The sequence below is a fragment of the uncultured Aliiroseovarius sp. genome (genome assembly GCF_947497285.1).
Taxonomy (GTDB): Bacteria; Pseudomonadota; Alphaproteobacteria; order Rhodobacterales; family Rhodobacteraceae; genus Aliiroseovarius.
Genome location: NZ_CANMFT010000003.1, coordinates 227,526 through 446,818, shown reverse-complemented (window position 1 = coordinate 446,818; position 219,293 = coordinate 227,526). Strand labels below are relative to the sequence as shown.

The 219,293-nt window shown below is 59.0% G+C and carries 206 protein-coding genes, 3 tRNA genes and 1 riboswitch (1 of these 210 only partly in view); of the genes, 93 read left to right on the top strand and 116 right to left on the bottom strand.

Annotation, left to right across the window (positions count from 1 at the left end; genetic code table 11):
- Positions 1-283: 283 nt before the first annotated feature.
- The 3 genes from msrQ to Q0864_RS07710 form a co-directional block, all read right to left on the bottom strand.
- Positions 284-928 (bottom strand): protein-methionine-sulfoxide reductase heme-binding subunit MsrQ, encoded by a 645-nt coding sequence (gene msrQ / locus Q0864_RS07720; protein ID WP_298567551.1) that lies wholly within the window; start codon positions 926-928, stop codon positions 284-286.
- A complete protein-coding gene (gene msrP / locus Q0864_RS07715; protein ID WP_298567549.1) occupies positions 928-1,836 on the bottom strand; it encodes a protein-methionine-sulfoxide reductase catalytic subunit MsrP in 909 nt (302 codons plus the stop codon). The genes msrQ and msrP overlap by 1 nt, the downstream gene beginning before the upstream one ends.
- Before the next feature lie 102 nt (positions 1,837-1,938).
- Complete coding sequence (locus Q0864_RS07710) at positions 1,939-3,426, bottom strand: FMN-binding glutamate synthase family protein (protein ID WP_298567547.1); 1,488 nt, start codon at positions 3,424-3,426, stop codon at positions 1,939-1,941.
- A 394-nt stretch (positions 3,427-3,820) separates the two neighbouring features.
- On the opposite strand from Q0864_RS07710, the gene Q0864_RS07705 reads away from it, so the two are divergent.
- The gene (locus tag Q0864_RS07705; protein WP_298567546.1) at positions 3,821-4,057 is read left to right on the top strand and encodes a hypothetical protein; all 237 of its coding nucleotides are present in this window, start codon (positions 3,821-3,823) and stop codon (positions 4,055-4,057) included.
- A 93-nt stretch (positions 4,058-4,150) separates the two neighbouring features.
- On the opposite strand, the gene clpB is transcribed toward Q0864_RS07705, so the two are convergent.
- The gene (clpB, locus tag Q0864_RS07700) at positions 4,151-6,766 is read right to left on the bottom strand and encodes an ATP-dependent chaperone ClpB (protein WP_298567545.1); all 2,616 of its coding nucleotides are present in this window, start codon (positions 6,764-6,766) and stop codon (positions 4,151-4,153) included.
- A gap of 225 nt (positions 6,767-6,991) precedes the next feature.
- Here clpB and pyrF point away from each other — a divergent pair, with 225 nt between their 5' ends.
- On the top strand, positions 6,992-7,693 hold the full coding sequence (pyrF, locus tag Q0864_RS07695) for an orotidine-5'-phosphate decarboxylase (RefSeq protein WP_298567543.1): 702 nt from the start codon (positions 6,992-6,994) through the stop codon (positions 7,691-7,693).
- Positions 7,694-7,888: 195 nt separating this feature from the next.
- Positions 7,889-8,617 (top strand): hypothetical protein, encoded by a 729-nt coding sequence (locus Q0864_RS07690; RefSeq protein WP_298567541.1) that lies wholly within the window; start codon positions 7,889-7,891, stop codon positions 8,615-8,617.
- 17 nt (positions 8,618-8,634) lie between these two features.
- Here the strand turns inward: Q0864_RS07690 and Q0864_RS07685 are convergent, their stop codons facing one another.
- From Q0864_RS07685 to Q0864_RS07675, 3 genes are read right to left on the bottom strand one after another with little or no spacing between them, the layout of a single operon-like run.
- Positions 8,635-8,904: a hypothetical protein gene (locus Q0864_RS07685; protein ID WP_298567539.1), complete on the bottom strand. Its 270-nt coding sequence runs from the start codon at positions 8,902-8,904 to the stop codon at positions 8,635-8,637.
- Positions 8,904-9,791: an SPFH domain-containing protein gene (locus Q0864_RS07680; RefSeq protein ID WP_298567537.1), complete on the bottom strand. Its 888-nt coding sequence runs from the start codon at positions 9,789-9,791 to the stop codon at positions 8,904-8,906. The genes Q0864_RS07685 and Q0864_RS07680 overlap by 1 nt, the downstream gene beginning before the upstream one ends.
- A 44-nt stretch (positions 9,792-9,835) precedes the next feature.
- Positions 9,836-10,279 carry an NUDIX hydrolase gene (locus Q0864_RS07675; protein ID WP_298567536.1) on the bottom strand — a complete coding sequence of 148 codons (444 nt, stop codon included), beginning with the start codon at positions 10,277-10,279 and terminating at the stop codon, positions 9,836-9,838.
- 61 nt (positions 10,280-10,340) lie between these two features.
- On the opposite strand from Q0864_RS07675, the gene Q0864_RS07670 reads away from it, so the two are divergent.
- A complete protein-coding gene (locus Q0864_RS07670) occupies positions 10,341-11,594 on the top strand; it encodes a DNA polymerase IV (protein ID WP_298567534.1) in 1,254 nt (417 codons plus the stop codon).
- Between the two features lie 2 nt (positions 11,595-11,596).
- Here the strand turns inward: Q0864_RS07670 and Q0864_RS07665 are convergent, their stop codons facing one another.
- Positions 11,597-12,457, bottom strand: a complete 861-nt coding sequence (locus Q0864_RS07665) for an N-formylglutamate amidohydrolase (RefSeq protein ID WP_298567532.1) — start codon at positions 12,455-12,457, stop codon at positions 11,597-11,599.
- A gap of 156 nt (positions 12,458-12,613) precedes the next feature.
- Here Q0864_RS07665 and Q0864_RS07660 point away from each other — a divergent pair.
- Together Q0864_RS07660 and ykgO are read left to right on the top strand one after the other, a co-directional pair.
- Positions 12,614-12,688, top strand: a tRNA-Val gene (locus Q0864_RS07660).
- Positions 12,689-12,769: 81 nt separating this feature from the next.
- A complete protein-coding gene (ykgO, locus tag Q0864_RS07655; RefSeq protein WP_005850168.1) occupies positions 12,770-12,895 on the top strand; it encodes a type B 50S ribosomal protein L36 in 126 nt (41 codons plus the stop codon).
- 126 nt (positions 12,896-13,021) lie between these two features.
- On the opposite strand, the gene Q0864_RS07650 is transcribed toward ykgO, so the two are convergent.
- A complete protein-coding gene (locus Q0864_RS07650; RefSeq protein ID WP_298567530.1) occupies positions 13,022-14,242 on the bottom strand; it encodes a phenylacetate--CoA ligase family protein in 1,221 nt (406 codons plus the stop codon).
- A gap of 127 nt (positions 14,243-14,369) precedes the next feature.
- On the opposite strand from Q0864_RS07650, the gene Q0864_RS07645 reads away from it, so the two are divergent.
- Complete coding sequence (locus Q0864_RS07645) at positions 14,370-15,170, top strand: hypothetical protein (protein ID WP_298567528.1); 801 nt, start codon at positions 14,370-14,372, stop codon at positions 15,168-15,170.
- A 95-nt stretch (positions 15,171-15,265) separates the two neighbouring features.
- On the opposite strand, the gene Q0864_RS07640 is transcribed toward Q0864_RS07645, so the two are convergent.
- The 6 genes from Q0864_RS07640 to Q0864_RS07615 all read right to left on the bottom strand — a co-directional run bounded on the left by Q0864_RS07640 (position 15,266) and on the right by Q0864_RS07615 (position 22,646).
- Positions 15,266-16,102, bottom strand: a complete 837-nt coding sequence (locus Q0864_RS07640) for an ABC transporter ATP-binding protein (protein ID WP_298567526.1) — start codon at positions 16,100-16,102, stop codon at positions 15,266-15,268.
- 77 nt (positions 16,103-16,179) lie between these two features.
- Positions 16,180-17,466 carry an ABC transporter substrate-binding protein gene (locus tag Q0864_RS07635; RefSeq protein ID WP_248364884.1) on the bottom strand — a complete coding sequence of 429 codons (1,287 nt, stop codon included), beginning with the start codon at positions 17,464-17,466 and terminating at the stop codon, positions 16,180-16,182.
- Between the two features lie 110 nt (positions 17,467-17,576).
- Positions 17,577-18,653 (bottom strand): branched-chain amino acid ABC transporter permease, encoded by a 1,077-nt coding sequence (locus Q0864_RS07630; RefSeq protein ID WP_248364883.1) that lies wholly within the window; start codon positions 18,651-18,653, stop codon positions 17,577-17,579.
- A gap of 3 nt (positions 18,654-18,656) precedes the next feature.
- The gene (locus tag Q0864_RS07625; RefSeq protein ID WP_298567521.1) at positions 18,657-19,643 is read right to left on the bottom strand and encodes a branched-chain amino acid ABC transporter permease; all 987 of its coding nucleotides are present in this window, start codon (positions 19,641-19,643) and stop codon (positions 18,657-18,659) included.
- Positions 19,644-19,653: 10 nt separating this feature from the next.
- Positions 19,654-20,484 (bottom strand): ABC transporter ATP-binding protein, encoded by an 831-nt coding sequence (locus Q0864_RS07620; RefSeq protein ID WP_298567519.1) that lies wholly within the window; start codon positions 20,482-20,484, stop codon positions 19,654-19,656.
- The gene (locus tag Q0864_RS07615) at positions 20,481-22,646 is read right to left on the bottom strand and encodes an AMP-binding protein (protein ID WP_298567517.1); all 2,166 of its coding nucleotides are present in this window, start codon (positions 22,644-22,646) and stop codon (positions 20,481-20,483) included. The genes Q0864_RS07620 and Q0864_RS07615 overlap by 4 nt, the downstream gene beginning before the upstream one ends.
- Before the next feature lie 216 nt (positions 22,647-22,862).
- On the opposite strand from Q0864_RS07615, the gene Q0864_RS07610 reads away from it, so the two are divergent.
- A complete protein-coding gene (locus Q0864_RS07610; protein WP_298567514.1) occupies positions 22,863-24,785 on the top strand; it encodes a PAS-domain containing protein in 1,923 nt (640 codons plus the stop codon).
- Positions 24,782-25,483 (top strand): response regulator transcription factor, encoded by a 702-nt coding sequence (locus tag Q0864_RS07605; protein ID WP_298567513.1) that lies wholly within the window; start codon positions 24,782-24,784, stop codon positions 25,481-25,483. Before Q0864_RS07610 ends, Q0864_RS07605 begins: the two co-directional genes overlap by 4 nt.
- Positions 25,484-25,576: 93 nt before the next feature.
- Here the strand turns inward: Q0864_RS07605 and Q0864_RS07600 are convergent, their stop codons facing one another.
- The 4 genes from Q0864_RS07600 to Q0864_RS07585 form a co-directional block, all read right to left on the bottom strand.
- Positions 25,577-26,536, bottom strand: a complete 960-nt coding sequence (locus tag Q0864_RS07600; RefSeq protein ID WP_298567510.1) for a calcium/sodium antiporter — start codon at positions 26,534-26,536, stop codon at positions 25,577-25,579.
- Between the two features lie 285 nt (positions 26,537-26,821).
- Complete coding sequence (locus tag Q0864_RS07595; protein WP_298567507.1) at positions 26,822-29,503, bottom strand: HAD-IC family P-type ATPase; 2,682 nt, start codon at positions 29,501-29,503, stop codon at positions 26,822-26,824.
- Positions 29,504-29,717: 214 nt separating this feature from the next.
- Positions 29,718-30,887: a cation:proton antiporter gene (locus tag Q0864_RS07590; RefSeq protein ID WP_298567502.1), complete on the bottom strand. Its 1,170-nt coding sequence runs from the start codon at positions 30,885-30,887 to the stop codon at positions 29,718-29,720.
- A gap of 64 nt (positions 30,888-30,951) precedes the next feature.
- A complete protein-coding gene (locus Q0864_RS07585; protein ID WP_298567499.1) occupies positions 30,952-32,130 on the bottom strand; it encodes a cytochrome c3 family protein in 1,179 nt (392 codons plus the stop codon).
- Positions 32,131-32,261: 131 nt separating this feature from the next.
- Between Q0864_RS07585 and Q0864_RS07580 the strand changes: the two genes are divergently transcribed.
- The 9 genes from Q0864_RS07580 to Q0864_RS07540 are packed head-to-tail and all read left to right on the top strand — an operon-like array spanning position 32,262 to position 39,156.
- Positions 32,262-33,533, top strand: a complete 1,272-nt coding sequence (locus tag Q0864_RS07580; RefSeq protein WP_298567496.1) for a Na(+)-translocating NADH-quinone reductase subunit A — start codon at positions 32,262-32,264, stop codon at positions 33,531-33,533.
- The gene (locus Q0864_RS07575) at positions 33,530-34,312 is read left to right on the top strand and encodes an RnfABCDGE type electron transport complex subunit D (protein ID WP_298567493.1); all 783 of its coding nucleotides are present in this window, start codon (positions 33,530-33,532) and stop codon (positions 34,310-34,312) included. Before Q0864_RS07580 ends, Q0864_RS07575 begins: the two co-directional genes overlap by 4 nt.
- Positions 34,299-35,093, top strand: a complete 795-nt coding sequence (locus Q0864_RS07570; RefSeq protein WP_298567490.1) for an FMN-binding protein — start codon at positions 34,299-34,301, stop codon at positions 35,091-35,093. Before Q0864_RS07575 ends, Q0864_RS07570 begins: the two co-directional genes overlap by 14 nt.
- Before the next feature lie 3 nt (positions 35,094-35,096).
- A complete protein-coding gene (locus tag Q0864_RS07565) occupies positions 35,097-35,762 on the top strand; it encodes an NADH:ubiquinone reductase (Na(+)-transporting) subunit D (protein WP_298567487.1) in 666 nt (221 codons plus the stop codon).
- Entirely contained in the window at positions 35,759-36,373 is a 615-nt protein-coding gene (gene nqrE / locus Q0864_RS07560; RefSeq protein ID WP_298567485.1) for an NADH:ubiquinone reductase (Na(+)-transporting) subunit E, read from the top strand. Before Q0864_RS07565 ends, nqrE begins: the two co-directional genes overlap by 4 nt.
- Positions 36,370-37,593, top strand: a complete 1,224-nt coding sequence (nqrF, locus tag Q0864_RS07555; RefSeq protein ID WP_298567482.1) for an NADH:ubiquinone reductase (Na(+)-transporting) subunit F — start codon at positions 36,370-36,372, stop codon at positions 37,591-37,593. Before nqrE ends, nqrF begins: the two co-directional genes overlap by 4 nt.
- 3 nt (positions 37,594-37,596) lie before the next feature.
- The gene (locus tag Q0864_RS07550) at positions 37,597-38,571 is read left to right on the top strand and encodes an FAD:protein FMN transferase (protein ID WP_298567479.1); all 975 of its coding nucleotides are present in this window, start codon (positions 37,597-37,599) and stop codon (positions 38,569-38,571) included.
- Between the two features lie 16 nt (positions 38,572-38,587).
- On the top strand, positions 38,588-38,767 hold the full coding sequence (locus tag Q0864_RS07545) for a hypothetical protein (RefSeq protein ID WP_298567477.1): 180 nt from the start codon (positions 38,588-38,590) through the stop codon (positions 38,765-38,767).
- Complete coding sequence (locus tag Q0864_RS07540; protein ID WP_298567475.1) at positions 38,764-39,156, top strand: CBS domain-containing protein; 393 nt, start codon at positions 38,764-38,766, stop codon at positions 39,154-39,156. Before Q0864_RS07545 ends, Q0864_RS07540 begins: the two co-directional genes overlap by 4 nt.
- A 157-nt stretch (positions 39,157-39,313) precedes the next feature.
- Here Q0864_RS07540 and fdhF read toward each other — a convergent pair whose 3' ends face one another.
- Positions 39,314-42,064, bottom strand: coding sequence for a formate dehydrogenase subunit alpha (gene fdhF / locus Q0864_RS07535; RefSeq protein ID WP_298567471.1), 2,751 nt, complete (start codon positions 42,062-42,064; stop codon positions 39,314-39,316).
- Between the two features lie 145 nt (positions 42,065-42,209).
- Between fdhF and Q0864_RS07530 the strand changes: the two genes are divergently transcribed.
- From Q0864_RS07530 to Q0864_RS07510, 5 genes are all read left to right on the top strand, one after another.
- Positions 42,210-42,860 carry a histidine phosphatase family protein gene (locus tag Q0864_RS07530; RefSeq protein ID WP_298567468.1) on the top strand — a complete coding sequence of 217 codons (651 nt, stop codon included), beginning with the start codon at positions 42,210-42,212 and terminating at the stop codon, positions 42,858-42,860.
- 12 nt (positions 42,861-42,872) lie between these two features.
- Positions 42,873-43,928, top strand: coding sequence for a saccharopine dehydrogenase (locus Q0864_RS07525; RefSeq protein ID WP_298567465.1), 1,056 nt, complete (start codon positions 42,873-42,875; stop codon positions 43,926-43,928).
- Positions 43,929-43,938: 10 nt separating this feature from the next.
- Positions 43,939-44,178 carry a SemiSWEET transporter gene (locus Q0864_RS07520; protein WP_298567591.1) on the top strand — a complete coding sequence of 80 codons (240 nt, stop codon included), beginning with the start codon at positions 43,939-43,941 and terminating at the stop codon, positions 44,176-44,178.
- 14 nt (positions 44,179-44,192) lie between these two features.
- Positions 44,193-45,332 (top strand): saccharopine dehydrogenase family protein, encoded by a 1,140-nt coding sequence (locus Q0864_RS07515; protein WP_298567462.1) that lies wholly within the window; start codon positions 44,193-44,195, stop codon positions 45,330-45,332.
- Positions 45,333-45,585: 253 nt separating this feature from the next.
- Positions 45,586-46,305: a hypothetical protein gene (locus Q0864_RS07510; RefSeq protein WP_298567459.1), complete on the top strand. Its 720-nt coding sequence runs from the start codon at positions 45,586-45,588 to the stop codon at positions 46,303-46,305.
- Between the two features lie 60 nt (positions 46,306-46,365).
- On the opposite strand, the gene rmuC is transcribed toward Q0864_RS07510, so the two are convergent.
- The 9 genes from rmuC to Q0864_RS07465 form a co-directional block, all read right to left on the bottom strand.
- Positions 46,366-47,595: a DNA recombination protein RmuC gene (gene rmuC / locus Q0864_RS07505; RefSeq protein WP_298567456.1), complete on the bottom strand. Its 1,230-nt coding sequence runs from the start codon at positions 47,593-47,595 to the stop codon at positions 46,366-46,368.
- Complete coding sequence (gene mutL / locus Q0864_RS07500) at positions 47,592-49,457, bottom strand: DNA mismatch repair endonuclease MutL (protein WP_298567453.1); 1,866 nt, start codon at positions 49,455-49,457, stop codon at positions 47,592-47,594. Before mutL ends, rmuC begins: the two co-directional genes overlap by 4 nt.
- A 69-nt stretch (positions 49,458-49,526) precedes the next feature.
- The gene (locus Q0864_RS07495; RefSeq protein WP_298567588.1) at positions 49,527-50,828 is read right to left on the bottom strand and encodes a pitrilysin family protein; all 1,302 of its coding nucleotides are present in this window, start codon (positions 50,826-50,828) and stop codon (positions 49,527-49,529) included.
- Between the two features lie 8 nt (positions 50,829-50,836).
- On the bottom strand, positions 50,837-52,171 hold the full coding sequence (locus Q0864_RS07490) for a pitrilysin family protein (RefSeq protein WP_298567450.1): 1,335 nt from the start codon (positions 52,169-52,171) through the stop codon (positions 50,837-50,839).
- Between the two features lie 134 nt (positions 52,172-52,305).
- Complete coding sequence (locus tag Q0864_RS07485; protein ID WP_298567447.1) at positions 52,306-52,833, bottom strand: DUF3035 domain-containing protein; 528 nt, start codon at positions 52,831-52,833, stop codon at positions 52,306-52,308.
- Between the two features lie 53 nt (positions 52,834-52,886).
- On the bottom strand, positions 52,887-53,357 hold the full coding sequence (gene lspA, locus Q0864_RS07480; protein WP_298567444.1) for a signal peptidase II: 471 nt from the start codon (positions 53,355-53,357) through the stop codon (positions 52,887-52,889).
- Positions 53,358-53,364: 7 nt separating this feature from the next.
- Complete coding sequence (purH, locus tag Q0864_RS07475; protein WP_298567441.1) at positions 53,365-54,954, bottom strand: bifunctional phosphoribosylaminoimidazolecarboxamide formyltransferase/IMP cyclohydrolase; 1,590 nt, start codon at positions 54,952-54,954, stop codon at positions 53,365-53,367.
- A 22-nt stretch (positions 54,955-54,976) separates the two neighbouring features.
- Positions 54,977-56,728: a heparinase II/III family protein gene (locus Q0864_RS07470; RefSeq protein WP_298567438.1), complete on the bottom strand. Its 1,752-nt coding sequence runs from the start codon at positions 56,726-56,728 to the stop codon at positions 54,977-54,979.
- 118 nt (positions 56,729-56,846) lie between these two features.
- A complete protein-coding gene (locus Q0864_RS07465) occupies positions 56,847-58,106 on the bottom strand; it encodes a transcription antitermination factor NusB (RefSeq protein ID WP_298567436.1) in 1,260 nt (419 codons plus the stop codon).
- Positions 58,107-58,175: 69 nt separating this feature from the next.
- Here Q0864_RS07465 and Q0864_RS07460 point away from each other — a divergent pair, with 69 nt between their 5' ends.
- Positions 58,176-58,379: a DUF1674 domain-containing protein gene (locus Q0864_RS07460; protein ID WP_298567434.1), complete on the top strand. Its 204-nt coding sequence runs from the start codon at positions 58,176-58,178 to the stop codon at positions 58,377-58,379.
- A gap of 20 nt (positions 58,380-58,399) precedes the next feature.
- Here Q0864_RS07460 and dapB read toward each other — a convergent pair whose 3' ends face one another.
- Positions 58,400-59,209, bottom strand: coding sequence for a 4-hydroxy-tetrahydrodipicolinate reductase (gene dapB / locus Q0864_RS07455; protein WP_298567432.1), 810 nt, complete (start codon positions 59,207-59,209; stop codon positions 58,400-58,402).
- 94 nt (positions 59,210-59,303) lie between these two features.
- Here dapB and rbfA point away from each other — a divergent pair, with 94 nt between their 5' ends.
- Both rbfA and truB read left to right on the top strand, forming a co-directional pair.
- Positions 59,304-59,735 (top strand): 30S ribosome-binding factor RbfA, encoded by a 432-nt coding sequence (gene rbfA / locus Q0864_RS07450; RefSeq protein WP_248364856.1) that lies wholly within the window; start codon positions 59,304-59,306, stop codon positions 59,733-59,735.
- Positions 59,735-60,640 (top strand): tRNA pseudouridine(55) synthase TruB, encoded by a 906-nt coding sequence (gene truB, locus Q0864_RS07445; RefSeq protein WP_248364855.1) that lies wholly within the window; start codon positions 59,735-59,737, stop codon positions 60,638-60,640. Before rbfA ends, truB begins: the two co-directional genes overlap by 1 nt.
- On the opposite strand, the gene deoA is transcribed toward truB, so the two are convergent.
- Complete coding sequence (gene deoA / locus Q0864_RS07440) at positions 60,630-61,937, bottom strand: thymidine phosphorylase (RefSeq protein ID WP_298567430.1); 1,308 nt, start codon at positions 61,935-61,937, stop codon at positions 60,630-60,632. The genes truB and deoA overlap by 11 nt on opposite strands.
- A gap of 93 nt (positions 61,938-62,030) precedes the next feature.
- Here deoA and Q0864_RS07435 point away from each other — a divergent pair, with 93 nt between their 5' ends.
- Positions 62,031-62,537 (top strand): DUF1643 domain-containing protein, encoded by a 507-nt coding sequence (locus Q0864_RS07435; protein ID WP_298567428.1) that lies wholly within the window; start codon positions 62,031-62,033, stop codon positions 62,535-62,537.
- Between the two features lie 34 nt (positions 62,538-62,571).
- Here Q0864_RS07435 and Q0864_RS07430 read toward each other — a convergent pair whose 3' ends face one another.
- The gene (locus tag Q0864_RS07430; protein WP_298567426.1) at positions 62,572-63,870 is read right to left on the bottom strand and encodes a calcium-binding protein; all 1,299 of its coding nucleotides are present in this window, start codon (positions 63,868-63,870) and stop codon (positions 62,572-62,574) included.
- A 180-nt stretch (positions 63,871-64,050) separates the two neighbouring features.
- On the opposite strand from Q0864_RS07430, the gene Q0864_RS07425 reads away from it, so the two are divergent.
- The 3 genes from Q0864_RS07425 (at position 64,051) to Q0864_RS07415 (ending at position 65,672) form a co-directional block, all read left to right on the top strand.
- Positions 64,051-64,383 carry a DUF5665 domain-containing protein gene (locus tag Q0864_RS07425; protein ID WP_298567424.1) on the top strand — a complete coding sequence of 111 codons (333 nt, stop codon included), beginning with the start codon at positions 64,051-64,053 and terminating at the stop codon, positions 64,381-64,383.
- Between the two features lie 156 nt (positions 64,384-64,539).
- Complete coding sequence (rpsO, locus tag Q0864_RS07420) at positions 64,540-64,809, top strand: 30S ribosomal protein S15 (protein WP_260517468.1); 270 nt, start codon at positions 64,540-64,542, stop codon at positions 64,807-64,809.
- Positions 64,810-64,952: 143 nt separating this feature from the next.
- Positions 64,953-65,672, top strand: coding sequence for a sterol desaturase family protein (locus Q0864_RS07415; RefSeq protein WP_298567418.1), 720 nt, complete (start codon positions 64,953-64,955; stop codon positions 65,670-65,672).
- A 10-nt stretch (positions 65,673-65,682) separates the two neighbouring features.
- Here Q0864_RS07415 and Q0864_RS07410 read toward each other — a convergent pair whose 3' ends face one another.
- The gene (locus Q0864_RS07410; protein WP_298567414.1) at positions 65,683-66,375 is read right to left on the bottom strand and encodes an SGNH/GDSL hydrolase family protein; all 693 of its coding nucleotides are present in this window, start codon (positions 66,373-66,375) and stop codon (positions 65,683-65,685) included.
- 246 nt (positions 66,376-66,621) lie between these two features.
- Between Q0864_RS07410 and pnp the strand changes: the two genes are divergently transcribed.
- Positions 66,622-68,769, top strand: a complete 2,148-nt coding sequence (pnp, locus tag Q0864_RS07405) for a polyribonucleotide nucleotidyltransferase (RefSeq protein ID WP_298567411.1) — start codon at positions 66,622-66,624, stop codon at positions 68,767-68,769.
- An 84-nt stretch (positions 68,770-68,853) separates the two neighbouring features.
- Here the strand turns inward: pnp and Q0864_RS07400 are convergent, their stop codons facing one another.
- The 6 genes from Q0864_RS07400 to Q0864_RS07375 form a co-directional block, all read right to left on the bottom strand.
- A complete protein-coding gene (locus Q0864_RS07400) occupies positions 68,854-69,849 on the bottom strand; it encodes an ABC transporter ATP-binding protein (RefSeq protein ID WP_298567406.1) in 996 nt (331 codons plus the stop codon).
- Entirely contained in the window at positions 69,846-70,880 is a 1,035-nt protein-coding gene (locus Q0864_RS07395) for a Gfo/Idh/MocA family oxidoreductase (RefSeq protein ID WP_298567403.1), read from the bottom strand. The genes Q0864_RS07400 and Q0864_RS07395 overlap by 4 nt, the downstream gene beginning before the upstream one ends.
- A complete protein-coding gene (locus tag Q0864_RS07390) occupies positions 70,877-71,716 on the bottom strand; it encodes a carbohydrate ABC transporter permease (RefSeq protein ID WP_298567400.1) in 840 nt (279 codons plus the stop codon). Before Q0864_RS07390 ends, Q0864_RS07395 begins: the two co-directional genes overlap by 4 nt.
- A gap of 13 nt (positions 71,717-71,729) precedes the next feature.
- Positions 71,730-72,644, bottom strand: coding sequence for a sugar ABC transporter permease (locus Q0864_RS07385; RefSeq protein WP_298567397.1), 915 nt, complete (start codon positions 72,642-72,644; stop codon positions 71,730-71,732).
- Between the two features lie 69 nt (positions 72,645-72,713).
- Positions 72,714-73,967 (bottom strand): ABC transporter substrate-binding protein, encoded by a 1,254-nt coding sequence (locus Q0864_RS07380; RefSeq protein ID WP_298567394.1) that lies wholly within the window; start codon positions 73,965-73,967, stop codon positions 72,714-72,716.
- A gap of 24 nt (positions 73,968-73,991) precedes the next feature.
- Complete coding sequence (locus tag Q0864_RS07375) at positions 73,992-74,891, bottom strand: N-acetylmuramic acid 6-phosphate etherase (protein ID WP_298567391.1); 900 nt, start codon at positions 74,889-74,891, stop codon at positions 73,992-73,994.
- A gap of 168 nt (positions 74,892-75,059) precedes the next feature.
- On the opposite strand from Q0864_RS07375, the gene Q0864_RS07370 reads away from it, so the two are divergent.
- The 4 genes from Q0864_RS07370 to nagA are packed head-to-tail and all read left to right on the top strand — an operon-like array spanning position 75,060 to position 78,885.
- Complete coding sequence (locus Q0864_RS07370; RefSeq protein WP_298567389.1) at positions 75,060-75,947, top strand: BadF/BadG/BcrA/BcrD ATPase family protein; 888 nt, start codon at positions 75,060-75,062, stop codon at positions 75,945-75,947.
- On the top strand, positions 75,934-76,689 hold the full coding sequence (locus tag Q0864_RS07365; RefSeq protein ID WP_298567386.1) for a GntR family transcriptional regulator: 756 nt from the start codon (positions 75,934-75,936) through the stop codon (positions 76,687-76,689). Before Q0864_RS07370 ends, Q0864_RS07365 begins: the two co-directional genes overlap by 14 nt.
- Before the next feature lie 16 nt (positions 76,690-76,705).
- A complete protein-coding gene (locus Q0864_RS07360; protein ID WP_298567383.1) occupies positions 76,706-77,734 on the top strand; it encodes an SIS domain-containing protein in 1,029 nt (342 codons plus the stop codon).
- Complete coding sequence (nagA, locus tag Q0864_RS07355; protein ID WP_298567379.1) at positions 77,731-78,885, top strand: N-acetylglucosamine-6-phosphate deacetylase; 1,155 nt, start codon at positions 77,731-77,733, stop codon at positions 78,883-78,885. The genes Q0864_RS07360 and nagA overlap by 4 nt, the downstream gene beginning before the upstream one ends.
- Here nagA and Q0864_RS07350 read toward each other — a convergent pair whose 3' ends face one another.
- From Q0864_RS07350 to Q0864_RS07340, 3 genes are all read right to left on the bottom strand, one after another.
- Positions 78,886-79,626 (bottom strand): metallophosphoesterase, encoded by a 741-nt coding sequence (locus Q0864_RS07350; RefSeq protein WP_298567376.1) that lies wholly within the window; start codon positions 79,624-79,626, stop codon positions 78,886-78,888.
- A gap of 93 nt (positions 79,627-79,719) precedes the next feature.
- Positions 79,720-81,312: a phosphoglycerate dehydrogenase gene (serA, locus tag Q0864_RS07345; protein ID WP_298567373.1), complete on the bottom strand. Its 1,593-nt coding sequence runs from the start codon at positions 81,310-81,312 to the stop codon at positions 79,720-79,722.
- A gap of 64 nt (positions 81,313-81,376) precedes the next feature.
- Positions 81,377-82,519 carry a phosphoserine transaminase gene (locus tag Q0864_RS07340; RefSeq protein WP_298567585.1) on the bottom strand — a complete coding sequence of 381 codons (1,143 nt, stop codon included), beginning with the start codon at positions 82,517-82,519 and terminating at the stop codon, positions 81,377-81,379.
- A gap of 235 nt (positions 82,520-82,754) precedes the next feature.
- Here Q0864_RS07340 and Q0864_RS07335 point away from each other — a divergent pair, with 235 nt between their 5' ends.
- Genes Q0864_RS07335 through Q0864_RS07325 form a run of 3 tightly spaced genes read left to right on the top strand, consistent with a single transcriptional unit; the run spans position 82,755 to position 85,274 of the window.
- Positions 82,755-83,627, top strand: a complete 873-nt coding sequence (locus tag Q0864_RS07335; protein WP_298567370.1) for a Stf0 family sulfotransferase — start codon at positions 82,755-82,757, stop codon at positions 83,625-83,627.
- 17 nt (positions 83,628-83,644) lie between these two features.
- Positions 83,645-84,523 (top strand): phosphoserine phosphatase SerB, encoded by an 879-nt coding sequence (gene serB, locus Q0864_RS07330; RefSeq protein WP_298567367.1) that lies wholly within the window; start codon positions 83,645-83,647, stop codon positions 84,521-84,523.
- Positions 84,516-85,274, top strand: coding sequence for a TSUP family transporter (locus tag Q0864_RS07325; protein WP_298567364.1), 759 nt, complete (start codon positions 84,516-84,518; stop codon positions 85,272-85,274). Before serB ends, Q0864_RS07325 begins: the two co-directional genes overlap by 8 nt.
- Here Q0864_RS07325 and Q0864_RS07320 read toward each other — a convergent pair.
- On the bottom strand, positions 85,271-86,269 hold the full coding sequence (locus Q0864_RS07320) for an asparaginase (protein ID WP_298567361.1): 999 nt from the start codon (positions 86,267-86,269) through the stop codon (positions 85,271-85,273). The genes Q0864_RS07325 and Q0864_RS07320 overlap by 4 nt on opposite strands.
- Before the next feature lie 182 nt (positions 86,270-86,451).
- Between Q0864_RS07320 and Q0864_RS07315 the strand changes: the two genes are divergently transcribed.
- The 4 genes from Q0864_RS07315 to Q0864_RS07300 all read left to right on the top strand — a co-directional run bounded on the left by Q0864_RS07315 (position 86,452) and on the right by Q0864_RS07300 (position 89,412).
- A complete protein-coding gene (locus Q0864_RS07315) occupies positions 86,452-86,979 on the top strand; it encodes an invasion associated locus B family protein (protein WP_298567358.1) in 528 nt (175 codons plus the stop codon).
- Positions 86,980-87,086: 107 nt separating this feature from the next.
- Positions 87,087-88,271, top strand: a complete 1,185-nt coding sequence (gene rlmN / locus Q0864_RS07310) for a 23S rRNA (adenine(2503)-C(2))-methyltransferase RlmN (RefSeq protein WP_298567582.1) — start codon at positions 87,087-87,089, stop codon at positions 88,269-88,271.
- An 82-nt stretch (positions 88,272-88,353) separates the two neighbouring features.
- On the top strand, positions 88,354-88,710 hold the full coding sequence (locus Q0864_RS07305) for a DUF1428 domain-containing protein (protein ID WP_298567356.1): 357 nt from the start codon (positions 88,354-88,356) through the stop codon (positions 88,708-88,710).
- Positions 88,711-88,809: 99 nt separating this feature from the next.
- Positions 88,810-89,412, top strand: a complete 603-nt coding sequence (locus tag Q0864_RS07300) for a hypothetical protein (RefSeq protein WP_298567354.1) — start codon at positions 88,810-88,812, stop codon at positions 89,410-89,412.
- Between the two features lie 5 nt (positions 89,413-89,417).
- Here Q0864_RS07300 and Q0864_RS07295 read toward each other — a convergent pair whose 3' ends face one another.
- Positions 89,418-90,260, bottom strand: a complete 843-nt coding sequence (locus Q0864_RS07295) for an LOG family protein (protein ID WP_298567351.1) — start codon at positions 90,258-90,260, stop codon at positions 89,418-89,420.
- A 187-nt stretch (positions 90,261-90,447) separates the two neighbouring features.
- Between Q0864_RS07295 and dapD the strand changes: the two genes are divergently transcribed.
- The 3 genes from dapD to Q0864_RS07280 all read left to right on the top strand — a co-directional run bounded on the left by dapD (position 90,448) and on the right by Q0864_RS07280 (position 92,533).
- Entirely contained in the window at positions 90,448-91,275 is an 828-nt protein-coding gene (gene dapD / locus Q0864_RS07290; protein ID WP_298567347.1) for a 2,3,4,5-tetrahydropyridine-2,6-dicarboxylate N-succinyltransferase, read from the top strand.
- 281 nt (positions 91,276-91,556) lie between these two features.
- A complete protein-coding gene (locus Q0864_RS07285) occupies positions 91,557-91,898 on the top strand; it encodes a hypothetical protein (RefSeq protein WP_298567345.1) in 342 nt (113 codons plus the stop codon).
- Entirely contained in the window at positions 91,898-92,533 is a 636-nt protein-coding gene (locus Q0864_RS07280) for an HAD hydrolase-like protein (RefSeq protein ID WP_298567342.1), read from the top strand. The genes Q0864_RS07285 and Q0864_RS07280 overlap by 1 nt, the downstream gene beginning before the upstream one ends.
- A 12-nt stretch (positions 92,534-92,545) precedes the next feature.
- On the opposite strand, the gene Q0864_RS07275 is transcribed toward Q0864_RS07280, so the two are convergent.
- Complete coding sequence (locus Q0864_RS07275; protein ID WP_298567339.1) at positions 92,546-93,145, bottom strand: hypothetical protein; 600 nt, start codon at positions 93,143-93,145, stop codon at positions 92,546-92,548.
- 89 nt (positions 93,146-93,234) lie between these two features.
- Positions 93,235-94,821 (bottom strand): Hint domain-containing protein, encoded by a 1,587-nt coding sequence (locus tag Q0864_RS07270; protein ID WP_363317608.1) that lies wholly within the window; start codon positions 94,819-94,821, stop codon positions 93,235-93,237.
- A 276-nt stretch (positions 94,822-95,097) separates the two neighbouring features.
- Between Q0864_RS07270 and dapE the strand changes: the two genes are divergently transcribed.
- From dapE to Q0864_RS07255, 3 genes are read left to right on the top strand one after another with little or no spacing between them, the layout of a single operon-like run.
- The gene (dapE, locus tag Q0864_RS07265) at positions 95,098-96,255 is read left to right on the top strand and encodes a succinyl-diaminopimelate desuccinylase (RefSeq protein ID WP_298567336.1); all 1,158 of its coding nucleotides are present in this window, start codon (positions 95,098-95,100) and stop codon (positions 96,253-96,255) included.
- Positions 96,252-98,507, top strand: coding sequence for a ribonuclease R (gene rnr, locus Q0864_RS07260; RefSeq protein WP_298567334.1), 2,256 nt, complete (start codon positions 96,252-96,254; stop codon positions 98,505-98,507). The genes dapE and rnr overlap by 4 nt, the downstream gene beginning before the upstream one ends.
- A gap of 31 nt (positions 98,508-98,538) precedes the next feature.
- Positions 98,539-99,693 carry a lytic murein transglycosylase gene (locus Q0864_RS07255; protein ID WP_298567332.1) on the top strand — a complete coding sequence of 385 codons (1,155 nt, stop codon included), beginning with the start codon at positions 98,539-98,541 and terminating at the stop codon, positions 99,691-99,693.
- 10 nt (positions 99,694-99,703) lie between these two features.
- On the opposite strand, the gene Q0864_RS07250 is transcribed toward Q0864_RS07255, so the two are convergent.
- The 10 genes from Q0864_RS07250 to Q0864_RS07205 all read right to left on the bottom strand — a co-directional run bounded on the left by Q0864_RS07250 (position 99,704) and on the right by Q0864_RS07205 (position 109,188).
- On the bottom strand, positions 99,704-100,651 hold the full coding sequence (locus tag Q0864_RS07250) for an MBL fold metallo-hydrolase (RefSeq protein WP_298567331.1): 948 nt from the start codon (positions 100,649-100,651) through the stop codon (positions 99,704-99,706).
- Positions 100,652-100,714: 63 nt separating this feature from the next.
- Positions 100,715-101,404 carry a ribulose-phosphate 3-epimerase gene (gene rpe / locus Q0864_RS07245; RefSeq protein ID WP_298567329.1) on the bottom strand — a complete coding sequence of 230 codons (690 nt, stop codon included), beginning with the start codon at positions 101,402-101,404 and terminating at the stop codon, positions 100,715-100,717.
- 82 nt (positions 101,405-101,486) lie between these two features.
- A complete protein-coding gene (locus tag Q0864_RS07240; protein WP_298567326.1) occupies positions 101,487-101,975 on the bottom strand; it encodes a hypothetical protein in 489 nt (162 codons plus the stop codon).
- The gene (locus tag Q0864_RS07235) at positions 101,975-102,469 is read right to left on the bottom strand and encodes an RNA pyrophosphohydrolase (protein WP_298567324.1); all 495 of its coding nucleotides are present in this window, start codon (positions 102,467-102,469) and stop codon (positions 101,975-101,977) included. Before Q0864_RS07235 ends, Q0864_RS07240 begins: the two co-directional genes overlap by 1 nt.
- Positions 102,470-102,582: 113 nt before the next feature.
- Positions 102,583-103,917 (bottom strand): S41 family peptidase, encoded by a 1,335-nt coding sequence (locus tag Q0864_RS07230; protein WP_298567321.1) that lies wholly within the window; start codon positions 103,915-103,917, stop codon positions 102,583-102,585.
- Complete coding sequence (locus Q0864_RS07225) at positions 103,917-105,065, bottom strand: peptidoglycan DD-metalloendopeptidase family protein (RefSeq protein ID WP_298567578.1); 1,149 nt, start codon at positions 105,063-105,065, stop codon at positions 103,917-103,919. Before Q0864_RS07225 ends, Q0864_RS07230 begins: the two co-directional genes overlap by 1 nt.
- A gap of 14 nt (positions 105,066-105,079) precedes the next feature.
- Positions 105,080-106,600 carry a 2,3-bisphosphoglycerate-independent phosphoglycerate mutase gene (gene gpmI / locus Q0864_RS07220; protein WP_298567318.1) on the bottom strand — a complete coding sequence of 507 codons (1,521 nt, stop codon included), beginning with the start codon at positions 106,598-106,600 and terminating at the stop codon, positions 105,080-105,082.
- Positions 106,601-106,672: 72 nt separating this feature from the next.
- On the bottom strand, positions 106,673-107,143 hold the full coding sequence (gene rlmH / locus Q0864_RS07215; RefSeq protein ID WP_298567315.1) for a 23S rRNA (pseudouridine(1915)-N(3))-methyltransferase RlmH: 471 nt from the start codon (positions 107,141-107,143) through the stop codon (positions 106,673-106,675).
- 19 nt (positions 107,144-107,162) lie between these two features.
- Positions 107,163-107,528 carry a ribosome silencing factor gene (rsfS, locus tag Q0864_RS07210; protein ID WP_298567311.1) on the bottom strand — a complete coding sequence of 122 codons (366 nt, stop codon included), beginning with the start codon at positions 107,526-107,528 and terminating at the stop codon, positions 107,163-107,165.
- Positions 107,529-107,703: 175 nt separating this feature from the next.
- The gene (locus Q0864_RS07205; RefSeq protein ID WP_298567309.1) at positions 107,704-109,188 is read right to left on the bottom strand and encodes a mechanosensitive ion channel domain-containing protein; all 1,485 of its coding nucleotides are present in this window, start codon (positions 109,186-109,188) and stop codon (positions 107,704-107,706) included.
- Positions 109,189-109,348: 160 nt separating this feature from the next.
- On the opposite strand from Q0864_RS07205, the gene leuC reads away from it, so the two are divergent.
- The 7 genes from leuC (at position 109,349) to Q0864_RS07170 (ending at position 115,573) form a co-directional block, all read left to right on the top strand.
- Complete coding sequence (leuC, locus tag Q0864_RS07200; protein ID WP_298567306.1) at positions 109,349-110,755, top strand: 3-isopropylmalate dehydratase large subunit; 1,407 nt, start codon at positions 109,349-109,351, stop codon at positions 110,753-110,755.
- 12 nt (positions 110,756-110,767) lie between these two features.
- Positions 110,768-111,373, top strand: a complete 606-nt coding sequence (gene leuD, locus Q0864_RS07195; protein ID WP_298567304.1) for a 3-isopropylmalate dehydratase small subunit — start codon at positions 110,768-110,770, stop codon at positions 111,371-111,373.
- Positions 111,374-111,623: 250 nt separating this feature from the next.
- Positions 111,624-112,475: a hypothetical protein gene (locus Q0864_RS07190; RefSeq protein WP_363317607.1), complete on the top strand. Its 852-nt coding sequence runs from the start codon at positions 111,624-111,626 to the stop codon at positions 112,473-112,475.
- A 29-nt stretch (positions 112,476-112,504) separates the two neighbouring features.
- Positions 112,505-113,593 (top strand): endonuclease/exonuclease/phosphatase family protein, encoded by a 1,089-nt coding sequence (locus Q0864_RS07185; protein ID WP_298567299.1) that lies wholly within the window; start codon positions 112,505-112,507, stop codon positions 113,591-113,593.
- Between the two features lie 74 nt (positions 113,594-113,667).
- Positions 113,668-114,771 (top strand): 3-isopropylmalate dehydrogenase, encoded by a 1,104-nt coding sequence (gene leuB / locus Q0864_RS07180; protein ID WP_298567297.1) that lies wholly within the window; start codon positions 113,668-113,670, stop codon positions 114,769-114,771.
- Positions 114,772-114,862: 91 nt separating this feature from the next.
- Positions 114,863-115,438 carry a GNAT family N-acetyltransferase gene (locus Q0864_RS07175; RefSeq protein ID WP_298567295.1) on the top strand — a complete coding sequence of 192 codons (576 nt, stop codon included), beginning with the start codon at positions 114,863-114,865 and terminating at the stop codon, positions 115,436-115,438.
- Between the two features lie 58 nt (positions 115,439-115,496).
- Positions 115,497-115,573 (top strand) — tRNA-Pro (locus tag Q0864_RS07170).
- Positions 115,574-115,641: 68 nt separating this feature from the next.
- Here Q0864_RS07170 and Q0864_RS07165 read toward each other — a convergent pair.
- Positions 115,642-117,021 carry an aspartate aminotransferase family protein gene (locus Q0864_RS07165; RefSeq protein WP_298567292.1) on the bottom strand — a complete coding sequence of 460 codons (1,380 nt, stop codon included), beginning with the start codon at positions 117,019-117,021 and terminating at the stop codon, positions 115,642-115,644.
- A gap of 119 nt (positions 117,022-117,140) precedes the next feature.
- Positions 117,141-117,623, bottom strand: coding sequence for an Lrp/AsnC family transcriptional regulator (locus tag Q0864_RS07160; RefSeq protein ID WP_298567289.1), 483 nt, complete (start codon positions 117,621-117,623; stop codon positions 117,141-117,143).
- A 112-nt stretch (positions 117,624-117,735) separates the two neighbouring features.
- Between Q0864_RS07160 and doeA the strand changes: the two genes are divergently transcribed.
- Together doeA and doeB are read left to right on the top strand one after the other, a co-directional pair.
- Positions 117,736-118,920 (top strand): ectoine hydrolase DoeA, encoded by a 1,185-nt coding sequence (doeA, locus tag Q0864_RS07155; RefSeq protein WP_298567286.1) that lies wholly within the window; start codon positions 117,736-117,738, stop codon positions 118,918-118,920.
- Positions 118,917-119,906 (top strand): N(2)-acetyl-L-2,4-diaminobutanoate deacetylase DoeB, encoded by a 990-nt coding sequence (gene doeB, locus Q0864_RS07150; RefSeq protein ID WP_298567283.1) that lies wholly within the window; start codon positions 118,917-118,919, stop codon positions 119,904-119,906. The genes doeA and doeB overlap by 4 nt, the downstream gene beginning before the upstream one ends.
- Positions 119,907-119,935: 29 nt before the next feature.
- Here doeB and Q0864_RS07145 read toward each other — a convergent pair whose 3' ends face one another.
- A complete protein-coding gene (locus tag Q0864_RS07145) occupies positions 119,936-120,799 on the bottom strand; it encodes a helix-turn-helix domain-containing protein (RefSeq protein ID WP_298567280.1) in 864 nt (287 codons plus the stop codon).
- A gap of 82 nt (positions 120,800-120,881) precedes the next feature.
- Here Q0864_RS07145 and Q0864_RS07140 point away from each other — a divergent pair, with 82 nt between their 5' ends.
- Together Q0864_RS07140 and Q0864_RS07135 are read left to right on the top strand one after the other, a co-directional pair.
- Positions 120,882-121,478: a hypothetical protein gene (locus tag Q0864_RS07140; protein ID WP_298567277.1), complete on the top strand. Its 597-nt coding sequence runs from the start codon at positions 120,882-120,884 to the stop codon at positions 121,476-121,478.
- A gap of 232 nt (positions 121,479-121,710) precedes the next feature.
- Positions 121,711-122,724 (top strand): C-terminal binding protein, encoded by a 1,014-nt coding sequence (locus tag Q0864_RS07135; protein ID WP_298567274.1) that lies wholly within the window; start codon positions 121,711-121,713, stop codon positions 122,722-122,724.
- 8 nt (positions 122,725-122,732) lie between these two features.
- Here the strand turns inward: Q0864_RS07135 and Q0864_RS07130 are convergent, their stop codons facing one another.
- From Q0864_RS07130 to Q0864_RS07110, 5 genes are all read right to left on the bottom strand, one after another.
- Positions 122,733-123,572, bottom strand: coding sequence for a DMT family transporter (locus tag Q0864_RS07130; RefSeq protein WP_298567271.1), 840 nt, complete (start codon positions 123,570-123,572; stop codon positions 122,733-122,735).
- Positions 123,569-124,924, bottom strand: coding sequence for an aspartate aminotransferase family protein (locus Q0864_RS07125; protein ID WP_298567269.1), 1,356 nt, complete (start codon positions 124,922-124,924; stop codon positions 123,569-123,571). Before Q0864_RS07125 ends, Q0864_RS07130 begins: the two co-directional genes overlap by 4 nt.
- A 74-nt stretch (positions 124,925-124,998) precedes the next feature.
- Positions 124,999-126,447 (bottom strand): phosphonoacetaldehyde dehydrogenase, encoded by a 1,449-nt coding sequence (gene phnY, locus Q0864_RS07120; RefSeq protein ID WP_298567267.1) that lies wholly within the window; start codon positions 126,445-126,447, stop codon positions 124,999-125,001.
- Positions 126,448-126,463: 16 nt separating this feature from the next.
- Positions 126,464-127,708, bottom strand: coding sequence for a phosphonoacetate hydrolase (gene phnA, locus Q0864_RS07115; RefSeq protein ID WP_298567264.1), 1,245 nt, complete (start codon positions 127,706-127,708; stop codon positions 126,464-126,466).
- Between the two features lie 18 nt (positions 127,709-127,726).
- Positions 127,727-128,914 (bottom strand): 2-aminoethylphosphonate--pyruvate transaminase, encoded by a 1,188-nt coding sequence (locus Q0864_RS07110; RefSeq protein WP_298567261.1) that lies wholly within the window; start codon positions 128,912-128,914, stop codon positions 127,727-127,729.
- Positions 128,915-129,032: 118 nt separating this feature from the next.
- On the opposite strand from Q0864_RS07110, the gene Q0864_RS07105 reads away from it, so the two are divergent.
- Entirely contained in the window at positions 129,033-129,923 is an 891-nt protein-coding gene (locus tag Q0864_RS07105; protein ID WP_298567258.1) for a LysR substrate-binding domain-containing protein, read from the top strand.
- A gap of 35 nt (positions 129,924-129,958) precedes the next feature.
- Here the strand turns inward: Q0864_RS07105 and Q0864_RS07100 are convergent, their stop codons facing one another.
- From Q0864_RS07100 to Q0864_RS07090, 3 genes are all read right to left on the bottom strand, one after another.
- A complete protein-coding gene (locus Q0864_RS07100) occupies positions 129,959-131,977 on the bottom strand; it encodes a putative 2-aminoethylphosphonate ABC transporter permease subunit (protein ID WP_298567255.1) in 2,019 nt (672 codons plus the stop codon).
- The gene (locus Q0864_RS07095; RefSeq protein ID WP_298567252.1) at positions 131,977-133,089 is read right to left on the bottom strand and encodes a putative 2-aminoethylphosphonate ABC transporter ATP-binding protein; all 1,113 of its coding nucleotides are present in this window, start codon (positions 133,087-133,089) and stop codon (positions 131,977-131,979) included. Before Q0864_RS07095 ends, Q0864_RS07100 begins: the two co-directional genes overlap by 1 nt.
- Positions 133,090-133,224: 135 nt before the next feature.
- On the bottom strand, positions 133,225-134,247 hold the full coding sequence (locus Q0864_RS07090; protein WP_298567249.1) for a putative 2-aminoethylphosphonate ABC transporter substrate-binding protein: 1,023 nt from the start codon (positions 134,245-134,247) through the stop codon (positions 133,225-133,227).
- Between the two features lie 508 nt (positions 134,248-134,755).
- Between Q0864_RS07090 and Q0864_RS07085 the strand changes: the two genes are divergently transcribed.
- Together Q0864_RS07085 and Q0864_RS07080 are read left to right on the top strand one after the other, a co-directional pair.
- Positions 134,756-136,978, top strand: coding sequence for a thiamine pyrophosphate-dependent enzyme (locus Q0864_RS07085; RefSeq protein ID WP_298567246.1), 2,223 nt, complete (start codon positions 134,756-134,758; stop codon positions 136,976-136,978).
- A gap of 3 nt (positions 136,979-136,981) precedes the next feature.
- A complete protein-coding gene (locus tag Q0864_RS07080; RefSeq protein ID WP_298567243.1) occupies positions 136,982-137,908 on the top strand; it encodes a carbohydrate kinase in 927 nt (308 codons plus the stop codon).
- Positions 137,909-137,977: 69 nt separating this feature from the next.
- Here the strand turns inward: Q0864_RS07080 and Q0864_RS07075 are convergent, their stop codons facing one another.
- The 10 genes from Q0864_RS07075 to Q0864_RS07030 all read right to left on the bottom strand — a co-directional run bounded on the left by Q0864_RS07075 (position 137,978) and on the right by Q0864_RS07030 (position 150,129).
- Positions 137,978-139,234, bottom strand: a complete 1,257-nt coding sequence (locus Q0864_RS07075; protein ID WP_298567240.1) for an ABC transporter permease — start codon at positions 139,232-139,234, stop codon at positions 137,978-137,980.
- Complete coding sequence (locus Q0864_RS07070; protein WP_248364846.1) at positions 139,231-140,151, bottom strand: ABC transporter permease; 921 nt, start codon at positions 140,149-140,151, stop codon at positions 139,231-139,233. The genes Q0864_RS07075 and Q0864_RS07070 overlap by 4 nt, the downstream gene beginning before the upstream one ends.
- A gap of 12 nt (positions 140,152-140,163) precedes the next feature.
- Complete coding sequence (locus tag Q0864_RS07065; RefSeq protein WP_298567234.1) at positions 140,164-141,276, bottom strand: ABC transporter ATP-binding protein; 1,113 nt, start codon at positions 141,274-141,276, stop codon at positions 140,164-140,166.
- A gap of 124 nt (positions 141,277-141,400) precedes the next feature.
- Entirely contained in the window at positions 141,401-142,534 is a 1,134-nt protein-coding gene (locus tag Q0864_RS07060) for an extracellular solute-binding protein (RefSeq protein WP_298567232.1), read from the bottom strand.
- 346 nt (positions 142,535-142,880) lie between these two features.
- Positions 142,881-144,026, bottom strand: a complete 1,146-nt coding sequence (locus Q0864_RS07055; RefSeq protein WP_298567229.1) for an iron-containing alcohol dehydrogenase — start codon at positions 144,024-144,026, stop codon at positions 142,881-142,883.
- Positions 144,023-145,405 (bottom strand): aldehyde dehydrogenase family protein, encoded by a 1,383-nt coding sequence (locus Q0864_RS07050; protein WP_298567226.1) that lies wholly within the window; start codon positions 145,403-145,405, stop codon positions 144,023-144,025. Before Q0864_RS07050 ends, Q0864_RS07055 begins: the two co-directional genes overlap by 4 nt.
- Before the next feature lie 77 nt (positions 145,406-145,482).
- Positions 145,483-146,844 (bottom strand): glutamine synthetase family protein, encoded by a 1,362-nt coding sequence (locus tag Q0864_RS07045; protein ID WP_298567222.1) that lies wholly within the window; start codon positions 146,842-146,844, stop codon positions 145,483-145,485.
- Positions 146,845-146,875: 31 nt separating this feature from the next.
- Positions 146,876-148,555, bottom strand: a complete 1,680-nt coding sequence (locus tag Q0864_RS07040; protein WP_298567219.1) for a Na/Pi cotransporter family protein — start codon at positions 148,553-148,555, stop codon at positions 146,876-146,878.
- A 3-nt stretch (positions 148,556-148,558) separates the two neighbouring features.
- Positions 148,559-149,347 carry an inositol monophosphatase family protein gene (locus Q0864_RS07035; protein WP_298567216.1) on the bottom strand — a complete coding sequence of 263 codons (789 nt, stop codon included), beginning with the start codon at positions 149,345-149,347 and terminating at the stop codon, positions 148,559-148,561.
- On the bottom strand, positions 149,347-150,129 hold the full coding sequence (locus Q0864_RS07030; RefSeq protein ID WP_298567214.1) for a DeoR/GlpR family DNA-binding transcription regulator: 783 nt from the start codon (positions 150,127-150,129) through the stop codon (positions 149,347-149,349). Before Q0864_RS07030 ends, Q0864_RS07035 begins: the two co-directional genes overlap by 1 nt.
- A gap of 179 nt (positions 150,130-150,308) precedes the next feature.
- Between Q0864_RS07030 and Q0864_RS07025 the strand changes: the two genes are divergently transcribed.
- Positions 150,309-151,838, top strand: coding sequence for an alkaline phosphatase family protein (locus Q0864_RS07025; RefSeq protein WP_298567213.1), 1,530 nt, complete (start codon positions 150,309-150,311; stop codon positions 151,836-151,838).
- Here Q0864_RS07025 and Q0864_RS07020 read toward each other — a convergent pair.
- From Q0864_RS07020 to Q0864_RS06995, 6 genes are all read right to left on the bottom strand, one after another.
- Positions 151,823-152,494, bottom strand: a complete 672-nt coding sequence (locus Q0864_RS07020) for a haloacid dehalogenase type II (RefSeq protein WP_298567210.1) — start codon at positions 152,492-152,494, stop codon at positions 151,823-151,825. The genes Q0864_RS07025 and Q0864_RS07020 overlap by 16 nt on opposite strands.
- A gap of 80 nt (positions 152,495-152,574) precedes the next feature.
- On the bottom strand, positions 152,575-152,877 hold the full coding sequence (locus Q0864_RS07015) for a DUF4387 family protein (protein WP_248364838.1): 303 nt from the start codon (positions 152,875-152,877) through the stop codon (positions 152,575-152,577).
- Positions 152,874-154,223: an acyclic terpene utilization AtuA family protein gene (locus Q0864_RS07010; RefSeq protein WP_298567204.1), complete on the bottom strand. Its 1,350-nt coding sequence runs from the start codon at positions 154,221-154,223 to the stop codon at positions 152,874-152,876. The genes Q0864_RS07015 and Q0864_RS07010 overlap by 4 nt, the downstream gene beginning before the upstream one ends.
- A complete protein-coding gene (locus tag Q0864_RS07005; protein ID WP_248364835.1) occupies positions 154,223-155,728 on the bottom strand; it encodes a tripartite tricarboxylate transporter permease in 1,506 nt (501 codons plus the stop codon). Before Q0864_RS07005 ends, Q0864_RS07010 begins: the two co-directional genes overlap by 1 nt.
- Positions 155,729-155,738: 10 nt before the next feature.
- Positions 155,739-156,179: a tripartite tricarboxylate transporter TctB family protein gene (locus Q0864_RS07000; RefSeq protein WP_248364834.1), complete on the bottom strand. Its 441-nt coding sequence runs from the start codon at positions 156,177-156,179 to the stop codon at positions 155,739-155,741.
- Complete coding sequence (locus Q0864_RS06995; RefSeq protein WP_248364833.1) at positions 156,179-157,147, bottom strand: tripartite tricarboxylate transporter substrate-binding protein; 969 nt, start codon at positions 157,145-157,147, stop codon at positions 156,179-156,181. Before Q0864_RS06995 ends, Q0864_RS07000 begins: the two co-directional genes overlap by 1 nt.
- Before the next feature lie 102 nt (positions 157,148-157,249).
- Here Q0864_RS06995 and Q0864_RS06990 point away from each other — a divergent pair, with 102 nt between their 5' ends.
- From Q0864_RS06990 to Q0864_RS06980, 3 genes are read left to right on the top strand one after another with little or no spacing between them, the layout of a single operon-like run.
- Positions 157,250-157,915, top strand: a complete 666-nt coding sequence (locus tag Q0864_RS06990) for a response regulator transcription factor (protein WP_248364832.1) — start codon at positions 157,250-157,252, stop codon at positions 157,913-157,915.
- Positions 157,912-159,285, top strand: a complete 1,374-nt coding sequence (locus tag Q0864_RS06985) for a sensor histidine kinase (protein WP_298567200.1) — start codon at positions 157,912-157,914, stop codon at positions 159,283-159,285. The genes Q0864_RS06990 and Q0864_RS06985 overlap by 4 nt, the downstream gene beginning before the upstream one ends.
- On the top strand, positions 159,255-160,304 hold the full coding sequence (locus Q0864_RS06980) for an extracellular solute-binding protein (RefSeq protein WP_298567197.1): 1,050 nt from the start codon (positions 159,255-159,257) through the stop codon (positions 160,302-160,304). Before Q0864_RS06985 ends, Q0864_RS06980 begins: the two co-directional genes overlap by 31 nt.
- Positions 160,305-160,353: 49 nt before the next feature.
- Here Q0864_RS06980 and ilvD read toward each other — a convergent pair whose 3' ends face one another.
- Positions 160,354-162,189, bottom strand: a complete 1,836-nt coding sequence (gene ilvD / locus Q0864_RS06975; RefSeq protein ID WP_298567196.1) for a dihydroxy-acid dehydratase — start codon at positions 162,187-162,189, stop codon at positions 160,354-160,356.
- Positions 162,190-162,364: 175 nt separating this feature from the next.
- Here ilvD and Q0864_RS06970 point away from each other — a divergent pair, with 175 nt between their 5' ends.
- The gene (locus Q0864_RS06970; RefSeq protein ID WP_298567193.1) at positions 162,365-162,706 is read left to right on the top strand and encodes a hypothetical protein; all 342 of its coding nucleotides are present in this window, start codon (positions 162,365-162,367) and stop codon (positions 162,704-162,706) included.
- A 10-nt stretch (positions 162,707-162,716) separates the two neighbouring features.
- Here the strand turns inward: Q0864_RS06970 and Q0864_RS06965 are convergent, their stop codons facing one another.
- Positions 162,717-163,190 (bottom strand): hypothetical protein, encoded by a 474-nt coding sequence (locus tag Q0864_RS06965; protein ID WP_298567189.1) that lies wholly within the window; start codon positions 163,188-163,190, stop codon positions 162,717-162,719.
- A 184-nt stretch (positions 163,191-163,374) separates the two neighbouring features.
- Here Q0864_RS06965 and Q0864_RS06960 point away from each other — a divergent pair, with 184 nt between their 5' ends.
- The 13 genes from Q0864_RS06960 to Q0864_RS06900 all read left to right on the top strand — a co-directional run bounded on the left by Q0864_RS06960 (position 163,375) and on the right by Q0864_RS06900 (position 178,617).
- Entirely contained in the window at positions 163,375-164,397 is a 1,023-nt protein-coding gene (locus tag Q0864_RS06960) for a GDP-mannose 4,6-dehydratase (protein WP_298567187.1), read from the top strand.
- Between the two features lie 142 nt (positions 164,398-164,539).
- Positions 164,540-165,820, top strand: a complete 1,281-nt coding sequence (locus Q0864_RS06955; RefSeq protein WP_298567184.1) for a nucleotide sugar dehydrogenase — start codon at positions 164,540-164,542, stop codon at positions 165,818-165,820.
- A 2-nt stretch (positions 165,821-165,822) separates the two neighbouring features.
- A complete protein-coding gene (locus tag Q0864_RS06950; RefSeq protein ID WP_298567181.1) occupies positions 165,823-167,619 on the top strand; it encodes an ABC transporter ATP-binding protein in 1,797 nt (598 codons plus the stop codon).
- The gene (locus tag Q0864_RS06945) at positions 167,616-168,764 is read left to right on the top strand and encodes a glycosyltransferase (RefSeq protein ID WP_298567178.1); all 1,149 of its coding nucleotides are present in this window, start codon (positions 167,616-167,618) and stop codon (positions 168,762-168,764) included. The genes Q0864_RS06950 and Q0864_RS06945 overlap by 4 nt, the downstream gene beginning before the upstream one ends.
- Complete coding sequence (locus Q0864_RS06940) at positions 168,761-170,002, top strand: glycosyltransferase (RefSeq protein ID WP_298567176.1); 1,242 nt, start codon at positions 168,761-168,763, stop codon at positions 170,000-170,002. The genes Q0864_RS06945 and Q0864_RS06940 overlap by 4 nt, the downstream gene beginning before the upstream one ends.
- Positions 169,999-170,667, top strand: a complete 669-nt coding sequence (locus Q0864_RS06935) for a haloacid dehalogenase-like hydrolase (protein ID WP_298567173.1) — start codon at positions 169,999-170,001, stop codon at positions 170,665-170,667. Before Q0864_RS06940 ends, Q0864_RS06935 begins: the two co-directional genes overlap by 4 nt.
- Positions 170,645-171,466 carry a hypothetical protein gene (locus Q0864_RS06930; protein ID WP_298567170.1) on the top strand — a complete coding sequence of 274 codons (822 nt, stop codon included), beginning with the start codon at positions 170,645-170,647 and terminating at the stop codon, positions 171,464-171,466. Before Q0864_RS06935 ends, Q0864_RS06930 begins: the two co-directional genes overlap by 23 nt.
- The gene (locus Q0864_RS06925; RefSeq protein WP_298567167.1) at positions 171,463-172,533 is read left to right on the top strand and encodes an EpsG family protein; all 1,071 of its coding nucleotides are present in this window, start codon (positions 171,463-171,465) and stop codon (positions 172,531-172,533) included. The genes Q0864_RS06930 and Q0864_RS06925 overlap by 4 nt, the downstream gene beginning before the upstream one ends.
- Positions 172,534-172,543: 10 nt before the next feature.
- The gene (locus Q0864_RS06920) at positions 172,544-173,686 is read left to right on the top strand and encodes a glycosyltransferase family 4 protein (protein WP_298567164.1); all 1,143 of its coding nucleotides are present in this window, start codon (positions 172,544-172,546) and stop codon (positions 173,684-173,686) included.
- Positions 173,683-174,450 carry a metallophosphoesterase gene (locus tag Q0864_RS06915; RefSeq protein WP_298567161.1) on the top strand — a complete coding sequence of 256 codons (768 nt, stop codon included), beginning with the start codon at positions 173,683-173,685 and terminating at the stop codon, positions 174,448-174,450. Before Q0864_RS06920 ends, Q0864_RS06915 begins: the two co-directional genes overlap by 4 nt.
- Positions 174,451-174,493: 43 nt before the next feature.
- The gene (locus tag Q0864_RS06910; RefSeq protein WP_298567157.1) at positions 174,494-176,632 is read left to right on the top strand and encodes a YjbH domain-containing protein; all 2,139 of its coding nucleotides are present in this window, start codon (positions 174,494-174,496) and stop codon (positions 176,630-176,632) included.
- Complete coding sequence (locus Q0864_RS06905; protein WP_298567153.1) at positions 176,629-177,228, top strand: YjbF family lipoprotein; 600 nt, start codon at positions 176,629-176,631, stop codon at positions 177,226-177,228. The genes Q0864_RS06910 and Q0864_RS06905 overlap by 4 nt, the downstream gene beginning before the upstream one ends.
- Positions 177,229-177,237: 9 nt before the next feature.
- Entirely contained in the window at positions 177,238-178,617 is a 1,380-nt protein-coding gene (locus tag Q0864_RS06900; RefSeq protein WP_298567151.1) for a polysaccharide biosynthesis/export family protein, read from the top strand.
- On the opposite strand, the gene Q0864_RS06895 is transcribed toward Q0864_RS06900, so the two are convergent.
- The 12 genes from Q0864_RS06895 to Q0864_RS06840 form a co-directional block, all read right to left on the bottom strand.
- On the bottom strand, positions 178,614-180,761 hold the full coding sequence (locus Q0864_RS06895) for a Wzz/FepE/Etk N-terminal domain-containing protein (RefSeq protein ID WP_298567148.1): 2,148 nt from the start codon (positions 180,759-180,761) through the stop codon (positions 178,614-178,616). The two genes, Q0864_RS06900 and Q0864_RS06895, sit on opposite strands and share 4 nt — an antisense overlap.
- Positions 180,762-180,815: 54 nt before the next feature.
- On the bottom strand, positions 180,816-181,445 hold the full coding sequence (locus Q0864_RS06890) for a sugar transferase (protein ID WP_298567576.1): 630 nt from the start codon (positions 181,443-181,445) through the stop codon (positions 180,816-180,818).
- A 165-nt stretch (positions 181,446-181,610) separates the two neighbouring features.
- The gene (locus Q0864_RS06885) at positions 181,611-182,003 is read right to left on the bottom strand and encodes a hypothetical protein (RefSeq protein WP_298567145.1); all 393 of its coding nucleotides are present in this window, start codon (positions 182,001-182,003) and stop codon (positions 181,611-181,613) included.
- The gene (locus Q0864_RS06880; RefSeq protein ID WP_298567142.1) at positions 182,000-182,812 is read right to left on the bottom strand and encodes a hypothetical protein; all 813 of its coding nucleotides are present in this window, start codon (positions 182,810-182,812) and stop codon (positions 182,000-182,002) included. The genes Q0864_RS06885 and Q0864_RS06880 overlap by 4 nt, the downstream gene beginning before the upstream one ends.
- Positions 182,812-183,078, bottom strand: a complete 267-nt coding sequence (locus Q0864_RS06875) for a hypothetical protein (protein WP_298567139.1) — start codon at positions 183,076-183,078, stop codon at positions 182,812-182,814. The genes Q0864_RS06880 and Q0864_RS06875 overlap by 1 nt, the downstream gene beginning before the upstream one ends.
- Before the next feature lie 173 nt (positions 183,079-183,251).
- Entirely contained in the window at positions 183,252-184,175 is a 924-nt protein-coding gene (locus Q0864_RS06870) for a LysR family transcriptional regulator (RefSeq protein ID WP_298567136.1), read from the bottom strand.
- A gap of 26 nt (positions 184,176-184,201) precedes the next feature.
- Entirely contained in the window at positions 184,202-185,239 is a 1,038-nt protein-coding gene (locus Q0864_RS06865; protein WP_298567134.1) for an oligopeptide/dipeptide ABC transporter ATP-binding protein, read from the bottom strand.
- Positions 185,236-186,231, bottom strand: coding sequence for an ABC transporter ATP-binding protein (locus Q0864_RS06860; protein WP_298567132.1), 996 nt, complete (start codon positions 186,229-186,231; stop codon positions 185,236-185,238). The genes Q0864_RS06865 and Q0864_RS06860 overlap by 4 nt, the downstream gene beginning before the upstream one ends.
- Before the next feature lie 4 nt (positions 186,232-186,235).
- Entirely contained in the window at positions 186,236-187,186 is a 951-nt protein-coding gene (locus tag Q0864_RS06855) for an ABC transporter permease (RefSeq protein ID WP_298567128.1), read from the bottom strand.
- The gene (locus Q0864_RS06850; RefSeq protein ID WP_298567126.1) at positions 187,183-188,163 is read right to left on the bottom strand and encodes an ABC transporter permease; all 981 of its coding nucleotides are present in this window, start codon (positions 188,161-188,163) and stop codon (positions 187,183-187,185) included. The genes Q0864_RS06855 and Q0864_RS06850 overlap by 4 nt, the downstream gene beginning before the upstream one ends.
- Before the next feature lie 139 nt (positions 188,164-188,302).
- Positions 188,303-189,859, bottom strand: coding sequence for an ABC transporter substrate-binding protein (locus Q0864_RS06845; RefSeq protein WP_298567123.1), 1,557 nt, complete (start codon positions 189,857-189,859; stop codon positions 188,303-188,305).
- Positions 189,860-190,246: 387 nt separating this feature from the next.
- Positions 190,247-190,322 (bottom strand) — tRNA-Lys (locus Q0864_RS06840).
- Between the two features lie 110 nt (positions 190,323-190,432).
- On the opposite strand from Q0864_RS06840, the gene dapF reads away from it, so the two are divergent.
- The 7 genes from dapF to Q0864_RS06805 all read left to right on the top strand — a co-directional run bounded on the left by dapF (position 190,433) and on the right by Q0864_RS06805 (position 196,437).
- Positions 190,433-191,269 (top strand): diaminopimelate epimerase, encoded by an 837-nt coding sequence (dapF, locus tag Q0864_RS06835; RefSeq protein ID WP_298567120.1) that lies wholly within the window; start codon positions 190,433-190,435, stop codon positions 191,267-191,269.
- A 1-nt stretch (position 191,270) separates the two neighbouring features.
- The gene (mtaB, locus tag Q0864_RS06830; protein WP_298567117.1) at positions 191,271-192,533 is read left to right on the top strand and encodes a tRNA (N(6)-L-threonylcarbamoyladenosine(37)-C(2))-methylthiotransferase MtaB; all 1,263 of its coding nucleotides are present in this window, start codon (positions 191,271-191,273) and stop codon (positions 192,531-192,533) included.
- A gap of 84 nt (positions 192,534-192,617) precedes the next feature.
- Positions 192,618-192,896, top strand: coding sequence for a hypothetical protein (locus Q0864_RS06825; protein WP_298567115.1), 279 nt, complete (start codon positions 192,618-192,620; stop codon positions 192,894-192,896).
- A gap of 3 nt (positions 192,897-192,899) precedes the next feature.
- On the top strand, positions 192,900-193,502 hold the full coding sequence (locus Q0864_RS06820) for a glutathione S-transferase (protein ID WP_298567113.1): 603 nt from the start codon (positions 192,900-192,902) through the stop codon (positions 193,500-193,502).
- Between the two features lie 219 nt (positions 193,503-193,721).
- Positions 193,722-194,285 carry a ubiquinol-cytochrome c reductase iron-sulfur subunit gene (gene petA, locus Q0864_RS06815; RefSeq protein WP_298567110.1) on the top strand — a complete coding sequence of 188 codons (564 nt, stop codon included), beginning with the start codon at positions 193,722-193,724 and terminating at the stop codon, positions 194,283-194,285.
- An 11-nt stretch (positions 194,286-194,296) separates the two neighbouring features.
- Complete coding sequence (petB, locus tag Q0864_RS06810; RefSeq protein WP_298567107.1) at positions 194,297-195,622, top strand: cytochrome b; 1,326 nt, start codon at positions 194,297-194,299, stop codon at positions 195,620-195,622.
- Between the two features lie 17 nt (positions 195,623-195,639).
- Complete coding sequence (locus Q0864_RS06805) at positions 195,640-196,437, top strand: cytochrome c1 (protein WP_298567104.1); 798 nt, start codon at positions 195,640-195,642, stop codon at positions 196,435-196,437.
- A gap of 61 nt (positions 196,438-196,498) precedes the next feature.
- Here the strand turns inward: Q0864_RS06805 and Q0864_RS06800 are convergent, their stop codons facing one another.
- From Q0864_RS06800 to thiB, 3 genes are read right to left on the bottom strand one after another with little or no spacing between them, the layout of a single operon-like run.
- Positions 196,499-197,191, bottom strand: coding sequence for an ATP-binding cassette domain-containing protein (locus Q0864_RS06800; RefSeq protein ID WP_298567101.1), 693 nt, complete (start codon positions 197,189-197,191; stop codon positions 196,499-196,501).
- Positions 197,178-198,716 carry a thiamine/thiamine pyrophosphate ABC transporter permease ThiP gene (locus Q0864_RS06795; protein ID WP_298567099.1) on the bottom strand — a complete coding sequence of 513 codons (1,539 nt, stop codon included), beginning with the start codon at positions 198,714-198,716 and terminating at the stop codon, positions 197,178-197,180. The genes Q0864_RS06800 and Q0864_RS06795 overlap by 14 nt, the downstream gene beginning before the upstream one ends.
- A complete protein-coding gene (thiB, locus tag Q0864_RS06790) occupies positions 198,713-199,699 on the bottom strand; it encodes a thiamine ABC transporter substrate binding subunit (protein ID WP_298567096.1) in 987 nt (328 codons plus the stop codon). The genes Q0864_RS06795 and thiB overlap by 4 nt, the downstream gene beginning before the upstream one ends.
- A 35-nt stretch (positions 199,700-199,734) precedes the next feature.
- Positions 199,735-199,838: riboswitch (TPP riboswitch) on the bottom strand.
- 97 nt (positions 199,839-199,935) lie between these two features.
- On the opposite strand from thiB, the gene Q0864_RS06785 reads away from it, so the two are divergent.
- Both Q0864_RS06785 and aroC read left to right on the top strand, forming a co-directional pair.
- On the top strand, positions 199,936-200,892 hold the full coding sequence (locus tag Q0864_RS06785; RefSeq protein ID WP_298567093.1) for a DMT family transporter: 957 nt from the start codon (positions 199,936-199,938) through the stop codon (positions 200,890-200,892).
- A 63-nt stretch (positions 200,893-200,955) separates the two neighbouring features.
- Positions 200,956-202,062, top strand: coding sequence for a chorismate synthase (aroC, locus tag Q0864_RS06780; protein WP_298567090.1), 1,107 nt, complete (start codon positions 200,956-200,958; stop codon positions 202,060-202,062).
- Positions 202,063-202,065: 3 nt separating this feature from the next.
- Here the strand turns inward: aroC and Q0864_RS06775 are convergent, their stop codons facing one another.
- From Q0864_RS06775 to ade, 6 genes are all read right to left on the bottom strand, one after another.
- Positions 202,066-202,476: a thioredoxin family protein gene (locus Q0864_RS06775; protein ID WP_298567088.1), complete on the bottom strand. Its 411-nt coding sequence runs from the start codon at positions 202,474-202,476 to the stop codon at positions 202,066-202,068.
- Positions 202,477-202,487: 11 nt separating this feature from the next.
- On the bottom strand, positions 202,488-203,201 hold the full coding sequence (locus Q0864_RS06770; protein WP_248364778.1) for a cytochrome c biogenesis CcdA family protein: 714 nt from the start codon (positions 203,199-203,201) through the stop codon (positions 202,488-202,490).
- A 57-nt stretch (positions 203,202-203,258) separates the two neighbouring features.
- Positions 203,259-204,134, bottom strand: a complete 876-nt coding sequence (locus Q0864_RS06765; RefSeq protein WP_298567083.1) for a DMT family transporter — start codon at positions 204,132-204,134, stop codon at positions 203,259-203,261.
- 85 nt (positions 204,135-204,219) lie between these two features.
- The gene (locus Q0864_RS06760; RefSeq protein WP_091427903.1) at positions 204,220-204,507 is read right to left on the bottom strand and encodes an HU family DNA-binding protein; all 288 of its coding nucleotides are present in this window, start codon (positions 204,505-204,507) and stop codon (positions 204,220-204,222) included.
- Positions 204,508-204,646: 139 nt separating this feature from the next.
- Positions 204,647-206,131, bottom strand: a complete 1,485-nt coding sequence (locus Q0864_RS06755; RefSeq protein ID WP_298567078.1) for an AMP nucleosidase — start codon at positions 206,129-206,131, stop codon at positions 204,647-204,649.
- Complete coding sequence (gene ade, locus Q0864_RS06750; protein WP_298567076.1) at positions 206,131-207,936, bottom strand: adenine deaminase; 1,806 nt, start codon at positions 207,934-207,936, stop codon at positions 206,131-206,133. Before ade ends, Q0864_RS06755 begins: the two co-directional genes overlap by 1 nt.
- A 95-nt stretch (positions 207,937-208,031) precedes the next feature.
- Here ade and Q0864_RS06745 point away from each other — a divergent pair, with 95 nt between their 5' ends.
- Positions 208,032-208,865 (top strand): SDR family oxidoreductase, encoded by an 834-nt coding sequence (locus tag Q0864_RS06745; RefSeq protein WP_298567074.1) that lies wholly within the window; start codon positions 208,032-208,034, stop codon positions 208,863-208,865.
- Here Q0864_RS06745 and dxs read toward each other — a convergent pair.
- From dxs to Q0864_RS06715, 6 genes are all read right to left on the bottom strand, one after another.
- Positions 208,862-210,790, bottom strand: coding sequence for a 1-deoxy-D-xylulose-5-phosphate synthase (dxs, locus tag Q0864_RS06740; RefSeq protein ID WP_298567072.1), 1,929 nt, complete (start codon positions 210,788-210,790; stop codon positions 208,862-208,864). The genes Q0864_RS06745 and dxs overlap by 4 nt on opposite strands.
- Positions 210,791-210,804: 14 nt before the next feature.
- The gene (locus tag Q0864_RS06735) at positions 210,805-211,659 is read right to left on the bottom strand and encodes a polyprenyl synthetase family protein (RefSeq protein ID WP_298567070.1); all 855 of its coding nucleotides are present in this window, start codon (positions 211,657-211,659) and stop codon (positions 210,805-210,807) included.
- A complete protein-coding gene (locus Q0864_RS06730) occupies positions 211,660-211,902 on the bottom strand; it encodes an exodeoxyribonuclease VII small subunit (protein ID WP_298567068.1) in 243 nt (80 codons plus the stop codon).
- Complete coding sequence (locus Q0864_RS06725; protein ID WP_298567066.1) at positions 211,899-212,834, bottom strand: histone deacetylase family protein; 936 nt, start codon at positions 212,832-212,834, stop codon at positions 211,899-211,901. The genes Q0864_RS06730 and Q0864_RS06725 overlap by 4 nt, the downstream gene beginning before the upstream one ends.
- Before the next feature lie 101 nt (positions 212,835-212,935).
- Positions 212,936-213,637, bottom strand: a complete 702-nt coding sequence (locus Q0864_RS06720) for a response regulator (protein WP_298567064.1) — start codon at positions 213,635-213,637, stop codon at positions 212,936-212,938.
- Positions 213,630-214,136 carry a MarR family transcriptional regulator gene (locus Q0864_RS06715; protein ID WP_298567062.1) on the bottom strand — a complete coding sequence of 169 codons (507 nt, stop codon included), beginning with the start codon at positions 214,134-214,136 and terminating at the stop codon, positions 213,630-213,632. The genes Q0864_RS06720 and Q0864_RS06715 overlap by 8 nt, the downstream gene beginning before the upstream one ends.
- Positions 214,137-214,311: 175 nt before the next feature.
- On the opposite strand from Q0864_RS06715, the gene Q0864_RS06710 reads away from it, so the two are divergent.
- Both Q0864_RS06710 and Q0864_RS06705 read left to right on the top strand, forming a co-directional pair.
- Entirely contained in the window at positions 214,312-215,178 is an 867-nt protein-coding gene (locus Q0864_RS06710) for a branched-chain amino acid aminotransferase (protein ID WP_298567061.1), read from the top strand.
- 64 nt (positions 215,179-215,242) lie between these two features.
- The gene (locus Q0864_RS06705; protein WP_298567060.1) at positions 215,243-215,674 is read left to right on the top strand and encodes a hypothetical protein; all 432 of its coding nucleotides are present in this window, start codon (positions 215,243-215,245) and stop codon (positions 215,672-215,674) included.
- Between the two features lie 24 nt (positions 215,675-215,698).
- Here Q0864_RS06705 and queG read toward each other — a convergent pair whose 3' ends face one another.
- Genes queG through mtgA form a run of 3 tightly spaced genes read right to left on the bottom strand, consistent with a single transcriptional unit; the run spans position 215,699 to position 218,190 of the window.
- The gene (gene queG / locus Q0864_RS06700) at positions 215,699-216,733 is read right to left on the bottom strand and encodes a tRNA epoxyqueuosine(34) reductase QueG (protein WP_298567059.1); all 1,035 of its coding nucleotides are present in this window, start codon (positions 216,731-216,733) and stop codon (positions 215,699-215,701) included.
- On the bottom strand, positions 216,730-217,395 hold the full coding sequence (locus Q0864_RS06695) for a glutathione S-transferase family protein (RefSeq protein ID WP_298567057.1): 666 nt from the start codon (positions 217,393-217,395) through the stop codon (positions 216,730-216,732). Before Q0864_RS06695 ends, queG begins: the two co-directional genes overlap by 4 nt.
- Positions 217,396-217,449: 54 nt before the next feature.
- Entirely contained in the window at positions 217,450-218,190 is a 741-nt protein-coding gene (mtgA, locus tag Q0864_RS06690) for a monofunctional biosynthetic peptidoglycan transglycosylase (protein ID WP_298567055.1), read from the bottom strand.
- Positions 218,191-218,288: 98 nt separating this feature from the next.
- On the opposite strand from mtgA, the gene Q0864_RS06685 reads away from it, so the two are divergent.
- The gene (locus Q0864_RS06685) at positions 218,289-218,795 is read left to right on the top strand and encodes a hydrolase (RefSeq protein WP_298567053.1); all 507 of its coding nucleotides are present in this window, start codon (positions 218,289-218,291) and stop codon (positions 218,793-218,795) included.
- Positions 218,796-218,843: 48 nt separating this feature from the next.
- On the opposite strand, the gene gltB is transcribed toward Q0864_RS06685, so the two are convergent.
- On the bottom strand, positions 218,844-219,293 hold the end of the coding sequence (gene gltB / locus Q0864_RS06680) for a glutamate synthase large subunit (RefSeq protein WP_298567051.1). The gene runs 4,089 nt beyond the window's last position; only the last 450 of its 4,539 coding nucleotides appear in the window; its start codon lies off the right edge, out of view; the stop codon is at positions 218,844-218,846.

Sequence of the window (219,293 nt, the reverse complement as noted above, 5' to 3'; positions counted from 1 at the left end):
CGCCATCAGCGCCGCCGGTGAAGGGGGTTCTAGGCCCAACTCAAAAGAGTCGCAACCCCTTTTTTCCGAAAATGGCATCTTTTTGCAAATTTCTGATTTTTTCTTTATTTTTGGTAAGTTGCAGCAATGAACAGCAAGAAATTCAAGCCTGCGCGCAATTTTATTTGTGTCCAATTCTGACTGCCCTAGCGGCACCCTGTCTACGCCAGAGAATTGCTCAAAATGCGGCTCTTGATCTGACTCAACTCAGTGTGTGCTCTGGCTATTAACCGAAAAAGCGCACCTATGACGTGACACGAGATGCCCGCGCGCTCGATTGAAGGCGGGCTTTGCTTTTCTTGCGGGCCTGAAGGACACGCCAGCCAAGCAGCGTCAGAACAACCGCGAGATACACAAGCGGCTCCAGCTCCCACGTCTTACCGACCATAATGTAGTGAACACTCCCCAGGATGGCGGTTGGATAGACCAAACGGTGAAGCTTGCGCCACGATGGCCCAAGCTTGCGCAGCGACCAATTGTTCGAAGTGATTGCAAGCGGAGTCATCAGAAGGAACGCTGCCATGCCGACCGTGATATAGGGGCGTTTCAGAATGTCTTTCCAAACCTCGGACAGGATCTGCACATCAAGCACCAGCCACACCAGCAGATGCGTGGATATGAAATAGAAGGTCAGCACACCAATGGCACGACGCAGCCTGATCAGGTTGATACCGGTCACGGCGCGCAAGGGTGTGATCAACAATCCGAGGATCAGCGCCTGAAGCCCCAACTCGCCGAGCGCATGCTCCAACGCTTCGATCGGTTCGACGCCCATGGCCCCTGTCGCGGCAAGATAGAACAGCCAGGCGGGCCACAATGCACCAATGGTATAGACGGTCCAGACCGGAATCTTGCGCAGACCGCCATTGATCCGATCAACCACAGTCATCAGTGGTTCGCCACCAGATCCATTCCGTCATAAAGGCTGGCAACTTGATCCTCATACCCATTGAACATCAGCGTTTCTTTCCGGCGCGCCAACAACCCGCCGCCGATCGGTTTTTCGTAGGCTTGTGACCAACGCGGGTGGCTGACTTCGGGGTTTACGTTGGAATAGAAGCCGTATTCGCGCGGTTGCAGCATGTTCCAGGTGGTTTGCGGTTCTTTATCTGTAAGTGTCACGCGCACAATCGACTTAATCGACTTATAGCCATACTTCCACGGCACAACGAGCCGCAGGGGCGCGCCGTTCTGGTTCGGAAGGGGGTCGTCATAGATGCCCGTCGCCATGATGGTCAGTGGATGCATCGCTTCGTCCAACCGCAAGCCTTCGCGATAGGGCCATTCAAGACTGCGGGTCCTTTGCCCCGGCATTTCTTCGGGCCGCAGCAGCGTTTGGAAGGCCACATACTTGGCGGAGCTCTGTACGCCGGCCAGAGCAAGCAACTGGTTCAGCTCGAACCCAACCCACGGCACAACCATCGACCAGGTTTCAACACAGCGAAAGCGGTAAATCCGTTCTTCAAGCGTGACATTCTTCAAAATGTCCTCAAGCCCATAGGACCCCGGTCGGTCCACCATGCCGTCGATTTCCACCGACCAAGGGTCCGTGGTCAACATATGTGCGTTCTTGGCGGGATCACCCTTGGCCGTGCCAAATTCGTAAAAGTTGTTGTAGGAGGAGATTTCTTCCATCGTGTTCGGTTTTTCATCCACCGAAAATCCGGATGCCCCAAAGGCGGGGCCAAGCGCCATGCCAGCCGCAAGGCCAGCGGCGCCACCCATCAGTTGACGGCGGTTCATATAGTCCGCTCGCGGCGTCACATCAGAGTATTTCAGCACATTCTTGTAAGCCATCAGGCGCACCTCTTCTTATCGTCTATACATGACGTAAGGCAGGCGAGACGCAAAGCCAAAGCACATCGGCTCACGTCCGCGCCAGCGTATTGTAACAAAGCCTCAATTTGGCGGGGGCGATGGGGGGTATATCTCGCTCATTGGGACCGAACGACCGCTGTCTTGCACCAAACGAACATGGCGGCGGCGCATTTGGCGCGGCTCTGCCACACCAACCGAATGTGCGATGGTCTCAACCTCGTGAATGACACCCTTGGCATATCGCGCGACCTTGTCGAACTTGTCTTCAGGCACAAGGCCCTTTTGCAATCGTGGGTCATGTGTCGTGATCCCCGTCGGGCAGGTGTTCCGGTTGCATTTCATTGCCTGGATGCAGCCCAACGAGAACATGAAGCCACGCGCCGAGGTGACGAAATCAGCGCCAGCGCAGATGGCCCAGGCCACGTCGCTCGGATTGATCAGCTTGCCCGACGCGATAAGGCGAATGCGATCATGCAGCCCGTGGCTGTCCCTGAGGTCACAGATCAAGGGAAGCGCTTCACGAATTGGCATGCCGACGAGGTCGATCAACGGCATGGGCGCGGCACCTGTGCCACCTTCCCCACCATCAATGGTGATGAAATCCGGCGCGGCCTCGGGTCCACGTTCTGCAATCCGGACAAAAAGCTCTGCAAAGGGCTCGATCGCACCAACGACGGTCTTGCAGCCCACCGGCTTGCCAGTCACGTCGCGGATATGGGCCACCATATCCAGCAGATCATCCCAATCTTCAATCTCCGGGTGCCGGTTCGGAGAGATCGAGGCGACACCTTCCGGGATGCCCCGGATCGCCGCAATCTCTGCCGATACTTTCGTTGCGGGCAGGATCCCGCCCTTGCCGGGTTTGGCCCCTTGAGCGAGCTTCAACTCAAACATCTTCACTTCAGGGTGCGCAGCGATTTCGCGCAGCTTCTCGTCCGACAGATTGCCTTCCAGATCGCGCACGCCATACTTTGCGGTGCCGATCTGAAAAACAAGATCACCGCCACCCTTGAGGTGATAGACCGACAGCCCACCTTCGCCGGTGTTCATCCAGATCCCGGCCCGCGCAGCACCCATCGACAGGGCCTCGACGGCGGGGCGTGACAAGGCGCCGAAACTCATCCCCGACAAATTGAAGATCGACTTCGCCTCGTATGGTTCGCGTGCCGTGGGGCCGATGATCATCGGTGCGGTCTGGCTGTATTGATTGCCCAAAGGCGGAAAGGCCGCGTTCACGAATATCGGTGTGCCGGGAATTCCAAGGTTGCGCGTCGATCCGAACGCAACCGTGTTGCCGCGACCCACGGCTGCCCGTTCGACCCAGTCACGTTGCGCACGGTTGAACGGCAGCTCTTCGCGGTCCATCGCAAAGAAATACTGCCGGAAAAATTCGCCCAAGGTTGAGAAAAGCGACCGGAACCGCCCAATGACCGGAAAGTTGCGGCGGATGGCGTCATGGGTCTGAAACCTGTCGATCAGGTAAAGAACAACCACGACAGCAAGGAACGCCCCAACAAGAAAAATAAGAACCTGCGCCAACAGCTCAATTGCCCAGTACATGGATTGCATCGAATTCTCCTGTGATTCGATGCAAGTGTACTGTCCCGGATCGGAACGGGAAGCGACTCATGCCGCTTTTCTGTGTCTGATGGCGTTGTTCGGGCCGCGCCGACCGAAAAGAATCGCGACACAACGCACCGGCGCTTTACCGCACATGCATCAAACTGACGCTTTATGAGCGCGCATTCGCCAATTCCTGCCTTTAGAATCGGAACTGTTCCGCCGCCCGACAAGGCCGCCCGATACCTTTGCGGCTTTTCGCCTGTGGGTAGACCTGCTTTTTGCGATTCAGCGCCTAAGAAGAGCCGTTGCGCAGTATTCGGATGTGGTCGCAATTGGGACATGACCATATGACCTCGCACTCATTGAACGGGTGCGTTTAACAACTGATGGAGCATATCCAATGAAAACCACTTCTCTCGCAGGCATTCTTCTTATCGCAGGCAGCAGCGCGCTGATGGCTCAAACTTCGCTGGACGCCAACGAAGATGGCGAGGTGACGATGGAAGAGCTGGTTGCAGTCTATGCAGATGTCACCGCCGAAGCTTTTTCGGAAGCTGATGCAGATGCCAGTGGCACGCTGAGCGCGGACGAAGTCGCAGCTGCACAAGAAGCCGGATTGATCCCGTCCGAGATGTGAGGCTTCCCCCCTCACACCCACCACTCACGAAATGAAATGCCCCGCCGGTTCGTTCCGGCGGGGCAACTCGTTTCAGGGCGCTGTGGTGCCGTGTCAGTGGACGACAGCGTCTTCGGGCGGTTGGCGGTTCGAATGCGAAACCCGATCGCCAATGATCAACCCGTCCGCACCTGCGGTGATCGAAATTTTATCACCGTCCATGACATCACCGGCCAGCAGCATCTCGGCCAGCTGATCTTGAAGCGCGCGTTGAATGACACGCTTCAGGGGCCGTGCACCGAACACCGGGTCATAGCCTTCATCGGCCAACCATTTACGTGCGCTATCATCCAGTTCAAGGCCGATGTTTCGACGGCCTAGCCGTTTGGCAAGACGCTCCAACTGGATCAGCACGATGCCATCCATATCACCGCGGCTGAGGCGATCGAAGATGATCGTTTCGTCCAGACGGTTCAGGAACTCGGGACGGAAATGGGCCCGCACCGCGTCCATCACGTCGCGTTTGGCGTCCGAAGCATCCGCCCCATCCGGCAGCTGGCTCAGCGCCTGGGCACCAAGGTTTGACGTCAGAATGATCAGCGTCTGTTTGAAGTCGACTGTGCGTCCCTGACCATCGGTCAGCACCCCGTCGTCCAAAACCTGCAACAGCACGTTGAACACGTCTGGGTGCGCTTTCTCAACCTCGTCAAACAGCACGACCTGATAGGGCCGACGCCGCACGGCTTCGGTCAGCACACCACCTTCGTCATACCCGACATAGCCCGGAGGTGCGCCGATCAGACGGGCAACCGCGTGTTTCTCCATAAACTCGGACATGTCCACGCGAACCATCGCGTTGTCGTCGTCAAAGAGATACTCGGCCAATGCCTTGGTCAGCTCGGTCTTACCCACGCCGGTCGGCCCAAGGAACAGGAACGACCCAAGCGGGCGATTCTCGTCGTGCAGCCCGGCACGCGCACGGCGCACCGCGTTCGAAACCGCTTTCACTGCCGTGGACTGACCGATGACCCGCTTGTGCAGCTCGTCTTCCATCCGCAGAAGCTTCTCACGCTCGCCTTCCAGCATTTTCGAGGTGGGAATACCTGTCCAACGCTCGACCACGCTTGCGATCTGTTCGGGCCGCACAGCTTCTTCGACCATCATGTCGGCCTCGGCAGTTTCAGCCTCTTGCAGCTTTTTCTCAAGCCCGGGGATAACGCCATAGGACAGCTCGCCAGCCTTGGCCAGGTTGCCTTCCCGCTTGGCCGAATCCAATTCGGCGCGGGCGCGGTCCAATTGCTCTTTCAGGTCGCGGGCACCTTCCAGCTTGTCCCGCTCGGCCTGCCACTTGGCAGTCATCGAGCTGGACTTTTCCTGCAAGTCGGACAGTTCAGCCTCAAGCTTTTCAAGCCGGTCCTTCGATGCCTTGTCATCCTCAACGCGCAGCGCTTCGGCTTCGATCTGCATTTGCAGGATCTGGCGGTCAAGCGCGTCCAGCTCTTCGGGTTTCGAATCCACTTCCATCCGCAGGCGGCTGGCAGCCTCATCCACAAGGTCGATCGCCTTGTCCGGCAAGAACCGGTCGGTGATATAGCGATGGCTCAACGTGGCCGCCGAAACCAACGCGCTGTCGGAAATACGCACACCGTGGTGCAGTTCGTATTTCTCCTTGATACCGCGCAGGATCGAAACCGTGTCTTCGACGGTCGGCTCTTCGACCATCACAGGCTGGAACCGACGGGCCAAGGCCGCGTCTTTTTCAACGTATTTACGGTATTCATTCAGCGTCGTGGCACCAATACAGTGCAGCTCTCCACGCGCCAGAGCCGGTTTGATCAGGTTGGCCGCATCCATCGCACCGTCGGATTTACCTGCACCGACAAGCGTGTGCATTTCGTCAATGAACAGGATGATTTCGCCCGCAGCGCTTGTGACTTCGTTCAGCACGGCCTTTAGCCGCTCTTCGAATTCACCACGGTATTTCGCACCGGCGATCAACGCGCCCATATCCAGCGCCAACAGCTTCTTGTTACGCAGGCTTTCGGGCACATCACCATTGATGATGCGCAAGGCAAGGCCTTCGGCAATCGCGGTTTTACCAACACCGGGTTCCCCGATCAAAACCGGGTTGTTCTTGGTGCGGCGACTTAGAACCTGCATCGTGCGGCGAATTTCTTCGTCACGGCCAATGATCGGGTCGATTTTGCCCTCTTCGGCAGCTTTGGTCAGGTCCATTGCGTATTTCGACAGCGCTTCATAGCTGTCTTCGGCACTGGCGCTGTCGGCCGTTCGGCCCTGACGCACATCATTGATCGCAGCGTTAAGCTTCTTGGCGTCCACGGCACCCGCATCCAACGCGTCACGCGCTTTGGATTTGATAACGGCCAAAGCGGTCAGAAGCCGTTCGACAGGCACAAAGCTGTCACCGGCTTTCTTGGCCAGCTTCTGCGCTTCGTCCAATACGCTGGCGGTGGCGTTGTCCATGTAAACCTGAGCCGCATCGCCCGTCACCTTCGACAGTTTACCGATGGCCGTATCGACGGCTTCGCGCACGCGTTCAGGCGACCCACCTGCCTTGCGGATCAGGTTGGCGCTCATCCCTTCTTCGTCGTCCATAAGGGCTTTCAGCAAATGCTCGGGAACCAATCGTTGATGGTTTTCGCGCATCGCGATGGTCTGTGCGGCCTGAATGAAACCACGCGACCGTTCAGTGAACTTGTTCAAGTCCATGTCACTCTCCTTCTAAAGCGCCCACTTACGGGATGCCCACACAAGCGGCACATCCCTTTCAGGGCCTCGGAATAAAGATGGGAACAGGCCTGAAAATTGCAAGATGGTGCGGCATTCTGGGCTTTGAAAATCGTCGCGCAGAACACCTTTTGGCACACCGTTTGGCGGGAATTGCGTTTGAGCGCCCGCCCGGTTAGGACGGAACAACCAAAATAGGAGCCCTCCATGTCCGATGACCGCCTGATTGTCGCCCTTGATGTCCCCAATGCCCTTGCCGGATTGGAACTTGCCGAGCAGCTTGGCGATACGGTGAGCTTTTATAAGATCGGATTGGGCATGCTGACCGGAGGCGGGCTTGCGCTGGCCAACGAATTGAAAAGCGAACATGGCAAGAAGATTTTCCTCGACATGAAGCTGTTTGACATCGGCAACACCGTCGAAGAGGCCGTGCGCGGTCTGGCGCAATTCGATCTGGATTTCCTGACGGTTCACGGCGATCCACACGTCGTGCGCGCTGCACAGGAAGGAAAAGGTGCCAAGGACATGAAAATCCTTGCCGTGACGATCCTGACTTCGCTGGATCGGGCCGATCTGGATGCCTCGCTAATCAAGGCGGGCGATGTGCAGGACCTGGTGTTGGAGCGCGCCGTGCGGGCGTTGGACGCAGGCGCAGATGGTGTAATCGCGTCACCGCAAGAGGCCAAGCTTATCCGCGCGCTTTCGCAGGCTGCTGGCAAGTTGATCGTGACCCCCGGCATTCGTCCTTCGGGGGCTGCATTGGGTGATCAGAAACGGGTGGCCACGCCCGCGCAAGCCATTGCTGACGGCGTGGATCACATCGTGGTGGGTCGTCCGATCCGTCAGGCGGCCAACCCGCGCGACGCTGCCAAAGCCGTTTTGGCGGAACTGAACGCCCCCCTCGCCTAGCCGCCGAAAAGCGCGCCTGCCTTTGCGCGCAGGTGACCTCACCTCACCGTTCGCTCCTGAGAATGTGAGCCGCCGCACGCCCTTGCGCCCTTGCGCCGGGCGCCCAATGAACAGAACATGAGGTGAAAGAGCGCCTTTTTGCGTGGCGTGCAGTCGCATAGCGCGGCGTCAACCTTCGTGGCTTCAAGGGCTATCATGTCTGACACCCGACCACATCCTGACCTGTCCACGGTGATGCGCCTGCGTCGGGCAATCGGCGCCATCGGCTTGACCTTACCCTTTGTCCTATTGGCAGGGGTCGTTCTTTTCGGCATCCCGATGCAACGGTCGGTTTCGGACTTTTTCTTCACAGAGATGCGCGAAGTCTTCGTTTCAGCATCGGCAGGGACGGGCCTGTTTTTGGTTGCCTACCAAGGTTACCCACGACGATCCGGCGAAGTGCTCTCTGACCGCGTGATCTCGAGCCTTGCGGGCGTTGCGGTCTTTACCACGGCATTTGTGCCCACTTTATGTGCCACCGAAGATTGCTATCGGCCGTTGGCTTTGTTCGACAGGCTTATCCCCGCAGCATACGATCAGACGCAGCAAAACATCCATTTTGCAGCGGCAGGACTGTTTCTGGTTTGCATGGGGATCACGTCGCTTAGGCTGTTCACGCGGTGTTCGGTCAAGAACCCCAGACCGCACAAACAGCGCAGAAACCAATGCTATCGAGTCTTCGGGTGGACCATCCTCGCAATGGTCGTCTTGGTCGGCGTGGTGAAGGTCTTCTTGCCAGAGTCCGGTCAAAGGTGGGACAGCGATTGGAGCTTCACCTTCTGGGCTGAAAGCGTCGCGCTTTGGGCGCTTGGGCTCAGCTGGCTTTTGAAAGGTGAAACCCTTTCAAATGAAATACCATTTTTGTTTGGCGCGCCGGTCAGCTAGACCCTGCACCAAACCTGTCAACCATCGTTGATGTCGATGTCGAAGACCTTCGATTGGCCTTTACGCACACCAAAAGCACGCCGCATCGCCAACCAAGACACCAGCGACACTGCCGCAAAGCCAACAAGGAGCCACGGCAGAGTTGGCGCAAGTCCCAAAAGCAACACCGCCCCAACCACCGCAGCGCCGACCGCGAAGCCAAGAAAGATAAAGCCGGGGACCAGCATTTCAAGAATGCCAAGGGCAATCGCACCGGCCAACCAAACCCACCAAGTCGCCCACAGCATTATGACTTACCTTTCAGCAGCTTGAAGGCATCACCAAACGCATCCAACGCGTGCGTCGGCAGGATAATGGTTTGCTTTCCATCGCCCTTGCCGACTTCGGTCAAGGCCTCGACCTGTTTCAGCGCCACCTGATACTGCGCTGCTTCAAGCCCGTTCTCTGCAATAGCTTTTGCCACCACTTGGGTTGCATAGGCTTCGGCATCTGCGCTGACGCGGCGCGCCTTGGCGGCCTGTTCGGCTGCATAAAGCTCTGCATCTGCGGCCAGTTCGACCGCGCGTCGCGTGCCTTCGGCCTCTGTCACCTGTGCGCGGCGGGCGCGTTCAGCGTTTAGCTGCTGCAACATCGCCTCTCGCGTGGCCGTATCAAGGTTCACATCAAGAATTTCAGCGCGCGTAACTTCGATCCCCCAATCATCGACCGCATCCGCGACCTGTTGCTTGATTTTCGAGATCAGCTGCTGGCGGTTTGACTGCACCTCGTCCAGCTCCATTTCGCCAATGCCCGAGCGCACGATCCCCGCCACTGTGGTCGAAATCGCGGCGTCCACATCACGGATTCGATACACCGTCTTTTCAGGCTCAAGAATGCGGTAGAACACGCTGGTGTCGACCTGCACCAACACGTTGTCGGATGTGATCGCATCCTGACTGGCGGTCGGCAACTGGCGTTCCAAAATCGACACCTTGTGACGCACGCGATCAAGAAATGGCACGATGAAGTTGATCCCCGGCCCCAGCACCGCTTGCAGTCGCCCAAAGCGCTCCACGACATATTTCTGGCTTTGCGGCACTATCTTGACGCCCAGGAAGACAACGATGATCAGGAAGGCAGCTAGCAAAAACAGGACTGTGTTTCCGCCAGCAAGATCTGTTGGAATTTCATTCATGAGGGGAACCTTTCACCGACGCATTAATTCGCAAGATGATGGGATCATTTTGCGTCAGTTACAACAGCATCTTGACCAAGCCCGCGCAGGGCAGCGCGCAATCGGGGCTTGAAATGCGGGATGGCGCTTGGATTCGTCAGCCAATCGTTCGGTGCCATCAACGTCCAGCGTTGCCCTTCATTGCCAAGCTTGATCTTGCTGGAAGCACTTGCAGGCAACGTGGCTGCAAACCACCAGGACGTGGTGCCGGGCACCGTAGGGCTGTCGAATTCCTGCTTCCAACTCAGATCAGAGGGCCGCAACCGAAGGGAAAGCTCTTCTTGTGTTTCGCGCAGCACGCAGTCTTCGGCGCTTTCGCTTCCCTCGCGACCACCGCCGGGGAAATCCCACATGTTCGGGCAAGGGATGTCGGGCCGATCGTCGCGCAGCAGGGTTGCAACCTTCCCGCCGACAAGCAAAACCAGCTTTGTGCCGCTAAAATTCTCCATTCTTGCCTTTCCAAGACCGACGAGTGTTTGAGCCCCGCGGCCGCATGATGTATTTTGCATCATGCCCGCTTTATGTCGAGATTGCCTGACCCGCTTTGATGATGGTCGCCGCTGCCCTTCCTGCCGTAGCCCGCGGGTGACATCGCACCCTGAATTGTTCGACCTGACCATCGCGCATATGGATTGTGACGCCTTTTATGCCTCGGTGGAAAAGCGTGACAATCCCGAACTGGCAGACAAGCCTGTCATTATCGGCGGCGGAAAGCGCGGGGTCGTATCAACCGCCTGCTATGTCGCGCGCATTCGCGGTGTGCGATCTGCCATGCCCATGTTTCAGGCGCTGAAGCTTTGCCCGGATGCGGTCGTGATCCCACCACGCGGTCGCCACTATGCAGCGGTATCCAAGCAAATCCGCGCATTGATGGATGAACTGACCCCTTCGATAGAGCCCCTGTCGTTGGACGAGGCGTTTCTGGACATGACCGGCACCGCGAAACTGCATGGTGCCCCACCTGCCGTGATGCTGGCGCGGCTGCTCAAACGGATGCAGGACGAAATTGGTCTGTCGGGCTCAATCGGGTTAAGTCACAATAAATTTCTGGCAAAAATCGCGTCCGATCTGGACAAGCCGCGCGGCTTTTCGGTGATCGGCAAGGCTGAGACTGCCACATTCCTGCATGACAAACCCGTCGGGCTGATTTGGGGCGTCGGCGGCGTCAGTCAGGCCGCGTTGGAGAAAGCAGGCATCCGAACCTTCGCGGATCTGCTTCGTTGGGAAAAGGCAGACCTTGTTGCCCGGTTCGGCGGCATGGGTGACCGGTTGTGGCATCTGGCGCGGGGCCAAGACAAGCGGCGTGTTTCGGCCCATGCACCGATCAAGTCAATTTCGAACGAAACGACGTTTTTCGAGGACACCACCGACCCCGACATCCTCGACGGCCACTTGTGGCGCCTGTCCGAGAAAGTATCGGACCGCGCCAAGGCGCGCGACTTGGCAGGGCGCGTCGTGACGTTGAAGCTTAAGCGCGCCGATTTCCGTGCGCTCAGCCGTCAAACCAATCTTGGTGATACGACGCAATCCGCTGATCGGATCTACCGCACGGCGCGCGGATTGTTTGACACTGTTGCCGGCGAGGGTCCATTTCGGCTTGTCGGTGTCGGGCTCAGCCATCTGGGGCCTGCTGACAATGCCGATCTGACCAACGACCTGCTTGATCCTCAGGCCGCGCGACGAAGGGCTGCGGAACGTGCCACCGACACGATCCGGGCCCGTTTCGGGGACAAAGTGATCTTGAAAGGACGCTCGATCCGCTAGAGCTATTCTGCGGCGAGCGCCCGATCCTGCTGACCGAACGCGGCTATTTCCTTGATCACCATGGCCAGCCGCTGTTGGATTTCATGAAAATCCCGATTGGGTCGGATCAACCGTTCGTTCATGTATAGGGCACGGTCGATTTCGACCTGAACCACATGTTGGTTGCGCGATGGGCGCCCGTAATGCTGCGCCATATAAGCCCCGGCAAACGGTGTGTTGCGCGAGGTCCGGAACCCGGCACGTTTGAAGGCCTCTTCAACATGGCTGACGACCTCGGATGAGGCAGAAGCCCCGAACCGGTCGCCCAGAACGACCTCGGGACTTTGCGCCCACCCTTTGGACAGACTGGTGACGGCCTCGTGCGGCATCGAATGGCAGTCGATCAAGATTGCCTCGCCAAAGGCATCTGTGCTGTCTTGCAGCAAGGACTGCAGCGCTGCGTGATAGGGGCGCCAGTGGTCTGCCAGCCGCGTTTGCGCGTCACCCAACGACATCTTGCCGCGATAAATGGCGCGGCCGCCAGCGACAACGCGTGGAATGACGCCCAGTCCCGACGCCACGCGTGGGTTGTGATCAACCCGCCGCAATCCGTTGATGACGGCCGGGTCCAACTCCTCGGCACCGCGGTTCAGATCGACATAGGCGCGTGGCGTCGTTGCCGCCAAAAGAGGTGCGCCATGGTCAGGTGCGGCCGCATAGAGCTGATCGACAAACGCATCTTCCGACGAGCGGATCGTGCGTTCATCCAACAAGCTGCCCTTCACGAACGCCAAAGGATAGCGGCGCCCGCTATGAGGCGACGCAAACACGACACTTGTGTCGCGTATCTTGGGCAGTGTCAGCGCGTAGGGCGGTATCAACATGCAGTCTCCTCCATACCACTTATAAAGCGAAAAAATCTCTCACCAAAAGCCCTTGCGCACGACCCCGACTCCTTTTATAGAACCGCGAACAGGCGCGGGTTTTCCCGCGTCGCGTTTTTTGGATTGGTCATATTGACTGGTTTGAAATGAAATTCAGGGCGATTAGCTCAGCGGTAGAGCACTTCGTTGACATCGAAGGGGTCACTGGTTCGATCCCAGTATCGCCCACCATGAACCGCCATATGACCCTATGGTCAGACGGCAAAATGTAGCTTAGGCGCAACCGCAGCGCCGCGTTGAAGGAGAAGGACCATGAAAGTCCGCAACTCGCTCCGCTCGCTGAAAAACCGCCACCGCGATTGCCGCGTGGTGCGCCGTAAAGGCCGCGTTTACGTGATCAACAAAACGCAACGCCGCTTCAAAGCCCGTCAAGGCTAAGTCGCATCAGCAGCGAAAAAGAAATGGCCGCCTTCTGGGCGGCTTTTTTCTTTCCATTCGGTGGTTTGCCAAAAGAAAAGGGCTGAAGCATTGCTGCCTCAGCCCCTTTCCCGGAAGGAACCTGTTCTAGTCGTAGACCCTTTGATCGTCGATGACTTTGCCGTCATTCGGCAAACTGCCCTTGGAAACGATCTCGATCCGGGCTTTTAACTTTAGTGTTTCGACCACCGACTTTGCATAGGGCGCTGGGTCCGTTGCGTCGGTTTCGATCTGAACCGTCATTGCGTCCATCTCGCCGTCGCGGGTCGCAATCACGCGCGCCTTGGTCACGTCGGCATGTTTTGCGACCAAATCCGCAACTTGCTCAGGACGCACGAACATACCCTTGATCTTGGCGGTTTGATCGGCGCGCCCCATCCATCCCTTGATGCGCATATTCGTGCGCCCGCAGGGGCTGGTGCCCGGCAAAACTGCCGACAGATCACCTGTGGCAAAGCGGATCAGCGGATAGTCAGGGTTTAGCGTCGTCACGACAACCTCGCCCACTTCGCCCGGTGCGACAGGATCACCCGTGCCGGGTCGCACGATTTCCACGATCACTCCTTCGTCAACGATCATGCCCTCCATCGCAGCACTTTCATACGCGATGTTGCCAAGGTCGGCTGTGGCGTAGCTTTGCAGGCAAGTGATACCACGATCGGCATATTCGCTTCGCAGGCTGGGGAACAACGCCCCTCCTCCGACGGCCGCTTTGGTGATCTTCAGCTTCACTCCATCAGCATCTGCGCGGTCCAGAATGACCTTCAGATAGTCCGGTGTGCCCGCATAGGCCGTTGTGCCGATATCTGCGGCGGCGCGCACTTGCAGCTCGGTCTGGCCCACACCGGCGGGGACAACCGCTGCGCCGACAGCCCGCGCGCCGTTTTCAAAGATCATGCCAGCCGGGGTCAGGTGGTATCCAAAACAGTTCTGAACGATATCGCCTTTTCCGATTCCACAGGCGTTCAGGAACCGTCCCATTCGCCACCAGTCATGCCCAACGCCACCCGGTTCGTAAATCGGGCCGGGACTTTGAAAAATATGAGAAAACTCATGCGTTGCCAGCCCACCGAACCCGCCAAGAGGACCGTCGGCGGCTTGCGCCTTTCCAATCTCGGATTTGCGCAGGACGGGCAGCGAAACCAACGCCTCGACACTTGTGATGCGTGCTGGATCCACATCGGCAAAGCTGGCTCGGTAACCTTGCAGCCCCTTGGCACGGGCGATCTGCAGGGGCAGCGCCTTTGCAATGTCAGCCATGCGGGCATCTGCGGAACGGTTTTCCAGGGCGTCATAATAATCAGGCATGGTCGAAACCCTTTTCAGAAGAACTGAGCATTGAGCGAGGCGAAACCCCGCTATGCACTGCATGCAATTGTATACGATGGGGGCGACGTTCTATAATTTGCCGCAACGCAGCAAGAGTCCGCGCATCATGATCGACATGACCAACCGCATTCGCTTCGACCACGCCACCCAAGTGATGGAGGTCGACTTCACGACCCTTCGCCTTGGCAACTCGGCCGACGTCAACGCAGCCTACGATCAGATCCTCACAGCGATCAGCGCGACAGGTGAGGACAAATGGTTCATGCTGCTGGATGTCACAGGCATGCGCGTCGACAGCTTTGCTTGGACGGCACAACGTCAGCGCGGCAAAGCGCTGAGCAAAGCGCACAGCCAAGGCATCGTCAAAGTGGATGCCAGCGACATTACCCGCGCCGAGCTTGCTCGCACGGCGGGCACGGACGCGTTCAATCCTAACCTGTTTACAACCCGCGACGCGGCGCTGGCCCGGCTGGCGCAACTGCCGTCCCAACGGTTGCGCAAGCTGGATCGGACCGCGCAATATGATGCGTCCGACATCTCCGAGCGCCTTGTGCTGGACACCGAAACTCGTGTTGCCGAAATCGACCTGTCGGGGCTGACGTTGCGCCATTCGGGGGATGTCGACGTGGTTTACGGCACCTTGGCAGCGGCCTTGGAAGACACCGGCAGAAAGTGGTTTTTCCTGATCAACACCGCACATCTGCGAGTCGAGCAAGACGCGTGGCTGAGCCAATCGCGCGCCGCCAAACGCCTGCGCCTGAGCTACGCTCTGGGTCAGGTCGGTTATGGAATGGCGGACGTCACCGCACAGGACCGTACGCAGGTCGTGTCGATGCGCCCGGCCAGTCCAAAAGACCGCAGTGCGGCGCTGGCTGAGCTTGATGCCCTGCGCACCAAGGTCGCCTGACACCGGCTGCCGAACGCGGCTCCGCCGACAATCAGGCCGCAAAGCAGCCATCGACGCGCAACGCGACGAGGATTTATGCCCAGTTTTCAGGTGCATCAGGCCAACCAACGCTTCCGGCGGCGATAGGACCGCACATCCCGGAAGCTCTTGCGCCCCTCATCCGACATGCCAAGATAGAACTCTTTCACATCCGGGTTTTCGCGCAATTCAGCGGCGGGGCCGTCCATCACAATGCGACCGTTTTCCAGAATGTAGCCGTAATGCGCATAACGCAGGGCCACGTTGGTGTTTTGTTCAGCCAACAAGAAGGTCACGCCTTCATTTTCGTTCACTTTTTTTACAATCTCGAAGATCTGTTCGACCAACTGAGGGGCGAGGCCCATGGACGGCTCGTCCAACAAGATCATCTCGGGGCGCGACATCAGCGCGCGACCCATCGCCACCATCTGCTGCTCACCGCCCGAGGTATAGCCCGCCTGACTTTTGCGGCGCTCGCGGACGCGGGGGAAATATTCATAGACCATCTCAAGATCAGCAGCGATCGCGCCTTTGCCGTCCGTGCGGGTGTAGGCGCCCGTCAACAGGTTTTCTTCGACGGTCAGGTGTTCAAAGCAGCGACGGCCTTCCATCACCTGGATAACGCCGCGCTTGACCAGCTCGGACGGGCCCAGATCGGCGACGTTTTCATTCTTGTGCAGGATCGAGCCTTTGGTGACTTCGCCCCGTTCGGATTGAAGCAAGTTCGATATGGCTTTCAGCGTGGTTGTCTTGCCCGCGCCGTTGCCGCCCAGAATGGCTGTAATGCCACCTTTCGGCACATGCAGGCTGACGCCCTTCAACACAAGGATCACGTGATTATAGATCACCTCGATGTTGTTGACCTCCAAAAGGTTCTCACCTGCAATTTCGGTAGTCTTCTCGGCGTCCAGCATATCGGTCGTCCTGTCTGTGTTCGTTGTTCGGGGATCGTCCGGGCCAGACGGCCCGGACGAAAGGTCATGCACGCGGCTTAGTTGCAGCGTTCTTCGATGTTGTTCTCGGCGGCATAAGCGGCCGAGTCTTCGTCGATCAAAGGTTGGATCACATCCATATCCGACGGACCGAAGTCTGAAATCAGCGACCAGGTGCCAGCGGCTGCGTCCCATTGCTGGATCGCACCCGTGCCGGGGCCACCGTGGTTTTCACAGCTGACGGTGAATTCGGGGCCAAATCCGGGCATACCAAGTTCAGTCATCCGGGCTTCGGTGATTTCCAGAGCTTCCATACCGTCACGCATCATGGATGACGTGATGTCCGGCGTGCCGTGGATTTCCTGTGCCTTCTTGGCGGATTCAGCCAGCAACATCGCGGCATAGACACCGCGGTTGTAAAGGGCCTTGCCGATGTTGTCGCCATTGCCGGCTGCCTTACCTGCATCCACAACATGCTTTTGGATATCAGCAAAAACCGGATAGTCCGATCCAACACCATGGAAGGTCACAGCCTTGTAACCCGTGGCTGCGTCACCGGCGGGAGAAACGTCATGGTCTCCACCCGACCACCAAACGCCGATGAAGTTTTCCATCGGGAAGCGGATGTTGGCAGCTTCCTGAATGGCAACCTGGTTCATCACGCCCCAGCCCCACATCATAACGAAATCAGGACGCTCGCGGCGGATTTGCAGCCATTGCGCTTTCTGTTCCTGCCCGGGGTGATCGACCGGAAGTGTCACAAGCTCAAAGCCGTGCTTTTCAGCCAGACCTTCCAGCGTGCGGATCGGTTCTTTACCGTAAGCCGAGTTGTGATAGACCAGCGCGATTTTCTTGCCCGCCAGATCGCCACCGCTAACCTCTTTCAGGTGGTTCACAGCGAGCGAGGCTGCATTCCAGTAGTTGGCGGGGAAGTTGAACACGTGGCTGAACACTTTGCCGTTTGCAGCCGACGTGCGGCCATAACCGGGCGTGTAAAGCGGAATGTCGTCTGCCGTCACTTTCGGGATCAGCTGATAGGTGATGCCGGTCGACAGCGGGTTATAAGCCAGCGCGCCTTGACCTTTGGTGGCTTCGTAGCATTCGACGCCTTTTTCGGTGTTATAAGCCGTCTCACATTCTGGGGCTGATGTCATCACGCCACCGATGCCGCCGTCACGTTCGTTCAGCAGAGTGAAGTAATCCGCAAAGCCATCCGCATAGGGGATGCCGCCTGCGGCGTAAGGACCAGTCCGGTAGCTGAGCGAGGGGAACACCAGATCCGCAAGGACCGGAGTTGCCACCATAAGCGCCGTAACACTGGCTGCTGCGAGTTTCGAGTATTTCATTTGCTTCCTCCCTAGATTAGCAAATTTTCGTGCCCGTTGCGGGTCACATTGCTTTGACCCTCTGAACCGTTTCCTCATTGGTTCAGAGGATAAGATGAGTTGCGCGGGCCCTAGTGCGGGAAGGGCCACAGACGCAGTTTTTCTTTCGTCAGGCGCCATAGTTGCGCCAGACCGTGCGGTTCCACAATCAGGAAGACGACAATCAGGCCGCCCACGATCATGAACTCGAAATGCGCGGCCAGATCGGTCGGCCAGCCAAGTCCCCCCACCAGCACGTTCTTCAAAAACACTGGCATAAGCACCATAAAGGCCGCGCCTGCGAATGATCCGAAGATCGATCCCAGACCACCGATGATGATCATGAACAGGATCAGGAACGACTTGGTGATCCCGAAGGCCTCGCCTGCTTCGGCCGCGCCAAGATAGACCGTGAAAAACAGCGCTCCGGCAATGCCAACAAAAAAGGACGATACCGCAAAAGCCGACATCTTGGCCATCAGGGGGTTCACCCCGATGATCTCGGCCGCGATATCCATATCACGGATGCCCATCCATTTGCGGCCCATCATGCCGCGCGTCAGGTTGCGCGCCACCCATGCCAGCACCACGACAAACACGAGGCAGATCATGTATTTCGCCCAGGCTTCGGTATTGGGGCCGGTCACGATGACACCGAAGACAGAGCGTTCAGGCGCGTTGATCTGGCCCGATGCTGAATAGTTGTAAAACCACGGCACCTTGTTGAAGACCCACACAAGGAAGAACTGTGCGGCCAGCGTGGCCACCGCCAGATAGAATCCCTTGATGCGCAAGGATGGCAAACCAAACGCCACACCCACAACCGCAGTGATCCCGCCGGCAAGTATGATGTGGATCAGGATGCTGACCTCTGGAAAGCTCGTCATCAGCTTATAGCTGGCATACGCCCCCACAGCCATGAAGCCACCGGTGCCCAGCGACACCTGCCCGGCGTAACCGGTCAGGATGTTCAGGCCCAGCGCCGCAATCGCATAGATCAGGAACGGCGCAAAGACCGCGTTGACCCAATAGTCGTTGATGAAGAACGGGACCACCAAGAAGGCCACGAACATAAGGATGTAATAGCCCATCCGATCCAGCCGGATCGGGAAGGTCTGGCTGTCGTCACGGTAGGACGTTTTGAAGTCACCTGCTTCGCGGTAAAACATGGATCAGACCCTCTCGATGATTTTTTCGCCAAACAGGCCTTGGGGCCTGAAGATCAGGAAAATAAGTGCCAGCACATAGGCGAACCAGTTCTGGGTTGCGCCGCCGATCATGGGACCGATGGTGAATTCAAACAGCTGCTCGCCCACGCCGATGATCAGACCGCCAACGATGGCGCCGGGGATCGAGGTAAACCCGCCCAGCATCAAAACCGGCAAGGCTTTCAGTGCGATCAGCGACAGGCTGAACTGGACGCCAGACTTGGCGCCCCACATGATGCCCGCGACCAAGGCCACGAAGCCTGCAATCGACCAAACCAGCACCCAGATGAAGCGCAACGAGATACCAACCGACAAAGCTGCCGAGTGGTCATCCGCCACGGCGCGCAGCGCCCGGCCCTGCTTGGAGTATTGCGAGAAAATCGTCAGCGCGGCCACCAAAAGCGAGGCGACGATCGCCGCGACGATGTCCAGATTATCAATGAAGAACCCATAGCCGAACCAGTCGAAGGTGACCTGATCTATGGTGGCGTTCATACCCTGCGGCAGACCGACATCAAGTTTCTTGATATCCGATCCCCACATGATGTCGCCAAAACCTTCCATGAAATACGCCAGTCCGATGGTCGCCATGAACAGGATAATGTCAGGCTGTCCGATCAGGTGTTGCAGGACGTATTTTTCGACGATCCAGGCGAACAGGATCATAACCCCCGCAGCCAGCACAATCGCGATCAGCGATGGAACCTGCCATGGGAAATGATGCACCTCGGTGCCAAAGATCGCGTTGATCAAATGGGCGAAAGGCACCTGCCCTTGTTGAATACCCACCAGCGTCAGTGCTGCGAACAGCGCCATAACACCTTGAGCGTAGTTGAAGATGCCAGAGGCCTTGAAAATCAAGACAAACCCCAGCGCGACAAGCGCATATAGCACCCCGGCCATCAGGCCGTTCAGGGTGACTTCCATCGCAAAGAGTAGCTGTTCAGGCATAAGTCCCCCCTTAATCGTGTGACACGCCGAGATAGGCGTCGATCACATCTTGGTTGTTGCGCACTTCGTCCGGTGTGCCGTCCCCGATTTTCTTACCGTAATCCATCACGACCACCCGGTCGGACAGATCCATAACCACACCCATATCGTGTTCAATCAGCGCGATGGTGGTTCCGAATTCGTCATTCATGTCGAGGATAAAGCGGGACATGTCCTCTTTTTCCTCAACGTTCATGCCCGCCATGGGTTCATCCAACAGCAAAAGCGAGGGTTGTGCGGCCAGCGCACGCGCCAGCTCGACCCGCTTTTTCAGGCCATAGGGCAGACGTCCAACAGGCGTTTTGCGGATGTGCTGGATTTCCAGAAAGTCGATGACCTTCTCGCAAATCTCGCGGTTCGCAATCTCTTCGCGCTCGGCTTTGCCTTTCCAGATCGCCTGCTGAAGCAGGTTCGCCTTCATATGGTTCAGACGGCCGGTCATGATATTGTCCAGCACGGTCATCCCGTCAAACAAAGCGATGTTCTGGAAGGTCCGCGCCAAACCTTGCCGCGCAACCTGATAGGGCTTCATCGGCGGGCGTTTTTCACCACGGAACCATACTTCACCTTCTTGCGGCTTATAAAAGCCCGAGATGACGTTCAGCATCGAGGATTTACCAGCCCCGTTCGGGCCGATGATCGCGCGGATTTCACCTTCGCGAATGTCAAAGCTGATGTCCTTGATCGCCACCACACCGCCGAAGCGCAGGGTGATGTTTTTCATATCCATCACCACCGGGCCAATCGTGCGGCCATCTGCGGTGACATAGCTGTCGGCGTTCATGTCAGTTGTTGTCGTCATTCTGCCGCCATCCCCTGTTTGGTGCCAACCACAGCCGCGTCGCGGATTTCCAAGGTGGCCGTGATCGAGCCCTTGCGGCCATCCTCATAAGTGACCTCGGTTTCGATATATTGCTCGGACTTGCCGCCATAAAGCGCGTCGATCAGTGGCGCGTATTTCTCTTCCACGATCTTGCGGCGTACTTTCCGGGTCCGGGTCATTTCACCGTCATCCGCATCCAGCTCCTTGTGCAGGATCAGGAAGCGGTGGATCTGACAGCCCGACAACATCTCGTCTTCGGCAACGGATTTGTTAACGGCTTCAACGTGTTCCTGAATGGTCGACACCACGTCCGGGTGGCCCGCCAGTTCCTGATAGGACCCATAGGCGACGTTGTTACGTTCGGCCCAGTTGCCAACTGCCGTCAGGTCGATGTTGATGAACGCGGTGCACATGTCACGGTCATTGCCAAACACCACGGCTTCCAGAATGTCGGGATAGAACTTCAGTTTGTTCTCGACATATTTCGGCGCGAACAGACGGCCATCGGCCATTTTGCCCACGTCTTTGGCGCGGTCGATGATGCGGAGGTGACCGTTCACCTTATCAAAGAAGCCCGCATCCCCCGTGGCGACCCAGCCTTCCGGGTCTTTGGTGTCGGCGGTGCTTTCGGGGTTGTTGTAGTATTCAACAAACGTGCCGGGGCTGCGATAGAAGATCTCACCATTGTCCGCCAGTTTGATTTCAACACCCGGCGCGGGCACGCCAACGGTATCGTTGCGCACCTCGCCATCGGGTTGCACGGTGATGAACACGGTGGCTTCGGTCTGACCGTATAGCTGTTTCAGGTTGATCCCCATCGAGCGGTAGAACTCGAAAATCTCGGGGCCGATTGCTTCACCAGCCGTGTATCCGACGCGGATGCGTCCAAAGCCCAGCGTGTCTTTCAGCGGGCCATAGACCAGAACATCGCCGCAACGATATTTGAAGTATTCAAACGCCTTGCCGCTATAGAGCTTCAGACCCAGCGGATCTTTGGCCTTGAAGTGCTTGCGCGCATTTTTGCCATGCCGCAGCTTTGCAAAGCCCAACCGGATCGCGTTCTCCACAATCGTTTCGGCGGCAAAACCAATCCCCATTGCATAGCGGAAGCCATGGCGGAGTTTCTGCTCCAGGGTCTTTTTCTGGGTGGTGACCTTGCGGCGCGGCATTCCGTATTTCTCGCCGGCGCCTTTTTTGGCGAAATCCATAAAGTGGTGGAACAGCGCGTATTTCAGATCGCCGCTGTCTTCCATCCGGATCATCACGTTGGTCAACTGGGTTTCAAACACGCGGGGCGGGGCGAAGTAATAGGTCGGCCCGATTTCGCGCAGATCCGTCATCATCGTTTCCGGGCTTTCGGGGCAGTTCACACAGAACCCGCACCACATCGCCTGACCCAGCGAGAAGATGAAGTCACCTACCCATGCCATCGGCAGATAGGCCAAAATGTCTTCGTTCAGACCCAGATTGTCGAATTCCGAGGTGTTCTTGGCGCTTTCAACGATATTGCGGTTCGACAGAACCACACCTTTCGGGCGCCCGGTGGTGCCCGATGTGTAAAGCATGACGCAGGTGCTATCGTAAGTCAGCTCTGCCTCGCGGGCAGCCATCTCGCCTTCAAGGCGGGAATGTGCAACGCGGCCTTCTTCCTGAATGTCACGATACCAATGCAGGTGGCTGTGATCATATTTCCGCAAGCCGCGCTTGTCGTAGTAGATCACATGCTCGATATGTTTGACGTTTTCCTGAACCTCAATGACCTTGTCGACCTGTTCCTGATCGCCACAGATCACGAACCGCGCGCCACAATGGTCCAGCACGAATTCCATTTCTTCGGCAACAGCGTCCTGATACAAAGGCACCGGAACCGCACCGACTTTCTGCGCGGCAATCATCGCCCAGTAATGGGCGGGACGGTTGCGGCCGATGATGGCAACATGATCGCCACGATCAATGCCAAGCGCCAAAAGCCCAAGGGCCAGGTTCTCGATTTCCTTGGCGGCCTCGGCCCATGTCCAGCTCTGCCAGATGCCAAATTCTTTTTCACGATAGGCCGGGCGATCCCCATACTTCTTCACGTTCCGCGCAAGTAGCGCGGGAACGGAAGCAAAGTCGCCTGCTGCGGCTAGTTCCTGTGACAAATCTTCCTCCCACCGTCGGTACGGGCGACGTTCCCGATCGCAAAGCGAATCTTCCTTTGCAACCCTGACTGAAAAAACTTGGCCGTCAAAGGTTTCGCCACTTTTTCGCAATCCTAACGAATTGTTACATGGCGGGTCCAGAGGTGTGCGACCCAGTCAAACTCCTTTTCATGCGCCGGTTCAGGTGTTAGCGAAAGGGCGTAACAGGAGGCGCCATTGGGACAGAATTTCAACGAAACCTCGGCCCTGACTCAAGCCGGTTTGAACCTTATTCAGCAGGCGCTTTCCATCTATGATCGCAAGCTACGGCTGGCCGTTGGAAACCGCCAGTTTCAGGATATGTTTGACCTGCCAGACCACCTTGCCACCCCCGGTGCAGAGTTTTCGGACACCATCCGATTTCTAGCAGAGCGCGGCGATTACGGGGCTGTTGGTGATATCGAATCTTTCGTCAAGTCGCGCGTCGATCAGGCTTTGGCATTCGAACCACATTATATGGAGCGCACGCGCGCCAACGGTCGGGTGATTTCGGTCGAAGGTCATCCGCTGTCGCAAGGGGGGTGGGTGACTGTCTATACGGACATCACACCAATCAAGCGGCAAGAGGCACTGTTGCGCGCCCGATCCGAGGAACTGTCCGACCAAGTGCTGAGCTATACCGAAGAACTGACCCAGACCAACCGGGCGCTGGCCTCGACAATCGCAGCGCTGGAAGAAACCAAACGCGAGCTAACCGAGATGGAAAGCCGCACCCGCCTGACCGCCGAAATGATGCCCGCGCACATCGCGCGCATAGATCGCGATCGGCACTACACCTTCTCGAACCGTCGCCTTGGATCCGTCATCACGGGGCGACCGAGCGACCTGATCGGGTTGCACGCAATCGAAGCACTGGGCGACGAGGCTTATGCGCATATCTCGCCCTACTTCGCCCGTGCTTTTAACGGCGAACCCAGCGTGTTCGAATTCTCGCACGAAGGGTCAGGACGCCGTATTCGGGTCGCACTAACCCCTGATCAAGACGGTGATGAAATCTCTGGCGTCTACATCCTGTCGATGGACGTCACTGAGGAAGCACAAGCTCGCGCGGCCTTGGCCCAGACCCGCAAACGCGAGCTGGCCGCGCAACTCACATCGGGCGTGGCGCATGATTTCTCGAACCTGCTGACCATCATCCTTGGGCTGCAAAGCCGTCTGGCCCAGATGCCACTTGGCGATGATGCACAGCAGATGGTTGCCGCCACCACGGCCGCGGTGCGGCGCGGTGGGACGTTGCTGGACCGGATCGCCTCGATCTCGGGCCGGCGCGAGCTGCATTTTGAACCGACCCTCGTGCCCGACATGCTGAATGGACTGGAAACCCTCGCGCGGTCAACGCTGCCCGATGACATCGACCTGGTAATCAACGTCGCGGACTTGAACGACCCGATTGTGCTGGACGCAGGCGCGGTGCAGGACGGGATTCTGAACCTTATCCTGAACGCGACCCATGCGATCGGATCGTCGCCCGGCACCATCCACCTGACGGCCCGCCCGATCCGCGACACATGGGTGGAATTCCGTGTCACCGACAGCGGGCCCGGCTTTTCGCGAAAGGCGCTTGAGCACGCACTTGACCCGTTTTTCACCACCAAGGGCGGCGAAGGCTCCGGGCTGGGCTTATCAATGGTTTATGACCAGACCAAGGTTGCTGGCGGACAGGTGAAACTGTTCAATTCGGCCGACACGGGCGGCGCGGTTGTGTCTGTCCGCCTGCCGCTGCGCAAACCGCTCCAGCCCATATCTCCGCGCCTTGTCCTGTTGATCGAGGATAATCAGGACATTCGCACATCCGTTCGCGAGATGCTGACCGAAATGGGTCATCAGGTGATCGAGGCAACATCCGCCGAAGAAGCACTGGGGTTGGTCGACCTAGACGGGCTTGGTCTGATCCTAAGCGACGTGATGTTGGAAGGCGCGCAGACCGGCCCAGAATTTCTGCAGGGGTTGCGCATGGCAGGTATTGATGTCCCTATGCTGGTCATGACCTCCCTACCCGCCGATGATCCGCGCAGGGCAGAAGCCGGTTTCCCGGTTTTGCCCAAACCCTTCACAAAGGGCGAACTCGCCACGTTCCTGTCTGAAGAGGTCCGCGTATGACCCAGCCATTGGTCGCCATCCTTGACGACGAACCGGAAATCCGACGGATGCTGTCAGATGCGTTGGAAGACGCCGGTTTTCGCACCGCAAGCTTCGCCCGCGCCACCGAGTTCGAGGCCGCCTTGAACACCATGTCCCCGGATGTCTGCCTTGTGGACCTCGGTCTGCCAGACCGTGACGGGCTGACCTTGGTGCATCGGCTGGCGCTGGAAAGCGGCGCGTCGATCATCATCATTTCAGGCCGCACCCAAGTGCAGGATCGCGTCACCGGGTTGGAGCTTGGGGCCGACGACTATATCGTCAAACCATTCGAACCCGCCGAGGTCGTCGCCCGCGTCCGCGCGCGCCTGCGCGGGCCGAAATCCAGCCTGAAAACGGCGCAAACCGCGACGTTCAACGGCTGGACCGCGCATTTCGACCGTTACATGCTGGAAGACGACAGCGGCGAGGAAACCGCCTTTTCCCACGCCGAAGGCGAAGTGCTGCGCCTGTTCCTTGACGCCCCCAAGCGGCTCATATCGCGCGCGCAAATGCAAGAAACACTGGGTGGCGTCGCCGGTGAAAGCTTCGACCGCGCCATGGATGTCCGCATCTCGCGTCTGCGCACCAAACTTAAGGAAGACCCCAAAAATCCGCGCCTGATCAAGACGATCTACGGCGCCGGGTATATCTTTCTAGGGGATGTGAGTTGGGGATGAAGCCTATGTCCGGTTAGCGGGACAAAGCAGACTCTCGGCAACACCTCGCCAAAGCCCGTTTTTTTTGTCCCGAGCCGTCTCTGGGACCTCTCTTCAAGTTTGAGTCAGTAGCGCAGCGAGGTAGGCGGCATAAGCAAGAACGAGAAAGCCGCCTTCACGCCGAGAGATTGTCCAACCACTTCGGGCGAAGGCGACGAGCAAAAGTGCGGTCGCACACAAAATCCAAATATCAAAACGGGCAATCTCGCTTGGGATTACCATAGGTTGGACAAGAATGGTAATGCCGAGGATGCCCAGAATATTGAAAATGTTGCTGCCCAGGACGTTGCCTAGTGCGACAGAGCCTTCGCCCTTGCGCACTGCAATGATGGAGGTCACGAGTTCAGGCATCGATGTTCCGATAGCGACGATTGTTAAACCGATCAAAGCTTCCGAAAGCCCCGCCGATTGAGCAATAGCGACTGCGCCGGACACCAAGAACCGAGCCCCAAAGATGGTAATCACCAAACCTCCAAGTGCTATCAACAAGGAAACACCGAGATTTGTTTCCGGGCCAGGCACGGCGTCAGCTTCACTCTCGTAGACAGTCGCAGCTGGCGTGCCTCCTGACCGCCTCTCAGACCAGAGCGTGAAGCCCAAATAGGTTGCCAAGGCGACCACTAAGCCCGCGCCGATCAACCGACCGACCTCACCGAGAAGAACAGCACCCAGACAAAGCAGCGTTGAAAGAACAACGACGGCTCCGTCCCGCCGAAACGCTTTTGGATCGACTGAAATAGGTGCAATCAGAGCGGCAACGCCAAGGATCAGCAGAACGTTGCCGATATTGCTGCCAACGACGTTACCAATAGCAATGCCGGAAGACCCAGAGAGAGCCGCTTGCAGGCTGGTGACCAGCTCAGGTGACGAGGTTCCGAAGCCAACCAGTGTCAGGCCGATCACCATCGGCGAGATGCCGAATGACTTGGCAGCGGACACTGCGCCACGTACGAGCATTTCGCCGCCGACGATCAAGCCAACAAGGCCAAAAATGACGAGAAGTATTGCACTCATTTACGGGAAGATCTTTCTACCAAATGACAGAGCGGAAGTGTGCATTCCGAACCACTTTACAAGAGCCTAAGCAGACATTCGTGCAGCTTTCAGCGTCCGCCAAAATGGCTTCAAACCCGCCCTTCGCGGTGCAGTCACCAAATGCCGCCTGCGCGGACAGCGCACGCACCCAAAAGGTGACGATCAGGTGTTGCGGCGACCGCGTGATTGGGCGGGGGCTGACACCTCATCTAACCTGCGGGCCGGGATACGGACGAGCTTTACGATGCGGGTGCAAAGATCGCCTCACCACGTCAAAAAGCGCAGCACGAACGGGTTTCCGCGTCGCACAAAGACGCGGCGCAGTTCGTCCCCCAGCAGTATCAGCAGGGCAAACGGGACGGACAGCATAAGGTGCCAGGCCTCAAGCGGTGCGGTGCCGAAAAACGTGTTGAAGGCCGGGATATAGCTGATGCAGGCCAGCAGCAGCAGTTCAAATGCGATCCCCACCAAGACCAGCTTGTTAGACAGCAGTCCGACGGTCAGCAGGCTTTGCGTTCGGGTTCGGCAGATGATCACATCCGCCACTTGGCAAATGATGATCGAGGCAAAGAACCCGGTGATTGCCGTCCGGTACAATGGGTCCGAGCTGGCCAGGTCTTGCCCCCATTCCCACCCCCCGGTGTAGAGGATGGTGAAATAGGTGAAAAACCCCGCCGCCGCCTGCAACATTCCGATAATTCCATAACTCATCAGCAGCAGGTTGCGGCTTAGCAACCGTTCACCCCGTTGCCGGGGTTTGCGTTTCATCACGTCGGTTTCCGGCTTTTCCGCCCCCAGACCAAGTGCGGGCAGAATGTCCGTGCCCAAATCGATGCTGAGGATCAGGATCACCGTCAGCGGCAAGGGAATATCCAGCAACACAAAGGCGATGAAGGGCAGAATCTCGGGGATGTTGGAGGTCAGAATGTAGGCGATAAACTTCTTGATGTTGTCGAAAATGGTGCGGCCTTCTTCTACGGCCGCAACGATGGTGGCGAAATTGTCGTCCATCAGCACCATATCGCTGGCCTCTTTGGCGACATCGGTCCCCATCACGCCCATGGCCACACCCATGTCGGCGTTCTTTAGCGCGGGTGCGTCGTTCACCCCGTCGCCTGTGACTGTCACGATCTCGCCGCTGGCTTGTAGGGCCTGAACGACCTGCAATTTTTGGGCCGGTGCGATGCGGGCGAAGATAATCTCTGCCTCGTCCTGCAAGACTGTCTGCAGTTCGGCGTCGGTCATCTGTGACAGCTCGTCGCCCTGCACCACGCGTCCATGCGGGCCCATCATCCCGATCTGTTGGGCGATGGTCTTTGCGGTCAGGCCGAAATCACCGGTCAGCATGATCACTCGGATGCCTGCTGACACGCAACGCTCCAAGGCGATGGGCACTTCAGGGCGGGGCGGGTCGATCATCCCCGTCAGGCCCAGAAACACGTATCCGTCCTCGGGCACCCCGTCGCGGTCGCAAGCACGCGCGGCAAAGCCCAGCCCGCGTTCGCCGCGGCCCGCCAATTTGTGATACGCATCCACGATGTCGCCATGGCGATCCGGGGTCAGCGCAAATTCTTCGCCATTCAGCGCAACCTTGTCGCACATGGCCAGCACCACCTCGGGCGCGCCCTTAAGGTAGGCTTGCGGCCCGGTCCCATCATCGGTGACCGTGATCATCCGCTTGCTGGTCGAGTTAAAGGGCTGTTCGGCGATCTCTTCGACACGCCGCAGGGCGGCTGGGTCGGTGTAGTTGCGCGCGTAAAGCAGCAGCGCACCTTCAGTCGCATCGCCCGCGTAACCATCATCGGTCAGATAGGCGTTGTTGCAGACGCACATGACCCGAAGCAGCCGATCAAAGGCAGCGGCATCCACCACCTGCCTGTCATCAACGGCATAGGAGGTCCCGCCGACGACAACCGTGTTCACGCCAAGCCGGTTTTGCGTCAGGGTGCCCGTCTTGTCTGTGCAGATGACAGTGGTCGACCCAAGGGTTTCGACGCTTTCAAGGTTCTTGATCAACGCGTTCTTCTGCGCCATGCGGCGGCTGGCCATGGTCAGGCTAAGCGTAACAGTGGGCAGCAAGCCTTCGGGCACATTCGCCACAATGATGCCGATCGCAAAGATCAGGCTGCCGATCACATTGTTGCCGATTGCGACAGACACGCCAAAGAAACTTACCCCCAAAAAGATGGCGATGAAACTGATGACCTTGATGAAGTATTTCAGTTCCTGGTGGATCGGCGTTTCCGTCGCCTCTGTGGCCTTGGTCAACGCCACAATGCCACCGATCTGGGTGTTCATGCCGGTTTCAACCAGCAGCACCTTACCTTCGCCGTTTTGCACAAGGCTGCCCGAGAAGATCATGTTGGGGCTTTCCAGCATTGCCTTGGCTGATTTGCCTTCGTCCAGCAATTGCGGTTCGCTTTCACCGGTCAGGCTTGAATTGTCGACCTTAAGCTCTTTGGCCTCAATCAACCGCCCGTCGGCAGGCACCTTGTCACCCTCGTTCAGCACGATCACGTCACCGGGCACCAGCTCGCCGACGGGCACCTCTTGCGGGTTGCCGTCGCGCAGGGCGGTGATCATCGAGGGCAGCATATTCTTGAAGCTGTCCATGATGCGTTCGCTTTGATGTTCCTGAAAATAGGTGAACGCCGCGTTTAGGAACACCACACCGACCAGCGCAATGGCGATATAGAGATTGCCGTTGCCCGGGTCCAATTTCTCGGCCGTCATCGCCAGCGCGCCGCCTGCGATCAGCAGGATGGCAAAGAAATTCTTGAACTGCTGAAGAAACTTGACGATTTCGGGCGTGTCCTTCGAAACCTTCAGCTCGTTGGTGCCATACCGCTCCAGCCGGTTTTTCGCTTCGTCTGTCGTCAGGCCTTCGGGAGTGCTGTCAAGCTCCTCCAAGACGTCTGTAAGCGATCTGGTGTGGTAGTCTGCCATGTTCTCCGCCCCATTTCTTGCGGGCGTAAAACATACCCAACTATCCTAAGTATCAATCCACACGCACTGAAAAATAATGATGTAGATCATGATCGGCGCTGTTTTTGGAAGGCTGCGTTTGGCGAAGAATAACTCGGATCTCGCACAGCCTGGCGCCGACGATCAGCGTCTCAAACCTCACTTACCTGCAGTCAGCGGCGGGCGAGCAAGCCCGCTACAACCGATCGCGCCGTGCGCGGGCGTTTTGGTAGAGCGCCAAAAGAGTAACGGGGGGGCCGACGATCTCGAAGAAAACGGTGCCGGCGATGGTCAGCGTCATGATCGTTGCCGCCCAGTCGGGGAATGCCTCGGCAGCGACCAGCGCCATACCGACGGCAACACCGGCCTGTGGCAAAAGTGCCGGACCGTAGTGAGACGCCTCGGCCCGGGGGACGCCACCGATCCATGCGCCGAACAAGCCGCTCGCCAGTCGTGCGGCGATCCGAAGCCCGGCATAGGCAAGACTGATCCAGCCAAGCGTCCTTAATGCGTCCAATTCAAGGGACGCACCTGCGAGCAGAAAGAACAGCAACATGAACGGCCATTCGATGTATTCGATCTCGTGAAAAGCATGGGCGTGATGGCGCGCGAGATTGGCAATCAACGCGCCAGCAGTCATGCCCGCCACCAGAAACGAAACCTCAAGCCATATCCCAAGGCCCGCGGTGACAAAGACCACGCCAATGGCTTCGGTCTGCAGCGGCTCGCCCTCTTTCAGGCGTCCGGTCAGGTATGCGGACGGAACGCCGACACAGATGCCAAGCAATACCGCCCCCCCGATGTCACGACCTGCGCCCAAAAGCGGCGCGGCCCAGCCGCCGGACTGATCGATCAGGGCCAGGCAGACGCTGAACATCAACAGCCCCCAAACATCGTCGATGGCGACGATACCGTTGAGCGTCTCAGTGAACCCGTTGCGGATTCCCGACTGGCGGATCACGTCCGAGATCGCCGCCGGGTCGGTTGCCGTGGCAATCGCCCCCAGCAAAAGCGCAAGGGCGGGATCAAGACCCAGCAGGCTCAGACCCGCCCAGACAATTCCTGTCGTTCCTACGACAATGCAAAGTGATATCGCGGAAATGGCGCGGCCATGGCGGCTCAGGTTGTCGCGTGTCAGCTCCCCCCCAAGTAGGAACGCCACCATCGTCAGTGCGACTACTGAAATCGGTTCGAACAAGTCGGTTGCGGCCTGCGGCAGAAGATCAAGACCCGATGGCCCGACCAGAAGCCCAAGAAGCAACAGCATCGTCACACGGGGCAACCGGGTCAGGTGGCCGATCTTGTCGGCAAGCAACCCGCCAAGGAAAAGCACGCCAATCGTGATGAGCAATAGCGCCTGTTCCATGCCCTGCGGTTCCTATGCGTTGAGGTTCCCCGTGGTCCGATGCATCACCGGACCACGGATTGGGTTATCTCAGCAGATTGAGGGCTTCCAAATCCATCCCTAACGGGCCGCTCAGATCCTCGATCGAGTCGTAGAGAAGCTCAAGCGCATAGTGGGGATTGTGGGCGTAGTTGCCGGGGTCAGACGTCACCAGCTTCCAGTTGTAAGCCGCGCGCAGGCTTCGGGGTGTCCAGCCGTTATAGGCAACGGGATTGCCTTCGCTTTCGTCGATCACACCATCGCCATTCGCGTCGGTGAAGAAGTATGGATAGCGTGTCCCGTCATAAACGATAGGCACACCCGCGACGTCGCGCGAATAGCTTTCCACAGTTTTCAACAGCAACGCGGCATTCGACTGAATGTCGGCGCGGATACCGACCGACGTATCTCCGGTGCCGGAATAGCTTTGGCGCGAAATGCGGATGTCCTGCGCGCTGTCTGCCTGGTGGCATGTCAGGCAGGGTTCAAACTCCACCTCAAGCGTGTGCGGTTCGTGGCACGAGTTACAGGTCGATACCGGACGGGCGTGGAAGAAACGTCCCGAATAGTCGCGCCCTTCGTAGTGATAGCCCGCCCCGCCATAGCCGCCCAGCCACGTCGCCGCAGCGGTGGCATAGTGCGGATTGATGAACCGCAGTTCTGGGTTTGAGGTGTCGATGTCCATATCCGCGATGGCAGTGCTGACATTGACGCCAGCAGTGCGGCCTTGGTGGCACGTCATGCAGGACGCCTCGACACCCTGAACGGGGTGCGCCAAGCCGCTGGGGAACTTCACCTCGGTGATTTCGGCAAGGCCAGCATTGTGGCATGTGCCGCAATCCACGACGCCGCCAATATCGACGGGCGCTTCGATGACACCGGGCTCGCTTCCATCCAGCCCGTGGAACGCGCGAAATCCTTCACCGGAGTGGCAGGCCGCGCAGGCGGGTCGGATTTCCTCATCTTCATCCCAATGACGAAACGCCTCGGCCGCGGCATCGGCATGGGCCGAGCGGAACCAGTTGGCGATCGCATCATTATTTTCAATTTTGATATCTGCCGGCTTGAACGGCCCTGATTTTGGCAGTGCAAAGGGGATGACAGCTTCGCTCTCGCCGGGCGTGTCATCCGTGCTTTGGCTAAGAACGCCGTAGCTGCCGGACACGAGGATGAAAACCGCTAAGAGGGCCAGAGGGATGGTCGATACGCGAAAAAAATCTTTCATGGTTGATTCTCCGTGGCATGCGAAATGGGACCCTTCCATCTAATCACGATCATGTTATCGTTACACGGAAAAATTGTGCTTATCTGATGTGCTCCCGTGTTTTGGCGCGAGCGAGACGCAGGAGTGAGATCATGCCAGCTCTCAAAGTTCGAGCGGGATTGACCCCGACATTTCCGTCGCCACCTCAGCGCGATCGGGGGCCGACAGACGTGATCACTCAAGAGGCCGGAATACGAACATCGTCGGGCCAAACCCTGCGCATCACGCCGCTTGTGAAAGAAGATGACCTTGTCGCGCAGGGCGCGCCTGTTGCGTGCCTGCGGGATGCGCCACAGATCCAGTTTGTCGCACCGATGCCCGGACGCATCGCACGCATTTCCCTCAAGCCGGGGCGCAAGCTGTCCGAAATCGTGATGTTTCACGAAGCAGGCGGCGAAGTGGTCCAGCACGACGGTGCCGGTGCAACAACTGACCATGCTCTGCGCGACCTGATGCAATCTGCCGGTGTGTGGCCGTGGCTGCGACGGCGGCCATTTGGTGGCATGCCAGCCGCCGATGAACGCCCGTCAGCGATTGTCGTTATGGCCATCGACACGCGGCCCTTCGCCCCCGATCCGCGTCAGGCGCTGGCAGGGCGCGAAGAAGCGTTTGCGCACGGTCTGCAAGCACTGGCATCTTTAAGCGACGGTCCGGTCTTTGTCTGCCATGCACCCGGCCCTGCGCTGTTTGAACGCGGCCTTGGCGACGGACAGGTGCGCGCCGAAGCCTGCACCCCGCGCCACCCGCAAGGATCTGCCGGGCTGCGCATTCACGCCCTTGCGCCAGCCACGATCGAAACACCCGTTTGGGACATTCACGCCGAAGATGTCGCCGCATTGGGCGACCTTCTTTCGACCGGGATTTTACCAATGTCGCGCCTTGTGCGTGTTGCAGGTTCGGGACTGCGCGAAAGCCGACTGGTCCGTGCTCAACCCGGTGCCGATTTGCGCGAACTGACGCTGCGCGCCGTGGCACCCGGAGCGCATGTGTTGATGTCGGGATCGCCGCTGGACGGTCACGAAGCCCATTGGCTTGCCCCGCGCCACCGGCAAATCACGGTGCTGCCGCGTCCGCAAAACGACAAGCCGCCGCATTGGTTCGTCGCAGCGCTCACACGCTCGGGGCTGCCAAAGCCGGTTATTCCGACGGCCGCGTTGACGCAAGCGTTCGGCGCGGCCCTGCCCGCCGTCGCACTGGTGCGCGCGCTCAGTGCGGGTGACGATGAAATGGCGATGAAACTGGGGGCGCTGTCCATGCTTGAGGAAGACGTGGGTCTTGCCGACTATGTGCTTGGCGGGCAGTCGGACTTGGCCGAATTTCTGCGCGGCATGCTGGACCGAATACAGACAGAGCTTGCGCCATGATGAAGGGGCTTTGGGATCGTGAAACTGTCGCGCTGATGTTGCTGGCCGCCTATATGCCACTTGCGCTTTTCTGGCTTTGGTTTGGCGGCGCCGAGGCACTTTCACGGCTTGGCTTCGCACTTCTTGTCCTTGCGGTCTGGCATCTTGTTTTCATGATTGCACGGGCGCAGCCACCGTCGTTTGCGGCTTTGATAACGGCCTTGGCTGTGGCGATGCTTGCGCCGCAGGATCTTGGCGCGATCCGAATGCTATTGGGGATCAGTTTCGGCGTGGTGATGGGCGAACTGGTGTTCGGGGGCTGGGGCCGCAATGTCGTGAACCCCGCGACCGTGGCGCTGTCGTTCCTTGGCTTCGGGTTTCCGGGCTTTGCTTGGCCGGGCTTTGATGATCCGGTTGTTTGGGCGGCTATCCCTGCGGCCCTGATTGGGGTCGCGACGGGTGTCATGCCCGCCGCCGTATTGGGCGGCGCGCTGGTGGTAGGCGCGGGTGCCGTGATGCTGGGCGTTCCATTGGATGCGGTTCTGCCTGCAGCCAGTATTGTTCTGGTGCTTCTTGTTGTCGATCCGGTGACAAGCGCATCAACGACCCTTGGCCGGTGGATCAACGGCGGTCTGTATGCAGGCTTGGTGGTTATGTTCGCGACGGGATGGACCGACGCTGCCCCGGTTCAACTTGCAATCGCAGCGGCGCTTTTGACATCCTTGGCAACGCCGCTTTTGGATGAAATCGCGGTCACTCTTTGGATCGCGCAACGCAGGAGGCGTCATGGCCGGAACTGACTGGAACCCTTGGCGCCGCCTGCTTGCGTTGCCCAATGAAAGCCGCGCCAAAACGATCATCGTGGCGTTTCTTGTGTCAGCCATCTGCGCCTTGCTGGTCAGCAGCGCCACGGTTCTTCTGCGCCCCATCCAAACCGCGAACCGTGCCGCAGAAGAACAGGCACGCATTGGCGATCTTGTGCGCGGCATTCCGGGCATGGCAGCCCTTTTGGAAGAGTCCGGCGGCACCCTTTCGACCGTCGTCATCAATCTTAACACGGGGCGCGCCGCACAAGACGTAACAGCCGAAACACTTGATGCCGCCCTGACCGATATGGCGAACTGGACAGTGCTGGACGCTGGCGCGGACATTGCCGGGCTTGGGCAGCGGCCTAACTTTGCGCAGATATTCCTGCTGCGCGACGACGATGGAGTATCGCTGGCACTGTTGCCGGTCGCCGGCCAAGGCTATGGCGGGCAGATTGATGCGATCCTTGCGGTTCACGGCGACATGAACACGATCGCCGGCATCGCGATCACCCAACACGCCGAAACGCCCGGCCTGGGTGGACGGATCGAAGACCGTTCGTGGCAGCAAAACTTTCCCGGCACGATCATCCGCGACGACAGCGGGGATGTCAGGTTCAGCGTCGCACGTGGCGATGCGACCACCGATTATGAAGTGGACGGTATCACCGGCGCCACCCGCACCGGCAGCGGTATCACCCGCATGATGCGGTTCTGGCTTGGCCCCGATGGATACGGCCCCCTGATTGACGCAATCGCGCGCGGGGAGTTCTAGGCCATGAGCGCGCGCATCTCGTTCTGGACCACGCTAACCGACCCGCTGATCCGGCAAAACCCGGTCACGTTGCAGATCCTTGGTATCTGTTCGGCACTGGCCGTGACGACAACGCTTGCCACGGCGCTGACCATGTCGGTGTCGCTGACGGTCGTGCTGACGCTGGCGGCTGGCATCATCAGCTTGATCCGGCGCCATATCCCCGACACGATCCGGCTGATTGTGCAGATCGTGATCGTCGCCTCGCTCGTGATCGTGATCGACCAGATCTTACAAGCCTATTTCGCCGATATCAGCCGCGCGCTTTCGGTCTATGTTGGGTTGATCACGACCAACTGTCTGGTCCTTGGACGCACTGAATCCTACGCTCGCTTTAATGCGCCGCTGCCCTCGATGGTCGATGCGTTCGGCAATGGGCTTGGGTATTCGCTTGTGCTGATCGTGATTGGCTCAATTCGCGAACTTTTCGGCATGGGGCAGTTGTTTGGCGCGCAGGTTTTGCCGCTGGCTGAAAACGGTGGCTGGTTCACACCGCTAAGCCTGATGTTGCTGGCCCCATCAGCCTTCTTCCTGCTAGGAGGGCTCGTCTGGGCCGTGCGGTCGGTGCGCACTGAACAGGTCGAACCGCCTGATCACACGCCGCCCTTGCAACGGGGGGCCGTGGAATGAACGACCTGTGGTCCTTTTTCCTGTTCGCGGCCTTTGTCGACAACATGCCGCTGACGCTGTTTTTGGGGCTTTGCACGTTTCTTGCCCTGTCACGGCGCACGGAAAGCGCGGTTGGGCTTGGCATTGCGATGACGGGTGTTCTGGGCGTGACGGTGCCCCTGAATAACCTGATCTATAACCTCTTTCTTGCGCCCGGCGCTTGGGGTTGGGCGGGCCAGCCTGACCTTGATCTGTCGTATCTGGCCTTGATCACCTTTATCGGCGTGATCGCGGCCACCGTGCAGCTTTTAGAGATGCTGCTGGATCGCTTCTTTCCTGCAATTCACGCAGCCTTCGGGGTCTTTTTGCCGCTTTTGACCGTGCAATGCGCCATCCTTGCCGGCAGCCTGTTCATGGTCGAGCGCAGCTATACTTTCGTTGAATCGGCGGTCTTTGGCGTGGGCAGCGGCGTTGGGTTTGCGGTTGCCGTTGTCATGCTTAGCGCGATTCGTGCGCGCCTTTCCTATGCAGACCTGCCCGCGGGGCTGCGCGGGTTAGGGATCGCCTTCATCCTCACGGGTCTCATGTCACTGGGCTTTGCCTCTTTCGCACAAATGGCAGCAGCCCCATGAGCGAGATTGTCCTAGGCAGCATGATCATCGCGATGCTTGTCGTCGGACTTGCCACCGGGCTGCTTTTGGTGCGGCGCCGGCTGGTCCCGCAAGGCAATATCGACGTCACCGTGAACGACACCGTGCAGATCGCCACCCAACGGGGCACCAAGTTGCTGGATGTGCTGCACAACGCCGAAATCCGTATCCCTGCGGCCTGTGGCGGGTCCGGCACCTGCGGATTGTGTCGCGTGACCGTCACCGGCGAGGGTGCAGGCACACCGCAAGCAACCGAACGCGGTGTGTTGTCCCCGAAGGAAAGGCGGGCCAATATGCGCCTTGCTTGCCAGGCAACTTTGCGCGGCGACTGTGCTGTGCAGGTGTCTGAAGACATCTTGAGCGCGGGGGCAGGCGTGACCTGCACGGTCACCTCCACACGCATGTTGGCGCCGCTGATCCGCGAGATTGTGCTTGAACTGCCGAAGGATCATCCGACGACGTTCAAGGCAGGCGATTTCATGCAGATCACCGCGCCTGCCTACCGGCTGGATTTTGCGACACTGGAATTGGAACCGCGCTTTTGCGACGCATGGGACATCAACCGATGGGGCAGGCTGAACGTGACGTCCGATGCCGATGTAACCCGTGCCTATTCCTTGGCCAGCCGCCCCGAGGATACGGGTTTTGCGGTGTTCAACATCCGCCTTGCCGTGCCGCCCGCCGGACGCGAGGATGACGTTCCGCCGGGGATCGTGTCGTCTTGGCTGTTTTCACTCAAGCCGGGTGACAAGGTCCTTGCCTCGGGTCCGTTCGGAGAATTCCACGTCCAGCCAACAGAACGCGAGATGGTGTTCATCGGGGGCGGCGTGGGCATGGCACCACTGCGCGCGATGATCCATCAGGAGATCGGGCGCGGAAGCACCCGGCGCATTCGCTATTTCTATGGCGCGCGCACCGCCTCCGATCTGTTCTATTCTGACGAGTTCGAGGAACTGGCCGCCAATCATGCTACGTTTAGCTGGACACCGGCCCTGTCAGATCCAGCACCAGGTGATCGCTGGACGGGCGCGACCGGGTTCATTCACGAAAGGCTCAAAGCGGAAATGAGCACCCATCCCGCACCGGAAGAGTGTGAATACTACTTGTGTGGCCCGCCCGTTATGATTTCCGCCGTTCTCGCCACGCTGGAACAGCTGGGCGTCGAGCCGCGCTCGATTTTCTACGATGATTTTGGAGGCTGAGACATGAATGACCGAACCATCCGACCGTCGCGCCGCACCGCGCTTGGCCTGATTGGCGCCGCACTGGTGCTGCCGAAGGTCAGCCATGCCGCCGCCGTCTCGGAAATCGCGGGCGATGCGTTCGGCACGACATGGCGGATCGTTGGGCCGCCAAGCGCCGAACTGGAGCGCCTTCGGTCTGGCATCAAAGCACTGTTCGCCAGCATTGATCGGCAAATGTCACCATGGCGCAGCGACAGCGTCATCAGCCGCTTCAACGCGATGGCCACAGGATCACAGGCCGTGGACGCTGAGATGATCCACGTAACGGCCTCTGCCCTGCATCTTGCGCGCGCCAGCAACGGCGCGTTCGACCCCACCGTCGGGCCTTTGGTCGCGCAATGGGGGTTCGGGCCAATTCAGGGCGGCAGAACACCGGATTGGCGCGGGTTGTCGCTTGGCGTGGATTACATCGCCAAGGCGCGCGATGACCTGACGCTTGATCTGTGCGGAATTGCCAAGGGCCGCGCCCTGGATCGCGCTGTTGATCTGGCGCAGGAGGCTGGCATCGACAATCTGCTGTTTGATCTGGGCGGCGAGCTTAAGGCGCTTGGCACACATCCCTCGGGGCGACCGTGGCACGTCGCGGTGCAGCACCCGCTGACCGGCCAACCTGCCGCCACTTTACGCCTGACAGACGGGCAGGCCGTGGCGACATCGGGACTTCGCGCGCAAAGCTATGAATTGGCGCAGCGCAGATATGGGCATATCATCGACCCCACAAAGCGCGCGCCTGCCGATGCAGGACTATTGTCCGTCACGGTTCTGGGCGCGGATGCGATGACTGCAGATGGTTGGGCGACGGCGCTGTTTGCAGCAGGCCCGACAGCAGGGCCAGCCCTTGCGCGCGATCACGATCTATCCGCCCTTTTGATTGTGCGCGATGGAACGGGGATCAGGTCGATCAAGACCGGTTCAATCGAAACGATGCTGCTATGAATAAGGACTTCGGATAATGGAAATCCTGTTTGCAATTGCGATCTTTGGCCTTGCGGCTGCGGGTCTGGGCCTTGGGCTGACCTTGGGGCGCGGACCGGTGCGCACAAGCTGCGGGGCGTCCGCCGGTCTGCGCGAGGGGCGCTGTGCGGATTGCCCATTGCGGCGCATCGCTGACGCAGTGGAGGCGGAGCAATGAGCGCGCACCGGGTCGCGTCTATTATGCGCCGCGATGTGCCCATTCTGACGCCTGATACACCGATCCGGCGTGCCGTCGCCCAGCTGATTGACGCAGGCATCGCCGCCGCGCCTGTGGTCGGTGAAGATGGCAGGCTGGATGGCATCCTGACCCAGAAAGACTGTTTCCGCCCCGCCCTGAATGCAAGTTATTATCAGGAGTGGACCGGGCGCGTCGCCGATCAAATGTCGCGCGATGTGGTTTGTGTCGATGCCAGCGACGATGTCATCCACATTGCAGAGATGTTCTTGTCCCACCCGCACCGCCTCTTTCCAGTGATGGAGGGCGGCAAGGTTGTCGGGCTCGTGGACCGCTCTGATGTCCTTGCCCTACTGTTGCGCATTGAGTAGCGGGCTAATCGAGATCAGGGGGCGGTGCCCGCAAAGATCCTGACCTCTTGGCCAATAGAATTCTTAAGATAATTTCCGCCGCGCATGCGGACCTTCGCTGCGCCCCCGTTGAATTCGTAGATGGGGCGCAAAGCTGACATACCGCGATGCGTGCACCCTACTCCGCCGCCACCTGCGCCACTTTCTCAACCTTCACCGCAGCGAACTTCATTTCGGCGATCTTGCCGTATGGGTCCAGCGCAGGGTTGGTCAGCGTGTTGGCTGCTGCTTCCACATAGGCAAATGGCAGGAACACCATATTTTCGGCCACGCCATAATCCGCGCGGGCCATGATGTCGATTGTGCCGCGTCGCGTGGTCAGGCGGACCATATCGCCCGGCTCAACGCCCATTTCACGTAGGGTTTTGGGGTTGAGCGAGCAGTTGGCCTCGGGCTCGATCGCGTCCAGCACGGTGGCGCGGCGGGTCATGGAACCGGTGTGCCAATGCTCCAACTGCCGCCCGGTGGTCAGGACCATCGGATAGTCGGCATCCGGCAGTTCGGCGGGCGGCAGGATCGCGGCGGGCGTGAAGCGCGCGCGTTTGCTTGGGCGCGGGAAGCCATCGCCAAACACCACCGCCTGCCCCGGATCTTCGGGGGAAAGCGACGGGTAGGTGACGGCATTCTGCGCCTCGAGCCGGTCCCACGTGATATGATCGAGCGACGGCATCACGCGACCCATTTCGGCAAACACTTCACTGGGATGGGTGTATGTCCAATCCAGCCCTAAACGTTTGGCAAGCTCAATCGTGATCCACCAATCCTCTTGCGCCTCACCCGGAGGCGGCACGGCGGGGCGGCCCATCTGGACCTGCCGGTTGGTGTTGGACACCGTCCCGGTTTTCTCGGCGAAGGCAGCGGCGGGCAGGACCACATCGGCATAGCTGGCCGTTTCGGTCAGGAAGATGTCCTGACTGACCAGAAACTCCATCCGCTGCAACGCTTCGCGCACGTGGGTGATGTCGGGATCAGACATGGCCGGATTTTCGCCCAGAATATACATGCCTTTGATGCGGCCATCATGCACCGCGTCCATGATTTCGACCACGGTCAAGCCGGGCTTGTCGGACAAGTTGTCCACACCCCATTCGGCGCTGAATTCGGCCAGAACGGCGGGGTCCTTCACCGATTTGTAGTCGGGCAGGAACATCGGGATCATGCCCGCATCAGACGCGCCCTGCACGTTGTTTTGACCGCGCAGCGGGTGCAAACCTGTGCCCGGACGCCCGACATTACCGGTCATCAATGCCAGTGAAATCAAGCAGCGGGAGTTATCTGTGCCGTGCACGTGCTGGCTGATACCCATGCCCCAGAAGATCATACCGGCCTTGCCAGCCGCAAAGGTGCGGGCGGTGGCGCGCAGCTCATCTGCGGAGATGCCGCAAATCTCGGCCATATCCTCGGGCGGGAACGCTTTCAGGTGTTCGCGCATCGCCTCCCAATTCTCGGTGTGCTTGGCGATATAGGCGTCGTCGATCAGACCTTCTTCGGCGATCACATGCATGATCGCGTTCAGCATCGACACGTCACCGCCCGGCTTGAACTGCAACATATGCGTCGCGAACCGGCTGAGCGAGGTGCCGCGCGGGTCCATCACGATCAGCTTGCCACCGCGCTTGGTGAACTGCTTGAAATAGGTCGCCGCAACGGGATGATTTTCGATCGGGTTTGACCCGATGACGATTGCCACATCGGCGTTTTCGATCTCGTTAAAGGTGGCGGTCACAGCGCCCGAGCCTACGTTTTCCAGCAGGGCCGACACAGAAGACGCGTGGCACAGCCGGGTGCAGTGGTCCACGTTGTTGTGGCCAAAGCCCGCGCGGATCAGTTTCTGGAACAGATAGGCCTCTTCATTGGTGCATTTCGCCGATCCAAAGCCAGAGACCGCGTCGCCGCCATGGGTATCGCGCAGTTTGGCAAGACCGTTTGCCGCGAAATCCAACGCCTCGTCCCAGCTTGCTTCACGAAAATGGGTCAGCGGGTTGGCGGGATCGACGTTTAGCCCCTTGGGTGCGCCCTCTTTACGGATCAGGGGTTTGGTCAGGCGGTGGTCGTGGTTGATATAGTCGAACCCGAACCGGCCCTTCACGCACAAACGACCTTCATTGGCGGGGCCATTGATCCCTTCGACATAGACAACCTTGTCATCTTTGACGCGCAGGCTGACCTGACAGCCGACACCGCAGAAGGGGCAAATGCTTTCGACCTCGCGGTCATAGTCTTCGGTGTCTGTCACTTTGGCTGGCATCAGCGCCCCGGTGGGGCAGGCTTGCACGCATTCGCCACACGCCACGCAGGTCGATGCACCCATCGGGTCGGAAATATCAAACACTGGATAGGCATCATGCCCCCGCCCCGCCATGCCGATCACGTCATTGACCTGCACCTCGCGGCAGGCACGGACGCAAAGGTTGCACTGAATGCAGGCGTCCAGATTGACGCTCATCGCGACATGGCTGTCATCCAGAAGGGGGATGCGCCCGGATTCCAGCTTCGGGAAGCGGCTGGTTTCCACGCCGGTCAGGTCGGCCATGTCCAGCAGATGCGACGAAGCATCATGTGGGGTCTCCGGCTGGTCGGCCATCAACAGTTCGACCACCATTTTGCGGGCCGTCCGCGCGCGGGCATTGTCGGTGGTGACAACCATACCCTCAGCAGGTTCGCGAATACATGACGCCGCAAGGACGCGTTCGCCCTCAATCTCGACCACGCAGGCGCGGCAGTTCCCATCGGCGCGCAGGTCCGGCACATCCTTGTGGCACAGATGCGGGATCAGGGTGCCCTCGCGCTTGGCCACGTCCCAAATGCTCTCGCCGTTGTGGGCCGTAACCTCTTGCCCGTCCAAGGTGAACTTGATGCCGTCGCTCATGGAAACCTCCGTCTAGTCCTGACCAGTATAAACCATGCGATGGGGCACGTCAGTCCTTCAATCCCGACGCCCCGCACCGATTTTGCGCCAGACCCCCTTTTCGAACTGCACCCAACTGTCTAGCAATAGGCCGAAAGGAGACCCCATGACCACGATTACGCTGATCCGCCACGGCCAGGCCAACAACACCGCAACGGATGAGGCTGGCTATGACCGCCTGTCCGATCTGGGCCGCCAGCAGTCGCGTTGGCTGGGCGACTATATGCGCGACACCGGGCAGCGTTACAGCAAGGCCTATACCGGCACGCTGACACGGCACCGCCAAACCGCGCAGGAATGGGGGGCTGACGAATTCACACAGGACGCCCGGCTGGACGAAGTGCGCTATTTCGACCTGTCCGAACGGATGCACACGCAGTTTGGCATCCCGCACCCCCGCACGCATGAAGATTTCGTCGATCACCTGCCACTGACTTTTTCGGCATGGCAGGAAGGCAAGATCGACAATGCGCCCGAGACGTTCCACGACTTTCAAACGCGTGTCAGCGACGTGATTCACGACATCGCTGAACGCGGCGAGGATGCGATCATTTTCACCTCGGGCGGGTTTATTGGCATGGCAACGCGGGTGGTCATGGGGCTTGATATTGGCCCGTTCACCCGCACGATCCTGCCTATTATGAACAGTTCGGTCCACCGGATGCGACTAACACCTGCGGGGCTAAGCCTGATCCAATTCAACGCCGTGCCGCATCTGGAACCCACCGACCGCCACCACGCGCAGACGCATTTTTAAGGAGCTTCGTCCATGACACATCTTTGGGTTCGCGCCGAACAGCGCCTTAACGAAGATCGCGTGGGGCTGACGCCTGACGGTGCGAAGGCGCTGATTGATGCGGGTCTGCACGTGACGGTCGAAGAAAGCGGCGCGCGGGCCATCGGCATTGACGGCTATCGTGATGCGGGTTGTGAGATTGCACCGGAAAACAGTTGGCCAGATGCGCCGAAAGACGCGATCATCTTTGGCCTCAAAGAACTTCCCGAAGACGGCACTCCCCTGCCGCATCGCCACATCATGTTCGGTCACGCCTTTAAAGGCCAACATTCAGGCCGCACCCTGCTCGAACGGTTCAAGGCAGGGGGTGGCACGCTCTATGATCTTGAATATCTGGTGGATGAAACCGGGCGCCGCGTCGCCGCCTTCGGCTATTGGGCCGGTTTCGCAGGTGCTGCAGTGACGTTGAAGGCGTGGGCAGCGCAACAGCACGGAAAGCTGTGTGGTCCGGTCGGGGCCTACAAGAACAAGGACGCGTTGCTGGACGAACTTCGCGCTGAACTCGACGCAACCAACACCCCGCGCCCGGCCGCCATTGTGATCGGCGCCCTTGGCCGCGTCGGAACAGGCGCGTCTGACCTGATGGAAGCCATGGGCGTCACTGTCACCAAGTGGGACATGGCCGAAACCGCAAGCGGCGGACCCTTCCCCGAAATCCTCGACCACAACCTGTTTATCAATTGCATCCTCGCCGGGCCACAAACCCCCGTGTTCGTGCCGCGCGACGCGCTGTCGGCAGGCCGCAAACTGACAGCCATCGGCGATGTGGCTTGCGACCCGGACAGCGACTACAACCCGGTGCCGGTCTATGACAAAGCGACCAGTTGGGACGCCCCGGCCCTGCGCGTGGCGCAAGATCCGGTGTTGGATGTGATGGCAATCGACAACCTGCCGTCTATGCTGCCCTTGGAAAGCTCCATCGACTACGCCGGACAACTTCTGCCATCGCTTCTGACCCTGACTGATCTGACCACGGGCGTCTGGCGCCGGGCCGAGGCGACGTTCCGCACCCACATGAAGGACATCTGATTTGGAAACCGTGATCGGCGCATCGGCCGCCATCCTCAGCACCATCTGCTGGCTGCCACAGACCATCCGCACGTGGCGCACCCGGCACACAAAAGATCTGTCGCTGGCCGCGAACTTGATGATCCTTGGTTCCATGAGCTTGTGGCTCACCTATGGCATCATGCTTAGTTCCTGGCCCATGATCGTTGCCAACACGGTGGCCGTGATGCTGGTCGGATCCATAATCATCGCCAAACTGAAATTCGGCTGAAAGGAAGCTTCGTTATGACAATCCATTGGTGTGGCACCGGCCTGTCGGCCATTCCCGGCCTGCGTCGCTTGCTTGAGAACGGTCGCAACGTCGTTGTCTGGAACCGGACCGTCGATAAGGCGCGCGAGGCTGTTGGCGATCTGACTGACAAGATACGTCCCTTCGATCTGGACGCCGTGACCGCGGCCCTTGCCCCCGGCGATATCGCGGTGTCGATGCTGCCCGGCGATCTGCACGTCCCCCTGGCCAAGCGCTGCCTGCAGAAAGGCGCGCATTTCGTGTCCTCCAGCTATATCTCGCCCGAGATGCGCGCGCTGGATGAGGACTTCCGCGACGCTGGCCTTGCCTGCGTGAACGAGATCGGGTTGGACCCCGGCATCGACCACCTGATGGCCCACTGGCTTGTCGCCGATTATCGCGCGTCAGATGCCTTTGATCCGGACAACACGCTGAGTTTCATCAGCTATTGCGGCGGCGTGCCGAAAATCCCGAACCCGTTTCGTTATAAGTTCAGCTGGTCGCCGCTGGGTGTTCTGAAAGCACTCCGCTCGCCCTCACGCTCGATCAAGGACGGAAAACCGCTCGACGTCGCGCGGCCTTGGGATGCGATCAGCAGCTACGACGCGCCTTTGCAGCAGGTCGAAAGCTTCGAGGTCTATCCCAACCGCGACTCGATCCCGTTCATGGAGGATTACAAGTTCGACCCCAATTGGAACGTCGATACTTTCGTGCGCGGCACCCTGCGCCTGAACGGCTGGACCGAGGCGTGGAAAGACGTGTTTGCCGAGGTGGAGACACTTGAAGGCGCGGCGGGCGACGCGCGACTGAAAGAAATGTCCGACCAGTTCTGGGACGAGAATTCCTATGACGAGGGCGAGCCTGACCGCGTGATCATGTGCGTAGCATTGAAGGCGGAAAAGGACGGTGCCGAGGTCTATCACAAGACCTATGTCATGGACGCATGGGGCGACGACCGCGGCACCGCCATGGCGCGGCTTGTGTCCACGCCCGTGTCACTGGCCGTCGAGATGATCCGAGACGGCAAAGCCCCCGCCGGAGTCTCCGCCGCCACCTCCGATCCAGAGATGATCGAGGCATGGATGGGTCATGTGAAGGAACTGGCGCAACATGTTGAGGTGGTGGAGCACGTCTAAGACAAGCGCCCGGCGGCGGCGGGCAGCGCATTCAGTTAAGAGTATTAGAATGATGACCGAGGGACCAATTGTGAAAAGCATTAGGGATTGGGTGTTTCGGGAACTCCCAATTGACCCTTCTGACATGACTATGACCACGTATTTGGACTCAAAGACCACTCACAGCTTACTTGTCATTTATCACAATTGGTCCTGCCGCCTAGTCTCTGCTCAACCAAGAACAGTTCACCTATCCAGTTTCGTTGCTGATAAAATGACCGACATTCGCTTCAGCAGAGCCTTGGCATCAATCATCCTCGACACACAGACAGGCTATCCGCTGACGAAATACCTCAGTCGTGGGGTCAAAGAAGCAGTTTCGCCGCCTCGCAAAGAAAAGCCCGCTTCCCGCCGTCGCGATCTGGATTTGATGTTGAATTCTTGGGGCATTCACCACCTTCACCTCTCAACTGAAGTTGAATCCGATGGGTTTGTCTCACGAGATGATCCTTTGCTGTTTGCGGTTTTCAAAGAGCATGATGCTTATCTGTTGGATATTGGGGATCATGGAAGCTGGACATCAAGGCGCTTGCTTGAAATCTTGGTTCAAGAGTTTCCGAATTCTGGTGCGTTTCATGTCCTTAAAGGCGTGTCCGGACTAAGTGAAAACCATGATGATAACAGCCTAAAGACACTTAGAAAAAAGCGAGTGAACTCTGCTTTGTCGATAGATGGGAAAGTCATAATTCCCAGTGCCGGTATTTCATTAGCGGGAACAACCATAGCAGCAACCCGCGATTCTGACATGTTATTGGAAGCAGTTGAGAACTTCGAACAAACGTGGGCTCAAAATCCAGCGCAGATTAAAGATATGGTTGGGTCAGCACAAAAATTCTTCCCTGAAGACCCCGAGTTCATATTCGAATGTCACGAAACAGCCGGGGTAGGAATCTACGAGACGAAATCAAAGACGTTCTTTTCATTGGCTCCCTGATGAGAATCTCTCTCTAGCGTGTATTGATGTGGAGCTTCAGTTAACACGCGAGTTGAACCCTCACCCCTTCCCAATTGGCACCACATTCTCGGCCCCGTCGGGCAACTCCTCAAAGTCAAAGTTATCCAACCGCGCCGCACGCTTCCCCGCGCGTTCCGCTGCGGTGGTGATCCCCTCGACATCCCGACGCGCCTGATCGAAATGCGTCTCCAGCTTGCCCGCGCGTTCGACAACAAGCTCCACGTCGCGGTGGAGGTTCTTCAGCATCTTGCGGATCTCGCCCGCCTGTTCGCGCATTCGGGCATCTTTCAGGATCGCCCGCATCGTGTTCAGGGTCGCCATGCACGTCGTGGGGGACACGATCCAGACACGCGCTGCGAACCCTTCACGGACCAGTTCGGGGAAGTTGGCGTGTAGCTCGGCATAAACGGCCTCGGACGGCAGGAACATCAGGGCGCCGTCTGCGGTTTCGCCTTCGATGATGTATTTGTCGGAGATCGCTTTGATGTGCGCCTTCACCGCGACCTTCATCGCCTTGGCGGCCTCGTTCAACTCGTATTGAGTGTCGGCTTTGCGCAGCGCCTCATACGCCTCCAGCGGGAACTTCGAGTCGATCACGATCGGTCCCGGCGGGTTGGGCAGGTGGATCAGGCAATCGGCGCGTTTTCCGTTGGACAGGGTCTGTTGCAGGTCATAGCTGTCTTTGGGCAGCGCCTTGGACACGATGTCGTGCAGCTGTATCTCGCCAAACGCGCCGCGCGTCTGCTTGTTTGACAGGATGTCCTGAAGGCTTAACACATCGCCCGACAGCCGCGTGATGTTGTCCTGCGCTTTGTCGATCACCGCAAGGCGTTCCTGCAACTGGGTCAGGCTTTGGGTGGTTTTCACCGTGTTGCCCTGAAGGTTCTCTTTCATCCGTTCCTGCAGCTCAGACATAGAGCGCGCGGCTTTCATCGCGTTCTCATGCAGCCGGTCGTTCATCTGCTGCTGCACATGGGCCAGACGCGTTTCCATCGCCTGCAACACCTGCGCTTGGCCCGTGGACTGAGCATCCGATACCGTGCGCAACCCGCCCGACAGCTGATCCTGCCCCGCGCCCAGCACCTGCACTGCCTGACCAAGACCGCCCATATCGCGGGCAAGGTCTTGGGCCACGCGTGCCGATTGCCCCGCCCGGCGCACCACGACGATCAGCAGGACGAACATCAACACGGCCAGCACTGCCGCGCCGATCACCAGAAGGGTTAACGGGTCCGCGAGGTTGTAGGTTGTATCACCAATCTGGATCATGTGCGGCCAAACAGCCTTTCGATGTCTGCAAGTTTCAGTTCCACGTAAGTGGGGCGGCCATGGTTGCATTGGCCGGAATGGGGCGTCGCTTCCATTTCGCGCAACAGAGCATTCATCTCTTCGGGGCGCATCCAGCGGCCAGAGCGGATCGAGCCGTGGCAGGCGACGCGGGACAACACGGCCTCGACTTTGGCTTGGACCTTGTTGCTGTCGCCCAGATCAGCCAGTTCGTCCAGCACGTCCTTGATCATTTCTGTGGCGTTTATTTCACCCAGAATGGCTGGGGTTTCGCGCACGGCGATGGCGTCACCGCCGAAGGATTCAATGACAAGCCCCATATCGGCTAGAGCGTCGGACACTTCCAACAGGCGTGCGACGTCACCGGAGGACAGTTCAACAATTTCAGGGATCAGAAGCGCCTGACGCGCGACACCGTTTTCGGCCATCTGGCGCTTGAGTTTCTCATAAACTAACCGTTCGTGGGCCGCGTGCTGATCAACAATCACCATGCCGGTTTCGGTCTGTGCGATAATGTAGTTCTCGTGCACCTGCGCGCGGGCGGCGCCAAGGGGCAGTGCCTCTTGCGGGGCTTCGATATCCGGCTCGACCACCGGATCGAAGCGGGCGGAGGGCGTGGACATCTCGGCAAAGCCCGGCATGTCAGAGCCGGGGGGTTGCGTAGCATAAGCCTGCCGTATCGCGCCCGCGCCGGGGCGGTCCATTTGATAAACGCGCGGGCCGGCTGGCTCAGGGCGCATCGCGCCCAAAGTCGCCCCCGCGACAGTCGTTGACGCACGATGCCCCGCGTTTGCCAGCGCATGGCGAAGGCCGGATACGATCAAGCCACGCGCGATACCGGGTTCGCGAAACCGCACCTCGGATTTTGCCGGATGCACGTTCACGTCCACCAGATGCGGGTCGCAGGATACGAACAGCGCCGCCGCCGGATGCCGGTCACGGCTGAGGAAATCGAAATAGGCCGCGCGCAATGCGCCGGTCAGCAGCTTGTCCTTTACCGGGCGACCATTAACGAACAGGAACTGCGCCACCGCAGCTCCACGCGAATAGGTTGGAAGCGCTGCAAACCCCGTCAGGCGCAACCCGTCGCGTTCGGCATCAATCTGGATCGCATTATCCAAAAAATCGCGCCCAAGGATCGACCCAAGTCGCCCGCCCAGCGCATCGAACATATCGCCGGTTTCGGGGTCGGCGCGGAAGGTCACGCGCCCCTCACCGCCCCCCGACACATCGCGCAGGGTGAAGCCCACATGCGGTTCAGCCATCGCAAGGCGCTTGATCACATCGGTGATCGCCTGCGCCTCGGCCCTATCGGTGCGCATGAATTTCAGCCGCGCGGGTGTTGCGTAAAACAGGTCGCGCAGCTCGACCACCGTGCCACCCGACAATGCGGCGGGTTTGACCGCACTTGTTTCGCCCCCTGTCACCCGGATCGTGGCAGCATCAAACCCATCGGCCCGCGAAATGATGGTCAATCGACCAACCGACCCGAGCGACGGCAATGCCTCGCCCCGGAAGCCGAAGGTGTGAATGTCCAGAAGGTCCGAGCCGTCGATCTTCGACGTCGCATGGCGTGACAGCGCCAGCGGCAAATCCTCGGGCGCAATACCGCAACCATCATCCGTGACGCGGATCAGTGTCTTACCGCCATCGGCATAGGCTACCTCGACCCGCGACGCGCCGGCGTCCAGCGCGTTCTCAACCAGTTCTTTCACAGCGGATGCGGGGCGTTCCACAACCTCACCGGCCGCAATCCGGTTGATTGCGGCGTCATCCAACTGTCGGATCATCGGGCGGCGATCAGAGACGCGCGCCGGGCTTATATGGGGGTTATCCTCGGGCATACCACAAAACCTAGCATATCCCGCGCCGATTCGACCATTGCGAATTCATGTCTTCACTTGGCCGTTAGGTCAGTTTGCAACGACCCCTTCGGGCTGTCCCACCACCACGAAATGCAGCGCGTCCGGGTCATAGAGACGCGCCGCCACCCGATTGGCCTCTTCCAATGTCACCGCCATCACCCGATCGTTGCGCGTGGCGATATAATCGACGGGCAGGCCCTCCATCTGCATCGAGACCATGATGTTTGCGATGGTGGCGTTGCCATCGAACCGCAACGGGTATGACCCGGTCAGATAGGTTTGCGCGGCTGTCAGTTCGTCTTGCGTGATGCCGTCTTCGGCGATCTTTTTCCATTCGGCGCACACGACCTCTATCGCCTCGCCCATCGACCCGTTCTGGCTGGAAAAATGGCCCATTATGGTTTCCGACAGATCGGCAGGGATCAGGTAGCTGCCGATACCATATGTCAGGCCACGCGCCTCTCGCACCTCTTCCATGAGGCGTGAGTTTGACCCCAGCCCGCCCAATATTTCGTTCACCACATAGGCGGCAAAGAAGTCAGGATCCTCGCGGGCGATACCGATCTGGCCAAAACGGGCGACTGACTGAGGGGTGTCAAACGGCACCACGGTCGTGCCACCGGCCAAAGCAAAATCAGCGCGTTCCGGAAAAGGAGCGCCAGTTGCCGGCAGGCCATCAAACAGCGCCTCAAGCAGCGCCGAAAGGTCGGTCGCAGTGATATCACCGACGGCTGCCACATAGATGCGGTCCATGGCAATCGAGTCAGCCAGCGCCGCCATCAGATCGTCGCGTGTCAGCGCCCCGACACTGTCTTCGGTCCCGGCATCGTAGCTGCCATAGGGGTGGTCGCCATAAGCCAGTTTGCTCCAGGTATTGCCGGCAATCGCGTTGGGATCGGTCGCGCGCGACGACAGGTGCGACAAGATTTGCCCACGCACCCGTTCGATCGCGTCGGCATCAAAACGCGGCTGGGTCAGCGCTGCATGCAAAAGCGCCACCGCATCATCCCGATTTTCAGTTAGAAACTGCGCGGACACTGTTACCGCGTCACCATGGGCGTCGAACCCGAAAGAGGCGGCAAGGCTTTCGCGGGCTTCTGCAAAGCCACGTGCATCCAGATCCGCCGCGCCTTCTTCAAGCAGCCCCATCATCATATTGACGGCCCCGCGGGCGCCCTGACGATCCAACGAGGTGCCGCCACGAAAGCGGATTTCTAGTGCGGTAAACGGCAGGCTGTGTTCTTCAACCAACCAAGCGGTGATCCCGGATGGGGTCGAAACCTCTTGAATGGCGATTTCAGCGCGAACGGGCGCTCCGAAGGCAATCAGGGCGGCAATGCCAAGAACCAGATGTTTCATCACATTTCCTCTCCACCTTCGGGAACCAGCCAGCCGGTGACTGACTTGCGGTCGTCAAACAGCGCCCGTGCTGCGGCCATCACATCATCCGGCGTCACCGCCTGCAACACGTCAGGCCACGCCTGCACATCCTCTATCGTCAGACCAGATGTCAGTGCCTCGCCATACCGTTGTGCCCGCGCCATTGCGTCGTCCTGGGCATAGATCACACCAGCGCGGATCTGAAATTTGATGCGCTCGAACTGAGCTTCATCAATGCCAGCCTCCAAAAAGGCGGAAATCTCGCGGTCAAGTGCGTCTTCGGCATCAGCCAGCGAAACGCCCTTTGCAGGCAACACAACAAGCGTGAAAGTGGTGTCATCCAATGCGACCGGGCTGTATCCCGCCCCGGCATAGACAGCGATCTGTTCGTCGAACTGAAGCGCGCGTCCAAGGACCGATGTGGCCCCACTGCCCCCCAAAATTTCTGCCAGATAGACCAAGGCGGCGGCGTTTTCCTGCGCGCCGGGATCGCGTTCAGGAGCTTGGTAGCGACGCATCAGGAAGGGCTGGCTGACGCGTGGATCTTCATATCTCAGACGCCGTTCGGCGAGTTGCGGTGGCTCGACTAGTCGGGACCGCTCGGCCAAATCGACGGTGGGTTCCAGCGGGCCATAATGCGTTTGAGCCAGCGCGCGAACCTCCTCTGGGGTTACATCGCCCGCAACGACCAGTACGGCATTATTGGGCGCATAAAACCGCTGGTAATAGGCAAGAGCGTCCTCACGCGACAGGTTCACGACCTCATGGCGCCAGCCGATCACAGGCGTGCCATAAGGGTGGTTCAGAAACGCAGCGGCGTTCAATTGCTCGCGGAACAAGGCCGATGGCTCGCTATCCGTGCGTTGCGCGCGTTCCTCCAAAATCACATCGCGTTCGGTGGCGATATCGTCTTCTGACAGGCGCAGATTTCGCATCCGGTCAGCTTCCATCTGCATCATCAACCCCAACCGGTCGGCTGCTACGCGCTGGAAATAGGCGGTATAGTCCTGCGATGTGAACGCGTTGTCAGACCCCCCGTTTTCTGCCACGACTCTGCTGAATTCGCCCGCTTCCATGTTGTCGGTCGCTTTGAAAAGCAGGTGCTCCAGAAAATGGGCGATACCCGAGACGCCCGGTGTTTCATCCGCGGCCCCGGCCCGATACCAGAGCATCTGAACAACAACCGGCGCGCGGTGGTCTTCGATCACGACAACCTCCAGCCCGTTGTCGAGCGTGAAGTCGCTAACCAACTCTTTCGCGAACGCAGGGCCAACAAGGCCAAGCGCAACGCATGCACCTATCAGGAAACGCATCGATTTCTCCTTACCATTCCCGTTAAAACTACGGGCATCAGCGCGGGCTTCAAGCCCGGGCAACGGATATGTGAACAGGTGGCGACGGGGGTTTAACGCCGTCCAATTCAAAAAGCGGCCACTGGCCCCTTCGCTTATTGCGCGACAGCCGGATTGGGCGGTGCGGCCGGAGTCCACAACCCAAGTCTGCGCAACCGTTCCAGTTCGCGATGCTGGTCAAGTTCCATCGCTTCATAGGCGCGGTAATAGACATTCACGTTGAACAAACGCTCTAACACCTTGCCACGATTGTTGCTGCGCCATTCAAGGTCCTCAGCCGCCAATTGGTTGCGAATACCAGCAGCGACACCATAACGGCTGGCGGCGGCAACCAAAGCGCCTTCCCCACCCCGCAGCCCGGTATTGCGAAGTTGCCCGCCCAGTGCGGCAACAGCGTCTTCATGCGGCGTTGGGTCGGTGATGTTCTTCCCACCCGGCGTTGGCGCCGGCAGCGCTTGATAGCTTGGCGGTTCTTGCAGCGGCTTGGTTGGCAGAATCGAAAACTCGTCAGGTCCACCTTGCGTGGACTTGATGTTCATCAGCTTGGGATCGTTGCCAGAACAGGCAGAGACTATGATCGCAGCACAAAGTGCGGTCAACGGCTTGATGAATGTAGTACGCATGTGACGCAAAACCCTCGTTTCCTACCGCTTCTTAGCCCATCTGGAAACGCGCGTCACGGGGTCTTGTGCGAAGACGAGAAGAGAACCAGACCAATGGCGCCTGCAAATACGAAAATGTCAGCAACGTTGAAGGAAAACGGGTTCTGAATGCCGCAACAGGACATGTTCAGAAAATCGACCACCGCCCCGTAATAGATACGATCAAGGACGTTGCCCAGCGCGCCACCAACCAATAGCCCAGCGGATATATGTGCCAGTCGGCCAAGCTTTTCGCGGCGAACCCAGATGACGACCCAAGCCGAGATCACAAAACTAAGCGCCACCAGCACCCAACGCATGGCCGCGCCGTCGGACCCGAACAGGCCGAAATTGATGCCCGTGTTCCACGCCATTTGATAGACCAGATAGGGCGGCCAGACCTGGACCACGCCGACGCGGTCCAGATCAAGCACGTAGAGCGCATGATACTTGCTGCCCTGATCAAGGGCGAAGGCCAAAACGGCAGCTATCAGAATCACACGCATCGTCTGATCAGTGCCGGAAGTGGCGCATGCCGGTGAACACCATGGCAAGGCCCGCGTCATTGGCGGCGTCGATCACTTCGTTATCGCGCATTGAGCCGCCGGGCTGAATGACGCAAGTTGCGCCCGCTGCAGCGGCTTCCAGAAGGCCGTCGGGGAACGGGAAGAATGCATCCGATGCCACGGCCGAGCCTTTGGCAAGGCTGTCAGCCAATCCCAGTTCGTCCGCCATCCGCTGAGCCTTGGCGGCGGCGACATTCGCGCTGTCCAAGCGGCTCATCTGCCCTGCGCCAACACCCACAGTTGCCCTGTCTTTCACATAGACGATCGCGTTGGATTTGACGTGTTTGCCGACCTTCCAGGCAAACAGCAAATCGCGCATCTGCTCTTCGGTCGGCGCTTTCTCGGTCACAACCTTCAGGTCGTCCATGCCGACATAGCCCACGTCCTTGTCCTGCACCAGAAGACCGCCGGAAACCTGCTTATAAGCGGTCATCGGCGCGCGGGGATCGGGCAGACTATCCGTCAGAAGAAGGCGCAGGTTTTTCTTGGCGGCAAAAATCTCGCGCGCTTCATCAGACGCGCCGGGGGCAATCACGACCTCGGTGAAAATCTCGGTGATCTTGGTGGCGGTTTCCGCGTCCAGCGGCTGGTTTAGCGCAACAATCCCACCAAAGGCCGAGGTGCGGTCGCAGTCGAACGCCTTCTGATACGCCTCGGCCAGTGTCGCGCCTTGGGCCACACCACAGGGGTTCGCGTGTTTGATTATCGCCACGGCGGGGCTGTCTGCCGGGTCAAACTCCGCCACCAGTTCAAACGCGGCGTCGGTGTCGTTGATGTTGTTGTAGCTGAGTTCCTTGCCCTGCAACTGCTGGGCCGTCGCCACACCGGGACGGTTTGAGCCATCAGTGTAGAATGCGGCCTGTTGGTGGCTGTTTTCGCCATAGCGAAGCGTCTGTTTCCACTGGCCCGCAAAGGCGCGCCGATGAGGCGCTTTCAGTTCAAGTGCATCTGCCATCCAGTTCGAAACAGCCGCGTCATATGCTGCCGTGCGCGCATAGGCTTTCTGTGCCAGTTTCTTGCGGAATTTCGGGCAGGTCGACCCACCATGCTGGTCCAGATCCCCCAGAAGCTTGGGGTAATCTTCAACATCCACCACGACGCTCACAAACGCGTGGTTCTTGGCCGCAGCGCGAATCATCGCGGGGCCGCCAATGTCGATATTCTCGATGCAGGTGTCATAGTCGGCGCCCGAGGCAACGGTTGTCTCGAACGGGTAAAGGTTCACGACCAGCAGGTCGATGGCCCAGATGCCGTGTTCTTCCATCGATGCAAGGTGTTCGTCATTGTCGCGCAGGGCCAAAAGGCCGCCATGCACCATGGGATGCAGGGTTTTAACGCGACCATCCATCATCTCGGGAAAGTCTGTAACATCAGCCACGTCCTTCACGGCCACACCTGCTTCGCGAAGGGCTTTGGCCGACCCACCAGTCGACAGGATTTCAATCCCGCGCTCTTCCAGCGCTTTACCCAGATCAATCAGGCCGGTCTTGTCGGATACGGAAATCAGCGCGCGGCGCACGGGATGAAGGTCGGTCATGGCTCTTTGGCCCCCTTGGCGTTTAACTTGGCAGCTCCGCCGCGTCGCCGCCTTCAAGGTCACGCAAAACCGAGGGGGTTTCCTGCGCCTTAGCCAGCGTCCAGCGGATGCGTGTCGCATAATCCATTGCGACGCCAGATAGAACCACTTGTTTTGTTTTCCGCGGCTTCAAACGCGTCTTTTCTAAGTAAACGCTGCTTTCCAGCGCCAATTCGCCGCGGCCGTCGAAGCGAAACACCCATATTTCGCCGGACCGAAGCGCCATCGACACGGCCGTTCCACCCAGATCAAGCGCCGCATCGACATCGGGGTGCAGATGGAATCGCACCGTGAAGGGGATGCCCTGAAGCGACACTTGATCCATGGCGCGGTCAAATCTGGCTTGATCGCTGTCGCTTACGGCAGCCAACGTATCCTCGCCTGATACGTCGCGCCCGTCGGTGGTCAGTTCAATTCGGCGCATATGGGTCAATCCATGGCTTGGGGTATAGCCATCATGTGCCGCGACCACCCCGGTGGCGTTCTGTTCCACGACTTTCTGAAGGTGAACCTTCTGCGGCGTTGCGGTCAGAAAAATCTTCTCGCCCGCGCCAAAGTGCTTCGACGCCCCCAAACGTGACGACGACACGCCGGCAAGCCCCAAGACGGAATGCGAAGGCGTCGCCCGCCCAGCCTTGCGCCATTCTGCGCCGAAATGAGCGCCAGAGCCGCAGTTCACGACCAATGGCCGCCGCCCCGATGTTAGCTCAAACGCCAGCGTCGAGGCATGTGCATTAGCAGAAGCCGCACCGCGCGGTGGGCGTGCCGTGTCGATGATCAAGCTCGTGCGACCTGCGCCTAAGCGCGTATAGCCCATCGAAAGACCCGCATTTGCCGCCGCCCGGACACCGGACGTGGCCAGTGCGTGATCCAGCCGACCTTCCAGTCCGCGCCCACCACCGTGGAAACGGGCCAACCCACCATCCGCGTGGCGCAAAGTGCGCAAGGTCGGGGCGATGCGTTCAATGGCCGCGATATGCGCGCCAGCCGCTTGCCGACCACTTTCCGAGAGAGCCATGGCCGCCCAGTTGAGCAATGTGAAGACATCCAGCAGCTCTTCTGGATTGCGCGTGGGAATGCCACCTTCCGCATCAATCTGATCGGCACATTCCCGCGCAAGCGCCTTCACCGCCGGGTCCACACGGGCCTCCATCCCCTCAAGGCTGAGCCCTGCATAGATCAACCCGGTCAGCGCTTCGAACCGGGGCAAACCGGGGGTGGCTGCCTGCCAGCGACGTGACAAAAAGATGGTCTGCTGCCCCAAGGACCGAAAGAAGGCATAGCTCTGATCCGAGTTCATGCCTGCGATTAGGAAAATGGCGTGATTGATCCAGCGGATCAGCCGACGGCCCGTCAGGTCGGGCGTCCACCCGTCACCACCCCCCCGGCCAAACAAATCGATCCATTCCAACATCCAGGCTTGCGCCCGCTTGCGCGCATCCCCGTCGCCAACGCTGGCAAGATCATCAAGCCAAACAAATCCTTGAATTTCTTCGGCAAATTCCTGACTGGGTGGCGTTGCTGCCCAGATGCTTTGATCAGGCGCATTGATCAGATGCCCCGCAAACAAAAAGTTCCCGGCAATCAGCTGCTTACCACGTGCAAAGGCCCCAATGGTGCGCGGCTCTGGTTGCGATACAAATCCCGTAGCCGACCGCGCACGCGCGGCAAGCTTCGCGTGACAGCGGTTCGCAAATCGGGTTCTGAACCCAGGGAAGCCATCTTGATGCACCACGGGGGAGCCTCGCCTCAAATCATTCAACATGGTTGAACTGGTCGACCCCTCTTTGGGGGCATTGGCGAAAGCATACAGACCCGTTTCACGAGAGTCATCGGAGAATTGCCGGTGCCCCTCAGCCTTTGCGCAGTGCCGTGATGAAGAAGCCGTCCATACCACCCAGATCGGCCCAATGGCTGGGCATGATACGCAGCCCCTCGGGGCCAATCCAGTCAGGGTCTACACCCGGAAGGCGCAGCGCATCCAGATCAAGTTGCACATCTGGGTGACGGCCCAACGCATCGCGCACCTGCTCTTCGCCCTCGTCGATCAGCAGGCTACAGGTGCAAAAGACCAGACGTCCGCCGGGTTTCAAAAGGCCCAGCGCGCGGTCGATCATGTATTCCTGCAACTCAAACAGGCCGGGAAAGTCGCTGCCATCCTTGGCGTGGGGTAGATCGGGGTGCCTGCGGATCGTTCCGGTCGCAGTGCAGGGGGCATCCAGCAGGATTGCGTCAAACTGAGGCTCGTCAAATTCCAGCGCGTCGCCAACGACCAACGTCGCCTCTAGCCCGGTGCGTGCAAGGTTTTCAGCCACGCGCTTCATCCGCACCTCGGACACGTCCAGCGCCGTCACATCCGCCCCGGTCGCCGCAAGCTGCATGGTCTTGCCACCCGGTGCGGCGCACATATCCAGCACGCGGTCGCCCGCCTTGGGCGCAAGCACCTTCGCCGGCAACGCCGCCGATGCATCCTGCACCCACCAATCGCCCGCCTCATACCCGTCCAGCCCGGTCACTTGCCCGGCGTCTTGCAGGCGCACCGAACCCGTCGGCAGCAACGTCCCGCCAAGCCGCTTGGCCAGTTCGGCCGCATCGGTTTTCGCGGTCAGATCAAGCGGCGGGGCAAGCGCCTGAACGGCCTCGATCGCCTCAACCTGCGCCTTGCCATAATCGGCAATCAGCGGTTTGCGCAGCCATTTTGGCAGGCGCGGGACCGGCAAGCTGTCCCATTTGCCCGCCTCGTCCGCGACCTTGCGCAGAACGGCGTTAACCAGACCAGATAGCCGCTCGGTTTCGCGCGTTGCTCGGGTCGCGGCCACAAGCGAGTTCACCACGCCATGTGCCGCGCCACCGGTGCAAATCTCTGCCACACCCAGCCGCAAGACATTCAGCACGCGCGCAGGCGGGCGCTTTTTCAAATGCGGCCCCAACATGCGATCTGACCTGTCCATGTTGCGAAGCGCGAGAAGGGTCAGGCGTTGGGCGCGGGCGCGGTCTTCGGGGACAACTTTGGCCAGCCGTTTCGGCAATGCTTCGGACAGCAAGCGATGCTCGTCCAGCACGTCCCCCAACAAATCCACCGCGATATGTCGCGGGTCCACGGCGTTGCTCATCGGCACCCCTTTGCGTTTCATCTGCGCGCGACCTATATCATGGCACAGAAAGCCACAAGGATCAGGCCCATGTCCGACACGCCATCAAAGCCCCAGACCGAGCAGCGCGACCTGCCGCCCGCCGCCAAGCGCGCCTTGGCCGAAGCCACGGAACGCCGCAAGAAGGCCGACGCCGAAGCCAAAACTCGTCCGACAGAACTCGGAGGCCGCGACGGCCCCGAACCGGTCCGCTATGGCGATTGGGAAAAGAAGGGCATCGCGATCGACTTTTGATCGGCCAGCCACCGCTCGGGTTACAGCCCCAACACATCCATCATGTCGTATTCGCCGGGCTTCTTGCCCTGCCCCCAAAGCGCGGCCTTCACAGCCCCTCGTGCGAAAATCGCACGATCAGTTGCTAGGTGACGCAATACAATACGCTCTCCGGGGGCCGCAAACATCACGTCATGTTCGCCCACAATGTCGCCGCCGCGCACGGCGTGAAATCCGATGTCACCCTTTTTGCGCGCGCCTGTGATGCCGTCACGACCCCGGTCCGAGACCTCGCCCAGATCAACGCCCCGGCCTTCGGCGGCCGCTTCACCCAGCATCAACGCGGTGCCGGACGGGGCATCCACCTTGTGGTGGTGGTGTGCCTCGACAATCTCGATGTCGAAATCCTCGTCCAGCGCCTTGGCCACTTTGCGGGTCAACTGCACCAACAAATTCACACCGAGGCTCATATTGCCCGCGCGCACGATGGTCGAGTGCCGTCCGGCCAGTGCCAGCTTCGCCAAATCATCATCGCTCAGGCCGGTCGTCCCAATTACATGAACGGCCCGTGCTTGTGCGGCGATCTCGGCCATGGCGACAGTGGCGGAGGGTGCGGTGAAATCTATGACCGCCTGCGCTTTGGCCATTGTCTCCAGCGGATCATCGGACACGATGACGCCCAGCGCCTGACCGCCCATGCAGATGCCAACATCATTGCCAACCCAATCATGCCCCGGACGCTCCAACGCACCAACCAGCCGCGCGCCCTTGTTCGCGTTGATTTCACGGATCAACATCTGGCCCATCCGGCCTGACGCGCCCATCACAACAATGCCCGGCAAATCGCTCATCTTTGTCTCCTTCGCTTCATCGCTGTCTAGCGCGCTTGCCCTATCTTGGCAAAGCCCTGTTGCGAAGGCGCGTAATCGGGCATAAATGGCCCCTATGGCAAAGAACCGATTTCATGACACAGCCGGCCCAACGCAGCGACAGCTGCGCATCGCCGAGCTGATCCGCCGGACCCTGTCCGAAGCATTGATGCGTGGCGATGTACACGACCCCGACCTTGGGCGCATGTCGATCACAATTGGCGAGGTGCGCGTGACCTCTGACCTCAGCATCGCCACCGTGTTCGCCCTGCCCTTGGGTGGCAAGGATGGTGATCTGGCGATCAAAGCGCTGGCCCGCAACAAAGGCGAGCTGCGTCGTATCTTAGGCAAAGCGTTGAAGATCAAACACACGCCAGACCTGCGCTTCATGGTGGACGAGACCTTCGACCAGATGGACCACACCCACCGCCTGCTGTCTCAGGAAAGCGTTCAGCGCGACCTGAAACCTAAAGTCGAAGACGACGAGGACGGGTCGGAGGACACCTGATGGGACGCCGCAAAAAGGGGCGGGACATTCACGGCTGGCTGGTCGTGGACAAGCCCGCCGGTGTCAGTTCGAACGCCGTGGTCAACAAAGTCCGCTGGGCGATGGATGCCAAGAAGGCAGGTCACGCCGGCACGCTGGACCCCGAAGCCACCGGTGTTCTGGCCGTGGCGCTGGGTGAAGCCACCAAGACGGTGCCCTACATCACCGACGCGCTGAAAGCCTATGTGTTCACCGTCCGTCTTGGTCAGGCGACCAATACCGATGACACCGAAGGCGAGGTGATCGCCGAAAGCGCTGCGCGCCCGTCGGATGAAGACATTCAAGCTGCATTGGGCCAGTTCACCGGACAGATCATGCAGGTGCCGCCGAAGTTTTCTGCGGTGAAGATCGACGGCGAACGCGCCTATAAACTTGCCCGCGACGGCGAAGATGTCGAAATTGCCGCTCGTCCCCTCTGGGTCGAGGAATTGGTGATGCTGGACCGGCCCGACGCAGATCACGTCACGTTAGAGATGACCTGCGGCAAGGGTGGCTATGTGCGCTCAATCGCGCGTGATCTGGGCGAGGTGTTGGGCTGCCACGGCCATGTCCGCGAGCTGCGCCGCATCTGGTCCGGGCCGTTCGACTGCGACGATGGTGTCAGCCTTGAACTGGTCGAGAAGCTGGCGAAAACAGGTGAGCTGGACGCCTATTTGCGCCCGCTTGAAGAAGGGTTGCAAGATCTGCCCGAGCTTAAGGCAACGGACGAGGGCGCGACCCGTTTGCGCCACGGAAACCCCGGCATGGTGATCGCATCAGACGTAGAATATGGCGACGAGGCATGGGCATCCCACGGCTGTAAGGCTGTTGCCGTCGGTATCTATCGCGCAGGTGAATTGCACCCGTCACGCGTGTTCAATCAATAATATCGCGCACCACCGGCTGCGGCTCAGGCCGGTCGCCAATCGTATAGGCCGCCAATAGCTGAGCCTGCGCCAGATCAGCCGCGTCCTTGCGATCGGCATGGACCACCGCAATCGGGTCACCTTTTTCAACTTGTGTGCCCAGCGGCGCAAGGCGCGTCAGACCAACCGCTGGGTTCACTTTGTCGGACGAGATCCTGCGACCTCCGCCAAGTTCCACTACAGCCAGCCCGATATCGCGCGTCTCGATAGCGTTTACAAAGCCGGTATGGGGGGCCAAAATATCGCGCTGCAATGCCGCCTCCGGCAAATGTGCCGCATAATTCTCGACGAAATCGGAGGGGCCTCCCAACGCCGTGACCATCTGGCCAAACCGCTCCGCAGCGCGCCCATCTTCCAACGCCGCCATCGCCGTTTCCACTGCTTTCAAGCGGTCGGATTGAAGCCCTGCGGTCACCAACATCTCTCCGCACAAGGCAATGACGACCTCGGCCAGTCGAGTATCGCGGCGCGCGCCAGTCAAAAACTGAACGGCGTTCACGACTTCGACCGCATTACCTGCAGCGTCCGCAAGCGGTTGGTTGATGTCCGTCAAAAGCGCATGACACGGCAAACCCGCCGCGCGTGCAACACCCGTGATCGACACCGCAAGATCGCGGGCCTTGTCGAAATCCGACATGAAGGCCCCATTGCCGAACTTGACGTCCATCACCAGCGATCCCAACCCGGCCGCCAGCTTTTTGGACAGGATCGACGCCGTAATCAGCGGGATGCTTTCGACCGTCGCGGTCACGTCACGGATGCCATAGAAGCGCTTGTCCGCCGGGGCCAGGTGAGACGTCTGACCAATGATGGCGCAGCCAACCTGGTTCACGACCTTCGAGAAAAGGCTATTATCCGGCGTCGCGACATAGCCGGGGATGGACTCCATCTTGTCCAATGTCCCTCCCGTGTGGCCAAGACCACGGCCCGAAATCATCGGCACATAGCACCCGCAAGCTGCGACAATCGGGGCAAGCATCAGGCTGACATTATCGCCAACGCCGCCCGTCGAATGCTTGTCGACCACAGGACCGGGCAGATCAGACCAGTCAAACACGTCCCCGCTGTCGCGCATTGCCAAGGTTAGCGCGGCAGCTTCCTGCCGTTCCATGCCGTTCAACAGCACCGCCATTGCAAAAGCGGCAACCTGTGCATCGCTGGCGCTTTCGTCGGATATGCCGCGCACCATCTGGGCGATCTCGTCAGAGTTCAAAACCTGCGCGTCGCGTTTCTTGCGGATGATCTCGGCTATCAGCATGGCATGACCTTTCTGTAAGCTGTCAGTGTCGGCCCTATTGCTCTGCGGCGCAAGCTCTTGCCAAGTCGGCGCGCCGCGTTCAAAAACACGTGCATGATTACGCGAGACTTTCAAAAGGGCGATGCCCATTCCACCGCCATCTATTCGGACTGCGAGAAATACCGCTATCAGTTGACGCGTGTGTGGGATCCAGCGGGCCGCAAAGCGCTGTTCATCATGCTCAACCCGTCCACCGCGACCGAGGTTCAGAACGACCCTACCGTCGAACGCTGTGAACGACGCGCCCGCACTCTGGGGTTCGGGGCGTTTCGGGTGACGAATATTTTTGCCTGGCGCGATACGGACCCACGCAACATGCGGGCCGCTGTCGAGCCTGTCGGAGGAGCAAATGATGCGGCGATTTTAGAGAGTTGCCCCTGGGCGGATCAGGTCATCTGTGGGTGGGGCACGCACGGCGTGCATCTGAACCGCGGCCCTGCGGTTGAAGCGCTTTTGCGCCAAGCAAATCAGCCCGTTTTTCACCTTGGACAGACGAAAGAGGGTCACCCAAAGCATCCACTTTATATCGCATATGCGAAGCAACCAGAGCGATGGTTCTGATACCGGCCACTTCCACGGGACCGTTCGGTTTGCACTAAACCCAGGCTTCTTGCGCGACCTCGACATAGACATCACGCACCGTTGCATTTGGGCTACCTTTCAACAAGGCGACAACCTCGCCGTTGACTGTGACGATACTGTCGTCACCACTTGCCGAGGGATGGACATCAAACTCCATGCTTAAAGCGTCCGTTGCAGGGTCTAGTTGAATGCGCAGGAAGTCCTCGCCAGGGGTGAAATCAGTCACCTCCGCATGTCCCAGACCATCCCCGTCATTCGAATAGAGCCAGAACACATCGTCGCCCGCTCCTCCCGTTGCGGTGTCGGCGCGATCCAAGATCAGGGTGTCATCGCCTTCGCCACCATCCAGAACATCGGCGTCTCCATCAATATGCCAGTCGAAATCATGACGTTCCGCGGCGCTGTCTTCCATGGCATGACCCAAATGGTTGATCACATCATCCCCTGCGCCACCAAACAGAATGTCGGCACCGAACCCGCCATTCAGCACATCGTCGCCAGCGCCGGCCGACAAGACGTCATCATCCGAGCTGTCGTCGTCAGGCTTTTCATGAACACCTCCGAAAAGGCGGTCATCGCCGTCTCCGCCCAACAGAACATCGTCACCCTTACCACCATCAAGATAGGTTTGAAGACTGGCCTGCCCATCCAGCTCATCTTCGCCGTTTCCACCGAAAGCCGCCAACGCGCCCTCGCCTGCAATCACCGTATCGTCGCCATCATTCGCAAACAGATAGGCGGCGCCGTCGCCCGTAGTTAGCGTGTCATCACCATCACCCGCATCCACAACGTCCACGGACATACCATCATCGTCGCGCACAATCGCTGTGCCGTGAAAGTCGTCGATCGACCCGCAGCCGGTGCCGTCAATTCCATCGTTGGCCATGGCGAAATCATCGTCGCCGTTTGTCAGCTTGGTTTCGTCAATGTCGCCAAGAAAGCTTGCCAAATCCTCGCGGCCATAATGCGCATCAGTTTCCGTGCCCAAAAGCTGGTCAAGAAATGTATCGGCCACGTGCGGTGAAGGGCCGTCCCCAAGCCCGGTATTTGGAGTCAGCACGTCGGTATCGCTTCCTGAACTCGCGCCGGGAACAACCTGATCGCCCGTGTTTGGCAGCAAGGCACCCGTTACAGCCGCGTCACCGCTCGCCACATCATCAGTGGCGATGAAATCGCCAACGTCGCGGGTCGGTGTGGGCTCCAACCCGCGTCCGGCATCGTGGTCTTCTTCCGTGTCTGGCGACATGTCGGAAAAGCTGTCAGACAAGAAAGCAACGGGAACAAGTCCCAGAAACAACAATGAAAACAACATTTAACTTCTCGCTTTCCAAAAGCACACAGAACCGAGATCACAACTGCCCAACGGACTAACCCACCGTCGAATGATGCGCGGGAAACATAAGGCATAGCCTATCCCTTGCGATTGTATCGTGAACCACGCAAACTGACAGTGAAAGATAGCGAAGATTTTAGCTTAATCATTTGTTAACAGATGGTTAACATCGATGTGACCAACTCGGACAAAAAGGCAGACGGCATGACGCAAGACAAGCTAAGCGAACGGGAACAAGCGCTTTCCTTCGAGGTTCGTGCGCTGAGAGCCGAGGTGGAGAGGATGAACAACCACCGCTTCATCCGGCTGCATGACAGCCTGATTCAGCTTGGGTTGTTCCAGCTATACCGTGGGCTCGCTTTTGGTCTGGGGTCCGTGCTCGGAGCGACCCTTTTGGTGTCTTTGCTGGCCTTCATGCTAAGCTCGATCGATTTCATTCCCGTGCTGGGGGATTGGGCGCGGCAGATACTGGAAGAAATACAGGGACCCTAATCGCGATACCTTTGCGTTGCTTTTTTCTTTGCGTTCTTCAGGGAATCTTCTTATACGCGCCCATCTGCCGACATTTTGTGGGTGGACTTCTCCATGGGCCTTGCTGGACGACATCCCGGCCTGCGCCATCAACTCTAACCTTAAAAGGAGACCCCGATGTCGATTACACCTGAAGAAAAAGCACGCCTGATCAAAGAGTTCGGAACCAAAGAAGGTGACACCGGTTCGCCTGAAGTTCAGGTTGCGATCCTGTCATCGCGCATCGCGACCCTGACCGAGCACTTCAAAACTCACAAGAAAGACAACCACGGTCGCCGTGGCCTTTTGAAAATGGTTGCTCTGCGTCGTAAACTTTTGGACTACGCCCGTGCAAAAGATGAGGCCCGTTATCAGGACCTGATCCAACGCCTTGGCCTGCGCCGCTAAGCGTTCTCCAAATACCGAGACGAAGGGGCTGCATTGCGGCCCCTTTTTCTTTTTGCGGTAACGAACCCGGCACCTTTACGTGGCGTCTTTCTTGCTCATGCGACCTCCCTTTGGCCATGCTGCTGCGAACAGGGAGGATGGAGATGACCGCGACAATTGCCGTTTTGATCAACATGGGCAGCTTGCACAGGCTGTTTCCATTTTGGCTTGCAGGTGTTTGCGCGCTTGTCGTTGGGTTCTCGCCCTGGCTGCTTCTTGCCATTCTCTATGGTGTCGTTGCGCAGTTTTTCGTCGAATACGTGATGCATCGCTTCTTGTACCACCGAGAACCGCCAACTGATCAAAGCGTGTTCAACGCGCTTTATCGCAGCCATATCGGCCATCATGAATTTCCGAATGATGCCGAGTTTTTCACCGGTGACGACCACTGGTATCCGGTGCGGTTCGGGCTGCTATCGGTTGCCATTCATACCATTATCCTGTGGCCCTTTCTGGGCTTCGGCACCGCCCTTCTGACGGCGTATGTCGCGCTGTTCGTCGGTTCGGTCAGCGCCTACACGTTCTATGAATATTGCCACACGCTGGCCCATTTGAACGTGCCGAAGGGTTGGTTTGGGCAGCGCGTAACACGATCGCATCTGGCGCATCATTTTCAGGATCATAGAGCGACGTTTCACGTCAGCTTTGGCATGGGCTGGATTGATCGCCTGTTTGGGACCAAGCATGACCGCACCGTTGCCCGCGATCGATTTGATCGCAAAACGATGCTGTCGATGGGCATGGACCCCGAAGACCTGCGCCTTGTCACGGCGCGTAAAGCGTTCGGGATCACCAAGGGTCCACGCAACACCCAGCAATCATAGCGCTGCGGCCTTAGCGCGATTGATCCACTTGCCGGATCAATGCCGCCACCCGCCGCCCAATTGCTGCACTCCCCTTTGGCGAAGGGTGGATCATGTCGCCACTGTGAAAGCTCCTGTCCCCATGCGGAACAAGATCAGCATTTGACACAAAGAACACACCGTTCATGTGCTGAGCCGTTTTGGCCAATCGCGCCTCGTAGGTGTCGCCTTCTTGCTTGCACCCGTCGATCATCGACCCGACACCGGGGCTGCGAAGGTAGCCGATCACGATAACTTTCGCGCCGGTTTTGCGGATTCGATAAAGCAGGTTCGGCACGACACCTCGGCGGCCGTCACCTGAGACCATTCGTTCAATCTGTCGGTCGCAACGCGAACAACCGCATCCGAACAAAAGGTCATTCCCGCCACCTGAGACAAGAACCCATTCCCATGGCCCCCGCTTGAACTGCCTAGAGACATTAAGCCCCATCGCGCCAGTGACGGGCAGTTCATACATCAGTCGGGCGCCCCCGACGGACCTGTTCCTGATCGGTTCCTTCAATTCAGTCGACACCACGTCGGCAATCGACCGACCCCGCTGTTTGTGCCAAGCCAACAAGCTGTCGCCGATCGCCAGAATACGCGGTGCGGCTTCTGCGAAAGTCGCGGTCGGTCCTGACGTCAAGGTCAGGATCCAGATACACATCACCAGCCGAAACATCATTTTGTCGCTTCTCCTCGGAACTAGGGTCACCTGTATACAGAATGTCCGGCGTTTGTAAAAATCCGGTTACCTGCCAACGGAAATCGCGCCCCTTCCCCTACACCTGTTTTTCCTATATGGACCGCCCATCTGAGACGTGACGCTTCGACCCCGGCGCATGACAAGGTAGAGGGGTCGGCGGCAATGGGGCCGCCATGACAACGGAAGACCCGGAGGGCCGGGAGTGCTTCCAACTAGGAAAACATAATGTTTGACGTAACGACAAAATCGATTGAGTGGGGCGAAGAAACCCTCACTCTGGAAACGGGCAAAGTTGCCCGTCAGGCTGACGGCTCGGTTATCGCCACTTTGGGCGAAACTTCGGTCATGGCCAACGTAACCTTTGCGAAGGAACAGAAGCCCGGTCAGGACTTCTTCCCGCTGACGGTTCACTATAATGAAAAATACTATGCAGCCGGCAAAATCCCCGGTGGCTTCTTCAAACGCGAAGCGCGCCCGACGGAAAAAGAGACGCTGACATCGCGTCTGATCGACCGTCCAATCCGCCCGCTGTTCGTCCCCGGCTTCAAGAACGAAGTTCTGGTGATCTGCACCGTGCTGAGCCACGACCTTGTCAACGATCCCGACATCGTGGCGATGATCGCGGCCTCGGCGGCGCTGACCATTTCGGGTGCGCCCTTCATGGGTCCGATTGCTGCCGCGCGCGTTGGTTATGAGGATGGCGAATACATCCTGAACCCGACTTGCGACGACATGCACCAGCTGCGCAACAATCCCGACCAACGTCTGGACCTTGTTGTTGCTGGTACCAAAGACGCCGTGATGATGGTTGAATCGGAAGCTTACGAGCTGACCGAAGCCGAAATGCTGGGTGCCGTGAACTTTGCGCACCAACAAATTCAGCCGGTCATCGACCTGATCATTGATCTGGCCGAAGACGCTGCGAAAGAGCCTTTCGACTATCAGCCTGCTGACTATTCGGACCTTTACGCCGCTGTGAAAGCGGCTGGCGAGGACAAGATCCGCGCAGCTTATGGCAACACCGACAAGCAGGAACGCGTTGCGGCGCTGTCTGCTGCCAAGGACGCCATCAAAGCCGCTCTGACGGAAGAGCAGCTCGCTGATGAAAACCTTGGTTCCGCGCTGAAGAAGCTGGAAAGCTCGGTTGTGCGTGGCGATGTCGTCAAGACTGGCAAGCGTATCGACGGTCGCGCACTGGACACCGTGCGCCCGATCGTATCGGAAGCAGGTATCCTGCCCCGGACACACGGTTCGGCCCTGTTCACCCGCGGTGAAACACAGGGTCTGGTCGTGACCACTCTGGGCACCGGCGACGACGAACAGATGATCGACGCGCTGACCGGCACCTACAAGTCGAACTTCATGCTGCACTACAACTTCCCGCCCTATTCGGTCGGCGAAGTGGGTCGCTTCGGCTTCACCGGTCGTCGCGAAATCGGTCACGGCAAGCTGGCTTGGCGTGCGTTGCAGGCGGTTCTGCCGTCGGCCACCGACTTCCCCTACACCATCCGCGTCGTGTCCGAGATCACCGAGTCGAACGGCTCGTCCTCGATGGCGTCGGTCTGTGGTGGTTCGCTGTCCATGATGGACGCGGCCGTGCCGCTGAAAGCGCCGGTTGCTGGTGTGGCCATGGGTCTGATACTGGAAGATGACGGCTCTTACGCTGTGTTGACCGACATTCTGGGTGACGAAGATCACCTGGGCGACATGGACTTCAAAGTGGCTGGTACCGAAGACGGCATCACGTCGCTGCAGATGGACATCAAGGTTGCAGGCATCACGCCCGAGATCATGGAGAAAGCCCTGGCGCAAGCCAAACAAGGCCGTCTGCATATCTTGGAAGAGATGAACAAAGCCCTGTCCGCTGGCCGCGCCGAGTTTTCGGCCCACGCCCCGCGCATCGAGACGATGAACGTGCCCACCGACAAGATCCGTGAAGTGATCGGGTCGGGCGGTAAGGTCATCCGCGAGATCGTGGAAGTGTCGGGCGCGAAGGTCGACATCAACGATGACGGCGTAATCAAGATCGCATCGCCCAATGGCGACGCCATCCAGAAGGCCTATGACATGATCCACGCGATCGTGGCAGAGCCGGAAGAAGGCGCGATCTATACCGGTAAAGTCGTGAAGATCGTCGATTTCGGCGCCTTCGTGAACTTCTTCGGCAAGCGCGACGGCCTTGTGCATGTCAGCCAGATCGAAAACCGCCGCCTGAACCACCCCTCGGACGTTCTGAAGGAAGGCCAGGAAGTGAAAGTCAAACTGCTTGGCTTCGACGATCGCGGCAAGGTGCGCCTGTCGATGAAGGTCGTCGATCAGGAAACCGGCGAAGAAATCGCGCCTGAGCAGAAGAAAAAAGACGAAGACGCATAAGTCGCGGATCGTTTGAAATTGGAAAGCCCCGGTGGAAACGCCGGGGCTTTTTATTTCTACGCGTCGGACATGTCAGGCCGTGGCCTAGGCCAGGCGCTGTCCGTCACCGTCGAAGAAATAGGTCCGGTCTGGAGAATACCCCAACGAAATCGCCTGTCCTGCCTGAACCTCATGCTGGCCGAACAAGCGCGCGGTGATCTGGTGCTCACCAAGCGTCGCGATAACGTTGGTGTCACCGCCCAAGTGTTCGACATGCATGACCTGAGCTTTGATCTGTCCTTCCCCGGCGATCGAGAGGTCTTCTGGGCGCACACCCAAGATCCGCGTGTCTCCGGGGGTCATCAACTCTGCCGGTAGAAAGTTCATCGCGGGGGATCCCAGGAACCCGGCTACAAACTGGTTCACGGGGTTGTTGTAAAGCTCCATCGGGCTGCCGACCTGTTCGACCCGCCCATCCCGCAAGACCACGATCTTGTCGGCCAGCGTCATCGCCTCGGTCTGATCATGGGTCACATAAATCATCGAGGCGCCAAGCTGGTCGTGCAGGTTCGCGATCTCGATACGGGTGTTCATGCGCAAGGCGGCATCAAGGTTCGACAAGGGTTCGTCAAACAAAAACAGCTTTGGCTGACGCACGATAGCGCGGCCAATGGCAACACGTTGGCGTTGGCCACCTGAAAGCTCGGAGGGAAAGCGATCCAGATAAGCGTCAAGGTCAAGCATCCGGCTGGCTTCGCTAACGCGCTGTTCGATAACCTCGGCGCTTTGGCGTTCCTGTTTCAGCGCCAGCGACATGTTCTTGCGCACGTTCAGGTGGGGATAAAGCGCATAGCTTTGAAACACCATGGCAATGCCGCGTTTCGATGGCGGGGTCTGGTTGACCACCTCATCGGCAATGCGGATCTCGCCCGAGCTGGCATCTTCAAGCCCAGCGATCACGCGCAACAACGTGGATTTCCCACAGCCGGACGGGCCGACGAAGACGACGAACTCTCCGTCTTCGACTTCGATATTGATGTCTTTGAGCACATGAACCGGCCCGAAAGACTTGTTCACGTTGGTCAGGGTCAGCGCCGTCATGGCGTTACCTCCTTCAGGCTAACGGGTTGTCCGGTGCGGATGCTTTCATCCGCGGCAAGGCAGATTGAAAGCGATTGCACCGCGTCTTGCATGTGCCGGGTCAGGTCGAGGTTCTGGGTGATCGCGCGCAGCATGAAATCCTGTTCGGCGTCGCACAGTGCCTGATGGCCGGGTTCGTCCGGCAGGTCGATCACTTCGTCGCCATCAGGGCGGTGGACCAAAAGCCCACCCACCTTGGTGTGTCCATCCACGTCGGATGACCCGCTTTTGTCAGTCTCGGTGATGGAAACAGCACCGGCAGGTGACACCACATCTTTGACGAAGAACGCGGTTTCCGACATCATCGGTCCCCAGCCAGCTTCATACCAGCCGACCGAGCCGTCATCAAAGACGACCTGAAACTGACCATAGTTATACATGTCGGGCGCAATTTCGTCCGACAGGCGCAGGCCCATCCCGTGCACGCGGACAGGTTTGGCGTCGGTGATTTGGCACCAGACATCCACATAGTGCACACCGCAATCCACGATGGGGCTGGTGGTTTGCATCAGGGCTTTGTGAGTGTCCCACTCGGCGCCGCTGCTTTGCTGGTTCAGGTTCATTCGGAACACATACGGCCCACCCAAGGCGCGGGCTTCGTCGATCAGGCGCACCCAAGATGGATGATGACGCAGGATATAGCCGACAACCAGCTTTCGGTTGGTGCGAATGGCGGTGTCCACGACGCGGTGTGCGTCCTCGACCGTGGTGGCCAGGGGCTTTTCGACGAACGCATGTGCGCCCGCCTCCATCGCCGCACAGGCATATTCCGCGTGACTGTCGGAATAGGTAGCGATCACGACGAGGTCGGGCTTGGTTTGCGCCAGTGCCGTGTCGTAATCCGTGAAGATCGGGTAGCCTGCCAGCTCCGGGTGATCGACCTTGCCAGACCGGTTGACCAAGCCGACCACTGTCGCGTCTGCGTGGTGGTGGTGGGCCAGCGCATGGGCCATCCCCATATTGCCAAGCCCTGCAATCAAAACGCGGATCATTTGACGGCTCCCGAGGTGATGCCCCGAATTAGCTGACGCGAGAAAATGACGTAGAGCACCAAAACCGGCAGGATCGCCATGGAAAGCGCCGACAGCACCGCGTTCCAGTCGGTGACGAATTGGCCGATAAAGACCTGACTGCCCAGGGTAAGCGTTTTGGTTTCCTCGGCCGGAGCAAGGATCAGTGGAAACCACAGGTCGTTCCAGATCGGGATCATGTTGAACACCGCGACCGTCGCCATGGCAGGGCGCACAAGCGGCAGCACAAGCTTGAAGAAGATTGTGTATTCGGTCAGCCCATCAATCCGCCCGGCGTTCTTCAGGTCGTCACTGACCTGTCGCATGAACTCGGACAGGATGAACACCGCCAGTGGTAGCCCCTGCGCCGTATAGACAAGGATCAAAGCCCACAGCGAATTCACCAACCCTGTGGCCACCATCATCTCTAGAATCGCGACGGTGCCAATACGGATCGGGATCATGATGCCAAGCGCCAGATAGAGCCCCATCAGCGTATTGCCTTTAAAGCGGTATTCGCTAAGTGCGAAGGCCGCCATGGCGCCAAACAGAAGCACAAAAAACAGCGTCGCGACCGTGACGATCAGCGAGTTTTGAAAGTAGAGGAAGAAATCCCCCTGCTTCATCACGGTCTGATACCCAATCAGCGAAAAGCTGTCGGCGTCCGGTAACGCCAGTGGTTCGCGGAAAATCGCTTTTCGTGTCTTGAAGCTGTTGATCAGGATCACGAAGACCGGGAACAGCGCAATCAGCGTGTAAAGGATCAGCGCGCCGTGCATTGCAGCGGTATTGAGCGGATTTGTGCGGGCCTTGTTCATCGTCACATGCTCCTTACAGCTGATATCGGCGCATCCGGCTTTGGATGCCGAAAAGGTAAAGACAAACGCCAATCAGGATTATCGCAAACATGGCGCTGGCGATCGCGGACCCCATATGCGGATCTCCCAGTTGAAGCTGGAAGCCAAAGAAGGTGCGATACATGAACGTGCCAAGGATATCGGTCGAGAAATCCGGCCCCGCCAGCGCGCCTTGTGCGGCATAGATCAGGTCGAAGGCGTTGAAGTTGCCCACAAATGTCAGGATCGAGATAATCCCGATGGATGGCAGGATCAGAGGCAGTTTGATTTTCCAGAAGGCGGACGGCCCGGTGATGCCGTCAATCTCTCCGGCTTCCAGTATTTCTTCGGGGATCGACAGAAGGGCCGCATAGATCAGCATCATCGGGATCCCGACGAACTGCCAGACCGAAATCAGCGCCAGCGTCGTCAGTGCGTATTCCTCTTTGCCCAGCCACGGCGCGAACAGGGCCTTAAGGCCAACCGCATCCAACATGGAAGGTGCAATGCCCCAGATCGGCGACAGGATCAGTTTCCAGGCAAATCCGACGATCACGAAGCTAAGGATTGTCGGGATGAAGATGGCCGACCGATAGAGCGCTGCAAAGCGCAAGCGCGGGTGAGACAGGATTGCGGCAAGCGCCACCCCAATCGGGTTTTGCACCAGCATATGCACGATAAAGAACCAGAAATTGTTGCCCAGCGCGTTCCAGAATTGTTCGGACCAGATGGGATCGCCAAACAGGGTGCGAAAGTTCGTGAGCCCGACGAAGACACGTTCCTGATCGACTTTGCTGAACAGGGCCAGCCGCAAGGTGTTGAACAGGGGGAAGATCATGACCGCCGTGTAAACCAGCACCGCGGGGGCAAGGAACACGGCGATATGCCAGCGGATGCGAGGTTTTTGCATGGGAAACTCCGGTCGGTGGCCCGAACGCACGGGTGTCGCGCGTTCGGGCAATTTGCTACAATGCAAGGCTTATTGTTGCGGTGCGTACCAGCTGGCGAGACCGTCTTGCAGCTTCTGGCCAAGCGCCTCGGGTGTTTCAGCACCCTTGATCGCAGCCACCGATGCACCCCATGTATCGTTCTCGAGGTTTGGCGTGCCGCGCGACAGAATCTGATAGGTCGACCGGATGGTGCTTTCGCACTCGCCGCGCCAGCTTACGAATTCTTTCGCAAGCGGGTCTTCCATTTCAACCGGCGTCTCTGACAGCGGGAAGAACCCGGGCAGCGCGTTGCCGAAGATCGAGGCGAATTCAGGCGATGCAACCCATGCCAAGAAGGTCTTTGCAGCGTCTGGGTTGGCAGATTTCGTGTTCATGCCAATGCCGATATCGGTGTGATCCGAGATATAGCAGGTGTCGCCCGCGTTTTGCACAGGTGGCTTGAAGGCGCCCATTTCGAAATCAACCAACGCGTTGAAGCCCGAGATTTCCCATGACCCGGCCGGATAAACCGCGGCACGCCCCAGCGTGAACAGGTTTTGGCTGTCGGGATAGGTCTGTGCCTCGTAACCGTCGCCCAGATAAGGCGCCCACTTGGCCAATGTCGCATAAGGTGCAACCCATTGCGGGTCGGTCAGCTTTTGCTCACCTTTGATCAGCGCCTGCCGACCTTCCTCACCTTTCCAATAGTTTGGACCGATGTTGTTATAGCCCATTGTGGCGGCTTCCCACTGATCATTGGTGCCCATGGCCATCGGGATATAGGTGCCGTCTTGCTTGATTGTCTCAAGGGCAGCGAAGAATTCATCCTCGGTGGTTGGCGCTTCGATCCCCAGCTCGGCAAAGGCATCCTTGTTGTAGATGAAGCCGTGGATGACGGAAGCCATCGGCACACAGAAGCTGGCTGAACCATCGTCCGTCTGCCACGCGGATTTCGCCACGTCCGAGAAATTGCCCATCGCCTCCATACCGCTCAGGTCAGCCAAGTGCCCGGCTTCGAAAAGCGCAAGTGACGCGTCGAACGGGCGACAGGTGATCAGATCACCCGCCGATCCTGCGTCCAGCTTCGAGTTCAGCACGGCATTATATTCGGCAGGGGCCGACGGAGTGAAATTCACCTTGATCCCAGGGTGTTCGGCTTCAAAAGCGGGGATGATCTTGTCCTGCCAAAGTGTCAGGTCATCGTTGCGCCAGCTTTCAATGGTCAGCGTAACATCTTCAGCATAGGCGCTGGTCGCGACAAGGGCTGAACTGGCCAGTGCCAGTGTCATCAGGTTGCGTTTCATTTGGTTCCTCCCAGAATTACCAATTCAAGATTGTATTGCGTTCAATCGCTCCAATGCGGGGCGAAGGTGATCACCCGTCTCACGTAACAATAGACGGGCAGCTTCGACGGACGACGCGCCGGCGGCCACAAGGACCGCACATTTTACGTTCCCCTTTGCTGCCGCAAGCGCAGTCGCGGCGGCCTTGGGCCCTACACCCGCAATGCGGCATACGATACCGTTGGCGCGTTGGTGCAGCTTGGCGTTGTCGGCCCGCAGATTGACCATCATACCATCATGGATATGACCCAGCCGAACGGCCGCAAGCGTAGACAACATGTTCAGGGCAATTTTCTGCGCCGTGCCCGCCCCCATTCTGGTTGATCCAGAAATGACCTCGGGTGGGGTTGCAAGAAGAATGGGATGGTCGCTGCTGGTCAAAAGTGCCGACCCGGCGTTATTGGCAATGCCGATCACCGTAGCGCTTGCCTTGCGGGCGATACGGACAGCTTCCAACGTATAGGGTGTGGTCCCGCTGGCGGACACAGCTATGACAGTGTCGTTGTCACTGAGCCCGGACAGAGCGTCGGCAAGAGAAGCCGTATCGTCTTCTGTGTCACCGGGCATTTCGGATGTGGTGGGTATGCCGCCTGCCATCAGGATTTGCACCTGCCGGGATGGAATGCTGAATGTGCCGCCCAGCTCCAGCGCATCAGCAGCGGCCATCAGCCCAGATGATCCCGCGGCGACATAGCGCAAAACGCCACCGCGCCGCAAGGTGTCAGCGATCGCGTCTGCGGCATCGCTGATCTGGGAGGTGGCGGCGCGCACAGCCATCGCAGCGGCGATCTGACCCTCAGCCAGAAGGGCCGCGGCATGTATTGCCGGGCGCGCATCAAGGCCAATGGCTTCACCGTGCAATTGCTCTGTGGCGTTGGCCGTCACGTGATTCCCCCCTTGGTTCGAGTCGATCATACCTTTTAGATACCATTTGTCTACCATTTACTTTTTTCGCCGTAACTGGGCGGTATTGGAGTGAAATACCCCCATCCAAGCTGCTTTGGTTATGTTTCGGTCTTTTATTTACCTCAAAGGTATCTTATAGGTATTTATATGAGAGACTCGAAAAATCACCCGGTCATAGCCGTCGATGGTGGCGGAACGCGTTGTCGCTTTGCCTTTTCGCACGCCAATGAACGCATCGTGATTGAGACAGGGTCGGCAAATGTTTCGACCAACTTTGACGCCGCGTGCAGCGAAATCACGCGAGGGATCGAAGCGTTGGTAATGCGCGCTGGTTTGGATTGGGCCACCATTGCAAGCATTCCGGCCTATTTTGGCTTGGCGGGCGCAATCGACCAGAAGATCACCGATCGGCTGGCGTCTGCGATGCCATTTACCCATGTTCGCATCGAAGACGACCGCACGGCGGCTTTGCGCGGAGCGTTGGGCGCGTCTGACGGGATGATCGCGCATTGCGGCACCGGGTCATTTGTTGCCGCGCGCATGAATGGCGCGACACGCCTGGTCGGCGGGTGGGGGTCTGTTCTGGGCGATCCGTCTTCGGCACAATGGGTAGGGCGGCGCGCGCTGAGCCGGACCCTTGACGTTGTCGACGGACTGCGGGCCGAGGCGGATCTGTCCAACCTTCTTTTGCAGCGCCACGGCGGAGCCGCGGGGATCGTGGCTTGGGCCGCGGCAGCCACGGCTGTCGATTTCGGCGCTATTGCGCGCGACGTGACCCGGTGCGCCGAACAGGGCGACCAGCTTGCGAAGGGCATTTTGCAGGACGCATCAGATGCGATTTCGGACATCTTGAAGGCGCTGGGCTGGGTGCCCGGTACCACGATCTGCCTGACCGGCGGCATTGGCCCGCATTTCGCCCCCTATTTGCCCAACGCGATGCAGCACGACCTCGCCGCGCCGCTGGGTGAACCCCTTGATGGCGCCGTGGCGCTGGCCCAGGATTTTTGCAGGGATGTCAGCCATGAACGTCTCTGACTTTCTGCGCCCCAAAGAATGGCTCAGCCCATCGGCAGGTCCGCGCTATGTGCAGCTGCGCCGGCGCCTCGAAGAAGGAATTGAGACCGGCATTCTTGCCCCCAACAGCTCACTTCCGCCAGAACGAGAGATCGCAGAGATCACCGATTTGTCGCGGGTGACGGTGCGCAAGGCCATTCACGAGTTGGTCAAGAAGGGCTCCATCGAACAACGTCAGGGATCTGGATCATTCGTGCGCGAACAGGTCACGCGGGTTGAGCAATCACTGTCGCATCTGACATCCTTCACCGAAGACATGAGGCGGCGCGGGCTGGACACCACATCAAAATGGCTGGAGCGCGGGGTCTTCATCCCCTCCCCGGAAGAGGTGTTGGCCCTTGGGTTGGCTGCGGGCGAATCTGTCGCGCGTATCTATCGCTTGCGCGAGGCCGGCGGGCGCCCAATGGCGCTGGAATGCGCGGCCTTGCCGCTGGATATCCTGCCCAATCCGATCGAGGTTACCACCTCGCTTTATGATATTCTGGAGCGCACGGGGAACCGACCCATCCGCGCCATACAGAAAATTTCGGCCATCAACCTTGAAGCGGCAGAGGCCGAGCTTCTGGGCGTGGCAGAGGGGACGGCGGGGTTGAGCATCCAGCGCACCTCTTATCTGGAAAGCGGACGGGTCGCGGAACTGACCCGGTCCATCTATCGCGGTGATGCCTACGATTTCGTGGCAGAACTGCGTTTGTCGAACTGAAAAGGCTGCCAAAACCATGTCCAAAACTCTGACCCAGATGCGCCGCGAAATCGACGAAATACCAGTCGCGGTTGACCGGCTTTTGACTGAAGGGGCCACCGCGATATCCGACGCGGCGGCCGATATTCGAGCGCTCGACCCCCGGTTCCTGCTATCCGTCGCACGCGGATCGTCCGATCACGCCTGCACCTATCTGAAATACGCAAGCGAGCTGTTGCTGGGGCTGCCCATGGCATCCGTCGGGCCGTCGATCAAGTCAATCTATGGCGTTTCGGTTGCCGCCGAAGGCGCGCTTTGCCTGTCGGTTTCGCAATCGGGCAAAAGCCCCGACATCGTGCGGTTGACCGAGGCTTTCGCCGCAACCGGGGCTTATACCGTTGCAATCACCAATGACGCCACATCGCCGCTTGCCCAAGCCACTTCCGCGACCTTGCCAATTCATGCGGGCCCCGAACTCAGCGTGGCGGCGACAAAAACCTTCGTCACCTCTCTGGTCGCTGGGTTGTGGTTGATCGCCGAGCTGAAGCAGGATGAAGAGCTTCTGGCAGCGATCCGAGCGCTACCTCAGCATCTTGCGGCCGCGACACGTTGCGATTGGTCCGCAGCTGCAGACTCCATCAGCGGGCAATCCCTTTTTACGCTGGGGCGTGGGCCGTCTTGGGCAATCTCGAATGAAGCGGCTTTGAAGTTCAAGGAAACCTGCCAGATCCACGCCGAAAGCTATTCGTCGGCCGAAGTGCTGCACGGACCCGTGTCCATCATCGGGCAGGGGTTTCCTGTCATCGCATTTGCAGCGGGTGATGCAGCCGAAGACAGCATCGCCGAAGTCGCGGATGCCCTTGCAGACAAAGGCGCACGGGTCTTTGCGACCACGCAGCGGGTCAAGAAAGCTGACCACCTGCCCCATGTGCGCACCGACCACTGGATCACCGATCCTGTCGCGGCGATCGTGTCTTTCTATGGCATGGTTGAAACGGTGGCTGTGGCTCGCAATATCAACCCCGATGCCCCGCGCCACCTTAAGAAAGTGACCGAAACAGTATGACCCAATCCAGCCTCACCTTTGGCGGCGGTCTGATTTTCGACGGTGCGAACCTGCTTGAAAAGCATGTCGCCCGGTTCGAGGATGCCAAGCTGATCGCCGTCGAGCGGGAAGATCGTTGGCCGCCATCGGGGAACCATGTCGACTTGGGCGGAGATATCCTGAGCCCCGGCTATGTCGATCTGCAAGTCAATGGCGGGGATGGGATCATGTTCAACGCGGACCCCAGCGTCCACACGATCGCGCGTATCGCGCAGGCCCACCGTCGCCTTGCCGCCACCGCTATTCTTCCAACGCTGATCACCGACACGCCCGACAAGACCCGCGCGGCGATCGGCGCGGCAATAGATGCCGTAGGGCAAGGCGTTCCGGGCGTTGCCGGTTTGCATCTTGAAGGCCCGCATTTGTCGATTGCCCGGAAGGGTGCGCATGATGCGGCCCTTATCCGCCCGATGGAGGCACAGGATCTTGCCGCGCTTTTAGAGGCGGCGGCACAATTGCCCGCGCTCATGGTCACGATCGCCCCAGAAAACGTGACGCAAGAACAGGTTTCCGCCTTGGCTGCCGCCGGCGTAATCGTGTCGCTTGGCCACACCGACACCGACTATGCGACCTGCCTGTCCTATGCGCGGGCCGGCGCACGCTGCGCCACACATCTGTTCAACGCAATGAGCCCGCTTGGCAATCGCGAACCCGGCGTCGTGGGGGCGGTGCTTGCCTCGGGGGCGCTGTCCTCGGGTCTGATCGCCGATGGGATACACGTGCATCCCGCCACGATGCGCGCGGCTTGGGATGCGAAGACCGGCCCCGGAGAGATCTTTCTGGTCAGTGACGCCATGGCGGTTGCCGGGACGGATGAGACCCAGTTCGACCTTGAAGGTCGGCGCATTTCGCGGCTCGACGGCCGGTTGACCTTGGAGGACGGCACCTTGGCGGGGGCAGATTTGGACCTAACGCGCGCCCTTCACGTCATGGTCAATCAGGTCGGCGTAAGCCTTGAGCGAGCCTTGGCAGCGGCGACGCGCGCGCCACGTCAGATGCTGCAGCTAGCCCCACGGATCGCGCCCGGCACGACAACGCTTGGCGACATGATCCGCATCCGCAGTGATCTGTCAGCGGCAGCACCTGTGCAAGACGCCCCAATCACCCCCTGATCAACGCGCCTGCAGCACGGGAACGCGCCCTTCTGGGGTCAATAGCCACGCCTCCCGACCTTCGATCACGACCGCGGAAAGGGCTTTGCCATGCCCCGCCCCGGTGTCGATGTTCAATCGGTTGCCATAATGTGTCACGTGATCGACCGGCGTGTGCCCGTGCACGATCAGTGGGCCGTGATCGTCGGTGCTTTCAAGAAATTCCGAACGGATCCAGCACAGATCGTCCTCTTCCTGCGCCTCAAGCGCGACACCGGGCCTGATGCCTGCGTGGACGAAGCACAGATCGCCGACGCGGTGCAGCACAGGCAGTTCTTCCAAAAACGCCCGGTGGCGCTCTGGTACGGCGGCGCGTGCTTTCGGGTGAAGCTGGTAGGTGCGAATGCCCTCAGGCACACCAACACCATAGCTGGCCAGAGTCTCGACCCCGCCAATGCGTGGGTGCAGCCAGTTGTGATCAATCAAAAGCTGCGTGTCGACCAAGGGGTGGTCGCGCAAGAACATGGCGGCCATACGGTCATGGTTGCCCTTCAGGACCACCCATTTCTTGCCAGCGGCCCGGCCTTCGATCAGATAGTCGATCACGCCGCGACTGTCCGGACCGCGATCGACAAGATCACCGATATGCACCACAGGCGCATCGATATCCCCACACCGCGCGCTGTCTTCGGCAATCAGGGCGTGGGCAGCCTTAAGCTTGTCCAGATGTCCGTGAATGTCGCCAATTGCGTATATGCGCATGGGTGCCTCCTTCATGCAGTCAACTTAGCGGGGCGGGCACAAATGAAAAGCCCCGGTGCCAGACCGGGGCTTTCAGATTGGTTTCACACGAAATCAGATATCAAACGCCAGCGGTTTGACCGAATTGAACAGACCCGTGTCGCACAGGGCTTTCAAAACCGGCTCGGGCGTCGGATTGTCGACATAAAGCAATGCAATGGCGTCGCCTCCGGTGTCTTTGCGGCCCAAGGTGAAGTTTGCGATGTTCACGCCATGCTTGCCCATTGTCGCTCCCAACGCGCCGATGATGCCAGGCTCATCGTTGTTGGTGGTGTAAAGCATGTGGCTGCCGATCTCGGCGTCGATATTGATGCCCTTGATCTGGATGAACCGCGGCTTGCCGTCCGAGAACACCGTGCCCGCAATCGAGCGTTCGCGGTTTTCGGTCACCACGGTCAGCTTGATATAGCCATCAAACGACCCGCCCTTGGCTTGGGTCGTCGTTGAACATTTGATGCCGCGATCCGCTGCCACAACAGGTGCGGACACCATGTTCACATCCGGCAAGACGGGCTTCATCAAACCCGCCAGCACGGCACAGTCCAGCGCCTTCAGGTTCATTTCCGACGCGACACCATCATAAAGGATGTTTACCGCCTTGATCGGCCCTTCGGTCAGCTGACCTACAAAAGCGCCCAGATGTTCGGCCAGTTTGATCCACGGCCCCATGACCTTGGCTTCTTCGGCAGTGACCGACGGCATGTTCAGCGCGTTTTGAACGGCACCCGTCAGAAGGTAGTCCGACATCTGCTCGGCCACTTGAAGCGCAACGTTCTCCTGCGCTTCAGTCGTTGCGGCCCCCAGATGCGGGGTGCAGACCACGTTGGGCAGGTTGAACAGCGGGTTTTCGGTTGCGGGCTCAACCGCAAACACGTCAAACGCCGCGCCTGCCACGTGTCCGGATTTCAGCAGATCAGCCAAGGCTTCTTCGTCGACCAGACCACCACGGGCGCAGTTGATGATCCGCACGCCTTTCTTGGTTTTCTCAAGATTTTCGCGGCTCAGGATGTTGCGGGTCTGTTCAATCAGCGGGACGTGCAGCGTGATGAAGTCCGCGCGTTTAAGCAGGTCATCCAGTTCGACCTTTTCGACGCCCATGCTGTTGGCTTTTTCTTCGCTCAGGAAGGGGTCATAGGCGATGACCTTCATTTTCAGGCCCAGCGCCCGATCACAAACGATGCCGCCGATGTTGCCCGCACCGATAACGCCAAGGGTCTTGCCCGTCAGCTCGACCCCCATAAACTTGGATTTCTCCCATTTGCCTGCATGGGTCGATGCTGAGGCTTCAGGGATCTGGCGCGCCACGGCGAACATCATCGCAATCGCATGTTCTGCGGTGGTGATCATGTTGCCGAACGGTGTGTTCATGACGATCACACCCTTTTTCGACGCAGCCGTTTTATCCACGTTGTCGGTGCCGATCCCAGCGCGGCCAACCACTTTCAGGTTCGGCGCGGCGTCAAGGAGTTTATCCGTCACTTTGGTCGCCGAGCGGATCGCGAGACCGTCATAATCGCCGATCTTGGCAAGCAAAGCGTCCTTGTCCTTGCCCAGCGCGGGTTCGAAGTCGACCTCGATCCCGCGATCACGGAAAATCTGGACGGCGGTTTCGGACAGTTTGTCAGATACGAGTACTTTGGGGGCCATGTGTCTGGTCCTTTTCACAAAGATGAGTGGGGGAAGCCCCGCGCTGTTCGCGCAGGGCTAAAACTTATTGCGCGGCGATCTCGGTGTTGAACGCCCAGTCAAGCCACGGCATCAGGGCTTCGACATCCGACGCCTCGACCGTGCCACCGCACCAGATGCGCAGACCAGCGGGCGCGTCACGGTATGCGCCGACATCCAGCGCCACACCTTCGGCTTCCAGCCGCTTGGCGACGGCCTTTGCAAACGCAGCCCCGTCCTTGATGCGATCATCGGTGAACTTCAGGCAGACAGACGTGCTTGACAGGGTCGCCGGGTCATGCGCCAGAAAGTCGATCCAGTCGCGCATCTCGACAAAATCGGCGATGGCCTTGGTGTTGGCATCCGCACGATGGATCAAGCCCTCAAGCCCGCCCACCGACCGCGCCCAGTCCAGCGCGAACAGATAGTCCTCGACCGCCAGCATCGACGGCGTATTGATCGTCGCGCCGGAGAAGATACCGTCGATCAACTTACCACCTTTGGTCAGGCGGAATATTTTCGGCAGCGGCCATGCGGGGGTGTAGCTTTCCAGACGCTCAACCGCGCGCGGCGACAGGATCAGGATACCGTGCGCAGCCTCGCCGCCCAGCACTTTCTGCCAGCTGAACGTGGTTACATCCAGCTTGTCCCACGGCAGGTCCATGGCAAACGCGGCAGAGGTCGCGTCGCAAATCGTCAGACCTTCGCGCCCCGCCGGAATCCAGTCACCATTCGGCACGCGCACGCCCGAGGTCGTTCCGTTCCAGGTGAAAACAACGTCATTGGTGAAATCGACCGTCGCCAGATCAGGCAGCTCGCCGTAATCGGCGGTCCTGGTCACCGCGTCCAGCTTTAGCTGCTTGGTCACATCCGCAACCCAACCGGCGCCAAAGCTTTCCCATGCCAGCACTTCGACCCCACGCGCGCCCAGAAGCGACCACATCGCCATCTCGACCGCGCCAGTATCTGACGCAGGAACGATGCCGATTTTGTAGTCTGCCGGAATGCCCAGCACCTCGCGCGTGCCTTCGATCGCCGCTTTCAGCTTGTCTTTGCCAATGGCGGCACGGTGCGAACGGCCAAGCGCGGCGTCCGACAAAGCATCCAAGGTCCATGTGGGGGGTTTGGCGCAGGGGCCAGAAGAAAAACGCGGATTTGCCGGCCGCGTCGCCGGTTGTGCAATATCAATCATGATACCCTCGCAGATATGTGCCCCTCGTTGGGGAGGGGTGTCCCACGCACCGGACTAGAGGTCGCAAGACAGGCGCGCAAGACGGAAAAGTGCCGAAATGCGTCGCTTTGTCAGGTTCAAACGGCATGTTTGACGCCGATCGGAAACTTTCGGGGCTGAATTTCCCAACAATGCCCTTGCAACAAGGTGCGCGCCCATGGTCAGAGTGCCCGCGTCTAACCAAGGAATCGACATGCCGCTTGCTGATCCCCGCTTCATCATGAGCCTGATTAAAAGACGGCGCGATTTTTTCGCCCACGGGTCATTCAAGCAAGGCAAGTTCGACAAGATCATGTCGAAGCCCGCGCCGGCCAATCGGTATGCGATTTTCTTTACCCCCCGCAGCGGCAGCACACGGGTAAGCGGGCTGATTGCCGATGCTGAACTGTCCAACCGCCCCCGCGAGTTCTTCAATCCCAATTTCCTCGACCAGATCGCAAAACGTCATTCGGCTCGCAATCTGCGCGAATATGTCGAGCTGATACAAAGACAGCAGCAGAAGAACGGTCATTTCGGGTTGGAGATCACCTACAAACAAATTGTCTATGCGTTTACGACGGGCGCTCGTTTCCTGTCCTTCTATCAACCGCATAAAACGGCATGGCTAATCCGCGAAGATATCTTGTCGCAGGCTGTTTCCGTTTCACGACTGATCCAGACACAAGTGGCCCATTCGCCGCATGTCAGCTCGGACGCCCTGGCGCAGGCCGATGACCAGTTTCACTACGACGCCCGACAAATCCGCGCGGCGATGTCGCGGATTGTCTGGATGGAGCGCCGGACCGAGGCCTTGATCGCGCGGGCCAAGCTGGACAGCTTCCGGTTTTCCTATGAGATGACGAACGCCCTTGGCCCAGACCGAGCCACACGTCTTCTGGCCGAAAAGCTGGGCATGCCGGTGCCGCCTGAAGGCGTCGAAGAACAACACAAGAAACTTCCCGGCAAAAAGGGCAATGACTTTGTGGCTCGCTTCCGGTCTGAACACCCCGACTTGCTTCGATCAGTGGACCGCAAGCGCGCGCCATTGCTTGCACTGATTGAAAAGCAAAAAGAGCTATTTCTCTGACTGGACGGCCCAATCCCATGTATACCGCGACACTCCTTTCCGTTCCGGCGGCACGTAATTTGGATCCCGCCCTCGTCGACAACCTGCGCAACGCATGGGGCGGCGGCGATGCGATATGGCTTTCCGCAGACGAGGCCGCTGAGTTCGACTTGCAGCGCCTGCCTTCAAATCAGTGGGAGGTCTGGTCAGAGCTACAAGTGCTGGGTGTCGATCTGGTGGTTCAACCCTCCAAGGGGCGTCGCAAGAAGATGCTTCTGGCGGATATGGATTCGACCATGATCCAGCAGGAATGCATCGACGAACTGGCGGACGAAGCCGGCGTCGGGGACCGTGTGAAAGACATCACCGCGCGCGCGATGAACGGCGAACTTGATTTTGACGGCGCGCTAAAGGAACGCGTCGGACTGTTGGCGGGATTGCCTGAAACCGTCATCGCAGACGTGCTTTCAAACCGCATTACGCTTATGCCCGGCGGGCGCGAATTGTTGGCGACGATGAAGGCGAATGGCGCCTATGCGGCACTCGTATCAGGCGGATTCACCGCTTTTACCGCCCATGTTGCCCAAACCCTTGGCTTCGATGAAAATCGGGCGAACACGCTTGTGATTGCAGATGGCAAACTATCGGGCACGGTCAGTTTACCCATCTTGGGACGCGAGGCAAAAGTTGCCGCGCTGCGCGACATCTCTGCCAGACTTGGGTTGACCCATGACGAAGTCATGGCGGTCGGTGACGGCGCAAACGACCTTGGTATGTTGGGGCTGGCAGGGGCGGGTGTGGCGCTGCACGCCAAACCTTCGGTCGCCGCCGAATGTGATATCCGCATCAACCACGGCGACCTAACCGCACTGCTTTACATCCAAGGCTACGCAAAGACCGAGTTTGTCGGTGTTTGACCTGACAACTGAAGTTGTGTTGCTGTTGCTGGGCGCCGCTTTCGTAGCAGGATTTGTGGACAGCATTGCGGGCGGAGGTGGGTTGATCACGTTGCCCGCGCTGTTGTTGGCAGGGGTGCCGCCTGTCACCGCACTGGCCACCAACAAGGTTCAGGGGTTGTTCGGCGCCGGCATGGCGGCTGTCACCTATGCTCGTGCGGGTCACGTGAACCTGCGACGCCAAATCCGAGCCGCTGCCTTGTCGTTTGCGGGCGCTGTCATCGGGGCGTTTTTGGCAAGCTCTTTGCCCACCGACGTAATACGCTTGGCCCTGCCTGTCCTGCTGATCGCCGTCGCCGTGTTCTTTGCGGTGAAGCCCGGATTGGGCGACATCGACAAACACGAACGGATCACGCCGTTTCTTTTCACCGTCACCTTCGTGCCGCTGATCGGGTTCTATGACGGGCTGCTGGGGCCGGGTACGGGCGCGTTTTTCATGATCGGCTTTGTCAGCCTTGCGGGCTATGGCATCTTGCGCGCCACTGCTCACACCAAGCTGTTGAACTTCGCGTCAAATGTCGGCGGCTTGGTGGGCTTCATGCTCGTCGCCCCACCACTTTGGGCGCTTGGGCTGGCGATGGGCGTGGCCCAGATGGCCGGGGCCTATTTGGGGTCAACACTCGCCAGCCGGATCGGGGCCAAGCTGATCAAACCGGTGCTTGTGATTGCCTCAAGCGCGCTGGCGTTGAAGCTGCTGTCCGAGTGGTTTTAGCGAAGCAACGCGGCGGAGGGCCTGATTTCTCCGGTCGTCAACCCGGCGAAGTTCTTCACATCCGGGTTCATCCGCTTCTTCACCATCGGGTCGCGCGCATCCAGAACACCCAGTTTCACAAGGATCGCCGCAATCGCGCATTCAGACGCGCGCGTGGCCCCGTCGGTGATTTTCAGCGCAACTCCAAGCTCTTGATCCGGCAGAATCGCCACAAAGAACGCCTCGGCCCCGGTTTTCAGCACCGCCTTGCCTTTTGCGGCGCGCATCAGCTCGGTGCAGGCACGGGTTTCTCCAGCGACCAGTTCGGGATGCAACATCATCGCTTCTCGCAGGCGGACGGCAGCGTCCTGACGCGTGCCCGCGCCAGCCTTCGCCCCTGCTAACGCCCCCATGGCGCGGCCCATGCCCGCCAGCGTGGACGCGAAGTTAGGCGCTGAGCAGCCGTCGATCCCGTATCCGGGACTGTCTTCACCGGTGATGTCTTCAAACGCGGCCTTGATGGCGGTTTGCACGGGGTGGTCCAGATCGACATAGTCCGCCCCGGCGCCCAAATAACGGGTCAACGTCAGGAATCCCGCATGTTTACCCGAACAATTGTTATGGATCCGGCAGGGGCTTGTGTCGGTTTTGATCAACCCAACCTTGGCGTCGCGATCGTCAGGCATCTGTGGACCGCATAGCAGGTCATCATTGCCCAGCCCCATTTCTGCCAACCAGCGCGTCACGCGGTCGGTGTGGATCGCCGCCCCTTGGTGGCTGGCACAAGACAGCGCCAGTTGCTCGGTCGTCAGACCCGCGGCATCTGCGGCGCCGCTTTCAATCAGCGGAAGGGATTGCACCATCTTGGCCGAGGAGCGCGGCAGGATCACCTGATCGGGATCGCCCCATGCCTCAACAATCTCGCCCTTCGCGTTGCAAATAACGGCGTGACCAGCGTGCTGGCTTTCAAGGATATCACCCCTCCAAACCTCGACAAGCTGCTCTGGTTGGGTCATTGAAGGCTCCTTTCCCAATAAACGCGCGAAATTCCGCCGCAGGGGCTTTTAATACGCGCGCATTTCGCGCTAAACTCCAAGAACAGACTTGGAAACGACCCAAGCGCAACAGTCAAGGGCCGCGTCAGACGGTTGGGACGCGCAAGGGCTTGAGGCAGAGGCAGCTGGAGGCTGTGTTAGATATGAAACGAACGATTTCAGGCGCGATTTGCGCACTGGGCCTGTCGCTTTCCGCGACGGGCGTTTTCGCTCAGGAAAGTTCGAACCGGGTCGCTGCAAACACCGATTGGAGTGTGTTTGTAGAGGACAACCCAACGGAATGTTGGAGTGTCTCCAGTCCCAAGGAAACGGTGAACACAAAGAACGGGCGTGCCGTTGCGGTGAAACGCGGCGACATCCTTTTGTTTGTCAGCTACCGACCTGGCGCAAAGGTCAACGGAGAGGTCTCCTTCACCGGTGGCTATCCTTTCGCTCCGGGGTCGACCGTGACGTTGAACGTTGGCGGAACCGATTTCCAACTGTTCACCGAAGGCGAATGGGCTTGGTCAGCATCCCCCGCGGATGATGCCAAGATCATTGCCGCGATGAAGCGTGGGGCATCTGCGATTGCGAATGCCCAAAGTGCGCGCGGGACGAAGACCAAGGACACGTTCAGCCTTCTGGGCTTTACGGCAGCGGTCGAAGAAGCCGGCAAACGCTGCGGCGGTTAAGCTTCAGGCCCTTCACGACATTCTGATACGCCATGGCGCAATCCATGGCGTGACAAGCTATGTTTGCTGGACTATACCTTGCCGCCTTGCACAAACTGGAACGCGCCATGGACCCCACAGCACCGATCACACAGGATGTTATGACCATCCCCCGCAAGACCGACGAAGGTGGCAAACGCAACCTCGTGGGTCTGACGCGTGACCAATTGCGTGACGCTTTGATTTCTGTGGGCACACCTGAAAAGCAGGCGAAAATGCGGACCGGACAGGTGTGGCAGTGGATCTACCAATGGGGCGTGCGTGACTTTGACGTCATGACGAACCTTGCCAAGGCCTACCGCGCGCTGCTGGCCGAGCATTTCGTCATCGAAATTCCCGAGGTCGTGACCCGGAAGGTGTCCGAAGATGGCACCCGCAAATACCTTGTCCGCATCGCGGGCGGTCACGAGGTCGAGGTCGTCTATATCCCCGAAGAAGGTCGCGGCACGCTGTGCATCAGCTCGCAGGTCGGCTGCACCCTCACCTGCTCCTTCTGCCACACAGGCACCCAGAAACTGGTGCGTAACCTGACATCGGCCGAGATTGTCGGGCAGATCATGGTCGCGCGCGACGATCTGGGCGAATGGCCTGAACCCGGTGCGCCCAAGGACGAAACCCGACTGCTGTCCAACATCGTACTGATGGGCATGGGCGAGCCACTGTATAATTTCGAGAATGTGCGCGACGCGATGTTGATCGCCATGGACCCGGAAGGCATTCAGTTGTCGCGCCGTCGGATCACGCTGTCCACGTCAGGCGTCGTGCCGGAAATCGCCCGCACCGCCGAAGAAATCGGCTGCCTTCTGGCGATCAGTTTCCACGCCACCACCGACGAGGTGCGCGACAAGCTGGTGCCGATCAACAAGCGCTGGAATATCGAGACGTTGCTGAATGTCCTACGGGACTATCCCCGACTGTCGAACTCCGAACGGATCACGTTTGAATATGTGATGCTGAACGGCGTAAATGACACAGATGATGACGCCCGCCGCCTGGTTGAACACCTCAAGGGCATCCCGGCGAAGGTCAACCTGATCCCGTTCAACGAATGGCCCGGCTCGCCCTATACCCGCAGTTCGAACAACCGCATCCGGGCGTTTGCAGACATCATCTACAAGGCCGGCTATGCCAGCCCCATCCGCACTCCGCGCGGCGAAGACATCATGGCCGCCTGCGGTCAGTTGAAGTCTGAAACGGAACGCGCGCGCAAGTCGAAACGGCAGATCGAGGCCGAGGCGGGCTTGGGGCAATAGACGGTCCCTGCCTGTCGCGCTATGCTGATGGTTCGGGCGGTGCCCGATAGGTGGCACCCTCCCCTAAAGTGGAGGTTTCAAGATGAGCTATGTTCAAGGGTTCCTGATCCCGGTGCCGATCAAAAGCAAGGACGCCTATCGCGACCTTGCCGCCCAATCCGCACCGATCTTTCAGGAATACGGCGCGACCCGCATCGTTGAGACATGGAGCGAGACTACACCGGACGGCAAAGTGACCGACTTCAAGCGCGCGGTGAAGGCTGAAGCTGGCGAGGCCGTCGTATTCTCTTGGATCGAATGGCCGGACAAGGAAACCTGTGAAGCTGCTGCCAAGCGCATGGAAAACGACCCGCGCTGGAAAGACATGGCTGAGATGCCGTTCGACGGCAAACGCATGATCTGGGCCGGCTTCGACCCGATCTTTGAAGTCGAAAGCTGATGCAGAATGACGAGGCGCAGACGTCACAGCGGCAGATCGGGGCTGCAATAGGATAAGGGTAAGCGAGCGCATGATGCCCGCTGCCCTTCGGCTCTCGGCGTGATCGCCGGTGTCGCGAAAAAATTGAAGCAAGGTGCTGAATTGCCAAAAAATCTACGTCCCATCGTCTCCATCATCATTCGTCGATTCCGGCAAGAATACGAACAAGACATCATGCAATCGCTCCGAGAGTTGCAGAAAACAGCCGCCAATCAGCCGGGGTATCTGGGAGATCAAAACAGCCTTTCACACGACGACGAATGCTGCGAACTGGTGAACGTCTTTGCATTCGATTCACGCAAGAACCTCAAAAAGTGGGAATCTTCCGACGCGCGCAAAAGACACTTGGCGGAACTGGATGCACATCCGCAAGAGACTGCGAACAATATTCAGTTCGACGAACTTGCCCCGCTCCTCAATCCGAAGGTGCACATCAGCAAGGTCGAAATCGTTTTGATCCTGATCTTCTGGATCGTCGCCATCGGCGCCATCTTGGGCTATGTCGCCGATTTGCTTTTGCCTGCAACTATTCCCGACTTGGCGCGCACGGTTCTGCTTGTCTCGGTCAACGTCGTGCTTATCAGCTATATTTTTCTTCCATGGTCGACCAAATTGTTGACGCGAGTAAAAGCGCGCGCAACCAAAATGGCGCGCAAGACATAAGCGAATTACCGCCCCGGAATATCAGTCCGTTTGCTTGATTTGCCCCATCCGTCAATGATCTCAATCGCCTCTTGTGCGGTTTCGACGAAGTTAAACAGCTCAAGATCATCCGGGCTGATCGTGCCGGCATCTGCCAAAGCCTCCCAATTCACGATCCGGGTCCAGAAGTCGCGGCCGAACAACAGGAATGGCACCCGTTTCATGCGCCCGGTCTGGATAAGGGTCAGGCTTTCGAACATCTCGTCCAGCGTGCCAAAGCCGCCGGGGAAGATGGCAATCACCTCAGCGCGCATCAGGAAATGCATTTTGCGGATGGCGAAATAGTGAAAGTTGAAGCACAGATCCGGCGTCACATATTCGTTCGGCGCCTGCTCGTGCGGCAGCACGATGTTCAGGCCGACCGACACGCCGCCCGCGTCCACGGCGCCTCGGTTCCCAGCCTCCATCACACCGGGACCACCGCCGGTGACAATCACGTTTTCGCGGTGGCCATTCACCTTGGATCGCAGTGTCATAAGCCGCGCAAACTCGCGCGCCTCGTCATAAAACCGTGACAGCTCTGCCAGCGTTTCGGTCCGCGCCGTGTCCTTCTGTGCAGGTTCCGGGATACGCGCGCCGCCAAACAGGACGACTGTGCTCTCCACCCCGTATTCCTGCATCAAAAGCTCGGGCTTCATCAGCTCCAACTGCCAGCGCACGGGCCGCAATTCATCGCGGCACATAAACTCCTGATCGTCATAGGCCAGACGATACGCCTGCGCGCGGGTTTGAGGCGTATCGGGTATTTGATGCGCCGCTTCACGGTCCTGATGGCTGTCGCGGAACGGATGGCTGCGGTCGTCATTCATGGGCACTGATCCTGTTTCTTATGCGTTCTTCCAAGAGCTAGCGCCTTTGGCGGCGAAGGGCCAGTGCCGCGATTGCACCAAGGCGCAACCGGATCGGGATGGCGCAATTCGTTGCACAAATCACCGATCCCGCTTATAGCCCAATCGAAACCAAACTCGCCCAACCCCATGCACGGAGCCCTTTGCCATGTCGAACGCCCAACTCGAAGCCGCCATCGAAGCCGCCTGGGAGGCGCGTGACACCATCACCCCCGCCACCAAAGGTGAAACGCGCGAAGCGATCGAAGATACGCTGAACGCCTTGGACGGGGGCGGGCTGCGCGTGGCGGAACGTCAGGACAATGGTGATTGGCATGTGAACCAGTGGGCGAAAAAAGCCGTTCTGCTGGGCTTTCGTCTGAAAGACATGGAACAGCAAGAGGGTGGCCCACAAGGTGCGGGCTGGTGGGACAAGGTTGACAGCAAATTCAAAGGCTGGGGCGACAACCAGTGGAAAGCCGCTGGTTTCCGCGCGGTCCCGAATTGCATCGTTCGCAAATCGGCCTTCATCGCGCCCGGCGTGGTTCTGATGCCCAGTTTCGTGAACCTTGGCGCCTATGTGGACGAAGGCACCATGGTTGACACATGGGCCACCGTCGGATCGTGCGCGCAAATCGGCAAGAATGTGCACCTGTCGGGTGGCGTCGGCATCGGTGGGGTGCTGGAACCTATGCAGGCTGGCCCGACCATCATCGAGGACAACTGCTTCATCGGCGCCCGCTCGGAAGTCGTGGAAGGCTGCATCGTGCGCGAAGGATCGGTGCTTGGCATGGGCGTGTTTATCGGCCAGTCCACCAAGATCGTAGACCGCGAAACCGGTGAAGTGATGTATGGCGAAGTGCCGCCCTATTCGGTGGTTGTCGCAGGCTCGATGCCGTCGAAGAACGGGGTCAACCTGTATTGCGCGGTGATCGTGAAACGCGTGGATGCCAAGACCCGCTCGAAAACCGGGATCAACGATCTGCTGCGCGACTGATCGCTTGTAAATCCAGCATCTGGGCACGCCGTTCCACGTGGGCGGCGCGCTTTTTTCAACCCTTTTGCAAAAAAAGTGACGTAAAACCCGGCCTGCGCCGTATCACCCTCAAACGATGGGAGGATCACATGATACGTCTACTTCTACTCAGCAGCCTGATTGCGGTCGGTTTTGCCGCCGAAGCGGCCCAGACCCGCAGCCAAACAGCACCAACCGCCTGCACCTTCGCGGTGTGACACGGCGGGCTTGATCCCAGCGCGGATGCGGCCTAAGCCCACCGCATGGAAAAAGAGAAAAAACCGAAAAAGCCCCATCAGGTTTACACCCTGCTGGTTCAGGTCGGCCGCAAGGACGGCGACGGCCTGCCCGACGGCGCGACCGGCGCGGCGCTGGTCTGTTATGCCTCGGGCGTGGACGAAGCCGAAGCTGTGCGCGAAACCGTTGCAATCCTGAAGCAAGCCGATTTGGCCCCGTTGGATGTGAACGGCTATGGCAGCCTTGATGAACGTCTGGCCGAAGGGCATGACATTCCCGGTGACGAACGCACCTTGATGGGACGCGCGCTGAAAGAAAACAGCGTGATAGTCGCGCAGATGACACCGTTCTTCGACGAGGACACCTGATGGGCACCGTTTTTTGGGATCTTGATGGCACGCTCACCGACCCCAAGCCCGGAATCACCGGCAGCGTCGTTAAAGCGCTAGAGGCTCTTGGTCTAGACGCCCCGCACCCCGATGATCTGGAATGGGTGATCGGCCCTGCCCTTCTGTGGAGCTTTGAGAAGCTCGGCGTGGCCAACCCCCAGGCCGCGCTGGATCATTATCGGGCGTTTTATGAAGACGAAGGCGGCATGTATGACTGCACCGTGTTCGACGGCATCCCCGAGGCGCTGAGCACCATCAAATCCCGGCATGTGATGCATATCGCGACAGCCAAACCCCATGCATATGCCCGTAAGATCACCGCCCATTTCGGGCTGGCGCAGCATATGACGCACGAGTTCGGGCCAGAGCTTGACGGCACGCGCAACGACAAGGGCGATCTTTTGCGCCACGCGCTTGCCTACACGTCAACCGACCCGGGTGGCTGCGTGATGGTGGGGGACCGCCATTACGACCTGAACGCCGCGCGCGCGGTGGACATGAAGTTTGTCGGCGTAACCTGGGGCTACGGCGGGTCGGATGATCTGTCGGATGCGGATGCAATGGTCGAAACACCTGCAGATCTGCCGGGTGTGATCGAAACGCTTTTGTCCTGACCAGACGGCGGTTCAGTCAGGCCGCACCACAGTTTCAAACGAGTCTGGCAGCTGTGCCGCAGGGTCCAGAAGGGCCGGCAGCGGGATGCCGAACATCGCGACCGTGCCATCTTCGGACAAAGAGCCGTTGGTCGAAATGATTTCCTTCGCCCTGATCGACATCTGAATACCATGTCCGGTCATCGCGCTCTGGAACGCGCCCAGCATCGCGGGGTCCATGCCTGTCTCGCTCGCGTTTCTCTTGATTTCGAGAAGATCGAAAGACAGGCGGATCAAGCCACCCTCCATCCGTTCGATGGTCACACCGGTGTTCGGATTGACGCTGCCGGCCGCACCTGCATTGGCCTCTTCTTCCTCGATCTTGGCGATCAGGTTGTCGATTGTATCGGTTTCCTCGACCAGACAGCTATACGATCCATCCGCGTTCTGGACGCCAACGCCGTCTTCGCAGGGATCCTGCCCGCTTGAGGCTATCATCTGAATAAGCTCTGGCCCCATGGTCATGTTGGCCGACATAGTCGCCGTTTCACTGTCATGAACCGTCAGCGACAGATCGGCATCGAAACAGGCCGACAGAGGAAGAATGATCAAGAGATACAGGAGTTTTTTCATGGGATTCCTATTGCCGATGCCGCGACCAGTTGCGGCAGGTTAAGACGGTAGCCTTGCAAGGTCCAGAGCCACCCCCCGATCCAAGTGCCTCAGGCCACGGCCGAGCGTGACATCAGCACCCGTGCTTCGTGCGCTTTCAGGGTGCGACGTGCGGCGGCAGAATACCCCCCGCCTGTGGCCGGGTCGATTTCCGGAAACAGGCTATATATTTCATCTACGATGTCCTGCTCGAAGATTTTCGATGTTTGCGGTCCCGGCAGAAAACTTTCCGTGGCCAGCCCTTGCGAAAAGACCACCTGATGGGTGTCAAACAGGATATGGACATATTCGACCGTGCCCCCCTCGATCCGGCGCACGGACTTGTCATTCACAAGGTCTTTTGCTGCCACCAGAACCTCGCCTTCGCCGAACAAAAGCTCGGCCAAGGCGTCGCGGATCAACACCCGATGCTGTGGTGAGACAAGCAGCGTGTCGTGTTCGCCAAAGGTGTCGGCGCTGATGCGGATTGGCGCAAACCTGTCCACGGCATCAACTCGGCGGCGCCCGATCCAGCGCATAGGTTGCGGCCCATTGTCGACTGTCAGCACCATATCGCCCGGCAAAAGGCTTTCAACCGGCACCTGCCCGTCGGGTGTTGCAATCATCGTGCCTGCCACAAAGCATGGAATGGAGGACAGGCTGACCATCGCCGTATCGCTTTCACCCGATACGGTGTCTTCGACCTTATAGGTAAAGCTGACCTCTTCCGTGTCGCCGTCACCGACCAAGGTCAACGTGCCGTCAGCGTTCAACGTAATCGATTGCCCGGTGTTCAGGGTGACGGTGTCGCCCGCGCTGACGGGGATGCCGTTGATGTGGGTGATTTCAAGCGTGCCGCCATTGGCGACCGTATCATTGGCCAGAACGTCAACGGTTTTGGTGCCGTTGGGATAGACGTTGTAGTCATCATCAAAGGCCAGAACGTCCGACTGGATGCTGTCGCCCGCAATCAACAGGTTTGAATCATACGCGTTATCGGACACGTCTGCGACGCCAACCTTGATGGTATTCACCTGTCCCGCAATGACTGGGATCTTGACCGACATGGTCAGGGTGAAGCCGTCCATCTCGGTGTTGTATTGGTCGCCGGTATTATCGACGTATAGGTTCGAGTTGTCTGAGTTGTTGACGTTTCCGACACTGGAACTGCCGATTGTCATCTCGACTTCTTGTCCGTTGATCCAGACACCCACCACGTCGTTGTAGACCGAGTTGGTGAATTCCGGATATTCCTCGGACGAGAAAACGAACTGCATCGATACGTAGGTGACGCCGGGGTCGGGGATGAAGTCGACCTCCAGAAACGACGCATCAAAGGTGCGCGCACCGGCAAGGTCGTCAAAATCGTCGTCCCGATCCACGCCATCTGTGTTGGTCGAGGTGTTGTTACGAACGTTGGTGTTCGACCCGCCATTGCCATTGGTGAAATCGGACGCGCGACCGGTTGACAGGATCACGCCGCTGTCAGCAGGCATGACACCGGGCGACGTATTGTCACCGCCTGAATAGGTGGCCGAGCTTTGGTTGTCGCCGGAATAGGAAGCGTCGACAACCGTGACCCCGTCGCCAAAGATTTCCTGCGCCATGGTGATGGCGTTCGCGTTGGTGTTGATAGATAGCTCTGTTGCGGTCGCCACGTCTGCCTCCAATCCAAAGGCAGAGCGGATCGCGAAACAGGGCAAGGACTTGCCCCATATGCGGAAACTGCTTCAATGGAACCGGCCGCGTTTTCGCGTGCAAACGGTTCGCCAACCCTGCCTCAGGTCGCTCTTTTGGCTTAATATGGCTGAAAATATCCCGGCTGTTAATACATTGGTGACTTTTGCGTCGTGCATGCGCAATCTGTCGCCTTGAAGCCACATTTGCAGTACCCTTCGCGAGGCATTACAGAGGTTTCAAAGGAGCCCGAAGTGATGCCTAATCCCCCGTTTGATCCAACTGATCCGATCGCTCTGACCGCGCGGCTTGTGAAATGCGCGTCGGTCACACCAAACGAAGGTGGCGCGCTGGTGCTTCTCGAAGATTTGCTGACAAACGCAGGGTTTGACTGCACGCGCATAGACCGTGGCGGCATTGCGAACTTGTTTGCCCGCTGGGGCGAAAAAGACGCGCCAACGCTTGGGTTCAACGGGCATACCGATGTCGTGCCGGTTGGTGACGCTGATGCCTGGACCTATGATCCGTTCGGCGCCACGATCCAAGATGGTTTCATGTTTGGTCGCGGGACGACCGACATGAAATCCGGTGTCGCCGCATGGGTCGCAGCCGCGATCGATTTCGTCGCGAACGCGCCCAAAGGCGTGTCACTGGTCCTGACCATCACCGGCGACGAAGAAGGTGACGCCACTGATGGCACCATCGCGATCCTGGACTGGATGGCCAACGCCGGGGAAAGCATGGACGCTTGCATCGTCGGCGAACCCACCTGCCCCAACACCATGGGCGAAATGATGAAGATCGGGCGACGCGGTTCAATGACGGCCTATTTCACTGCGCGCGGTGTTCAGGGTCATTCCGCCTATCCGCACCGCGCCTTGAACCCGGTTCCGGCCCTTGCGCAGCTGATCACTGAACTTGCGGCGCATGAACTGGACCAAGGCACAGACCATTTCGACGCTTCCACCTTGGCCGTCACCACATTCGACACAGGCAACCCGGCGACCAATGTCATCCCGGCAGAATGCCACGCCACCGCGAACATCCGCTTTAATGACGCCCACAGCTCGGACAGTCTGACCCGCTGGCTGGACGATCAGGTCGCGCGCGTCAGCAAGGCCACGGGTGTGGATATCGAGATGCGCGTGACCGTGTCAGGCGAAAGCTTCATCACGCCACCCGGCCCGCTGTCTGATCTGGTCGCCTCAGCGGTCGAGGCCGAAACCGGACAACGGCCCGAAGCCTCGACCACCGGCGGAACCTCGGACGCGCGGTTCGTCAAGAACATCTGCCCCGTGGTTGAATTCGGTCTGGTTGGCAAAACCATGCATCAGGTCGATGAATGCGTTGATGTGTCCCAAATTGCCCAGCTTAAATCCATTTATTCCCGCATCATTCAGGACTATTTCGCATGAGCCAATTGCCCTCGAAAAAAGAGATCCTGCACTGGATCTCCGAGAACCCGACCCAAACCGGCAAACGCGACATCGCGCGTGCCTTCGGGATCAGGGGGGCTGGGCGGATCGATCTCAAACGTATCTTGCGCGAACTTGAGGCCGAGGGGCATTTGGCCAAGCGCAAAAAGACCTATCGCGATGCGGACAAGTTACCGCCTGTTGCCGTCTTGCGGGTCGATGACCCGGACACGGACGGCGATCTTTTTGCGACCCCGCTGGAATGGGAAGGCACGGGCGCCCCACCGCGCGCATTGTTGCTTTTGAAAGGGTCTGATCCCGCGCTGAAACCCGGCGAACGCATTCTGGCGCGGATGACCGAGGTGCAAGACGAACCCTACGGCTACGAGGCGCGCCTGATCCGTCGTATCGGCACCAATCCGATCCGCATCCTCGGGATTTTTCGAAAAGGGTCGGAAGGTGGCCGTGTCGTGCCCATCGACAAGGGCCAAGACAAGGAGTGGATGGTCGACGCCGGTGCTGACGAAGGCGCAAAGGACGGCGAATTGGTCGAGGCGCAACAATCCGGGCCAAAGGCGCGCATGGGGCTGCCAAGGGCACGCATCGTGGCGCGCCTTGGTGACCCAACTGCGCCGCGAGCCGTCAGCCTGATCGCAATCCATCAACACGGCATCCCCGATGCCTTTCCCGACAATGTAATCGCCGAGGCCGACAGCTGGAAACCAGCCGGTTTGAATGGGCGTGAAGATCTTCGTCACCTTCCGCTCATCACCATCGACCCGGCCGATGCGCGCGATCACGATGACGCATGTTATGCGCACGCAGATGACAATCCGAAGAACACTGGCGGCCATGTTGTTTGGGTCGCCATTGCCGATGTCGCGCATTATGTGACGCCCGGATCAGCGCTGGATCATGAAGCGCGGCGGCGGGGCAACTCGACCTATTTCCCTGACCGCGTGGTGCCAATGCTGCCAGACCGCCTGTCCGGCGATCTGTGCAGCCTGCACGAAGGCGTGCCGCGCGCCTGTATCGCTGTGCGTATGGTGCTGGACGCGCAGGGCAACAAGATCAGCCACAGCTTCATTCGGGGATTGATGAAATCCCACGCCTCGTTGAACTACGCCGAGGTGCAAGCGGCCCGCGACGGCCAACCGAACGAAAAATGTGCCCCCTTGATGGACGAGGTGATCACGCCGCTTTTCGAAGCCTACCATGCAACCAAAACGGCCCGCGCCGCGCGCCAACCACTTGATTTGGACCTGCCGGAACGAAAAATCATTCTGGATGACGATGGCAAGGTCACCTCAGTCGCTTTTGCCGAACGGTTCGATGCGCATCGGCTGATCGAAGAATTCATGATCCTTGCCAATGTCGCCGCCGCAGAAGAACTGACACGGCTCAGGCGCCCGCTTCTGTTCCGTGTGCACGAAGAACCCAGCCCTGAGAAGCTGGAAGCCCTGCGAGAAGTTGCCCAGGCCTCGGGCTTCACCTTGGCAAAGGGGCAGGTTTTGAAAACCCGCCATCTGAACAATCTACTGGCGCAGGCGCAGGACACCGAGTTTGACGAATTGGTCAACCTATCAACGCTGCGTTCGATGGCGCAAGCTTACTACTATCCTGAAAACTATGGACATTTCGGGTTGGCGCTGCAATCCTATGCGCACTTCACCTCGCCCATCCGACGGTATTCCGACTTGATCGTTCATCGCGCGCTGGTGTCCGGTCACGGATGGGGCGACGATGGCCTTAGCCCCGAGGATATCGAACGGCTAGAGGCAACGGCCCAGCACATTTCGGAAACGGAACGCCGATCAATGGCGGCTGAACGCGATACCAATGACCGCTATCTGGCCGCATTCCTGTCTGAACGGGTGGGCAATGAGTTTTCCGGTCGCGTGTCGGGCATCGCGCGCTTTGGGCTGTTCGTGAAGCTGGATGAAACGGGCGCTGACGGACTGGTGCCGATCAGCACGCTGGGCAACGAATATTTCCGCCATGACGCCGAGGAACAGAAGCTGATCGGCGAACGCACTGGACTGGTCATTGGGCTGGGTCAGCGGGTCACGGTCCGGCTGGCCGAGGCCATTCCGACGACAGGTGGTCTTGCGCTTGAACTGCTCGACATCGAAGGGCGCAAACTTCCGAAAAGTCGAGGGCGCCAAAGGGGGAAACCTGCGGCGCGGAAGCCCATGAACGCGAAGCGGAAATCAGCGAAATTGAAAAAGAAGGTCAAAAGGTCTCGTTCATAAGGGACCCGTTTAAATGTTTTAGAGGTGTGAGTTGGTCCGTAACAGTGCAGAGTTGGAACAGGATTTCAACGTTTGGCGTTCTTCGTTTGAAGAACGCGCAGCCGAGGCGGGTATTTCCCCGCGCACGCTCAAGCTGTGTGGCGGCTATTTGCAAGCCGATCCACGGGTGTTGGAAAAACAATCGGCGCAGGCAGAGTTTACGCTGACGATTTGCGACTACTTAGAACGCGCCGTTCCCGAAGCACGCGTGCGCAAAGGGCGCGCGCGCTTCAAGGCGCACAGGGATTTGCTGAACGACATCGCGACCACCTACAAGGTCGATGTGCAGGTCATCGTGGCCATCTGGGGCATCGAGACGAATTACGGCCAGACCCGCGGTGATTGGTCCGTTTTGTCAGCCTTGGCGACATTGGCCCATTCCGGCCACCGGTCTGACTTCTTCGAAGCCGAATTGATCGCCGCATTGCAGATCATCGAAAGCGGCGATATCGCACCGTCGGCGATGAAAGGGTCATGGGCAGGCGCAATGGGCCATGGTCAATTCATGCCGTCCAGCTTTCAGAAATACGCGGTTGACCACGACGGCGACGGACGTCGCGATATCTGGGGCACGGACCCTACCGACGGGCTCGCCTCGATCGCCAACTATCTGGCCCAGCATGGCTGGAAGGTCAGCCGCCCCTGCCGCATCGAAGTCGCCTTGCCAGCAGATTTCGACTTTGCCCTGACTGGGCGCGCGACGACCCGCACAGTTGGCGACTGGACCGCGATGGGCGTTGTCGCAGCTGATGGGGCACCAATCCCTGACTATGGTCGCTGTTCGGTGATCGTGCCCTCTGGCGCAACCGGTCCAGCCTTCATGACGTTCGAGAACTTCAACGTGCTACTGACGTATAATCGCGCCGAAGCCTATGGCATTGCATCTGGATACCTGGCCGAAAGGGTGCAGGGAGGCAAACGCCTGAAAAGGCAGTGCCCGAAAGACCTTGTCGTCCTTGGCCGCGAAGGTATGCGCGAACTTCAGGAGCGGTTGACAGCCTTGGGCTTTGACACCCTCGGTGCAGATGGGTTCAGCGGCCCGAATACGCAATCCGCGCTTCGGGCCTATCAAACCCGGTCCAAGCTTGTGCCCGACGGATTTGCATCTGGTGAAGTGCTGGACAGGTTGCGATCCAAAACCGGTTGATCACTGCGGCCTATTCGAATTCCATTTCAGCATAGACCTGCCCCGCATTCTTTGTCGCAAGCTCTTCGAATGTGTCGTGATGGGCGAAGGGAGATTGATCGACGTAATACGCCTCTTCCAAGGTTCCGCCGTCTTCCAGAAGCTTGCCAATTTCGCCGCGCAGATGCTTCAGATACCCGATCGTATGCGCTTCGACCTGCGCCATGTTGGTGGGGTAGCCGTGGCCGGGGATCACATAGGTCGCGCCAATCGGGGCAAAGACAGTTTCCCATGTCTCGATCCAACAGCTGGTGCAGGTGTCTTCGAAGATGGGCGGAATGCGATTGTGAAACGCCATGTCACCCGCGATCATCAGGCTGTCTTCGGGCAACCAAACCTGAATGTCGCCGGGGCTGTGGGCCGGGCCGGAGTGCAAGACCTCGATATGCTTTGACCCCATATCGATGACATGCTTGTCCTCGAACGTAGTGGTCGGCCCCATCGGTTCGGTGCCTTCCCAGTTTTCACGAGCATAGCGTTTCATGCCTTCGAAGATCTGAGCGCCATATTCTTCAAACTCTTCTGCCGCATCGACATGGGCCAGCACCTCGACCCCCTGTGCAATCCAGTAATTGTTGCCCAGCATTGCGTGGCCTTGGCCGTTTTCGTTGATCACCAGCTTGACGGGTTGATCCGTGACGGCCTTGATCTCGGCGTGCAGAGCTTCGGCCAGCTTGAAGTTCGCACCGGCGTTCACAACAATGACACCATCGCCGGTGACGATGAAGCTCAGGTTGTTGTTATGGCCGGTGTTTTCATAGGACGGCGGCGCTGTAGCTCCGATGGCGGTCCAGACGTCGGGGATCACCTCGACCGGTTTTTCATACAGCGCTGACCCTGGATACTGGTCGGGGATGTCTTCGTCGGCAAGGGCTGGGCTTGCGAGAAGGGCCAGAATTGCGGTGGTGAAACGGATCATGCGATTGCCTCCCTGTCTTTGGCTCAGAAAACATAGACTCATTCGCATGTGTAATGCCAGCGTTTAACGCCCCGCTTCGGCAGCGGCCCGGATCGCGCGAATATTGTCGCCGTAAACGTCAGGCTTCGCGACAGATCCACCTTTGAACACAGCAGATCCGGCGACCAATACATCTGCGCCAGCTTCGGCCACCAAAGGTGCCGTTTCGGTCGTGACGCCGCCGTCGATCTGGATGTGAATTGGCCGGTCACCAATCATCTGACGCAGGCGGCGCGTTTTCTCGACCCCCGAGTGGATGAATTTCTGGCCACCGAAGCCGGGATTCACGGTCATGAGCAGCACCATATCGACAAGGTCCATGACATGTTCAATGCTGTCCAGTGGTGTGCCGGGATTGAGCGATACACCAGCCTTCACGCCTTGCGCCCTTATGGCTTGAAGCGTGCGGTGGATGTGCGGTCCAGCCTCGACATGTGCGGTGATCATATCGGCACCAGCCTCGGCGTAGGCCTCGATATAGGGATCGACCGGTGCGATCATCAAATGCACGTCCATGAAGGTTTTCACATGCGGGCGGAAGGCTTTCACGGCGGGCGGTCCGAAGGTCAGGTTGGGCACGAAATGCCCGTCCATCACGTCCACATGCACCCAATCCGCGCCTTGGGCTTCGATGGCCTGAATTTCCTGTCCGAAATTCGCGAAATCGGCGGACAGAATGGACGGGGCGATTTTGATCGAACGGTCAAAGGACATGCGGGGCCTCCGGCTTGAGTGTCTGGCGCCGTTATAGCGGCATTTGGGCGTTTGCGAAGGGCGAAAGCGCGTGTTTTTCGCACTAGTAGCGCGGCAGGTCAGCCTCGCAGCGCTCGCCCCTGAAGCAAGCTTTGATTTTTTGCAAGGTTGCGGCGTCAGGGTCACCAAAGGCAAATCCGCCGCACGGGTCGACTTCAAGCAAGTAGCGTTCGCCGTCGCGCTTGAGAAACATCAAATGCTGTCCCTGAGACAGGCCCGCGCACCACGGCCCAGCGCACTGCACATTGATTTTGACCGGTTGATCAAAGCCGTTGGTGAACCCGTCTTTCGTCAGGCTTTTGCCCGTGATGTGACCAGTTAGAAAATTGTCAGGCTTAACGTCCTCTTGATGCTGCCAATCCACCTTCGGCAGGCCACTTTCACCAAAGGTCAGGTCGCCCAGAACGACCACATAATCATCGGGTGACCCATCTGCCATCTGATAGGCAGATACCGCATTATAGGGCATGCAGGACAAAGCAATCGCGGGCACAGGCGCCAGGATAAACAACAGTGCCAACACCCCCCGCATCACAGGTGGTCCCGAAAACCCGAGAGGACTCGCGCATAGATTTCACGTTTGAACGGCACGATCTTGTCCGCCACTTCGTTCGGGTCCATCCAAGCCCAGCGACTGAATTCGGGGTGATCTGTTTCAATGTTTACTTGTGCGTCATCGCCGTGAAAGCGCATCAGGAACCACCGCTGCATCTGGCCGCGAAACTGGCCTTTCCAGATGCGCGGGACCACGTCATGTGGCAGATCATACGGCAGCCATTCGGGCAGTTCCGCCTCGACCGAGACCAGATCCTGCGTCACGCCGGTTTCTTCCCATAGTTCGCGCAGGGCGGCCGCACGCGGATCTTCGCCGCTGTCGACACCACCTTGGGGCATTTGCCATGCGGTCCGGGTGCCAAGCTTGGGGGCGTCGATACGTTCCCCAACAAAAATTTTACCCGCCTCGTTCGCCAGCATGATGCCGACACAGGGGCGGTAGGGCAGTTTTTCAATGTCTTCTGGCGTCATCCTGGCCTCTGCTTTTCATAGCAACGGAGTTGCGACATCTGCCGCCTTGAATGGCAAGGCGCGGCGAAAGGGCCACCCAGTCAGGCGGCCCCTTCCTTACGCGAATTATCCACTTATTGCGCCAAGGCAATCTTGGACAGACCTTTGATCAGGTCGACCGCATAGGACAGCTGGAAATCATCATCGCGCAGATCTGCAGCCTCTTCGGCGGCTTCGCGTTCTTCTTCGATCTGACGCTGTTCGTCCTCGGACAGGCTGTCATTGTTCAAGCTACCGCGCAGGTCGGCCTCGGTGCGCTGACGGCGGGTTTCTTCCTCTTCGTTCTCGGCCTCGGGGATGCTCGGAGGTTGCTGCACCACAATATCGGGCGAAACACCGAGCGCCTGAATAGACCGGCCTGAGGGCGTGTAATACCGCGCCGTTGTCAACCGCATTGCCCCGTCCGAGGCCAGCGGCATAACCGTCTGCACCGATCCCTTTCCGAAACTCTTGGTGCCAACGACGATCGCGCGGTGATGATCTTGCAGGGCACCTGCAACGATTTCGGAGGCAGAGGCGGACCCGCCATTGATCAATACAACCATCGGCTTGGCTTCGGCAATATCACCGGGTTCGGCATTTACGCGATCGCTTTCACCGGGGTCGCGGCCACGCGTTGAAACGATCTCGCCGCTTTCAAGGAAGGCGTCAGAGACCGCGATGGCTTGGTTCAACAAGCCGCCGGGATTGTTGCGCAGGTCAAGCACGATGCCTTCGACATTGTCCATGCCGCCCAGCGCCTCAACCTCGCGCTTCAGCCCATCTGCCATATTCGAATAGGTCTGGTCATTGAACGTCGTGACACGCAGGACAACGGTATTGCCCACCGCGCGCGCAGTTGCGGCGGTCAGCTTGATCGTGTCGCGGATGATGGAGACATCAAACGGCTCGTCCACGCCTTCGCGCACAACCGTGATGATGATTTCGGACCCGACCGGGCCGCGCAGCCTGTTCACCGCATCATCAAGCGTCAGCCCCATCAGGCTTTCACCATCCACATGTGTAATGTAATCGCCCGACTCCATGCCAGCATCGTCAGCCGGTGTGCCATCCATCGGCGAAACCACACGAACGAAACCTTCTTCCTGCGTCACTTCAATCCCAAGCCCGCCGAACGATCCGCGCGTTTGCACACGCATGTCGGACGCATCCTTGGGCGACAAATAGCTCGAATGCGGGTCGAGAGAGCTGAGCATCCCGTCGATTGCAGCCTCGATCAGGTCGCCGGCTTCGACCTCTTCAACATACTGGGCGCGAATCCGTTCGAAGATATCGCCGAAAAGATCGAGTTGCTCGTAGACGCTCGCGTTATTGTTGGCATCTTGCGCCACAAGGGGGCCAGCCACCTGCGTTGTCATTATCGCACCGGCCAGCGTGCCACCAAGGGCAGCCATCACGAATTTCTTCATCAGTTTCTATCCTTGCCTGCCGCGAACCAGTCGCTGGGATCCACGGGCGTTCCGTTCTTTCTGATTTCTATATAAAGCGTTTCCGACCGCTCTGCGCCAGTTCCTTCCTCAACAGCGATCAAAAACGCTTGATCGTTGCTGGTTTCAGCGCCGCCCATCAAGCCAATGGGCGCGCCTTTGGGCAGAACTTCGCCAACCTCGCCATAGAGCTGACCCAGCCCGGCCAGCACAATCAGATAGCCGTCGCCGGGTTCGATGATCGCGACGTTGCCATAGTCAAGCAACGGTCCAAGATATCGGATCGTGGCGGGCCAGGGCGCGGTGACAATCGACAGCGGGCGGGTCGCGACAACATAACCCGGACGACGCACCCCGGCAGCGTCTACATCCTCAAAGCGACGGATAATCTGGCCCAGAACCGGCATGTCCAGTCGCCCTTGCACCGACAGGAAATCGTCGGTCACCGACGGACCAGCCTGTGCCTCTGGGGCCGCCATCAGACTATCTGCGAAGCTTGCCAGCGTATCCGCGCTTTCGACAAGTGCCTGCATTCGAGCCTCGTCCGCCACGAAACGACGTGGCAATTCAGTGCGGCGCGCCACGGCAAGGCTCAGTTCGAACCGTGCATCCTGCACCCCGCTCAGCCCCGTTTTCAGCGTGTCCACCGCTCGCTCCTGAAGCGCGCGCAACGCTGTCAGCTCTTCCAACCCGCGGCGCAGTTTTTCTGCCTGCGCCTGAAGCGCCGGGACGACCTCGGACAGGATCATGCCGGACCGCGCCGTGCCCAGCGGCCCTGAAGGGTGGATCAGCAAAGCAGGTTCTGGGGCGCGTTCGATCGTTTGCAAGACACCAAGCAGGCGCGCCAGCCGTTCGCTTTCCGCATCCAGCGCCCCTTGAATGGTGGCTTCGCGAAGGCTTGCACGGCGCAGTTCGTTGCGCAGGGCGGACAGACCTTCTTCATAGGCCTGCACGGTCTGCGTCAATGCCGAGATGCGGTCGTTGGATTTCTGCGCCTCTGCCAGAGCCAGCGTGGCCTTGTCCAAAGCCAGCATCGCCGCGCGGGCCGCTTGGGCCGGGTCCGCTTGGCCATAGGCCAGCCCGCTAGGCATCGCAGCCAAAACAAACGCCGCCACAAGAGCGGACAGGATGTGACCCTTGCGCGTCACCGGCGGATCAAGCTCTCACCCGTCATTTCAACGGGTTTTTCGATCTGCATCAGCTCCAAAAGGGTTGGTGCAAGATCGGCCAAACGACCATGCGCCAGAGCGACACCCTCAGGGCCTCCGAACAAAATGACCGGCACAGGGTTGGTTGTATGCGCTGTATGAGGTCCGCCGGTAATTGGATCCACCATGGTTTCGCAGTTTCCGTGATCGGCGGTGACGATCATTGCACCGCCAACCTGTTCAAGGGCCGACATAACGCGCCCAAGACCTTCGTCGACGGCTTCGCAAGCGGCCATGGCTGCCGCCAGATCGCCGGTGTGACCCACCATGTCCGGGTTCGCGTAATTGGTGACGATCAGGTCAAACTGATCCTGAATTGCCCCCACGAAATGATCGGTCACTTCTGCCGCCGACATCTCGGGTTGCAAATCATAGGTCGCGACTTTCGGGCTGGCCGCCATATAGCGAACTTCACCATCGACCGGGTCTTCTTTGCCCCCGTTCAGGAAAAAGGTGACATGGGGATATTTCTCGGTTTCAGCCGCGTGAAACTGGGTTTTTCCGTGTTTTGCGACCCATTCCGCGAGCGTGTTGACGATGTCGCGCTTGGGAAAGCAGGTGGTCATGTAGGCATTGTGACCATCGGAGTATTCAACCATGCCCAGCAGGGCGGCAAACTTTGGGCGCGGTGCAGTGTCGAATTCGGCAAACCCCGGCTCACCGATTGCGCGCAGGATCTCGCGCGCGCGGTCTGCGCGGAAGTTGATGAAAAACACCCCGTCGCCATCCTGCATGCCTGCGTAGCCGTCGATGACTGCCGGTTGGATAAACTCGTCGGTTTCGTGCTCGGCATATGCGGCTGCAACGATCGCATCCGCCGTTGCACCCGCTTCGCCCTGACCTTTGACCATCGCGTCATAGGCACGCTTGACGCGGTCCCAACGGTTGTCACGGTCCATAGCGAAATACCGCCCGGTCACGGTGACGACCCGCGCACCTTCGGGAAGTGCTGCCTCGAATGCGGCGAGTTGATCACGCGCGGATTGCGGGGGCACATCGCGGCCATCCGTGATGGCGTGGATCGCCACCGGCACACCAGCGGCGGTAAGAGCCTTGGCGGCCGCGACGATATGATCTTGATGGCTGTGCACCCCACCGGGGCTGGTCAGCCCCGCCAGATGGGCGGTCCCGCCACTGTTCTTGAGTGCTGCGATAAAGTCGCCCAGCGCTGCGTTCTGGAAGAATGAGCCATCCTCAATCGCAAGGTCAATCTGCCCCAGATCCATAGCCACAACGCGACCTGCGCCAATGTTGGTATGCCCCACTTCCGAATTGCCCATTTGCCCCGTCGGCAATCCGACATCAGGACCATGGGTGATCAGCGTGTTGTTCGGGCAGGTCGCCATGAGCCGGTCAAAGTTCGGTGTGTTCGCCAGAACTGGCGCGTTGTTTTCACGCGCGTCGCGCAAACCCCAGCCGTCGAGGATACACAGAACGACGGGCTTTGGAATGGTCATGGGATGGTCCTTGGGCTGTTTGCCTTCGTATGTATTGATCGCAGGCGCATTGCGCAAGCGACGGGACCACGGTCAGACCCGGTGATACGGGCTTCCCGCCAAGATCGACGCCGCCCGATAGAGCTGTTCGCTGAGCATCACTCGCACCAGCATATGCGGCCAAACCATCTTGCCGAAGGACAGGCTGGCATCCGCCTTGGCGCGCAGGCTGGGGTCAATCCCGTCCGCGCCGCCGATCACAAAGGCCACGTCGCCGCGCCCATCGTCACGCCAACCGCTCAACTGGCGCGCAAAATTCGGGGACGACATAAGCTTGCCGCGTTCATCCAAAATGCACAGCAGCGCCCCATCAGGAATGACACGACCCAAAAGGGCAGCCTCGGCAGGCATGCCGCCACCCTTCTTGTCCTCGACTTCGTGAAGGTGGATCGGGCCCAAGCCCAACGCGCGCCCGGACCGGTCAAATCGGGTTACATAATCATCGAACAGCGCACGCTCGGGGCCCGCCCGCAGGCGACCAACAGCACAGATATGAACTTTCATGCCTGTGCGGCCCTACAAATCAGACGGAAGCACCCGGTGCGCCGGGCTCCATCCACATCTTCTCAAGCTGATAGAACTCGCGAACTTCCGGGCGGAACACGTGCACGATCACATCGCCTGTGTCGATCAGAACCCAATCGCCCTGATCCTTGCCTTCAACTTTGCTGAAGACACCCATTTCTTGCTTGAGCTTGTCGGTCAGTTTCTCGGAAATCGCGGCAACCTGGCGGGTCGAGCGGCCAGAACAGATCACCATGTGATCCGCCATCTCTGATTTGCCGCGCAAATCAATCGTGACCACTTCTTCGGCCTTGTCATCTTCCAGAGAGCTGAGCACGCGCGACAGAATATCGTCGCTGACGCTGTTTTTCGGGGTTGCCGTCATTGCGGGTTTCCCTGCGGTCGCATCGTTTGCGACCTCTGTTTGCGGAGACAGGACATTGTCCTCCTATCAAATCGCGCCGATCGGCCCCGGCGCTGGGCACATAAGAATCGTAGCACCACTTGGGGGTGACCTCAATGACAGTCAAGAACGTGGCAAAAAACTGGGGGCAAATTGGTCACGCCCCGGCTTTGGCAGTCCCGTCGTTTGCATCCTCCAACAGCCGCACTTCGCGTTGCGGGAACGGTATTGATATGTCGTTTTCCGCAAAGGCATCCCAAAGCGCCAGATAGACATTACCGCGAATGTTCGTCAGCCCGCCGGTTGGGTCATCAATCCAGAAGCGCAGGATATAATCGACCGAACTATCGCCAAAGCCGACGATGTGACACACGGGCGGGCGAAAGCTGAGAACGCGTTCAACGCTGGCCGCGGCGCTGATTGCGATCTTGCGCACCTTGTGTGGGTCGTCGCCATAGGCTGTCCCGAAATAGATATCCAGCCGCACGAATGAATTCGTATGTGACCAGTTCACCACCTGCCCGGTGATCAGGTCCTCGTTCGGGATCAGGTATTCCCGGCCATCCCGCGTGACAACGGACACATAGCGCGCACCCAATTGTTGGATCCAACCGAAGGTTTCGCCCAGACTGATGACGTCACCGGGTTTGATCGATTTATCCAACAGGATGATGACACCGGACACGAGGTTCGACACCACCTTTTGCAAACCGAAACCAAGACCGACACCGATGGCACCGGACAACACCGCCAGCCCGGTCAGGTCCACGCCGATCACCTTAAGGCCAAGGAAGAACGCCGCGCCATACAGCAGCAACTGAATAAACTTCACCGTCAGCACCTGCATCGACGGCGAGATATCTTCGTTATTTCGCACTTTCTCGGCCGAAGCGCGGCTGAACATGCGGGCAAGGGCGAACAAGGCAGCGGTGACGACCACCGCGCTGATCACATCCAGAAGCGAAATGCGGAAAGTGCCCGTCGAAATTGCGAGGTTGTCCAAGACCTCGCCGATTTCTTCTGTCACCCCAAGATAGTAAAGCGTGACATAGATCCACATGCCCCATTTGGTCGTGCGTCGCAGCGTTCGGTTCTCGACAACAACCGAGGCAAGTCCGACGAACACCCAAGCCGTAGCAAGGGTTCCCACCGCCGCGATCAGATACGATCGGGACGGCCACGTCATTTCACGCATCACCGAGGTCACGAGCCATGCCAGCAATACGAACAGGATCATCGGCACGCGGCGGCGCAGGTGGATGGCAAAGCGAAGCCGTCGCTTTGACCAGCCCTCGCGCGTGCGCAGCCAGTCATGGATCTTGGGATCCACCATTTTGCCGATCACCCATGCCAGAACGGCAATCGCGAAAATGATTGCAACCTGATACAGACGCCAGGTTTGCCCAAGGCTAAGTATAAAGGCCGCACCGTCGTTCCACAGCGGCTCTAACTGGTCACGCAAACTGGTGAACGTTTCGCTGGCAAGATCCGGCAGGTTTTCCGATCCGGTGGCATTATTGGGGGTGGTGCCGGCATCCGGCGTGCTTTCTGGCTCCATGCGCCGAGTTTTACACGCGCTTTCCCGCAGGTCCAGAGCCACAATGCCGCCAGTGCCGCTGCGCTCTTGCCCCAGTGACAGCAAAGGAGTATCCCGTCTGCATGACTCGGATTTTCGACATGGATGACCGCGCGCGCCTGCCTTGGCGCTTTTTTGGCGCGACGCTGACTGTTCTAGCCTGCCTTTAAGGCGGGCACCCTTTCGACATCTGATACCCACCCATGACCATCCACGGAGAGCGCAAATGACCGCCCCGAAGACACTCTATGACAAGATCTGGGACGCACATGTGGCCCACGAAGCCGATGACGGCACCTGCCTTTTGTATATCGACCGCCATCTGGTGCACGAAGTGACCAGCCCGCAAGCCTTCGAAGGGTTGCGTATGGCGGGCCGTGAGGTTCACGCACCCGACAAAACCATCGCGGTGCCGGACCACAACGTGCCCACCACGCTGGACCGTGCCAAAGGGATCGAGAACGAAGAAAGCCGCATTCAAGTCGAGGCGCTGGACAAGAACGCCAAGGATTTCGGCATCCACTATTACCCTGTGGATGATGTGCGGCAAGGCATCGTGCATATCGTCGGGCCCGAACAAGGCTGGACCCTGCCCGGCATGACCGTTGTGTGCGGCGACAGCCACACCGCCACCCACGGCGCGTTTGGCGCGCTGGCGCATGGCATCGGCACGTCCGAGGTCGAACACGTTCTGGCCACCCAGACGCTGATCCAGAAGAAATCGAAGAACATGAAGGTCGAGATCACCGGCAAGTTGAAGCCCGGTGTGACCGCCAAGGACATCACCCTTGCCGTGATTGGCAAGACCGGCACCGCAGGCGGCACCGGCTATGTCATCGAATATTGCGGTGAAGCGATCCGCGATCTGTCGATGGAAGGCCGCATGACGGTCTGCAACATGGCCATCGAAGGCGGCGCCCGCGCTGGCCTGATCGCACCTGACGAGACCACGTTTGAATACGTCAAAGGCCGCCCCCACGCGCCGAAAGCAGGCCAGTGGGAACAGGCGCTTGAATGGTGGAAGACTCTCTATTCCGACGACGACGCGCATTTCGATAAGGTCATCACCCTGAAGGGCGAAGAGATCGAACCAGTCGTGACTTGGGGCACCTCGCCCGAGGACGTATTGCCAATTTCAGCAACCGTACCCAGCCCCGACGATTTCACCGGCGGCAAAGTCGAAGCCGCCAAACGTGCCATCGAATACATGGGCCTGACGCCCGGCCAGAAACTGACGGATATCGAGATCGATACCGTCTTTATCGGGTCCTGCACCAACGGGCGCATCGAAGACCTGCGCGCCGTCGCTGAAATCGTGAAGGGCAAAAAGGTCAAAGACGGGCTGCGCGCGATGATCGTGCCGGGGTCCGGCCTTGTGCGCGCGCAAGCGGAAGAAGAAGGTCTGGCCGACATCTTCAAGGACGCAGGCTTTGATTGGCGCCTGGCGGGTTGCTCGATGTGCCTTGCGATGAACCCCGACCAGCTGGCCGAGGAAGAGCGCTGCGCGTCCACCTCGAACCGGAACTTCGAGGGGCGGCAGGGTTACAAAGGCCGCACCCACCTTGTCAGCCCGGCGATGGCCGCGGCGGCTGCCCTGACCGGCAAGCTGACCGACGTTCGTGACTTTATCTGAGGAACCCGCACTATGGAAAAGTTTGAAAAACTCCACGGCATCGCGGCCCCCATGCCGTTGGTCAACATCGACACTGACATGATCATCCCGAAGGTCTTTCTGAAGACCATCAAGCGGTCGGGTCTGGGTGTGAACCTGTTCGACGAAATGCGTTATGATCGCAAAGGAAACGAGATCGCGGATTTCGTCCTGAACAAGCCGCAATATCGCGACGCCCAGATCTTGGTCGCCGGCGATAATTTCGGCTGCGGGTCGTCGCGTGAACACGCCCCGTGGGCGATCGCTGACTTCGGTATCAAGTGCGTGATCTCGACCAGCTTCGCGGACATCTTCTTTAGCAACTGCTTCAAGAACGGCATTCTGCCGATCGTCTTGCCGCAGGAACAAGTCGACACACTGATGGCCGATGCTGAGAAAGGCGCCAATGCGCGGATGACGGTTGACCTCGAATCACAGGTCATCACCACCTCGGACGGAGAGGCGATTCCCTTTGAAGTTGATGCATTCAAGAAGCATTGCCTGCTGAATGGCCTTGATGATATCGGCCTCACGCTGGAAAAAGAGGGCTCAATTAAAGCCTATGAGGACACAGTTGGGGCCACCCGCCCCTGGGTCTAAGCACTTCTAAAGAAAAAATAAAAATGGGGCTGCCTGAGAAGGCGGCCCCATTTTTTGCACAATTTGGTGCAAAGTCGCACCAGTTTCCCCTTAAAAGCAACACATTTTACCGGCCATTTTAGGCTGCAACTTGAAGTGGGGGTATGATGATGCGCAGTATGACGCAAAAGAATAAGCGGTCCGTCCACGATGACGAGACAGCAAACAGCCAAGGATGTGCTTCGACAACACATCTGCATTGGTGGAAGGGATGAAGGTAGTGGTTAGCCGTATGATTGGCGCGATAGCGCGCGCGTTCCTGATGATCATCTTGATTGCGACTCCGTCAATTCTGGTGCCTGGCGTCAGTCAGGAATCCGGCCAGATCGTTGCCATCGTCGCAATCTTCGCCGCAGCGCTTACGATCTTTGAATACGCCTCGACCTATCCGGGTCTTGTCGAATTTCGCGATGCGCCGCCCTTCAACCGCATTCGCTTTGCCGCACTTTTTGCAACAGTGTTCTGCTTGTCGGTCATCGTTCGCGGTCAGACTGACAACTCGACCGCGACGCAATTTCTGACTTCGGTCGGGATGCTGATCGGCCAAGCCATCGACTTTCCCTACAGCCCTGTGCGGTTCGTGGTTTCAATGCTGCCCGAGAACGCCTCCTTCAGCGACATGGTTCTGTTGCGCGCCGCTGCTGGCATGAGCTATCTGATCTCGCTCTTGTCCATGGCTGTCTTCCTGATTGCTCTGCGCTTCACGGAATGGCCGTCGAAATCTGCTGGCGCGTTCAACGTCTGGGTCAACCTACCCACCTTTGACCCAACGACCGGAGGCGACGTCGTGCGCCGACTGGTCCGTGACGCACGATTCAACATCGCCCTGGGGTTCTTGCTGCCTTTCGCAACGCCGCTTTTGATCTCGGCCGCAGTTTCGCTGTTCGGGTCGATGTCGGTAGCTAATCATCAAACTATGATCTGGACGGTAGCCGCATGGGCCTTTCTTCCCGCCAGCCTGTTCATGCGCGGTATCGCAATGCTTCGTGTCGCGCTCATGATCAGCAGCGAACGCAAACGCAACAAGCGCCGGGCGCAAGGCAGCGGCCTGATGCCCGCCTGAGCGGCGCGGAAATATCCCTTAGCCCCCTTTTGAAGTGGATCGCGGCAAGCACCTTTGCGCTTGTCGCGATTTCTCTGTCCGGTCCTCTTGCCGCACAAGATCTGCGGGTCGCCAGCTACAACACCGACTTGACGCGCAAGGGGCCGGGTGTGCTGCTGCGCGACATCATGTCCGGCAAGGACAAGCAGGTCGCCGCCGTACTGGATGTGATCGCGCATGTGCAACCGGATGTGTTGGCACTGCAAGGCTTTGACTTTGACCTGGAAGGCCACGCCCTGCAGGCCTTCCAGGCTGCACTGGCTGATCGCAACCATCCCATGGGTTACGCGTTTTCTGCGCGCCCGAATGCAGGGCTGGCAACGGGTTTGGACATGGACGGTAACGGCAGAACCGGCGAAGCACGTGACGCGCAGGGATATGGCCGATTTACCGGACAAGGTGGCATGGCAATCCTGTCCCGCCATCCCTTGGGCAACACGCGCGACTTTTCAGCCCTTCTGTGGAAGGACTTTCCCGGTGCCATTCCCCCGATGCGGAACGGCGCTCCCTTTCCCACACCAAAGGCGTTCGCGGCCCAGCGGCTGAGCAGCGTCGCGCATTGGGACGTGCCAGTGATTGTGCCCGACCGCGCGCCGCTTCACATTCTGACGTTTCACGCCAACACGCCGGTCTTTGACGGGGATGAAGACCGCAACGGGCGGCGTAACCATGATGAGATTGCATTCTGGCAGCGCTATCTTGATGGCGCACTGACCGAAAAGCCGCCATCAGATCCGTTTGTCATTGTCGGGGATGCCAATCTTGACCCGCAAGACGGTGACGGCCGGCGCACAGCCATAATATCCCTTCTGTCCGACCCCCGCCTGCAAGATCCCGCTCCGAAAAGCGACGGCGGCCGCGCCGAAGGCGTGGGTGACCAGATAGGGGACCCGGCACTGGATACGGTCGATTGGCCCGAACCAAAGCCCGGCAATTTGCGCGTCAGTTATGTCCTGCCCTCGCGCGGGCTGGCCGTTACCGACAGCGGTGTCTTTTGGCCCGCCCCCGAAGACCCGATGCATGCAACTGCACAAACCGCATCGCGTCACCGGCTGGTCTGGGTCGATCTGCGCTTCTAAGCCCTCGTTTCTTGACGCTACGCCCCTGACAGGCTAGGCCGATCCGCGACGCATTCCAGAGCAAGGACAGACCCATGACCAACCCCTCCCTCCTTATCCTGCCCGGTGACGGCATTGGCCCCGAAGTGATGGCCGAGGTGCGCAAGATCATCGACTGGATCGGCGACAAACGTGGCGTGACCTTTGACGTAAGCGAGGATCTTGTGGGCGGGGCAGCTTATGACAAGCACGGTGTGCCGTTGGCGGATGCGACCATGGCGAAAGCACAAGAGGTCGACGCGGTCCTTCTGGGCGCGGTCGGCGGTCCGCAATATGACGATCTGGATTTCTCGGTAAAGCCTGAACGCGGCTTGCTGCGTCTGCGCAAGGAGATGGACCTGTATTCAAACTTGCGCCCCGCGCAGTGCTTTGACGCGCTGGCCGATTTCTCGTCGCTGAAAAAAGACATCGTGGCGGGTCTTGATATCATGATCGTGCGCGAGCTGACCTCGGGCGTCTATTTCGGCGAGCCGCGCGGCATTTTCGAAGAGAACGGCGAGCGGGTTGGCATCAACACGCAGCGCTACACCGAAAGCGAGATCGAACGCGGCGCGCGCTCAGCCTTTGAACTGGCGATGAAGCGCAACAAACGGCTGTGTTCGATGGAAAAAGCCAACGTGATGGAATCAGGCATTCTGTGGCGTGAAGTCGTGACCCGTGTGGGCAAAGAATATCCCGAGGTCGAACTGTCGCACATGTATGCCGACAATGGCGCGATGCAGCTGGTCCGCGCACCCAAGCAGTTCGACGTGATCTATACCGACAACCTGTTTGGCGACATCCTGTCGGATTGTGCCGCGATGCTGACCGGATCTCTGGGCATGTTGCCGTCCGCGTCGTTGGGCGCACCGATGGCCAATGGCCGCCCGAAAGCGATGTATGAACCCGTGCACGGATCGGCCCCGGACATTGCGGGCGAAGGCAAAGCCAACCCCTGCGCCTGCATCCTCAGCTTCGCCATGGCGCTGCGCTATAGCTTCGATATGGGCGCAGAAGCCGACCGCGTGGAAGCGGCGGTGGAAAAGGTGCTGGCAGACGGCGTGCGCACTGGCGACTTGCTGAATGACGCGGGTGTGACGCCGGTGACGACCTCGGAAATGGGTGATGCGGTTATCGCGGCGCTAAACGCCAGCCTCTGACTTACCTTCAAATTGGCAGAACCGGTCGATGCACCTGCGTCGGCCGGTTTTCTTTTGCGCCAATCGTTCCTATTTAGTGACGATGCGAGATTTGACCCTTCATTCCGAATTGCCCGCGGGCTTTGAAGACCAAGCCGCCGCGCTTTATTGGGAAGCCTTCAGTGGCAAGCTGGGAAAACTGCTTGGCCCAGATGAACGGGGGCAACGGTTTTTCGCCGCAACGGTCAATCCAAAGGCCGTGATCGCCGCCACAGGGCCGGACGGGCAACTGCTGGGCATCGCAGCCCATCAAGCATCTGGTAAAGGGTTCTGCGATGCAGGTGTTTCGGCGTTGTTCAGGCATTACGGCCTGGGTGCAATCTGGCGGCTACTGCCGCTTGCGATGCTGGAACGAAGCGCCCCGAAAGATACCCTTCAGATGGATGGCATCTGCGTTGCAAAATCGGCGCGCGGGATGGGCGTTGGCAGTGCGCTGTTCGATGCGCTTTTCACCCACGCCCGCGACAAGGGTCTGACCAAAGTGACGCTTGACGTGATCGACACCAACCCACGTGCCCGCGCGCTCTATGAACGATTGGGCTTCGTCGCGACGGGGGTCGAGACGACCGGGCCACTGCGCCCGCTTTTAGGTTTTGACAGCGCCACCAAAATGGTTCTGACCCTGTAGGAAAGGCATTTAGGGTCTTGCCTCTTGCCCCGCTTGCCGCTATCCCGCGCGTCACGGTCGGGCTGTAGCGCAGCCTGGTAGCGCACCTGCTTCGGGAGCAGGGGGTCGGAGGTTCGAATCCTCTCAGCCCGACCAGATCACCACATTGCCAAACGTAGCTGATCCGCAGCGCTCGTGACCGCATGGGCCACGCCGGAGCAGTCTTACTCCAACACCTCTGCGACTGATGATCTGGTCACCGCGACAACTTCATCTGCCTGTTCGCGGGTCAGGGAAAACGGTGGTGCAAAGCCGATGATATCGCCCTGCGGCATGGCCCGCGCGATCACCCCACGATCCAGCATTGCAGCCACAATCCGAGGAGCGACCTTGTCGGCGGGGTCAAAAAACACGTGATCGTCGCGATCTTTGACCAGCTCGACCGCGCACAACATGCCTTCGCCGCGTATGTCGCCGACATGGGCGTGGTCGCCCAACGCTTCAGCCATCGCTGCGTTCAGATACTGCCCAACCTCGCCTGCGTTGCTGACAAGGTCGAGCTTGTCCAGAAGCCGCAAATTCGCCACCCCCGCTGCCGCCCCAATCGGGTGCGCGGAATACGTCCAGCCGTGCCCGATCGGGCCGTTTTCATCGGTGCCTTGTTCCAGAACCTTCCACATCCGGTCCGAAACGATTGACCCCGACAAGGGCGCATAGGCAGATGTCAGCCCTTTTGCGATGGTGATCAGATCCGGCTTCAGCCCGTAGTGGTCCGACCCCATCATCGAGCCTAGGCGCCCGAACCCGGTGACAACCTCGTCTGCGATCAGCAAGATATCGTGCTTGGTCAGCACCTTCTGGATCGCCTCCCAATACCCTGCGGGCGGCGGCACGATGCCACCGGTGCCCAGAACCGGTTCGCCGATAAAGGCGGCGATGGTGTCAGCCCCTTCGCGTTCGATCAACGCGTCAAGTTCCTGCGCGCAATGGGCCGAGAATGCCTGTTCGCTCATCGAGCGATCTTCACGTCGGAAATAATAGGGCGCGTCGGTGTGGATCACCTGTGACAAAGGCAGATCGAACTTCTTGTGAAACAGCTCAAGCCCCGTCAACGACCCCGTCACCAGCCCCGACCCGTGATAGCCGCGCCAACGCGAGATGATCTTCTTCTTCTCGGGCCGTCCAAGGATGTTGTTGTAATACCAAACCAGCTTGACGTTGGTTTCATTCGCATCCGATCCGCTAAGCCCGTAGTAGACGTGGTTCAATCCCTCGGGCGCGCGTTCTGCCACCATACGCGACAGGGTGATCGAGGCCTCGGTTCCATGACCGACATAGGAGTGATAATAGGCCAGCTCGTGCGCCTGTTCGGCGATGGCATCGGCAATTTCACTGCGGCCATAGCCGACATTCACGCAATACAGCCCGGCAAACGCATCCAACGAGCTGCGCCCCTCGCGATCCGTGATATGAACGCCATCGGCCCCTGTGATGATCCGGTTGCCCATCTCGCGGCGGGCAAACTGACCCAGATGTGTCGAGGGGTGGAAAAAGTGATCGTGATCCCACTGTGTCAGCTGATCATTGGTGAGGGGAGAGTTCATTGCCGGAACCTTTTTCTGATTGCACCGTCTTGTGCCTGCCCACGCAGGCTACATTCGTGAATGGCGAAAGGTTTTCAGAGATTCATAGTCAATGGCCGAAAAATTTTCGGAAAGATCAGTCAGGACTGTGAAAGCAGATCGAATGGTGGTGGCGCGTCCTTGACCGATTTCGTGACGATATAGCTGAAGTAACGGGCCACGCCAGCGCGCTGCTCCAGCACTGTATCCATCAGCGCCTGATAGCTTTCGATATCACGCGTGACCACTTGCATCAGATAGTCGAAGCCTCCTCCCAGCGCCCAGCAGCCGGTGATCTCATCATGACGGGCAATCTCGCGCTCAAACCGGTCGAAGTTTTCGGCCCGGTGTTCGCCAAGTTCGATCGTGACAAACACGGTCACAGCCGGCCCGAGGGCGCGCAGCGAAACCTCAGCCCGGTAGCCTGCGATCACACCGGCTTGCTCCAGACGTTGCATCCGCTCCCAACACGATGTCGCGCCCAGACCAACACGTCGGGCCAGCTCGCTTTTGCTGAGCCGTCCGTCACGGGCAAGGATCGACAGAAGCGAAAGGTCGGTCTTATCAAGTCGGTGTGTTTTCATCTTCCCATCATGTCCGCCGTGCGTGGCGGCTTGTCAATTGCTATGAAACAAGTGACGGTTACGACGGCAATTCATCCGCTTGGGCGGTGCTTGGGAACACAGGGGTTGTGACGTGACCACATTTGAAAAGAACTTCACGACAGAAGAATACCAGCGTCGTATCAGCAAGACGCGGGCCGCCATGTCGGCGCAGGGGCTGGACGCGATCTTTGTGTCCGACCCATCGAACATGTCTTGGTTGACTGGCTACGACGGGTGGTCGTTTTACGTCTTTCAGGGCGTGATCCTGACACACTCTGGCGACCCGGTCTGGTGGGGTCGGGAAATGGACGCCCAAGGCGCACGCAGGACGGTGTTCATGGAAGGCGACGACACAATCCGCGGTTATGACGACACCTTCGTGCAGAACCCCGAAAAGCACCCGATGACAGATCTCGCGACGCTTCTTTGCGACCTTGGCTTAGGTGCCGTGCAGATTGGTGTCGAGATGGACAACTACTACTATTCCGCCGCCGCACATGCTGCGCTTGTAAGTGGCTTGCCGAAGGCCACCTTCAGCGACGCCACTGGCCTTGTGAACTGGCAACGCGCTGTCAAATCTGAACGCGAGATTGAATATATGCGCCGTGCAGCCAATATCGTCGAGGCGATGCACGACCGTATTCTGGAGCTTGCCGAACCGGGGATGCGAAAGAACGACCTGATCGCCGAGATCTATGCCACCGGCATACGCGGCGCGCATGGCTTTTGGGGCGATTACCCGGCGATTGTGCCGATGGCGCCTTCAGGTCTTGATGCCACGGCGCCGCATCTGACATGGGACGACCGCCCGCTGGAACTGGGCGAAGCGACCTTCTTTGAAATCGCCGGCGCGCATCGGCGCTATCAATGCCCGCAGTCGCGCACGCTGTTTCTGGGCGAGGTGCCGCAAAAATACCGCGACGCTGAAGCCGCCGTATTGGACGCAATCGACGCTGGTCTGGCGCAGGCAAAGCCCGGCAATCAGGCGCAGGATATCGCGAACGCTTTCAACGCAACATTAAACAAGGCGGGTTTCGAAAAAGACAGCCGTTGCGGATACGCGATCGGCATCAGCTATCCACCGGATTGGGGCGAGCGGACAATCTCGTTCCGGCGCGGGGACACGACCGTGCTGGAACCTGGCATGACCTTCCATTTCATGCCTGCCCTCTGGCTGGACGATGGCGGGCTGGAAATCACCGAGCCGATTTTGATCACCGAAACGGGCCCTGAATGCCTGTGCACCACGCCACGCGAACTTTGGGTGAAGCCATGAGCAAATCTCCGATCACGCCGACAATCCCGCTTGATGCACAAGGCGTTCTCCACGGATTCCTGCGGTTGCCACACAGCCGCGATGACAGCGCTTGGGGGTCAGTGATGGTGCCGATCACCGTCATTGCGAATGGTGACGGGCCAACCGCCTTGTTGACGGGTGCCAATCATGGCGACGAATACGAGGGACCGATCGCGTTGCAAGATCTGGCCGTTTCCTTGCGGCCAGAAGATATCCGGGGCCGCGTGATCATCTTGCCGATGATGAACATGCCTGCCTTTGCCGCAGGGTTGCGTTGTTCGCCCGTTGATGGCCGCAACATGAACCGCAGCTTTCCCGGCACGCCGGACGGCACCGTTACCCAGAAGATCTGTCATTTCATCGCAACCGAACTTGTCCCTATGGCGGATCTTGTGCTCGACTTTCATTCGGGCGGACGGACGTTGGATTTTCTACCTTTCGCAGCGGCGCATATCCTTGACGACAAGACGCAAGAGGCAGCGTGCATGGCGGCGATGCAGGCCTTCAACGCCCCCTACAGTGTGCGGATGCTTGAGATCGACAGTGTCGGCATGTTCGACACCGAGGTCGAGCGGCAGGGCAAAGTCTTCGTCACCACCGAATTGGGCGGCGCAGGCACGGCTACTGCGCAAAGCGTCTCGATCGCGCGCAAAGGCATCCGCAACCTGTTGATCCATGCTGACATTCTGTCCGGCACACCCGTGGTCGAGGCCACAATCCAGCTGGACATGCCCGATGATCGCTGCTTCGTTTTTTCCCAGGTGTCTGGCATGGTCGAATACCTCATCGAATTGGGCGACACGGTTGCGCAGGACCAGCCGATCGCCCGCGTGTGGTCCAGCGATCGGACCGGCGACCACCCCACAGCATGTCTGGCCAGCCGCGACGGCATCCTTGTGGCGCGTCATGTTCCGGGCCTGATTAAAACAGGCGACTTCGTAGGCTTGGTTGCGGTTCAGCTTTAGCCGACCCAAAGGGCAAACCGTGAGGTGCGTCACGGGCGCCCGCCGCCAAGGTCCTGTTTTGACAAGAACGAAAGCAATGTCGGGTCCGGGCTGTCGAAAAAGGCTTTGGGACTGGTCAGGAAAAAGCGGTTGAACGCGTGAATGAAATGCGCCTGATCATAGAACCCGCAATCCAGACAAATCTGGGTCAGTGTGCTTTCATCACCCGTCGTCACCAAGGCAATCGCCCGCTGAATTTGCATGATCCGCCGGAAATAGTTAGGTGGAACGCCGATATATTTCTTGAACCCGCGCGACAAATGTCTTGCCGAAACGCCAAGCTGCGCGGCAACCTCGCCTGCCATCATCCCGTCTGGGTCCGCTTCAATCATTTCTGTAGCCTGAGTGATATAGGTCGGCACGAAAAACGGCGCTTCAGTCCGGGCTGAAAGATAGTCTTCGATCCGCCTCAGAGTAGATTGCAGGTCAGGTCGCACGAACCTATCGGCCTGCGCACCGCCAAGCACCCAATTCAGCGCCTCCTCGCCCAAATCGACTGTCTTGCCAGAATAGCTGCCAGCGGGCTGCCCCAGCAGCGCAAACAGCCCGGTCGCGGTCATTTCGACAAGGACATGCATCAGGCGACCCTGATAGCGCACTTCGATGTCCTGGCAATGAATCTGCCCTGAGATATGCGCAACTCTGTCGCCAAACTCGGTCCGAACACCGTCAATGTCGGCACTGACCCGGCCATCCATAATCCAGCCAAGATAGCAATAACCTGTCGGCACGGGGCGAACCCTCACATCCAGCTCGTCCTCGCAATCTGCCACCATGAAACGCCTGACGAAGGGCCGCAGCCCGGCGGAAACCGGCAAAGGGCGATAGACAGAGCCTTGGTCGTTCTGCTGCATGGCCGAAATTTACAATCCCTTTGTTTGCCGGGTTGCTAGAACCCAGATTTTACACATCGCGCAAACAGCAGGAGTTCTTATTATGGTTGATTTCAGAACTTTTTTCTACTCTTTCGGAAACCACATCGAGAAGCGTCTGGCGAAAGCCTTGGTTTTGTCGCTCGCCTGCCTTTCAGCCGGTGCAGTCCAGGCCGCCGACGGAAAATCCTATCCAGGTAGCATTTGCAATCGGTGGACAGGACAAGCCGCCAATGAAGACTTTGCCGGCGACAATGCGTTGGGGATTTCCCAATTCGGCTTTATTGTGAACAAAAGCAGCACGAAGCGATTGCGCGTCATCTGTCCGCTCGCACGTGAACATCATGGCGCAAACTTCAAGTATGTTACGGCACAGGGAACGTTCGACCAGTGTCTGAACGGGGCCTGCACCAGTCCATCAGGGTGTCGTTTTCACGTCGTTAATGTGTCAGGAGACTCGGTTGCATCAGGGCATTTTCTTTTGAACCCGGCACAGCCCGTTCCCAATAGTGCCCAGCAGAACTTTCCAAGTGGGGGCACTGCGCATCGCGTGGATTTCCCGTCCGACTTATCTCAGGGCAGCACCTATACGCTGGTCTGCGCGCTCCAGCCCGGTCACCGGCTGACGCGGATCGAGCTGGTCGAGGATGCGGCTCAATGACGGGATGAAGTGCGGCGTTGGCACGCGGTTCACTGAATGCACAAACCATCCCCGCCGTCTTTGTCCTCAAGGGCGGCGGGTGTGGGTTTGATAAGCGAGGAAGCTCTGCGGACCAGACAAAGCCTGACCGACCAAACTGATGGCCTAAACCTATTACCTCATCAGCAAATTGAATTTGCACAACAGAGGTCGCTGCGCGGTATGATCTTGGCGATAGGACAAGGGGCCCGCGATGAAGATCGTCAGAACAGACAGCAATCTGCAAACACCACTTCTGGACCAGAAGCTAAGGGATGCGGGCCATGATCTGGTGCTTTTGCCGGATGGAGCATCTGAACCCGCCGTGGCAAGTGCTACCCGCGACGCCGATCTTTTGTTGATGTGCTACACCCCGATCACGCGCCGGATCATCGAAGGCGCGGTTCATCTGAAAGGGATCGTCAAATATGGCGTGGGGATCGACGCGATCGACATACCTGCAGCAATTGAACACCGCGTGCCTGTCGTCAATATTCCTGAATACGCAGAAGACACTGTGGCGGAAGGCGCCTTTGCCCTATTGATCGCGCTGGCTAAGAAACTGTGCGCGCTGAACACGCATATGACCGCCAAGGGATGGGCGTGGCCGGAACCCATTTGGTTAGGCTCTGACATCGCGGGCAAGACGGTCGGCGTTGTCGGGTTGGGCAAGATCGGGCGCAGCATGGCGCGCATGGCCGGGCTTGGGTTCCGCGCGAATGTTATTGCCTACAGCCCACATACCTCGGCTGAGGATATGGCCGAACTGGGTGTGACAAAGATCGACAACCTGCATGACCTGTTGACGCAGAGCGATTTCGTGACCATCCATGCGGTTTTGAACGACGATACCCGCGGTATGATCGGCGCAGAGGAACTTCGCGCGATGAAGCCCTCGGCCTTCCTGATCAACGTGTCGCGTGGCGCGATTGTGGACGAGGCTGCCCTTGTCCAAGCGATCCGCGAGCGCTGGATCGCAGGGGCGGGGCTGGACGTGTTCAGCCAAGAACCCCTGGCCAGATCAGGCCATCCCATGAGTGAGTTGTTTGACCACCCGAACGTGATCCTGTCACCGCATCTGACCTTCTATACCGAGGACGCGATGCAGCGGTTGGAGGAAGAAACACTCGCCCGCTGTCTTGAGGTATTGGAAGGGCGCGATGTGCTGATCAAATCCCATGACCCCCGTCTGCGCGCTCAAACCAAGGGCGTGGTTTTTGCCGATTAGGGCGCGGGCTACCGCACCAGCCCGATGCAGATGATCCCAGCCCCGACAGCCGCAGCCGACAAAAGCCGCCGTGCCCTTGGCCCTTCGCCGAACCAGAGCACCCCGATCAGGGCGGCAAAGATCACCGACGTTTCGCGCAGCGCGGACACGATGCCCAGCGGCGCGATGGTCTTGGCATAAAGCACCAGCGCATAGGCTGTGCCAGACACGACGCCCCCCATGAACCCGATCAGCAAAGTTCTGGGCGGTTGTGCGCGCAGCCGGTCCATCCGGCTTGGAAACAGGAACAGGACGATCAGGATTTTCGACAGGAACAGCCAGCCGATATAGCCCAACGCGTGGCCGGAGGTTCGCACTCCGAACCCGTCGACCAGCGTATAGGCCACGACCGTGGCACCGATCGCCAAGGCGGCCAGCAGTGCGTTTCTGGACATGGTGGCTCCAAACGCGCCTTGGGCCAGAAACATGATCCCCGCCGAGACGCTGAAGATGCCAATCCATGCTTGAAGCGGAAGCGTTTCGCCCACCCAGAACTGCGCGCCCAAGGCGACAAGAACCGGGGCAAAGCCACGCGCCACGGGATAGATGAAGCTCAGATCGCCCAGACGATAGGCGACGTTCAGGAAGTAGAAATACAGCCAGTGGATCGCAATGGACGCGACCATAAAGGGCCATGCCGACGGGTCCGGGAAGGGCACGAACCCAATGAAGGTCAGGGCAAAGGCCACATGCCCCAAGGCAATCATGCCCAACATGATCACCCTGTCCCCTGCCCCTTTCACCAGCGCATTCCACAGCGCATGCAGGAAGGCCGCCGAGAGGACAATCAAGGCGACCTGAGCGGTCATGCCGCGTCTTTGATGGCCGTCACCACGATATCCAGCGCGCGGTCCAAATCGTCACGCGCGATGGTCAGGGGCGGCGACAGGGTCAACACGCAGCCTTGGCTGATCTTGAAGCTCAGACCGGCGTCCAGACAGGCGTAATAGATCCGTTCAGCCCGCGCGTTGCCGGGGGTTTTCAAGGTCCGATCCTCGACGATTTCGACGCCGAACATCAGGCCGCGACCACGAATGTCCCCGACAATCGGGACATCTTGCAAACGATCCTGAAGCACCTGCATCGCGTGGGTGCCAAGCTCAGCAGATCGGGCGACCAATCCTTCTTCCTCAATGATCTCGATGGTGGTCAGGGCGGCGCGGGATGTAACCGGGTTCTTCTCGTGCGTGTAATGCCCGATGGCGAAATCACCGCAGACGTCCAGTTCGCGCCGGGCCACGCAAGCGGCAATCGGAAGAATGCCACCACCCAGCGCTTTGCCCATGGTGACGATGTCGGGGATGATCTCGTCATGTTCAAACGCGAACATTTTGCCCGTCTTGCCCAGCCCGGTCGGGATTTCATCCATGATCAGCAGCGCGCCGTGGCGGTTGCACGCCTCGCGCACAGATTTCCAGAAACCGGGGGGCGGAACATACGGCACCGCACGCATGGGTTCAGCGATCACCGCCGCCACATCGCCTTCGCGTTCCAACACATACTGGACCATCTTGGCGCAGGCCAATCCGCAGGTGTCAGGGCTTTCGTGATTGTATGGGCAGCGGTAGCAGGCGAAGGGTGCGACGTGCTCAGTGCCCGACAGAAGCGGCCCCGCGATGTGGCTGCGGAACGTCGCCTCGCCCCCCACGCTGGCCGCCCCCATACCTGCCCCATGAAACGCATCCCAGAACGAGATGGTCTTGAACCGCCCCGTCGCTGCGCGGGCGATTTTCAACGCCACCTCATTGGCGTCTGAACCGCCGGTGGTGAACAGAACCTTGCCCAGATCGCTGGGCGCAATCGCGGCCAGCTTTTCAGCCAATTCGACCGCCGGATCGTTGGTGAAGCGGCGCGGGGCAAAGGGCAGATCATCCAGTTGCGCCTTAATCGCAGCAATCAGTTTGGGGTGACCATAGCCGATATGGTGCACAGAATTTCCATGAAAATCCATGAACTTGCGACCATCTGCATCCTCGATCCAGATACCGTCCGCCTTGGCAATGGTGCTGACACACGGGCTGGAGAGGCTTTGGTGCATGAACGCCTTGGCGTCGCGTTTTAGAAGCGGAGCAGAGTTCGGGCCGATGGATTTCTTCAACCAAGACTGCCGGGCGTCTGACGTGTTGGATTCGCCTTCGGTGTGAACGATTTTCTTGGTCATGGTGCCTCAATTGAAAAAGGTGAGGCTCAGATATCTGAGCCTCACAGTCAGGGAGGAAATATGAGCCGCGACCCCTAGTTTGGCCAGGGCAGCGAATAGGTTTTCACGTTGGTAAAGAACTTCATCGCCTCGATCACGCCTTCCTTAACGGCGTTGCCGCTGTCCTTGATCCCGCCAAAAGGCGACATTTCGATACGGTAGCCGGGCTGTTCCCAGATGTTGCAAGTGCCGACATCCAAACCGTTGATATAGGCAATCGCGCGGTGCAGATCGTTGGTGCAAACACCCGATGACAGCCCGAATTGGGTCGAGTTCGAGATCGCCATAACCTCGTCATCATCATCCGGCACACGCACGATCGGGATGATTGGGCCGAAGGTTTCCTCCATCACCAATTCGCTGTCATGGGGCACGTGGTCCACCACGATGGGTGGCAGAAGCGCGCCGTCGCGTCCGGGGTGATACAGAATTTTCGCGCCGTCTTTTTCGGCCATGAACACACGTTTTTCGAAAAGCTCTGCGGCCTGCGCATGGATCACGCAGCCCAGTTCCGTTTTGGGGTCTTGTGGATCGCCGAACTTGATTGCCTTGGCCTTAGCCAGCACCAGCGGAACAAACCTGTCGGCGACGCTTTCCTGCACAAGAATACGTTTGATGGCTGTGCAGCGTTGCCCGGAATTTCCTGTGGCCCCCGCCACCGCGATGGTCGCAGCCTTGTCCAGATCGGCGTCGTTCAGATCGTTGCAGACGATCAACGGATCGTTGCCGCCAAGCTCCAGCGCCTGCCGTTTGTAGGCCGCCTTTTCGGCGATCATCTTGCCCACCGGCACACCACCCGTGAAGGTAATGATGTCGATATTTTCATTGACGATCATCTCTTCCCCGATGTCCTGCGGCCAGCCGGTGACGACCTGAAACATCTCGGGCGGCAGTCCCGCCTCATAGAGGATATCGGCCAGCGCAATCGCGGTCAGGGGCGTCAGTTCGGTCGGCTTGCACACCATGCAGTTGTTGGTCGCAATCGACGGGGCAATCTTGTGGCTGACCATGTTGAGCGGATGGTTGAACGGTGTGATCGCACTGATCGCTTTCACTGGTTCGCGCTTGGTGAAAATCTTGCGTTCTTTGCCGTTATGGGTCAGGTCGCACGAGAAAATCTCGCCGTCATCATTCATCGCCTGCTGGGCGGCAAATTGATACACATCCTGCGCGCGCTTGGTCTCGTAAATGGCGTGCTGGTGGCAGATGCCAAGCTCCAACGTCAGCCATTTGGCCAGAAATTCACGCCGCTCGCCGATCAATTCGCCTGCCCGCTGCAGGATTTGCGACCGTTCATAGCGTGACAATTTCGATTTGTAGTTCGCGGCAATCTCGAATGCCTTACGCGCGTGTTCGGCTTGGCCTGCGGGGACCGTTCCGATCACCTCATCGGTATATGGATACTTCACCGGGACGACATCGTCGGTGAACACGATCTCGCCCCCTATGCGCATCCCTTCGTGTCGAATATCGTCTTTGCTCATCACGTCATCCTTCATATCAAAGCGCCGCAGCTTCGGTGGCATAGAAGAACGCGTCAAAGTTCCGCAAGACGGGACGTTCCGGCAGGGGCAGAACGCGGTTGCAGATGAACGGCACCTCTTGCTCGGTCAGACCACCGTGGCTGCGCAAGGGTTCGTTCAACGCCGCCAGATCGTGGCGGTGCTCAGACGTGCCAATGCAGATGTTTTCACCTGACACCAATACCACGTCGCCAATCCGGTCGCCGGGCAGTTCAAAGCGCGCAACCGCTTCGGCCTTGGTCAGCACATCGGTGATCCCGTTGGTTGCGCGCAGCTTGGCCATGATGTCATTATGGTCCGCGCCATCAGGCAGATAGGCGGTGGCAAAAGAGCCAAGAGCGCCGTGGTGCACAACATAGGGGTCGGTGATCGGCAGGATCAGACGCGCGGCGGCTTCACCCAGCCAACCATCCAGCAGGTCCTGCACATACACGACCGAGGGCGAACCATCGGCGTGGTGCTTGGGTTTCATGCCATGATCAGCGGTCACGACGATGGCCGCACCCATCGCGTCAAGTTCGGTTAGGTATTTGTCGAACATCTCGTAAAACGCCTTGGCCTCGGCCTGATCGGGGGCATATTTGTGTTGCACATAATCCGTGGTGGTCAGATACATCACGTCCGGCTTCCATTCGCGCAGAAGCTTCACGCCGGCGGCAAACACAAACTCGGAAAGTTCGGCGGAATAGACCTCTGGCTGGGCCATACCCAGCCATGTGCTGGCCGCGTCCTGACCATGTTCGGCTTGGGTGGAGGTGTCAGACTTCTCGGCCGAGAAGCATTTCGCGCGATCCTCGTCGAACTTCAGACCAGCTCCCAGCAAAGCGCGTAGTTTGTCCTTCGCCGTCACAATCGCAACCCGTGCGCCCGCCTCGTAGAACTGCGAAAAGATCGTCGGCGCGCGCAAGAAGCGCACGTCGTTCATCATCACTTCTTCGCCGGTTTCCGGCTCGTAAAGATAGTTGCCGCAAATCCCGTGCACGACCGGCGGACGCCCGGTGGCAATAGACAAGTTGTTGGGATTGGTGAAGGACGGAATGACCGAATGCGCCAGCCGGTCGGTGCCGGTTTCGCGCATACGTTTCAGGGTCGGCATCAAGCCATCGGCAATCGCCTTGTCCAGATATTCCGGTTCGCAGCCATCAAGGCAAATCGCAATCGCACAGGTTTTCGGAGCAGGATAGGCACGCCCGTTTGCAACGACGGGGGATTGAATGGTCATTAAGTCTTTCCTTCGTATTCAGGCAGCCAGCTTGGCGCGTTCTTCAAGTGCAATTGCAGGAGGTGCCGCGCTTTCTACGCCCATCTCGTCCAACGATTCCTTCGCGGCAGTCACAACCTGCCGCATGACGTTTTCATCCATCTGACCGATGCAGCCGACGCGGAAACTGTCGACAACCGTTAGTTTGCCCGGATAGATGATAAACCCCTTGTCTTTCATAAGCTCATAGAAGTGGTCAAAGACGAAGTTTTCATCCGCCGGGCAGAAGAAGGTCACGATGATGGGCGACAGCCAGCGATCTTTCAGCAGGGTTTCGAACCCAAGTTCGCGCATGCCGTCGACCATCACGTCGCGGTTGCGCGTGTAACGCCCGCCACGACCGGCAACGCCGCCCTCGGCCTCGTGGCCGCGCAGAGCTTCAAGAAATGCTGCAACGACATGGGTGGGCGGAGTGAACCGCCATTGGCCGGTCTTGTTCATATGCGCCCATTGCGCGTGGACATCCAGGCTCAGCGAATGGCTATTACCTTTGGCGGCTTCCAGCTCGGATTTACGGGCAATGATGAAGCCAAAGCCCGGCACACCTTCGATGCATTTGTTGGCAGAGGACACCATCGCCTCGTATCGGATATCCGCGACCTTCAATTCGATCGCCCCAAAGGCGGACATCGAGTCGACCAGCAGCTTCCGTCCGGCAGCGTATGTTGCTTCCGAGATTTCCTCGACTGGGTTCAGAATACCAGAACTGGTTTCGCAGTGAATGGCGACGACATGGGTGATCGCGGGGTCATCGGCCAGGATCTGCGCGACCTCGTCCCCACGCGGCGGAAGATAGTCGCCCTTGTTCAGCACGATATGCTCGCGCCCAAGATACTCCAACGTCTGCGCAGACCGCATCCCATAAGCACCGTTTGCCAGCACCAGCGCCTTACCGTCACGCGGAATGAAGGACGCCAACATGGCCTCGACCGAGAACGATCCGCTGCCCTGCATCGGCACGCAATCGAAGTCATCAGAGCCTTCGCCCAGCAACACCAACAGGCGCGCGCGCATATCGCTGGTCATGGCGCGGAAGTCATCGTCCCAGCTTCCCCAGTCGCGCAACATCGCCTCTTTGACGGCATAAGACGTGGTCAGCGGACCGGGTGTCAGAAGGTAGGGTTCGCCCAGACGTGGCGGTTCGATTTGCAGATCAGGAGCCTTCATTCTTCATCTCCGAAAGTGTCTTTCAAGAACACCATTGCAGGAAGCTTATCCATATGTGAAATTGCAATTAACAATCAAAACATAGGCTGTGCTTATGCTTGAAAAACGGACCTGAAGCATGCGCCACAGTCAGCTGAAAGCTTTTCACCACGTTGCCCTTCTGGGTGGTTTTTCGCGCGCTGCGGAAGCCTTGCTTTTGACCCAACCGGCCATTTCCGAACAGGTCAGAAAGCTAGAGCAACACCACGATACGCTGCTGTTTCATCGCGAGCGCAAACGCATCCGGTTGACCGAAGAAGGCGAGCACCTGTTCAGGTTCACCAAACAATATTTCGAGATTGAGCAGCAGATCGAGGAATACATGTCCTCGACCAGTGCCGCTGTTGAAGGCGAGCTGCGTATCATCGCTGACAGCGCCCACCACATCACTGATTTTCTTGGCAAATTTCGAGCGCATTACCCCAATGTCACGGTGACGCTGCGCACCGGCAACACCGAAGACATCCTTGACGATCTCAGGGCGTATAACGCCGAGATTGGGATCGTGGGCAGCCTGTCTCCGGGCAAGGATATGGAAGCTTTGACCCTTGGTGAAACTGAAATCACCGCCTTTGCAGCACGCAAAATGGCCCTATCGAATAAGAAACCCCTGACACTGAAAGACCTGACGGAGATGCCGTTGATCTTCAGAGAGGTCGGGTCAAAAACGCGACAGAAGCTGGAAGACGCGGCCAGGAAGCAGGGCCTGACTCTGCGGCCTGCCATCGTAGCAGAGGGCCGCGAGGCCGTGCGCGAGGTCGTGGCCTCGGGCGCAGGGATCGGGTTTGTGTCTCAGGCAGAATATGGCCATGACGACCGGTTGAAACGGATCCCGCTCAGCGATGTCGATATCACGATGAGCGAAGCACTTGTGCATCTGGTGCAACGGCGCGATGTCAAAGTGATCCGCACCTTCATGGATCTGGCGCGTAATGCGCTTTTGGAAAAAGAAAAGCGCACCGGATCGTGACCCGGTGCGCTTTTTCGCGGCTTGTCAGGTCACGCTCAACGCGTTCGCCACGCTTGCGTTCTGACCAGCACACCTTTTGAAACCAGCAGGTGAATGATCCGCGCAACCGCGTTGGTATAGAAGATCATCATCCCCATCGCAGCAGCCGGGGCAATGTCACCCGCATCATCCATGTTCAGCACCGCGATGGAGGCCAACGAGGTCTTGGGCGAATACAAAAACACCACCGCAGACACCGTCGTCATCGCATTGACGAACAGATAGATCGAGATGTCCAAGACCGACGGCAAGCAGACTGGCACAGTGACCCGGCTGAACAGCTTCATCGTGGGCTGCTTCAGCGACGCGGAGACCGATTCAAACTCGCGGTCCATCTGCTTCAATGCCGTGACGGCCGTCAGGTGCGACACCGTATAAAAGTGCGTCACCGAACAGATCACAAGGATCGCCATCGTGCCGTAGATCACATTCAGCGGGTTGGACGGACTGTTGAAGAAGAAGATGTAAGCCAAGCCCAGCACCATACCCGGAATGGCCATCGGCAACATGGCGAACATCTGAAAGAGCGCGCGGCCAGTTCTGAACCCGTTGGTTTTCTCGACCAGATAGGCTCCGAAAAACACGATCGCAGTGCCGAATACGGCCGTGAACAGGCCCAGTTTGATCGAATTGTAGTAAGACGCCCAGCCGCCGCCATCCATCTTGTCGAACTGATAGTTGTTGAGGCTCAGGCTAAGATCATAGGGCCAGAATTTGATCAGGGCGGCGTATTGGCAGATCGCCAGAATACCCACGATGAACAGGCCAACGAACGCGCAATAGATGAACGATATCAAGTCCGTGCGCTGGTTGGGTTGCGGCTGATAAGGGACAGACCGCGCCGACAGCAATGCCACCTGCTTCGACTGCACCAATCGGTCGATGGCAAAGGCGAAGATGGCCGGGATGACGAGCACCACGGACACCACTGCACCCATCTCGAAATTCTGTTGGCCGATCACCTGTTTGTAGATGTCCACCGCCAGCACGTTGAACTGACCGCCGATCACCTTTGGCAGTCCGAAATCGGTGATCACAAGGTTGAACACCACAAATGCCGCCGAGATCAGGCCATAGCGCGCGCCCGGAATGGTCACCGTCCAAAACGTGCGCCAGCGCGTGGCCCGCAGACTGGCGGCAGCTTCGTAAAGGCGCGCGTCCGAGATCGCCAGCGCGGTCGAGATGATCATGAACGCATGTGGGAACGTAAAGAATATGGATCCGATCACGATCCCAATCGGGCCATAAATGCTGGCCCCGAACAAAAGCTCTTTCGCGATACCTTGATTGCCGAACAGATAGACCAGCGCGATGCCGGGCAACAGCGACGGCACAAGGATCGGGGCCATGGCGATCAGCCGGAATACACCCTTGTAACGCATACAGCTTCGGTTCAGCGCATAGGCGAACCAAAACGCCAAGGTCACGGTCACGATCGTGCTGATAACCGCAATCCACAGAGAGTTCTTGATCGAATTGAACAGCGCGGGTGTCGAGAAGTAGTTGATAAAGTTGTCAAACCCGGTCGCTTTCACAGGTCGCAACTGCACGCGGCGGAAGGTGTTGCTGTCAAGCGTTACCCAATCGGTTCCATCCTGCAGGGTCGATCCGACAAGAAAACGACCCTCGTCGCTTGTATTGCGGACCTGATACATGACCGGGCTGCGAAAGCTGAAATCGGGAAACAATCCGGTGACGGGCAAGCGACCATCGGACCCGGTGTTCAGTTCGGCCGGGTCAATCGCGCCGGTTTGCTGGTTCAACACCTCTGCGTTCAGAATGGTCCCATCAAAGACACCCGCATCGTCGCTGATCTGAAACTCGTATTGCGAAAGCTCGACGCGATAGGTCGAAAAGGACTTGGACAGCATCGCGTAGAGCGGCAAGGCCAGCGTGATAATAAGGTAAAGCGCGATCACCATCATGCCGCCGCGCATTAGGATGTCGTCGCGGCTCAACTTGCCTTTGACGACCGGCCCAGCGGGCATCTGTGTTGCGTCTGAAATTCCGGCCATCAGCTTGCCTCCGGGCGGTCAAACGCCATCAGGCGATCTGTCGGAAGTTCAATAACCATCTGCCGGCCTTCACCAAGCCCGAGGCGTCGCACGGCATTGATCGAAAAATCGGCAATCAGTTCTGAGGCGCCGAACCGTTCGTTGCGCAAACGGCACCGCCAGAACGACCCAAGGAATTCCATTTCATGCAACAGCACGTCGATGCAATTGCGGTTGGGATCATCAGCATCATAGCCTTCTTCATGCGGTATGATGTCTTCGGGGCGGATCGCGGCAACGACGGGGGTGCCGTCGCTGAAGCTGTGCTCATGGCAGGCAAAGGTCTTTTCCCCGACGCTGAGCCGCCCGCCCTTGGTCACCGTGGAGGTGATCTGGTTCATTTCGCCAATGAAGTCGGCAACGAACAAGTTGGCGGGTTCGCGGTAGATCTCGGTAGGGGATCCAACCTGTTCGATCACGCCATGGTTCATCACCACGATCCGGTCAGCCATGGCCAGAGCCTCTTCCTGATCATGTGTCACCATGACGGTGGTCACGCCCAGCTTGCGTTGAAGCTCCTTGATCTCGTGGCGCAGGTGAACGCGCACCTTGGCATCCAGTGCGGACAGCGGCTCATCCAGCAGCAATAGGCCAGGGTTGGTTGCAATCGCGCGGGCCAAAGCAATGCGCTGCTGTTGACCACCAGAAAGCTGTGCCGGGTATTTCTTTCCTTGTTCCGGCAGACCGACCAGATCAAGCAACTCGGCGACGCGGGCGGTAATCTCGGCTTTGCCGCGACCGGTGTTTTCCAGACCAAAGGCGATGTTCTTTTCGATCGTCAGGTTGGGAAACAACGCATACGACTGGAAGACAATACCGAAATCGCGCTCGGACGGCGGCAGGTTCGACACATCCTTTCCGCCCTGCATCACAGTGCCCTTGGTTTGCAGATCCAACCCGGCAATCGCGCGCAGCAATGTGGTCTTGCCGCAGCCGGAAGGCCCGAGGAAGCAAACAAATTCGCCATTCTTGACCGCCAGTGTGATGTCTTTCAGTGCCAGAAAGGCACCAAAGGCTTTCCACAGGTTGTCAATGCTCAGATACGTTTCATCAGAAGCGTGGTGTTGTGTCACGGAGTGGATCCTTACCTCAACGGTTTTCACGTACAGGTGTGCCGACCGGCTTATGCCGGGTCTGTTCTGTTTGTTTCAAAGAAGGGAGCGCATTGGAGTGAGCGGGGGGCAAATGCTGTCCCCCGCTCAAAACGATCAGGACTTGGGTTCAGACTTGCCGTCATAGCGGCTCTGCCATTCCTTAAGGATCGCAGCCCGGTTGTTTGCAGCAAATTCGAAGTCATTGTCGATCATTGCATCCAGAAGACCTTCGGGGAAGTGTTCGACCGGTTGCGCAACGCCCGGATAGGCGACGACAGCATAGCCGGTGTTATACATCACGTTGGCTTCTTTCGTGACTGTGAAGTCGACCAGAGTTTGCGCCGCTTCCAGATTGGCCGTGCCCGCGACGATAGCCGTGGCTTCCATATCCCAACCGACGCCTTCAGACGGCACGATGATTTCCAACGGAGCGCCCGCAGCTTTTGACTTGGCCCCACGGAATGCAAACGAGATACCGATCGGAATTTCGCCTGAAGCAGCCAGCTTGCAGGGTTTCGAGCCGGAATGCGTATAGCGCGCTATGTTTTCGTGCAGCGCGTCCATATATTCCCATCCGCCTTCTTCACCGAACAGTTGCAGCCAGCTGGAAACGTCAAGGAACCCAGTGCCGGACGAATTTGGGTTCGGCATGATAAGGTGACCCGCATACATCGGATCAGTCAGGTCCTTCCACGACGTGGGCGGCGTTAGCCCGGCTTTCTCAGCCTCGACAGTGTTGTAGCAGACCGCCGCGACCCAAGCGTCCATCCCGACCCATGCCGGTGGGGTGTCGCCATCCACAAATTTCGGATCAAGGTTTTCGACCCCTGCTGGCGCGTAAGGTTCCAACATGCCTTCGGATTTCAGAAGCAAAAGCGACGTTGCCGCCAGCCCCCAGACAACATCTGCCTGTGGGTTGTCACGTTCGGCAAGCAGCTTTGCGGTGATGATCCCGGTGGAATCGCGCACCCAGTTGATCTTGATGTCCGGGTGGCTTTGGTTAAACGTTTCGGCGTAACGGGCAAGATCTTCGGCCTCGACCGCGGTGTAAACGGTCAGTTCCGTCTCTGCGACGGCAGCCGTGGCAAGAAGAGCCCCCGCCACCAACGACGTAAATGTTGTCGTTAGATACTTCATCTGTTTCTCCTCTGTTGGTCTTTTGTTTTGCAAGCAATCGCTGATTAATCGCGTCGCTGTTTTTTGGTGCGACCAGTTTGGCAGTTTGTGGCGACAAGAAAAATCGATTAAACCTACCACATGATTAGCCCAGCCTATAGCAATAGCAGCCAGGCAGCACATTTGTTCGTCAGTTTTTTGCCGGTGCTTCACCGATCAAGAAAAGGGCCCGCCGGTTGAGACGGCGGCGATCTTCGTTTTAATATAAATACTTCAGTGACTTAATCGCCCCTCAGCTGACCTTTTCGGATTGAGTCATATGCGGGCTCACCACGCCTGACCGTAGCGCCGTGCCGGTGACGTGTGGCGGCTGGCTCGATTACACTTTGCGGCTGGTTGGTATTTTCCATTTGCATTTCTGCGCGCGTGTTGATGCATTCGGGCGAAACCTCGTTCGCTTTGGTGCCAATCATCATGCACCCATGTGACACCCTTGTGACTGTCAGGCCCAAATCAAAGGAGAAATCGCATGGATCGCGCGGATGTCGTCGACCAGGCTTTTCGTGACCGGGTTTTGGCCGGGGATTTCCCGCATGGCGAGGCGCCATCTGGACCGCTTGAAGGCACGGAGGCGGTGGAAATCTTTCGCGCGCAATGCCTGAGCCGAAATCTGGACCGGCAGTCGCGCAAGATGCAGGCTGCGGGTCAGGGTTACTATACGATTGGGTCTTCGGGCCACGAAGGCATGGCCGCGGTCGCCGCCGCGGTCCGGCCGAAAGACATGGCGTTCCTTCATTACCGCGATGGTGCCTTTCAGGCGATGCGGTCAAGCCAGGTGCCGGGAACGAACGCTGCGCGGGATATGCTGTTGTCTTTTGCGACCTCGGCCGACGACCCGATCAGCGGCGGGCGTCACAAGGTCTTGGGCTCGAAAGCTCTGGCCATTCCACCCCAGACCTCGACGATTGCAAGCCACCTGCCCAAGGCGGTGGGTGCTGCGTATTCCATTGGTCTGGCCAAGCGAAATCCACCCGAACACAAAGTGCTGGCCGATGATGGCATTGTCTTGTGCTCGTTTGGGGATGCCTCGGCCAACCACTCGACCGCCCAAGGCGCGATCAATGCGGCGCGATGGACCTCCTGCCAATCGGTGCCCCTGCCCCTTCTGTTCGTGTGCGAAGATAACGGGATCGGCATCTCGACCCGCACCCCGACGGGTTGGATCGCTGCAAACTTTTCCAACCAACCGGGTTTGAAGTATTTCGATGCAAATGGGCTGGATATCTACCAGACCTTCCGGGTGGCCCAAGACGCGGCGGACTATGTGCGCACCCAGCGCAAGCCGGCATTTCTGCATCTGTCGGTCGTGCGCCTTTACGGGCATGCGGGGTCCGACCTTCAGCACGCCTATCTTCCGAAAGACGTGTTCGAGAGCTGGGAGGCAGACGACCCCCTTTTGCACTCCGCCCGCCTGCTGATCGACAAACGTGTGCTGACACAAGACGAGGTGTTACGCCTGTATCGCGACGCCGAAACCATCTGCGCAGAAACTGCGGCAGAGGTGGTGACACGCCCACGTCTTGAGACAGCAGAGCAGGTCAGCGCGTCGCTGATCCCATCCCCTCGCGATTGCACGCCGGGCAATGGCCCGACGCCAGAGGCGCGAGCGGCAGCTTTTGGGGCAGACATCGGCCAGATAGACAGCCCTCAGCCCATGAATAGGCTGATCAACTGGGCGCTAACTGACCTGATGCTGGACCACCCCGAAATCATCACAATGGGCGAAGACATTGGGCGCAAAGGTGGGGTCTATGGCGTCACCCAAAAGCTGATCCAGCGGTTCGGTCCCAGCCGGGTGATTGATACCCTTCTGGACGAGCAATCCATTCTCGGGCTGGCCATTGGCGCCGCGCATAACGGATTTATCCCGATGCCCGAGATTCAGTTTCTGGCCTACCTGCATAACGCCGAGGACCAGATCCGGGGCGAGGCTGCCACGCTGCCATTCTTTTCCAACGGGCAGTTCACCAACCCCATGGTCGTCCGCATTGCTGGGTTGGGGTATCAAAAGGGCTTCGGTGGGCATTTTCACAACGACAACTCGTTTGCGGTTCTGCGCGATATTCCCGGCCTTGTGGTCGCGTGCCCATCACGCGGGGACGAGGCCGCGATGATGTTGCGCGAATGCGTTCGACTGGCGCGCGAAGAACAACGCGTCGTAGTGTTCATCGAACCCATTGCGCTCTATCCGATGCGTGATCTGTTGCTTGAAAAGGATGGGGGCTGGATGTCCCGGTATCCCGCCCCTGACCAGCGGATCGGTTTGGGCGAGGTCGGCGTCGAAGGTGACGGACCGCTTGCCATCCTGACCTATGGCAATGGGCGGTATCTGTCCCGGCAGGCCGCCGAAGACCTGAGCGCCGAGGGCATCGAAACCCGGATCATTGACCTTCGTTGGGTGGCCCCATTGCCGCAAGCCGGCATTCTGTCGGCGCTGGCTGGCGCTGAAAAGGTTCTTATCGTGGACGAATGCCGCGCGACTGGAAGTCTGTCCGAGGCTCTGATGGCGTTTCTTCACGAGAACTGCGACCTTGCCCATGCGCGCCATGCTGCGCAGGATTGCTTCATCGCCACGGGCCCCGCCTATGCGGCAACCATGCCGTCACGCGAAAGCATCAGACAGGCCGCGCGCGCGTTGTGGGAAAATGGGCGAGAAGCCGACCCCAATGGCGGGCCGACGAGGAACAGGTAGCGTATGATCTTGTGTTGCGGAGAGGCCCTGATCGACATGATCCCCGCCCCCACGACGACCGGGCGTGACGGCTTCGTGCCCCATGCGGGCGGCGCTGTCTTCAACACCGCCATTGCACTTGGACGCCTTGGTGCCGAAGTGGGGATGCTGACGGGGCTTTCAACCGACATGTTTGGCCAGCAACTGCGCGCGGCCCTCACGGACAGTCACGTGGACACCTCGCACGTGATCACCTCTGATCGCCCCACGACGCTGGCATTTGTTCAGCTGACCAACGGGCACGCGACATATTCCTTTTTCGATGAAAACACCGCCGGGCGTATGTTGACGCCAGATGATATGCCCGCCCTCTCCGCGCAGGTTTCGGCGCTTTATTTTGGTGGCATAAGCCTTGCATGCGAACCTGGCGCAGATGCCTATGCCGCGCTCGTGGCGCGAGAAGGTGCCAACCGCGCGGTGATAATCGACCCCAATATTCGCCCCGGGTTTATCCGCGACGAAGCCCGGTTTCGCGCGCGCCTGGCGTCCATGATCGAATGCGCCGACATCATAAAAGTGTCGAACGAAGATCTGGACTGGATCGACACCGACCAAGGCTCGTTGGCGCAGAAAGCTGGGCGGATCTTGGCATCCGGCCCTTCGGTGCTGATCGTGACGCGCGGCGGCGAAGGCGCGATCGGGTTCCTGCGCGGCGGCGGGGTGGTCGACGTGCCCGCCCAAAAAGCAACGATCGTTGATACGGTTGGCGCGGGCGACACGTTCAATGCAGGCGTGGTTGCCAGGCTGTCTGAACTGGGTGCGCTGACCAAAGAGGCGTTGAAAGCCTTGCCAGAAGACACACTGCGCGAGGCGTTGGTCCATGGGGCACAGGTTGCGGCCGTTACGGTCGCGCGCGCGGGGGCAAACCCGCCTTGGGCGCACGAGCTTTAATCAATTAGCCCAGCAACTGAAAAGGCCCGGCACAAGTCCGGGCCTTTGCTTCATTTCGACCTCTTTGGATCAGTTGTCAGCGCCATTGATGTTGTTGGGGGCAAAGACACCTCCGAAGCCAGAGTTGTTTGACGACCCCGCATCATCAGCAGGGGCTGTGCCCTGATCCCCACCCTGAAGCGTTCCCGGTGCAAAGACGCCGCCAAAACCCGAGTTGTTTGACGGTTTTGCGGCCCCGGTCGCGCCACCCGCCTGACCAGCGGCCTCGGCGTCACGCTTGCGTTGATCGCGCAGTTCCTGGATGCGCTTTTGGGTTTCCAGCCGCTTCTGTTCCTGCACATTGGCAATGCACTGCTTGGGGCTATAAACCGTTGCGGTGCCGATCACCGCGATGGTCGCGACAGCAAAGACAACCAACGTGATGGCGGCTGCATTACCGGTGAAGAAACCGGGCAGTTTGACGCCGCTGGTCACATCGCCAACCGTCGCACCTTCTTTTCGCGCTTTGGCGATGACCTCTTTGCGCTTGATGTTGGCCTCGTTGAACAGGGCCGCGAAGACGGTCAGCACAACGATCATGAACGCCAAAGCCGAGATCGCAGGCGTGATGCCGTAACGCACTTTCTGCGCCAGTTCGATCGTCAGCGTCGGGTATTCGCCGAAGGTAAAGGTGGTGGTGTTGTAGTTCTCGAACGAGGCCAGAAACGCCAGCACCGCCGCCGATGCAAGCGCCGGGCGCATGAAGGGCAGAAGTATCTTGCGAAATGCTTGGGCATGGGTTGCGCCCAAATCCAATGCGGCTTCGGTCAGGGCCAGGTCATAGCGTTGCAGACGGGCCACAAGAACCAACATGCAATAGCTGGCGATGAAGGTGGACTGACCGATGATGGTCAGAAACAGGCCATTTGACAGGAAGCTATCCGCCCCCAGACCCAGCATCCGGTTGATGCGGTCCCAGAAGACCAGTGTCGAGATGCCAAGCACCACGCCGGGGATCAGGATCGGCGCGATGATGATCGTGTAATAGGTCGCGCGCAGTTTGGGCCAGATTTGCGTTAGCATCAGCGCGCCGGCCAGTCCCATCGACACCGACAGGATGATCGTGCCGATCCCCACAAGGATCGAGTTCTTGATGCCGTTCAGGATGCGCTCGTCCTGAAACAGGGCCGAGAACCATTCGAAGGTCAAGCATTCCCAAGGGGTGGCGCGCGGAAAGCTGGGCGAGTTGAACGCAGTGATCGACATGATCACAAGCGGGCCCAGCAGATAGATAAAGAAGATCGCCAGATAGACCCAGATCGAGATACGGATAATGGAATTGTTCATTTGCCGATATCCCCCATGTTCACCTTGAACAGCCGCATGACCGCAAGGACCAGAAGGATACAGGTCACCAGAAGCACTACCGCATAGGCCGCGCCTTGTGGCCAGTCGCTATTGTCATTGAACTGCTGGTAAATCAGCTGGGTGAACCACAGACTGGATGGCCCGCCAAGGATCTGCGGCGCGGCCAGTGCCCCGGCAGACAGCATGAAGACCATCGTGCAGCCCGAACTGATGCCGGGTTTGGCATAGGGAATCACAACGCGTTTATGGATGCGCCACCAAGGGGCGCCAAGGTCGCGCGCGGCCTCGATCTGGTTGTGATCAAGGCTTTCGATCACGTTGTAGATCGGGAAGATCATCAGCAGGATATAGGCGTATCCAAGACCGGCATAGAGCGCAATATCGTTGCGGATGAAGTCAAACGGCGTGTCGAATATCCCGGAGCCGACCAGAATAGTGTTCAGCACCCCGCTTTCGCCAAAGATGATCCGCAGCGCAAAGGCGCGTAAGATTTCGTTGATCCAATAGGGGATAATCAGCATCAGGGCGAGGATACGGATGTGATTGCCCTTGGTCTGGCCCAGATAATACGCGATCGGATAACACAGGATCAGGTTGAAGATGGTCACGCAGACAGCCGCGACCAGAGTGCGGAAAAAGACCTTCAGGTCGACCGCGTTGTAATCCTGACTGCCCCCTTCCGGTCCGAAGACCAGATACTTGTAGTTCTCAAGCGTATAGACATCCTTTGGCCCACCAATTTCAGGCGGGGGCAGGTTCGGACGGAACGAGAAATCGAGCATCGACAGTTGCGGCAGGATGATCAGACCGACGGTCCAGAACAGGACCAGACCCAGCATCAACGACCCCATCAACGTGCCGTTCCGATTGAAGAAGTCTTTCAGGAAACTCGGCATGACTGACGCTCCCTATTCCGCGGCCAGTTCGCCGGCGGGGACGGCAACAGCGTTGTCGACCTCGTATTCCAGCGTCATGGCTTGCCCGGTGTGATCGTCGAAGGATTGACCGTGATTGGGGATCGCGACTTTGATTTCCTTGCCGCCGTCACCTTCCATGAAGATGTTGAAGGTGTTGCCTTCAAACTCCTCATGCGTCACTTGCGCGGTCACGAAGTTTTCACCCTTGGTCCCTGTCGGGGCAAGGTCCAGCGCTTCGGGCCGGATGAACATCATCGCGTCGTCGCCAACCGCCAGCTTGCCCAAATTCGCCGTCGAGATACGCGACCGTAGGTCGCCCGACCGATTGGTGCGGATCAGCGCCTCGTTTCCATTGACCTCAAGCACCTTGCCCCGGAACACGTTGTTCTCGCCAACGAAGGAGGCGGCGAAGGCGGTGGCGGGATCGTTATAGATCGTCTTGCCATCACCGATCTGGTCAATGACACCCGCGCGCATCACGGCGATGTCGTCTGACATGGTCAGCGCCTCGCCCTGATCGTGAGTGATGTAGATGAATGTGATGCCGACGCGTTTCTGGATTTCGCGCAGCTCGGTGCGCATGTGTTGGCGTAGCTTCAGATCAAGCGCGGACAGGGGTTCGTCCAGCAGCAGCACATCGGGTTCAGCACACAGTGCGCGGGCAATCGCCACGCGTTGGCGTTGGCCGCCGGAAAGCTCGCTGGGCAGTTTGTCACCTTGGTCAGACAGGGCAATCATGTCCAGCAATTCATCGGCACGCTTGCGACGTTCCTTGGCAGACGCGCCCGCAATTTCCATCGAGAACGAGATATTCTCCCACACCTTCATCAGCGGGAACAGGGCAAGGTTCTGGAAGATCAAAGCCGTCGGGCGCTTGTTCGGCCCGATGCCCTTCATGTTGTTGCCGCCAATCAGCACATTGCCTTCGCTGGGTTCAAGAAACCCGGACACAGCGCGCAGGATGGTGGTCTTGCCACAGCCCGACGGCCCAAGGAACGAAAAGAAATCGCCCCCCTTGATGTGCACATTCGCGTCGCGCACGGCGACGAAATCCCCAAAGCGGATCCACAGATTTTCGAGATCGACGCCTACTCCGGCACTCATATGGCTTCTCCCCATGCACGGATTGGTCACACCCTTCTTGCGGGGCGCGGCTCCGTGTTCAACGTTTCAGTCTGATGTGTGACGCTCCCCCGCCCACAGGCAGGGGAACGCTGTTTCAAGGCGATCAGGCGCTCTTGAACTTGTTGACGAACTCGGTCCGCACATCGGCATACCAAGGTGCTTCGGCAGGCCATGGGTTCAGGTTGGCCAGGCTTTCACCCGGATAGGCTTCCGAGAAGTTTTTCTTGTAGGTGTCACCCGAATAGGTGTCCGCCCCAAGAACGGGCGAGTTATAGCCATGGCTGTCAATCGCAACGCCCGCAGGCTCCTGACGATAGGCATATTCGATGAAGGCATAGATCTGGTCCATGTTCTCGGCACCGACCGGCATCGACATGCCGTCAACCCATGCCATCGCACCTTCGACCGGCGCTTGGTAATGCACAGGTTCGCCAGCGGACTTAAGCGCCAGCGGCGGACCATCCCAAGTCTGGCCGACCACGACACCTTCGTTCAAAAGACCGTTCTTCTGGGTGTCAGCATCGTTCCAGATCAGTTTGATGCGGTCCTTGCGGGCAACGCACCAATCGGTGACCTGACCCCAAACCTTGCGCATGGTTTCTTCGTCTTCATAAGCCGACCAGATCGAGCCCGGCTCCATCTCGCCCGACGCTTCCATATACAGGCCAGCACCCAGCATCATCGAATGCGCACGGCCCATGGTCTTGCCAGCGTTTTCTTCCGACCATACGTCACCGTAGCTTGGCGCGTCACCAGCAGGCAGCCACAGGTCGGTGCGATAGGCAATGCCTTCAGTGCCCCAGATATGCGGCAGCCAATGGGCGCCTGCATCCCCGAAGTTCCATGCGTCGGTGCCGATTTTGGCCATTGCCGGGTTCACCGCATCAATGTTGACCTTCGACAGATCGAACGGTTGCAGAAGCTCAAGCGGCCCCCACTGAAGCGACCGGTTGTTGGTCGGCGAGATGATGTCGAAGCCCTGACCTTTGGTGGCCTTCATCTTGTTGATGATTTCTTCGTTCGAGCCGATCCCGGTATAATTCACCTTGATGCCGGTTTCCGCTTCAAAGCCTGCGATAAACTCGGGCGGCAGGTAGTCCGACCACATCAGGATGTTAACCTCACCCGACGATGCCAATGCGTTTTTCACAAACATCGGTGTCGCCAAGGCTGCAGCGCCGACCGTGGTCGCGCCTTTCAGCACGGAACGTCTGCTGAACTGTGTTTTGGTTGTCATAGTAGTCTCCCGTTGGTTTTTGTTTTTTTATGTTGGCAGTCTTTGCCAATAGTGCCGACCAAAATAGCACCAGCTTGGACCGCTAGTTCAGTCCAGTTCATACCAAGATCAGCAGGCACTTGTCCGGGCGTGTCCGCATGGTGCGCTGTCAGGACCGAAATTGTTGTTCCCCCCATCGTTCAAACCGTGCCACACGCTTTTCACATCGAACGCATATCGGCGGTTGGATTCACCAAGAATCGACACTGTGAGCATGTGTCCACGTTACAATGGACCAAGTGTCACGCCCGTTTGCATCACGTGTCAACACTTCGCCCGTCAACTTTTTGCCGGTCCGACGCCTGCATCAGATGACCTGCTCAAAAAGCGTTCGCAGGTTTTCTTCGGTCAACTCGATTGGATTTCCGCCACAGGACGGGTCCTTGATCGCCCCTTGGACAAGCGCATCGATCTTGTCTCGCGTGACGCCAAGCTCACCCAGCTTGCGCGGGATGCCGAAGCTGTCATTGAACTGCTGGACGAATGCCTGAAACCCTTCGAAGCCACCTGCGATGCCCAGAAATCCGGCGGCACGGTCAAAGCGATCTTTGATGGCTGGGGCATTGAACGCCAGCACGGCAGGCATGCAGACGGCGTTGGTTGTTCCGTGGTGGGTGTTGAAGATCGCCCCGACCGGATGGCTGAGCGCATGAATGGCGCCAAGCCCTTTTTGAAACGCCGTGGCGCCCATCGCGGCGGCGCTCATCAACTGACCACGCGCTTCGATATCGGTGCCGTCGGCATAAGCGCGCGGCAGATAGTCGATGACCAGCCGCATACCTTCAAGGGCAATGCCCTGGCTCATTGGGTGATAGTGCGGGCTGGAGTAGGCCTCGACGCAGTGGGCAAAGGCATCCAGACCGGTGCCGGCGGTGATGAACCTGGGCATACCTACGGTCAATTCGGGGTCGCAAATGACCACCGAGGGCAGCACCTTTGGATGAAAGATGATCTTCTTCTCATGCGTCACCGAGTTGGTGATGATGGCTGCCCGCCCAACCTCGGACCCGGTTCCCGCCGTGGTGGGCACGGCGATGATCGGGGCTATTGCGTCCGGGTCGGCGCGGGTCCACCAATCGCCGATATCTTCGAAATCCCAAAGAGGGCGTGTCTGGCCGGACATAAAGGCAACCATCTTGCCCAGGTCCAGCCCCGATCCGCCGCCGAAGGCGATCACACCGTCATGGCCTCCGGCTTTGAAGGCCTCGACGCCAGCATAAAGGTTCACCTCGGACGGGTTTGGATCGACGTCACTGAACAACCCGCGCCCCAGCCCGGCGGCCTTGATGGTGTCCAGCGCGGCTTTGGTGATCGGAAGGTCCGCCAACCCTTTATCCGTTACCAGAAGCGGGCGTTTCATCCCGGCCTTCGCACAAGCGTCAGGCAATTCATTTATCCGGCCTGCGCCAAACCTGATCGCGGTCGGGTAGGACCAATTTCCAACAAGGCTCATGTCGTTACCTTTTTCAGATGATAGGATTTCGGACGGGTGAGGTTCTGATAGCCGATCACCGACAACCCGCCGCCACGCCCCGTGTTTTTGCAACCGGTCCAGCACAGGCCTGGATCAAGATAATCTGCGCGGTTCATAAAGACCGTGCCGGTTTCGACCTGATCGCCAACTGATTGCGCACGCTCAAGGTCACGGGTCCAGAGCGACGCGGTCAAACCAAATTCGCTGTCATTCATCAGGCGGATCGCCTCGGCGTCGTCTTTGACGGGCATGATACCGACTACCGGGCCAAAGCTTTCGTCGCGCATCACGCGCATGTCGTGGGTGACATTGGTCAGAATCTGAGGCGTCAGATACGCGCCGCCGTCATCTTCGGTGAACGGGTCGATATGGGCCTTTGCGCCGTCCGCCAACGCTTCGGCAATCTGGGCGCGCACCTCGGAAGCAAAGCGCACATTTGCCATCGGGCCAAGCGTGGTTTTCGGGTCCAGCGGATTGCCCAGTTTGTAGCCTTTCACGATCTCAACGGCCTTGGCGACGAACGCATCAAACAGGCTCTCATGCACATAGATCCGTTCAATCCCACAGCAGCACTGGCCCGCGTTGAACATCGCCCCGTCGATCAGGGTTTCCGCTGCCGCCTCCAGATCGGCGTCGTCCATCACATAGCCGGGGTCTTTGCCGCCAAGCTCGGTGCCCACGCCGGTGAAAGTGCCTGCGGCGGCGCGCTCCATCGCCTGCCCGCCACCGACCGAACCGGTGAAGTTCACGAAGTCGAACGCATTGCCAGCGATCAGATCATTGGTGACATCGTGCGACAGGAAGATGTTTTGAAACACACCATCGGGAAGGCCTGCCGCGCGAAAGGCGGCTTCCATCCGTTCACCAACCAACAGGGTCTGTGTTGCGTGTTTCAGCACCACGGTGTTGCCTGCAATCAATGCTGGCGCGACCGTGTTGATTGCCGTCATGTAAGGATAATTCCACGGGGCCACGACAAAAACCACGCCGTGCGGGATGCGTTTGATATAGCGCTTGAAGGTCGCGTCTTCGCCGACCTCAATATCCGCCAATGCCTCGGCTGCGATTGCGGCCATATGCGTCGCGCGTTCGTTGAAGCCACCGAACTCGCCACCATAGCGCACCGGGCGACCCATCATCTGGGCAAGCTCTGGCACGATCTCGTCATTCATTGCGCCGACGGCTGCGACGCCTGCCAGCACAAGGTCAATCCGGTCCTGCAACGGGCGCGCAGCCCATGCCGCCTGCGCGTCGCGCGCGCGCTGCGCAACTGCCAACGCATCCTCAATCGCCAATGTCTCGCGCGTTGCATAAGCCGACCCGTCAATCGGTGAGACGCATGTGAGTGTCTGTGCCATATGATCCTCGTTCAATAATGCAAGCCCCGTAGTGCGACCAAAATGGGTCTGTAGACGCCGCAGAAGGGGTGATGCGCCTATGCCCGCTCAAACCCGCGCGCGACTTCCCAATCCGTGACGATGCGTTCAAATTCTTCTATCTCGACCTCTGCGGTTCGGGCGTAGTGGTCCACCACATCGTCGCCCATCGCAGAGCGCAGCATGTCCGACCCAAGCAGAGCTTCGCGCGCGTCGCGCAGGTTGCCCGGGATCATACCGCTCTCGCCTTGATAGACATCTCCCTTGGTGGGCGGCTGAAGGGTCAGCTTTTCCTCGATCCCGGCAAGTCCTGCCGCCAACATGCCGGCAATCGCCAGATAGGGGTTCATGTCCGACCCCGGAATGCGGCATTCGACACGCACGGCGTTGGTGCCTTCACCACACAGTCGAAAACCAGCGGTGCGGTTATCCACGGACCAGATGATCCGGGTGGGGGCGAAGGTGCCCTTCATGAAACGCTTGTAGCTGTTGATATAGGGGGCCATGAAAAACGTGTAGTCGGGGGCGTATTTCAGCAAACCGGCCATGTAGTGTTTCATCAGCACTGACATGCCAAGCTTGTCGTTCGCATCCTTGAACGCGGGGGCGCCATCGCGCCACAACGACATGTGAACATGGGACGAACTGCCCACCCGGTCATGGTGCCACTTTGGCAAGAAGGTCGCTGCATGCCCATGCTGCCACGCGATTTCTTTGACCGCGTGTTTGGCAATCGTGTGATACGCCGCCGTGTCCATGGCCGGCGCATATTTGATATTCAACTCTTCCTGACCGGCCTCGGCTTCGCCTTTGGTGTTTTCGACCGGCAGACCGGCATTCCAGAGGTGGTTGCGGATCGGCCGCATCACGTGTTCCTCTTTCGTGGTCTGAAGGATGTGATAATCCTCGTTGTAACCAGAGATCGGTGCAAGGTCGCGGAACCCTTCCTTGCGAATTTCGTCAAAGCTTTTCTCGAACAAGAAGAACTCGAGCTCTGTGGCGATCATGGCGTCGAACCCCATCGCTGACAGCCGCGCGACCTGCCGCTTCAGGATGGCGCGCGGCGAATGAGGCACCTCTTCGTGGGTGTGGTGATCCAGCACGTCGCACAATACCATCACAGTCGCTTCCAACCATGGCACCGGTCGCAATGTGTCTAGGTCGGGTTTCATGACATAGTCGCCATAACCACTTTCCCAGCTGGTCGCGGCATAGCCATCTGGGGTCGCCATTTCCAGATCGGTCGCCAGCAGATAATTGCAGCAATGGGTTTCGCGCCAAGCGCCTGCCACGAAATGACCCGCATGGAACCGCTTGCCCATCAGTCGGCCCTGCATGTCCACAAGGCAAACCAGAACGGTATCGACATCGCCCGCAGTCACTTGCGCTTTCAGGTCTTCTAAACTCAGTGTCTGAGCCATTGCGGCTTCTCCTTCTTCGTGGCCACAGGGATCAGGACCCTGCTTCGGGCATATCCTCGATCAGCCGTGTTTCAAGCAGTTGACCGTTTCGATAGAGCACCGGATAGGCGACCGCTGCAATATGGCTGTTGAATTCACGCAGGGCGCGCAGGGTTTCCAGATGGATGTCGCTGGTCTCAAAACTATTCACTTTACCGTCTTGCAAGCGCTTCAAATGCCGCTTTCGGCTTCGCCGTTCCGCCTGTTTCAACTCGGTCTTTTCAAGGCTGAGCAGGCGCGCGCTTTCCAGATCGTCAGACATCAACACGTTTGAGGCAAGCTTCATATTGGCAAGGATGCTTTCATGCATGCGCACCAATTCATTCCATCCTTCTTGCGAAAAATGCGTTCGCTCCTTGCACATTTCGCGCGCCAGCACGGCCAGTCGCTTGGCGACCACGTCGCCCGCGGTCTCAAGCCGGATCGCATATTCCATCAGGTCACGGGCAAGCTTTGCATTCTCCTTGCCGAATTCCTTCTGTGGGATCACCGCGACGAAGTCTCTGATCCCGGCAAGACAAGCGTTCACGTCATCATCAAGCGCCTGCACCGCTTTGATCCGGGCCAAATCTCTGTTGCGATACAGCTCTAGCGCAGGGCGAAACATGACCTCGACCAGATCGGTCATCCGCAGCAGTTCTTTCTTGAGGCTCGAAAGCGCCTGCGCAGGTGGCCCGACATTCTCGGGGTCCAAGGCGCTGATTTCGTGCAGCGCTAGGCGGGGGTCCGTCGGGGCTTTCAAAACGTTGGGCATCATGGCGCGCACAGGGGCTTCAAGCACCTTCACGAAGGGCAAAGCGATCAGCAGAAGCGACGCGTTGAACGCAATATGGGCCAGCACAAGCCCCTGCCCGGTTTCTGGCAGACTGACCCAGCCGCCGCGCAACGCGAAATTCGCAGCAAACAGGACGATCACGGCCCAGCATCCCCTTAGCACCAGATTGGCAACCGGAATGCGCCGGGTGCGCACATCCAGACTGCGGGTCAGCCAAACCGGTATGAAGGCGGAGCCGAAATTTGCGCCCAGCACCAACGAAAGCCCGGCCGAAAAGGGCACCGCGTCGATCTGCACAAGGGTCACGCACATCAGGATTGCGGCGACGGAACTGTGCATCACAAAGGCCAGCGCCGCCCCCACAAGAAACGCCGTGATAAAATCGCGCGCCAGATAGTTGGCGATGGCGGGCAAGAAGGCGCTGTCACGGATCGGGTCCATCGCCTCGCGCAGAAACCGCAGCGCGATCAGGATGAAGGCGATCCCCATCAGGATACGACCCGCCTGCCGCCACACCCGGCCCTCTGTCTTGACGAAGAGCCATCCCCCAACCGCCAGCAGGACAGGCACAAGCCAATCCAACTGGAAGGACAGGACCTGAATGATCAAAGCGGACCCAAGGTCGCCCCCCAACACGATCGCAAGCCCGGCAGGGAAGGCAAGGTAACCACCCGACGCGAACCCCGCTGCCAGCAACGCAACCGCAGCCGAACTTTGCAGCACCACCGCAAGAATGACACCGGTCGCACTTGCTGCCATCATGCTGCTTTGCCCGGTTAGCATGCGCTGGAAAGACGCGCCGTAGCTGCGCTCGATCCCTGTTCGGACCATGCGCACCGCAAACAGAAGCAACATCGTTGCCCCGGTCAGTTGAACAAGAAAGCTCAGTATTGCCATGGTTCAACCCGCCCGCACAATTTCAAGTAGTTCCGCGTGCAATGCCCGTGTCGCCGCCGCGATGACGCTTCCGTCTGATTGCAAGGTCAGCGGTTGGCCAGCCCAGTCCGTAATGACGCCGCCCGCGGCTTCGACCACCGCCTGCACCGGCAAGAAGTCATAGGGTTGCAAGTCGTAATCCACAACCGCATCGACATGCCCTGCCGCCAGCAACGCGTGCGGATAGCAGTCATAGGCAAACCGGCGGGTCTGACCTTGCTGCATCAAGCGGGCAAACAAGGCGCTGTGACGGTCGTGTATCTTGTCGCCCTCATTGACATATAGCACTGCATCCCGCAGCCGCGTGGTGCCCGACACACGGATCGGTGCGCCATTCAAGGTCGCGCCGCCCCATGCGGTTCCAACGAACACCTCGTCCAGCGCTGGCATCCCAATGACACCAAGATCGACCTGCCCTTTGCGCATATGGGCCAGTAGAAAACCGAACAGCGGATGGCCTGACAGGAACGACCGAGTGCCATCAATTGGATCGACAATCCACTGCTCGGCACAGTCCGCACCCTCGACGCCCTGTTCTTCACCGAAGATCCCGTGATCAGGGAAGTGCGTTCTTAGATATGCGCGCACGTCTGCCTCGACAGCCTTATCGGCTTGGGTGACCGGACTTTCATCGGCCTTGAACTCGACACCAAGCTTGCCGCGAAAATAGCCGCGCGCCGTCTTTGCCGCGATTTTCGCGACGCAAAGCGCATGGGTCGTCAGGTCGGTTTTCGTTGTCAGGTTATTCGTCATCACGCCGCGCCACACCTCACCACCTTGATGCCCCATTCGCGAAGCGATGCGGCCAGCGCACCCGTCGGTTCAATGTCGGTGTAGACCCGATCAACGCGTTCTGGTGTCATCCCGCAATGCGGCGCCTTTTCGTTGAACTTGAAGTGGTCCATCCCAACAACCAACGTCTCGGAGCATTCTGCAACCACCTCGGCCAACGCAGCTTCGGCGGCGTTTTCATACAGGAACCCGCGCTTAGCCGACACGGCATCGACGCTCAGCATGCCGACATCGCAGGCGAAGCGGCGCGCTTGCTGTCGCGTGACATGCCCAAAAGTGCCGCGCTCATCGCTTTGCATCTCTCCGCCCAGAAAATGAACGCGATTGCTGTTGTGGCTGACCAATGTCTGCGCCACGCCGATCGAGTTTGTCACCACCGTCAGTTGCCGGCGCGCGCGCAGTTCCTCCGCAACGAAGGCGGTGGTGGATCCGACGTCAAGGAAAACGGTCATTCCATCGTCGATCTCTGATGCGATCCCGGCGGCGATAACGCGCTTTTCACCGGCATGCTGCGCAATGCGACGAAAGAAGCTGGGGTCGCTATGTGTTCCGGCAATATAGGCACCGCCGTGAACGCGTTCGACCGAGCCGGATTTGGACAGGGATTTGATGACACGGCGGACAGTTTCTTCCGAAACATCCAGCAGTTTCGCCAGATCCGCCGAACGCGCAGACCCCCCCAAGCGTCGCAATGCCGTCAGCAGCTCTAATTCGCGATGGGAATGGGTGTGTTGTTCCTTCACTGATGCGCCCTATTCAGCAACTTTCCCACATCAACACACAAAAACCCACATCCATACAAGAAAAATGTTGCTGAAACCGCGTTTTTTGTCGAGATTCCGCTGAAACCAGTCACGCTGGGACACTGATGCAGGATCGCTCACGATAACATCATGGGTGGGACAACAGAAAGAAACGAACGATGACAGCGCAACGCAATGTTCTTTTCATCATCATCGACCAGTTGCGGGCTGATTGCCTGCATGGGGCGCTGGCAGATCACGTTGATCTGCCCAACATGCGCGCGCTGATGGCCGAGGCCGTGACCTTCAACCGTCACTTTTCGGTCACCAACCCCTGCGGGCCGTCGCGCGCGTCGATCCTAACGGGCCAATACGCAATGAACCATCGGTCGGTGCGAAATGGGACGCCCTTGCGCCACGACACCCCGACGATTGCCAGCGAAATGCGCAAGGCGGGCTATCTACCGATGCTGTTTGGCTACACCGACACCTCGCACGACCCGCGCGTCCACGCACCCACCGACCCTGCCATGCAGACCTATGAATTCCCCATGGCCGGGTTTACCGAGCAAGTCGAGATGCGATTAGAGATGTCTTACCCATGGCGTTCCTATCTGCTGAGTAAGGGCTACACGTGGGACAATTACTGGCAGCTCTACATCCCCGGCGGTGATGGATCACGCCTGAATGCGCCCGCTGTCTATAAGGCCGAAGACAGCGATACTGCCTTCCTGACAAACCGGTTTCTGGACACGATGCCCGCCTATGCGGACGAAGACTGGTTTGCTCATCTGACCTATATTCGCCCGCACCCACCGCTGGTCGCGCCAGCGCCCTATAACGACATGTATGACCCCACGTCCCTGCCCTTGCCCACACGCATCGGCACCCGCAAGGACGAGGCCGCGGTTCATCCCTTCTTTGGCCCCGCGCTGGACAACGCGCCGATTGCGAGCTTTGTCATTGGCTGTTCCGGGGTCACACCGACGGACGACACCATCCAGACTCTGCGATCCGTCTATCTTGGGCTGGCCACCGAAGTGGACCACCATATCGGGCGCGTGATGTCTTTCCTGAAAGAAAGCGGCCAGTGGGACGATACCTTGCTGATCGTAACCGCCGACCACGCAGAGATGCTGGGCGACCACCACGCCTGGGGCAAACACTCGGTCTATGACGCGGCCTATCACACGCCGCTGATCATCCGCGCGCCGGGCGGCAAGGCTGGCCAAGACGTGGATGCCCCAACCGAGTCAATCGACCTCACGCCAACGATCCTCGACTGGGTCGGACAAGAGGTGCCAAATTCGATGGATGGGCGATCCCTGCTGCCGTTTCTAAACGGCGAAACGCCCGATGACTGGCGCGACTATTCCTTCTCGGAACTGGATTTCAGCGAGCCGGAGGCGCCAACGCTTTGGGAAAAACGCCTTGGCACCGACACCAGCAATTCGTCCCTTGGCATCCTGCGGGATGACCGCTTTACGCTGGTCGAATTCGCCGCTGATCTGCCCCCACTGCTGTTCGACCACCACGGTAAGGGCGAGATGGAGAACGTCGCAGAAGATCCCGCCTTTGCGTCCGACCTTGCGCGGCTCACCCGCCAGATGCTGCGCCACCGGATGCGGAACATGGATCACACGCTGTCACTCGACACGATCACCAATGATGGCCCCAAACGGCAAAGCCGCCATCAGCCCAACAGATAATCTGCCACATCTGTCAGCGTTTTCCCACGCGCACTTGGCTCAACCCCCAGACGTTCCATCGGCTGGTCATAACGGTTCAGCCAGATCGTATGATACCCAAACCATGTCGCGCCACAAATGTCCCAACAGTTCGAGGACACGAACAGGATCTCGCTGGCCGCACAGCCAAAGGCATCCGGTCCCATCTGATAGACTTCGGGCGCAGTCTTGAACTTTTGCACGCTGTCCACACTCAACACATGATCAAAGAACCCCGCCAGTTTGGCGGCTTTCAGTGCAGCCGCAATCATCCCCGCGCTGCCATTGGTCAAGACCGCCATTGGCATGCCAGCGTCCTGAAGCCGGGTCAGGGCTGCATGGTTTTCGGCGAAGGCCGTCAGCTCTTCATATTCCGCCATCAGCGCGGTTCTGGCGTCGGCTGTCAGGTCAACACCTTGCGCATCGCACGCATAATCCAGCGCATCACCCGTCACCTGCCAGAAATCGACGAACCTGTCACACATGGTGCGCAGCCGGGTGTATTCGATCTGCTTGTCACGCCACGTGATGGCGATGGCCGCGCCCTTGCCGGGAAACAACTTTTCCGCCAAAGCACCGACGGAATAAACATCCAGCAGCGTGCCATAGGCATCGAACACGATGGCTTTGATGGTCATGGGGTGGCCTTTCCTTGGTGTAGCCCGCACAGCCTAGCGGCACCGCGACCCATCAGAAAGGAAGTTTGTCAGCACCAGCGCTATCTGATCTCAATCTCGCCCAGCAGCACCGCGAAACTGGCGCCGTGCATGTCGCGGTCGGCGTGCGTGCCCTGCACGGCGGGGCGCGGCATACTGAATTTCACCACGTTCAACTCAGGCATATCGAACCGTTTCAGCGTGGCGGGATCGGCCTTGAACATGTCCGCGACCAAGCCCGTATCCAGCCCGGAGGAGATGCGCGCGAACGCTTCCGCCGTGCCGCAGAAAACATCGAGGGTCAGCCAGAAGGGACCAGCGTTTTTCGACCGCACTTTGTCGGCGATGTTTTTCAGGGCCGTCATGTGCCGATCTCCTCAATGCTCAAGCGGAAGACGTCCATGGGATCGTCCAGCGCAAGCACATGGTTCAGGCAGAACTCATAAACCGCACCACGCGGCATTTCAGGCGGCGAGAAGGGAAAGGCGAAGGTCGGCATTTCTTCCTGTTCGGTCAGCGGGTGGTGCAGAAGATAGGGGTTCAGCATCTTCGCGACTTCGCGCGACAAAGCCTCGGTTTCGGCAGTGACAATGCCCATCACGCCAAGTTCGGTTCCGGGCTTCGCATTGGTGTCTAGTGGGCCAAGCGTGGCGTCGGCGCCGATAATCCGCAGTTCGATCTGGAAGTCCCCACCGACGCGCGCCTTGGCTTTGGCGATGCATTTGGCGTGGATATCATCGACCCAAGCGCGAATGTTCTCGACGTAATGCGGGTCACGCACAAACACCAATGATACCGTCTGAAACCCCGCCCGCCGCGCGCCTTCCAGCTTCACGGTGTAAGGTTGGGTCACGACCCATTCGCTGCCCGTCACTCGCACGCGGCGATCATCCAGTGCTTCATACTCAGCGCCTGTGACGTCCAGATACCCGCCGGGCTCATACAGCCGGTAAGGGTCGCTGTTTTCATACAGCATATGCGCCGACACCGTGCGCGGAGTTGCGCGGGCATCCTTGCCCATTGGGGTAATGGTGAAGCCCTCGGCATCGAACTCAATCAGGATGGTGCCGGTGTTGGGACTGGTCGTCGCCAATGCGCCGCATTCGCCAATCTTGGCCCCATGCCACACACCGCCCGCATGACAGCCTCGTTGCAGCGGCAGGGCCGAGATGATGGCGGTATCCGTCGTGCGCCCCGCAATCACGATATCCGCACCTGTGTCCAGCGCGGCCTGTATCTGTTCAGCTCCCGCCAGCGCCACGATGTTCGTGCAGTCGCGCAACAGGTCCGCCGAAATCTCGGGCGCGGGGGCCAGCGGCGTGATCCGCCCACCCTCTAGCGCCGCCGCCATCGCATCGCCATCCTGCCCGCTTTTCAGCACCGCAAGTTTTAACGTCTGGCCGCGCTCACGGGCAATCTCGCGGGTGATGTCCACCAGCCAATCAACCGCATCATCTGCCCCGCAGGTGCCAGCGGTTCCGATAACCAACGGCACACCAGCCTCCGCCTGTGCCGCCATCAGTTCAGCCCATTCCGCCTTGGTCGAGCCGCGCGAATATTTCGAGGTGCCGGTGCCAAGGTAATGGGGGCCCGAATCTGTCGAGCCCCCATCAATCGCAATGATATCTGGCCGCTCAGCGATCCCTCGGGCCAGCGCATCGCGGTCATATCCCAGACCCAACGCACCCGAGGGGATAAGCACTTTGACCATCAGTCGGTGATCCTTTGCGGTTTCTTCAGGACATTGCGCAGGAACATCGGAGCGACGAAGCCCACGACAGCGACCACCCACAATCCAATGGAAATCTTGGACGAGAACAGGAACTGCCATTCACCGCCCGACAGAACCATGGCACGGCGCAGCGCGTCCTCCATATGGCCGCCCAGAAGGATACCAAGGATGATCGGCACGGTCGGCACGTCAAGCTTGCGCAGGACGTATCCCAGTGCCCCAAAGCCCACCATCAAGACCAGATCGAAATAGCTGCCCGACAGGGAATAGATGCCGACAAAGCTGATCATCGTGACACCGGGCAGAAGCACCCATGGTGGAACCTGCAAGACTTTCACAAAGATCTTCACCATCGGCACGTTCATCAAAAGCAGCACGAAGTTTGCGATCAGAAGCGATGCGATCAGGCCCCAGACGACCTCGGGCCGTTCGGTGAACAGCATCGGGCCGGGTGTGATGTTCAGCGTCATCAGAAGCGCCAGCAAGACCGCCGTGGTGCCGGACCCCGGCACACCGAGCGTCAGCATGGGAACCAGCGCGCCACCAGCGGCGGCGTTGTTACCCGCTTCGGGGGCGGCGACACCTTTGGGAACACCCGTGCCGAAGCCGCCTTTTTCGCCGGCAATGGATTTCTCGCTCATATAGGCCAGGAAACTGCCAAGCGATGCACCTGCACCGGGCAGAACACCGGCGATGAAACCGACGACAGATGACCGGAGCATGGTCCAACCGGACTCCATGATATCCTTGACCGGGATCGTCACCTTTTCAAGCTTCACGCCGATAGACGTGTTCTTGCCGTGGCTTTCGATGAAGAAAAACACCTCGGCAATGGCGAACAAGCCCACGATGGCAACAAGGAAGTCGATGCCGTCAAACAGGTGCATATTGCCACCCGTCAGGCGCGGTAGGCCGGAGTTGTTGTCCACCCCAATCATCGCGATGCCCAAGCCGATGCACGACGCAATCGCCGCCTTGGCTTGGTTGTTGGACGCCATTCCGCCAAGCGTGGCAAAGGCCAGCAGGTAGAGCGCGAAATACTCGGCGGGGCCAAACAGAAACGCCACGCGCGCCAGCATGGGCGCCAGCAGCATCAGGCCGATGGTCGCCAGAAACGCACCAACGAAGGACGCAACACCGGACAGAACCAGAGCGTCACCAGCCCGGCCCGCTTTTGCCATGGGATACCCATCGAGCGTGGTCATCAAAGCAGGCTCGTCGCCCGGAATATTCAGCAGGATCGAACTGATCCGCCCGCCATACATGGCGCCGTAATAAACGGACGTCATAAGAACCAGCGCCGATGTAGCATCCAGCCCCATCGTGAAGGTCAGCGGGATCAGGATCGCCACGCCGTTCGACGGGCCAAGGCCCGGCAGCGCGCCGATGATCGTGCCGATGAAACAGCCAATCACGGCCAACATCAGCGTATAAGGCGACAGCGCGATTTCGAAGCCGATCGCAAGATTTGATAGAAGTTCCATATGGGTGCCCTCAGCCGGTCAGCGATTTGGGGAAGGGAACAAGCCCAAGGCCCAGCGCGAATTTGAAGATCAGGAACAAGCCGACAGACAGGCCAATCCCGGCAAGCACGGCGCGACCTGCGCGCGGCTCGATCTGATAGCTTAGGATGCTAGCGGTGATCGCGGTTGGGATCAGAAAGCCCAGCGGCTTTAGCGCATAGGCGTATCCAACCAGAACAACCACGGCCAAGCCAAGCGATCCGAAGGTGGCCAGCACTGGCCAGTCCGGATCAGGGTCGGGTTTCAGGGCCACGATGATCCCGCACAGCGCCGCAACGCAGCCGATCAGGATTGGAAAGGTCTTTGGCCCCACCGGATCCGCCATGAAGCTGGACTGGATCTGTGTGGCGCTGGCAACATATGCCAGCGCCACCAGGGTCACGACCGCTCCGAAGATACGGTCAGATGCCATTACTGGATCACCCCGATCTCTTTCGAGAGCGCGCGGATTTCAGCCACGACACCATCGACATAAGACTGGAAGTCACCACCAACTTTTGTGAAGGGGGCAAGACCGTTTGCGACCATGGCTTCTTGCCATTCAGCGCTGTCGGCAACCTTCTGCAGACGCTCGGCCCACATGTTGAAGTCATCATCGCTGATGCCCTTGGGCACGTAAAGACCGCGCCAGTTCACGGCAACAACGTCGATGCCTTGTTCTTTCGCAGTGGGGATATCCTCAAAGCCCGGCACGCGTTCTTCGGTCAGAACCGCAATCGCGCGCACGTCACCGGATTTCAGGAAGCCCACAACCTCGGACATGTCGCCCGACATCGCTTGGGTGAAACCACCAACGGTTTGGGTGATCGCATCCGCGCCACCGTCAACACCGATGTATTTCACAGCCGTCACGTCCGTGACGCCAGCACGTTGCAGGATCATCAGCGGTTTCAGGTGGTCAAAGCCACCAACTGCAGACCCACCCGCAAACGCGATCGAACCCGGCTCGGCCTTCACGGCGTCGACCAGATCGGTCAGCGACTGATAGGGGCTGTCTGCGGCCACAACGATCACGCCGGGGTCAGCACCGATGGCACCAACAAAGCGCACCTGATCAGCCGTCATACCGGCATAAGCGTTCTGCGCGAGACGGGTCGAGGTCGCCGACGACGCCGCGACAATCAGGTCGGCATCTTCGTTGCGCTCTGACACAACGTGGTTGAAGGCAAGGCCGCCACCGGCGCCTGCCATATTGGTGACCTGAACAGGTTTATCCACAGCACCAATATCAAACATGATTTTGCCGATTTGACGGCAGGTGAAGTCCCAGCCACCGCCGGGGTTGGCCGGTGCAATACACTCAGCAGCGGTTGCTGCGGTCGTGGCACCAAGGCCCAATACGGCACTGGTTGCCAGCGCCTTGAAAAGACGTTTTGTCATTAGTTCCTCCCATTTGACAGGGGCGTTACACCCGCCCATGCTCAGACCCAATCGCCTGAACCTGACACCAACCTGTCACGCACCACAAAAAAAGGGCAACGAATGCGGTTCCTTCTGATCGAGGACAATCCAAAGCTGGCGGGCGTCGTGGTCGAGCGGCTGCAACTGGACGGCCATGCGGTCGACCATGCCGGCACCCTTGCCGACGCTGGCGACCTGACGGCTGTTGCCGATTACGACCTGATTTTGCTGGATATAATGCTGCCCGATGGGGACGGGCGCGATTTTCTGGAACGTCAAAGACAAGCCGAAAAACGCACCCCAGTGATCGTCATTACCGCCCGGTCTGCCGTATCCGACCGCGTGGGCCTCTTGGATCTTGGCGCAGATGATTACATCGTCAAACCCTTCGACTTTTCCGAGTTGGAAGCCCGCGTGCGCGCCGTTCTCAGGCGTCAGGGCGGGGCTGCGGACAACGCAGTGACCTTCGAAGAGACCACACTTGATTCGACCAAAGGAGAGTTGCGGTTTGACGGCGAAACCGTGCCCCTGCGCAATCGCGAACTCCGCCTGCTTGAGGTGTTCTTCGCAGCCCCCGGTCAGGTTTTCTCAAAAACCCACCTGATCGACCGGCTGTTTTCGCTGTCTGATGAAGCATCAGAGAACGCGATTGAAGTCTATGTGGGTAGGTTGCGCAAACGCCTTGAAGGATCAGGCGCAAAAATCGAAACCGTCCGCGGGCTAGGCTATCGGATGGTCGCGCGGTGAGGATACTCGGATCCATCCGCAGGCGGCTGTTCATCCAGCTAGCCCTTGTCGCGGCTGTGCTGTCGCTGGCGTTCTTTCTGGTCGTGCGTGGGGTGGCCGAGCGCGCCGCAGAAGGCACGCAGGATGACATCTTGTCTGCGTCCGCTACAGCCATTGCCGACAGTTTGCGCAGTGAAGGCGGTCACGTGACGCTGGACCTGCCTTATTCGGCGCTGTCGATGCTGGGGTCGATCAACGAGGATCGCGTGTTTTACCGGGTCGTGTCCGAGGGAAAAACACTGACCGGCTATGGCGACCTGCCGCAGCCAGAGGTGCCACCACGCCTCAGCGCGCCCAGTTTCGAGACGCTCGATTATCGCGGGGACGAGATCCGCGCGGCGTCGGTCATCCGCCCCGTTGGCACCGGCGCGAATGCCGCTCAGGTCGTGGTAACGGTCGCGCAAACGCGCCAGGGGCTTGCCGCTATTTCGCGCCAGATCACCGCGACGGCCACCGGGATTGGTGTCGGGTTTTTCCTGCTGGCAACGGCGCTCAGCCTGTGGGCCGCTGGGTCGGCGCTGGCCCCGATCACCCGCATGACGGGGTCGGTCACACGACGCGGCCCCAATGACCTGCGCCCGGTGAAAGCAAATGCCCCGGATGAGCTGGTGCCGCTGATCAATGCGCTGAATTCTTTCATGGCGCGGCTCAGATCGTCCCTGTCACGCACCGAAGATTTCATCGCCGAAGCCGCCCACCGTGTGCGCACACCGCTTGCCACCGTGCGCGCGCAGGCCGAGATCACGCATCGCAAGCTGAACAAGCCTGAACACAAGCAAGCCATCCGCGAAATGATCCGCGCCATCGACGAAAGTTCGCGGTCCGCGGGCCAGATGTTGGACCACGCAATGGTGACGTTTCGTGCCGACAGCCTGGCGCAAGACGCGCTGGATTTGCGGGGGTTGATGGAGGAGACCTGCGACCGGCTTGGCCCCACGGCTGACCTAAAAGACATCGCGATCCGGCGCGACACGGGCACGGACCCCGTGGCCTTCACGGGCGATGGTATCTTGCTGCAAGCAGCACTTCAAAACATCCTCGACAACGCGATCAAATACTCCCCGGACGACAGCGATATCACCGCCCGCGTGGCGTTGGATGACAACATCACCCTGTCGTTCACCGATCAGGGGCGGGGGTTTGGTGACACGGATCTTTCCGGCCTGACCACCCGTTATACGCGCGGCGCGAATGTGGGCGACATCGTGGGGTCGGGCCTTGGCTTGACCATCGCGGACGAGGTCGCAAAAGCCCATGGCGGGCGGTTGGAAATCTCCACCAATAAGAAGGGAGAAGGCGCATGTGTTTCGCTGGTATTTCCGCGCGGTTAATGGCGGCGCTGGTGGCGCTGATCATGTCGGCAAGCGTCGCGATGAGCTTCGAGGTCGAAGATCGCAGGCTTTATGAGGCCACGTCTGAACTAGCGCGGATCAACGTTATCTCGACCGCCGATCTTGATGTATTCGACCCAATCATCCGCGCCTTTCAGGCCAGCCGACCGGGGGTGACGATTGACTACACCGTGACCGGCACCACCGACCTGATGGAAGCGCTTTACGAGGACGGGGCGGCGTTCGACCTTGCGATATCCTCCGCGATGGACTTGCAGACCAAACTCGCCAATGACGGGTTCGCACAAAACCACACGCCCCAAACAGCCACCGATCTGCCCATATGGGCCAGCTGGCGCGACCAGCTTTTCGCGTTCACGCAGGAACCTGCTGTTCTTGTCGTGTCGGACAATTTCTTCGGCGACGATGACGCCCCGCAAAGCCGCGACGAGTTGATTGCCTTGCTGCGCGACAACCCCGAGAGGTTTCAGGGCAAGATCGGCACCTATGACGTGCGCCGATCCGGTTTCGGCTATTTGATGGCGACGCAGGACAGCCGAAACTCAGACGCGTTCTGGCGGTTGATGGAGGTGATGGGGCGCTTGGATGCGGAGCTCTACTGCTGCTCAAGCGACATGATCCGGGACGTGGCATCAGGCAAGCTGGCCTTGGCCTATAACGTGCTGGGCAGCTATGCGGCGGCGCAACTCAAAAGCACCGGCGGCTTCCAGATTATCGAGATGAGCGATTATGTGAACGTCATGTCGCGCACTGTCCTGATCCCACAGTCCGCCGAAAATCCGGATGAAGCGCGCGCGATGCTGGACTTTCTTCTGGGGTTGAATGCGCGGCAGGATCTGGTCGACGCCTCCGGCCTGCCTGCTATTGATGCGGCCGCGCTGCGGGCGAACCCGTCGCTTAGACCCATCCGGTTTGGGCCGGGTCTTTTGGTGTTTCTGGACAGCCTGAAACGGCAGAGTTTCCTGCGCAACTGGGAGAATTCGTTGCTCCAGAATTGAAAAAGGGCAGAGGTTTCCCCTGCCCTTCTTAGTTCTTTCTGGTTGCGGATCAGTCGATCATGCGCACCGCGCCCTTGGCGGCAGAAGACGCCAGCATCGCATAGGCTTTCAATGCCTTCGACACTTTGCGCTTGCGCGGTTGGGCGGGGTGCCAGCCTTTTTCGTCCTGCGCGGCGCGGCGCGTGGCCAGTTCGTCGTCCGACACGGCTAGATTGATCGTGCGGTTGGGGATGTCGATCTCGATCTTGTCGCCTTGCTGGACCAGCCCGATCGCGCCGCCTTCGGCGGCTTCCGGCGAAACGTGGCCGATTGACAGGCCCGAGGTGCCGCCAGAAAAGCGCCCGTCGGTCAAAAGCGCACAGGCTTTGCCTAACCCCTTCGATTTCAGATAGCTGGTCGGATACAGCATTTCCTGCATCCCCGGCCCACCGCGCGGCCCTTCGTAGCGGATGACGACAACATCGCCTTCCTTGACCTTGCCAGTTAGAATGTCACTGACCGCCGCGTCCTGGCTTTCGCAGACATGCGCGGTGCCGGTGAATTTCAGGATGCTAGCATCCACGCCCGCCGTTTTCACGATGCAACCGTCCAGCGCGATGTTGCCGAACAGAACGGCCAGACCGCCGTCCTGGCTAAACGCGTGTTCTTTCGACCGGATCACGCCGCCTTCGCGGTCGGTGTCGAGTTCCTTATACCGGTTCTCGGTCGAAAATGCCTGCGTGGTGCGCACCCCGCCGGGGGCCGCTTTGAACAGGCTTTCAGCGTCGGGGTTGTTGGCGACCTTGATGTCCCATTTGGCAATCGCCTCGCCCATCGTCGAGGAATGCACCGTTGAGCAGGCATTGTGCAAAAGCCCAGCGCGGCTTAGCTCACCAAGGATCGAGAAGATGCCACCGGCGCGGTGAACGTCCTCCATATGCACATTCGCGATGTTGGGCGCGACCTTGCACAGACACGGCACATGGCGGCTGAGCCGATCCATGTCTTTCATGGTGAAATCGACCTCGCCTTCGTGGGCGATGGCCAGCAGGTGCAGCACCGTGTTGGTGGACCCGCCCATCGCAATATCCAGCGACATGGCGTTTTCGAACGCGTCAAACGTGGCGATCTCGCGCGGCAGCAGGCCTTTTTCTTCGTTCACGTAATGACGCTTGGTGATCTCGACGATCTTGCGCCCAGCTTCCAGAAACAGATGCTTGCGGTCCGCGTGCGTCGCAAGGGTCGAGCCGTTGCCGGGCAGCGCGAGGCCCAGCGCCTCGGCCAGACAGTTCATCGAGTTCGCGGTGAACATGCCCGAACACGACCCGCAGGTCGGGCAGGCGTTTTCTTCGATATGTTGAACCTGCTCATCCGTCAGGTCTTCGCTGGCGGCAGCGACCATCGCGTCGACAAGGTCGATCTTGTCCATATCAAGGTCGGCCATGTCGATCTTGCCGGCCTCCATCGGACCGCCGGATACGAAAATCACGGGGATGTTCAGGCGCATTGCCGCCATCAACATCCCCGGCGTGATCTTGTCGCAGTTCGAAATGCACACCATCGCATCCGCACAATGCGCGTTAACCATGTATTCCACGCTATCGGCGATCACTTCGCGCGACGGCAGCGAATACAGCATCCCGTCATGGCCCATCGCGATCCCGTCATCGACAGCAATGGTGTTGAATTCCTTGGCAACACCGCCTGCGGCCTCGACCTCGCGCGCGACCATCTGGCCAAGGTCTTTCAGGTGCACGTGGCCCGGCACGAACTGGGTGAAGCTGTTCACAATGGCGATGATCGGCTTGCCGAAATCATCATCCGTCATGCCGGTCGCGCGCCAAAGGCCACGGGCACCGGCCATGTTGCGGCCATGGGTCGAAGTTCTGGAACGATAAGCAGGCATGCGGTCCCCACCTTTGCTGAAGTCTGGTTCAGAAAGCGGATTACCACTGCGCGCGCTCTGAGGCCAGCGCAGATTGGCGGCTCCGGCAGTCCCACAGGCGGTTTAACAGTCTGTTAAGGCAGAGCCGCTACTCAGAAAGTGTGTGCCAGTGGCGTCACACCTAGGAGGTATCACTATGAAGTTCGTCATCATACCGTTTCTGGCTACCTTGATCGGCACCGCGGCCATCGGGCAACCTGCCGACCCGATTGTGGCAGCTGTTGCATCAGGCCATTGCCAACAAACTGGTATCAAAAGCGCGACCTACCTGTCGTCAGGGGCGTTGCAGATCACTTGCAAACGGTCGCCTCTGTTTCAAAGGCGCAGCGTGCAAACCGTTGCCCCCGAAGGCGCGGAAGCGACGAACTTCGTGCCCTTGTTCGGTGCGCTTGGCCCGGCACTGGCCGGGTTTGGTGCCGCCGGGGCGGGTATTTTAGCCATCGCTGGCGGAAGTTCTTCGTCGTCCGACACCCAATAGGGTTGATGGGTCAGCAACTGGGATATCCCAGCTGGATCAGCTTTGCGCCCGACAAACGCTTGTATCCACCGATCGTAAAACGGGCGTCTTGCATGAACCAGCGCCGCAAGGCCGGCGCGTAATGCCGGGCGATGATATCTGACCAATAGTCGAATTCAGCAGGTCGCAGGGGCTGACCATGATGGCTTGGTCCATGAAAGCCAAACTGCACCTTTGCGCCGATGCAAAGGTCTTTCAGCGTCAGCAACATGGTGCATGACGACAGACAGACTCCTGCGCGAATCTCGACCCGCATTCCTTGCGCGCGGATCCGGGCAATCTGATCAAGCCGGTCGCTGATAGACCCACCGCGATCATTTCGCACGACCCACACATCGGATGGCGCAGCCCCTGCCATGCGCGCGTCACTTGTGGCCACAAGCACCAGCATCATCACGCAGCCAATGGTTTTGCGAACGGCGCGGGCCGTGTCGAAAGCAGCCATGTCGCAGTTCACCTTCGGTTTCCTCAAGCCAAGTAAAGCGGCCAGAGCCAGCACATCATCCGCGTCTTAAGAACGGGTTGAACGGACAATTCGTCTCAATTCGAACGCAACATGCCACGCGCACTTGGCCGCTGGGCCGCAACGGGCTAAGACTGAAATTAGAACATTTCAAAAAAGGCATTTTTTGGTGACCCAGCGAAACGTATTGATCACCGGGACAGCCGGTTTTATCGGCTACCACCTTGGCAAACTTCTTCTTGCGGAAGGGTTCCGCGTTCACGGCTATGACGGGATGACGGATTATTACGATGTCACGTTGAAGCAGCGTCGGCATGCGATGCTGTTGCAAGACCCGAACTTTTCGATGACTGAAGGTATGCTGGAAGACCAGGACCTGTTTGACGAGGTCGCCGACAACTTCAAGCCGGACATCATCGTGCATCTGGCCGCGCAGGCTGGCGTCCGCTACAGCTTGGAAAACCCGCGCGCCTATCTGGACAGCAACGTGATCGGCACGTTCAACGTGATGGAGGCCGCACGCCGCCACAAGGTGGATCATCTGCTGATGGCCTCGACCAGTTCGGTCTATGGCGCAAACGACCATATGCCGTTTACCGAGACCGAAAAGGCAGACACGCAGCTGACCATTTATGCCGCCACCAAGAAAGCCAATGAAAGCATGGCACACAGCTATGCGCACCTTTGGAACCTGCCCACGACGATGTTCCGGTTTTTTACCGTGTATGGCCCGTGGGGGCGCCCGGATATGGCCCTTTTCAAGTTCACCAAGGGCATTCTGGATGGCACGCCGATTGACATCTACAACAATGGCGACATGTTCCGCGACTTCACCTATGTCGAGGATCTGGTGCGCGGTATCCGGCTGTTGATCGACGTGCCGCCGGTGCGGCCAGACAGTGCGGCCGATATCGAAGAGGGTGACAGCCTGTCACCCGCAGCACCTTACCGGGTGGTCAATGTCGGAAACTCCGACAAGGTGCGGCTGCTGGATTTCGTGGACGCCATCGAAGAGGCCACCGGCAAAACGGCTCAACGCAACTATATGGAAATGCAGATGGGCGATGTGCCGGCCACCTGGGCCGACGCCAGCCTGTTGAAGCGCTTGACCGGGTATCAGCCCGCCACCGATTTCCGCGACGGCGTCAACAGCTTCGTCGCGTGGTATCTGGACTATTACCACCGCTAACGGCCTTGGCCCGGTGGCATGATGCGAGAAACGGTGCGTTTCTCGCATTTTCTGTGAAGTTTTACTTTCCTTTAGCGAATATTTAGGCAATCTTAATCGCGCAGAGGTTGTGGGGTGCTGACAGCGATGAAGGCACACGCGCATGAAAGATTTTCCAGACCGCGAAACAGTCGCGGTAATTGGGCTTGGCTATGTCGGATTGCCCTTGGCCGTTGAATTCGGCAAGCACCGGCCCGTGATCGGCTTTGATGTCGACACAAATCGCGTGGCCGAATTGCAAGCCGGCCATGATCGCACCCAAGAGGTGCCACACGATGCGCTTCAACTGGCGCACCGGCTGACCTACACGGCTGACATCGCCCAATTGGCCGGGGCGAACATCTATGTCGTGACGGTTCCCACGCCGATTGACGCCCATAAACGCCCCAATCTCGCGCCACTGAAAGCCGCGAGCCAGACGGTGGGGCAGGTGCTAAGCCACGGGGATACCGTGATTTATGAAAGCACCGTCTATCCCGGCGCGACAGAAGAGGTTTGCGTTCCCATTTTAGAAGAGGCATCGGGGCTGAAGCTCAACCGTGACTTTTCCGTCGGCTATAGCCCTGAGCGGATCAACCCCGGCGATCACGGCCACCGGCTTCCTTCGATTGTGAAGGTGACCTCTGGGTCGACCGCCGAGGCCGCCGACCGTATCGACGCGCTATATGCACAGATCATCACCGCCGGCACGTTCAAGGCTGAAAGCATTCGCGTCGCAGAAGCCGCAAAGGTGATCGAAAACACGCAACGCGACCTGAACATCAGTCTGGTGAACGAACTGGCGATCATCTTCAATCGGCTGGGTATCGACACGGGCGCGGTGTTGGAGGCGGCGGGAACCAAATGGAATTTCCTGCCCTTCCGCCCCGGACTGGTCGGCGGGCACTGCATCGGTGTCGACCCCTACTACCTGACGCATAAGGCCGAAGAAATCGGCTACCACCCGCAGGTCATCCTTTCAGGTCGCCGTATCAATGACGGGATGGGGGCCTATGTCGCAGGGCAGATGATCAAGGCAATGATGAAGAAAGGGATCAACGTCGCGCGGGCTCGGGTGTTGATCCTTGGCCTGACCTTCAAGGAAAACTGCCCTGATCTGCGCAACACGCGCGTGGTGGATATTCTGGAAGAGCTGCGCGACTACGGCGTCACGGTCGACGTTCATGACCCACATGCCGACCCCGACACTGCACGCAGCGAATACGGGATTGATCTGGTCGAAAAACCCGCCGCGCATCGCTATGACGGCGTTATGCTAGCGGTTGCCCACCGCGTGTTTCTGGACCGCGAACCGGGATGGATTTCGCGCTATGCCAAGAACCTGTCCGTCACCTACGACATCAAATCCGCGCTGGGGCGCGAGATGGCGGACCTGAGGCTCTAGGCATGGAAACGCTCAGAAAACTTCATGCACTTCTGACCCCGCGTGAACGACGCCGTGGCGTGTTGGTTCTGGGCCTCGTTCTGGTGATGGCCGGGTTCGAAGTCGTGGGCGTCGCATCCGTCTTTCCGTTCTTCCTGACCCTGTCCGACCCCAGCTTGATACAAACCAACCCGACCCTTTCAGCCCTTTATGAGTGGGGTGGTTTCACAGAAACTCACGGCTTTTTGCTGGCGTTGGCACTGGCGACCTTCACCTTCTTGATGCTTGGTGCGTTGGTGCGCAGCGCAGGCGAATACGCGATGACACGGTTTGTGCAGATGCGCCGTCATAGCCTTGGCACGCGTTTGATCGAACGCTACCTGCGTCAACCCTACGCGTTCTTCCTTGGCCGCCACACTGGCGAAATGGCGAAGAACATTCTGGCCGAGGTCGAGCAGGCCACAATGTTTGCGCTCGCCCCGGTGTTGCGGTTCGCGACCTCGGTTGTGACGCTGGTTGCCATCCTGACGTTCCTTGTGGTGATGGACCCGTTTATTGCAGGCGTCTCTGTTTTGGTTCTGGGAACAGCCTATGTCGCGATCTTTGTGACCATCCGCCGCCTGGTGACGCGCAACAGTTCGCGTCGCATCGCCGCCGATCAGGCCCGCTATACTATCGCGCGCGAGGCGTTGGGCGGCATCAAGGATATTCGCATTCTTGGCAAGGAAGATGCCTATATCCGGCATTTTCGCGCGCCGTCGATCGAAGTGTCGCGGATGCAAGCGGCAAATCTGGTCCTTGGCCAGATGCCAAAATATCTGGTCGAGGCGATCGGCTTTGGTGGCATGTTGCTGGTCTGCGTTGCGCTGCTGTCGACCCTTCCTGCAGGCTCCAGCGCGACGGCCATTCTGCCGCAACTTGGCGTCTTTGCCTTCGCCGCCTATCGGATGCTCCCTTCGGTGCAGGGAATCTATCGGGCAATGGTCGAGTTTCGCTTTGGCGCCGGGGCAGTTGACGTTCTCTATCGCGATATGACCGAGCTGCCTGACATCGCCCCACCTCCCCGTGCGCAAAACCGGCTTGCATTGCACCAGGCGCTTGAACTGCAAGACCTCCGATTTTGCTATGACGGCAGCACGCAAGGCATTGACGGACTGTCGCTTTCGATCCCGGCGGGCAGTGCCATCGGGGTAGTGGGTGGCACGGGCGCAGGGAAGACCACGTTGATCGACCTTGTGCTTGGCCTGTTGACGCCCAGCGCGGGGCAGATTTGCGTCGATGGCGTGCCGATCACCGACGCGAATGTCAAAGCCTGGCAATCCTCGATCGGTTATGTGCCGCAAAGCATCTTTCTTGGCGATATGAGCATCGCCGAGAACATCGCGTTGGGCACGCCAGCAGACCAGATCGACATGGCCCGCGTGCGCGACTGTGCCCAGCGCGCACAACTTGACCAATTCATCGAAACGCGGCTGACGGACGGGTATGCCACCGAAGTTGGCGAAGGCGGGTTGCGCCTGTCCGGCGGTCAACGCCAGCGGATCGGGATTGCCCGCGCGTTGTATCACGACCCTGATATTTTGGTGTTTGATGAAGCCACCAGCGCGCTTGACGCGATCACGGAACGCGATGTCATGAAGGCGATCAAGGGCCTGCAAGGCACCAAAACAATCCTGATCATCGCCCATCGGCTGTCCACGGTCGAAACATGCGACCGCATCATCATGCTGAACGAAGGTCGCATCGTAGCAAGCGGCCCTTATCGCGATCTGATCGAACGAAATTCCAGCTTTCAGGCACTTGCCGGGGTGAGCCCATGATCCATGAAAACCTGCAATCCTTGCACGCGACGCATCAACAAACCCTTGCCTATCTGCTGCCCGACCTGCGCGGCGGCGGGGCCGAGCGGGTCATGCTGACCTTGGCCACGCAACTTTCCCAGACCGGCTATGCGCCGCTGTTTGTGTTGGCCAACGCGGACGGCGCCTTTCTGGACGAGGCGCAAAGAATCGGCGCGCGGGTGATCGACCTGAAGGCACAGCGCCTGCGCAATGTGGTCCGACCGTTGCGCGACTGGTTGAAACAGGAAAGCCCAACCGCGCTGATCTCTGCGATGTGGCCGCTGAACAGCCTTGCGGTCTGGGCGGCGCGCGGCACCGGGGTTCCGGTTATCACCACGGATCACAACACCCTGTCCCAGCAATATGCGACCAAGGGCGTTGCCCATCTGATGGCCATGCGTGCCAGCATTCGCGCGACGTATCCAAAGGCTTTGGCCAATGTTTCGGTTTCTGCGGGTGCAGCGCGCGACCTTGAAGATCTTGGCCTGTTGCCGAAAGGGTCGGTCAAGGTGATCCACAACCCGATCGAGCAGCCCTATGCCCAGGCCGGCACGGCCACTTGGCCGGCGGGTGCGCGCCACCGCGTTCTCGCGGTTGGTAATTTGCGCTGGCAGAAGGATTTCCCGACACTCCTGCGCGGCTTTCGCGTGATGCTGGATCGTGGGATCGACGGCGAGCTGGTCATTCTGGGCGAAGGCGCGGACCGCGCCGCACTGGAAGCGCTTGTGACCGACCTTGACCTGACCGGGCGCGTGTCATTGCACGGATTCTGCGATGATCCCGGTGCTTATTACAGCTCGGCCGATCTGTTTGTGCTCAGCTCGCAATGGGAAGGTTTCGCCAACGTAGTGGTTGAAGCGATGGCGCATGGCCTGCCAGTGGTGTCCACCGATTGCCCCAATGGCCCGTCCGAAATTCTATCGCGCGGTCGCTACGGAACCTTGGTTCCCGTGGCCGATCCAGAGGCGCTTGCCCAAGCGATCGCATCGGTGCTGAACGCACCCCACGACCCGATGAAATCGCGCAGGCGCGCGCGCGATTTTCGCCCCGAAGTGGCTGCCGCTCAGTTCAGCAAGCTGCTGCCGCCTGCCAAAGAGCCGCTGACCGGAGAGACCCGCATATGACCTACACGCGTTCCATCTTCGTCACCAATAACGGGCTGACCGACCACATTGGCGTGGCGCAAGTGCTGCCCTATCTCGAAGCGCTGTCCTCACGTGGCCACAAGATCGCTGTTCTTTCCGTAGAACGCCCGGATCAGCAGGACCTTTATCGCACCGAAATTGCACCCAGACTCGCGCGTGCGGGGATTGTTCACAGCCCCATCCTGCGGCACAGGTCTTCGCTGGCGGGAAAGCTAGAGCGGTTCGCGATGCCAAGCTTGCTGTTGTCGCGACTGGATGGGCTTGTCACCGCATTCCGCCCCGATGTCCTGCACTGTCGCAGCTACATGCCGTTGGGGGCCGTGTTGCAAGTCAGCCAACGCCGTGCGGTTCCCTTCGTTTTTGATATGCGTGGCTTCTGGGTTGATGAACGATGCGAAAGTGGGATCTGGCGCGGCCCGGTCGGGCGCAGCTATGCGCTCCACTTCCGCAGGCTTGAAACGCAAGCCCTTGCCAAGGCGTCGGCGGTCATCACCTTGACCGAAGACGCCCGTGAGCTGGTGGCAGCGCGCGCCTCCTACAACAACTGCCCGATCGAGGTGATCCCCTGCAGCGTTGACCAGACACGTTTCGCACCCGACCGTGCGCTGCGTCAAAGCTGGCGCAAGCAGCTCGGGTTCGGCATTCACGACGTGGTGCTTGCCCATCTTGGGTCGGCCGGTCCGCTTTACCGGATAGACGCCACCTATCGGCTGACTGCCGCCCTGCGCGCGCAAGGTGTGCGTAGCAAACTGCTGTTGATCGGCGATCACCGCGCAAAGGACCATATCGATGCCGCAAACGGCCATGGCATCACCTTGGGCGACAACGAAATCCTGTGTCGACAAGTGCCACACCAAGACGTGCCTTCGCTTCTGAACGCGGCCGATCTGGGGTTGTCCTTTCGCGTGACCAAGCCCTCGAGCTTAGGGGCCTCTGCCACCAAAGTCGGCGAGTATTTGTCATGCGGATTGCCGGTGATCAGCAATGCAGGCATTGGCGACATTCACCGGGTCGTGCCCGACCCTGCGATTGGGCTGGTGCTTGACGGCTTGTCGGATGCGGACCTCCAAGCAGCGGCAACGAAAATCGCGACAGCCCGCTTTGCCTCCCGCAGCACCATTCGCGACCGCGTTGCCGGGCGGTTCGATCTGGATGCGGCTTGTGACCGCTATGATGGGGTTTATCAAAGCTTCGCCCAACGCAAGCAGGCCGCATGACCGACGACGACAAGGTTCTGGCCGTAGATGTATGCGGCACGCTTTACGACGCCAACACCACTGCGGGGCTGGTAATCTTTCACCATGCGCGCTGCGCCAATCGCTGGCGTTCATCTGTGCTCGAGGCAATCTCGGCGCCGCAAAGTGCGCTGCGTTTCGGGTTGGTCGCCTTCGCCAAACTGACCGGTTGGGACCTGCATCGCGCCATTATCCTTGCCAGCCTGCGTGGTGAACGGCTGACCGCGCTGGAGGCATCCGCCACGCGCTATGTCGAAGACCACTTGTCGGGGCTTGCCATTCAACCACCGCATGAGCGGATGCAGGCCATGCGCAAGGCCGGCTGGACCCCTGTGCTTGTGTCCAACGCAATCTCGCCCGTCGTGGCTGCGATTGCGCAGTCGCTTGATGTGCCTTTCATTGCATCCCGCCTTGCCCATGACAAAGGGCGTTTGACCGGGCGCCTGCAAGACGACCTGACCGGACGAAAGCGTGCCGCGCTAGAGCGGTTTCTGAAGGTGCGTCTGGACCGCGAACACTTCGCTGTCATCACCGACAACAAATCCGACGGTGATCTGGTCGCGATCGCTAAACCAGCCCTTCTGGTTGCCACCGGCCACCCCAAAAACTGGATGAGGGAGTGGGATGCCGAAATCATTTTCCACTAACCGCACGCGCCTGCTGCTGTGGTTGCCTTTTGCCTATGCGTTCACCTCGCGCTATCACTGGCCGCGGGATTTTGTGGTGAATGCTCTAACCGCTTGGGTGCCAGGCGTTTTTCTGACTAGCCTGCTTGGCGGGCTTGGTGCGGCTCAGGCTCTGGGTGCTTATGCTTTGGGGTATCTGGTCTTCATCAGCATCTATGAACTGGGATATCTGGCCAACGACAGCTATGGGCTGCGCCACGATCCGACCCCCAGGCAGCGCGTGGATCTGACGCTTCGCCCGATGTTTCTGGTTGGGTTCGTTGGCGTCCGGCTTGCCACAATAGGTGTGGCCGCAAGCCTACTGGGCGTTGTCGGATCTGCGCTGTTCTGGGCCGCACTTGGCACGCTTGTTGTGACGCTTGTCGCCCATAACACGCTGCGGTCGATCGAGCTGAAATTCTACAGCTTTCTGCAGCTTTCGCTGTTGCGGTTTTCGTTGCCGGTCTTTCCTGCGCTGGTGGTTGAGGGCAGACAGGCCGCGGTTCTGCTGGTCCTTTGCACCGGGCTGATGCTGTTCAGTCTGCCGCGGTTTTTGACCTATCTGGACGCCAAAGGGCGGTTGAACCTGCCAGAACGAAAAGCTCTGCAATATCATCTGAAAGCGCATCTCACCGTCGCACCCATGGTGTTCTTGCTTGCGTTCATCAGCGCTGAACCTGCCCCGCTTTGGTGCCTTGGCTGGCTTGTGTTCGTGCAGCTTGGCTATCTGTCCTTCAGCAAGGCCGCCATCTGGCAGGCCGGGGGCGAAGCGGCTTCGTGATCTACACCGCCCTCTTCCTGACCCTCGTGGCACTTCGGTTCGCCTTGGCGCAACAACCCAAATTGCGCGATCAGGTCTATCCGGCCGTCATGGTCGCGCTTTTCATCTTTGTCGCATTTCGTCTGGATGTTGGGTGCGACTGGAACGGCTATCACAGGCATTTCATGATCCAGTTGGATCTGGAGCTTGGTGACGCCTTGGCGCGCCGCGAACCTTTGTGGTGGGCGCTGGTCCAGATGGTTGGCAAGATCGGGCTAGGCTATCCTTGGCTGAACGTCGCCTCGGCAGCGCTGTTTTTTGCAGGCGTTCATGCTTTGGCGCGGCGCCAGCCCGACAGGCTTGGCGTTTTGATCCTTCTGTTCCCCGTTCTGATCATCAACATGCCTATGTCTGGCATCAGGCAGGCTGCAGCCATCGGCGTTTTATGCTTCGCCTTCGTCGCTTTCCAAAAGGGGCGCACAGCGCATTATGCGGTCTTGACGCTGCTGGCTGCCGGGTTTCATTCCAGCGCCGCAGCGTTTTTGCTGTTGGTGCCACTGGTCGGACACGGCCGACCCAAAGCGCGCATCTTGGCGGCCCTTCTTCTTGCCGGACCGGGGCTGTTGCTTCTGGCGTCGGGGGAAAGCGCTCAGTTGGCTGTCGCCAGATATGTGAACACCGGCGTGGACGCGCAGGGTGCGATTTACCGCGCCGGCATGCTTTTTCTGTCGGCCGTGCTTTTCCTGACGCTTCTTCGTGGTCCCTGGCAGGCACGGTATCCCGCTGATCTGCGCCTTGTCACGCTGGGTGCCGTAATGATGCTTGCAACGGTGCCGCTTGTCTTCGTCTCGACCGTGATTGCCGACCGGCTTGGCTATTACCTCGTGCCGTTGCAAGCGGTTGTCTTTGCCCGCATTCCCTATCTGGCACTCGGGCGATCATCCGCAGTCCTGGCTGCTCTGCCCTATCTGGCGCTGCTTCTGGTCCTAACGGTCTGGAGCATCTATTCCGGCCATTTTCACTATTGCTATCTGCCCTATGACACTTGGCTGACTGGCCTGCCCGACCTCTATCAAAGCCCCTTTTGAAAGATCGCCCATGAAGATCATTCTGACCGTCAACGCCGCATGGAATGCCCTGAATTTCCGCCGCCCGGTGATCGAAGCCTTGCTGGCCCAAGGGGCGCGCGTCACCGTTCTTGCACCGGTTGACGACAGCGTCTCGGCGCTCAGGTCTGTCGGGTGCGAAGTGATTGACCTGCAAATGGATGTTCAAGGCTTGTCCCCGTGGCAAGACGCGCGACTGGTGAAATCGTTTCAAGACCATTTTGCCCGTATCCAACCGGATGTGGTGCTTGGCTACACCGTCAAAAACAACATTTTCGGAGCGGTCGCAGCAGGGCGGCTCGCCATCCCGTTCTTGCCGAATGTTTCCGGTCTTGGCACCGCTTTCCTGTCGGGCGGTGGGCTGCAATTGATCGTCGAAACACTCTATAAATGGGCCTTTCGGCGGTTGCCGATCGTGTTCTTTCAGAACCAGGACGACTGCGCCTTGTTTCAGGCACGCGGCCTGACCACCTCCGCACAGGCGCGAATTCTGCCGGGATCGGGCATTGACCTGAGGGCGTTTCAAGCCACCCCATTTGCCCAGAATGACACAGCGACGTTCCTGATGGTGTCACGGTTGCTGCGTGACAAGGGCGTCATGGAGTATGTCGAGGCTGCGCGCAGACTGCGCGCCCGCCGCACCGATGTGCGCTTTCAAATCCTTGGCCCCGTCGATGCCGCCAACCGATCCGCATTGGGCGCGGATGACGTGGCGCGATGGCAGAGCGAAGGAATTATCGAACATCTGGGCAGCGCAAAGGATGTCCGCCCCTATATCGCGCAGGCCGACTGCGTGGTTTTACCGTCCTATCGGGAAGGCGCACCGCGCACGCTGCTAGAGGCCGCGGCAATGGCCCGGCCCGTCATCGCAACCGATGTGCCGGGTTGTCGGCACGTGGTGGATCACGGGCGATCTGGCCTGCTTTGTGCACCGCGCGACGCCAGCGCCCTCACAGCAACGATGGCGCAGTATTTGGACCTGCCGCAGCCGCAGCGCGCCGCAATGGGGGTGGCAGGACGGCGCAAGATGGAACAGGAGTATGATGAAAAGCTCGTGGTTGCGGCCTATCTGTCCGCGATCTCGGACCTAACCGGCGGGCCATCGCGGCCTGCCGCAAAGGCATTACGCGCATGAAGCTGCTGCGCCGCCCCATAGCGTCCACGGATCAGTTTCCGGTGCAGACCCTTGCCCCGGAGGTTCCGTTCTGCGTCGTTGGTGATGTGCATGGGCGTGCCGATCTGCTGGAACGCATCGAGGATCATATCGTCCGCCATTACCCCGGCGTGATCACGGTCTTCGTCGGGGACTACATAGATCGCGGCGAAGACAGCGCGCGGACGTTGAATTTGCTGGCGTCCGGGTCGGACAGCGGATCTCAGCCAGTGGTCTGCTTGCGCGGCAATCACGAAGAAATGCTGCTGTCCTTTCTTGACGATCCGGTCGGGTCCGGTCGCCACTGGCTACAGCACGGTGGATTGCAAACTCTTGCAAGCTTCGGCGTCAGCTGGGTCGCGCCGACCAGCCCGGACGACGCCCTGTGTTTCACGCGTGACACGCTGGCAAGATGCATGGGGGCAGATCTGATCGACTGGCTGCGCGCGCGCCCTGCCCTGTGGCAAACCGGAAACGTCGCCGTCGCACATGCAGGGGCTGACCCGTCCAGACCCTTTGCGGCACAATCAGAGGCCAACCTGATCTGGGGGCACCCATCCTTTAGGCGCAGTCCACGAAAGGATGGAATTTGGGTCGCCCACGGTCATATCGCACATGAAACCGCCCATCACCGCGCCGGGCGAATTGCCGTTGACACGGGGGCCTTTGCCACAGGCTTGCTCAGCGGTGCCTTCATTGCGCCCGGCCATATCGAATTCTTTTCAACAAATGTCACTCAACCTTAGGTTTTTTGTTAGGAAACTGTTTCAATTTTGATATGTATCTGCAATGCGCTCTGACCGAAAAAGATTTCCCGAAATAGCACTTGCCTGCGCGGTGCTGACCACCGCGCCGGAGGGCGTGTTTGCGCAGGTTCAAACCGGCTTTGGTGGCTACAACAGCTACGGCTATCCGGGCCTGATCGACATGCCGTCAGCGCTGAACCGTCCCGATGCAGAACTTGCCCTGACCAGCAGCTATTTTCGCAACCAGACGCGCAACACATTGACCTTCCAAATCTCGCCGCGCCTATCTGGAAGCTTTCGGTATTCATCGCTGCACAATATCCGTCCTTACCCTTCTTCTCAGGTCGTGGACTACCGATTTGATCGGAGCTTTTCACTTCACTACCAGATCCGTGATGAAGCCCGCGTCTGGCCTGCTCTTGCGATTGGTCTGAATGACTTTCTGGGGACGGGAATGTATGCCTCGGAATACGTCGTCGCGACCAAGACAGTCAGCCCGCGGTTGCGGGTCACGGGCGGGTTAGGGTGGGGCCGATTGGCCGGCGTCGGCAGCTTTCGCAACCCGTTGTCCCATCTGTCTGACACATTCGATACGCGTCCCGGGCGTGCAAGTGGCGACCAAGGCGGCAATGTCAGCACAAACGCCTGGTTTCGCGGCCCTGCAGCCTTTTTCGGGGGCGTTGAATGGCAGGCCAGCGACAAGCTTAGCTTTGCCGCCGAATACTCATCCGACGCCTACCCCAATGAAGATGGCACCGCGTTTGCGCGCCGCTCCCCTTTCAATTTCGGCGCCACCTATCGCGTCAGCCAAAACCTTAGCCTTGATCTAAGGTATCTTTACGGGTCTGAATTCGGGGTCGGGCTGACGCTGGCGCTAAATCCGCGACGGCCTCAAACCTGGGCAGGCACAGGTCCCGCACCAACCCCGGTCACGCCCCGCTCAGCCGCGACGGCCGAAGCCTTGGGTTGGACGGTTGAACAGACCGGGGCCGACACGTTACGCCACCGCGTGCGCGCCGGGCTGGCGGACGAAGGGCTGCGCTTGCATGCGCTTTCGCTTACTGCACGCACCATCCGGGTCGAGTTTGAAAACCCCACATATCCAAATCACGCACAGGCAATCGGGCGCGCAGCGCGGCGCTTGACCGGGCTATTGCCCCATGCGGTCGAAACGGTGACCTTGGTGCCCATAACATCGGGTCTGACGGGCGCCGCCGTTACCCTGAAGCGCACCGATATCGAGGCGCTTGAGCATGATGTGGACGGCAGCCTCAAAAGCTGGCAGCGCGCGCAGATTGCACCTGCCACCCGCCTGACCGCGACCCACGCAAACCAAGACCCGCAGTTTCATTGGGGCCTGAAACCCTATCTGTCCACCAGCCTGTTTGACCCCGAAGACCCCTTGCGCGCCGATATCGGAGCCGAGCTTTTTGCGCGCTTCGAACCTACACCCGGTTTGGTGCTGGCCGGGGTCTTGCGCAAACCGGTTCTGGGCAACCTTGACAGCTCAACGCGTCCGTCCACGTCGGCGCTGCCGCATGTTCGATCAGACTTCAACATCTATGAACGCGAGGGCGACCCGGCGCTGACCGAACTGACACTTGCCTATTTTTTCCAGCCCTCGCGCTCGGTCTATGGCCGGGTCACGGGGGGATATCTTGAACCGATGTTTGCCGGCATTTCGGCCGAGGTTTTGTGGAAACCCATCGACAGCCGCATCGCGCTTGGGGCCGAGCTGAACCATGTCTTTCAGCGTGACTTTGATCAGGGCTTTGGCCTGCGCGACTATGGCGTGACCACGGGTCATGCCTCGGCGTATTGGGACATGGGCAACGGCTTTCATGCACAGCTTGACGCGGGCCGCTATCTTGCCGGGGATTGGGGGGCGACCCTGACCCTTGATCGTGAATTCCACAATGGCTGGAAAATCGGAGGCTTTGCCACCTTCACCAATGTCAGTGCAACCGACTTCGGCGAGGGGTCGTTCGACAAGGGGCTGCGGTTCACGATCCCCTTGGCTTGGGTGTCGGGCAAACCCCGGCAGGACAGCTATCAAACCGTGATCCGCCCCGTCACGCGCGACGGCGGCGCGCGGTTGGACGTGCCAGAGCGCCTGTATGAAACCGTGCGTGGCACCCACTTGGCCGGCTTGGAATTCGGCTGGGGGAGGTTCTGGAAATGATCCGCTGGCTGACTTTGTCCTTGTTGCTTTTGCCCGGATGCCTAGGGCAGTCCAAACCATCCAGCATGGCTGCGGCGCGGGCGCATATCGGCACTATGTCGCCTGCACAACAAAAGGCTGGGTTGATCCTTGTCTCAACCTCGAAGGGCGGGCAGGTGGCGACTCTCAGGCCGATTGGGTTGAACCGCGGTGTGCGCACTTGGCTAAGCCCGGATCAGGTGTCGCTGTCGTATCATGGTGGCGTTCTGGTCGCCACGCGCGGCCTTGGCGGTGATCTGATGGCGGCCGACTTCGTGGCCCCGTGGCAGGCGAAGACCAACCCCTATCAGCGACGCGCGAGCTTTCTGAACGCAGAGAACCAGATTGAAACCATCACACTGACTTGCCGCGCCACGACGCAGGCGCTGCGCGAAATCCGTGGTCGATTGGCCACGCGCACAGATGAACGCTGCGGCACGTCAAGTGACCCGATCCTGAACAGCTTCTGGCGGCTTGCAGACGGCACCGTATGGATCACCCGCCAATGGGTCAGCGACCCAAGCGGGTATCTGACAACTGAACTCATCTCATCGCCCCCCGGGGCAGTGGCACCATAGGAGTTGACCATGCACAAACGAGGATTGATCAAGGCGCTGTTGCTGGGCACAAGCCTGACGCTGTCGGGCTGCGGTGTAACCTATCTTAGCCCCTCGGTTCAGACCGAAGCAGCGGGTCTGGATGTGCAGGTGGTTGGCTTGACGGCCAACACCATAAAGCAGGCCAATCAGGCACCCTATTCACCGCGCGAGTTACCCGCGGCGTTTCATTCTGTCGCTGCCGGATCCGGTTTGCGCGGGGCCGGGGCGCTGCCTGACATGCCGGATGGCCCGACACAATCGCGCGCGGCAATTCCCACCAACCTACCCGCTGCGTCGCAGCCGCACCGCTATCGGATCGGGGTCGGCGATGTCGTTTTGCTGGCAACCAAAGGAACCGCCAAAACCATCGAAGGCCTGAGCGGGCTTTTGTCGGCGCAGAACCAACGACAGGGCTACACCGTGCGCGATGACGGCGCGATCTCGATCCCGGACATCGGACAGGTCGAAATCGCAGGCCTGACGCTGGCAGACGCCGAGGCTGCGCTGTTTCAAGCGCTTGTTGCGACCAATGTTGACCCCGCCTTCAGCCTTGAGATAGCCGAGTTCAACTCGCAGCACGTCGCCGTCGGTGGGGCGGTTGGCCGCGCGGGGCTTGTGCCTGTCAAGCTGAACCCGCTTGAGCTGGGTGATGCACTGGCACAAGCAGGCGGGATTGCGGCGCAAGACGCAGACCTGACGGCGATCCGCCTTTACCGCGACGGCACGCTGTATCAGATGCCGGTGTCCGCGTTTCGCACAAACCCGGAAATGCGACACCTGAAGCTGATGCCCGGCGACGCTATTTTCGTGGACAAGAGCTTTGATCTGGATCGCGCCATGGCCTTCTATCGCCAGCAAATCGAGGCGATCGGGCTGAAGCGGAGCGCCCGCTTGCAGGCGCTGACGGAACTGGACACCGAAATGAGCGTCCAACGCGCCGCGCTTGAAGAACGCCGCGAGACCTTCAGCGCCCGTCGCGATCTGGATGCTGAACCCCGCGACCACGTCTATCTGACGGGCGAGGTGACACGCCAAGGCAGGGTAGCCCTGCCCTATGGGCGGCAAGCCAGCCTGGCCGATGTTCTGTATGATGCCGGCGGATTTGATACGACCACGGGCAACCCGGCACAAATCTACGTGCTGCGCGCCGGGGCGGGCAAAGATGGCGATCTGGGACAGGTGACCGCCTGGCACCTGAACGCAGAGAACGTGATCAACATCACGCTGGCCACCCGGCTGGAAATGCGGCCCAACGACATCATCTTCATCGAAGAACAACCGATCACAAAGTGGTCGCGTGCCTTCCAGCAAGCCTTCCCGATTTTGGTGAACAAAGGGGTGAATGGAAACAGCGGCGGGGGCGTTTAACGAGCCCCGTAGTAGCTGTCCCCAAAGGTCGAATAGGCACCGTGCCGCCCAGCATAGCCATAGCGCGCCATGCCACGCGGATCGATCCGCGACAACACCAGCCCCGTGATCGGGATATTCACGGTCTCGAATTGGCGAAGCCCTTCGGCGACTTGGCTCCGTTTGGTTTTGTCCCACGCGACCGTATAGACCACCGCATCTGCGTGGCGTGCGATCACCCGCGCGTCTGGCACCACCAAGACAGGTGGGCTGTCGATCACGATGACATCATAAGAGGCGCGCGCCTGCGCCATCAGCTCAGCAAACCGCTGCGACGCAAACACATCCGCTGCGTTCAACCGTGACACCTCGCCCAGCAAAACATCCGCATGAAGCGAGGGGTCATGAATGACCGCCTCGGCAAGGGTGCAATTGCCTGAGAGTGCTGAAATGATCCCCCGCGACCTATCGGCATGAATATAGTGCATCAGTGTCCGGCGCCGAATATCCCCTTCGATCAGCAGCACCCGTTTGTTAAGCCCCGCCAGATTGTGCACAAGCGCGATGGATTGCGTGGTCTTGCCTTCACCCGGCACCGATGACGCCGACAGGATCACCTGCGGCGGCGCGTCAACATTCGACATCAGAAGCGATGTGCGCAGGTTGCGGATCGCCTCGGTTGCAGCCGCCGTGGGCTGGCTGGACAGAAATGACAGCAGATCCCCACGTGCCGAAATCGGGATGAGGGGAATTTGCCCTAGCACCGGCGTTCCCGTCGCGGCCTCAAGCTCATCAGCAGTGCGGTAGCCCGCATGCAGGAATTGCCGCGACAAAACCATACCACCGCCCACCGTAAGACCCGCAAGCAACGACAAGACCAGGATCAGGGTCTTTTTCGGCGCGACGTGGGTTCCCAGAACCGCTTGCGACAGGATGCGGCTGTCTGCTTGCTGCAGGCCACGTTGCACGCTTGCCTCTTTCAGACGCGTCAGGAAGGTTTCATACAAGACCTTCGTCGCCTGCGCCTCGCGTTCCAGCTGTTGAAGCTCTGCCAGATCCGCCGCCTGCCGCCCCACGGCGTCTTCAAGCTCTGCGACCGAACGGCCGAGTGCTGATTTCTGAAGTTCAAGCCGCTCCAAGGTGGCGCGTGCACGGGTTTCGATAAGGGCGACCTGCGCCGTCAACCGCGCTTCGTTTGCCTCAGCAGCGCCTTCGACCAGCAGCGCGGTCAGAGCGGAATCGCCGAACAGATCGGCGATTGCAGCAAAGTCACCTGTCTTTTGGTGCGTCGACAAAGCCTCCAACTGGGTCTGTGCCGCTTGGGTTCTTTGCACAAGAGAAAGCAGACGGTTTCGCGAGTCTTTCAACTGGACGCTTTTGGCCTCCAAGGCGACCACGGAGGCAAGATCAGTGCGTGCGCGCAAGGCAGAAACCGCGTTCTCACGCTCCCGCAACTCTACTTCAAGCGCGCTCACGCGTTCTGACAGCCAAAGCACGGCATCCTCGACGGCGGCGAATTTTGTATGCACCTGTTCGTCGATATAAAGACGCGCAAGTGTGTTTGCCATTTCGGCGGCCTTGGCGCGATCCTGCGATGTCACGGTAATCGCAAACAAATAGGTATTGCGTTGAATTTGGGCCGTAATTGCCTCCTGAACATTCCGAACGACCTGATCGCGGACTGCGGAAGATGCTCCACTGTCCGGCGCGTCTGCACCCAGTGACAACGTATTTCGCAGCCAGGTCTTCGCGCTCGATGTGGATACGGCAGACGAGGCGCTGATCTCTGGGTTGAATTCAGGGTCGTTCACCAGCCCAAGCGTATCGACCAGCTGTTCAACCAATCCGCGCGACCGGATGACGTGCAGCTCTGTATTCAGGCTTGAAAGCTCGGTCGACAAGTTTGACATTACAGCGTTCAGATCGACGACAGGTTGGTTTCGTTCCTGCAAAACCAATGTCGTGGTCGCCGCATATTCCGGTTGCGCCACACGAAAACCATATACGCCACCGACCAATGCAAACAGGACACCAAACGCAATGATCGCCAATCGACCACGCCACAAAGCCTGAATGACTTGGATCAGATCAAGGTCGGACTTGCCGTCACGAGGCTCCATGCTGACAGGTGTGTGCAAGCCGGACAGACCGCGAGGAGTATTCATGCAATAGAGCCTTTTTCTTTTTTGTTATGAGGGAAGCACGGGGCGCAAATAGGTCTATTGTCCTGCACGACCGACCACTGTGATCACGGTGCGCCAGAAAATCCATGCCTCGAAAAAAATGGATCGGTTGGAGATATAGAAAAGATCCGCCTGCACCTTGCGCATTGTCGCCTCGATGCCCTCGGCATAGCCAACTTCGGTTTGGGCATATCCGCTGATACCCGGCAACACCTTGTGACGGTCCCGATAGCCGGGAACATCCTGCACAAAGACCACCGCGTGATCGAAACAGTCTGGTCGCGGACCGATCAAACTCATTTCACCACGCAGAACGTTCAGAATCTGGGGAAGTTCATCAAGACGGCATTGGCGCAGAAACGCACCCAGCGGCGTAATCCGCTCTTCTTCAAGCGGATCATCCGCAGACCGGTGGACGGCTCCGGGGCGCATGGTGCGAAACTTAAGCGCTTGGAAAGGCGCACAATTCTTTCCCATCCTTCGCTGAACAAAGAACAAGGGGCCAGTGTTCATTGCAGGGTTCGCCAACAGCAAAATGACGACCAATGCAACGAGTATCGGAAGCAGCAGCAAAGAGAAGCAGATGTCGAACAAGCGCTTGCAGACTAGAAATGTCGCCGAAACGCTTGGGGAAGCGCGCAGGGCCGCATCTGGACGATGCGACATTTGCGATGAGGTCGTGCCGAAATCGAACATGAGCTTTCCTCATGGTTGCAAATTTTGGACCCCACCTCTTCTTAAAGTTGTTATCACGAGTTTTAGGTAAATCAAAGCTTTTCGATACCGCAATTGCTGATCGCCCCGCCCCGATTAACGGGACAGGGGCAGCGTTTACTCTTCGATCGGGATCGGACTGACTTTGAGCAATGGAATTGTCAGGCCAGCTTCAAGCCCCACAATGGCCAAAATCCGGTCAGCGCTCAGAGAGGGAAAGGCGCCGGGTGACAAGGGGCTCCATACCTCGAGAATTTTCTGAGCTCTGCCTGCGGCCTGCATATCCGCATCCTGTGCGTGGGCGGGTGGCGTCAATGGAGAGGTTGCGACAACGGCAAAATGTTCGGCCGCCAGAAGCGACGCAAGCGCAAAGCGACCACCCGTTCCATCCTCCCACAACGCTGCGGAAAATGTGTTTGCATCCGCGCGCGTGTTGCCAACGCAAAGCGCGAATTGGTTGGCATCCGCGATAAAGCGTTCCGGGCATGCAATCGTGATCCTGACGGTCATAGGCTTACTCCCATACGGCTGGCCATCCACTGTTCCAGCGCCACAATTGTCTGGGCGTCGGGTTGGATGCTTTCAGACGCCCAGACCTGCAATCCAAACAACCGAAACGCGCCCGGAATGCTGCCGGTCACCACGCCCAAACCAACGCGCAACGGTTGGTTCGCAATCTCTTGGCTTGTCAGGTTTTGCGCCTTGTCAATGATCGGTGCTCCGTCCAACCGTGCTGCGACGTGCCCGGCCGTGGCTTGCACCGAAATGACATGCTTGTCGTGCCCCCCCCAAACCGAAGGCGAGACCACATTGCTTGCCGAAACCCCATGCTGCGCCATGCGGCTGTAGTATTGCAGGCGATCAATGTTTGGGCGCACGCCGATGGACATACCGTTCGTGCTCGTCTTGCTAATCTCGGCAAGGTTCACCCGCGCGGTGCCGACTGTGGACAGCATTTGATATCCGACAACCATCGTCACTGGATTGCCAACCTTGAAGACCGGCAGCGTTGCCAACCCGTCGTCGATTCCGTCCGTTTCCAACCAATGAAATGTTCCGTCGGTCCGATAGGTCGGGCGCGCCGCGCTGACGGATTGTGAAAGGTCATTTTCATTGGCGGACAGATCACGCCACAAACCCAATGGCTGGCCGTCCGCCGTGACCGGGGTCGCTCCGGTTGGGTCTTGAAAGAGCGTTCCTGCATTCGCAGGATCAAACAGCGCAGACGGCGCGGTGGACAGCGGCGAAAATGGCGCCGGCCCCGCGCGCCGGGTGCGGCGCAGGGCAAGCGCTGGTATATCGTATCCCAACCCCATCATCAGACGAGCACAAAGGCGTGGATGCCGGTAGCTGTCGTGCCGGTCGCAAGGACACGACTGGCCCCGACGGGCAGGATCGCGTTGTCGCCGACATTCACGACGCGGCTGTTTCCGGCCACGGTCACGAACGCGACAGCCCCGCCGGTTTCCACATAAAGTGCAACAGCGACATCGCTTAGATCGGCGGCATCTGATGGTGTGACCGGTGCCATGTCGGTCGCAGGTCCGCGCAGGGAAAGAGAGCGGTTTTCAAAGGGGTTGGACATCATTTGCTCCTGACGTTTTCACATGTTGCAAACCGCGCAGCGCTGATTTGCCTGCGGTCATGGTTGGTCAGGGTTTTAAGGAAGGGGTATTGACGGGTGCTGATGCGCGCGCACGCCACACTAGCGTTTGTTAACACTCTTGCGCAGAACGCGAAGGCGCGCTCATATCTGCTTTAACTAACCTGCGTGGCCCGTTGCAAAAGCAGCCGCCGCCACAGACCATCAAGTGTCGGTTTGGTGTTCTTGGGATCGCGGTAGATTCTGACCTCAAGGTCAGTGGCCAAACGTTCATCAACTATGGCCAACCGTCCCTCTTCAAGCTCTTGCCGGCATAGGGTAAGCGGCAACCAACCGATGCCAAATCCCTCCAGAATCATGGCCTTCACGCTGTTGGCAAGCGCGTTCTGGTTCACCACCAGAACTTTCTGGGGTTTGATCAGTTGCTCCAGCACAAACCCTTGCACGGCGCGCAGCGCGGAAACTGCGCCATAAGACAACAGCGGCATCGCCTCCTTGCCACCACGCTTGAAAACGAACTCGGGGCTACCATCAGCGCGGGTGCGCGAGACTGGCACGAACCGATCCGCGGACAGGGTCAAGTGTTCGAAATTCGCAACCTCCAACGGCCCAAGGAACTCCATCGAGGGATGCCAATAGGTCAGGATCACATCACAATAGCACTGCTGAAGGGCGCTCACGAATTGGTCAGCGGCCCACGATGTCGAATTCAGATCCGTATCGATCCCGCTTTCACTGGCCAGGGGCGCGATCAGGGTCTTGTAATGCGTCATGTAAAGCGACTGCGAGGCCGCGAAACGAATGACATTTTCGCTGGCTGCATCAATGGTCTGGCAACGCTCGATCGTTTCCTCGTAAGTGCGCAGCATAATGCGCGCTTGCGAGGCGAAGACCTCGCCTGCCGGGGTCATCGTCAAAGGCAGCGTTTCGCGGTTGATCAGCCGAACGCCGATTTCGTTTTCCAGCGCGCGAATGCGCCGCGAAAACGCAGGCTGGCTGACATTGCGGTCTTCTGCCGCGCGCGAAAAATTCTTGCACGCGACCAATGCTTCAAAATCTCTTAGCCAAACGATGTCCAACGACGCGGGTCCATATCAGGTGCCGACTACCCGTCCTCAAGCCGCCCTTCTTCAACGGCATGACACGCCACGACGCTTCCGTCGGGCTGCTGAACGGTTTTCGGCTTTTCAGCACTACACCTGTTGTTCGCAAACGCACAGCGGCTTTGAAAGGGGCAACCTGGCGGCAAGTTGATCGGCGTCGGGATCTCGCCTTTCAGGCGGATATGGTTCGGCCGGTCATCCTTTAGCTGCGGCACCGCGGACAACAACGCCCGAGTATAGGGGTGTTTCGGGTTGGAAAACAATGTCGCAGTCTCTGCGACTTCACAGACCGACCCCAGATACAGAACCGCCACACGGGTTCCGAAATGCTCCACCACGCTCAGATCATGGGTGATGAACAGATAGGTCAGGCCACGGCTTTCCTTGGCTTCCAACATCAGGTTCAGAACCTGCGCCTGGATCGAAACGTCAAGCGCACTGATGGGTTCGTCCGCGATGACAAACTCGGGATCGACTGTCAGGGCACGCGCGACGGCGATCCTTTGTCGCTGGCCACCGGAAAACTCATGTGGGTATCTCTTGGCCCAACTGGGGTCGACGCCCACAGACATCATCACCTCGGTGACTTTGTCGCGCACCTCAGCCGCGGAATACGCGGGGTTATGGTGGCGCACCGGTTCTTCCAGCGCCTGCAAGATCGTCATGCGCGGGTTGAGAGAGGCATAGGGGTTCTGAAAGATCATCTGGATCTTGTTGCGCAACGGTTGCATTTCGGCACGCGACAAGTCGTCGATACGACGACCATCATAATGGATTTCGCCGCTTGTTGGGGTCAACAGACCCGCAACCAAACGTGCGACGGTCGATTTTCCGCAGCCGCTTTCACCCACGACGCATAGCGCCTCGCCCTTGTTGACATCCAAAGTAACATTGTTGACCGCGTGAACCGCGCGGGTCTCGCGCACAAGTCGCCCATTGCGAAACTTGATCGTTTCAAGCCAGCCCTGGTCCAGATCAAACTGCTTTTCCAGCGCGTTGATTTCGACCAAAGGCGACGGCGGCACATTCATATCTTTCATGCGCTTTGCTCCTGTCGGTCACCACCGGCCTGAAGGCGTGCCACTTCGTGGCAGGCAACTTCGACATCGCCATAGCGGGCGATTTCGGGAATATGCGTGCGACACAAATCGGTTGCAAACTCGCAACGCGGATTGAAGGGGCATCCCGGTGGAATATTGGTGAGTGACGGCATGTTGCCCGGAATTTGACGCAACTTGTGTCCCGGCAGGGTTTGTTGCGGCAGGGCATTGATCAGCCCTTGGGTATAAGGGTGTTGCGGATCGTTGATGATCTCACGTGTGCGACCCGCCTCGATGATGCGACCAGCATACATGACCAAGGTGCGCTCGGTCATCTGGCTGACGACACCAAGGTCGTGGGTGATCAGAATTAGCCCGACCTTGTTGGACTGACACAGCTCCAAGAGCAGCTCCATGATGTCGGCCTGAATGGTCACGTCCAGCGCGGTTGTTGGTTCGTCCGCGATGATCAACTGCGGGTCCAGCAGAAGCGCAATCGCGATGATGATCCGCTGGCGCATACCGCCGGAAAGCTCATGAGGGTATTGGTCCAGCCGCTCTTCCGGCGATGGGATATAGACCTCGCGCAGCTTGACGATAGAAATCTGGCGCGCCTCTTCGCGGCTAAGTTTGCGGTGGGCCAACAGGGTTTCGACCATCTGTTGGCCGATTGTCAAAACCGGGTTCAGCGTCACCATGGGATCCTGAAAGATCATCGACATCTTATCACCGCGCAGTTCGCGCAGGCGTTTGTCGCTCATCTTCACGACGTCTTCGCCGTCCAGCAAAATCTCGCCGCGGTCGACGTAACCGGGGCGGCTGATCAGGTTCATCAGCGAAAATCCGGTGATGGATTTGCCTGCACCACTTTCGCCGACAATGCCCAGACGCTCACCTTTCGCCACATCGAACGAAATACCGTTCAAAGCGGTCACGGTTTCGTCGCGCATAGCAAATTTCACGGTCAGGTCTCGGACGGAAAGCAAAGACATCGCGTTACCCCTTATAGAGTTTCGGGTTCAGGACATCGCGCATCCAGTCGCCCAGCAAGTTGATGACCAGCACCAGAACGACCAGAACGACACCGGGGATCACCGTGATCCACCAGCTGCCCGAAAAGATATAGTCGAACCCGGACGAGATCAGAGACCCAAGCGACGGCTGGCTGGGCGGCATACCCAGACCAAGGAAGCTCAGCGAGGCTTCCGAGATGATCGCGTTGGCCACTTGAACGGTCGAGATGACGAAGATCGGCGACAAGGAATTGGGCAGGATATGCCGCACCATGATCCGGCCGGGGCCAAAGCCCAGCACGCGCGCGCTATCAACGTATTCCTTCTTTTTCTCGGCCAGAACGGTCGCACGGACCGTGCGGGCATATTGCGGCCACTCAGCCACGCCAATCACAGCGATAAGAAAGAACACCGCATAGCGGTTGAACATCTCGGACCCGAACATCGCCTGTGTGACCGCCAAGAAGATTATGGCAACCATCAGGGTCGAAAATGACAATTGGATATCAGCCATCCGCATCAACAGATTGTCGAGACGCCCGCCGATATAGCCCGCGATCAAGCCGATCGAGATGCCCAGAAATGCCTGCAACGCGACGGCGCAAACCCCGATAAGCAACGACAGGCGGGTGCCATACAAGATCGTGGACCACAGGTCGCGGCCCTGATCATCTGTGCCGAACACAAACTGAGGCAGCGCCCCGTCTATCCAGACCGGCGGATATTCCGAGTTCATGATGTCGATCTGCGCCGGGTCGTAAGGATCATATGGCGCGATTAGCGGTGACAGAATTGCAGCACCGGCAATCAACAGAAAAATGATCATGCTGACCATCGCCACCGGGTTACGCCGAAAACTGTAGCCCAAGTTGGAATTCAGGATCTTTGACCAGCGCGACGGTTCTGTGCTGGGGGAAAGGGTCTCGGTGCTCATGCGCCCATCCTTGCAAGGTTCACAGTCGGGTTCACCAACCCGTAGATCAGGTCAACGATTGTGTTGGTCACGACGAAGATGAAGCCGACAACGATCAGGTAGGCGACGATCAGGGGTGTATCGACCCGGTTCACGGCCTCTAGGAACATGAAACCCATGCCCGGCCACTGAAAGACGGTCTCGGTCAGGATGGTGTATGCCACCATCGTGCCGATCTGCACACCGCCAACGGTAATGACCGGCAGAAGTGTATTTTTCAGCGCATGCACGAAATAGATGCGGCGGGGCTTGATGCCCTTGGCGACCGCGTATTTCACATACTCGGACTGCAATACTTCCATCATTTCGGCTCGGATCAGGCGCACAAACAAGGGCAACATGATCGAAGCAAGCGCAATGGAGGGCAGGATGATATGCATCCAACCATCAAAGGTTGCGAAGTTGGTTTCCCAATAGCCCCAGACCTGCACAACATCGCCGCGCCCAAAGGATGGGAACCAGCCATATTCGACCGAGAAGACGAAGATCATCAAAATGGCAGTCAGGAACACCGGAACCGAAATACCGATGATCGACAGACCCATGATGATGCGGCTCAGAAACGCATCGGGTTTGATCGCGGTAAATACGCCAAGCGGCACCGACAGGCCGATGATGATGACCGTGGCACCCAGAACAAGCTCTAACGTTGCGGGCAACTTCTTCAAGATCACGTCCAGCGCCGGTTCCTTGAAGAAATAAGAAGTCCCCAGATCACCCTGCAGCGCATTGCCTGCAAACCGCAGATACTGAACCATGAAGCTGTCATTCAGGCCAAGTTCGTCGCGTAGCTGCTGGCGGACTTCTTCGGAGACAGACTGGCCAACCAGCTCGCGCAGCGGGTCGCCAAGATTGCCTTGAATGGCAAATGCAATCAGCGAGATGACGAACATCACGGCTATCGCCTGAAAAACTCGCTTCACGAGATAGGCAAACATTGTTTTTACCTTTTTTGGCAGTGGTCAAGTTGCACCGTCAGGCAACAGAACCGAGGTCACTCACCCCGGCGACGGCCTTTGTGCAACGATATGGGAAACCGGGCCGGCGCAAAGTCGCCCGGCCCGGTTGTAGGGATGCTTATTCGACGACCAGGTCACCGAAATACGGGAAGTTCAGTGCGTTCACGATCTCACCCGAGTTCATGCCCGACTTGGAACCCCAAGCAAGGTTCTGCCAGTGCAGCGGAATAAAGGCTGCCTCTTCATACAGGATACCTTCCAGCTTTTTCAGCATTTCGCCGCGTTTGGCTTGGTCGGTTTCCGTATTCGTGGCGATCATCAAAGCGTCTGCTTCCTCGTTGCAGTAGTTGCCCGAGTTATACTGACCGTTACCGGTTGCTTCGTCCGGGCACGCCGTCAGGAACTGGTGGAAGTTGGCAGAATCTTCGGTGTCCGCATGCCAGCCGATCATCATCATATCAGCCGCACGTTCATCAAACGCGGGCCAGTATTGCGCTTTCGGCATGGTTTGCAGGTCAACTTTGATGTTGATCTGCGCCAGCATCGAGGCAACGGCCTGTGCGATCTTGTCATCGTTCACATAGCGGTTGTTCGGCGCCATCATGGTGATCGAGAAACCGTCGGCATATCCAGCATCAGCCATCAATGACTTCGCCATTTCCACGTCGAAACGCGGGGCCAATGCCTCGTCATACCCCAGGTAGCCTGCAGGGCTTGCTTGACCGCCCACGGTGCCGAAGCCCCGCATGATACGGTCAACGATACCAGCGTTGTTCACGGCATAGTCGATCGCCTTGCGTACGCGTGCATCCTTGAACGCCTCAACACGTTCCTGGTTCATCTGGAATGTGATGATCCGGGTGCCGGGCATGGTGATCAGGTCGACGCCATCGGCATCTGCCACACGTTGCAGGTCGGTCGGCGGAACCGGCGCGATAAAGTCAACGTCGCCAGACAGAAGCGCGGCCACGCGGGTCGGGTCTTCTTTAATCGGCGTCAGGACGATTTTGTCCACGTTGCCTTTGCTTTCGGTATCCCAATAGTCGGCAAAACGGTCGAACACCACTTTCACGCCCTGCTCACGCTCGGACACAACATAAGGACCGGTGCCCGACACGTTACGCGATGCGAAGCTGTCGCCGTGCTTGACGATTTCCGACTTGTCTTTGCCATCATCGGTTTCGCCAGTGTAGAACGCGCTGTCCATCGGGAAGATGTAGGTCGCGGTATGCAGCACCAGCGGATACGGCGCCGAGGTTTTCAGATCGAAGGTCATGTCGTCGATGACTTCAACATCTGTGAACTGAGCGAAGATCCCCTTGAAGTCATCACTTTGCTTCAGACGGTCAAACGTCCAATCCACGTCATTCGCGGTCAACATGTTGCCCGAATGGAACTTCACACCGCTTTTCAGCTTGAAGCGCATTGTGGTGTCGTCGATCTGCTCCCAGCTTTCAGCAAGGCGAGCTTCGAACTGCAGGTCTTGCGTCCAACGCACCAGCGGGTCAAAGACCATGTGCGACAGCTGCAACGTGCCGCCCGAAAGCTGTTCGTGCGGATCCAGCGATACCGGGTCGGCGTCATAGGCGACACGCACGGTATTTTCGGCAAATGCTGCCGACGCCATTGTCGCCACGACGGCCGCAGCCGTCAGGCTTCTGACAAATTTCGTCATTGAGATACTCCCCTGTGTTTGTGGAAGCGACGCTAGCGCCCGGACGGTCACAAGCGCAAATGCTCAAATCGAATAGGGTATGCAGGGGACGCATGGGGTTGGGCTGCAGCCTTGCCAGTATGGCGCAAACAGCATGCTCCGGTCGCGCTCTACAGACCGGAGCACTCAAGAGCCTGCCCGCCGACACCCATTTCCGCCTTGTCCGGCCGCGCTCATTTGCCCTTCATATCTACCTTGGCCCACCTTGCGTGGGTGCTCTGCAAGGCAGCGGCTTGCCGACAAGCGCGATTCTTGGGAGGCGAGTTCTCGTATAGCTTCCGGCAAGCAAACAAACGAAAGCCGCGCACGATGGCGCGGCTCGTAACATCTTGATAATTAAGATGAAAGTGGTGAGCCGTGAAGGATTCGAACCTTCGACCCACTGATTAAAAGTCAGTTGCTCTACCAACTGAGCTAACGGCCCACTCTGTGAGCGCGGTGACTATAACCGCAGGCAGGACAGGTCAACCCCAATTTCCAAGGAATGTGTGCGATCTCTGGCAAAAGTTCACACAAACGCTTATATCGCGGCGCATGGCTTCTGATGGCACATATACGCAGACGATCGACTTCATGAAATGGCATGGGGCGGGCAATGACTTCGTGATGATCGATTCACGGGGTCATGACGCTGTTGTGACACGCGATTTGGCTGCCCGGTTGGGTGACCGGAATCGCGGTGTCGGGTTCGACCAGCTGGCCGAGATCCGAAGCTCGGACGCCGCCGATATCGACCTTGATTTCTGGAACGCAGACGGCAGCCGGGCGGGAGCGTGCGGCAATGCCACGCGCTGTGTGGCGCGCTTTATTCTGGACGCGACCGGAAAAAGCACCCTGACCATTCGCACCGCACGTGGCATTCTTGAGGCCCGCACGGACGGCGATCAGGTCTCGGTAAATATGGGGGTGCCTCAGCTTGACTGGAAAGCTGTGCCTCTGTCGCACAAGGCCGATACGGCCCATCTGCCGCTAGACGGTGACCCCGTCGCAGTCGGTATGGGCAACCCGCACTGTGTTTTCTTCGTGGACGACGTTGATGCGGTGGATGTCGCCGACATCGGCCCGCGCATCGAACACAACCCGCTGTTCCCTGAAGCCACCAATGTCGAATTCGCCGAAATCCGTGCGCGTGATGAAATCCGCATGCGCGTCTGGGAGCGCGGCACCGGCATCACGCTGGCCTGCGGATCAGGTGCCTGCGCAACCGCCGTTGCCGCCCATCAGCGCGGCCTGACCGACAAGCGCCTGCGGATGGAGCTGGACGGCGGCTGGCTGACGCTTGACTGGCGCGACGACGGGGTCTGGATGACCGGACCGACCGCATTTGTTTACAGGGGCCAGCTTACGCCCGCCTTCCTGAAGGGGCTGTAGCATGACGGCCAAACCCCCCGTTTTCGCGACGCTGGGCTGTCGCCTGAACGCCTATGAAACCGAGGCAATGAAGCGGTTGGCCGACGACGCGGGCGTTGAGGGCGCCGTGGTGGTGAACACATGTGCCGTCACCGCCGAGGCTGTGCGCAAAGCCCGTCAGGAAATTCGCAAGCTGCGCCGTGAACACCCCGACGCCAAGGTGATTGTCACCGGATGCGCGGCCCAGACCGAGCCCGAAACCTTTGCGGCCATGGACGAGGTGGACGCCGTGATCGGCAACCATGAAAAGATGGAACCCGCGACATGGGCGGGCCTTGCCCCAGACCTGATCGGCGAAACCGAGCGTGTGCAGGTCAATGACATCATGTCCGTGACCGAGACCGCCAGCCATCTGATTGACGGGTTCGGCACGCGAAGCCGCGCTTATGTGCAGGTGCAAAACGGCTGCGACCACCGCTGCACCTTTTGCATCATCCCCTATGGCAGGGGCAATTCGCGCAGCGTGCCCGCAGGCGTGGTGGTCGACCAGATCAAGCGCCTTGTGGATAAAGGCTTCAATGAGGTTGTGTTGACCGGCGTGGACCTGACCAGTTGGGGCGCTGACCTGCCGGGCGGGCCTCGGCTCGGTGACCTTGTCATGCGTATCCTGCGCCTCGTGCCAGACTTGCCGCGCTTGCGGATCAGCTCGATCGATTCCATTGAAGCGGATGATAATCTGATGCTGGCCATCGCGTCCGAGCAGCGTCTGATGCCGCATCTGCACCTGAGCCTGCAACATGGCGACGACCTGATCCTGAAACGGATGAAACGCCGTCACCTGCGCGATGACGCCATTGCCTTTTGCGAAGAATCCCGCCGATTGCGCCCCGACATCACCTTCGGCGCCGATATCATTGCAGGCTTTCCGACCGAAACGGACGCCCATTTTGAAAACAGCCTGAAACTGGTCGCGGATTGCGACCTGACCTGGCTGCACGTGTTCCCGTATTCCAAACGCGAAGGCACCCCGGCGGCCAAAATTCCCACGCAGGTTAACGGGACCATTATAAAAGAGCGCGCCGCCCGCCTGCGCGCCGCAGGTGACGCGCAGGTTGATCGCCACCTTGCCGCCCATGTTGGACGTAAGCATCAAATCCTGTTGGAAAACCCCACCATGGGCCGCACCGAGCATTTTGCCGAAGTAGTATTTGGCAAACCACAGGTTGAGGGCGCGATCGTGACCGCCACGCCGACCAGCTGTGATGGCCATCGGCTGGTGGTCTGACTCGTCGGCAAATGATCGCCAAGCAAGCACCAAAAGTGGACAGACCCGCTCTGCCTCCCTACATTTAATGGGAAGGAGGATCACATGCCCCTGCCCCTAGCCCCAATTGCCGCTATTGCTTTGCGCTATGGCACCGTCGCGGTTGCGACCTATGCCCTTGCCCGCTCTGTCGAACGCGGTCGCCGCGATCAGCGTGCCGAAGACGCTTTGGATGATGCCCCCGAAGGGATGACCGCGCGACGTGACGCTGAACAAGTGAATGCGACCGCGCGTATGCGGCGCGTGATTCGATTTGGTGACAGTGGACCCGGCATCGAAATTGATGCCGTCAGCCTGACCCGTATCCGATTCCGAAAGGTCTGACTGATGCAACTTATCTTTTCGCCAGCCTCTCCTTTCGCCCGAAAGGCGCGGATGGTGATTTTGGAAACGGGTCAGCAAGACGACATCGAATTGGTCGAGGTCATGTCCTCACCGACAGCGCCAGCCCCGCAATTGACCGCTGCCAACCCCTTATCAAAAATACCCGCGCTGGTCAGATCAGATGGCCCTGCTCTTTATGACAGTCGAGTCGTTACGCGATTTCTGGACGCCCGCGCCGGCAGTGACTTTTACCCCGAAAGCCGTATTTGGGACGTGCTGACCGTCGAAGCGACCGGTGATGCGATCATGGATGCCGGTGTCTTGATGGTCTACGAGAACCGCTGCCGCCCCGCTGACATGCAGTTCGGCGGCTGGATGGATGCCCAATGGGGCAAGATCGAAGGCGCGCTGGATGCCCTGAACGCCCGTTGGATAAGCCAGCTGTCTGGCCCGCTGGACATGGGGCAAATATCGGTTGGTTGCGCCTTGGGCTATCTTGATTTCCGCCATGCTGACCGCGAATGGCGCAAGGGTCGTGATGCGCTGGATGACTGGTTCGCCGTCTTTGCCGCGCGGGACAGTTTCAAGGACACCGCACCCTATTGAGTCGCCACAAAGCGCGTATTGGCCCTCGATGGACCGAAGTTTTTCATGCTGCGCGCGCTAACATGCGATCTCAGTGCCTTGAAAAGCTACCCCTGCGCCCTAATGACTTCTGGACTGGCGGCTATTCCTTGGATAAACAGCCGCGAAACGGACTGCTTTCTTGGGCGGTCTACTGTCGTGTCGGTTGCAATTCTGCGACCTAGCTAGGGAGATGCGCTCTTGTCACACGCCGACGACCATGAAGGAACCCGCCGGGATTTCCTTTACTATGCAACTGGTGGTGCCGCAGCCGTTACGGCCGGTGCTGCGGTTTGGCCGCTTGTCAACCAAATGAACCCTTCGGCTGACGTGAAAGCGCTCAGCTCGATCCGCGTCGATATCTCGGGGATCGAGCCGGGGACACAGCTGACCGTCAAATGGTTGGGCAAGCCGGTTTTCATTCGTCACCGCACGGAAGAAGAAATCGGATTGGCCCGCGAACAAGACGCCGCTGATCTGCCCGACAAGTTCGCGCGCAATGACAACGTCGACGCGACGCTTTCTGCGGACGACGCAAACCGCACCATGGACGAAAATGGCGAATGGCTGGTCATGATGGGTGTCTGCACCCACCTGGGCTGTGTGCCTTTGGGTGATGGCGCCGGTGACTATCAGGGCTGGTATTGCCCGTGTCACGGGTCGCACTACGACGCATCTGGTCGTATCCGCAAGGGTCCTGCACCCGAAAACCTGCCCGTTCCCGTCGCCGAGTTTGTCGACGAAACAACGATCAAGCTGGGCTAAGGGAGGCTTACATGTCCGGAATTCCTCACGATCACTACGAGCCCAAAACGGGTTTCGAGAAATGGTTGCACGAACGGCTTCCCGTCGTTGGTCTTGCCTATGATACCCTGATGATCCCCACGCCGAAGAACCTGAACTGGTGGTGGATCTGGGGCATCGTCCTGGCGTTCTGCCTGGTGCTTCAAATCGTTACTGGCATCATCTTGGTGATGCACTACACGCCGCATGTTGATATGGCCTTCGCATCGGTCGAACACATCATGCGTGACGTGAATGGCGGGCATATGCTGCGCTATATCCACGCAAACGGCGCGTCGCTGTTCTTTGTGGCGGTCTATATCCACATCTTCCGCGGCCTGTTCTACGGTTCTTACAAGGCACCGCGTGAAGTGACGTGGATCATCGGCATGTTGATCTACCTGATGATGATGGCCACCGGCTTCCTGGGATACGTTCTGCCTTGGGGACAAATGTCCTTCTGGGGTGCGACCGTTATCACCGGCCTGTTTGGCGCCATCCCGTTCATCGGCGAAGGTTTGCAAACCTGGCTTCTGGGTGGCCCAGCCGTGGACAACGCCACGCTGAACCGCTTCTTCTCGCTGCACTATCTGCTGCCCTTCGTGATCGCCGCTCTTGTGGCCGTTCACATCTGGGCCTTCCACACCACGGGCAACAACAACCCGACCGGTGTCGAAGTGCGCCGTGGCTCGAAGGAAGAAGCCGAGAAAGACACTCTGCCCTTCTGGCCCTACTTCGTGATCAAGGATCTGTTCGGTCTTGGTGTCGTGTTGATCGTCTTCTTTGCGATTGTCGGCTTCATGCCCAACTATCTGGGCCACCCCGACAACTACATCGAGGCCAACCCGCTGGCGACGCCCGCACACATTGTGCCGGAATGGTATTATCTGCCCTTCTACGCAATCCTGCGCGCTTTCACGGCTGACGTTTGGGCTGTGCAGATTGTCAGCTTCCTGACAGGTGGCATCGTGGACGCAAAGTTCTTCGGCGTGCTTGCCATGTTCGGCGCGATCTTCGTGATGGCGCTGGTGCCGTGGCTCGACACATCGTCGGTCCGCTCGGGTCAGTATCGTCCAGCCTTCAAGTGGTGGTTCCGTCTGCTGGTTATCGACTTCATCGTTTTGATGTGGGTCGGTGCTCGTGACACGAACTTCCCGCATGACTGGATTTCGCTGATCGGTGCAACCTACTGGTTCGCCTACTTCTTGGTCATCCTGCCGCTTCTGGGTTTGTTTGAGAAACCCACGACGCCGCCGGCCTCGATCGAGGACGACTTCAACGCCCATTATCCCGGCGCTGCTGAAAAAGCGGCCGAGTGAGAAAGGATCAAGGAACAATGATCAAGACACTCACCACCTCCGCAATCATGGCGCTGGCGCTCACCACTGGTGGCGCGCTGGCCGCCGGCGATCAAGGTCACATCGAAGACATCGCGTTTTCGTTCGAAGGCCCGTTCGGTAAATACGACCAAGAACAACTGCGCCGCGGTTTGAAGGTCTACACCGAGGTCTGTTCGGCCTGTCACGGTCTGCGCTACGTGCCTTTGCGCACATTGGCTGATCCCGGTGGCCCGAACTTCACCGAAGACGAAGTGCGTGCCTATGCGGCCGAAAACTTCTTTGTCTATGACGCCGAACTGGACGAAGATCGCCCGGCCAAGCCGTCAGATTTCTTCCCGACCGTTTCGGGCGAAGGCATGGGCCCGGACCTGTCACTGATGGCCAAAGCCCGCGCGGGCTTCCATGGCCCCGCTGGCACCGGTATCAACCAGCTGGTCCGCGGCATCGGCGGTGCGGAATACATCGCCAGCTTCTTGACCGGGTTCACCGGCGAAGAACAAGAAGTTGCTGGCAGCATTCTTTACGGCAACACCGCCTTCCCGGGCGGCTGGGTGTCCATGGCGCCGCAGATTGAAGACGGCACTGTCGACTATGATGATGGCCACAACAACTCGGCCCATCATATTGCCGAGGACGTATCAGCCTTCCTGATGTGGACGGCTGAGCCCAAGATGATGGCCCGCAAGCAAGCTGGCTTTGTCTCGGTTCTGATGCTGGTCCTGCTGACCTCGCTTCTTTACCTGACCAACAAGAAGCTCTGGGCGCCGCACAAGGGCAAAAAAGTCGACATCTGATGCGATGATGAAAACGACAAGAAAAGGGCGCCTCTGGGCGCCCTTTTTCGTTGGGCTGGGTCTACCCGCCCAGATAGTCGCGCAGGGCGTCTGGCGGACTGTCAAACAGCTCTGCGGTTGGCTGCGGGGCATGTGCCCAACCCTCCGCGACCAGAACCACCTGATCCGCCAACGCACGCGCATCCTGCGGGTCATGGGACACCATCAGCAAAGTCGCATCGGTTTCGGTCACAAGCTCGCGCACCAGATCAAGCATCTCGGCTTTCAGCGCGGGCCCAAGCGCGCTGAACGGCTCGTCCAGCAGCAGTATGGGCTTGTTGCGCAGAAGAACCCGCGCCAACGCGACGCGGGCAATCTGGCCGCCTGACAGCTGTGCGGGTTTGCGCGCGCCCATGCCCATCAAACCGACACGGGACAAGGCGGTTTCAACCCGTTCCCGGTCCTGTGACGTCAGCTTCAGATCCGGCCTAAGACCAAGCCCGACATTTTGCGCAACGCTCAGATGCGGGAACAGGTTGTTGTCTTGAAAGACCATGCTGATCGGTCGCTTGGCCGGGTCGTCAGGCAAGGGCTCACCGTTCCACAAGATGCGTCCTGTCGCCAAATCCTGAAACCCCGCGATCGCCGCGAGCAGAGTTGACTTGCCTGCCCCGGAGGGGCCCAGAACGGCGACGCGCGCGCCCTTGGTGATTGTGAAGTCGGCCGAAAGGGAAAAATCATCCAGCACGACCTGTGCGGCTTCAACGGACAGCATTGACGCGGCCTCCTCGGTCGAAAATCCAGAATATCGAAAGCGACAATAGCAGTAGCAAAAGTCCGGCGGCGGCCGCGTCCTCCATCCGGTAGGCGCCCATCAGTCGGAACAATTGCAAAGGCAGCGTGGCATTGTGCGTATCTGCAAACATCGCGATTACACCAAGGTCACCCATAGACAATGCCCCAGCAAGGCCAAGCGCAAATCCGATTGGTCGGCGTAGCCGGGGCAGCCAAAGATAGCGCAGGCGTGCCAAGCCATGCATCCCCAATCCATCTGCGAGGGCGCCAAAGTTCGCTTCGGTCGCAGCAAGCGCTGGCACCAAGGCGCGCAGGGTGAAAGGCAGGCTCATCGCGGCGTTGACAAGGGCGGTAATTGGCAAGGCCAGATCAGAGGGCTTGATGAACGGAAAGGTGATGATGAACAGCCCCGTGCCGATCACCAACGGCGATGCCGCGATCGTCATATAGCCTAACCCCTCGATAAGACGAGACCGCCTTTGAACAGCGTAAACCGCGATCGGCAGCGCAAGTATCAACGTCAAGCCCGCCGATCCAAGCGCCACAAGAATGGACCGCAGCGCAGCGGCGTAAACCTGAACCGGTAGCGACAACACCCCCGGTAATCCGTTCACCACAACCATCGCAAGCGGCAAGGCGAGAAACAGCATCGCAAGCCCGACAACCAGAACGTCACGTGTGCGGTGCAGCACGCTGTCGTCCCAGCGCCGAATGGCGCGGTCCAGCCCAGCGCCCATATCACCGGGGATCGCGACCCAAAAAGCAATCAGCGCCGCGCCAGCCCCCAAGGCAAACTGGATTAAGGCCAGCAGGGCTGCGCGGCCAAGGTCAAAATCAAATCGGAACGCCTCGTATATCGCCAGTTCGACGGTCGTTGCGCGGGGGCCACCACCCAAAGTCAACGCGACGGCGAAAGAGGTCAGGCAGATCAGGAAGATGACCAGAGCTGCGCCCGGCACCACCTCGCGCAACATCGGGCGCTCTAGCATGCGCGCAATGTCATGCGGGCGCAGCCCAAGCGATGCGGCCAGACGGAAACGCTCGGCCGGTATTGAAAGCCAGCCTTGCAAGATCAACCGCGTCGCGAGCGGGAAATTGAAAAAGACGTGGGCCAAGATGACCCCGTGATAGCCGTAAATAGACACGGGTTCGGCGCCAAAAGCCCCCAGAACGGTGCTGACGACGCCAGAGCGGCCGAAAACCGCGATCAGCCCCAGCACCGCAACGATGACAGGTAGAATGAAGGGGGCCCCCAACAGTGTCACAAGAACAGTGCGCCCCGGAAAACGGCGCCGTGCCAAGGCGCGTGCGACTGGGATGGCAAGCAGAATGCTTAACGCGGCAGACAGGGCTGCCTGCCATAAGGTGAACCGCACCGCCGCCCAGTCCGCCGGGCCAAGCCGCGCGACGGCGTCCGCACGCAAGGCGACGGCCGCCAGTGTTCCAAAGGTCAGGCAAACGACCACCCCCAGCGCGATCACGCCAAGGGTGGTTGCACGGTTCATTTGGCCGACGTTGCGAGCCATTCTTCCACTGCCGGTTTGCGCAACGCGCCTGCCTCTTCTGACGAGAAGACCAGCGCCTTGCCGGGTTGCGCCAAGGTCTCGAACCCAGCGGGAAGGCCTGCTTTCGGCGTTACCGCTGGATACATCCAGTTGGTCGTCGGGATGATCGACTGAAACGCTTCTGACGCAACAAAGGCCATGAATTTGTCAGCCAATTCCGGCTGATCGGACGAGGCGACTTTTCCAGCAACCTCGATCTGCATGTAGTTGCCTTCCTCGAAGGCGATCGCGGCTTTGCTGTCATCATCTTCGGCGATCAGATGATAGGCAGGTGATGTAGTGTAGCTCAGAACCAGATCGGCCTCTCCCTCCAAAAACATGCCGTAGGCTTCTGACCAGCCCTTCGTGACCGTCACAACCTGATCGTTCAAACCAGCCCAAGCTTCGGCGGCTTTGTCGCCATAGACCGACTTGACCCAAAGCAGTAGCCCCAAGCCTGGGGTCGAACTGCGCGGGTCCTGGATGAGGATCGAAAGGTCAGACGCTGCGAGCGCATCGAAGGATTCCGGCGGGTTAGAGACCTTTTCCTTGTCATAGACAAAGGCAAAATAGCCCCAGTCATAGGGGATAAAAGTCGTATCGGTCCATTCGATCGGCAGCGACCAATCGGCCGTCACCGAATGTGGCGCGAACAGACCGGTGTCCTTGGCTGCCGCCGTCAAGTTGGTGTCGAGGCCTAACACAATATCCGCGTCCGTGCGCGCGCCCTCCAGCTTCAGACGCGCCAGAAGCTCGGCACCGTCCCCCATTGCGACGAACTCAAGGTCACAGTCGCATTCGGCCTCAAACGCCTTCTCGACGGCCGGGCCGGGGCCCCAATCCGACGTGAAGCTGTCATATGTGTAAACGGTCAGCGTATCTGCCGAGGCCGTGCTGGCGACGGTTGCAAGTGCTGCGCCTGCGACAAAGGAAATGGCTTTCATTTTCATCCTCCTATGGCGCCGGACGGTGTTCGGGTGAGGATGAGCCTGACCTTCCCTCCGCCGGTTCTAGCCGGTTCAGGTTCAACGGGTTTGCGTCATTGCATCTCAGCCGGTCAGTCCGGCACCCCGAGGTATCGCTATCTGTGACCGCTTTGCGTTGGCTTGACAACCCCCCCTTGACGTCACGGCGGCAATGCGCGATGTGACCGCTAACACCCAAAGTATCGGAGCCGGCCATGTCGGAAATCACACACACACCCGTCAGGGGGCTGGGCTTTGCTTTCGCGGCATTCGGGGTTTTTGCGACCCATGACGCGATCATTAAGGCGCTGGGCGTCAACTATGCCGTCTTCCAGATTATCTTTTTCGCGATGCTGTTTGCCTTTGTGCCGATGTCTATCCTGATGTTGGCTGACCGGCAGGTCGATAATTTCCGCCCGCGTCACCCGTGGCTGATCTTGTTGCGCGCGGCGACATCAGTCATCGCGATGTCGTCGGCCTTCTACGCGTTCACCGTTCTGACTTTGGCCGAGGTCTATGCTCTGCTTTTTGCCACACCGCTCTTGATCACCGCGATGTCCGCAATTTTTCTTGGCGAAACCGTGCGTGCACAACGTTGGGCTGCCGTTTTTGTGGGTCTTGTCGGGGTGCTGGTTGTGCTTAGACCAGGTGTTACGGAAATCACTTTTGGTCATATCTGCGCCTTGATCGCTGCTTTCTGCTCAAGCCTTGGATCGGTGATTATGCGCAAGATCGGCAACGAGGAACGGACCGCTGTCATGATCCTGTTTCCGATGCTGTCGTCCATCCTGTTCATGGGGCTGATCCTGCCGTTTGTCTATCGCCCGATGGAGCTGGGAGATCTGGGGCTTGTCGCCGGAGTCGGTGCGTTGTCCGTCTTTGCGCAGATCCTGATCATCGCGGCCTATCGCGCGGCGCCCGCTGCTGTGATCGCGCCGACCCAATACAGTCAGATTCTGTGGGCAACTCTGTTCGGGCTGCTGTTTTTCGAAGAGCTGCCGGACATCTGGGTCGGCGTCGGAGCAACGATTATCATCGGGTCCGGTATCTTTATCGTTTGGCGCGAAAGCCGGCCGTCCGTGTCGAATCGCAATCCGATTTTGCGAGACCCCAACCCGCGCTATGACGCTGGTCCCAGCCCGAAACCCAAGCACCGCCGCGAACAGACCTGACGCCGATGCGCTTCCCTTTCGCGCGGGCCTTCGCTATCACGCTTGCAACGAAGGAGCCTGCGCATGTCGATGAACAGTTTCGGTCATATCTTCCGCGTCACCACATGGGGTGAAAGCCACGGACCTGCCTTGGGGGCGACGGTCGATGGCTGCCCTCCGGGCGTGCCGCTGGAAGCTGAGATGATACAGGTCTGGCTCGACAAACGTCGGCCCGGTCAGAACAAGAACATGACGCAGCGCAACGAACCCGATCAGGTGCGCATCCTGTCGGGTGTGTATGAGGGTCAGACCACTGGCACGCCCATTCAGTTGATGATCGAAAACACCGACCAGCGCTCGAAAGACTATGGCGAGATCGAAAAGACCTTCCGCCCCGGTCATGCCGACATCACCTATTGGCAGAAATATGGTATCCGCGACCCGCGCGGGGGTGGACGATCCTCGGCCCGCGAAACGGCGGCGCGTGTGGCCGCTGGTGGCGTGGCGCGTGAGGCGCTGAAGGCGCTGCTGCCGGGGCTTCAGATCAAGGGCTACATGACCCAGATGGGCGCTTTGCATCTGGATCGTGAGAAGTTCGACTGGGACGCGATTGACCAAAACCCATTCTGGCTGCCCGACAATACGGCGGTCAAGGAATGGGAAGATTACCTGCAGCACCTGCGCACCAAAGAAAACGACAGCGTCGGCGCGGCGGTCGAGGTCGTCCTGCGCGGCGCACCCGCGGGTCTGGGCGCCCCGATTTACGCCAAGTTAGACACTGATCTGGCCGCCGCGATGATGTCGATCAACGCCGTGAAGGGTGTCGAGATTGGCGAAGGCATGGCGGCTGCGGGGCTGCGAGGGACCGAGAACGCGGACGAGATTTCGATGGGACCGGACGGCCCAATCTTCAACTCAAACCACGCAGGCGGCATTCTGGGCGGTATCTCAAGCGGTCAGGACATTGTCGTGCGCTTTGCCGTGAAGCCAACCAGTTCGATCCTGACTCCACGCCAGTCGATCACCAAGACGGGTGAACCCATCGAGGTTGTCACCAAGGGCCGTCACGACCCCTGCGTCGGCATCCGTGCCGTGCCCGTGGGCGAGGCGATGGCGGCTTGTGTCATCCTTGATCACGTCATGCTGCACCGCGCCCAGATGGGCGAAGGCGTGCGCGGCAAGATCGGATAAGGCTTAAGCCGTCGCCGCTGAAAGCGCCGTATCCATCAGCGCCTTGATATCAGACACCGAGGTGCCCGCCACGATCCGCCCAAGTTCCTGATCGCCTTTCAGCACAACAAGTGTCGAACGCCGCGGGATACGCAGGGATTTCGCAAGCTCGGACTTCCCGTGTTCGTCCCAGTCAACATTGATGAAGGTGATGGATTGGTCGTAAGCCGGGTTTTCTTCCAAAAGCGCATTGATCACACGCTCCTGTGCCGCACAGGTGCTGCACCAACTGGCTTTGAAGTCCAGAAAGACGGTTTCACCATTCTCAAGAGCCTTGGTCACAAGACCCGGCGCATAGTCGGCAATCGCGGCGCGCAGGGTCAGTGGTGCAAAGGCCGCAGCGGCGGTCAGGGTTAAAAAGTCACGGCGTTTCATTGGGGTCTCCTTCAAAGGGATACGGAAAGATCGTTTAGCCAAGCTGGCAGAGCGTTCACCGCCCAGGCTTCAACGACATGGTGAAAACGGAACAGGATCGCCAGACCGACGGCCAGAAAGATCGCCCCCATGATGGGGCGGGATTTCTGCGCAATCCGGCGCATTAGAGCCTGTCTGCGCATGATCGCAGACCGCGCGCCATAGCCCAGCGCAATGATGATGGTCGACACGCCCAGTGCAAACGCGACCATGATTGCGGCCGCCCAAGGAATGCTTTTGCCTTGTGACGCCAGCGAGATTGCCCCGCCAAGCGTCGGGCCGATGCAGGGGCTCCAAACCGCGCCCAACAACATACCGCCAAGGAATTGCCCGCCAAGGCTTGAGCGGTCGACATCGTCAAAACTTGTATCGGCGTGGGCGGACACGCCTGTGGTTGCTGTTGCAAATCGCTCTGACAAGACGGGCGTCATAAGGATAAGCCCGAAAGCGACCATCAAGATCGCGCCGCCACGCGCGACCATGTCTTCGGTCAGGCCAATCGAATAGCCTGCCACGGTGACGACAAGGCCCAGCGTGACGAAAGACACGCTCATCCCTGCTGCAACCGCGAGGGGTCCGTAACGGCTGGCTTGCAGCGCTGTCGCCAGCACAATCGGCAACACCGGCAAGACGCACGGGTTAATCAGGGTCAGCAGGCCCGCAAGATATCCGAACAAAAGCTCCATGGCATCAAACCTATGGAAATGGCCGCAAATGTCATCTCACGATGGCAACGCGCGCCTTCACGTCTGTGTGGGGTTTTGTTTCGAAAGCTGCACCGCAAGGATGCCAAACGTGATGATGGCAACACCGATAAAATCGGTGGTGGTCAGCGCTTCACCCAGCAAGAGCCAGGCAATTGCGACGCCAAAGAACGGGTTGAGGAAATGAAAGGTTGCTGCCTTCACCGCGCCTATGCGACCCACCAGCGCGAACCAGACCCAAGTGGCCAGCACGCCGGGCACAAGGACGGTATAGGTGAACGCAAGACCCAAGCGCAGGCTGGGTTCGAACGCCGGGCTTTCCAGAAACAGGGCGACGACGGCCAGCACGGCGGACCCCACAAACATTTGCAAGCCGACGATCATCATCAGATTGCCGCCGGACGAGGCTGTGCGCACGGCCAAAGTGGCGGCAGTCAGGGCGGCGGCGGCGATAAAGCAAAGCACCACGCCGGTCACATCAACGCCGCCAGACAACCGCGACCCCATGATCAGGGCGACACCAATCATCCCGGCCAACAGCCCGACCATCGCCAGCGGGCGCATCCTGTCACCCATCAGGATCCACCCCGCCAAGGCCACCATCAGGGGCATGGTCGAGGCGATGATCGACGCCAGACCAGCTTCGATCCATTGCATGGCGACGAAATTCAGACCCAGATATAGCGCGTTCTGGCAGACGCCGAAGATGATCACCGCCCGCCACTGGTTGCGGGTCAATTTCCAGCTTTGCCCAAGGGCGCGTGCAATGATCACGGCAAGCAGCCCTGAAATCAAAAACCGTAGCGCGAGCGAATAGAGCGGTGGTGCGTCCGCCACGATGATGCGCGCGGACGTGAAGGCCGAACTCCACATCAGGGCAAAACCCAGCCCCATCAGAATCGCGCGCAGATCCATGTCACCTCCGGCAAAAGAAAAGGGCCGCCACTTGGGCGACCCTTTCCGAATTCGTGTCCGGGGACAAGCCCCGAAGGCACCAAGATCAGCCGTTCACGCTGTCTTTCAGAGCCTTCGCAATGGTCATCTTCACGACCTTGTCGGCATCTTTGTGGATCTGCTCGCCGGTGGCGGGGTTGCGCACCATGCGTGCGGGACGCTCGCGGCAGTAAATCTTGCCGACACCCGGAAGGGTCACAGCGCCACCACCAGAAACTTCTTTGGTGATGATGTTGATGATACCGTCCAGCGCGCTCGACGCCGATTTCTTGTCCGAGCCCATTTCTTCGGCCAAGGCAGCGACCAGTTGGGTCTTCGTCATAGGTTTCGACATATAATACACTCCTCACATTTACCCATTTATTGGGCTTCATTGGGCGCATTTAACTGTATGTAGAGGGGGGACACAACGATTTGTTGTGCAGATTTCCCCAATAAATAGCGGTTTTTTGCCCGAAATCGCGCTTCTTTCCCTAAAGGAATGCCGTCTCTTCGAAACTTCTGAGCTTCCGACTGTGGATTCGCTCGATCGGCATCTCGCGCAGGGTCTCCATCGCCTGGATGCCTATCAGCAGGTGACGAGACACCTGAGAGGTATAAAAGTCAGACGCCATGCCGGGCAATTTCAGCTCTCCGTGCAGGGGCTTGTCGGACACGCAGAGCAGCGTTCCATAGGGCACGCGGAAGCGGAAACCGTTGGCGGCGATCGTCGCACTTTCCATATCCAGAGCGATGGCGCGCGATTGGCTTAGTCGCTGCACGGGACCAGATTGATCGCGCAGCTCCCAGTTGCGGTTGTCCAAAGACGCCACCGTGCCGGTCCGCATGATGCGTTTCAGCTCGTACCCCTTTAGCTCTGTCACTTCGGCAACGGCCTGTTCCAGCGCAATCTGGATTTCGGCAAGCGGCGGGATCGGCACCCAAAGGGGCAGGTCATCGTCCAGCACCTTGTCTTCGCGCAGATAGGCATGGGCCAGAACGAAATCACCCAGACGCTGGCTGTTGCGCAGACCGGCGCAATGGCCAACCATCAACCACGCATGGGGGCGCAAAACCGCAATGTGATCCGTTGCCGTTTTCGCGTTCGAAGGTCCAACCCCGATATTGACCAACGTAATCCCTGTCCCGTCTTTGCGCGTCAGGTGGTAAGACGGCATTTGCGGAAGCTTCATAGGTTGGGGCAAGTCCTGATCTGCCGCGGTAATCCGGTGATAACCGGGTCCGACAAAGCTGTCATATCCGCTATCCGGGTCTGCCAGCATCTGGCGGGCATAGGCCTCGAACTCTTCGACATAAAACTGGTAGTTGGTGAACAACACATGGTTCTGGAAATCTTCGGGCTTGGTCGCAGTATAGTGCGACAGCCGCGCCAAAGAGTAATCGACCCTCTGCGCGGTGAATGGAGCCAAAGGTGCGGCGCCACTTTCACTGCGTTGGGCCACGCCATTGACGATATCATCATTGGTCGATGAAAGATCCGGCACGTCGAACACATCGCGCAAGGGAAAGCTCATGGCGCCTTCTTGCGGCACCGTAATGCCGGGATTGTTTGCGACGGCAAAATGGACCGGGATCGGTGTGTCGGAATATCCGATATGGACGGGCACATCGTGGTTTTCGATCAACAGCGCGATCTGCTGCCGAAGATAGTGCCGGAACAGATCGGGGCGCGTGATGGTGGTTTGATAGACACCGGGCGCGGCCACGTGGCCGAAACTCAGCCGCGTGTCGACTTGGTCGTGGCTGGTCGTCGTCAGCACAATTTCCGGATAGAAAGCGCGAAAACGTGTGTTGGGCTTGTCCCCGGACACCGTGCCCTCGAAGCTATCGCACAGAAAGGCGCAAGCGTCGTCATACAGCTCTTTCAGCCGCTGAACGGCGGCTTTTGCATCGGTAAATGGTTCGTGCGCGCCACCTTCCGGGGTGATCACACGGATCGAGTTGTTGGTGGTGGACATCAATTTTCCTCAATCAAATTGGTCAGCTCAAATCGGGTCACGTCAACCAGACCCAGATCAGAAATACGTAACTCGGGGATGACAACAAGCGCCAGAAGCGAATGCTGCATATAAGCGTTGTTCAGCGTGCAACCACAGTCGGCCATTGCTTCCACCATCGCCTGTGCCTTCGCGGCAACTTCATCGGCAGGCGCATCCGACATCAAGCCCGCCACGGGAAGTTCGACCAAGGCCAGCTCTTCCCCGTCCTTGAAAACCGTGATGCCGCCGCCGACCTCGCCCAGACGGTTCGCGGCCAGCGCCATATCTTCGCGGCTGGTGCCCACAACGATCATGTGGTGACTGTCATGCGCCACGGTCGAGGCGATGGCCATCCGGCCCGTGTATCCAAAGCCCGATACCAGCCCATTGACCACGTCACCCGTTGCACGGTGGCGTTCAACAAGGGCGATCTGACAAACATCCTGCGCTTCATCCATTTGCACCAACCCATCCGCGACGCCAAGATCGCGGACCAGTGCTTTGGTTGGCGCCTGATTTTCCACCACACCAATGACCTTGGCCCGGACCGAGTTTGCGCCCTCTGGGGCCGCGATCTCGAAATCAGCAGCCCCGAGCGTTTTGCCCAGATGGACGGTCTTGCGCGCATATTCGGGCCAGTCCAGATGTGGGCACTCAACCGTGACCTCTCCGCCCTCGGCCACTGTCACGCCGCGCGCGATCACGCGGTTGATCGGCAGCGTCGTCAGATCATCGGTCAGGATGGCATCTGCCCGCCGTCCCGGTGTAATAGAGCCTAATTCACGCTCCAAACCGAAATGAGTGGCGGTGTTGATCGTCGCCATTTGCAGCGCGATCAAAGGATCACACCCACATGAAATCGCATGGCGCACAACGCGGTTCATATGGCCGTCATGCACCAGCGTGCCGGAATGGCAGTCATCGGTGCAAAGGATGAAGTTACGCGGGTCCAGACCCTTTTCCGTGACCGCCGTAATCTGCGTTTCAACGTCATACCACGCTGATCCCAGCCGCATCATCGACCGCATCCCCTGACGCACGCGGGCAATGGCGTCGGCCTCGCAAGTGCCTTCGTGATCATCCGCAGGGCCACCCGCCGCATAGGCATGAAACGCGGGGCCAAGGTCGGGGCTGGCATAGTGCCCCCCGACCGTCTTGCCTGCGTTTTGCGTCGCCGCGATCTCGGCCAGCATTTTTGGGTCAGCATTGATCACACCGGGGAAGTTCATCATCTCGCCCAAACCGATGATGCCGGGCCAATTCATCGCCTCGGCCACATCGTCCGCGGTGATTTCATAACCGGTGGTTTCCAATCCGGGCGCGGATGGCGCGCAGGACGGCATCTGCGTAAAGATGCTAACGGGCTGTAATAGAGCCTCATCGTGCATCAAGCGCACACCCTCGAGCCCTAACACATTCGCGATTTCGTGCGGGTCGGTGAACATGGTTGTGGTGCCATGCGGGATTACGGCACGCGCAAATTCGGCCGGCGTCAGCATGCCGCTTTCGATATGCATATGCGCGTCGCACAAGCCGGGGATCAGGTATTGACCCTGCGCATCCACCACTTCGGTAGTGTCACCGATGCAGTGGCTGGCATCCGGACCGACATAAGCGAACCGACCATCGGCAATTGCAACCTGCCAACCCTCCAGGACTTCGCGGGTGTGGACGTTGACGACGCGGCCTGCATTTATCACCAGATCCGCAGGTGCACGACCTGCAGCCACGGCAACAAGCCGGGCTGCACTTTCGGGCCAAGATTTGAAAGAAGACTGTTCCATGGACCAATTGTTCAAATTTCAGATGTTAGCGCAACCCCCAAACGTCATACTCAGTTTGCCCTTCCATATCGCTTCTGCACGGCGATACTGCGCGCATGGATAAGACGCTTTTCATTTTTGGGTATGGCTATTCGGCCCGCGCTTTGACGCGGGGTTTGGTCGGGAAATTCACTGTATTCGGCACCTCGCGCGAGGCTGGCCCAGATGTCCTGCAATGGCCCGGCACCGACATCTCGGCGCCGCTGTCGCAGGCGACACATCTGCTGATTTCGGCTGGTCCAGACATGGACGGAGACCCGGTTTTGCGGCGTGTTAGAGACGATATTGTTCGCCTCGCACCCCAACTTCGCTGGGTTGGTTATCTGTCCACCACAGGGGTTTATGGCGACCATCAGGGCGGCTGGATAGACGAAGAAACACCGCTTTCTCCGTCGACGAAACGTGGGCAGCAAAGGGTCGATGCCGAGGCCGCTTGGCAAGCCCTTGCCGCTGAAACCGATCTGCCGCTGCATATCTTTCGACTGGCGGGCATCTATGGTCCGGGCCGTGGACCATTTGCCAAGGTGCGGCGCGGCACGGCACGGCGGATCATCAAAGAAAATCAGGTCTTTTCGCGCATCCATGTGGACGATATTGCGCAGATATTGGCTGCCTCAATCGCTGCCCCCAATCCGGGTCGCATCTACAACGTCTGTGACGACCTTGCCGCCCCACCCGAGGATGTGCTGGCCCACGCCGCAGACCTTCTGGGCCTGCCACACCCGCCCGCAGAAGACTATGAGACCGCCGAGATGACGCCGATGGCGCGCAGCTTCTACGCGGAAAGCAAACGGGTGCGTAATGATCGGATCAAGGACGAACTTGGCGTTAAGCTGCTGTATCCAACTTACCGTGAAGGGCTGGCGGCTTTGCTAAAAGCCGAGGGTTAGGCCCGCTTTTCGCCGATCTGCGCCACGCCCAAAACATCCAGCACTTTCGCTTCGATGTCTTTGGCGGACAGCTTCGCCTCTTCATACATCCGGGCCGGGCTGGCGTGGTCGATGAACGTGTCGGGCAGCACCATAGATCGGTATTTAAGGCCGGTGTCGAACACGCCCTCTTCCGCCAAAAGCTGCGCGACATGGCTGCCGAAGCCGCCAATTGCACCCTCTTCGATGGTGATCAGCGCCTCGTGGTCGGCGGCGAGCATCAAAATCAGATCGCGATCCAACGGTTTGGCAAATCGCGCATCGGCAATTGTCGGGGCGATCCCGCGCACCGATAGCTTTTCCGCGGCTTTCTCGACCTCGGACAAGCGCGTGCCGAAAGACAGGATCGCAACCCGCGACCCTTCGCGGATGATGCGGCCTTTGCCGATCTCCAACACCTCGCCCTGTTCCGGCAGGTCGACGCCCACCCCTTCGCCGCGTGGGTAGCGGAAGGCGCAAGGCCCGTCGTCGATCGAATGTGCAGTGGCGACCATGTGCATCAGTTCTGCCTCGTCGGCAGCGGCCATCACCACCATGTCCGGTAGGTTCGCCATGAAGCCAATATCGAACGCCCCGGCATGGGTCGCACCGTCTGCGCCAACCAGCCCAGCGCGGTCAATTGCAAACCGCACGGGCAGGCGCTGGACCGCCACATCGTGCACAACCTGATCATAACCACGTTGCAGAAAGGTTGAATACATCGCGCAGAAGGGCTTCATCCCGCCAGCGGCCAGCGCCGCCGAGAAGGTCACGCCATGCTGTTCGGCAATGCCCACGTCAAAGCACCGCGACGGATAGCGTTCGGCCATCAGATTCAGCCCTGTGCCGTCCGGCATCGCCGCGGTCACGGCGCAGACCTTGTCATCTTTGCCCGCCAGTTCGACCAGCGTCTTGCCAAACACCGAGGTATAGCTGGGCGCATTCGACGGTGCCTTGTGCTGCTTGCCGCTTGCCACATCGAACTTGGCAGTGGCGTGGCCGCGATCGCGCGCAGCCTCAGCCGGCGCATAGCCTTTGCCCTTCTTGGTGATCACATGGATCAGCATCGGGCCCGTCGCGCGGTCATGCACCGTGCGCAGGATCGACAGCAGGCTTTCCATGTCATGGCCATCAATCGGCCCGACGTAGGAGAACCCCAATTCCTCGAACAAGGTGCCGCCTACGGTCATGGATTTGACCATCTCTTTCGCCCGTCGCGCGCCTTCTTGGAACGGCTCGGGCAGCAGGCTGACCGCGCCCTTGGCAGCGGCTTTCAGCTCTTGGAACGGCTCGCCCGCATAAAGGCGGCTTAGATAGTTTGACATCGCGCCAACAGGCGGCGCAATCGACATTTCGTTGTCATTCAGAATGACGAACAGGCGGCGGCCGAGGTGGCCCGCGTTGTTCATCGCCTCGAACGCCATGCCGGCAGACATGGACCCATCGCCGATCACGGCCACTGCATCCCCGATGCCATGCTCCGGCGCGCCGCCCAGGTCGCGCGCCACCGCAAAGCCCAGCGCCGCCGAGATCGAGGTCGAGCTGTGCCCGGCTCCGAACGGGTCAAACGGGCTTTCCGCGCGTTTGGTAAAGCCAGATAGCCCGGTTTCCATGCGCAGGGTGCGGATCCGGTCGCGCCGTCCTGTCAGGATCTTGTGCGGATAGCATTGATGGCCAACATCCCAGATGATCCGGTCACGCGGCGCATCGAAAACAGCATGCAGTGCGACGGTCAGTTCAACCACACCAAGCCCAGCGCCAAGATGACCGCCGGTTTCGGACACCGCCGAGATCGTCTCGGCGCGCAATTCGTCGGCCAGCACGTGAAGTTCCCGGTCGTTCAGCGCCTTCATGTCTGCAGGGACCGTTATGCGGTCAAGAATGGGTGTATCGGGTGTATCGGTCATTTGCGTCCCGCTGCCTATCTGTCGCGCTGGATAACGAAATGGGCGGCTTCCCGCAAGGTATCGGCATCCTGACCATACTGCGTCAGCGCATCACAGGCTTGATCGGCAAGCTCTTGTGCGCGGGTCTTTGCTGCCTCAAGACCCAAAAGCGAAACAAACGTCGCCTTGCCCGCATCCGCGTCTTTTCCAACCGCCTTGCCCAAGGCCTTGGCATCCCCTTCGACATCCAGAATGTCATCAGCGATCTGGAAAGCGAGGCCCAATGCGTTGGCATAGCGTCCCATGTCAGACGGGTCTGATCCAGCCAGCACTGCCCCAGCCTGAGCAGACCAGCGGATCAAGGCACCCGTTTTGCCGGCCTGAAGTTCGGTAATCTGGTTCAAATCCAACGGAGTGCGCGCGGTTTCCGCAGCGATATCAAGCGCCTGCCCATGCACCATGCCGACCTGTCCGGCCGCCTTAGCAAGCGACGCGACCAATGGCACACGCGCATTGCCAACGGCGTCGTTGGTCACCAGTTCGAATGCCAGAGTTTGAAGGGCGTCACCAACCAGAACCGCCGTTGCTTCGTCCCACTTGCGGTGAACAGTCGGCTGGCCGCGACGCAGGTCGTCGTCATCCATGCAGGGAAGGTCATCATGCACTAGTGAATAGGCATGCACTGCCTCGATCGCGGCAGCTGGCCAAACAGATCTGGCGTCGTCCACACCATGCAAGCGCGCGCTTTCCATGACCAGGAATGCGCGCAGGCCCTTACCGCCGCCTGTCGCGTATCGCATCGGCTGCGCCAAAATACCTTCAGAGCGAATTGCGCTGTGCAGACAGGCATGCGCCAGCGCACGCGTTTGCGCCAACCGGTCCCTGAACATTCAGAGCCCTTCGACCGGCGTCGTTCCCGCAGGATTTCCGTTTGGGTCAAGCGTGATGGCCGCGACCTTCTCTTCTGCTTCCTTAAGCTTCGTTTCGCAGCGCGCCTTCAATTCGGCCCCACGTTCATACAGCTTGATCGAATCCTCAAGCGCCACGTCACCGCGTTCCAACTGTCCCACGACCGCTTCCAGCGCGCGCATGGCCTCTTCAAAACTCATCTCGCCTACGGGTTTATCGCTCATGCGCCTCGCTCCATCATCACGTTGACATAGGCCCCGACGCTGTCGCCAAGGGCTTGAAGATCATAGCCGCCCTCAAGCGAGGATACCACCCGGCCGTCGCAGCATTTATCTGCCAAATCGCAGATGCGATGGGCCAGCCAGGCAAAGTCCTCGGTCTCCCATTGGAGGCCTGCCAAGGGATCACGCCGATGGGCATCAAACCCGGCCGAAACAAGCACCAATTGCGGTTTATAAGGCTCTAACACACCGGAAATCATGTCTTCCCAAGCCGCTTGCATGACCTCTCCACCGGTCGCCTCTTCAAGGGGGGTGTTGAAGATCTGCTTGAAGGCACCTTTCTGATGAATGCCACCCGACCCCGGATACAAAGGCATCTGATGGGTCGACACGAACCGCACACGGCTTTCGTGCCACAGCACATCCTGCGTGCCGTTGCCGTGATGCACATCGAAATCAAGCACTGCGATCCGGTCCAGCCCGTGCGTTTCAGCGGCATAGCGCGCGGCGATTGCGACGGTTGAAAACAGGCAAAACCCCATCGGGGTCGCCTTTTCGGCGTGGTGGCCCGGTGGCCGGCATGCGATAAAGGCGTTCTGTGCTTCTCCGGCTAAAACAGTGTCTATTGCAGCGACATTTGCGCCAATCGCGCGAAAAGCTGCCTCAAGTGACCCCGGCGCCATAAAGGTATCACCATCCAACTGCGCCCACCCTTCGACCGGTGCTGCGTCGTCGAGTTTCTCAAAATACCTCAGTGAGTGGCCAAGACGCACGTGATCAACGGTGCCTTTGGGGGCGATGCGCCTGTCCAAAGCGGCGAACTGAGGCGCAGCCAGAGCGGTTTCAATCGCTTCCAGGCGCGCGACCTGTTCGGGGTGACCCGGAGGCGTCACATGCTGGTGGCAGACCGGGTGGGTATAAAGCAAAGTTGTCATATCGAGACGCTAGGCCAATACCGCAATGGCAACAAGCAGGTGTGCCTCTGGTCCACACAATTTCGATCCCAGCCAGCGCAATTCGGTATAAATGTCAGAGGTTATTCAGGCGCCAGCATATACCCCGCCCCACGAACAGTTTGCAGGTATCGGGGTTGTTTAGGGTCTGTTTCTAGCTTGCGGCGCAAGCGCGTGATTTGCACATCGACGGCGCGTTCCTGCGACTGTCCTTGATCGCGGCCCAGTTTTTCCACCAGCGCGGCACGACTGACCGCGTCACCTGCGGAGGCCGCAAAGATCTTCATTAAATGCGCCTCGGTGGCCGTCAGGCGCACCAGTGTGTCGCCTTGCCAAAGCTCGCCACGCTCGGTGTCGTAGTGTTTGTCGCCAAGCTTCAGAACCTTTGGCGCCAGCTCCTCGACAACGCTTGGCATGCGCCGCAGGATGGCATTAATCCGCAGCAACAGTTCTTTCGGCTCAAAGGGCTTGGCCAGATAGTCGTCGGCCCCTGCCTCCAAACCCCGGATGCGATCCTCGGTATCGCCTTTGGCGGTCAGCAGCAAAATTGGCGTGGACAGTGTTTCGCGCAAGGCTTGTGTCAGGCTGATCCCATCTTCGCCTGGCATCATCACGTCCATAACGATCATGTCGAAATCGAGCCCCTCAAGAAGGCGCCGGGCATGAGCGGCGTCCCGTGCGGCGCTGACCCAGAAGCCCTGACGCACAAGGAATTTTTGCAGCAGGCTGCGGATTCGTTCGTCATCATCGACGATCAAAAGATGCGCTTCGGTCAGGTCAGTCATGACGCACATCCTTCATCTGGTTGAAATGGTGGCGTAATTCCGGGTCCATCATGGCTTCCAGCACAGCACGGAACCCCTGAACCGCCTCAGGACCCGCTTCACGATACGCCAGACGCATGCGTTCACGTTGCGCCGTGGACAACTCGGTTTCAAGGGCACTGCCGGTGTCGGTTAAAAACAGGTGTCGTTCCCGCTTATCATGCGTGCCAATCCGGCTTTCCACCAGTTCGTCTTCGATCAAGGTGCGCAAAACGCGGTTCAAGGATTGCTTGGTGACACCCAAAATCGACAAAAGGTTGTTCACTGTCGTTCCGGGTGTGCGGCTGATGAAGTGAAGCGCGCGGTGGTGGGCCCGTCCATAGCCGTGGTGGTCAAGAATGCGATCCGGGTCAGCCGTGAACCCGCGATAGGCAAAAAACATCGCCTCGATGCCCTTGCGCAATTGCTCATCCGTTAGAAACAGAAGCGTCTGCCCGCCCGGCGTCTGAGTTTCTGTCATTGGCGGCCTCTTCACTTTTCACGTTACAGAAACCAGTTTTATGTCAGTGTTGTTGACTTTCCAAGAATCAATTGATACGGAAATGCGGATTTAGCGTAATTTTATGTCCGATACGGTCCAAATTTACGCAACTTTCGCAAAGACCCATCGAGTGGCAATAGGAAAGGACAAGAACATGAGCGGATATGATGACCGTGACGGCAAAATCTGGATGGACGGCCAGTTGGTCGACTGGCGTGATGCGAATGTCCATATTCTGACCCATGCGCTGCACTATGCCTCGTCAGTGTTCGAGGGCGAGCGCCTGTATGACGGTAAGATCTTCCTGTCGCGCAAACACTCTGAACGGCTGCTGAAGTCGGGCGAGATGATGGACATGCCGATCCCTTATACCGTTGACCAGATCGAAGCCGCCAAACAAGCAGTGGTCGAAGCAAACGGGCTGACCAACGCCTATGTGCGCGTGGTGGCGTGGCGTGGGGCGGGCGAGGACATGGGTGTCTCGTCTGCGCGCAACCCGGTGCGGATGGCCGTCGCGGCCTGGGCTTGGGGCGATTACTACGGCGACGCCAAGATGAAGGGCGCCAAGCTGGATATCGCGAAGTGGAAACGCCCATCACCCGAAACCATCCCGACCGCCGCGAAAGCCGCCGGTCTTTACATGATCTGCACAATGTCCAAGCACGCCGCCGAAGCCAAAGGCTGCTCGGACGCGTTGTTCATGGATTATCGCGGCTATGTGGCCGAAGCGACCGGCGCCAACGTCTTTTTCGTCAAGGACGGAGAGGTGCACACCCCGCTGCCTGACGCGATCCTGAACGGGCTGACCCGCCAGACCGTCATTGGTATGCTGAACGATCGTGGAATTGCGGTCCACGAACGCCACATCATGCCCGAAGAACTGGAAGGGTTCGAGCAGTGCTGGCTGACCGGATCCGCCGCCGAGGTGACTCCGGTGGGGCAGATCGGTGACTATACGTTCGAAGTCGGCGCTTTGACGCGCGAAATCTCGGAAGCCTACGAAGCGTTGGTGCGCGCCTGACGGGCGTTAACGGCTTGTGAACGAAAGGCTCCTATCCTTCTCGACAGAGGGTAGGAGCTTTTTTATGTTCTCGCAGCGTGGCTACCGGATGTTGGCTGCCATCATCGGCATTGTCGCAATGCCAACCGCGGTAGCTTTGGTTTGGTATTACATTACCCAAGACCCGACGATGCGACCCTTGGGCATCAGCAAAGCCGCCCTGCAGCAATACGAATCCGGTCCACCGCTTGAGATCGTGGCGCATGTCTCATGGAATCCCCTGACAGACGCCCAGTTGATCGAGCCCTTCACCAACGCACTGCGCGGGGCGTTTGAGGCCAAAGGCGTGCCTGTGCGGGTTGAGCTTCTGGCCACGCCCGGACAAGCAACCACTGTGGTCTATGACATCGGCGTGTCGCATCTTGGCCCCTATCCCAAATTTCAGGCCGTGAACGGCGTTGTCGCCGCTGTCGAAGCGTATCGAATGAACGTGCCATTTGGGACCGATACCCCGTAAACGGACAGCACCGGGAAGCGTGCGTTAGGTGGTCAGCCGGGAAACAGCCCAGCGGGCGGCATCGCGCAGAACCGGGTCTGATGCCTCCGCATGTGCCTGTGCATGGCAGAGCAGCGAACTGTCGCCAGAATTGCCAATCGCATACATCACATTGCGCAGAAACCGCGCCAACCCGACCCGTTTGACCGGGCTTCCCGAAAAATGAGCGCGAAAAGCCGCGTCGTCGAGCTGCGCAAGGTCGGCCAGTTTGGGCGCGACAAGGTCATCGCGAGCGGCATAGCGCATCTCTTGCGCATCGGCTGCGAATTTGTTCCACGGGCAAGCCGCCAGACAATCATCGCACCCATATATGCGATTGCCGAGCATTGGGCGCAGCGCCTCGTCGACAGGACCTTTGTGTTCGATGGTCAGATAGGAAATGCATCGGCGGGCGTCTAACTGGAAGGGCGCAGGAAAGGCATCGGTCGGGCAGGCATCCAGACAGGCGGTGCAGTTGCCGCAGTTTTCCTGCCCCGGCGCATCTGTGGGCAAGTCGAGCGTTGTGAAAACGGCCCCCAGAAAGAACCAGTTGCCCAGATCGCGTGACAGCAGGTTGGTGTGCTTGCCCTGCCAACCAAGGCCGGCTGCGGCACCCAAAGGTTTTTCCATCACGGGCGCGGTATCGACGAATACTTTGATCTCGCCGCCAAAACTGTCGATCATCCAACGCCCGACTCGCTTCAGCCGTTTCTTGACGATGTCATGATAGTCGCGGTTCTGAGCGTAGACGCTGATCGCGGCGCGATCTGGCTGGCCTATCACTGCCATCGGGTCATGCGCTGGTGTATACGGCTCGGCCAACATGATAACCGACCGGGCTTCGGGCCAGAGGGCGGCGGGATTACCGCGCCAATGCATCCGTTCCCCCATCCAGGCCATATCACCGTGCCGACCGTCTGACACGAACTGCTCCAGCCGTTCGGCGATGTCAGGTACGGCATCGGGGCGGCATATTCCGACCTTGCCGAACCCTTCCTCCAAGGCCTTGTCGATGATGGATTGCCGGGCGTTGGCGTTCAAAAATCAAGATCCGCATAGTGCGAAGGCTGCGGAAAACCAGAAATCTGGTCCGCCAGAATCGACCGAAATGCAGGTCTGGATTTGATCTTGGCATACCATTCGCGCACGTTCTCGTTCCGGTTCCAATCCACATCACTGATATAGTCGAGCGATGACAGATGTGCCGCCGCGGCGAAATCTGCCAACGTCATCGAATTGCCCGCCAGCCAGCGCCGCTGGTCCAGAAGCCATCCCATGTAATCGATGTGATACTTGATCGCCTTCGCGCCGGCCTTGATGTTGCGGCTTTCGGGATAGCCCGCGCCCATCACCTTCTTGTTCACCCGCTCGTACAGCAGATTCGCGGTGACTTCGTTGTGAAACTTGTCGTCGAACCAGCTGACAAGGCGGCGCACTTCATACCGATCGTCAGGATCATCCGGCAACAGCGCGGGGGTCGGATAGCATTCTTCGATATATTCGCAAATCGGCCCGCTTTCCGTTAGCAGCTTTCCGTCGATTTTCAGGATGGGCACCTTGCCCGCAGGGTTACGGCGCAGGAAATCTGAGCTTCGTTCCCAGTATTTCTCTTCAACCAGCTCGACCTCGATCTTCTTTTCCGCAAGCGACAGGCGCACCTTGCGGCAGAACGGTGACAGTGGGACGTGAAACAAGCGGTTCATGGTGTGTATCAGAAATCTCTCTTTCAACCGTATTGCCGTTTTTGAGCCGAGGGATCAATCCTCGAAACAAGAAGCGCGCCCATCCGCGCGGATCGTAGCCGCCCCATCGGCAATGGATTGCGCCCGTTTTCGCACAAAGGGGGACGGGCGCGAGGCCGAACGCTCTTTCGGGTTGGGCAAAAGCGCGGCAAGTCGGGCGGCCTGAACAGCCGACAGTTCAGCCGGACCAACGCCGAAATAGTGGCGCGCAGCGGCTTCGACGCCAAAAATGCCCTCGTCGAATTCGGCCACGTTCAGATAGACCTCCAGAATGCGCCGCTTTGTCCAGACCAGTTCGACGGCGGGGGTGATCACCGCCTCAAGCGCTTTGCGTGGCCATGACCGCCCGTGCCAAAGATAGGCGTTCTTTACGACCTGCTGGGACAGGGTCGAGGCACCGCGCGCGCCGCCTTCGTCAATTGCCGCCCGAATGGCGCGCATATCGAAACCCCAGTGTTGACAGAAATTCGCATCTTCTGCGGCGACGACCGACCGCGCCATGACCGGGGCGATTTCTTCCAGATCGACCCATTGATGATCGGCCCAGCCAAGGCGCATTTTCTCAGCGATGATATGTGGTGTCGTTGGCGGGTTGATGAATGCATAGCCCACGATCCCCAGAACGAAAAAGCTAACAACTGCAAGCAAACCACGCCTGATCCAGCGCCGCACCCATTGGATCGGGTGAAGCTTGAAACGCTTCTGCTTGCGCGTTTTACGTTTGCCACTTGGCTTCTTTTTCGCTGCTCTTGCCACATATCTTTCAGACCATGGGCGGCGGGCGCGGGTCAAGGTCTGGATCAAGGCGCGCAGCTATTGGTCGTGATAAAATGGGGGGCGGAAAGGATAGGACAATGGAAACCAATGCACTTCCCTTTTACGACACCAGCGACAACCCCACGGGTTGCTGCCCGCGTTTCAAGCCCGAAACATGGGACGGTTTGACGCTTCACTTACGCGACAAGCCCTTTGTGCGGGCTGCAACGAAATCGGTGCTGCATATCCCAATGAATATGGGCAGCACGTTCACCCGCGTGTTTGAACACATGAAGGACGCCGGCGCCTATGACGAGGCAAATTTCGTCGTGATGAGCCGGGATTTGTCGCCATGGACGGCCGAACATCTGTTCGCAGCCGATACACCTGTCAAACACGAAGAGATGACGACACTGTCCGGTGACTTCATCACCAAGGTCTTTGAGGGTAGTTTTCGCGAGGCCAAGGATTGGCACGCTCAAATGCAGGATCTTGCTGAAAAACAGGGCACCAAAGACGCTGTGGTGTGGTTCTTTTACACGACGTGTCCGCGCTGCGCCAAGACCTATGGCAAGAACTACGTTGTTGGGCTTGCGCAGCTATGAAAAAGGGCGGCCCGAAGGGGCCGCCCGATCGGTTTCGGCACTCGCTGCTTATTCGGCAGGGATGGCCGTATCTTCGACACCTAACGGTGCGGTCAGCTTGTCCAACATCTCTTTCGGGCAGATCTGAAGGAAGTTCACCTTTTCCATATCCCAATGGCGCAGGATCTCGATCGCCTTCTGGCTGCGCGTTTCTTCGGCGTGGCGTTCGACCAGCTCTTTCAGCTCGGCTTCCCAATGGTCGACCGAGACGGGGCAAACGACAAGGCTTTCCATGTTCATATGGTCCTGCGCTTCACCGTCGGGGTCGTAAAGATAGGCCATGCCGCCCGTCATCCCGGCCCCGAAATTCGATCCGATGGACCCAAGGATCACCGCGACGCCGCCGGTCATGTATTCGCACCCATTAGAGCCGCAACCTTCGATCACCACTTTGGCGCCTGAATTGCGCACAGCGAACCGCTCGCCAGCGCGCCCTGCGGCGAACAGGTAGCCATCGGT

Excerpts from the sequence above, each read along its gene's own strand:
- ade (WP_298567076.1), bottom strand. The coding sequence starts at position 207,936 with ATGGAACAGTCTTCTTTCAAATCTTGGCCCGAAAGTGCAGCCCGGCTT.
- Q0864_RS07585 (WP_298567499.1), bottom strand. The coding sequence starts at position 32,130 with ATGAAAGATTTTTTTCGCGTATCGACCATCCCTCTGGCCCTCTTAGCG.
- deoA (WP_298567430.1), bottom strand. The coding sequence starts at position 61,937 with ATGCTGATAGCCGAGATCATCCGCAAGAAACGCGACGCGCAGGTTTTG.
- Q0864_RS06935 (WP_298567173.1), top strand. The coding sequence starts at position 169,999 with ATGACCGACGACGACAAGGTTCTGGCCGTAGATGTATGCGGCACGCTT.
- Q0864_RS07135 (WP_298567274.1), top strand. The coding sequence starts at position 121,711 with ATGAAGATCGTCAGAACAGACAGCAATCTGCAAACACCACTTCTGGAC.
- Q0864_RS06880 (WP_298567142.1), bottom strand. The coding sequence starts at position 182,812 with ATGATGGGGTTGGGATACGATATACCAGCGCTTGCCCTGCGCCGCACC.
- rmuC (WP_298567456.1), bottom strand. The coding sequence starts at position 47,595 with ATGATCCAGATTGGTGATACAACCTACAACCTCGCGGACCCGTTAACC.
- Q0864_RS07250 (WP_298567331.1), bottom strand. The coding sequence starts at position 100,651 with ATGATCCGTTTCACCACCGCAATTCTGGCCCTTCTCGCAAGCCCAGCC.
- Q0864_RS07540 (WP_298567475.1), top strand. The coding sequence starts at position 38,764 with ATGAGCGCGCACCGGGTCGCGTCTATTATGCGCCGCGATGTGCCCATT.
- aroC (WP_298567090.1), top strand. The coding sequence starts at position 200,956 with ATGTCGATGAACAGTTTCGGTCATATCTTCCGCGTCACCACATGGGGT.
- Q0864_RS06860 (WP_298567132.1), bottom strand. The coding sequence starts at position 186,231 with ATGTCTTTGCTTTCCGTCCGAGACCTGACCGTGAAATTTGCTATGCGC.
- doeB (WP_298567283.1), top strand. The coding sequence starts at position 118,917 with ATGAGCAAATCTCCGATCACGCCGACAATCCCGCTTGATGCACAAGGC.
- Q0864_RS06775 (WP_298567088.1), bottom strand. The coding sequence starts at position 202,476 with ATGAAACGCCGTGACTTTTTAACCCTGACCGCCGCTGCGGCCTTTGCA.
- Q0864_RS06970 (WP_298567193.1), top strand. The coding sequence starts at position 162,365 with ATGAAGTTCGTCATCATACCGTTTCTGGCTACCTTGATCGGCACCGCG.
- Q0864_RS07055 (WP_298567229.1), bottom strand. The coding sequence starts at position 144,026 with ATGAGCCTTGTTGGAAATTGGTCCTACCCGACCGCGATCAGGTTTGGC.
- msrQ (WP_298567551.1), bottom strand. The coding sequence starts at position 928 with ATGACTGTGGTTGATCGGATCAATGGCGGTCTGCGCAAGATTCCGGTC.
- Q0864_RS06715 (WP_298567062.1), bottom strand. The coding sequence starts at position 214,136 with ATGACAGAAACTCAGACGCCGGGCGGGCAGACGCTTCTGTTTCTAACG.
- Q0864_RS07600 (WP_298567510.1), bottom strand. The coding sequence starts at position 26,536 with ATGAGTGCAATACTTCTCGTCATTTTTGGCCTTGTTGGCTTGATCGTC.
- Q0864_RS07280 (WP_298567342.1), top strand. The coding sequence starts at position 91,898 with ATGGGCACCGTTTTTTGGGATCTTGATGGCACGCTCACCGACCCCAAG.
- Q0864_RS06950 (WP_298567181.1), top strand. The coding sequence starts at position 165,823 with ATGGAAACGCTCAGAAAACTTCATGCACTTCTGACCCCGCGTGAACGA.
- Q0864_RS07125 (WP_298567269.1), bottom strand. The coding sequence starts at position 124,924 with ATGACCAAGAAAATCGTTCACACCGAAGGCGAATCCAACACGTCAGAC.
- serB (WP_298567367.1), top strand. The coding sequence starts at position 83,645 with ATGTATACCGCGACACTCCTTTCCGTTCCGGCGGCACGTAATTTGGAT.
- Q0864_RS07140 (WP_298567277.1), top strand. The coding sequence starts at position 120,882 with ATGGTTGATTTCAGAACTTTTTTCTACTCTTTCGGAAACCACATCGAG.
- clpB (WP_298567545.1), bottom strand. The coding sequence starts at position 6,766 with ATGGACTTGAACAAGTTCACTGAACGGTCGCGTGGTTTCATTCAGGCC.
- Q0864_RS07000 (WP_248364834.1), bottom strand. The coding sequence starts at position 156,179 with ATGGCATCTGACCGTATCTTCGGAGCGGTCGTGACCCTGGTGGCGCTG.
- Q0864_RS06930 (WP_298567170.1), top strand. The coding sequence starts at position 170,645 with ATGCCGAAATCATTTTCCACTAACCGCACGCGCCTGCTGCTGTGGTTG.
- Q0864_RS07275 (WP_298567339.1), bottom strand. The coding sequence starts at position 93,145 with ATGAAAAAACTCCTGTATCTCTTGATCATTCTTCCTCTGTCGGCCTGT.
- Q0864_RS06755 (WP_298567078.1), bottom strand. The coding sequence starts at position 206,131 with ATGTCCACCACCAACAACTCGATCCGTGTGATCACCCCGGAAGGTGGC.
- pnp (WP_298567411.1), top strand. The coding sequence starts at position 66,622 with ATGTTTGACGTAACGACAAAATCGATTGAGTGGGGCGAAGAAACCCTC.
- Q0864_RS07490 (WP_298567450.1), bottom strand. The coding sequence starts at position 52,171 with ATGCGTTTCCTGATAGGTGCATGCGTTGCGCTTGGCCTTGTTGGCCCT.
- Q0864_RS06720 (WP_298567064.1), bottom strand. The coding sequence starts at position 213,637 with ATGACTGACCTGACCGAAGCGCATCTTTTGATCGTCGATGATGACGAA.
- Q0864_RS07390 (WP_298567400.1), bottom strand. The coding sequence starts at position 71,716 with ATGAACAAGGCCCGCACAAATCCGCTCAATACCGCTGCAATGCACGGC.
- Q0864_RS07035 (WP_298567216.1), bottom strand. The coding sequence starts at position 149,347 with ATGACGAATAACCTGACAACGAAAACCGACCTGACGACCCATGCGCTT.
- Q0864_RS06735 (WP_298567070.1), bottom strand. The coding sequence starts at position 211,659 with ATGTTCAGGGACCGGTTGGCGCAAACGCGTGCGCTGGCGCATGCCTGT.
- phnA (WP_298567264.1), bottom strand. The coding sequence starts at position 127,708 with ATGACCATTCAATCCCCCGTCGTTGCAAACGGGCGTGCCTATCCTGCT.
- mutL (WP_298567453.1), bottom strand. The coding sequence starts at position 49,457 with ATGCCCGAGGATAACCCCCATATAAGCCCGGCGCGCGTCTCTGATCGC.
- Q0864_RS07350 (WP_298567376.1), bottom strand. The coding sequence starts at position 79,626 with ATGCGCATATACGCAATTGGCGACATTCACGGACATCTGGACAAGCTT.
- ykgO (WP_005850168.1), top strand. The coding sequence starts at position 12,770 with ATGAAAGTCCGCAACTCGCTCCGCTCGCTGAAAAACCGCCACCGCGAT.
- rpe (WP_298567329.1), bottom strand. The coding sequence starts at position 101,404 with ATGTCCTTTGACCGTTCGATCAAAATCGCCCCGTCCATTCTGTCCGCC.
- Q0864_RS06855 (WP_298567128.1), bottom strand. The coding sequence starts at position 187,186 with ATGAGCACCGAGACCCTTTCCCCCAGCACAGAACCGTCGCGCTGGTCA.
- dapF (WP_298567120.1), top strand. The coding sequence starts at position 190,433 with ATGGCTTCTGATGGCACATATACGCAGACGATCGACTTCATGAAATGG.
- Q0864_RS06905 (WP_298567153.1), top strand. The coding sequence starts at position 176,629 with ATGATCCGCTGGCTGACTTTGTCCTTGTTGCTTTTGCCCGGATGCCTA.
- fdhF (WP_298567471.1), bottom strand. The coding sequence starts at position 42,064 with ATGAGCGACGGCATCAAGTTCACCTTGGACGGGCAAGAGGTTACGGCC.
- Q0864_RS07545 (WP_298567477.1), top strand. The coding sequence starts at position 38,588 with ATGGAAATCCTGTTTGCAATTGCGATCTTTGGCCTTGCGGCTGCGGGT.
- Q0864_RS06910 (WP_298567157.1), top strand. The coding sequence starts at position 174,494 with ATGCGCTCTGACCGAAAAAGATTTCCCGAAATAGCACTTGCCTGCGCG.
- Q0864_RS07100 (WP_298567255.1), bottom strand. The coding sequence starts at position 131,977 with ATGGCCGGAATTTCAGACGCAACACAGATGCCCGCTGGGCCGGTCGTC.
- dapD (WP_298567347.1), top strand. The coding sequence starts at position 90,448 with ATGTCGAACGCCCAACTCGAAGCCGCCATCGAAGCCGCCTGGGAGGCG.
- Q0864_RS06980 (WP_298567197.1), top strand. The coding sequence starts at position 159,255 with ATGTGTTTCGCTGGTATTTCCGCGCGGTTAATGGCGGCGCTGGTGGCG.
- Q0864_RS07385 (WP_298567397.1), bottom strand. The coding sequence starts at position 72,644 with ATGCAAAAACCTCGCATCCGCTGGCATATCGCCGTGTTCCTTGCCCCC.
- rlmH (WP_298567315.1), bottom strand. The coding sequence starts at position 107,143 with ATGAAAGTTCATATCTGTGCTGTTGGTCGCCTGCGGGCGGGCCCCGAG.
- Q0864_RS07075 (WP_298567240.1), bottom strand. The coding sequence starts at position 139,234 with ATGAACAATTCCATTATCCGTATCTCGATCTGGGTCTATCTGGCGATC.
- Q0864_RS07485 (WP_298567447.1), bottom strand. The coding sequence starts at position 52,833 with ATGCGTACTACATTCATCAAGCCGTTGACCGCACTTTGTGCTGCGATC.
- Q0864_RS06685 (WP_298567053.1), top strand. The coding sequence starts at position 218,289 with ATGGAAACCAATGCACTTCCCTTTTACGACACCAGCGACAACCCCACG.
- serA (WP_298567373.1), bottom strand. The coding sequence starts at position 81,312 with ATGGCCCCCAAAGTACTCGTATCTGACAAACTGTCCGAAACCGCCGTC.
- Q0864_RS07315 (WP_298567358.1), top strand. The coding sequence starts at position 86,452 with ATGAAACGAACGATTTCAGGCGCGATTTGCGCACTGGGCCTGTCGCTT.
- Q0864_RS07010 (WP_298567204.1), bottom strand. The coding sequence starts at position 154,223 with ATGGTCAAAGTGCTTATCCCCTCGGGTGCGTTGGGTCTGGGATATGAC.
- Q0864_RS07400 (WP_298567406.1), bottom strand. The coding sequence starts at position 69,849 with ATGACGGCGCTGACCCTGACCAACGTGAACAAGTCTTTCGGGCCGGTT.
- Q0864_RS07680 (WP_298567537.1), bottom strand. The coding sequence starts at position 9,791 with ATGAATGAAATTCCAACAGATCTTGCTGGCGGAAACACAGTCCTGTTT.
- rlmN (WP_298567582.1), top strand. The coding sequence starts at position 87,087 with ATGGACCCCACAGCACCGATCACACAGGATGTTATGACCATCCCCCGC.
- rbfA (WP_248364856.1), top strand. The coding sequence starts at position 59,304 with ATGGCAAAGAACCGATTTCATGACACAGCCGGCCCAACGCAGCGACAG.
- Q0864_RS07645 (WP_298567528.1), top strand. The coding sequence starts at position 14,370 with ATGATCGACATGACCAACCGCATTCGCTTCGACCACGCCACCCAAGTG.
- Q0864_RS07580 (WP_298567496.1), top strand. The coding sequence starts at position 32,262 with ATGCCAGCTCTCAAAGTTCGAGCGGGATTGACCCCGACATTTCCGTCG.
- Q0864_RS07690 (WP_298567541.1), top strand. The coding sequence starts at position 7,889 with ATGTCTGACACCCGACCACATCCTGACCTGTCCACGGTGATGCGCCTG.
- Q0864_RS07235 (WP_298567324.1), bottom strand. The coding sequence starts at position 102,469 with ATGACGCCAGAAGACATTGAAAAACTGCCCTACCGCCCCTGTGTCGGC.
- Q0864_RS07595 (WP_298567507.1), bottom strand. The coding sequence starts at position 29,503 with ATGGCAGACTACCACACCAGATCGCTTACAGACGTCTTGGAGGAGCTT.
- Q0864_RS06940 (WP_298567176.1), top strand. The coding sequence starts at position 168,761 with ATGACCTACACGCGTTCCATCTTCGTCACCAATAACGGGCTGACCGAC.
- Q0864_RS07530 (WP_298567468.1), top strand. The coding sequence starts at position 42,210 with ATGACCACGATTACGCTGATCCGCCACGGCCAGGCCAACAACACCGCA.
- Q0864_RS06805 (WP_298567104.1), top strand. The coding sequence starts at position 195,640 with ATGATCAAGACACTCACCACCTCCGCAATCATGGCGCTGGCGCTCACC.
- Q0864_RS06800 (WP_298567101.1), bottom strand. The coding sequence starts at position 197,191 with ATGCTGTCCGTTGAAGCCGCACAGGTCGTGCTGGATGATTTTTCCCTT.
- Q0864_RS06990 (WP_248364832.1), top strand. The coding sequence starts at position 157,250 with ATGCGGTTCCTTCTGATCGAGGACAATCCAAAGCTGGCGGGCGTCGTG.
- Q0864_RS07525 (WP_298567465.1), top strand. The coding sequence starts at position 42,873 with ATGACACATCTTTGGGTTCGCGCCGAACAGCGCCTTAACGAAGATCGC.
- Q0864_RS07665 (WP_298567532.1), bottom strand. The coding sequence starts at position 12,457 with ATGTTGATACCGCCCTACGCGCTGACACTGCCCAAGATACGCGACACA.
- Q0864_RS07395 (WP_298567403.1), bottom strand. The coding sequence starts at position 70,880 with ATGATCCGCGTTTTGATTGCAGGGCTTGGCAATATGGGGATGGCCCAT.
- Q0864_RS07425 (WP_298567424.1), top strand. The coding sequence starts at position 64,051 with ATGGTTAACATCGATGTGACCAACTCGGACAAAAAGGCAGACGGCATG.
- Q0864_RS06895 (WP_298567148.1), bottom strand. The coding sequence starts at position 180,761 with ATGAATACTCCTCGCGGTCTGTCCGGCTTGCACACACCTGTCAGCATG.
- leuD (WP_298567304.1), top strand. The coding sequence starts at position 110,768 with ATGGAAAAGTTTGAAAAACTCCACGGCATCGCGGCCCCCATGCCGTTG.
- Q0864_RS06955 (WP_298567184.1), top strand. The coding sequence starts at position 164,540 with ATGAAAGATTTTCCAGACCGCGAAACAGTCGCGGTAATTGGGCTTGGC.
- Q0864_RS06730 (WP_298567068.1), bottom strand. The coding sequence starts at position 211,902 with ATGAGCGATAAACCCGTAGGCGAGATGAGTTTTGAAGAGGCCATGCGC.
- Q0864_RS07605 (WP_298567513.1), top strand. The coding sequence starts at position 24,782 with ATGACCCAGCCATTGGTCGCCATCCTTGACGACGAACCGGAAATCCGA.
- Q0864_RS07085 (WP_298567246.1), top strand. The coding sequence starts at position 134,756 with ATGGATCGCGCGGATGTCGTCGACCAGGCTTTTCGTGACCGGGTTTTG.
- Q0864_RS07230 (WP_298567321.1), bottom strand. The coding sequence starts at position 103,917 with ATGAAGAAATTCGTGATGGCTGCCCTTGGTGGCACGCTGGCCGGTGCG.
- thiB (WP_298567096.1), bottom strand. The coding sequence starts at position 199,699 with ATGAAAGCCATTTCCTTTGTCGCAGGCGCAGCACTTGCAACCGTCGCC.
- Q0864_RS07370 (WP_298567389.1), top strand. The coding sequence starts at position 75,060 with ATGAGAGACTCGAAAAATCACCCGGTCATAGCCGTCGATGGTGGCGGA.
- Q0864_RS07305 (WP_298567356.1), top strand. The coding sequence starts at position 88,354 with ATGAGCTATGTTCAAGGGTTCCTGATCCCGGTGCCGATCAAAAGCAAG.
- Q0864_RS07630 (WP_248364883.1), bottom strand. The coding sequence starts at position 18,653 with ATGTTTTACCGCGAAGCAGGTGACTTCAAAACGTCCTACCGTGACGAC.
- gpmI (WP_298567318.1), bottom strand. The coding sequence starts at position 106,600 with ATGACCATTCCAAAGCCCGTCGTTCTGTGTATCCTCGACGGCTGGGGT.
- Q0864_RS07040 (WP_298567219.1), bottom strand. The coding sequence starts at position 148,555 with ATGGCAATACTGAGCTTTCTTGTTCAACTGACCGGGGCAACGATGTTG.
- Q0864_RS07130 (WP_298567271.1), bottom strand. The coding sequence starts at position 123,572 with ATGACCGCTCAGGTCGCCTTGATTGTCCTCTCGGCGGCCTTCCTGCAT.
- Q0864_RS07285 (WP_298567345.1), top strand. The coding sequence starts at position 91,557 with ATGGAAAAAGAGAAAAAACCGAAAAAGCCCCATCAGGTTTACACCCTG.
- Q0864_RS07410 (WP_298567414.1), bottom strand. The coding sequence starts at position 66,375 with ATGATGTTTCGGCTGGTGATGTGTATCTGGATCCTGACCTTGACGTCA.
- Q0864_RS07025 (WP_298567213.1), top strand. The coding sequence starts at position 150,309 with ATGACAGCGCAACGCAATGTTCTTTTCATCATCATCGACCAGTTGCGG.
- Q0864_RS07165 (WP_298567292.1), bottom strand. The coding sequence starts at position 117,021 with ATGAACTCTCCCCTCACCAATGATCAGCTGACACAGTGGGATCACGAT.
- Q0864_RS06875 (WP_298567139.1), bottom strand. The coding sequence starts at position 183,078 with ATGTCCAACCCCTTTGAAAACCGCTCTCTTTCCCTGCGCGGACCTGCG.
- Q0864_RS07465 (WP_298567436.1), bottom strand. The coding sequence starts at position 58,106 with ATGAGCAACGCCGTGGACCCGCGACATATCGCGGTGGATTTGTTGGGG.
- Q0864_RS07590 (WP_298567502.1), bottom strand. The coding sequence starts at position 30,887 with ATGGAACAGGCGCTATTGCTCATCACGATTGGCGTGCTTTTCCTTGGC.
- ilvD (WP_298567196.1), bottom strand. The coding sequence starts at position 162,189 with ATGCCTGCTTATCGTTCCAGAACTTCGACCCATGGCCGCAACATGGCC.
- Q0864_RS07045 (WP_298567222.1), bottom strand. The coding sequence starts at position 146,844 with ATGGCTCAGACACTGAGTTTAGAAGACCTGAAAGCGCAAGTGACTGCG.
- Q0864_RS06725 (WP_298567066.1), bottom strand. The coding sequence starts at position 212,834 with ATGACAACTTTGCTTTATACCCACCCGGTCTGCCACCAGCATGTGACG.
- Q0864_RS06760 (WP_091427903.1), bottom strand. The coding sequence starts at position 204,507 with ATGTCGAAACCTATGACGAAGACCCAACTGGTCGCTGCCTTGGCCGAA.
- nqrF (WP_298567482.1), top strand. The coding sequence starts at position 36,370 with ATGAGCGAGATTGTCCTAGGCAGCATGATCATCGCGATGCTTGTCGTC.
- Q0864_RS06695 (WP_298567057.1), bottom strand. The coding sequence starts at position 217,395 with ATGAACCGCTTGTTTCACGTCCCACTGTCACCGTTCTGCCGCAAGGTG.
- Q0864_RS06945 (WP_298567178.1), top strand. The coding sequence starts at position 167,616 with ATGATCCATGAAAACCTGCAATCCTTGCACGCGACGCATCAACAAACC.
- Q0864_RS07065 (WP_298567234.1), bottom strand. The coding sequence starts at position 141,276 with ATGAGTGCCGGAGTAGGCGTCGATCTCGAAAATCTGTGGATCCGCTTT.
- phnY (WP_298567267.1), bottom strand. The coding sequence starts at position 126,447 with ATGAGCAAAGACGATATTCGACACGAAGGGATGCGCATAGGGGGCGAG.
- Q0864_RS06795 (WP_298567099.1), bottom strand. The coding sequence starts at position 198,716 with ATGAACCGTGCAACCACCCTTGGCGTGATCGCGCTGGGGGTGGTCGTT.
- Q0864_RS07510 (WP_298567459.1), top strand. The coding sequence starts at position 45,586 with ATGACCGACATTCGCTTCAGCAGAGCCTTGGCATCAATCATCCTCGAC.
- Q0864_RS07705 (WP_298567546.1), top strand. The coding sequence starts at position 3,821 with ATGAAAACCACTTCTCTCGCAGGCATTCTTCTTATCGCAGGCAGCAGC.
- Q0864_RS07365 (WP_298567386.1), top strand. The coding sequence starts at position 75,934 with ATGAACGTCTCTGACTTTCTGCGCCCCAAAGAATGGCTCAGCCCATCG.
- Q0864_RS07015 (WP_248364838.1), bottom strand. The coding sequence starts at position 152,877 with ATGACGGCCCTGAAAAACATCGCCGACAAAGTGCGGTCGAAAAACGCT.
- Q0864_RS06890 (WP_298567576.1), bottom strand. The coding sequence starts at position 181,445 with ATGTCGCATCGTCCAGATGCGGCCCTGCGCGCTTCCCCAAGCGTTTCG.
- Q0864_RS06865 (WP_298567134.1), bottom strand. The coding sequence starts at position 185,239 with ATGAAAGATATGAATGTGCCGCCGTCGCCTTTGGTCGAAATCAACGCG.
- Q0864_RS07635 (WP_248364884.1), bottom strand. The coding sequence starts at position 17,466 with ATGAAATACTCGAAACTCGCAGCAGCCAGTGTTACGGCGCTTATGGTG.
- Q0864_RS07060 (WP_298567232.1), bottom strand. The coding sequence starts at position 142,534 with ATGACAACCAAAACACAGTTCAGCAGACGTTCCGTGCTGAAAGGCGCG.
- Q0864_RS07070 (WP_248364846.1), bottom strand. The coding sequence starts at position 140,151 with ATGCCGAGTTTCCTGAAAGACTTCTTCAATCGGAACGGCACGTTGATG.
- Q0864_RS06850 (WP_298567126.1), bottom strand. The coding sequence starts at position 188,163 with ATGTTTGCCTATCTCGTGAAGCGAGTTTTTCAGGCGATAGCCGTGATG.
- Q0864_RS07670 (WP_298567534.1), top strand. The coding sequence starts at position 10,341 with ATGCCCGCTTTATGTCGAGATTGCCTGACCCGCTTTGATGATGGTCGC.
- Q0864_RS06825 (WP_298567115.1), top strand. The coding sequence starts at position 192,618 with ATGCCCCTGCCCCTAGCCCCAATTGCCGCTATTGCTTTGCGCTATGGC.
- dapB (WP_298567432.1), bottom strand. The coding sequence starts at position 59,209 with ATGAGCGATTTGCCGGGCATTGTTGTGATGGGCGCGTCAGGCCGGATG.
- Q0864_RS07110 (WP_298567261.1), bottom strand. The coding sequence starts at position 128,914 with ATGAAGGCTCCTGATCTGCAAATCGAACCGCCACGTCTGGGCGAACCC.
- leuB (WP_298567297.1), top strand. The coding sequence starts at position 113,668 with ATGACCAACCCCTCCCTCCTTATCCTGCCCGGTGACGGCATTGGCCCC.
- msrP (WP_298567549.1), bottom strand. The coding sequence starts at position 1,836 with ATGGCTTACAAGAATGTGCTGAAATACTCTGATGTGACGCCGCGAGCG.
- leuC (WP_298567306.1), top strand. The coding sequence starts at position 109,349 with ATGACCGCCCCGAAGACACTCTATGACAAGATCTGGGACGCACATGTG.
- purH (WP_298567441.1), bottom strand. The coding sequence starts at position 54,954 with ATGACCGACCTTCATCCCGTGCGCCGCGCGCTGATTTCCGTATCCGAC.
- Q0864_RS07080 (WP_298567243.1), top strand. The coding sequence starts at position 136,982 with ATGATCTTGTGTTGCGGAGAGGCCCTGATCGACATGATCCCCGCCCCC.
- Q0864_RS07675 (WP_298567536.1), bottom strand. The coding sequence starts at position 10,279 with ATGGAGAATTTTAGCGGCACAAAGCTGGTTTTGCTTGTCGGCGGGAAG.
- Q0864_RS06965 (WP_298567189.1), bottom strand. The coding sequence starts at position 163,190 with ATGGCTGCTTTCGACACGGCCCGCGCCGTTCGCAAAACCATTGGCTGC.
- Q0864_RS07550 (WP_298567479.1), top strand. The coding sequence starts at position 37,597 with ATGAATGACCGAACCATCCGACCGTCGCGCCGCACCGCGCTTGGCCTG.
- Q0864_RS07335 (WP_298567370.1), top strand. The coding sequence starts at position 82,755 with ATGCCGCTTGCTGATCCCCGCTTCATCATGAGCCTGATTAAAAGACGG.
- dapE (WP_298567336.1), top strand. The coding sequence starts at position 95,098 with ATGCCTAATCCCCCGTTTGATCCAACTGATCCGATCGCTCTGACCGCG.
- Q0864_RS06820 (WP_298567113.1), top strand. The coding sequence starts at position 192,900 with ATGCAACTTATCTTTTCGCCAGCCTCTCCTTTCGCCCGAAAGGCGCGG.
- dxs (WP_298567072.1), bottom strand. The coding sequence starts at position 210,790 with ATGACCGATACACCCGATACACCCATTCTTGACCGCATAACGGTCCCT.
- nqrE (WP_298567485.1), top strand. The coding sequence starts at position 35,759 with ATGAACGACCTGTGGTCCTTTTTCCTGTTCGCGGCCTTTGTCGACAAC.
- Q0864_RS07380 (WP_298567394.1), bottom strand. The coding sequence starts at position 73,967 with ATGAAACGCAACCTGATGACACTGGCACTGGCCAGTTCAGCCCTTGTC.
- Q0864_RS07575 (WP_298567493.1), top strand. The coding sequence starts at position 33,530 with ATGATGAAGGGGCTTTGGGATCGTGAAACTGTCGCGCTGATGTTGCTG.
- Q0864_RS07515 (WP_298567462.1), top strand. The coding sequence starts at position 44,193 with ATGACAATCCATTGGTGTGGCACCGGCCTGTCGGCCATTCCCGGCCTG.
- mtaB (WP_298567117.1), top strand. The coding sequence starts at position 191,271 with ATGACGGCCAAACCCCCCGTTTTCGCGACGCTGGGCTGTCGCCTGAAC.
- Q0864_RS07295 (WP_298567351.1), bottom strand. The coding sequence starts at position 90,260 with ATGAATGACGACCGCAGCCATCCGTTCCGCGACAGCCATCAGGACCGT.
- lspA (WP_298567444.1), bottom strand. The coding sequence starts at position 53,357 with ATGCGTGTGATTCTGATAGCTGCCGTTTTGGCCTTCGCCCTTGATCAG.
- Q0864_RS06920 (WP_298567164.1), top strand. The coding sequence starts at position 172,544 with ATGAAGATCATTCTGACCGTCAACGCCGCATGGAATGCCCTGAATTTC.
- Q0864_RS06995 (WP_248364833.1), bottom strand. The coding sequence starts at position 157,147 with ATGACAAAACGTCTTTTCAAGGCGCTGGCAACCAGTGCCGTATTGGGC.
- Q0864_RS07090 (WP_298567249.1), bottom strand. The coding sequence starts at position 134,247 with ATGAAGTATCTAACGACAACATTTACGTCGTTGGTGGCGGGGGCTCTT.
- pyrF (WP_298567543.1), top strand. The coding sequence starts at position 6,992 with ATGTCCGATGACCGCCTGATTGTCGCCCTTGATGTCCCCAATGCCCTT.
- Q0864_RS07685 (WP_298567539.1), bottom strand. The coding sequence starts at position 8,904 with ATGCTGTGGGCGACTTGGTGGGTTTGGTTGGCCGGTGCGATTGCCCTT.
- Q0864_RS07650 (WP_298567530.1), bottom strand. The coding sequence starts at position 14,242 with ATGCCTGATTATTATGACGCCCTGGAAAACCGTTCCGCAGATGCCCGC.
- Q0864_RS07240 (WP_298567326.1), bottom strand. The coding sequence starts at position 101,975 with ATGCGGGGGGTGTTGGCACTGTTGTTTATCCTGGCGCCTGTGCCCGCG.
- truB (WP_248364855.1), top strand. The coding sequence starts at position 59,735 with ATGGGACGCCGCAAAAAGGGGCGGGACATTCACGGCTGGCTGGTCGTG.
- Q0864_RS07620 (WP_298567519.1), bottom strand. The coding sequence starts at position 20,484 with ATGACGACAACAACTGACATGAACGCCGACAGCTATGTCACCGCAGAT.
- Q0864_RS07050 (WP_298567226.1), bottom strand. The coding sequence starts at position 145,405 with ATGGCACAGACACTCACATGCGTCTCACCGATTGACGGGTCGGCTTAT.
- Q0864_RS06705 (WP_298567060.1), top strand. The coding sequence starts at position 215,243 with ATGTTCTCGCAGCGTGGCTACCGGATGTTGGCTGCCATCATCGGCATT.
- Q0864_RS07435 (WP_298567428.1), top strand. The coding sequence starts at position 62,031 with ATGATTACGCGAGACTTTCAAAAGGGCGATGCCCATTCCACCGCCATC.
- Q0864_RS07460 (WP_298567434.1), top strand. The coding sequence starts at position 58,176 with ATGTCCGACACGCCATCAAAGCCCCAGACCGAGCAGCGCGACCTGCCG.
- Q0864_RS07710 (WP_298567547.1), bottom strand. The coding sequence starts at position 3,426 with ATGCAATCCATGTACTGGGCAATTGAGCTGTTGGCGCAGGTTCTTATT.
- Q0864_RS07625 (WP_298567521.1), bottom strand. The coding sequence starts at position 19,643 with ATGCCTGAACAGCTACTCTTTGCGATGGAAGTCACCCTGAACGGCCTG.
- Q0864_RS07020 (WP_298567210.1), bottom strand. The coding sequence starts at position 152,494 with ATGACCATCAAAGCCATCGTGTTCGATGCCTATGGCACGCTGCTGGAT.
- Q0864_RS07190 (WP_363317607.1), top strand. The coding sequence starts at position 111,624 with ATGAAGGTAGTGGTTAGCCGTATGATTGGCGCGATAGCGCGCGCGTTC.
- Q0864_RS07430 (WP_298567426.1), bottom strand. The coding sequence starts at position 63,870 with ATGTTGTTTTCATTGTTGTTTCTGGGACTTGTTCCCGTTGCTTTCTTG.
- Q0864_RS07640 (WP_298567526.1), bottom strand. The coding sequence starts at position 16,102 with ATGCTGGACGCCGAGAAGACTACCGAAATTGCAGGTGAGAACCTTTTG.
- Q0864_RS07145 (WP_298567280.1), bottom strand. The coding sequence starts at position 120,799 with ATGCAGCAGAACGACCAAGGCTCTGTCTATCGCCCTTTGCCGGTTTCC.
- Q0864_RS06900 (WP_298567151.1), top strand. The coding sequence starts at position 177,238 with ATGCACAAACGAGGATTGATCAAGGCGCTGTTGCTGGGCACAAGCCTG.
- rsfS (WP_298567311.1), bottom strand. The coding sequence starts at position 107,528 with ATGACGGCAACCCCGAAAAACAGCGTCAGCGACGATATTCTGTCGCGC.
- Q0864_RS07565 (WP_298567487.1), top strand. The coding sequence starts at position 35,097 with ATGAGCGCGCGCATCTCGTTCTGGACCACGCTAACCGACCCGCTGATC.
- Q0864_RS07360 (WP_298567383.1), top strand. The coding sequence starts at position 76,706 with ATGTCCAAAACTCTGACCCAGATGCGCCGCGAAATCGACGAAATACCA.
- rnr (WP_298567334.1), top strand. The coding sequence starts at position 96,252 with ATGAGCCAATTGCCCTCGAAAAAAGAGATCCTGCACTGGATCTCCGAG.
- rpsO (WP_260517468.1), top strand. The coding sequence starts at position 64,540 with ATGTCGATTACACCTGAAGAAAAAGCACGCCTGATCAAAGAGTTCGGA.
- Q0864_RS06770 (WP_248364778.1), bottom strand. The coding sequence starts at position 203,201 with ATGGAGCTTTTGTTCGGATATCTTGCGGGCCTGCTGACCCTGATTAAC.
- Q0864_RS07415 (WP_298567418.1), top strand. The coding sequence starts at position 64,953 with ATGACCGCGACAATTGCCGTTTTGATCAACATGGGCAGCTTGCACAGG.
- Q0864_RS06845 (WP_298567123.1), bottom strand. The coding sequence starts at position 189,859 with ATGACGAAATTTGTCAGAAGCCTGACGGCTGCGGCCGTCGTGGCGACA.
- petB (WP_298567107.1), top strand. The coding sequence starts at position 194,297 with ATGTCCGGAATTCCTCACGATCACTACGAGCCCAAAACGGGTTTCGAG.
- Q0864_RS07105 (WP_298567258.1), top strand. The coding sequence starts at position 129,033 with ATGCGCCACAGTCAGCTGAAAGCTTTTCACCACGTTGCCCTTCTGGGT.
- Q0864_RS07570 (WP_298567490.1), top strand. The coding sequence starts at position 34,299 with ATGGCCGGAACTGACTGGAACCCTTGGCGCCGCCTGCTTGCGTTGCCC.
- Q0864_RS07005 (WP_248364835.1), bottom strand. The coding sequence starts at position 155,728 with ATGGAACTTCTATCAAATCTTGCGATCGGCTTCGAAATCGCGCTGTCG.
- Q0864_RS06885 (WP_298567145.1), bottom strand. The coding sequence starts at position 182,003 with ATGACCGTCAGGATCACGATTGCATGCCCGGAACGCTTTATCGCGGAT.
- Q0864_RS06915 (WP_298567161.1), top strand. The coding sequence starts at position 173,683 with ATGAAGCTGCTGCGCCGCCCCATAGCGTCCACGGATCAGTTTCCGGTG.
- nagA (WP_298567379.1), top strand. The coding sequence starts at position 77,731 with ATGACCCAATCCAGCCTCACCTTTGGCGGCGGTCTGATTTTCGACGGT.
- Q0864_RS06710 (WP_298567061.1), top strand. The coding sequence starts at position 214,312 with ATGAGCGGATATGATGACCGTGACGGCAAAATCTGGATGGACGGCCAG.
- Q0864_RS07160 (WP_298567289.1), bottom strand. The coding sequence starts at position 117,623 with ATGAAAACACACCGACTTGATAAGACCGACCTTTCGCTTCTGTCGATC.
- Q0864_RS06765 (WP_298567083.1), bottom strand. The coding sequence starts at position 204,134 with ATGGATCTGCGCGCGATTCTGATGGGGCTGGGTTTTGCCCTGATGTGG.
- Q0864_RS07320 (WP_298567361.1), bottom strand. The coding sequence starts at position 86,269 with ATGACCCAACCAGAGCAGCTTGTCGAGGTTTGGAGGGGTGATATCCTT.
- Q0864_RS06785 (WP_298567093.1), top strand. The coding sequence starts at position 199,936 with ATGTCGGAAATCACACACACACCCGTCAGGGGGCTGGGCTTTGCTTTC.
- Q0864_RS06745 (WP_298567074.1), top strand. The coding sequence starts at position 208,032 with ATGGATAAGACGCTTTTCATTTTTGGGTATGGCTATTCGGCCCGCGCT.